198 protein-coding genes, 9 pseudogenes and 1 riboswitch are annotated in these 219,485 nt (G+C 64.5%); of the genes and pseudogenes, 92 read left to right on the top strand and 115 right to left on the bottom strand.

Annotated features, from left to right (window positions below; translation table 11 throughout):
* From glyA to WS45_RS06405, 3 genes and pseudogenes are all read right to left on the bottom strand, one after another.
* Nucleotides 1–218, bottom strand: a pseudogene (glyA, locus tag WS45_RS06415) (serine hydroxymethyltransferase); the annotation flags it as partial.
* A gap of 320 nt (nt 219–538) precedes the next feature.
* Nucleotides 539–1,318 carry an SDR family NAD(P)-dependent oxidoreductase gene (locus tag WS45_RS06410; protein ID WP_059698865.1) on the bottom strand — a complete coding sequence of 260 codons (780 nt, stop codon included), beginning with the start codon at nt 1,316–1,318 and terminating at the stop codon, nt 539–541.
* 33 nt (nt 1,319–1,351) lie between these two features.
* Nucleotides 1,352–2,599 carry a D-arabinono-1,4-lactone oxidase gene (locus WS45_RS06405; RefSeq protein WP_059698863.1) on the bottom strand — a complete coding sequence of 416 codons (1,248 nt, stop codon included), beginning with the start codon at nt 2,597–2,599 and terminating at the stop codon, nt 1,352–1,354.
* Between the two features lie 261 nt (nt 2,600–2,860).
* On the opposite strand from WS45_RS06405, the gene WS45_RS06400 reads away from it, so the two are divergent.
* Nucleotides 2,861–3,886 carry a helix-turn-helix domain-containing protein gene (locus WS45_RS06400; protein WP_059698860.1) on the top strand — a complete coding sequence of 342 codons (1,026 nt, stop codon included), beginning with the start codon at nt 2,861–2,863 and terminating at the stop codon, nt 3,884–3,886.
* A 146-nt stretch (nt 3,887–4,032) separates the two neighbouring features.
* On the opposite strand, the gene WS45_RS06395 is transcribed toward WS45_RS06400, so the two are convergent.
* The 10 genes from WS45_RS06395 to WS45_RS06350 form a co-directional block, all read right to left on the bottom strand.
* Nucleotides 4,033–4,461 carry a hypothetical protein gene (locus WS45_RS06395; protein WP_059533782.1) on the bottom strand — a complete coding sequence of 143 codons (429 nt, stop codon included), beginning with the start codon at nt 4,459–4,461 and terminating at the stop codon, nt 4,033–4,035.
* A gap of 44 nt (nt 4,462–4,505) precedes the next feature.
* On the bottom strand, nt 4,506–6,356 hold the full coding sequence (locus tag WS45_RS06390; protein WP_059698858.1) for a S10 family serine carboxypeptidase-like protein: 1,851 nt from the start codon (nt 6,354–6,356) through the stop codon (nt 4,506–4,508).
* Between the two features lie 747 nt (nt 6,357–7,103).
* Entirely contained in the window at nt 7,104–8,915 is a 1,812-nt protein-coding gene (locus tag WS45_RS06385; RefSeq protein ID WP_059698857.1) for an ExeM/NucH family extracellular endonuclease, read from the bottom strand.
* Nucleotides 8,916–9,104: 189 nt separating this feature from the next.
* Nucleotides 9,105–10,046, bottom strand: coding sequence for a copper resistance D family protein (locus tag WS45_RS06380; protein ID WP_059698854.1), 942 nt, complete (start codon nt 10,044–10,046; stop codon nt 9,105–9,107).
* The gene (copC, locus tag WS45_RS06375; protein WP_059533811.1) at nt 10,043–10,423 is read right to left on the bottom strand and encodes a copper homeostasis periplasmic binding protein CopC; all 381 of its coding nucleotides are present in this window, start codon (nt 10,421–10,423) and stop codon (nt 10,043–10,045) included. The genes WS45_RS06380 and copC overlap by 4 nt, the downstream gene beginning before the upstream one ends.
* A gap of 14 nt (nt 10,424–10,437) precedes the next feature.
* Nucleotides 10,438–10,785, bottom strand: a complete 348-nt coding sequence (locus WS45_RS06370) for a copper-binding protein (RefSeq protein WP_059698852.1) — start codon at nt 10,783–10,785, stop codon at nt 10,438–10,440.
* A gap of 73 nt (nt 10,786–10,858) precedes the next feature.
* The gene (locus WS45_RS06365; RefSeq protein ID WP_059698850.1) at nt 10,859–12,154 is read right to left on the bottom strand and encodes a multicopper oxidase family protein; all 1,296 of its coding nucleotides are present in this window, start codon (nt 12,152–12,154) and stop codon (nt 10,859–10,861) included.
* 1 nt (nt 12,155) lies between these two features.
* Nucleotides 12,156–13,643 (bottom strand): TolC family protein, encoded by a 1,488-nt coding sequence (locus tag WS45_RS06360; protein ID WP_059698848.1) that lies wholly within the window; start codon nt 13,641–13,643, stop codon nt 12,156–12,158.
* Entirely contained in the window at nt 13,640–13,933 is a 294-nt protein-coding gene (locus WS45_RS06355; RefSeq protein ID WP_059698846.1) for a hypothetical protein, read from the bottom strand. Before WS45_RS06355 ends, WS45_RS06360 begins: the two co-directional genes overlap by 4 nt.
* 88 nt (nt 13,934–14,021) lie before the next feature.
* Nucleotides 14,022–14,396, bottom strand: coding sequence for a hypothetical protein (locus WS45_RS06350; protein WP_059698844.1), 375 nt, complete (start codon nt 14,394–14,396; stop codon nt 14,022–14,024).
* A 266-nt stretch (nt 14,397–14,662) separates the two neighbouring features.
* Between WS45_RS06350 and WS45_RS06345 the strand changes: the two genes are divergently transcribed.
* The 3 genes from WS45_RS06345 (at nt 14,663) to WS45_RS06335 (ending at nt 18,138) form a co-directional block, all read left to right on the top strand.
* The gene (locus WS45_RS06345; RefSeq protein ID WP_059533764.1) at nt 14,663–15,334 is read left to right on the top strand and encodes a heavy metal response regulator transcription factor; all 672 of its coding nucleotides are present in this window, start codon (nt 14,663–14,665) and stop codon (nt 15,332–15,334) included.
* Nucleotides 15,331–16,746: a heavy metal sensor histidine kinase gene (locus WS45_RS06340; protein ID WP_059692494.1), complete on the top strand. Its 1,416-nt coding sequence runs from the start codon at nt 15,331–15,333 to the stop codon at nt 16,744–16,746. The genes WS45_RS06345 and WS45_RS06340 overlap by 4 nt, the downstream gene beginning before the upstream one ends.
* Before the next feature lie 114 nt (nt 16,747–16,860).
* A riboswitch (yybP-ykoY riboswitch) is annotated at nt 16,861–17,036 on the top strand.
* Between the two features lie 91 nt (nt 17,037–17,127).
* Nucleotides 17,128–18,138 carry a sodium:calcium antiporter gene (locus tag WS45_RS06335; RefSeq protein WP_059698842.1) on the top strand — a complete coding sequence of 337 codons (1,011 nt, stop codon included), beginning with the start codon at nt 17,128–17,130 and terminating at the stop codon, nt 18,136–18,138.
* Between the two features lie 67 nt (nt 18,139–18,205).
* On the opposite strand, the gene WS45_RS06330 is transcribed toward WS45_RS06335, so the two are convergent.
* From WS45_RS06330 to WS45_RS06310, 5 genes are all read right to left on the bottom strand, one after another.
* Nucleotides 18,206–18,574, bottom strand: coding sequence for a copper-binding protein (locus tag WS45_RS06330; RefSeq protein ID WP_059698840.1), 369 nt, complete (start codon nt 18,572–18,574; stop codon nt 18,206–18,208).
* Nucleotides 18,571–21,777: an efflux RND transporter permease subunit gene (locus tag WS45_RS06325; protein ID WP_059698838.1), complete on the bottom strand. Its 3,207-nt coding sequence runs from the start codon at nt 21,775–21,777 to the stop codon at nt 18,571–18,573. Before WS45_RS06325 ends, WS45_RS06330 begins: the two co-directional genes overlap by 4 nt.
* Nucleotides 21,774–23,282 (bottom strand): efflux RND transporter periplasmic adaptor subunit, encoded by a 1,509-nt coding sequence (locus WS45_RS06320; RefSeq protein ID WP_059698886.1) that lies wholly within the window; start codon nt 23,280–23,282, stop codon nt 21,774–21,776. Before WS45_RS06320 ends, WS45_RS06325 begins: the two co-directional genes overlap by 4 nt.
* An 11-nt stretch (nt 23,283–23,293) precedes the next feature.
* Nucleotides 23,294–24,586 (bottom strand): TolC family protein, encoded by a 1,293-nt coding sequence (locus WS45_RS06315; protein ID WP_059698836.1) that lies wholly within the window; start codon nt 24,584–24,586, stop codon nt 23,294–23,296.
* 91 nt (nt 24,587–24,677) lie between these two features.
* Entirely contained in the window at nt 24,678–25,058 is a 381-nt protein-coding gene (locus WS45_RS06310) for a hypothetical protein (RefSeq protein ID WP_059698834.1), read from the bottom strand.
* 259 nt (nt 25,059–25,317) lie between these two features.
* On the opposite strand from WS45_RS06310, the gene WS45_RS36520 reads away from it, so the two are divergent.
* Nucleotides 25,318–25,500 carry a winged helix-turn-helix transcriptional regulator gene (locus WS45_RS36520; protein ID WP_223960204.1) on the top strand — a complete coding sequence of 61 codons (183 nt, stop codon included), beginning with the start codon at nt 25,318–25,320 and terminating at the stop codon, nt 25,498–25,500.
* A 21-nt stretch (nt 25,501–25,521) separates the two neighbouring features.
* Nucleotides 25,522–25,890, top strand: coding sequence for a hypothetical protein (locus WS45_RS06300; protein ID WP_059692500.1), 369 nt, complete (start codon nt 25,522–25,524; stop codon nt 25,888–25,890).
* Nucleotides 25,891–26,569: 679 nt separating this feature from the next.
* Here WS45_RS06300 and WS45_RS06295 read toward each other — a convergent pair.
* The 5 genes and pseudogenes from WS45_RS06295 to WS45_RS06285 form a co-directional block, all read right to left on the bottom strand.
* Nucleotides 26,570–28,309 carry a ShlB/FhaC/HecB family hemolysin secretion/activation protein gene (locus WS45_RS06295; protein WP_059698832.1) on the bottom strand — a complete coding sequence of 580 codons (1,740 nt, stop codon included), beginning with the start codon at nt 28,307–28,309 and terminating at the stop codon, nt 26,570–26,572.
* An 841-nt stretch (nt 28,310–29,150) separates the two neighbouring features.
* The gene (locus WS45_RS34775; RefSeq protein ID WP_156437052.1) at nt 29,151–29,429 is read right to left on the bottom strand and encodes a hypothetical protein; all 279 of its coding nucleotides are present in this window, start codon (nt 29,427–29,429) and stop codon (nt 29,151–29,153) included.
* 526 nt (nt 29,430–29,955) lie between these two features.
* A complete protein-coding gene (locus WS45_RS34770; protein ID WP_156437051.1) occupies nt 29,956–30,390 on the bottom strand; it encodes a hypothetical protein in 435 nt (144 codons plus the stop codon).
* Nucleotides 30,387–30,656 (bottom strand): hypothetical protein, encoded by a 270-nt coding sequence (locus tag WS45_RS06290; RefSeq protein ID WP_059698830.1) that lies wholly within the window; start codon nt 30,654–30,656, stop codon nt 30,387–30,389. Before WS45_RS06290 ends, WS45_RS34770 begins: the two co-directional genes overlap by 4 nt.
* Nucleotides 30,657–31,387: 731 nt before the next feature.
* Nucleotides 31,388–39,781, bottom strand: a pseudogene (locus WS45_RS06285) (hemagglutinin repeat-containing protein); the annotation flags it as partial.
* A 393-nt stretch (nt 39,782–40,174) separates the two neighbouring features.
* Between WS45_RS06285 and WS45_RS06280 the strand changes: the two are divergent.
* The gene (locus WS45_RS06280; RefSeq protein WP_059698829.1) at nt 40,175–41,554 is read left to right on the top strand and encodes an MFS transporter; all 1,380 of its coding nucleotides are present in this window, start codon (nt 40,175–40,177) and stop codon (nt 41,552–41,554) included.
* Between the two features lie 12 nt (nt 41,555–41,566).
* Here the strand turns inward: WS45_RS06280 and WS45_RS06275 are convergent, their stop codons facing one another.
* The 3 genes from WS45_RS06275 to WS45_RS06265 all read right to left on the bottom strand — a co-directional run bounded on the left by WS45_RS06275 (nt 41,567) and on the right by WS45_RS06265 (nt 44,664).
* Nucleotides 41,567–42,487, bottom strand: coding sequence for a LysR family transcriptional regulator (locus WS45_RS06275; protein WP_059692501.1), 921 nt, complete (start codon nt 42,485–42,487; stop codon nt 41,567–41,569).
* 137 nt (nt 42,488–42,624) lie between these two features.
* A complete protein-coding gene (locus WS45_RS06270; RefSeq protein WP_059698884.1) occupies nt 42,625–44,085 on the bottom strand; it encodes an NAD(P)/FAD-dependent oxidoreductase in 1,461 nt (486 codons plus the stop codon).
* A 234-nt stretch (nt 44,086–44,319) separates the two neighbouring features.
* Nucleotides 44,320–44,664 (bottom strand): cupin domain-containing protein, encoded by a 345-nt coding sequence (locus tag WS45_RS06265; RefSeq protein WP_059692502.1) that lies wholly within the window; start codon nt 44,662–44,664, stop codon nt 44,320–44,322.
* A 197-nt stretch (nt 44,665–44,861) separates the two neighbouring features.
* Between WS45_RS06265 and WS45_RS06260 the strand changes: the two genes are divergently transcribed.
* From WS45_RS06260 to WS45_RS06250, 3 genes are all read left to right on the top strand, one after another.
* Complete coding sequence (locus WS45_RS06260; RefSeq protein WP_059698827.1) at nt 44,862–45,731, top strand: helix-turn-helix transcriptional regulator; 870 nt, start codon at nt 44,862–44,864, stop codon at nt 45,729–45,731.
* A gap of 165 nt (nt 45,732–45,896) precedes the next feature.
* Nucleotides 45,897–46,847: an agmatinase gene (speB, locus tag WS45_RS06255; protein WP_059698825.1), complete on the top strand. Its 951-nt coding sequence runs from the start codon at nt 45,897–45,899 to the stop codon at nt 46,845–46,847.
* Nucleotides 46,848–46,869: 22 nt separating this feature from the next.
* The gene (locus WS45_RS06250) at nt 46,870–48,351 is read left to right on the top strand and encodes an aldehyde dehydrogenase family protein (RefSeq protein ID WP_059698822.1); all 1,482 of its coding nucleotides are present in this window, start codon (nt 46,870–46,872) and stop codon (nt 48,349–48,351) included.
* Nucleotides 48,352–48,423: 72 nt separating this feature from the next.
* Here the strand turns inward: WS45_RS06250 and WS45_RS06245 are convergent, their stop codons facing one another.
* A complete protein-coding gene (locus WS45_RS06245; protein ID WP_059698882.1) occupies nt 48,424–48,828 on the bottom strand; it encodes a nuclear transport factor 2 family protein in 405 nt (134 codons plus the stop codon).
* 240 nt (nt 48,829–49,068) lie between these two features.
* Here WS45_RS06245 and WS45_RS06240 point away from each other — a divergent pair.
* The 4 genes and pseudogenes from WS45_RS06240 to WS45_RS06220 all read left to right on the top strand — a co-directional run.
* A pseudogene (locus tag WS45_RS06240) lies at nt 49,069–49,248 on the top strand (hypothetical protein); the annotation flags it as partial.
* A gap of 167 nt (nt 49,249–49,415) precedes the next feature.
* Complete coding sequence (locus tag WS45_RS36045; protein WP_223960215.1) at nt 49,416–49,553, top strand: hypothetical protein; 138 nt, start codon at nt 49,416–49,418, stop codon at nt 49,551–49,553.
* Between the two features lie 104 nt (nt 49,554–49,657).
* Nucleotides 49,658–52,108 carry a phosphocholine-specific phospholipase C gene (locus tag WS45_RS06230; RefSeq protein WP_059698818.1) on the top strand — a complete coding sequence of 817 codons (2,451 nt, stop codon included), beginning with the start codon at nt 49,658–49,660 and terminating at the stop codon, nt 52,106–52,108.
* Nucleotides 52,109–52,598: 490 nt separating this feature from the next.
* The gene (locus WS45_RS06220; protein WP_059533729.1) at nt 52,599–53,189 is read left to right on the top strand and encodes a GNAT family N-acetyltransferase; all 591 of its coding nucleotides are present in this window, start codon (nt 52,599–52,601) and stop codon (nt 53,187–53,189) included.
* A 36-nt stretch (nt 53,190–53,225) separates the two neighbouring features.
* On the opposite strand, the gene tam is transcribed toward WS45_RS06220, so the two are convergent.
* On the bottom strand, nt 53,226–54,011 hold the full coding sequence (gene tam / locus WS45_RS06215; RefSeq protein ID WP_059698813.1) for a trans-aconitate 2-methyltransferase: 786 nt from the start codon (nt 54,009–54,011) through the stop codon (nt 53,226–53,228).
* 122 nt (nt 54,012–54,133) lie between these two features.
* On the opposite strand from tam, the gene WS45_RS06210 reads away from it, so the two are divergent.
* A complete protein-coding gene (locus tag WS45_RS06210; RefSeq protein WP_059698880.1) occupies nt 54,134–55,030 on the top strand; it encodes a LysR family transcriptional regulator in 897 nt (298 codons plus the stop codon).
* A gap of 16 nt (nt 55,031–55,046) precedes the next feature.
* Here the strand turns inward: WS45_RS06210 and WS45_RS06205 are convergent, their stop codons facing one another.
* The gene (locus WS45_RS06205; RefSeq protein WP_059692511.1) at nt 55,047–55,481 is read right to left on the bottom strand and encodes a GNAT family N-acetyltransferase; all 435 of its coding nucleotides are present in this window, start codon (nt 55,479–55,481) and stop codon (nt 55,047–55,049) included.
* 216 nt (nt 55,482–55,697) lie between these two features.
* On the opposite strand from WS45_RS06205, the gene WS45_RS06200 reads away from it, so the two are divergent.
* The 4 genes from WS45_RS06200 to WS45_RS06185 are packed head-to-tail and all read left to right on the top strand — an operon-like array spanning nt 55,698 to nt 58,329.
* A complete protein-coding gene (locus tag WS45_RS06200; protein WP_082721857.1) occupies nt 55,698–56,747 on the top strand; it encodes a DUF4123 domain-containing protein in 1,050 nt (349 codons plus the stop codon).
* Nucleotides 56,725–57,228 (top strand): DUF3304 domain-containing protein, encoded by a 504-nt coding sequence (locus WS45_RS06195; protein ID WP_257140304.1) that lies wholly within the window; start codon nt 56,725–56,727, stop codon nt 57,226–57,228. Before WS45_RS06200 ends, WS45_RS06195 begins: the two co-directional genes overlap by 23 nt.
* Nucleotides 57,229–57,245: 17 nt before the next feature.
* Nucleotides 57,246–57,701: a DUF3304 domain-containing protein gene (locus WS45_RS06190; RefSeq protein ID WP_059698806.1), complete on the top strand. Its 456-nt coding sequence runs from the start codon at nt 57,246–57,248 to the stop codon at nt 57,699–57,701.
* 19 nt (nt 57,702–57,720) lie between these two features.
* On the top strand, nt 57,721–58,329 hold the full coding sequence (locus WS45_RS06185) for a hypothetical protein (protein ID WP_059698804.1): 609 nt from the start codon (nt 57,721–57,723) through the stop codon (nt 58,327–58,329).
* A gap of 49 nt (nt 58,330–58,378) precedes the next feature.
* Here WS45_RS06185 and WS45_RS06180 read toward each other — a convergent pair whose 3' ends face one another.
* Together WS45_RS06180 and WS45_RS06175 are read right to left on the bottom strand one after the other, a co-directional pair.
* Nucleotides 58,379–58,579 (bottom strand): hypothetical protein, encoded by a 201-nt coding sequence (locus WS45_RS06180; RefSeq protein ID WP_059692512.1) that lies wholly within the window; start codon nt 58,577–58,579, stop codon nt 58,379–58,381.
* 30 nt (nt 58,580–58,609) lie between these two features.
* Nucleotides 58,610–59,929: a DUF3422 family protein gene (locus WS45_RS06175; RefSeq protein ID WP_059533714.1), complete on the bottom strand. Its 1,320-nt coding sequence runs from the start codon at nt 59,927–59,929 to the stop codon at nt 58,610–58,612.
* A 161-nt stretch (nt 59,930–60,090) separates the two neighbouring features.
* Here WS45_RS06175 and WS45_RS06170 point away from each other — a divergent pair, with 161 nt between their 5' ends.
* Nucleotides 60,091–60,966, top strand: a complete 876-nt coding sequence (locus tag WS45_RS06170; protein WP_044848057.1) for a LysR family transcriptional regulator — start codon at nt 60,091–60,093, stop codon at nt 60,964–60,966.
* A gap of 30 nt (nt 60,967–60,996) precedes the next feature.
* On the opposite strand, the gene WS45_RS06165 is transcribed toward WS45_RS06170, so the two are convergent.
* The 3 genes from WS45_RS06165 to WS45_RS06155 form a co-directional block, all read right to left on the bottom strand.
* Nucleotides 60,997–61,563, bottom strand: coding sequence for a hypothetical protein (locus WS45_RS06165; protein WP_059698801.1), 567 nt, complete (start codon nt 61,561–61,563; stop codon nt 60,997–60,999).
* A gap of 105 nt (nt 61,564–61,668) precedes the next feature.
* Nucleotides 61,669–62,049, bottom strand: coding sequence for a hypothetical protein (locus WS45_RS06160; protein ID WP_059698800.1), 381 nt, complete (start codon nt 62,047–62,049; stop codon nt 61,669–61,671).
* 120 nt (nt 62,050–62,169) lie between these two features.
* On the bottom strand, nt 62,170–63,087 hold the full coding sequence (locus WS45_RS06155; RefSeq protein ID WP_059698798.1) for a LysR family transcriptional regulator: 918 nt from the start codon (nt 63,085–63,087) through the stop codon (nt 62,170–62,172).
* 325 nt (nt 63,088–63,412) lie between these two features.
* On the opposite strand from WS45_RS06155, the gene fae reads away from it, so the two are divergent.
* Genes fae through WS45_RS06135 form a run of 3 tightly spaced genes read left to right on the top strand, consistent with a single transcriptional unit; the run spans nt 63,413 to nt 66,466 of the window.
* Entirely contained in the window at nt 63,413–63,937 is a 525-nt protein-coding gene (fae, locus tag WS45_RS06145; protein WP_059692518.1) for a formaldehyde-activating enzyme, read from the top strand.
* Between the two features lie 40 nt (nt 63,938–63,977).
* The gene (locus WS45_RS06140) at nt 63,978–65,000 is read left to right on the top strand and encodes an aldo/keto reductase (RefSeq protein WP_059692519.1); all 1,023 of its coding nucleotides are present in this window, start codon (nt 63,978–63,980) and stop codon (nt 64,998–65,000) included.
* 14 nt (nt 65,001–65,014) lie between these two features.
* Nucleotides 65,015–66,466: an NAD-dependent succinate-semialdehyde dehydrogenase gene (locus tag WS45_RS06135; RefSeq protein ID WP_059692520.1), complete on the top strand. Its 1,452-nt coding sequence runs from the start codon at nt 65,015–65,017 to the stop codon at nt 66,464–66,466.
* 205 nt (nt 66,467–66,671) lie between these two features.
* Here the strand turns inward: WS45_RS06135 and WS45_RS06130 are convergent, their stop codons facing one another.
* Entirely contained in the window at nt 66,672–67,547 is an 876-nt protein-coding gene (locus tag WS45_RS06130) for a LysR substrate-binding domain-containing protein (RefSeq protein WP_059692521.1), read from the bottom strand.
* 218 nt (nt 67,548–67,765) lie between these two features.
* On the opposite strand from WS45_RS06130, the gene WS45_RS06125 reads away from it, so the two are divergent.
* The 7 genes and pseudogenes from WS45_RS06125 to WS45_RS36040 form a co-directional block, all read left to right on the top strand.
* A complete protein-coding gene (locus WS45_RS06125; RefSeq protein WP_059692522.1) occupies nt 67,766–68,704 on the top strand; it encodes a LysR substrate-binding domain-containing protein in 939 nt (312 codons plus the stop codon).
* Nucleotides 68,705–69,026: 322 nt separating this feature from the next.
* Nucleotides 69,027–70,451 carry an aldehyde dehydrogenase gene (aldA, locus tag WS45_RS06120; protein WP_059698794.1) on the top strand — a complete coding sequence of 475 codons (1,425 nt, stop codon included), beginning with the start codon at nt 69,027–69,029 and terminating at the stop codon, nt 70,449–70,451.
* 129 nt (nt 70,452–70,580) lie between these two features.
* Nucleotides 70,581–71,909, top strand: coding sequence for an MFS transporter (locus tag WS45_RS06115; RefSeq protein ID WP_059698878.1), 1,329 nt, complete (start codon nt 70,581–70,583; stop codon nt 71,907–71,909).
* Nucleotides 71,906–73,123: a mandelate racemase/muconate lactonizing enzyme family protein gene (locus WS45_RS06110; RefSeq protein ID WP_059698790.1), complete on the top strand. Its 1,218-nt coding sequence runs from the start codon at nt 71,906–71,908 to the stop codon at nt 73,121–73,123. Before WS45_RS06115 ends, WS45_RS06110 begins: the two co-directional genes overlap by 4 nt.
* 16 nt (nt 73,124–73,139) lie before the next feature.
* A complete protein-coding gene (locus tag WS45_RS06105) occupies nt 73,140–74,807 on the top strand; it encodes a GMC family oxidoreductase (protein ID WP_059692525.1) in 1,668 nt (555 codons plus the stop codon).
* A gap of 110 nt (nt 74,808–74,917) precedes the next feature.
* Nucleotides 74,918–75,505, top strand: coding sequence for a class I SAM-dependent methyltransferase (locus tag WS45_RS06100; protein ID WP_059698788.1), 588 nt, complete (start codon nt 74,918–74,920; stop codon nt 75,503–75,505).
* Nucleotides 75,506–75,512: 7 nt separating this feature from the next.
* Nucleotides 75,513–75,636, top strand: a pseudogene (locus WS45_RS36040) (alcohol dehydrogenase catalytic domain-containing protein); the annotation flags it as partial.
* A gap of 44 nt (nt 75,637–75,680) precedes the next feature.
* On the opposite strand, the gene WS45_RS06095 reads toward WS45_RS36040, so the two are convergent.
* The 3 genes from WS45_RS06095 to WS45_RS06085 all read right to left on the bottom strand — a co-directional run bounded on the left by WS45_RS06095 (nt 75,681) and on the right by WS45_RS06085 (nt 78,590).
* Nucleotides 75,681–76,502, bottom strand: a complete 822-nt coding sequence (locus WS45_RS06095) for a quaternary amine ABC transporter ATP-binding protein (protein ID WP_059692527.1) — start codon at nt 76,500–76,502, stop codon at nt 75,681–75,683.
* Nucleotides 76,503–76,516: 14 nt separating this feature from the next.
* Nucleotides 76,517–77,482, bottom strand: coding sequence for an ABC transporter permease (locus WS45_RS06090; RefSeq protein WP_059698786.1), 966 nt, complete (start codon nt 77,480–77,482; stop codon nt 76,517–76,519).
* A gap of 70 nt (nt 77,483–77,552) precedes the next feature.
* A complete protein-coding gene (locus WS45_RS06085; protein WP_059692529.1) occupies nt 77,553–78,590 on the bottom strand; it encodes an ABC transporter substrate-binding protein in 1,038 nt (345 codons plus the stop codon).
* Nucleotides 78,591–79,155: 565 nt separating this feature from the next.
* Between WS45_RS06085 and WS45_RS06075 the strand changes: the two genes are divergently transcribed.
* Entirely contained in the window at nt 79,156–80,307 is a 1,152-nt protein-coding gene (locus tag WS45_RS06075; RefSeq protein ID WP_059692531.1) for a porin, read from the top strand.
* A 297-nt stretch (nt 80,308–80,604) separates the two neighbouring features.
* Here the strand turns inward: WS45_RS06075 and WS45_RS06070 are convergent, their stop codons facing one another.
* The 3 genes from WS45_RS06070 to WS45_RS06065 all read right to left on the bottom strand — a co-directional run bounded on the left by WS45_RS06070 (nt 80,605) and on the right by WS45_RS06065 (nt 82,165).
* Complete coding sequence (locus tag WS45_RS06070) at nt 80,605–81,195, bottom strand: class I SAM-dependent methyltransferase (RefSeq protein WP_059692532.1); 591 nt, start codon at nt 81,193–81,195, stop codon at nt 80,605–80,607.
* A complete protein-coding gene (locus WS45_RS34765; RefSeq protein ID WP_156437049.1) occupies nt 81,192–81,479 on the bottom strand; it encodes a hypothetical protein in 288 nt (95 codons plus the stop codon). The genes WS45_RS06070 and WS45_RS34765 overlap by 4 nt, the downstream gene beginning before the upstream one ends.
* Before the next feature lie 185 nt (nt 81,480–81,664).
* Nucleotides 81,665–82,165, bottom strand: a complete 501-nt coding sequence (locus WS45_RS06065; protein ID WP_059698782.1) for an Lrp/AsnC family transcriptional regulator — start codon at nt 82,163–82,165, stop codon at nt 81,665–81,667.
* Nucleotides 82,166–82,356: 191 nt separating this feature from the next.
* Between WS45_RS06065 and WS45_RS06060 the strand changes: the two genes are divergently transcribed.
* A complete protein-coding gene (locus tag WS45_RS06060) occupies nt 82,357–83,373 on the top strand; it encodes a 1-aminocyclopropane-1-carboxylate deaminase (protein ID WP_059692533.1) in 1,017 nt (338 codons plus the stop codon).
* A 79-nt stretch (nt 83,374–83,452) separates the two neighbouring features.
* On the opposite strand, the pseudogene WS45_RS36375 reads toward WS45_RS06060, so the two are convergent.
* Nucleotides 83,453–83,666 (bottom strand): annotated as a pseudogene (locus WS45_RS36375) (sel1 repeat family protein); the annotation flags it as partial.
* Between the two features lie 336 nt (nt 83,667–84,002).
* Between WS45_RS36375 and WS45_RS06055 the strand changes: the two are divergent.
* The 3 genes from WS45_RS06055 to atsR are packed head-to-tail and all read left to right on the top strand — an operon-like array spanning nt 84,003 to nt 87,250.
* Nucleotides 84,003–84,881, top strand: coding sequence for a response regulator (locus WS45_RS06055; RefSeq protein WP_059698780.1), 879 nt, complete (start codon nt 84,003–84,005; stop codon nt 84,879–84,881).
* Between the two features lie 47 nt (nt 84,882–84,928).
* On the top strand, nt 84,929–85,429 hold the full coding sequence (locus WS45_RS06050; RefSeq protein WP_059533695.1) for a molybdopterin-dependent oxidoreductase: 501 nt from the start codon (nt 84,929–84,931) through the stop codon (nt 85,427–85,429).
* Nucleotides 85,430–85,438: 9 nt separating this feature from the next.
* The gene (gene atsR / locus WS45_RS06045) at nt 85,439–87,250 is read left to right on the top strand and encodes a hybrid sensor histidine kinase/response regulator AtsR (protein WP_059698778.1); all 1,812 of its coding nucleotides are present in this window, start codon (nt 85,439–85,441) and stop codon (nt 87,248–87,250) included.
* A gap of 57 nt (nt 87,251–87,307) precedes the next feature.
* Here atsR and WS45_RS06040 read toward each other — a convergent pair whose 3' ends face one another.
* Entirely contained in the window at nt 87,308–87,727 is a 420-nt protein-coding gene (locus WS45_RS06040) for a secondary thiamine-phosphate synthase enzyme YjbQ (RefSeq protein WP_059698776.1), read from the bottom strand.
* A 10-nt stretch (nt 87,728–87,737) separates the two neighbouring features.
* A complete protein-coding gene (locus WS45_RS06035; protein ID WP_059533691.1) occupies nt 87,738–88,064 on the bottom strand; it encodes a thioredoxin family protein in 327 nt (108 codons plus the stop codon).
* A 209-nt stretch (nt 88,065–88,273) separates the two neighbouring features.
* On the opposite strand from WS45_RS06035, the gene WS45_RS06030 reads away from it, so the two are divergent.
* The 3 genes from WS45_RS06030 to WS45_RS06020 all read left to right on the top strand — a co-directional run bounded on the left by WS45_RS06030 (nt 88,274) and on the right by WS45_RS06020 (nt 90,266).
* Entirely contained in the window at nt 88,274–88,966 is a 693-nt protein-coding gene (locus WS45_RS06030) for a flavin reductase family protein (RefSeq protein WP_059698876.1), read from the top strand.
* A 44-nt stretch (nt 88,967–89,010) separates the two neighbouring features.
* Nucleotides 89,011–89,343 carry a DUF2322 family protein gene (locus WS45_RS06025; protein WP_059698774.1) on the top strand — a complete coding sequence of 111 codons (333 nt, stop codon included), beginning with the start codon at nt 89,011–89,013 and terminating at the stop codon, nt 89,341–89,343.
* Between the two features lie 62 nt (nt 89,344–89,405).
* Nucleotides 89,406–90,266: a hypothetical protein gene (locus tag WS45_RS06020; RefSeq protein ID WP_059698772.1), complete on the top strand. Its 861-nt coding sequence runs from the start codon at nt 89,406–89,408 to the stop codon at nt 90,264–90,266.
* A 243-nt stretch (nt 90,267–90,509) separates the two neighbouring features.
* Here WS45_RS06020 and WS45_RS06015 read toward each other — a convergent pair whose 3' ends face one another.
* Entirely contained in the window at nt 90,510–91,079 is a 570-nt protein-coding gene (locus tag WS45_RS06015) for a hypothetical protein (protein ID WP_059685249.1), read from the bottom strand.
* Between the two features lie 219 nt (nt 91,080–91,298).
* Nucleotides 91,299–91,757 (bottom strand): Lrp/AsnC family transcriptional regulator, encoded by a 459-nt coding sequence (locus tag WS45_RS06010; protein ID WP_006486309.1) that lies wholly within the window; start codon nt 91,755–91,757, stop codon nt 91,299–91,301.
* Nucleotides 91,758–91,882: 125 nt separating this feature from the next.
* On the opposite strand from WS45_RS06010, the gene WS45_RS06005 reads away from it, so the two are divergent.
* From WS45_RS06005 to surE, 3 genes are all read left to right on the top strand, one after another.
* Nucleotides 91,883–92,620: an AzlC family ABC transporter permease gene (locus tag WS45_RS06005; protein ID WP_059698770.1), complete on the top strand. Its 738-nt coding sequence runs from the start codon at nt 91,883–91,885 to the stop codon at nt 92,618–92,620.
* Nucleotides 92,610–92,912, top strand: coding sequence for an AzlD family protein (locus WS45_RS06000; protein WP_082721853.1), 303 nt, complete (start codon nt 92,610–92,612; stop codon nt 92,910–92,912). The genes WS45_RS06005 and WS45_RS06000 overlap by 11 nt, the downstream gene beginning before the upstream one ends.
* Before the next feature lie 206 nt (nt 92,913–93,118).
* The gene (surE, locus tag WS45_RS05995; protein ID WP_059533679.1) at nt 93,119–93,898 is read left to right on the top strand and encodes a 5'/3'-nucleotidase SurE; all 780 of its coding nucleotides are present in this window, start codon (nt 93,119–93,121) and stop codon (nt 93,896–93,898) included.
* Nucleotides 93,899–93,988: 90 nt separating this feature from the next.
* Here the strand turns inward: surE and WS45_RS05990 are convergent, their stop codons facing one another.
* From WS45_RS05990 to WS45_RS05970, 5 genes are all read right to left on the bottom strand, one after another.
* The gene (locus tag WS45_RS05990; RefSeq protein WP_059698768.1) at nt 93,989–94,810 is read right to left on the bottom strand and encodes an SDR family NAD(P)-dependent oxidoreductase; all 822 of its coding nucleotides are present in this window, start codon (nt 94,808–94,810) and stop codon (nt 93,989–93,991) included.
* Nucleotides 94,811–94,879: 69 nt separating this feature from the next.
* Nucleotides 94,880–95,347 (bottom strand): cupin domain-containing protein, encoded by a 468-nt coding sequence (locus WS45_RS05985; RefSeq protein ID WP_059692539.1) that lies wholly within the window; start codon nt 95,345–95,347, stop codon nt 94,880–94,882.
* Between the two features lie 140 nt (nt 95,348–95,487).
* Nucleotides 95,488–96,840: a pyridoxal phosphate-dependent decarboxylase family protein gene (locus WS45_RS05980; protein ID WP_059698766.1), complete on the bottom strand. Its 1,353-nt coding sequence runs from the start codon at nt 96,838–96,840 to the stop codon at nt 95,488–95,490.
* Nucleotides 96,841–96,860: 20 nt separating this feature from the next.
* Complete coding sequence (locus tag WS45_RS05975; RefSeq protein WP_059533672.1) at nt 96,861–97,160, bottom strand: ArsR/SmtB family transcription factor; 300 nt, start codon at nt 97,158–97,160, stop codon at nt 96,861–96,863.
* Between the two features lie 196 nt (nt 97,161–97,356).
* Complete coding sequence (locus tag WS45_RS05970; protein WP_059692541.1) at nt 97,357–98,244, bottom strand: LysR family transcriptional regulator; 888 nt, start codon at nt 98,242–98,244, stop codon at nt 97,357–97,359.
* 127 nt (nt 98,245–98,371) lie between these two features.
* On the opposite strand from WS45_RS05970, the gene WS45_RS05965 reads away from it, so the two are divergent.
* Nucleotides 98,372–99,409 carry an aldo/keto reductase gene (locus tag WS45_RS05965; RefSeq protein WP_059698764.1) on the top strand — a complete coding sequence of 346 codons (1,038 nt, stop codon included), beginning with the start codon at nt 98,372–98,374 and terminating at the stop codon, nt 99,407–99,409.
* 60 nt (nt 99,410–99,469) lie between these two features.
* On the opposite strand, the gene pdxR is transcribed toward WS45_RS05965, so the two are convergent.
* Nucleotides 99,470–100,948, bottom strand: coding sequence for a MocR-like pyridoxine biosynthesis transcription factor PdxR (gene pdxR / locus WS45_RS05960; protein ID WP_059698762.1), 1,479 nt, complete (start codon nt 100,946–100,948; stop codon nt 99,470–99,472).
* Nucleotides 100,949–101,079: 131 nt separating this feature from the next.
* On the opposite strand from pdxR, the gene WS45_RS05955 reads away from it, so the two are divergent.
* Nucleotides 101,080–101,556 (top strand): GNAT family N-acetyltransferase, encoded by a 477-nt coding sequence (locus WS45_RS05955; protein ID WP_059698760.1) that lies wholly within the window; start codon nt 101,080–101,082, stop codon nt 101,554–101,556.
* A 31-nt stretch (nt 101,557–101,587) separates the two neighbouring features.
* Here WS45_RS05955 and WS45_RS05950 read toward each other — a convergent pair whose 3' ends face one another.
* Nucleotides 101,588–102,313 carry a class I SAM-dependent methyltransferase gene (locus tag WS45_RS05950; RefSeq protein WP_059533662.1) on the bottom strand — a complete coding sequence of 242 codons (726 nt, stop codon included), beginning with the start codon at nt 102,311–102,313 and terminating at the stop codon, nt 101,588–101,590.
* Nucleotides 102,314–102,529: 216 nt separating this feature from the next.
* Between WS45_RS05950 and WS45_RS05945 the strand changes: the two genes are divergently transcribed.
* Nucleotides 102,530–103,543: a hypothetical protein gene (locus WS45_RS05945; protein WP_059698758.1), complete on the top strand. Its 1,014-nt coding sequence runs from the start codon at nt 102,530–102,532 to the stop codon at nt 103,541–103,543.
* A 229-nt stretch (nt 103,544–103,772) separates the two neighbouring features.
* On the top strand, nt 103,773–104,582 hold the full coding sequence (locus WS45_RS05940; RefSeq protein ID WP_059698756.1) for a TlpA family protein disulfide reductase: 810 nt from the start codon (nt 103,773–103,775) through the stop codon (nt 104,580–104,582).
* A 115-nt stretch (nt 104,583–104,697) separates the two neighbouring features.
* On the opposite strand, the gene WS45_RS05935 is transcribed toward WS45_RS05940, so the two are convergent.
* On the bottom strand, nt 104,698–105,102 hold the full coding sequence (locus WS45_RS05935) for a hypothetical protein (protein WP_059533657.1): 405 nt from the start codon (nt 105,100–105,102) through the stop codon (nt 104,698–104,700).
* A gap of 448 nt (nt 105,103–105,550) precedes the next feature.
* On the opposite strand from WS45_RS05935, the gene WS45_RS05930 reads away from it, so the two are divergent.
* The 7 genes from WS45_RS05930 to dbpA all read left to right on the top strand — a co-directional run bounded on the left by WS45_RS05930 (nt 105,551) and on the right by dbpA (nt 112,610).
* Nucleotides 105,551–105,940, top strand: coding sequence for a fucose-binding lectin II (locus WS45_RS05930; protein WP_059533655.1), 390 nt, complete (start codon nt 105,551–105,553; stop codon nt 105,938–105,940).
* A 121-nt stretch (nt 105,941–106,061) separates the two neighbouring features.
* Nucleotides 106,062–106,796 (top strand): fucose-binding lectin II, encoded by a 735-nt coding sequence (locus WS45_RS05925; protein WP_059698754.1) that lies wholly within the window; start codon nt 106,062–106,064, stop codon nt 106,794–106,796.
* 380 nt (nt 106,797–107,176) lie between these two features.
* Nucleotides 107,177–108,052, top strand: a complete 876-nt coding sequence (locus WS45_RS05920; RefSeq protein WP_059698749.1) for a mechanosensitive ion channel family protein — start codon at nt 107,177–107,179, stop codon at nt 108,050–108,052.
* A gap of 125 nt (nt 108,053–108,177) precedes the next feature.
* Nucleotides 108,178–108,507 carry a hypothetical protein gene (locus WS45_RS05915; RefSeq protein ID WP_059698874.1) on the top strand — a complete coding sequence of 110 codons (330 nt, stop codon included), beginning with the start codon at nt 108,178–108,180 and terminating at the stop codon, nt 108,505–108,507.
* 503 nt (nt 108,508–109,010) lie between these two features.
* Nucleotides 109,011–110,672 (top strand): malate dehydrogenase (quinone), encoded by a 1,662-nt coding sequence (mqo, locus tag WS45_RS05910; protein ID WP_179950357.1) that lies wholly within the window; start codon nt 109,011–109,013, stop codon nt 110,670–110,672.
* A 341-nt stretch (nt 110,673–111,013) separates the two neighbouring features.
* Nucleotides 111,014–111,211, top strand: coding sequence for a hypothetical protein (locus WS45_RS05905; RefSeq protein ID WP_059447636.1), 198 nt, complete (start codon nt 111,014–111,016; stop codon nt 111,209–111,211).
* 1 nt (nt 111,212) lies between these two features.
* Nucleotides 111,213–112,610 carry an ATP-dependent RNA helicase DbpA gene (gene dbpA, locus WS45_RS05900; protein WP_059533646.1) on the top strand — a complete coding sequence of 466 codons (1,398 nt, stop codon included), beginning with the start codon at nt 111,213–111,215 and terminating at the stop codon, nt 112,608–112,610.
* A gap of 40 nt (nt 112,611–112,650) precedes the next feature.
* Here the strand turns inward: dbpA and WS45_RS05895 are convergent, their stop codons facing one another.
* Nucleotides 112,651–113,475, bottom strand: a complete 825-nt coding sequence (locus tag WS45_RS05895) for a phosphate/phosphite/phosphonate ABC transporter substrate-binding protein (RefSeq protein WP_059698745.1) — start codon at nt 113,473–113,475, stop codon at nt 112,651–112,653.
* 319 nt (nt 113,476–113,794) lie between these two features.
* On the opposite strand from WS45_RS05895, the gene WS45_RS05890 reads away from it, so the two are divergent.
* The gene (locus tag WS45_RS05890) at nt 113,795–114,820 is read left to right on the top strand and encodes a fatty acid desaturase (RefSeq protein ID WP_059533643.1); all 1,026 of its coding nucleotides are present in this window, start codon (nt 113,795–113,797) and stop codon (nt 114,818–114,820) included.
* 229 nt (nt 114,821–115,049) lie between these two features.
* The gene (locus tag WS45_RS05885) at nt 115,050–116,252 is read left to right on the top strand and encodes a benzoate/H(+) symporter BenE family transporter (protein ID WP_059698743.1); all 1,203 of its coding nucleotides are present in this window, start codon (nt 115,050–115,052) and stop codon (nt 116,250–116,252) included.
* A gap of 25 nt (nt 116,253–116,277) precedes the next feature.
* On the opposite strand, the gene WS45_RS05880 is transcribed toward WS45_RS05885, so the two are convergent.
* Together WS45_RS05880 and WS45_RS05875 are read right to left on the bottom strand one after the other, a co-directional pair.
* A complete protein-coding gene (locus WS45_RS05880; protein WP_059698741.1) occupies nt 116,278–117,165 on the bottom strand; it encodes an NmrA family NAD(P)-binding protein in 888 nt (295 codons plus the stop codon).
* A gap of 142 nt (nt 117,166–117,307) precedes the next feature.
* On the bottom strand, nt 117,308–118,231 hold the full coding sequence (locus WS45_RS05875; protein WP_059698739.1) for an AraC family transcriptional regulator: 924 nt from the start codon (nt 118,229–118,231) through the stop codon (nt 117,308–117,310).
* A 193-nt stretch (nt 118,232–118,424) separates the two neighbouring features.
* On the opposite strand from WS45_RS05875, the gene WS45_RS05870 reads away from it, so the two are divergent.
* Nucleotides 118,425–118,622, top strand: coding sequence for a hypothetical protein (locus WS45_RS05870; RefSeq protein WP_059698737.1), 198 nt, complete (start codon nt 118,425–118,427; stop codon nt 118,620–118,622).
* Between the two features lie 48 nt (nt 118,623–118,670).
* Here WS45_RS05870 and WS45_RS05865 read toward each other — a convergent pair whose 3' ends face one another.
* On the bottom strand, nt 118,671–119,624 hold the full coding sequence (locus WS45_RS05865; protein WP_059698735.1) for a LysR family transcriptional regulator: 954 nt from the start codon (nt 119,622–119,624) through the stop codon (nt 118,671–118,673).
* A 100-nt stretch (nt 119,625–119,724) separates the two neighbouring features.
* Here WS45_RS05865 and WS45_RS05860 point away from each other — a divergent pair, with 100 nt between their 5' ends.
* Both WS45_RS05860 and WS45_RS05855 read left to right on the top strand, forming a co-directional pair.
* The gene (locus WS45_RS05860; protein ID WP_059692603.1) at nt 119,725–121,083 is read left to right on the top strand and encodes an NAD(P)/FAD-dependent oxidoreductase; all 1,359 of its coding nucleotides are present in this window, start codon (nt 119,725–119,727) and stop codon (nt 121,081–121,083) included.
* 324 nt (nt 121,084–121,407) lie between these two features.
* Nucleotides 121,408–121,842, top strand: a complete 435-nt coding sequence (locus WS45_RS05855) for a phosphatase (protein WP_059698733.1) — start codon at nt 121,408–121,410, stop codon at nt 121,840–121,842.
* A gap of 174 nt (nt 121,843–122,016) precedes the next feature.
* Here the strand turns inward: WS45_RS05855 and WS45_RS05850 are convergent, their stop codons facing one another.
* Nucleotides 122,017–122,268, bottom strand: a complete 252-nt coding sequence (locus tag WS45_RS05850; RefSeq protein ID WP_059447486.1) for an energy transducer TonB family protein — start codon at nt 122,266–122,268, stop codon at nt 122,017–122,019.
* A gap of 41 nt (nt 122,269–122,309) precedes the next feature.
* Entirely contained in the window at nt 122,310–122,591 is a 282-nt protein-coding gene (locus WS45_RS05845; RefSeq protein ID WP_059533626.1) for a hypothetical protein, read from the bottom strand.
* A 371-nt stretch (nt 122,592–122,962) separates the two neighbouring features.
* Between WS45_RS05845 and WS45_RS05840 the strand changes: the two genes are divergently transcribed.
* The 4 genes from WS45_RS05840 (at nt 122,963) to WS45_RS05825 (ending at nt 129,088) form a co-directional block, all read left to right on the top strand.
* The gene (locus WS45_RS05840) at nt 122,963–123,274 is read left to right on the top strand and encodes a hypothetical protein (RefSeq protein WP_059698731.1); all 312 of its coding nucleotides are present in this window, start codon (nt 122,963–122,965) and stop codon (nt 123,272–123,274) included.
* 353 nt (nt 123,275–123,627) lie between these two features.
* Nucleotides 123,628–125,274 carry an EAL domain-containing protein gene (locus tag WS45_RS05835; RefSeq protein ID WP_059698729.1) on the top strand — a complete coding sequence of 549 codons (1,647 nt, stop codon included), beginning with the start codon at nt 123,628–123,630 and terminating at the stop codon, nt 125,272–125,274.
* A gap of 197 nt (nt 125,275–125,471) precedes the next feature.
* On the top strand, nt 125,472–127,838 hold the full coding sequence (locus WS45_RS05830; protein ID WP_059698727.1) for a DNA polymerase II: 2,367 nt from the start codon (nt 125,472–125,474) through the stop codon (nt 127,836–127,838).
* A gap of 116 nt (nt 127,839–127,954) precedes the next feature.
* Nucleotides 127,955–129,088: a J domain-containing protein gene (locus tag WS45_RS05825; RefSeq protein ID WP_059698725.1), complete on the top strand. Its 1,134-nt coding sequence runs from the start codon at nt 127,955–127,957 to the stop codon at nt 129,086–129,088.
* Between the two features lie 30 nt (nt 129,089–129,118).
* Here WS45_RS05825 and WS45_RS05820 read toward each other — a convergent pair whose 3' ends face one another.
* The 6 genes from WS45_RS05820 to WS45_RS05795 all read right to left on the bottom strand — a co-directional run bounded on the left by WS45_RS05820 (nt 129,119) and on the right by WS45_RS05795 (nt 134,711).
* Complete coding sequence (locus WS45_RS05820; RefSeq protein ID WP_059698723.1) at nt 129,119–130,024, bottom strand: LysR family transcriptional regulator; 906 nt, start codon at nt 130,022–130,024, stop codon at nt 129,119–129,121.
* Between the two features lie 79 nt (nt 130,025–130,103).
* On the bottom strand, nt 130,104–131,348 hold the full coding sequence (locus tag WS45_RS05815; RefSeq protein ID WP_059698721.1) for an acyl-CoA dehydrogenase family protein: 1,245 nt from the start codon (nt 131,346–131,348) through the stop codon (nt 130,104–130,106).
* A 39-nt stretch (nt 131,349–131,387) separates the two neighbouring features.
* Nucleotides 131,388–132,146 carry an SDR family NAD(P)-dependent oxidoreductase gene (locus WS45_RS05810; protein WP_059698719.1) on the bottom strand — a complete coding sequence of 253 codons (759 nt, stop codon included), beginning with the start codon at nt 132,144–132,146 and terminating at the stop codon, nt 131,388–131,390.
* A gap of 7 nt (nt 132,147–132,153) precedes the next feature.
* A complete protein-coding gene (locus WS45_RS05805) occupies nt 132,154–132,918 on the bottom strand; it encodes an SDR family oxidoreductase (protein WP_059692730.1) in 765 nt (254 codons plus the stop codon).
* A 66-nt stretch (nt 132,919–132,984) separates the two neighbouring features.
* Entirely contained in the window at nt 132,985–134,016 is a 1,032-nt protein-coding gene (locus WS45_RS05800) for a phosphotransferase (protein WP_059698718.1), read from the bottom strand.
* Nucleotides 134,017–134,036: 20 nt separating this feature from the next.
* A complete protein-coding gene (locus WS45_RS05795) occupies nt 134,037–134,711 on the bottom strand; it encodes a histidine phosphatase family protein (protein WP_059698716.1) in 675 nt (224 codons plus the stop codon).
* A gap of 212 nt (nt 134,712–134,923) precedes the next feature.
* Here WS45_RS05795 and WS45_RS05790 point away from each other — a divergent pair, with 212 nt between their 5' ends.
* Nucleotides 134,924–135,079, top strand: coding sequence for a DUF3309 family protein (locus WS45_RS05790; protein WP_082721856.1), 156 nt, complete (start codon nt 134,924–134,926; stop codon nt 135,077–135,079).
* 349 nt (nt 135,080–135,428) lie between these two features.
* Here WS45_RS05790 and WS45_RS05785 read toward each other — a convergent pair whose 3' ends face one another.
* The 8 genes from WS45_RS05785 to WS45_RS05755 all read right to left on the bottom strand — a co-directional run bounded on the left by WS45_RS05785 (nt 135,429) and on the right by WS45_RS05755 (nt 145,604).
* Nucleotides 135,429–138,314 carry a bifunctional YncE family protein/alkaline phosphatase family protein gene (locus WS45_RS05785; RefSeq protein ID WP_059698714.1) on the bottom strand — a complete coding sequence of 962 codons (2,886 nt, stop codon included), beginning with the start codon at nt 138,312–138,314 and terminating at the stop codon, nt 135,429–135,431.
* A gap of 269 nt (nt 138,315–138,583) precedes the next feature.
* The gene (locus WS45_RS05780; protein ID WP_059698712.1) at nt 138,584–140,518 is read right to left on the bottom strand and encodes a hypothetical protein; all 1,935 of its coding nucleotides are present in this window, start codon (nt 140,516–140,518) and stop codon (nt 138,584–138,586) included.
* A 55-nt stretch (nt 140,519–140,573) separates the two neighbouring features.
* Nucleotides 140,574–140,927 (bottom strand): hypothetical protein, encoded by a 354-nt coding sequence (locus tag WS45_RS34760; protein WP_156437047.1) that lies wholly within the window; start codon nt 140,925–140,927, stop codon nt 140,574–140,576.
* Nucleotides 140,928–140,976: 49 nt separating this feature from the next.
* Entirely contained in the window at nt 140,977–142,275 is a 1,299-nt protein-coding gene (locus WS45_RS05775; RefSeq protein ID WP_059698710.1) for a dicarboxylate/amino acid:cation symporter, read from the bottom strand.
* Nucleotides 142,276–142,620: 345 nt separating this feature from the next.
* Nucleotides 142,621–143,826 carry an MFS transporter gene (locus WS45_RS05770; RefSeq protein ID WP_059698708.1) on the bottom strand — a complete coding sequence of 402 codons (1,206 nt, stop codon included), beginning with the start codon at nt 143,824–143,826 and terminating at the stop codon, nt 142,621–142,623.
* Nucleotides 143,827–143,836: 10 nt separating this feature from the next.
* A complete protein-coding gene (locus WS45_RS05765; protein WP_059508013.1) occupies nt 143,837–144,022 on the bottom strand; it encodes a DUF1289 domain-containing protein in 186 nt (61 codons plus the stop codon).
* 2 nt (nt 144,023–144,024) lie between these two features.
* Nucleotides 144,025–145,320, bottom strand: a complete 1,296-nt coding sequence (gene dmeF, locus WS45_RS05760) for a CDF family Co(II)/Ni(II) efflux transporter DmeF (protein WP_059698707.1) — start codon at nt 145,318–145,320, stop codon at nt 144,025–144,027.
* Nucleotides 145,321–145,331: 11 nt separating this feature from the next.
* Nucleotides 145,332–145,604: a metal/formaldehyde-sensitive transcriptional repressor gene (locus WS45_RS05755; protein ID WP_059692646.1), complete on the bottom strand. Its 273-nt coding sequence runs from the start codon at nt 145,602–145,604 to the stop codon at nt 145,332–145,334.
* Between the two features lie 162 nt (nt 145,605–145,766).
* Between WS45_RS05755 and WS45_RS05750 the strand changes: the two genes are divergently transcribed.
* From WS45_RS05750 to WS45_RS05730, 5 genes are all read left to right on the top strand, one after another.
* Nucleotides 145,767–146,744: a chromate resistance protein ChrB domain-containing protein gene (locus WS45_RS05750; protein WP_059698705.1), complete on the top strand. Its 978-nt coding sequence runs from the start codon at nt 145,767–145,769 to the stop codon at nt 146,742–146,744.
* Nucleotides 146,741–147,919 (top strand): chromate transporter, encoded by a 1,179-nt coding sequence (locus WS45_RS05745; protein WP_059533591.1) that lies wholly within the window; start codon nt 146,741–146,743, stop codon nt 147,917–147,919. The genes WS45_RS05750 and WS45_RS05745 overlap by 4 nt, the downstream gene beginning before the upstream one ends.
* A gap of 174 nt (nt 147,920–148,093) precedes the next feature.
* A complete protein-coding gene (locus WS45_RS05740; protein ID WP_257140306.1) occupies nt 148,094–149,254 on the top strand; it encodes an MFS transporter in 1,161 nt (386 codons plus the stop codon).
* Nucleotides 149,255–149,360: 106 nt separating this feature from the next.
* A complete protein-coding gene (locus WS45_RS05735) occupies nt 149,361–150,284 on the top strand; it encodes a DUF1259 domain-containing protein (RefSeq protein WP_059698702.1) in 924 nt (307 codons plus the stop codon).
* Between the two features lie 67 nt (nt 150,285–150,351).
* Nucleotides 150,352–151,407: a YncE family protein gene (locus WS45_RS05730; RefSeq protein WP_059698700.1), complete on the top strand. Its 1,056-nt coding sequence runs from the start codon at nt 150,352–150,354 to the stop codon at nt 151,405–151,407.
* Between the two features lie 496 nt (nt 151,408–151,903).
* On the opposite strand, the gene qatD is transcribed toward WS45_RS05730, so the two are convergent.
* The 5 genes and pseudogenes from qatD to WS45_RS36035 all read right to left on the bottom strand — a co-directional run.
* The gene (qatD, locus tag WS45_RS05725) at nt 151,904–152,650 is read right to left on the bottom strand and encodes a Qat anti-phage system TatD family nuclease QatD (protein WP_059698698.1); all 747 of its coding nucleotides are present in this window, start codon (nt 152,648–152,650) and stop codon (nt 151,904–151,906) included.
* The gene (qatC, locus tag WS45_RS05720) at nt 152,650–153,912 is read right to left on the bottom strand and encodes a Qat anti-phage system QueC-like protein QatC (protein ID WP_059698696.1); all 1,263 of its coding nucleotides are present in this window, start codon (nt 153,910–153,912) and stop codon (nt 152,650–152,652) included. The genes qatD and qatC overlap by 1 nt, the downstream gene beginning before the upstream one ends.
* Entirely contained in the window at nt 153,909–154,709 is an 801-nt protein-coding gene (gene qatB, locus WS45_RS05715; protein ID WP_218921627.1) for a Qat anti-phage system associated protein QatB, read from the bottom strand. Before qatB ends, qatC begins: the two co-directional genes overlap by 4 nt.
* Nucleotides 154,710–154,783: 74 nt before the next feature.
* A complete protein-coding gene (locus WS45_RS05710; protein ID WP_059698692.1) occupies nt 154,784–156,625 on the bottom strand; it encodes a KAP family P-loop NTPase fold protein in 1,842 nt (613 codons plus the stop codon).
* A gap of 189 nt (nt 156,626–156,814) precedes the next feature.
* Nucleotides 156,815–157,081: pseudogene (locus WS45_RS36035) on the bottom strand (hypothetical protein); the annotation flags it as partial.
* A 528-nt stretch (nt 157,082–157,609) separates the two neighbouring features.
* Between WS45_RS36035 and WS45_RS05705 the strand changes: the two are divergent.
* Together WS45_RS05705 and WS45_RS05700 are read left to right on the top strand one after the other, a co-directional pair.
* The gene (locus tag WS45_RS05705; RefSeq protein WP_059698690.1) at nt 157,610–158,227 is read left to right on the top strand and encodes a LysE family translocator; all 618 of its coding nucleotides are present in this window, start codon (nt 157,610–157,612) and stop codon (nt 158,225–158,227) included.
* A gap of 110 nt (nt 158,228–158,337) precedes the next feature.
* Entirely contained in the window at nt 158,338–158,586 is a 249-nt protein-coding gene (locus tag WS45_RS05700) for a hypothetical protein (protein ID WP_059698687.1), read from the top strand.
* Between the two features lie 123 nt (nt 158,587–158,709).
* Here the strand turns inward: WS45_RS05700 and WS45_RS05695 are convergent, their stop codons facing one another.
* From WS45_RS05695 to pobA, 7 genes are all read right to left on the bottom strand, one after another.
* A complete protein-coding gene (locus WS45_RS05695; protein ID WP_059698685.1) occupies nt 158,710–160,068 on the bottom strand; it encodes an MFS transporter in 1,359 nt (452 codons plus the stop codon).
* A 149-nt stretch (nt 160,069–160,217) separates the two neighbouring features.
* Nucleotides 160,218–160,604, bottom strand: a complete 387-nt coding sequence (gene pcaC / locus WS45_RS05690) for a 4-carboxymuconolactone decarboxylase (protein WP_059692656.1) — start codon at nt 160,602–160,604, stop codon at nt 160,218–160,220.
* A 10-nt stretch (nt 160,605–160,614) separates the two neighbouring features.
* Entirely contained in the window at nt 160,615–161,400 is a 786-nt protein-coding gene (gene pcaD, locus WS45_RS05685; RefSeq protein WP_059698683.1) for a 3-oxoadipate enol-lactonase, read from the bottom strand.
* Nucleotides 161,400–162,773, bottom strand: coding sequence for a 3-carboxy-cis,cis-muconate cycloisomerase (locus WS45_RS05680; RefSeq protein WP_059698681.1), 1,374 nt, complete (start codon nt 162,771–162,773; stop codon nt 161,400–161,402). The genes pcaD and WS45_RS05680 overlap by 1 nt, the downstream gene beginning before the upstream one ends.
* Nucleotides 162,774–162,861: 88 nt before the next feature.
* A complete protein-coding gene (locus WS45_RS05675) occupies nt 162,862–163,518 on the bottom strand; it encodes a CoA transferase subunit B (RefSeq protein WP_012365076.1) in 657 nt (218 codons plus the stop codon).
* An 18-nt stretch (nt 163,519–163,536) separates the two neighbouring features.
* The gene (locus tag WS45_RS05670) at nt 163,537–164,250 is read right to left on the bottom strand and encodes a 3-oxoacid CoA-transferase subunit A (protein ID WP_014900666.1); all 714 of its coding nucleotides are present in this window, start codon (nt 164,248–164,250) and stop codon (nt 163,537–163,539) included.
* A 145-nt stretch (nt 164,251–164,395) separates the two neighbouring features.
* Nucleotides 164,396–165,628: a 4-hydroxybenzoate 3-monooxygenase gene (gene pobA / locus WS45_RS05665; protein WP_059698679.1), complete on the bottom strand. Its 1,233-nt coding sequence runs from the start codon at nt 165,626–165,628 to the stop codon at nt 164,396–164,398.
* 116 nt (nt 165,629–165,744) lie between these two features.
* Here pobA and WS45_RS05660 point away from each other — a divergent pair, with 116 nt between their 5' ends.
* From WS45_RS05660 to WS45_RS05650, 3 genes are all read left to right on the top strand, one after another.
* Nucleotides 165,745–166,671 carry a LysR family transcriptional regulator gene (locus WS45_RS05660; RefSeq protein ID WP_059692669.1) on the top strand — a complete coding sequence of 309 codons (927 nt, stop codon included), beginning with the start codon at nt 165,745–165,747 and terminating at the stop codon, nt 166,669–166,671.
* A gap of 101 nt (nt 166,672–166,772) precedes the next feature.
* Complete coding sequence (gene folE / locus WS45_RS05655; RefSeq protein WP_059698678.1) at nt 166,773–167,402, top strand: GTP cyclohydrolase I FolE; 630 nt, start codon at nt 166,773–166,775, stop codon at nt 167,400–167,402.
* A complete protein-coding gene (locus tag WS45_RS05650) occupies nt 167,402–168,205 on the top strand; it encodes an SDR family oxidoreductase (protein WP_059692675.1) in 804 nt (267 codons plus the stop codon). Before folE ends, WS45_RS05650 begins: the two co-directional genes overlap by 1 nt.
* A gap of 114 nt (nt 168,206–168,319) precedes the next feature.
* Here WS45_RS05650 and epsC read toward each other — a convergent pair whose 3' ends face one another.
* Both epsC and WS45_RS05640 read right to left on the bottom strand, forming a co-directional pair.
* Nucleotides 168,320–169,240: a serine O-acetyltransferase EpsC gene (gene epsC / locus WS45_RS05645; protein ID WP_059533573.1), complete on the bottom strand. Its 921-nt coding sequence runs from the start codon at nt 169,238–169,240 to the stop codon at nt 168,320–168,322.
* 137 nt (nt 169,241–169,377) lie between these two features.
* Entirely contained in the window at nt 169,378–169,611 is a 234-nt protein-coding gene (locus tag WS45_RS05640) for a hypothetical protein (RefSeq protein ID WP_011659947.1), read from the bottom strand.
* Nucleotides 169,612–169,889: 278 nt separating this feature from the next.
* Here WS45_RS05640 and WS45_RS05635 point away from each other — a divergent pair, with 278 nt between their 5' ends.
* The 3 genes from WS45_RS05635 (at nt 169,890) to fnr (ending at nt 171,992) form a co-directional block, all read left to right on the top strand.
* Nucleotides 169,890–170,300 carry a DUF3005 domain-containing protein gene (locus tag WS45_RS05635; protein WP_059698676.1) on the top strand — a complete coding sequence of 137 codons (411 nt, stop codon included), beginning with the start codon at nt 169,890–169,892 and terminating at the stop codon, nt 170,298–170,300.
* Between the two features lie 340 nt (nt 170,301–170,640).
* Complete coding sequence (locus WS45_RS05630; RefSeq protein WP_059533566.1) at nt 170,641–171,108, top strand: universal stress protein; 468 nt, start codon at nt 170,641–170,643, stop codon at nt 171,106–171,108.
* Between the two features lie 137 nt (nt 171,109–171,245).
* Nucleotides 171,246–171,992 (top strand): fumarate/nitrate reduction transcriptional regulator Fnr, encoded by a 747-nt coding sequence (gene fnr / locus WS45_RS05625; RefSeq protein WP_059447453.1) that lies wholly within the window; start codon nt 171,246–171,248, stop codon nt 171,990–171,992.
* Between the two features lie 60 nt (nt 171,993–172,052).
* Here the strand turns inward: fnr and WS45_RS05620 are convergent, their stop codons facing one another.
* On the bottom strand, nt 172,053–172,946 hold the full coding sequence (locus tag WS45_RS05620) for a LysR family transcriptional regulator ArgP (protein WP_059533564.1): 894 nt from the start codon (nt 172,944–172,946) through the stop codon (nt 172,053–172,055).
* Between the two features lie 106 nt (nt 172,947–173,052).
* Here WS45_RS05620 and WS45_RS05615 point away from each other — a divergent pair, with 106 nt between their 5' ends.
* The 3 genes and pseudogenes from WS45_RS05615 to WS45_RS05605 form a co-directional block, all read left to right on the top strand.
* Entirely contained in the window at nt 173,053–173,673 is a 621-nt protein-coding gene (locus tag WS45_RS05615) for a LysE/ArgO family amino acid transporter (protein WP_059533562.1), read from the top strand.
* Nucleotides 173,674–173,986: 313 nt separating this feature from the next.
* Nucleotides 173,987–174,934: an aldo/keto reductase gene (locus WS45_RS05610; protein WP_059698674.1), complete on the top strand. Its 948-nt coding sequence runs from the start codon at nt 173,987–173,989 to the stop codon at nt 174,932–174,934.
* Nucleotides 174,935–174,961: 27 nt separating this feature from the next.
* Nucleotides 174,962–175,297, top strand: a pseudogene (locus WS45_RS05605) (GH3 family domain-containing protein); the annotation flags it as partial.
* Between the two features lie 976 nt (nt 175,298–176,273).
* Here the strand turns inward: WS45_RS05605 and WS45_RS05600 are convergent.
* The 3 genes from WS45_RS05600 to WS45_RS05595 form a co-directional block, all read right to left on the bottom strand.
* Nucleotides 176,274–176,969 carry a hypothetical protein gene (locus WS45_RS05600; protein ID WP_059698669.1) on the bottom strand — a complete coding sequence of 232 codons (696 nt, stop codon included), beginning with the start codon at nt 176,967–176,969 and terminating at the stop codon, nt 176,274–176,276.
* A 2-nt stretch (nt 176,970–176,971) separates the two neighbouring features.
* Entirely contained in the window at nt 176,972–177,400 is a 429-nt protein-coding gene (locus WS45_RS34755) for a hypothetical protein (protein WP_156437045.1), read from the bottom strand.
* Nucleotides 177,401–177,726: 326 nt separating this feature from the next.
* Complete coding sequence (locus WS45_RS05595; protein ID WP_059698667.1) at nt 177,727–180,411, bottom strand: TrlF family AAA-like ATPase; 2,685 nt, start codon at nt 180,409–180,411, stop codon at nt 177,727–177,729.
* A gap of 208 nt (nt 180,412–180,619) precedes the next feature.
* Here WS45_RS05595 and WS45_RS34750 point away from each other — a divergent pair, with 208 nt between their 5' ends.
* Complete coding sequence (locus WS45_RS34750) at nt 180,620–181,099, top strand: hypothetical protein (RefSeq protein WP_156437043.1); 480 nt, start codon at nt 180,620–180,622, stop codon at nt 181,097–181,099.
* On the opposite strand, the gene WS45_RS34745 is transcribed toward WS45_RS34750, so the two are convergent.
* From WS45_RS34745 to WS45_RS05585, 3 genes are all read right to left on the bottom strand, one after another.
* On the bottom strand, nt 181,092–181,391 hold the full coding sequence (locus WS45_RS34745) for a hypothetical protein (RefSeq protein ID WP_156437041.1): 300 nt from the start codon (nt 181,389–181,391) through the stop codon (nt 181,092–181,094). The two genes, WS45_RS34750 and WS45_RS34745, sit on opposite strands and share 8 nt — an antisense overlap.
* A 306-nt stretch (nt 181,392–181,697) precedes the next feature.
* On the bottom strand, nt 181,698–182,201 hold the full coding sequence (locus WS45_RS05590) for a DUF1993 domain-containing protein (RefSeq protein WP_059698664.1): 504 nt from the start codon (nt 182,199–182,201) through the stop codon (nt 181,698–181,700).
* A gap of 169 nt (nt 182,202–182,370) precedes the next feature.
* Nucleotides 182,371–183,324, bottom strand: coding sequence for a LysR family transcriptional regulator (locus WS45_RS05585; RefSeq protein ID WP_059698662.1), 954 nt, complete (start codon nt 183,322–183,324; stop codon nt 182,371–182,373).
* 117 nt (nt 183,325–183,441) lie between these two features.
* Here WS45_RS05585 and WS45_RS05580 point away from each other — a divergent pair, with 117 nt between their 5' ends.
* A complete protein-coding gene (locus tag WS45_RS05580; protein ID WP_059698660.1) occupies nt 183,442–184,299 on the top strand; it encodes an oxidoreductase in 858 nt (285 codons plus the stop codon).
* A gap of 385 nt (nt 184,300–184,684) precedes the next feature.
* Here WS45_RS05580 and WS45_RS34740 read toward each other — a convergent pair whose 3' ends face one another.
* Entirely contained in the window at nt 184,685–184,900 is a 216-nt protein-coding gene (locus WS45_RS34740; protein WP_156437039.1) for a hypothetical protein, read from the bottom strand.
* Here WS45_RS34740 and WS45_RS35580 point away from each other — a divergent pair.
* Nucleotides 184,899–185,339, top strand: coding sequence for a hypothetical protein (locus WS45_RS35580; RefSeq protein ID WP_059698658.1), 441 nt, complete (start codon nt 184,899–184,901; stop codon nt 185,337–185,339). The two genes, WS45_RS34740 and WS45_RS35580, sit on opposite strands and share 2 nt — an antisense overlap.
* A 499-nt stretch (nt 185,340–185,838) precedes the next feature.
* Nucleotides 185,839–186,663, top strand: coding sequence for a hypothetical protein (locus tag WS45_RS05570; protein WP_156437037.1), 825 nt, complete (start codon nt 185,839–185,841; stop codon nt 186,661–186,663).
* A 468-nt stretch (nt 186,664–187,131) separates the two neighbouring features.
* On the opposite strand, the gene WS45_RS05565 is transcribed toward WS45_RS05570, so the two are convergent.
* Nucleotides 187,132–188,307 (bottom strand): thiolase family protein, encoded by a 1,176-nt coding sequence (locus WS45_RS05565; RefSeq protein WP_179950356.1) that lies wholly within the window; start codon nt 188,305–188,307, stop codon nt 187,132–187,134.
* Between the two features lie 57 nt (nt 188,308–188,364).
* Complete coding sequence (locus WS45_RS05560) at nt 188,365–189,669, bottom strand: MFS transporter (protein ID WP_035488449.1); 1,305 nt, start codon at nt 189,667–189,669, stop codon at nt 188,365–188,367.
* A 319-nt stretch (nt 189,670–189,988) separates the two neighbouring features.
* Between WS45_RS05560 and WS45_RS05555 the strand changes: the two genes are divergently transcribed.
* Nucleotides 189,989–190,756 (top strand): SDR family oxidoreductase, encoded by a 768-nt coding sequence (locus WS45_RS05555; protein ID WP_006405183.1) that lies wholly within the window; start codon nt 189,989–189,991, stop codon nt 190,754–190,756.
* Between the two features lie 11 nt (nt 190,757–190,767).
* Nucleotides 190,768–191,571 (top strand): enoyl-CoA hydratase/isomerase family protein, encoded by an 804-nt coding sequence (locus WS45_RS05550; RefSeq protein ID WP_006405184.1) that lies wholly within the window; start codon nt 190,768–190,770, stop codon nt 191,569–191,571.
* Between the two features lie 19 nt (nt 191,572–191,590).
* Here the strand turns inward: WS45_RS05550 and WS45_RS05545 are convergent, their stop codons facing one another.
* Nucleotides 191,591–192,490, bottom strand: coding sequence for a LysR substrate-binding domain-containing protein (locus WS45_RS05545; protein ID WP_006405185.1), 900 nt, complete (start codon nt 192,488–192,490; stop codon nt 191,591–191,593).
* A 174-nt stretch (nt 192,491–192,664) separates the two neighbouring features.
* On the opposite strand from WS45_RS05545, the gene WS45_RS05540 reads away from it, so the two are divergent.
* A complete protein-coding gene (locus WS45_RS05540) occupies nt 192,665–194,650 on the top strand; it encodes a CaiB/BaiF CoA-transferase family protein (protein ID WP_059698654.1) in 1,986 nt (661 codons plus the stop codon).
* 108 nt (nt 194,651–194,758) lie between these two features.
* Here WS45_RS05540 and WS45_RS05535 read toward each other — a convergent pair whose 3' ends face one another.
* From WS45_RS05535 to WS45_RS05520, 4 genes are read right to left on the bottom strand one after another with little or no spacing between them, the layout of a single operon-like run.
* A complete protein-coding gene (locus WS45_RS05535) occupies nt 194,759–196,066 on the bottom strand; it encodes a cytochrome c (RefSeq protein ID WP_006405187.1) in 1,308 nt (435 codons plus the stop codon).
* Entirely contained in the window at nt 196,063–198,288 is a 2,226-nt protein-coding gene (locus WS45_RS05530) for a xanthine dehydrogenase family protein molybdopterin-binding subunit (RefSeq protein ID WP_059698652.1), read from the bottom strand. The genes WS45_RS05535 and WS45_RS05530 overlap by 4 nt, the downstream gene beginning before the upstream one ends.
* 1 nt (nt 198,289) lies before the next feature.
* Nucleotides 198,290–198,745 carry a (2Fe-2S)-binding protein gene (locus tag WS45_RS05525; protein ID WP_006405190.1) on the bottom strand — a complete coding sequence of 152 codons (456 nt, stop codon included), beginning with the start codon at nt 198,743–198,745 and terminating at the stop codon, nt 198,290–198,292.
* 56 nt (nt 198,746–198,801) lie between these two features.
* Entirely contained in the window at nt 198,802–199,638 is an 837-nt protein-coding gene (locus tag WS45_RS05520; RefSeq protein WP_059698650.1) for an SDR family NAD(P)-dependent oxidoreductase, read from the bottom strand.
* Nucleotides 199,639–199,881: 243 nt separating this feature from the next.
* Here WS45_RS05520 and WS45_RS05515 point away from each other — a divergent pair, with 243 nt between their 5' ends.
* The gene (locus WS45_RS05515; RefSeq protein WP_059698648.1) at nt 199,882–202,773 is read left to right on the top strand and encodes an ATP-binding protein; all 2,892 of its coding nucleotides are present in this window, start codon (nt 199,882–199,884) and stop codon (nt 202,771–202,773) included.
* A 136-nt stretch (nt 202,774–202,909) separates the two neighbouring features.
* Here WS45_RS05515 and WS45_RS34735 read toward each other — a convergent pair whose 3' ends face one another.
* Nucleotides 202,910–203,266: a DUF3331 domain-containing protein gene (locus WS45_RS34735; RefSeq protein ID WP_156437054.1), complete on the bottom strand. Its 357-nt coding sequence runs from the start codon at nt 203,264–203,266 to the stop codon at nt 202,910–202,912.
* A 385-nt stretch (nt 203,267–203,651) separates the two neighbouring features.
* Here WS45_RS34735 and WS45_RS05510 point away from each other — a divergent pair, with 385 nt between their 5' ends.
* Both WS45_RS05510 and WS45_RS33140 read left to right on the top strand, forming a co-directional pair.
* Entirely contained in the window at nt 203,652–204,725 is a 1,074-nt protein-coding gene (locus tag WS45_RS05510; protein ID WP_059698870.1) for an alpha/beta hydrolase, read from the top strand.
* A gap of 127 nt (nt 204,726–204,852) precedes the next feature.
* Nucleotides 204,853–205,752, top strand: a complete 900-nt coding sequence (locus WS45_RS33140; RefSeq protein WP_082721851.1) for a LysR family transcriptional regulator — start codon at nt 204,853–204,855, stop codon at nt 205,750–205,752.
* A 279-nt stretch (nt 205,753–206,031) separates the two neighbouring features.
* On the opposite strand, the gene WS45_RS05500 is transcribed toward WS45_RS33140, so the two are convergent.
* From WS45_RS05500 to WS45_RS05460, 11 genes and pseudogenes are all read right to left on the bottom strand, one after another.
* A complete protein-coding gene (locus WS45_RS05500; RefSeq protein ID WP_059698869.1) occupies nt 206,032–207,486 on the bottom strand; it encodes an aldehyde dehydrogenase family protein in 1,455 nt (484 codons plus the stop codon).
* Nucleotides 207,487–207,576: 90 nt separating this feature from the next.
* Complete coding sequence (locus WS45_RS05495; protein WP_006405199.1) at nt 207,577–208,410, bottom strand: oxidoreductase; 834 nt, start codon at nt 208,408–208,410, stop codon at nt 207,577–207,579.
* Nucleotides 208,411–208,576: 166 nt separating this feature from the next.
* Nucleotides 208,577–208,879, bottom strand: a pseudogene (locus WS45_RS36025) (catalase-related domain-containing protein); the annotation flags it as partial.
* A gap of 174 nt (nt 208,880–209,053) precedes the next feature.
* Nucleotides 209,054–209,155: pseudogene (locus WS45_RS36515) on the bottom strand (hypothetical protein); the annotation flags it as partial.
* 202 nt (nt 209,156–209,357) lie between these two features.
* Entirely contained in the window at nt 209,358–209,648 is a 291-nt protein-coding gene (locus tag WS45_RS05485; protein ID WP_006405203.1) for a CopG family ribbon-helix-helix protein, read from the bottom strand.
* A 58-nt stretch (nt 209,649–209,706) separates the two neighbouring features.
* On the bottom strand, nt 209,707–210,069 hold the full coding sequence (locus tag WS45_RS05480; RefSeq protein WP_257140303.1) for a cyclic-phosphate processing receiver domain-containing protein: 363 nt from the start codon (nt 210,067–210,069) through the stop codon (nt 209,707–209,709).
* A 346-nt stretch (nt 210,070–210,415) separates the two neighbouring features.
* Nucleotides 210,416–211,933 carry a TniQ family protein gene (locus WS45_RS33125; protein ID WP_082721850.1) on the bottom strand — a complete coding sequence of 506 codons (1,518 nt, stop codon included), beginning with the start codon at nt 211,931–211,933 and terminating at the stop codon, nt 210,416–210,418.
* Nucleotides 211,934–211,937: 4 nt separating this feature from the next.
* Nucleotides 211,938–212,966, bottom strand: coding sequence for a TniB family NTP-binding protein (locus WS45_RS33120; RefSeq protein WP_179950355.1), 1,029 nt, complete (start codon nt 212,964–212,966; stop codon nt 211,938–211,940).
* Entirely contained in the window at nt 212,956–214,947 is a 1,992-nt protein-coding gene (locus tag WS45_RS05470) for a Mu transposase C-terminal domain-containing protein (RefSeq protein ID WP_059698643.1), read from the bottom strand. The genes WS45_RS33120 and WS45_RS05470 overlap by 11 nt, the downstream gene beginning before the upstream one ends.
* Nucleotides 214,944–215,456 (bottom strand): TnsA endonuclease N-terminal domain-containing protein, encoded by a 513-nt coding sequence (locus tag WS45_RS05465; RefSeq protein WP_059698641.1) that lies wholly within the window; start codon nt 215,454–215,456, stop codon nt 214,944–214,946. The genes WS45_RS05470 and WS45_RS05465 overlap by 4 nt, the downstream gene beginning before the upstream one ends.
* Before the next feature lie 351 nt (nt 215,457–215,807).
* Nucleotides 215,808–216,212, bottom strand: a complete 405-nt coding sequence (locus tag WS45_RS05460) for a helix-turn-helix domain-containing protein (protein WP_257140305.1) — start codon at nt 216,210–216,212, stop codon at nt 215,808–215,810.
* A 553-nt stretch (nt 216,213–216,765) separates the two neighbouring features.
* Here WS45_RS05460 and WS45_RS05455 point away from each other — a divergent pair.
* From WS45_RS05455 to WS45_RS05445, 4 genes are all read left to right on the top strand, one after another.
* On the top strand, nt 216,766–217,050 hold the full coding sequence (locus WS45_RS05455) for an MbcA/ParS/Xre antitoxin family protein (RefSeq protein ID WP_059698636.1): 285 nt from the start codon (nt 216,766–216,768) through the stop codon (nt 217,048–217,050).
* Between the two features lie 219 nt (nt 217,051–217,269).
* Complete coding sequence (locus tag WS45_RS33115; protein WP_082721847.1) at nt 217,270–217,572, top strand: DUF4031 domain-containing protein; 303 nt, start codon at nt 217,270–217,272, stop codon at nt 217,570–217,572.
* A 72-nt stretch (nt 217,573–217,644) separates the two neighbouring features.
* On the top strand, nt 217,645–218,691 hold the full coding sequence (locus WS45_RS05450) for a thymidylate synthase (protein WP_059698634.1): 1,047 nt from the start codon (nt 217,645–217,647) through the stop codon (nt 218,689–218,691).
* Nucleotides 218,692–218,745: 54 nt separating this feature from the next.
* Nucleotides 218,746–219,459: a hypothetical protein gene (locus WS45_RS05445; RefSeq protein ID WP_059698632.1), complete on the top strand. Its 714-nt coding sequence runs from the start codon at nt 218,746–218,748 to the stop codon at nt 219,457–219,459.
* Nucleotides 219,460–219,485 lie beyond the last annotated feature (26 nt).

The following is a 219,485-nucleotide window of genomic DNA, read 5'->3' as shown; positions in this document are numbered from 1 at the left end:
TCGACGTATTCACAGCCGCCGTAGTAACGCTTGCCCGGATACCCTTCCGCGTACTTGTTCGTGAGCTGCGAGCCCTGTGCGGCCATCACGGCCGGGCTCGTGTAGTTTTCCGACGCGATCAGCTCGATGTGCTCTTCCTGGCGGCGGTTCTCGTCCTGAATGGCAGTCCAGAGTTCCGGATCGACGTTGGCGACGGTGCTGGTGGTGCGATTGAACATGATGATTGATCAAAAGAAAGTGATGGATTGACCCTGGTATGCCGGACTTGCCCGGACCCGCGAAGCCGGGCGCCTGACCGGCGCCCGATGACGTCATCGCCCATGCCGCCCCGCGATGCCGGCTGAACGGTGATTCGGCATTGCCATTCCAGCAGACGCAAATCGGTTCAGATAGAAGGATTACGACAATCCGCTAGGACGCATCGCGCGACGACCCGCCAAAAAAAATCGAAGGCCCGCATCGCTGCGGAACCTTCGACGGAACCTGCCGCTCCTGGAGAACGCGTGCCTGCCCTTCGGCCTCCTGCGAATATCGGGGCCTAAACGGCGGAAAAACAGTTGTCGACGAACAGGTGCGTGCCGTTGACGAAGCTCGATTCGTCCGACGCCAGGAACAGCGCGGCCGCGGCCACTTCCGACGGCTCGCACAGCCGGCCTTGCTGCACCGCGATGGCCGCTTCGGTCGCGTCCACGCCCATCGCCTGCAGATCCTTCAACTCGCGCATCCCGTGCGGCGTGCGGATGAACCCGGGCGCCAGCGCGTTGCAGCGGATGCCGCGGTCGCGGTACTCGACGGCGATCGCCCGCGCGAACATGTGGCACGCGCCCTTGGTCGCGTCATACAGCACCTCGCCGGGCGTCGCGCACACGGCCGAGATCGACGACGTGCAGACGATGCTGCCGCGCCCCTTGTCCAGCATCTGCGGGAGGACCGCCTTCGTCATCAGGAACATGCTCTTCACGTTCACGCCCATCAGCCAGTCCCATTCCGACTCCTCGATGTCGAGGAACGGTTTGACGATCAACGTGCCCGCGTGATTGAACAGGATGTCCGCATTGCCATACTGCCGGCGCGCCGCGTCGACGGCCGCCTGCACGTCCGCCTGCCTCGACACGTCGGCGCCGAGGCCGATTGCCTGCAAGCCGGCATCGCGCAGCCGCGACGCAAGCGTTTCGGCCGCGTCGCCGTCGCGGTCGACGATCGCCACCTTCGCGCCCTGCGCGGCGAACAGTTCGGACGCGGCGGCGCCGCATCCGCCCGCGCCGCCGCTCACGATGGCGACCTTGCCGGCCAGGCGCCCGTCAATCTTGGCATTCATTCGTCGTTCTCCAGTCTGGTTCGTTCGGATTGCTCAGCTGAACAGCGTCCGAAGATGATCGTTGAGGAAACGGCCTTCCGGGTCCACGCTGCGGCGCAGTTCGCGGAACGCTTCGGCTTTCGGGAACCAGCGATCCACGTCGTCGCGGTTCGTGAAGTGCAGCTTGCCCCAGTGCGGACGCGACCCGTAATCGCGCAGGATGTCGTCGACGTCCTTCAGGAACGGCCAATAGTCGACGCCGTTCGGCCCGCCCGAGCACGAGATGGTTACGCTGTCCTGATTGTTGAACGGGCTGATCCACGCCGGATCGCCCTTCGTGAAGCGATACTCGACCGGGAAGATGCAGTCGCGATGCTTCGTGAGGATCAGGTCGCGCACGCGGCGCAGCGCTTCCTTGCCGTGTTCGGCAGGCACTGCGTATTCGAGTTCGTGGAAGTTCGCGACGTAGTGAATCGCATAGACCTCGGCGCTGTACGCGATCTTCTCGTGCTCGCCTTCGAAGAACGTGCGTTCGTCGGTGAGGTCCATCACCTTGATTTCGCACACGTCGTAGTCCTTCTTCGAGTTCGACACCTTCGCGGTATCGGGCAGGCAGTACAGGTGGCGGCTTTCGGACGTCGGGCACCAGAAGAAACCGAAATGCCGGTGCGTGGCCGCGAGCTCGTCGTACTTTTCCATCAGCGCCTCGAAGTCCTCGCGCCACACGCGGTCGTGCAGCCAGAACGCGTCGGTCACCTGCAGCGTCAGCTCCGACACCACGCCGAACAGGCCGATGTTCACCTGCGTCGCATGCAGCAGGTCGAGGTCCTGCCCGTCGCTCACTTCCATGATCGAGCCGTCGGGGCGAACGATCCGCATCCCGACGACCTGCGACGACAGGTTGCTCAGCGTCGTCCCCGTGCCGTGCGTGCCGGTTGCGAGCGCACCGGCAATGGCCTGCGAATCGATGTCGCCCTGGTTGACGAGCGAGAAGCCGATGGCCTTCAGATGACGCGTCACCGCGTTGATCCGCGTGCCGGCCTTCACCGTGACGCGCTTTCGTTGCGCGTCGACCGCGACGACGCCCTGGTAATCCTTCAGCGACAGCAGCAGGCCGCTCGTCGCGACGACCGGCGTGAACGAATGCCCCGATCCCGAGCATCGGACGTTCTTGCCCTGGCTCGTCGCGGCATGCACCAGCTCGGCGATCTCCGCCTCGCTGGTCGGCGACGCCATATGCGCGGCAACGCACGACTGATTGCCCACCCAGTTGCGCCAGAATCCGCCACGTGGAAGCTCCATCGACGTCTCTCCAGAAGTGTGCTGCCGGGACCACGCCGGCAGCCGTGTTCGGTTCGTCCGGCAACGAAGCGGGAGGCTCCCGGCGCCGGCGCGATGCGATACGTTGTGTTCCGTCCGTGCCAAAGGTATTGCGGCGGCCGGCTTTTCACTATCGGATTTCGGCAAGCGAGGGTTTCTTCGGGGAATCGGGCCATCGGGTTTTTTGACCGGCTCGGGCAGCGGCTACAATGCATCGATCCGGCCCGCCCCTTCCCGACTCCGATGACGCCGTCCGCCGATCCGAGCGATTTTTCTGGCGCCCCGCCGCTCGCACGAACGGTGGCGTTCTGCGCGTTCACCGACGTGGAGGAGCAGGCGCGAATCTTCGACGGCTGGGATCTCAACTACACGCAAATCTCGGGCGGCCGGTTTCATGGCTCGTCGTCCATCGTGTCGCTCGGCGGCATCCGGCTTCTGGTCGAGGATCTCGACAAGGTGATCCTGCAGCAGGGCGCGGTGCCGTCCGACCGCATCGCGGTGGCCGTGCCGCTGGAGCTCGAAGGCCATGCGCGCATGTGCGGCGAGAAGAGCGGGCGCGACAGCCTGCACGTGTTCTCGAGCCAGCCCGTGTTCGAGTTCTATTCGCCCGACCGGCACGTGCTCGTGAACGTCGAGATCGAGCCCGACAAGCTGTCGACGGAGGCGATGCGCACGCTCGCCGCGTCGCTGCGCGCGCGCACCTTCGCGCCGCTGATCCCGATGACGCCCCAGGTCGCGGACCGCTTGCGCGACCTGCTGCGCCACACGATGGCCGCGGCCGCGAAAAGCACGCCGATCGACGACGTGACGACGCAGGAGCGGATCGAGCTGCTCGAGCGGACGGTGCTGTATGCGATTTCCGAAGCGATGACGACGCCCGCGCCGGACGCGGACACCCTCGCGACACGGCCGACGAAGTACTGGTCGCTCGTGAACGCGGTGCAGGAGCGGCTGCAGGACGCGTCGACGTGTCCGCTGTCGATCGCCGAACTGTGCGTGCAGCTCGGCATCAGCCGGCGTACCGCGCAATACGCGTTCAACGACACGCTCAACCTGAATCCGATCGCGTATCTGCGCGCCGTCCGGCTGAATCACGTTCGTCGCGAACTGCGGCTCGGCGGGTCCGTGACGTCGGCCGCGACGAAGTGGGGCTTCTGGCACCTGAGCAGCTTTGCTCAGGACTACCGCGCGATGTTCGGCGAGTTGCCGTCGGCGACGGCGCGGCGTTACGCGCATCGGGAAGCCGAACATCGATCACGCGATGCGTGACGCGGCTTCGCGCTGCCCGCGCATGAACTGAACCTCCATGTAGAAAGCCGCGGCCGAACGTGCGCCGCGGCGGGTTCAAAACAGACCGTCGGTGCAGGGAGACGGCCCGCATCGGCCATCACCCCGCGCACGACCTCGCTACATCGTCACTCCTGCTGCTCCTGCTCCGCCTGCACCTGCCGCTGCTGGATGAACTGCCGCACATCGCTCATCGTCACGCGACCGGTGTGTTTCGCATCGATCTCGTCGAAGTGCTTCGCGACGAAGCCCAGCCCGCTGCTTTGCGCCTGCGCTTTCGTCACCGCCGCGCCGTTGCTCAGCACCGTATTGCCGCCGAGCCGGGCGTCGACGCGCTTCTGCGCCTGCTGTTGCAGCGTCGCGCCGGTCGACGGCAATACCGGCGCCACGCGGGTCGCAGGAAAGAACGGACCGTCGACACCGTGCCCGCCGCGCGGCAGCTTCACCGGCGCCACCGCCTGCGGCGGCAGTGCGTGGGCGCTGCTCATCACGGCACCGAGGACGATCAACGGAGACATACGCCGCATCAAGTTGATTAGGGACATGATCACTCGCATTCAATGGATGAATTGAGGGTTCCTTTTCGCAAGGAGTCCGTCGTTTACGGTGCGGCCGCCAGCGTCGTCGCGGCCGTCGCGCCCGGCACGCTGCCGGTCGGCGTGCCGGCCGGGTTCTCGTCCGGCCACGGCGGCGGCAGTGTGCGCAGCGTCAGCGCGGTCGGAATCCGCCTGCCCTGATAGAAGATCGTCAGGTCGCGCTTCATCTGCGGACGGGCCACGTCATCCAGATACGTCATGTGCCCGCCCTGGAAGAAATTCACCTGCAGCTTCGGGTTCAGGCCCTTCACCGTCTGCAGCCGCGCGAGTTGCTTCTCGGTGTTGAAGAACGGCGTCGCCAGGTCGTGGAGGCCGTTCTCCGCGAGCACCCGGAGCTTCGGATTGAGCTGAAGCGCGCCGAGCAGATCGGGGATCGAGTCGGGCATTGGCTGGCCGTCATGCGAGAAGTCCCACACCTGGATGATGTTGTCGTTCAGCGGCAGGTAGGTCGCGTTCGGCGCGGTGTAGCCGAGGTAGTCGGGCATCTGCGTCGCGAGCGCGTTCGTGAACGGCTGCGAGATCAGGATGTCCGACGGATCGCCGTCCGTTTGCAGCCGCGGATCCGAGTTCGGCAACGACACGCGTCCGTCGTAGCGTCCGATCGTCGTGCCGGGCAGCAGGCTCGTGCCGAACGGATTCGCGTTGAAGTAGCCGCGCAGCGCCTGCTGCGTGAGGCTCGACGGCAGCGACCACAGCTTCAGCGTCGCATCGCTCGGGAACACCGGCGTGCCGAGCGCATCCGGAATGCCGAGCTGGCTCAGCACCCACGACTGCGAGTACTGCTGCAACTGGTTGTAGATCAGCGTCGTGAACAACTCGGTCTGCAGTGCATACAGATACGGGTTGACCGGCGCCGGCGACACCTGGTTGAAGTACGCGGCGACCGCCGCATAGCCGGGCAGGTAGCCGGCCACGGTATCGGTCTCGAGCAGCAGCCCTTCGGTCGACTGCGTGATCGCCACCGCTTCCACCGCATCGGCGAAGTAGTTCAGGATCGACGATTGCAGCACGATCCCCGTCAGGTGCACACCGGCGGACTCGAGCGCCAGCGCGAGCATGTCGGTACGCGGCGTGCCGTACGATTCGCCGTACAGGTAGATCGGCGACGTGCCGCGGCTGTTGACGTTCAGGTAGCGCTGGATGAAGTCGCGCATGATGTTGACGTCCGCGTCCGAACCCCAGTACTTCTGATTGGTGTTCGGCAGCACGGCTTCCGACAGCCCGGTTCCCGGCGGGTCGATGAACACGAGGTCGGTCGTGTCGATCAGGCTGTCCGCGTTGTCGACGAGCGGATAGTTCGGCCAGTTGTTGCCGAACAACGGATCGGGCGTGGCGACGCGCGTCGGCGCGAAGGAGCCGAGGCGCAGCCAGATCGACGACGAGCCGGGGCCGCCGTTATAGACGAACGTGACGGGGCGCGGCTTGCCGTTCGTGCTCGGCGCGGTGTACGCGACGTACGACATCGACGCTTCGGCGTTGCCGTTCGCGTCCTGCGCGGTCAGGTGGCCCGTGGTCGTCGTGTAGCTGACCGTCGTGCCGCCGGATTTCCACTGGTAATGCATCACCGCCGCCTTCTCCGAGACCTGCGCGGCCGCGAGGCCGTCGGTCGCGTTCATCGAATACGCGACGGGGTCGACGTAAGGCTGGTTCGCCGCCGGCGACTGGCTGCCGGCCGCCGCTTGCGCGCCGGCCTGCTGGCTGGCGGTGGCCTGCGCGAGGCTCGACGCGCCGACCGACGACGAATCGTCGCCGCCGCAGCCCGCGAGCACGAGCGTCACGATGGTCAATGCGCCTAGCCCGGCCAGCCTGCCGCGACGCTCGCGGCGGCTGCCGGTACTGCTCCTGTCTGGTTTCATGCCTCGATCCTTGTGTTGAGTCGGATACCGCTTCACACAGGCCGCCATCGCCGGCGAAAAACGCGCAGGCATACCCGCCACTCGCGTTGCACGGTTGGCAGACGGCGGTTGGGGATTGGACTTCTTCGAGAGACTGAACTTGATACAGACACAGCAAACTGCTGGCGGAGAATGATGCGGAAACGCCGCCCCCTGGCAGTTTCGACGACTTATCGTATTACCTGAATTTACGACACCACAAAAATAGGCGGTGCTGCGCCGCGTTGTCAAAGATCATTCCGATATTAAAAAATCTCTTATGATGCGAACGGCGATCAGTGTCTGGCATTTGAAAGAAAACACGATTGTTCGCGTTCAGGTCGTTATGCGAGGCGTTTTTATTGGAATGCGACGGCGTTTTCGCATGCCGCACCGCCCTTGCCGGGATTCGAAAGTGCGCGTGATCCCCTTCAAATCGACAGGATTTTTCTTTCATTTTAATTATCCCGGATCAATTAGTGAGATTCATTGAATAAAAACCGGCATCGTCCATAAAATACCGATGCCGATTATTTCTCGGAAACACAACGGAATTATTTACCCGATACCGGAATTAAACTGTGGAGTGCGCCAAACGGCATTGATGCGTCATGCGCAGGCATTCGCGATGAAGAAGCCGTCATTCGCGCCGCTCATTCCGGATCGCATGACAGCGCGAGCGGCGCAACCGCCGCCCGCGCGCCGTACTTCAGATACTCGATTCAGCGATCAGCGCCCGCCGCCCGGCAACGCGATATCGATCAGCACCGGATCGTGGTCCGACGAACGATACGCATCCGGCGCGTAGAACGTTTTCTGCTGCTCGGCCGACTTGTACGCGAGCGTGTACTGCAGCGCGAGCGGCTCGTCCGCGTTGATGTGCCATTCGTGCACGGCCTTCACGTGCGACGCGAGCGGCAGCGATGCAAGCGCGTGATCGAGGTAGCCGGCTTCGCCGTTGTACACGTAGCTGTACGCATTGGCGCCGATCCAGCGCGACACCAGGTTGCGGTAGCCGCGCGATTCGAGCAGGCGGATCGGGTCTTCATACGTGTAGCTGTTGAAGTCGCCGATCAGCAGCGTGCCCTGCCCCGCGATGCCCGTCGGCGTGCCGGCGAGCCAGTCGGCCAGCTTCGCGGCCGCGCGCGTGCGCGTCGGATTCCAGCAGCCCTGGCCGTCCCCCTGGTCGCGGTCGTCGTTCGCCGCGTCCGGGCAGTTCTTCGACTTCAGGTGGTTGACCGCGATCGTCAGCGCCTGCTTGCCGCCGATCCGGCGGAACGACTGCGCGAGCGGCTGGCGGTTCTTGTCGTCGATCGCGAGCGTCGACGCGCGGCCGACGGGTTCGACCGCGCGGCTGTCGTAGATCATCGCGACCGCGATCGCGTCGCCGCCGAGGCGCGACGTGCCCGGATCGACGACGCGCCAGTGGCTGCCGAGCTTCGCGGCAAGCTGGCGCACCGCGCTCAGTTCGCCGTAGCCGTTGTTCTGGATTTCCATCAGGCCGATCACGTCGGCGTCGAGCGCCTTCAGCGCGCTGACGATCTTCGCTTCCTGGCGCTGGAATTCCTGATAGGTCTTCGCGCCGCGGTTGTTCGGATCGTCGAAGCCGCCGCCGAGACCGTTGCCGTTGAAATAGTTGAGGACGTTGAACGACGCGACGCGCAGGTTCGATTTCGGATCGCGCGCCGGGGCGTTGGTGCGCGGGTTCGAACGCGTGTCGAACGTCGGCGCGGCCGCGCCGGGCAGCGGCTGCACGCGCCATGCGCCGTAGCGCACCTCGAGCACGCCTTCGACGTCGCGCACGGTGTAGCCCGAGCGCAGCGGGTTCGCGGCCGACAGCTCCGGCGCCGGATACGGCACGGTCGCCGGGTTCTGCTTGTTCGAGCCGTCGTCGAGGATCAGCCGGTTGCGTGCGTTCGCATCGATCTGCGTCTGCGCCTGCGACGGCGGCACCACGCTCGTCGGCGTGCGCAGGCGGCCGTTGCTCAGCATCACGCTGCCGTAGCGGCCGAGTTCGTAGTTGTCGGTGACGGTGAGCGTCTGCGGCAGGCGCACGCGCATCCCTTCATATGCGGCGAACGCGTTCGGGTTGTCGACCGGCAGCGTGAGCGTGGCCGGCGTGACCGTCTGGCCGTTCGCGCACACGGCGATCGCGCCCGACAGCGTGAGCTGCGTCTGCCCGTATTTTTCCTCGACCTTGCCGGTCACGTGCACGAGATCGCCGGCCTTCGCGCGCACTTTCGGCGCATAGACGAACAGGCCTTCGGACACGCCCGGCTGGTTGCGGCGCTGCGCATCGGCCTGCTGGACGAAGAAGCCGCCGAAGCCGTCCGTGCCGCCGAAATCGGCGGTGACGACCGCTTCGATCGACACGTTCTGGCCGGCGAGCGGCGACGGCGCGCCCGGTCCCTGGATGTCGGCGATCGGCGTCGTGCTGCCGCCGCAGTTCGGACTGACGGGCGCGGCGGTGGCGGCGAAGACCGGCGCGGCAAGCGTGGGCAGCAGCAATAGCGGGGCAAACAGGCGGATTGTCGAGCGCATGACGGGGAATCCCGGTTGTGAGGGTGGCGAAAGCTTAGCGGCGCTCGGTGACAGTTTTTAGTAACCAAACGACAGATGGATGTAATCATCCGGCTGCGCTACCCCGGTCGGAAAGCGGGAAATCGTCTGATCGAAACCGCCGCTGTTCCGACGATTTCCCGTTACCGGCCTCGCCTGCCGACCCTGGCGCTAAACCGTCCCCGGCAACGCGCTCGACACGAGCACGGCGGCCACCATCAGCACGCCGGCCAGCACGACCGCCTCGATCCGCAACACCGCGCCGAACCGTCGCAACAGGCCGGCCGGCGTCGCGGCCGCCGGATCCTTCAGCGCGGCCAGCAGCTTCGGCATCTCGAAGAAGCGGTTGTGTCCGCCGAGCGCCGCCGCGATCAGCACGAGCGCGAGCTTGAACAGCAGGATCTGTCCGTACGTCGACCCGAGCAGGTTCGCGGGCGTATCGACACCGCGCCAGCCGTTGTAAGCGCCGGTCGCGAACAGCACGATCAACGCATACGTCGACGCATCGGACAGCGACTGCACGAACGATGCGCCGGTCGCGCGTTCGCTCGCGGGCATGCCGTCAAGACGCGGCATCACGCCGAACGCCGTCACGAACACGAGCCCGACCCACGCGCTGATCGCCAGCAGATGCAGCCAGTCGACCCATACCGGCACGCTGAACAGGCCCGCGTCGACCGGATGCCCGCCGTTGCTGCGCGCGAGTGCGACGCCCGCGAGCGCGGCCCAGATCGCGAACGGAAAGCGCGTATCGTTCGCACGCCGGAACAACGACAGCAGCACGACGACCGCCGCGAACACCGCGCCGGCCAGCCACGCGTGACCGAAGCCGGTGCCGGCGAGCATCGCGCGGACGGACGGCCACGCGTCCAGCATCGACACGTCGCTCATCAGCGCGCAATGCGCCCAGAACGCGGTGACGCTCGCGAGCAGCGACACGCTGGACGCGATGCGCAGCGTCGCGACGAGACGCCGCGCGATGCCGCGCTGCCACGCCGACTCGCCGCGCGCGAGCCAGTGGCTGCCGAGCAGCGCGCCGACGACGACGGCGAACCCGGTGTTCTGGATCGCCACCGACACGAGCCTCAAAAGGCCGACGAAGCCCTCGTTCACCCCTTCACCCTGAACGAATAGGCGCCCTTGGTGCGATGCGCGTCGGCCGTCATCGCCACCCACTGCACCGTGTACGCGCCGGGCGCGAGCTTCGGTATCGCGACGGTCATCACGCGCGGGTTCGACGCATCGACTTTCGCCTTTTCGTGCGCGACGGCATTGCCGTTCGCGTCCGACACCTTCACCGAGCTGAACGCCGGTTCGAGGTCTTCGTTGAACGTCAGCCGCAACGTGTCGGGCGCGGTGTCGACCGCGCTGCCCGTCGCCGGTGCGGCGCTTTCCAGCTTGCCGTGCGCGAATGCCGCGGCCGGCACGGCGGCGGCGATCGCGCCGGCCGCGGCGAGGGCGGCCAGCCGCCCGAGGGGGGTGATCTTCATGGTCATGCCCGGCGTCACGGCTTCTTCAGCTCGACGACGGTCAACGCGCCGCCCACGTCCTCGGCGACGAAGTCGACCTTGTCGCCCACCTTCACCTGCGACAGCATCGCCGGGTCCTTCACCTTGAACGCCATCGTCATCGCGTCCATCCCGAGGTTGTCCAGCGGGCCATGCTTGATCGTCAGCTTGCCGGTGCCCGTGTCGATCTTGCGGATCTCGCCGTGCGACATCTCGTGCTTCGCGGCGGCGCCCTGCATCGCGCCGCCGCTCATATCCATGCCGGCCATGTCGCCGGCCGCGTACGACGCGGCGGAAAACGCCAGCATGCAACCCGTTGCAACCGAAACCAGTTCCTTCTTCATCGTGCGTGCTCCTGAGTGAATGAAACGAAAACCGGCGGCCGCGTCATCACGGCCGCCGCATGCTGCCCGCGGCTCAACCGTCCGGCAATTCGCCGGTGTATTCGTACGCGACGGTGCCCTTCGGATGCCGGAACCAGCCCGGATCGCGATAATCGTTGCGGCCGAGGCCCTGCCGGACCTTCAGCACCGTGAACATGCCGCCCATCTCCAGCGGCCCGAACGGGCCGGTGCCCGTCATCATCGGCAGCGTGTTGTCGGGCAGCGGCATTTCCATGCCGCCCATCGCGCCGCCCGTGCTGCCCATCGCCATGTAGTCGGGTACGAGCTTGCCGATCTTCTTCGCGAGATCCTTCTGCGGCACGCCGATCAGGTTCGGCACCTGATGACCCATCGCATTCATCGTGTGATGCGACTTGTGGCAATGGAACGCCCAGTCGCCCGGACGATCGGCGGTGAACTCGATCGCGCGCATCTGGCCGACCGCGACATCGGCCGTCACCTCCGGCCAGCGCGCCGCCGGCGGAATCCAGCCGCCGTCGGTGCCGGCCACCTCGAAGCTGTAGCCGTGCAGGTGGATCGGATGATTCGTCATCGTCAGGTTGCCGAAACGAATCCGCACGCGGTCGCCCGCCCGCACCGGCAGCGGGTCGATGCCCGGGAACACGCGCGAGTTGAACGTCCACATGTTGAAGTCGGTCATCTCGTTCACGCGCGGCGTGTAGCTGCCCGGATCGATGTCGTACGCGGCGAGCAGAAAGACGAAGTCGCGATCGACCGGCATCGTCGCGCGATCCTTCGGATGCACGATGAACATGCCCATCATCCCCATCGCCATCTGCACCATCTCGTCGGCGTGCGGGTGATACATGAACGTGCCGTGCGCCTCCAGCTGGAACTCGTAGACGAAGGTCTTGCCGGGCGGAATATGCGGCTGCGTGAGGCCGCCGACGCCGTCCATCCCGTTGGGCAGCCGCAGCCCGTGCCAATGGATCGTGGTGTGCTCGGGCAGCCGGTTCGTCACGAAGATCCGGACCTTGTCGCCTTCGACGGCCTCGATCGTCGGGCCCGGCGACTGGCCGTTGTAGCCCCACAGGTTCGCGTTCATCCCGGGCGCCATCTCGCGCACGACCGGCTCGGCCGTCAGGTGGAATTCCTTCCAGCCGTTCTTCATTCGCCACGGCAGCGTCCAGCCGTTCAGCGTCGCGACGGGCGTGTACGGGCGGCCGTTGGGCGGCACGAGCGGCGGCTGCGTGCCGGCCTTCGCCATCGTGGGCGCGTCGGGCAGCGACGCCGCGCCGGCCTTGCTGACCATCGCCGCACCGAGCAGCGCGGCGCCCGAGCCGCTGAGAAATTGTCGACGGGACACCATGTCAATGACCTTCCGGATGCGTTGCGGGCGCCGGTTGCGCCACGGGTGAAGAAGCCGGCTGCGGCGCAGCGTCGGTCGTGGGTGCGGCGGACGTGTCCGCGCGCTGCGTCGGCTGAGTCGGCTGCGCGGTCGGCAGACGGCCGCCGACGGCCGCCTGCAGATCGGTTTCGGCGAGCCAGTAATCCTTCAGCGCGTCGATGTAGCCGTTGACCGCGCCGACCTGTTCGCGCGCATCGCTCAGCAGCTCGAACACGCTCGCGAGCATCCCGTTGTAGCGCAGCAGCAGTTCGTCCGAGATCGTCTTGCGCAGCGGCACGACTTCGTCGCGATAGTGCTTCGCGACGTCGTAGCTCGTCGTGTACGCCGCGTACGATTCGCGCACGTCCGAGCGCGCGTCGATCGCCGTCTGCGCGAGCCGGTTCGCCGACTGCATGTAGACGGCCTCGGCCCGCGCGACCTTCGCGCCGCCCCAGTCGAACAGCGGAATCTCGACGCTGATCTCGTAGCCGTGCTCGTGCCCCTTGCCGGTCTCGTAGTTGTTCACGTAGCCGAGATCGACCGCGTTGACGAAGCGCGTCGCCTTGCTGAGCCCGAGCGACGACGCGACGCCCTGCGTCTGCAGCTTCGCGGCCTGGATGTCGAGGCGGTTGTTCATCGCATAGCGTTCGAGATCGGGCAGATCGGGGCGTGCCTTCGGCAGCTCGGGCAAGCGCTCGGGCAGCGCGTACCGCGTGCGCTCGCCCCACAGCCCCATCGCGCGCGTGAGCTTCTCGCGCGCGGCCACGGCCTGCTGCTGCGCCTTCGCCTGCTGCGCGACGGCATCCGCATGGAATGCCTGCTCGCGCGCATAGTCGAGCCGGCTGAAGTTGCCGGCCTGGCGCATGCGCAGCGCGAGCTCGGCGCCGGCGCTCGCGGCGTCGCGGACCTGTCGAGCATAATTCGCGGCCTGTTCGGCGGCGACGGCTTCGACATACGCGCGGCGCGCGTCGGCCGCGACCTTCAGCATCGCGTCGGCGGTTTCGAGCCGGGTCTGCTCGAAGCGGCGGCGTTCGATGTTCGTCACGAGCGGCAGCGTCAGCAGCGCGAACACGTTGGCCGAGAACGTGCGGCCGAGGCTCAGCTCGCCGTCGCCGGCCCGCGTGCGGCTGAACGAGAAGCGCGGGTTCGGCAGCCGGCCGGCCTGCACGAGATCGGCCTCCGACAGTCCGAGTTCCGCGTACGACGCCTGCAGCCCACGGTTGTTCAGCAGCGCGAGCTGCACCGCGTCGTCCATCGACAGCGGTTTCTCGAGCAGTTCCTTCGTCCGCTTGTCGACGGCTGCGCGGTCGGCATCGGTCCTGACGATGACGGCGTCCTTCCCGATGCGCTCCGATGCGACGGACGACACGGCGTCGAAGCCGCCGTCCTTCGAGAACGTGGTGCAGCCGGCGAGGAATGCCAGCGCGAGCACGGTCGCGCCGATTCGCGGTGAAATCGCAAGTCTCGTCATTGCGCGGCCCCTCCGTGCATCGAATGGGCCGAGCCGCCCGCCGCATTTTCGGGTTTCGCGTGTCCAGTGGTGTTTCCCTTCGCCGGCCGCGCCGTCACGTCCCGGTTCAGTTGCTTCCAGCCCGGGCCTGCGTCGTCCCGATACGGCATGTAGCCGTCGAACGCGGACGTCACCGTGACGTCCGGCACCGACGCGGCCGCGTCGGCCGGATCGGGAAAGGCGGTTTGCGCGGGCGCGAGCGACGGCACGAGCGCCGCCGCGCCAAGCAGCGCCGCAGTAATCAATCGCATGGATGTTTCTCGTCGTGAGTCGTGCGGCGGACGTCGCGCGTTCGCCGGCACGGTTTGCGGATCGCGGCCGTTTGGCCGCGGGCACGGACTAGATTGAAATCCGGCGTGGCGGCCGGTCGATGCCGCCGGTCAAAAACGACACGACGACCGTCGACGGTGCGGACGAGACGATCGCGAGGCCGACGTCCGACGTAACGGACACGGCAGGCGCCTCCGCCATGCCCGAGCCGAAACAGCAGGACCCGCAGGCGGGACAAGGCGTCGCATGGCGTGCGTGGTCGTCGTCCTCATGCCGCTCGCCGTGCGCGCCCGGCATCGCATGCGACGCGGCCTGGGCATCGACGCCGCCCCCCGCGTGCGGCACGGCAGCGCCCGCGCATGGCGTCGACACGGTCGCGAACGACTGGATCGGCACACACAGCGCCAGCAGCACGACGAGGATGAATTTGCGCCAGTACGACATGGATGCGGAATCACGCAGACAATGACCGGATGAACGGGAGCAGCGCCGCGACGACGCGCTCCGGATACAAGACGGCCGCAGCTTATCGCCGCCGGCGTGACGACGACATGGCCGAAACATGACCGAATTTTCATGAAGCGCGGCGACGCATCGCACGCATGCTTCATGAAAATTCCGTCATCCGGCGGTCATCTTTCGCGCACGCGCTGCGCCGTAAGCTCACGCGTTACACTGACCGGCTGGAATCACGAACGGCCTGCTCCACCATGCGGATACTGATAGTCGAAGACGAACCCAAGATGGCGTCGTACCTCCGCAAGGGGCTGACGGAGGCGAGCTACACGGTCGACGTGGCCGAAAACGGCCAGGACGGGCTGTTCCTCGCGCTGCACGAGGATTTCGATCTCGTCGTGCTCGACGTGATGCTGCCGGAACTGGACGGCTTCGAGGTGCTCCGCCGGCTGCGCGCGCAGAAGCAGACGCCGGTGCTGTTGCTGACGGCCCGGGAGGCGGTCGAGGACAAGGTCACGGGGCTCGAACTGGGCGCCGACGACTACCTGCTGAAACCGTTCGCGTACGCGGAGTTCCTCGCCCGCATCCGTTCGCTGCTGCGGCGCGTGCCGCGCAATTCCCGCGAAATCCTGCAAATCGCCGATCTCGAAGTCGACCTGATCAAGCGCCGCGTGCGGCGCGCCGACGCCCGCATCGACCTGACCGCGCAGGAGTTCGCGCTGCTGCAGCTGCTCGCGGAACGCGAGGGCGAGGTGCTGACGCGCACCTTCATCACGTCGCAGATCTGGGACATGAATTTCGACAGCGACACGAACGTCGTCGATGCGGCGATCAAGCGCCTGCGCGCGAAGATCGACAACGCATACGAGAAAAAGCTGATCCACACGATCCGCGGGATGGGCTACGTGCTCGAGGATCGCGCGTGACAAGCGGCCCCGCACCCTATTCGCTGCTCCGGCGCCTGACGCTCGCGTTCGCGGTCGTGGCCGCGCTCGTGTTCGCGCTGACCGGCGCGTATCTGTATCGATCGCTGTCCGCCGAGTTGACCCGGCGCGACGACATCGAGATCGCCGGCAAGCTCAACCAGTTCCTGCAGCTCGCGCGGGCGAGCGGCTCGACCGCCGCGTTGCGCGCCGATCCGGCCGTCTTCCATGAAGTGCTGCTGTCGCATCCGGGCGTCTATCTCGGCATCTACGACGGCGCGAACCATCCGCTCGTCGAACACACCGACGAAGCCGGCCACTCGCTCGCGTCGGTGATCGCGCGGCCGCAGCCGGCCGGTGCAGCGGGCGCGGCGGCCAGCCCGTTCACGTGCTCGCCGCCCGGCATCGGCACGTCGCGCTGCGTCCGTGCGCGCGCCACGCTGCCGTCGGGCGAAACCGTTCAGGTCGCGCTGGCGCGCACGGCGGCGGATCGCCAGTCGCTGCTGGAAAGCTATCGCGTCGACATCTGGCTCGCGGCCGCGCTCGGCGCGCTGCTGGTCGGCGCGCTCGGCTACGCGGTCGCGTCGCGCGGCCTGCGTCCGGTCGAGAGCCTCGGCCGGCAGACGTCGCGCATCGAGGCGCACAACCTGACTGCGCGCCTCGATGCGCGCGGCGGTCCGATCGAGCTGCGCGAGCTCGCCACGTCGGTCAACCGGATGCTCGACCGGCTCGAGCGCGCGTTCGTGCGGCTGTCGCAGTTTTCGTCCGATCTCGCGCACGACATGCGCACGCCGCTCGCGAACGTGATCAGCTCGTCGCAGGTCACGCTGTCGCGTGCCCGCACCACCGAGGAATACGAAGCGCTGATCGATTCGAATATCGAGGAATGCGAACGACTTCAGCGGATGATCGAGAACATGCTGTTTCTCGCGCGCACGGACAATGCGCAACAGCACCTGAAGACGGTCGAACTCGACGCGGGCAACGAATTGCGCCGGCTCGCGTCGTATTTCCAGGCGCTGGCCGACGAGACCGGCGTGCGCCTCGACGTGCACGGCGCAGCGCCGGTCGTCGCGGACGCGACGCTGTTCCGGCGCGCCGTCAGCAACCTCGTCTCGAACGCGCTCGAACACGCGGAAGCCGGATCGACGATCGAGCTGGCCGTATCGACCCGGCCCGGCTACGCGGTCGTCGAAGTCACGAACCGCGGCGTCGCGATTCCGCCCGAACAGATCGAGCGGATCTTCGAGCGCTTCTACCGGATCGATTCGTCGCGGCACGGCGCGGCGCGCAACACCGGGCTCGGGCTCGCGATCGTCAAGTCGATCGTCGAGCTGCATCGCGGCAAGGTCGAGGTCGCGAGCCGCGACGGACGGACGACCTTCGCGCTGCACTTCCCCGCCCGCGTTTCATGACATGCGGACGATGCCGCCGCGCGCGCATGCCGATTGCTTCCCGACACGCCATGGCATCCGTCACGACGCGGCTTGACCGCGCGCTTGCCGAAAGCGGCCGGCTCGGCTAGACTGGCCCTCGTCTTTGGGGAGTAGCCTGCTTTCCATCCCCGGAAAGCGAACGCGTCAACACACTCGGCCTGCGGCCGTGGCGCATTCGGCCGAATCGGTCTGGCGAGACCATCGACGCATCGCGTCGTTCCTGGTCGGACGTCGGCAGATGCGTCATGGTTCGTCCACGTCCGACCACGGAGTCCCCATGTTCCTTCCAGCCTTCCCCCTGCGTTTCGTTCGCTGCGTCCGTTCCGCCCCTGCCCGCGTGCCTGCCTGCGGAGGTGCCGCATGACGTTGATGCTCGTCGAACTGGCGTTCATGCTGATCGTCATCCTGGTCGCCGCCGAACTCTTCACGAATGCGCTCGAACATCTCGGCGAGCGGCTGAAGATTTCAGAAGGCGTGACCGGTTCGCTGTTCGCCGCCGTCGGCACCGCGCTGCCCGAAACGATGGTGCCGTTGCTCGCGCTCGCGGGCGGCACGTCGAACGCGGCCGTGAACGAGGAAATCGGCGTCGGCGCGATTCTCGGCGCGCCGCTGATGCTCGCGACGCTGACGACCTTCCTCATGACGCTCGCCGTGATCCGCTCACGCGGACTGACCGGCACGATCGCGCCCGAGCGCACCGGCTTCGTGCGCGACCTGAACTACTTCATCGCCGCCTTCACGCTCGCCACCATCGCGATGTTCGTCCCGCATCACGTGTGGGCGGTCCGCGCGCTGCTCGCCGCGATGCTGGTCGGCATCTACGTGATGTACGTCTTGATGACGTTCCGCGCGTCGACGCAACTCGTCGACGCCGGGCACGGCACCGAGGCGCCGCATGCGATGTTCCTGTCGCGCGTCGGGCTGCCGACCAACCTGGCGACCATCGCGCTGCAACTCGCGCTCGGCGTCGCGTTGCTGGTCGGCGGCGCGAAGGGCTTCATTCACGGCGTCGAGGGCGTGTCGCACCTGCTCGGAATTTCCGCGCTGCTGCTGTCGCTGATCATCGTGCCGATCGCGACGGAATTGCCGGAAAAGGTCAACAGCGTGCTGTGGATCCGCCGCAAGAAGGACACGCTCGCGTTCGGCAACATCACCGGCGCGATGGTGTTCCAGGGCACGCTGCTGCCGGCGATCGGCATCATGCTGACGCCGTGGGAACCGCGCCCCGAAGTGCTGACCGGCGTGGTCATCACGCTCGCGGCGGCGGTGTGGCTGCGCGTGAATGCGCGTGCGCGCGGGCTCGCGATCTGGGCGTTGCTGGCGAACGGCGCCGGGTACGTCGGCTATCTGTTCGTGACGCTGACGCGCTGAAGGCGCGGATCGGGCGGTCGCCCGACGACGCTCGACGCGGGCGGCCGTGCCGCCCGCCTTCCCGCGCTTACGACACCTTCACGAGCTTGACGATCGTCAGCGTGCCGTTGACGTTCTCGACGCGGACCTTCACCTTGTCGCCCGCGTGAACCTCGGCGAGCATGGCCGCGTCCTTCGCCTTGAACGCCATCGTCATCGCCGGCATCCCGACGTTCTCGAGCGCGCCGTGCTTCAGCGTGATCTTGCCGCTCGCGAGGTCGATCTTCTTCACCTCGGCATCGGTCAGCACGGCATTCGATTCCGCTGCGGCACCCGACGACATCTTCATGCCGGACATGTCCATGCCCGACATGTCGCCCGCAGCCAATGCGGGTACGGCGAACGCGCCGGCGGCGAAAACGGCGGCGGCGGTGGCGATCAATTGATTCATCTTCATCGAGATTCTCCGGTTGGGGTGGATGGCACGTTCATGCCGTGAGGAACTGCATCGGACTGCCGCTGACGGCTCGCGCCTCGCGCGCGACGGCGCTGAAGCAGAAGCCATGCGGCGGGAATGACGAACATCGACAGCAAAGGCGCGGTGACCATGCCGCCGACCATCGGCGCAGCGATACGCTGCATCACTTCGGAGCCGGCGCCGTGTCCGACCATGATCGGCACGAGGCCGGCCAGCACGACGGCGACCGTCATCGCTTTCGGCCGCACGCGCAGCACCGCGCCTTCGCGAATCGCGTCGAGCAGCACCGCATCGGTCAGCGGCGCGCCGGCATCCAGGCGGCGCCGCAGCGCGCCCTTCAGGTACAGCAGCATCACGACGCCGAACTCGGCGGCCACGCCCGCCAGCGCGATGAAGCCCACCGATGTCGCGACCGACACCGCATGGCCCAACGCCCAGACGAGCCAGAAGCCGCCGACCAGCGCGAACGGCACCGTCGACATCAGCAGCAGCGCATCGGCCGCCGAGCGGAACGTGACGAACAGCAGCACGAAGATCACGACGAGCGTCAGCGGCACCACGGTGCGCAGCGTCGCCGCCGCGCGTTCGAGATACTCGAACTGCCCCGACCACGCGATCGAATAGCCGGGTGGCAACGCGACCCGTTGCGCGACCGCCTGCTGCATCGCGCGAACCGCCGTGCGCAGGTCGGTGCCGCGCAGGTCGACGTACACGTAGCCGGACAGCCGCGCGTTCTCGCTGCGGATCATCGGCGGCCCGTCGGCGATCGCGATGCGCGCGACGTCGCCGAGGCGGATCTGCGCGCCGCGCGCGGTGACGACCGGCAGTTGCCGCAGGTTCTCGAGCGAATCGCGGATTTCGCGCGGATAGCGGATGTTGATCGGGAAGCGCTCGCGCCCCGCGATCACTTCGCCGACATCCTCGCCGCCCACCGCCGACGACACGACCGCCTGGACGTCGGCCACCGACAGCCCGTAGCGCGCGGCCGCGAGCCGGTTGACGTCGACGTCGATGTAGCGGCCGCCGTTCAGCCGTTCCGCGAGCGCGGACGTGACGCCCGGCACGCGTTTCACCGCCGCCTCGACCTGCGTCGCGATCGCGTCGATTCCCGTCAGGTCCGGCCCGGAAATCTTCACGCCGACCGGCGTCTTGATGCCGGTGGACAACATGTCGAGCCGGTTGCGGATCGGCGGCACCCACACGTTCGACAGGCCCGGCACCTTCACCGTCCGGTCGAGTTCGTCGACGAGTTTCTCCGGCGTCATCCCCGGCCGCCATGCGCTGCGCGGCTTGAAGCGGATCGTGGTTTCGAACATCTCGAGCGGCGCGGGATCCGTCGCCGTATCCGCGCGCCCCGACTTGCCGAACACCGTGTCGACCTCGGGCACGGTCTTGATCAACCGGTCGGTCTGCTGCAGCAGTTCACCCGCCTTGTCGGCCGAGATGCCCGGCAGCGCGGTCGGCATGTACAGCAGGTCGCCCTCGTCGAGCGGCGGCATGAACTCGCCGCCGAGCCGCGACAACGGCACGACGGTCAGCAACAGCGCGACGATCGCGACGCCGATCGCGAACCACGGGCGCCGCAGCGTCGCTTCGAGCAGCGGCCGGTACACGCGGACGAGCACGCGGTTGATCGGATTCGCGTGCTCGGGCGGAATGCGGCCGCGCACGAGATACCCCATCAGCACCGGCACCAGCGTCACCGACAACCCGGCCGCGGCGGCGATCGTGTAGGTCTTCGTGAACGCGAGCGGCGCGAACAGCTTGCCTTCCTGCCCTTCGAGCGAAAACACCGGAATGAACGACAGCGTGATGATCAGCAGCGAGAAGAACAGTGCCGGCCCGACCTCCGCGGCCGATGTCGCGACCAGCTCCCAGCGGCGCGCGGCCGTGATCGGCTCGCCGGGATGCGCATGGTCGTACGCCTCGAGATGCTTGTGTGCGTTCTCGATCATCACGATCGCCGCATCGATCATCGCGCCGATCGCGATCGCGATGCCGCCCAGCGACATCAGGTTCGCGTTCACGCCCTGATGACGCATCACGATGAACGCGGCGAGCACGCCGAGCGGCAGCGACAGGATCGCGACGAACGCGCTGCGCAGGTGGAACAGGAACACCGCGCAGACGATCCCGACGATCACGAACTCCTCGATCAGCTTGTCCCTGAGGTTGTCCACCGCGCGCTCGATCAGTTGCGAGCGGTCGTAGGTCGTGACGACGTCGACGCCGGGCGGCAGCGAACGCTTCAGATCGGCAAGCTTCGCCTTCACCGCATCGATCGTCGTCAGCGCGTTCTTGCCCGACCGCATCACGACGACGCCGCCCGTCACCTCGCCCTGCCCGTTCAGCTCCGCGATCCCGCGCCGCATCGCCGGGCCGACCTGGATGCGCGCGACGTCGCCGAGCAGCACCGGCGTGCCGGCGTCGTCGGTGCGCAGCACCACGTGCCGGAAGTCGTCGAGCGTGCGCAGGTAGCCGGACGAACGCACCATGTACTCCGACTCGGCCAGCTCGACGACCGATCCGCCCGATGCCTGGTTCGCCTTGCCGAGCGCGTCCGCGACCGCCGCCTGCGTGATCCCGTACGCGCGCAGCCTGTCCGGGTCGAGCACGACCTGGTACTGGCGCACCATGCCGCCGATGCTCGCCACTTCCGATACGTCCGGCACGGCTTTCAGCTCGAACTTCAGGAACCAGTCGTTGAGCGCACGCAGTTGCCCGAGGTCGTGACGGCCGGTGCGGTCGACCAGCGCGTACTCGTACACCCAGCCGACACCGGTCGCATCCGGCCCGAGCGACACGGTCGCGCCGGCGGGCAGGCGGCTCTGCACCTGGCTCAGGTATTCGAGCACGCGCGAACGCGCCCAGTACGGGTCGGTATGGTCGTCGAACAGCACATAGACGAACGCGTCGCCGAACGACGAGTACGCGCGAACGGTTTTCGCGCCCGGCACGCCGAGCAGCGTCGTCGTCAGCGGATAGGTGACCTGATCCTCGACGACCTGCGGCGCCTTGCCCGGATACGACGCCTTCACGATCACCTGCGTGTCCGACAGGTCGGGCAGCGCGTCGAGCGGCGTCTGCCGCAGCGAATGAACGCCCCATGCCGCGATCAGCACGGTGGCGAGCAGCACCAGGAAGCGGTTGCGGACGGACCAGCGAATCACGTGCGCGATCATCGTGCGCCTCCCTGCGGCTCGACCTTCGTCAGTCGATAACCGTCATCGGTCTGCTCGAACGCGAAACGCACGGTCTGGCCGGCCTTCACGTCCGCGAACGCGTGCGCCGATGGCTTGCCGAACGCCATCGTCATCGCGCCCCAGCCGAGCGCCGGCACCGGCTGATGCGAGAACGTGATGTCGTCGTCGGTCACCTTCTCGACCTTGCCGATCGTTTCGTACACCGGAGGGGTTGCGACGGCGGACGCGGCCGTCGCGCTGGCGCCGGCCGCGCGCGCCAGCCGCGGCAACACGCTTTTCAGGCTCGCTTCCGAATCGATCAGGAACTGCCCTGATGCCACCACCGTATCGCCTTCGTGCAATCCGTCGAGCACTTCCGTGTCGCCGCCGATGTCGTTGCCCACCGTCACCGACACCGGCTGCAGACGGCCGTCGCCGTTCTTCACGATGACGATCGAGCGCGTGCCGGTCGCGATCACCGATTCGGACGGCACCAGCAGGCGCGACACCGACTTGCGCGCCGCGACGCGCACGCGCACGCGCATCAGCATGCCGGGCGTCAGCTCGAGCGCCGCGTTGTCGATCGCCACGCGTGCCTGCAGCGTGCGGCTGCCCGTGCTGATACCAGGCAGCACTTCGCGGATGCGGCCGGTGAAGTGCCGTGCCGGGTCGCCCGCGAAGGTTGCGTCGACCGACATTCCCGGCTGCACGTTCAGCGCGAGCGCTTCCGGCACCTCGACGACGAGCCAGAGCGTCGCCAGCCCGGCGATCTTCGCGAGCGTCTGCCCCGGCGCGACCATCGCGCCGTCCCGCACGTTCAGCTCGCTGACGATGCCGGTTTCCGGCGCGCTCAGCACGACGTGCGTCTGCGCGCGGCCGGTGCGATCGAGCGCGGCGATCATCGCGTCGGGTATCGACAGCGCACGCATCCGTGCGCGGGACGCGTCGAGCAGCGTGCCGTCCATCCCGCCCCGCTTGAGCGCGAGATATTCCTCCTGCGGCGCAAGCCATTCCGGCACGAACAGCGATGCGATCGGCGCGCCCTTCTCGATGCGCTGCATCGGCGTCCGCGCGTAAAGCCGGTCGATGTAGCCGGTGACGCGCGACTGCACGACGTCCGCGCGCGATTCGTCGAATTGCGTCGTGCCCACCGCATCGAAACCGTCCGCCGTCTGCTGGCGGCGCACGACTGCATAGCGGATGCCGAGGTTCTGCTGCAGGCCCGGATCGATCCGGATGCCCGGTGCGCCACCGGCTTCATCCGCATAGACGGGCTGCAGCTGCATGTCCATGAACGGCGATTTCCCCGGCTTGTCGAAATGCTGGTTCGGCACCATCGGGTCGTGCCAGTACAGCACCTTGCGTCCCGCCTGCGGATCGGGCATGGCCGCCGTCGTTCCCGCGCCGCCCGCTGCATGGCGCATGCCCGCGACATACCCCGCGCCGAGCAGCGCCGCGCCGGCAACGGCCAGCGTCACCGCGCGCGCCAGTGATTGCTTCGTCATGAGGTTCTCCTTCACTGCGCGGCGACCATCGCCGACGGCACGACCTGATATTCGAGCTGCGCCCAGATTCGCGACACGTCGCGATCGAGATCGAGCACCTGCAACCGCGCGTCCAGTTGCGCGCGCCGGGCAGCGAACGTATCGGCGAGCGAACCGGTGCCGGCACGGTAGGCGGCCGTGGCGAGCTGCACGCGCTGCTCGGCGGCGGGCAACAACGCTTCGCGCAAATTCGCGATGCGTTCGCGGCCGCTGGCCAGCGTCTCGGATTGCGTGCGGATATCGGCCTGCACCTGGCGTAGCGTGTCCTCGTACATCAGGCGTGCCTTCGTCGCGAGCGCGGCCTTTTCGGCGACGTCGCGGTTCTGCCGGTTCTTGCGGTTGAGCGGCAACGGGATCGTGACGCCGACGGACACCATGTTCGAATACGCGCCGCCGCGCTGCTGGTACGCGATCTCCCACGTCCAGTTCGGGCTGCGCTCGCTGTTCGCCACCGCGGTTTCGGCCTCGGCGACCGCGATGTCGTCCGCCGCGGCGACGAGCGCCGGTTGCGACACGCGCAGTTCGTCCGGCGGCAGCGACGACACGAAGGATTCGGGCGCGGGTGGCGTGCCCGTCACGTCCGCGACGGGCACGGCCGTCCAGCGGCCGAGCGCGATGAGCGCGGTGCGATACGCCTGCCGCGCGTCGAGCACCTGATCCTGCGTCTGCGCCAGCATCGCGCGTGCCTGGACGACCTCGCCCGCGCTCGCCTTCGCGCCGCGATACGACGCCTGCGTCGCATCGAGTTCATGCCGCATGTCATCGAGCAGCGCCTGTCGAAGCGCGAGCGCCTGCTTCGCGTAGACGGCATCGAGCCAGGCCGCCGCGGTCCGCTGGCGCACCGTCGCGAGCTGCACGAGATAGTCCGCGCGTTCGCGGCCGACCTGCTCGTCAGCCAGCGCCGAGCGCAGTCGCCGCTTGTCGGCGGACACCCATTCCTGCTCGATGCCGATGCGGCGCATCGTCATGAAGTCCTGGCCGATGGTGAAGCGCTGCCCGCCGTTGACCGGCAGGTTGTCGATGCCGGCCTTGAGCATCGGGTCCGGCAACTGGCCGGCCCGGGCGGCCGCTTCGAGCCGCGCGTGTACCGACGCCTGCGCGGCCTGCATCGACGCGGAATGATCGGTGGCGGACTGCAGCGCGGCGTCCAGCGTGACGGGCGACTGCTGCGCCTGGACGGCACCCGCCGCCAGCAGCGCGGCCCACAATACGGGCGCGCGCCGATACGCACGCCGCATGCGCGGCGTGCAGAAATCGAATGACATGGTGTAACCCCAGATCGGAATCCGAATGGATTCCACGTACTGAGCACAGGACGAACCTCACCGCCTCGGCGGTGAACCGGTCAAATCGGGATCAGCTGATGCGGGGTGGACGCCACAACCCGTTCGGGTCGCGGATCGGGACGGACCGCGTGTAGTGGAAGACGATCGTGCTGGCGAGTGCAGCGGGACGGCTGACGTCGGCGCGGGCGGCCGGGTGATAGAGACTGCCGAACTGGCACTGGGCGGTCACCTTGCAGGCCATGCCTTTCGCTTTGGCCTTCGTGGTGTCGGTGGGCGACGCCTTCATCGAATCGCAGTCGCTCATGTCGGCGGGCATGGTCATGGCCGCGTTCGCGTCCATCGACATCGTGTACTGCATCGGACATTCACCGGTCAGGCCGCTCGCTGCCAGCCCGCTGATGGGCAGCACCGCGCAGAGCAGGAGCAGGATGAAGGTTCGAAGCAGTTTCATGCCCGCGATTATAGCGCCGCGATCCGCGGTGTGGCGCGACGACGTATGCGGCGTCGCTTCCTCCGCGCGGTTGCCGGCGACGCACTAGCGTGCCGGGCCGTCCGCGGCCAGAGCACCTGCCTATCGATTCGCCGCGACGCGGGCGCTAATATCTCGCATCGGCGCGGCGCCGAGAAGAAGGCAGTCGTTTGTGCCGTAGTCACAAAAAAGTTACCGACCAGGGTTCAGCACGATGAAAACGAGCGCGACGGGATGTTCCGTGGAAGCGGCGATGCGCCTGCTCGGCGGCCGCTGGCGGCGGCTGCTCGTGTCGTACTTGCTCGACGGGCCGAAGCGCTTCAGCGACCTGCGCCGCGACATGGTCATGCGCGAATTCGTGCTGTGGCTGAAGGCGCGCGATGCGCATTGCGAGGTCGAAGCGGAAACGGCGCTGCCCCAATAACCCCACATCGAGAGAAACATCATGGAACTCCATGCCACCGTCGGCGCGGCGACGTCCGACATCGACGACGACGAAAGCTGCGCGAACATCTATTGCCACGACGCGGCGCAGAACTATTGCTTCTCGCTGCTGCGCTTTCCGGAGGAAACGTCGATCGAGGTGATGGTGCTCGACCAGCTCACCGCGCACGTGAAAGATCTGACGGTGCGCCTCACGGGCGACACGATCGAAGTCGAACTCGACGAGCGCACCGCCGCGCGGCTCGACGGCAACACCCATTACGTGATTCATCTCGCACCCGGCGAGCACGATCCGGTCGTGCTGCGTGCCGCGCTCAAGGAAATCTTCGACGGCAAGAGCGGGTATCGCGACGACAGCGCAAGCACGTGACCCGGCCCGCCCGGCACTCGTCCGCATCTCACGCGTTCGCGCTTCGCTCATGACACGCGCTTCACGATTCCAGATGCTTCGCCGCCGCTGCGCACGTTCAACGTCGACGACACCGTCACGGCGCGCGTCGAACAGGCCGAAGGCTCGCGCGTCACGATCCGCTTCCTGCCGAGCGGAAAGACGCGGACGCTCGACGTCGACGTATACGACGAGGAAGGCCACTACCGGCTCGCATTGGACGACTACAACGTCGACGGCCATCGTGATCACGCCGCGCACGCACTGCTCGGCATGGTCAACTAGCGCTACGGCATCTTCATCTACGACGCCGTGCAGATTTGTCGCACCCAGCGGGGACCCTCTCCTTGCTCTTCAGTTGCGGCAACTAGAGGACTCCGATAGATCGGTCGCGACAGCAGGGACACGAACGGGTCGATCTGTTGAGGTGTTTTTCGCCCAACGGTGTGTCGACGGTGCGGCCGAAATAGCGCCGGCACGACTGGAATTCGAACAGCGGCAACCGGCTGATCGGGCGCGCTCTGATTCCCGCGTCGTGATATGGATGCCGCCGCAGCTTGGACAACGGGACCGCGGCACGTGGCTCCCGGACAACAAAGCGACGAACTGCGCGGTCCGAAAGGTCGTCAGTTCTCGTGCCTCTCGGGTGTCGTCTCCGACATCAGAACTGTGCCGTGGCCTGAAATCCGATCGTTACTCGCGCAGTAGGAAACCCGGACGGTTTGTAGATCGGTGTGCCGGCAAACAGATCGTAACCAAAGGCTCCCATTCGAGTCGCGACGCTGCCCTTCACGCCGATCACCGCGCCCGCCAGCTGCGTGCCGACGAGAGCAACCGGCTGCGGACCCCACACGCGGCCGTAGTCGACGCCCGCATAGACCGCCTGGCCGGTCTGGCCGATCGGCGCCTGCAGTTCATTGCGCCAGTAGAAGCCGCGCGACGCCGCGAGCATCGTCTCGCCGTCGAATCCGCGCACCGTATAGCGGCTGCCGATCGTCAGGTCATCGATGTAGTACAGCGTATTGCCTGTGTACTGACCGTGGAACGTCGTCACGTAGCGGAACGGCTGCTGTGCGATTGCGAACGGGACTGACAGATTCGCGTCGAGCACGGCCATCTTGTAGCGGTAGGTCGGGCCTCCGTCGGCCGACAGGGTGTCGTCCTGCGCGCCGAACGCGCCTATGCCCTGCCGGTACGCGAACGTGCCGTCGAACTGCGCGTTGCCGAAGTAATGGCGATCGGTCAGGCCAAACTCGACGAACGTGTTGTTGCGGCGCTGCTGCGGGATCTCGGTGTCCTCGATGAAGCTTTGCCCGAAGCGGCGCGACAGTCGGAACTGCGCACCGAACACGTCGTTCTGGCTGCGCGACAGCACGCGGTTCAGCTTGAAGTCGACCGTCTTCGAATTGCCGCTCGCAACGAAGGTCTGGTTTACGCCGGCGATCTGCTGGTAGTAAGTGTTCGTGTAGGCCGACAGCGTCGCCGTCCAGTAGCCCCACGGGATCGAATAGAAGCCGTTCCAGCCGTGCGAGCCGAGCCTCTTGTCGCCGAACTCAAGATCCTGGCTCACGCCGATGTTGAAGATGTCGTTCAGGCCAAGGGGATTGTCGATGCCGAGCGACAGGTTGCCCTGCAGGCGGCCGGTCGCGCGCGTACCCGAGTTGTCGATCGACGCGACGACCGTCCACGGCTTTCCACGCTTCACGTCGAGCACGACGTCGCTTTCACCCGGCACATCGGCCGGCACGATCTGCATCGACACGTCCTGGCTCGACACGCGTTTCATCTGCTCGAGGCCCTGTTCGAGGTCGCGCAGGTTCAGCAGCTCGCCGTCGCCGGTTGGAAAGGCAGTTTTCCAGGTGCCGCGGAGCTTTTCGTCGGCGAAGCGCACGTGGCGGATTACCCCGGGGATCAACGAGAGCTTCAGCGTGCCGCTCGACAGATCCTGCTCGGGCACAAGGACGCGCGTGGTGACATACCCGCGCGCCAGGATCGCTTGCGACAAGCCCTTGACCAGCACGTCGATACCTTGCTTACCGACACACGCGCCTGCGTAATGCGCGAGCCATTCGCGTGCGAAAGCGAAGCGATCAAGCGGCAATGCCGACGCGCCTTGCGATCTCAGAGAAGCAGGCAGCGTATCGGGTACGTCGAGCGCAAAACGATCGATGCGAAAGCACGGCGTTTCCGATGGCAGCGTGGGATACCCAGCGCTTGCAGCCACGTTCGAACGCACCCCGGGCGCGGTGACGATCCGCTCGCGTTCACGTGCCTCTTCTTGCTGTCGGGATTGCTGGTCGTTACCCGGAACGATCAGGCGCGGAGTTTCCTGCGCCGACACGCTCGTCACGATAAACAGCAATGCTGCGGCAGCCGAATTCCCTCGGCGAATAATTTTCATGTGTTTTTCGAATGTTTTATCGTGGATCACACAGTGTCACTCGCGCTATCGTTGCATCACTTCGAAACGATCAGATCGATTTGCGTTCGCAGCTCGCGGCGCCACCATCGCAGCACTTTCTCGCCCCGTGTGGATATCCTTCTTTTCGTTCGACTGCAAATTCTGCTCGAAGTGAGAATGTGGAGGCGAAAAATTACATTATCCAATTAAGCTGTCGATTGTAGGCGGATCGCATAGGTAGCGCCGATCAAGATTGCGATAACGACGACCAGAAGCAGGAATACTCTAAATCGTGCTCGTCTTGTGGTTGGCCAAGCACCGCTACAGTCCGCGCCACCAGAGAGAACGGCCAGCACAAGCGCAATAAGTATCGCAACCGCCAGCGTTGCCTTTGCGATTCCCGTGAATAAAATTTCTACAGATCTGCGCAACCAAGTCTGACGGAACGGACTTTTTATCGGATCTCGTAGATTGGGCCCACCATCAAACAAACCTCCACCTCTCTTTCATGAATTTTTAGAATCAAATCAGCAGCCCTGAAAGCAAGTCAGCCCTCTCTATTTCTGTGTGCAGAGCGCCCTAAAAACGCAACGAGAGTGATGGCAGCAGACAAGCCAACAAATACAAGCAGCGCAAAAGGGGTGAGGAATTCACCAAACCTAGATGCTGTAGCCTTAAAGCCAACGACCACAAGACCCGCCACAAACAACCCTAGATAGATAATTACTATCTATGCAATGAAAACCTTCCAAAGGCGAAATTTTCCGAGAATCTTTCCGAAAACTGGCCCAAAGAATCCGCCTATAAGGCCGCTTATGGATTCAATTGACATGTCTGCTCCTTACTGCTTATGAGGTTCACCTGACTTCACAATTGCCTGCGCTGCTTTGCCTGCCGCTTGGCTTAGCGCAAGCCCGATTCCACGGATTACGCCCCCCGGAATAGTCGCGATATTCATGATCGAATTCTGAATCCCCGCCCAGCCCAACATCGATGTAGTAAACATAGAGTTATAAGCTCCAAATGTCGTCGCGGTCGCCAGCCCGGCTAGTGAAAAATTCTGATTAAAACTATCGTAGAAGTTGTTCCCTTTCAGGGTTGCTACGCCAGCACCGGCCACTGCCCCCGCCCGTATACGTCGCACCGGAGACCGCTGCTCCAGCTGCTGCCGCTGTCGTCAGCGAGTACCCGGCCTGTGCGGCCTTATAGGCAGCAAACAGGTCTTGCGCATACGATACGCCTGCCGACCCGCCGGCAATAAGTTCTGGTGCAAGACCTGCAGTAGCAAGGCCACCAACGATTACCAGGCCCGCTGCCGGGTTCGCTACTGATCCCGGTAAAGCACGCTGCTCCGGCGTCAACGTGCCGTCCTTGTTCCCAGACAAGAACGGGCTGTTGTACTCCGACGCCGTCGCCTGGAACAACCCGCCACCATTCTGACTGATATAGGCCACCGCGATTGCGTCTCCTCCCGGCCCCTTGCTTGCCGCCGCATCCACCAAACGATAGCCGTTTGCCAGCAACATATTCTGCGCCTGATCCGCGGTGAGTGATTTACCGTTTTTTCTTCGTAGAACTTCGCGAAGTCCTTCGCCTTATCCTTCGCCCACTGCCGCTCATCCGGATGCAGTTGCCGATTGAACCGATCAGCCGGCCGAATCTGAACTTGCATTTCTTCTGATCACTCCACGCCCGTTCCACACTGAGATCGCCCCAGCAACAGAAAGGCCACACGTCAGAACCGGAAAGGGGTTGGGCTGTGCCGCTATCGCTAGCGCAGCGACGCCGCTGTTGATCAGGAAAACGCTGAATGCGACACGCCACACCAGTGTTGTACAGCGATTCAGGCACCGTGCCAGCAGTGCGTAGCCCACCGCGAAGCAAAGGAGATTGACGACCGTGTTTGTGATCGCCGACACGCGCTGTATTGTCGAGGCCTGCGGACCAATGCCAAGCGACACCCCACCCGTCGCCGTCATCAACAAAATCACCACTTGCAAAATCGCGAAAAGATATAGCGCTACCTGGGCGACGGCAAATTTATCCTCGATCACAGCACCGTCAAATTCTGTTTTATTCATTCTTTCTGGTCCTGCTTTCCGTCCTTCACCTTGTAGCTGTCACGTGCTTTCTTGTAGCTGTTGTCGAAGGGCTTGATCTTCAGCATATGTGCTCGACTGGAAATTCCGCCAAGGGCCATCACCGCAAAACCAAAGAGGAACGCCCCAGCTCTGATCCATCGGGGCATTTGATCAAGTCCAAGCCCGCCCGCAACCAGGCCCAAGCCAACTAAAAAAAGGACAACTCTAAGCCACCCTGAGAAATTACCGTCTTCGATGAGTCTCATTTCTTTCCCTTGTCCGCACTCGGACCGAAAATCGAATTCAACTGTTGGCCTACCCAGTTGCCGATCGTTGTTGAGAATGGCTGCTTTTTTATGAATTCGGATGCGCCATTGATTACCAGCGACGCGATAGGAATCTTATCTCCAACCACTTGACCACCCAGTGCCAAAGCACCTTCGTAAGTGTATTGACCTGCATTGGGACTTACCAGTTGAGACACGGCGTCAGCTCCGATACCTACGACCGTCGCTCCGTAGGCAATTGTTCCAAACGCTGGAGCAAAGGGTGATGGCACGGCGGCCCCAGTTGCCGCAGTCGACGAAATCCACCCTGCAGTATTCGACACCATCGAGGCCGTATCCGCAGTCGCGCCCTTCACATAGTTCGTATCCGACTGGTCGAACTTCGTAAACGGTCCCGTCAGATTGAATCCCGGCCCGCCGCCTGTAGAACGATCATAGTTAAATTGGCTCGGCACCTGACCAGGCGCAGCCGAGTTCGCGTTTGCCACGATGTATGCCTGCAGATCCGAATTCACCTGTGCCGTTGCCTGGGTCAGAATTGGTTTCCCGTCGGCCGTCGAACCCGCATAAATCCATTTAGCCTCAGAGTCCGTCGGCGCTTGCCCCACCAGCGTCTCCGGCGCACCTGATTGATGCTGGCCATCAACCGACACACCCATGATTCGCATTTGATCCTCGATCTGCGCTTGGGTATATTTACCTTTGCTCTTCTCTGCCAGCTGCTTCGCGAGCGTCTTTTCTTCCGGATGCAGTTGCCGATTGAATCGGTCAACGTTGTATCCCGAGAACGCTCCCGATTCTCCGCCGACAGCCGCACCAGCCCCTGTCGCAAGCGCGTTCGCCACGATGTTGCCCAGCGCCTGATTCATATTGGCGTTGCCTGTCGGATCGCTGCCTGCGATCGCACTACTCAGTTCGTTCAGCTTGCCAGACGCGATCGATGCAATCGCCGCGCCGGCTGCTCCACCGACCGCGTTGCCACCCGCCAACCCCGTTACCAATGCCGCGCCGGCACCTTGCATCAGTGCGCGATTCGCTCCGCCTTCCTTCCACGCGTCGACACCTGCCTGGTCACCATTCTTCTCGGCCTGCCGTTTCATCTCGTCGGCATAGTCACCGATCCGGCGCGACACCGCTTCGCCAGCTGCGCTGGCCGCAGCCATCATGTCCGACTGGTTGGCCAGCAGGTTCTGCATGTCCGGAAGTTTGGCGACCGTACCGTTCGTGTCCGTCGTATCGCGGTTCAGGCTCGCCACATCCTGCTTCTGGTTTGCCGAATCCGTAATCGTGACGGTCCCCGCGCTTACGCCGCTCTTCGTCGTTGCACTATCACTGCCGCTGTCGCTCTGTCCGAGCATGGGCGCGGCGCCACCGGCATTCTTCCCCGACGCACTGCCGTGCGTGCTGTAGTTCATCCCGCCGTCGCCGGTCGTCGCGCCTGCGCTGAAACCGCTCGAATTCGCATCGTAGTGCGACTGGTTCTGGATGTCCGAGAAGGACAGCGAACCCGTCGTCAGCGAATTCTTCGACGCATCCGCTTCACTCGCGATGAGCCCACCCTTCAGGTCGGTATTGCCGGTGACGTTGATATTGAAGCCGCCGTCGCCCGCGTGAATTCCGGCTTGCTCGTTGACACCCGCATAACTGCCTGTGGCATTGCCCTTGCTCTGGCTGAAGCTCGCGCTGGCGCCACCCTGGCTAATGCTGAAGCCGCCGCCCGAACTCGACTGATGCGCTGCACTCGTCAGCGTATCCTGCACGCTCTCGATGTTCAGGTTCCCGCCCACATCGGCATTCACCTGATTGCCCTTCACGTTCGAGCCGATGATGTTCGTATCACCGCCCGAGATGATCGTCACATTGTTTGCTGCGTTTACATGGCTATTGTTCTGCGTGGCCAGATCGCTGTTGCCGTCGCCGTTGGCCTTCGACATCGCCGCGGAAACACCGAACCCGCCCGTGCCGACCGACACACCCACGCTCGCGCTCTTCGATTCATTCGTGCTGCGCGTCGAGTCGGTGTCCGTCGTATTGACGATATTGACCTGATTTTTCGCCGCCAGGATCACATCGTTCGCGTTCACGTTCGAGCCGGCGATCGTCACATTGCCGCTGCCAGCCTGACCGTTGCCGGTCGCCGCAAACGCCACCGTCCCGCCTGCATTCACATTCGAGCCGCGATTCGTCACGCTGTCTTCGGAGAATGCGCTCTTGCTGTGACTGCTGCCGACGCTGACTTCGACCTTGAACTGAGGCGTTTCTCCTGCCCCCAGCGCCCGAACCACATCGCCCGCGGCCATGTTCGCATCCCACGCCGCGCTCGCTGCGGCCATTCCGTGCAACGCTGCCGCGCGACCATCCTGGCTATTGCCAGCCGCACGCGATTGTCCTACGGCATTCGACACCGCGTCGATCACCGGTGCCTTCAATGCCAGCGTCACGCCACTCTTCGAGACTTCCTGCGTTTCGCCGCGGTGATGTGTGTCCTGCGCCGAGTCGATCGTCACGTTCGCACCAGTGCCGCTGAGGTTTTGCGCGGCAAGCAGATCGCTTCCCGTTACGTGCAGGTCGTTCCCGGCAGTGATGCTGACGTTACCCTTCAGCGAACCGATCGTACTGCCGTTGTTCGATACCTCGTTCGTCTGACTGGTCGTCTTCAGCGAGCTGCTGCCCACCGACACCGACAGACCGCCGCCCGACATCAGCCCGGATTCCTTCTTGTTGTAGTAGCTCGACGACTGCAAGGTATCCTGCGACGTCGTAACCGTCACGTTGCGTGCGGCCGTGAGCGTCACGTCGTTCGTTCCGACGATGGTGCTGCCCTGAACATTGACGTCCTTGCCACTGACAATGTTCACGCTGTCCGCCGATACCAGACTGCCCTGATTCAACGTCATGGTCTGATCGATCCCGCTCGCAATCTTGGTGCCACTCACCACATTGCTATGGCTGTGCGTTTCGTGCGAGTTGAGTTCGTGCGTCTCGGTTGCCGCACCGACATTCACGTCACCGGCCGCCAGCAGGTTCGCATTGCCCTTGTCGAGGCTGATCGCACTGCCGGAGAGCGTAATGTCCTTGCCCGACACGACATTGACCGTGTCGCCGCCCTTGAGCGTCGTCCCGGTCAGCGTCTGATCCGACGTATGCAGCGTTTCCGCATAGCTGCCGTGACTGTCGCTGCCCGAGCTGTTGCTGTTCACGGTCGATGTCGTGCTTGCCGCGCCGAGCGTCACGTTGCCCTTGGCGGCAAGCGTGCCGCCTTGGCCCAAGTCGATCTGTGCGCCCTTGGCCGTCAGATCACCACCCACGACGACATTCGATTGCCCACCTACCGTCACCGAACTACCGGTGACCTTGTTGATGTCAGTATTCGACACGCCGTTCGCTCGCTGCACGATCTTGTGCTCGCCTGTCTGCACCGCACCGAGATCCCAGTTGCCGCCGACGTTCATCCCGAGATTGCCGCCGACCGACAGGTTGCCCGCGTTCTGCTGGAAGTTGCCGCCGGTGACGATCGACGCATCACCCGCGACATTCAGCGTCGCAGTCGGCCCGAGCGTCGTCACCACGCTCGTCGCGCCGTCGCGGCTCACGCGCGTATTCGTCTTCGTCGCCGTATCGAGAATCAGATCCTTGCCGGCGTCGAGCTGCAAACTGCCGGCCTTCACGTTCGCCGAAGTCAGGTCGATGTTGTTCTCGGTCTTCAGCGACATCAGCCCGCCGCTTTGCAGCGCGCCGAACGCGTTGTCGATCTGCTTGCCCTGGATCGCCAGCGTGTTGTCCGCCTTGATCGTTCCGCTGTTCGTGAATGACTGCGCGTTCTGGAAGTCGATGTTCGTCGCGCTGATCAACGGCCCGTCGATATTCTGCTGGCTGGCTTTCGCCAGATATACGACTGGCACGAGCACCGACTGACCGTCGACCACGCGCGTTTCCATCATGATCACGTTGCTGGTCAGCTTCGACACCTGGTCGGCCGACAAACTCACGCCGATCGGCAGATCGAGCGACTTCGACAGATCCGCCCCTGCTGCCATCAGCGATTGATACATCGACTGCAAGTCCGCGTACGGCCCCAGCACAGCCTTGCCGGTCAGCGACGTGATTTCGTTGCGCACGAGCTGCTGTTCGTAGAAGCCGTCGCCGAGCCGCTTGGGGATGTGGGTGAGGTCGACGCCAAGCTGACCGAAGAAGTAATCGCTCGAGATGAAATTCTTCTGGTTCGTGAATGCCGGGTTCGTCTCGATCACATAGCTTGCGTTCGGCGCCGTGGTCGGTTTGAACAGCCCGCCCTGCGGAATCGTGAGGTTGTCGAGCACGTTCAGCGCGGTCGCGCTCGCGATGATCGGGTCGCCCGGCGCGGGCGGCCCTCCGTGCACCGACGACGCCCCGGACTTCACTCCGCTCGCGTTACCGCTCAAGTTGCTCGGTGTGAGACCGGGCACCGACTGCCCCGGCAGCAAGCCGAGCGACGGAATCGACGCATTGCCCGCCGCGTTGTTGACACTGACACCCGTGCCGGAAATCGTGCCGTTCGAACTTATCGTCGAGAAATAGCCCGGCAGCTTGTAGTCCTTGATCGACGCCGGTGCCGCCTGCGTGTACCCGCCCGGGCGACCACCGACGAACGGCGCGTTGCCGAACGGCAATTTCCAGTCGTATTCGCTGTTGTCGTAGTTGTTGTAGTGATATTGCCCGGAGTAGGACACCGACACACCCGGCAGTTTTTGTCCGGAAGCTGCCCAGCCGTCGGCGTCGTACTTGGCCGGAATCTTGATGTCGCCGACCGCCGCGAGGTTGCTCCAGTAATTCTGCAGCGTGCCGACCGACGACGCATCGATCTTGCCGCCGGACACGATTTGCGCGGCCGGGCTGAGGTCCGTCACGGTCGTCGCCGTCGCGCTGTCCGCATAATAGGTCGTGTACTGATACGTGCTGTTCCACTGGCCGCCATGAGGCGGCTCGGTGTAGACGCCGCCGATGCTGTCCGGATCCTTCACGCCAACCTGGCCCGTACGGCCGCTGATCGGGATGCCGAACTGGCCGAGCAGCGACGGATCGATCGAGCCGGTCGAAGTCTTCATCACGCGGCGCGTGCTCGTCACCTTGTCGGCGTGCAGTTCCATGTCGCCGGTGGACTGGATCAGGGCCGACACGTTATTGACCAGCGCCGCATTCGTGTAGTTGCCGCTCGCGTCCTTGCCGCCCGCCAGGACCACCTTGCCCATGCCGAAGATGGCCGTCGTCGCCATCGAGTCGGTCGCGGTCGTGTCGTCGCGGTTCTCGATGTCGTGCGCGAGGATCTCCAGCGTGCCGTTGCTGTCCGATGCACCGATCAACGCGGTCGGTCCAAGGTTCGAGATCGTATTCGTCGCGTTGAGCGAAGCGCTCGCACCCACGAGTGCGCCCGTGTTCGTCAGGTTGGTCGATTGCGTGTGCAGCAGGCCGCCGGCCGTCAAGGCGCCCGCGTTGACGATGTTGCCCGCGTTGACGCTCAGGTTGTTGACCGATTGCAGGTTCGCGTTGTTCGTGAAGGTGCCGGGCAACGTGAAGCCGAGGTCGTGGCCTACATTGAACTGCGTGTCGGCCGTCGCCGTATAGTCGCCTTGAAGGCTCACGTTGGCGTCGTGCGTCGCGCTATAGGTGCCGCCGCCTTGCAGCGTGGCTGCCGCGATCGACAGGTCGTGCGTCGAGCTGATCTGGCCGTTGGTGTTCGTGATCGCGCCGGTCGTCGTGACGTTCACGTCGCCGTTCGAATTCGTGACGTTGCCGATCGTGCCGCCGCTGTTGTCCAAGGTGCCGCCTTGAACATGCAGCGACGCGCCGCTGAGTTGACCGCCCTGCGTATTGATGATCGACGCCGCGCCGACCGTCACGTCGCCGTTGCCGGTGATGGCACCCATGCCCGCGACGCCGCCGGCGTGGCTGTTGGCGATCTGGCTGCCGCCTTGCACCGTCATCTTGCCAGCGCCCAGGTCGACAATGGCGCCGTCCGCGTTGTCGATCGAAGCCGATTGAATGTCGAGCGTGCTGGTGTCGCCCGCTGCCGATTGCCCGGCCTGGATGTGACCGCTTCGGTTTGACAGCGCGCCGCCGTTCTTCAACGACAACGACGCATCTGATCGCAGCAAACCCTGCGCGTTGTTCACGTCGCCGGCGATGGTCGCATTGATGCCGCGCTGCGCGGCGAGGATGCCGCTCGCGTTGTTCCAGGAAGCCGCGTTGACGATGGCTTGTCCCTTCGTCACGATGGTGCCCGACGCGTTGTTCAGCGCGCTGGCGCCGTTGCCCGGTGCGAGCGTCAGCGTGCCCGCGCCGGCATGCGTGATGGTGCCGCCCGCGTTGTTCAACGCGGCCGGCGTGAGCGTCAGGTCCGTACTGTTGGTCTGGATCACGCCGGCGGCCGAGTTATCGAGCATGCCGCTGACGTTGATGCCCATCGCCGACGAGCCGTATTGCGTGATCGTACCGCCATGGTTCACGAGGTTGGCGGCCGTCAGCGCAAGCTGATTGGCTTCGAGCTTGCCGCCGCTGTTGTCGAGCGTCGAATCGGCTGTGACCGACAGGTTCGGTGCAACGATCGAGCCGCCCTGGTTCGTCATCGAGCCGGTGTGGATCGTCGCGTTCGTGCTCGCACCGATCTGGCCGCCGTCGTTCGTCAGCATGCCGCTGGAGACGCTCACGTCCGTGTTCGACAACAGCTTGCCGCTCGTGTTGTTCAGCGTGCCGGCGACGGTTGCCGTCAGTCCGTTCTGCGCGTTGATCGAGCCCGACGTGTTGTCCAGCGCCCCGGTTTGCGCGACGACGCGCCCGTTGCTCGCGATCGAACCGCCTACGTTCGACACTGAACCCGTACCACCGCCAAGCGTCAGCGTGCCGGTGCCGGCATGTGTGATCGTGCCGCCGTCGTTGACGATCGCCGTCGGCGCGAGCGTCAGGTCGGTACTGTTGGTTTGCAGCGTACCGCCATTCGAATTGTCGAGCGTCCGCGACACATTGACGGCCATCGGTCCAGCCCCGGTCTGCGTGATCGTGCCGCCGTGATTCACGAGGTCCGTCGCATTCAGCGACACCCGTTCGGCCTGCACGGTGCCGGCGCTGTTGTCGAGCGTCGTCGCGCTAATCGCGGCCGCATTGCCGACGATGGAGCCGCCGTTGTTCAACAGCTGCGTGCCGGCATCCACCGCCACGTTCTGCGCAGCCTGCAGCGTGCCGCCGCCGTTGTCGACCGACTGTCCTGAAACGTGGAGATTCGTGCTGGATGTGATCGCGCCGCGATTGACAACGTTTACGCCGTGGACCGAAACATCGCCGTTGCCGCCGATGACACCGCCTTGTGCGCCGTTCGCTGTCGTACCCGCGACGTTGGTCAACTGACCACTGGTCGTCACCGACAGGCCGTCGCGATTGAGCGACGTGATCCGGCCCGCAGTGTTGTCCAGCGACGCGCCGGCCACCGTCATGCCGGCCGCGCTTTGAAGAGTGCCCTGGTTGTTCGCGATGGCGCCACCACGCACGTCCGCCGTGCTTTCGGATACCAACTCGCCTGACTGGTTTGCGATCTGGCCGGCCACGTTGACCGACAGCGGGCCCTGCGACGAGACCTTGCCGCCCTGGTTCGACAGGTTGCCGCCGGTCAGTGTCGTTCCGCTGCCGCTCGACAGGCTGCCGTGATCGTTGATCACCGTGCCGGACGCATTCGCCTGAATGGTGCCTTGCGCGCTCGTCGTCGCGTTCGACAGGTTCACGTCGCCGGCCGTCGCGTTCAGCGACAGACTGCCGTTCACCGCCGTCTGGCTGCCTGCGAGATTCACGTTGGCGCCGGTCAGCGACGCATTGCCGCCCGCGACGTTCTGGCCGGTTGCGCTCAATTGGCCCGAGGCCGTCACGTCGAGGGCGCCGCTGTGCGCGACGGAACCGTCGTTGTTCACGCCCGCGCCGAGCGTGCCAGTCGAATTGATGCTGCCGGCATTCACCGTCGTGTTCTGCTGCGCCGCGAGCGTCCCCGTGTTCGTGAGATCGGCATTCGTGCTCGCCGACAGCGATTGCTCCGCGTACGTCGTGCCATTGTTCTGGATGCCGCCTGCCGCCGACAGTGCGAGGTTACCGCTCGCGGTGGTTTTACCCGTGAGCACAAGGCGACCGTTCGACTGCAATGTGAGATCACCCGCCTGCGCCGCGATCGTACCGGCGTTGGCCACCCCCACGCCGTTCTCGTTCGAGGCGAGGAAGATCCGATCGCTATACATGCCGCCCAACTGGCTTACATCGATAGCAACCGACGGAGCAGGACCATCACCGGCGATCGCCGTCGCGGCAAGCGTGTCGTGATTGACTTGGGCCGCGCCAGCGATCACGTTCAGATTCTTCGCATAGACCGCCGCGTTCACCTGCACCGCGCGCGCAATCAGATCGACCTGATCGATATTGGCGGCATTCAAGCCTGCGCCTGCGACGGTCACGAGGCCGCGGTTGACGTTGTAGCCGGCAAGCGACCCGTCGGCACCATAGAACGGGACGCCGGTTGTGAGAGTCGCGCGACTGGTATTGAGAAAGCCGCCGCCATCGACGAAAATCCCGGACGGGTTAGCGATGACAAGTTCGGCTCGTGCGCCCGCGATCTCGACCGTACCGCGGATCTGGGACGGGTTCGGGCTATTGACCTGGTTGACGATGATCCGCGCGGCCTGTCCGGCGCCGTAATTCGGATTGCCGTTGATCCAGCCCGCCTGCTGGGTCTGAACCATCGTGGCCGAGTTGTTCAGGATCGCGCCAGCCTTCTGAACGTCGAACTGGTTGTAGGTATTGACCGATACGCCTGCGCCAGAAGGCTTGGCCACGTTGACCTGAGGCAATCCATTTGGCGTCTGGATGACCTGCGTGCTGGTGCCGGGCATCGGAACAATCTGCGCGCCGGACCCAGCGGGCAGCATGCAGAGCACGGCAACGCTCGCCGCAACCGCGCGCGTGCCGGATGCCGATGCGCGCCGTCGCACCCGCGCCTCGCCCGTCGCCGATTTCCTCTCGGCAGTCGCCGTCTCCGCGACGGCGACCACCATACCCCGACGCCTGGAATACACCAGGCGATGCGCATTCTTGTTCATTCTCGTCGACGCGGCCCGCGTCCGTTCGTTGGCTTATTGGACGCGATCTTACCGAGCCTCCGAAAGGTAACTGTCAACAATTGCCAAGCTGTTGAATGGAAACCACAAAATTCCAAATTTCGGACTCGTCCAATTGACGTGCGCTCGGGCATCTCTGGTCGAGTTCCTGGAGCGTTTGTGCGACAAACATATGCGTTCGGCCTCAGACTGGCGCACGATGCGGCGCTATCGCCACGCCTTGTCACATATTGAGCGCCCAACATCTCATTAATAGGGATGTCTGCTCAAAGGTTGACGCGCTTCACTCCACGACTCTAACGTTCGCCTCAACGCCGTTCGATTCGGCCGCCCCGCTCGCGGGCGCCGGCCGGGCATTGAACACAGGAGACGACCGTGGCCCGATCCGCGTCACGCACCCACGCGAACCTGCCGGAGCGCTCGACCGCGTATGGCGGTACCGCATCCGAATCCACGACTCGCACAACTTCGACCACTCAGCCGAGCCGCAAGCGCCTGATCATCCTCGCACTGCTGTTCGTCACAGTCGTGATCAACTATCTCGACCGCAGCAACCTGTCGATCGCCGCGCCCGCGCTGTTCAAGGAACTGAACATCGACCCGGTCCGCGCGGGCCTCGTATTCTCGGCATTCGGCTGGACCTATGCGCTGATGCAGATCCCCGGCGGCTGGCTCGTCGACAAGGTGTCGCCACGCGTGCTGTATGCGGGCGCGCTCGCGCTGTGGTCGGCTGCGACGGTGCTGCTCGGCTTCGCCGGTTCGTTCGTCGGGCTGATCGTGCTGCGACTCGCGGTGGGCGCGCTCGAAGCGCCGGCCTATCCGATCAACAACCGCGTGGTCACGACGTGGTTCCCGACTCGCGAGCGCGCCAGCGCGATCGGCGGCTACACGTCGGGGCAGTTCGTCGGCCTCGCGTTCCTCACCCCCGTGCTCGCATGGCTGCAGGTGCATCTCGGCTGGCACATGGTGTTCGTCGCGACCGGGCTTGCGGGCATCGCGTGGGCCGCGGTCTGGTACGCGGTATATCGCGAACCGCGCGCGTTTCGCGGCGTCAACGCGGCCGAAATCGCGTCGATCCGCGACGGTGGCGGCCTCGTCGATCTCGAGGACCGCATCTCCGCGCGCACGGAACGCACGCCGTCGACGTGGCGTGACCTCGGCGTCGTGCTCGGCCGGCGCAAGCTATGGGGTATCTATCTCGGTCAGTTCGCGCTGAACTCGACGCTGTGGTTCTTCCTCACATGGTTCCCGACCTACCTCATCAAGTATCGCGGGATGGACTTCATCAAGTCGGGCTTTCTCGCGTCGCTGCCGTTTCTCGCCGCGTTCGTCGGCGTGCTGTGCTCGGGCGTGCTGTCGGACTGGCTGATGCGGCGCGGCGCGGCGCAGGGCTTCGCGCGCAAGCTGCCGATCATCTCGGGGCTGCTGATCTCGACCTGCATCATCGGCGCGAACTACGTCACGTCGACGGGCTGGGTGATCGCGTTCATGACGATCGCGTTCTTCGGCAACGGCTTCGCATCGATCACGTGGTCGCTTGTGTCGGGCCTCGCGCCCGCGCGGCTGCTCGGCCTCACGGGCGGCGTGTTCAACCTCATCGGCAATCTGGCCGCGATCGCGACGCCGATCGCGATCGGGCTGCTCGTCGACGGCGCGGACTTCTCCCGCGCGATCACCTACATCGCCGCGATGGCGCTCGCTGGCAGCCTGTCGTACGGGCTGCTGGTCGGCAAGGTCGAACGCATCGACGCCTGAGCAGGCCCCGCGCTACGCGGCCAGCGCGATCGACTTGATGTTGAACGCGCGCAGCAAATCCTCGCAGAACGCGTCGACGATCGGCTTGTCGCTCGCGCTGCGCTTCATCGCGAGATGCAGCGGCACGTCGAAGCTGAAGGTCGTGCGGCCGATGGCCTTCACGAGCCCGCGCTGCTCGAACGGCTCCGCATAATGCGCGGGCAGATAGCCGAGATGGCCGCCCGACAGGATCAGGATCGTCGCGGCCTCGATGCTGTCCGCGCTCGCGGTCACGCGCCGCTCCGGCAACGGATACTGCTCCTCCGGCACCGGATAGGTGCGCCATACCCAGTCGTGCGCCTGCAGATCGTCGGCCGACACCGGCCGTGACGCATGAAACAGCGGATGGCCGCGCCCGCAGTAGATCACCTGCTCCTCGGTAAACAACGGCGTGTAGTCGAGCCCCGGCACGCGATGCCAGAAATACCCGATCGCGAGATCGAGCTGGTTGTTGACGAGGCTTTCCTCGAGTTCCTGCGGCGACGCCACCTTCATCGAGAACGTGACGGCCTGGTCGCGCTTGCGGAACGCGCCGATGGCATCGGCCAGGCGCGCGTTCTCGACGAGCGGCGCCTGCCCGATCAGGCCGATCGACAGCGTGCCGACCAGCTTGCGGTCGATGTCGCGCACGCGTGCGACGAACTCGGACGTCGCCGCGACGAGCGTGCGTGCCGTGGCCGCGAAGCGTTCGCCCTTCGACGTCAGCCGAAACCCGCCACGGCCGCGATCGCACAGCTTGAAACCGACGCGCGCCTCCAGCGCGGACAGCTGCGTGCTGATCGTCGACTGCCGCACGCCGAGCGAGGCCTCTGCGGCCGTGATGCCGCGTGCGTCGACGACGGCGAGAAAGACCCGGATGAGCCGGAGATCGAGATCGGTGGTATTCGAAAACATGCTTCGAGCCGCTGCGCCTGAGCGCGTTGTCGGGCCGGCGCGACACCGGCCGTCTTCGCCGATGAACCTTGCCGGACGCGCGCCGCCATCGGCAACGGCACGCGCCATACGCGTCGCTCGCGGACACCGCGCGCCGCTTACATCGGAAAGCCCATCGCCTTGATCCCGTTGATCCACGCGCGCTTCCAGCCGCCTTCGGCATCCGCGCCGTCGAACGCATGGAACGTGATCTTCGCGGCGACCCAGCGCATCGGCTCGGGCGGGATGTAGCTCGGGCTCTGGTTCGCGATGTCGAGCTTGCGTTCCGGGCTGTCTCGATCGAACAGGATGTTCAGCCCCATGAATGCGCCGAACCGGCTCGCCGCGACGCCGAAACCCGTGTAGCCGGCGACGAACACCGCCTTGTCGCCGAGATAGCGCTTCGCGAACACCGAGCCGCGCGAGCAGTAGTCGATCGGGCCGCCCCATGCGTGCGAGAAGCGCACGTCGGCGAGTTGCGGGAACGTGCGATGGAACGCCTCCGCGAGCCGATAGTAAGTTTGCCGCTCGCCGTCCTGGTGCGGCTCGGGATCGCCGTCGAAGTGATAGCTGACCAGCCCGCCGAAGATGATGTTGTTGTCCTTCGTCAGCCGGAAATAGTTCAGCTGCGTGCGCGTGTCGTACACGCCCTGGCGATTCTTCCAGCCGATCCGCGCGAGCTGTTCGTCGGTGAGCGGCTCGGTCGCGAGCACGTGATCGCGCACCTGCATCACGCGGCGGTTGATGTCGGGAATGCCGACCTTCGCCGTGCCGCTGCCGAACACGACGCGCGGCGCGCGCACGCTGCCCCTCGGCGTCTTCACGTAGACCGTGTCGCCTTCGTCGGTGACCGTCGTGAGCGGCGTGTGTTCGTACAGCTTCACGCCGAGCGACAGCGCCGCGCGCTTGAGCCCCCACGCGAGCTTCGCCGGATGCACGATGCCGCTGCGATTGCGCGACCACAACGCGCCGGCGAACAACGGCGAATTCAGTTGCCCGAGCGTTTCGTCGCGATCGAGCAGCACGACGTCGTGGCCGTATTCGCGATGCAGGTCGTAGTCGCCTTTCAGGTGCGCGATGTGCTCGGGGTCGACCGCCACCGTCATCTCGCCGTTCCACTCGATGTCGGCGTCGATGTCGTAGCGCTTCAGCGTTTCCTCGAAGCCGTCGAGGTTGTGATGGCCGAATGCCTCGAGTTGCGCGATGTCGTTCGGGAACACGCGCACCGCGTTCGGCAACCCGTGCATCACCGATGTCGAGATGATCCCGCCCGCGCGGCCCGATGCGCCGTGCGCGACCTTGCCGGCCTCGATCAGCACCACGTTCAGGTGCGGCATCTGCTCCTTCGCCTGCACGGCCGCCCACAGCCCCGTGAAGCCGCCGCCGACGATCAGCAGATCGGCCGTCGCGTCGCCGACGAGTTCCGGCTCGGCGGCCGGTGCGGCCGGGTTGTCGAGCCAGTACGGGAACAGCTTCGTATTCGCGAGCGCCTCGGCGGCGCTCAGTGCAACCGGCGCGCGACGCGCGTCGTGCGCGTGCGCCGGTGCGGCTTGCGTTGCTTCGTTGACTTCCATTTCCATGATTCCAGCCATCCCACGTGATCGCGGCCCGCGCGTGCCGAGCGTGCGCGGCGTGCCGAATTCGCCGATGTCATCGGTTGTTCCGTCGATGGCGATTCGCGGCGCATGCACCGCAAGTCGCGATGCGTGCCGTCGGCAAGCGCGCGACGGGTTTCGCTTGCGGTCGATCGAAAACGCAACCGCCGCCAGGCGCGCGTCGATCCGACGACGACGCCTCGTCGGCGGTCGCTCGCATCACGACTTCTCGAGCAGCACGTAGAACTTCTTCGCGTCCTCGATCGTCTCCCAGCGGCCCGCGAAACCGGCCGGCAGCAGGTAACCCTGGCCCGGCGTGAATTCCTTGCGGTTGCCTTCCACGTCGGTCAGCGCGATGCGGCCCTCGACGAGCCACACCGCCTCGTCCGCCGCCGTTTCCGGGAACGCCACCGAGCCGACCTTGCCTTCCCACCAGCCGATGAGGTAGCCGCCGCTCTTGCCTTCGGCCGCGCGCCAGTCGCTTTCGTCCATCCCGAAGTCGAGCTTCGTGAATTCGCCAATGCCTGCGCCGAGCGGCAGGATGTCCTTGATCAGTTTGGTCATCTGAATCTTTCGTCTCGTGATTGAAAAAGCAGAGACGAAGTTACTCATTTACACTGCCCCGGTATGCCCCCCTTCGGGGGGGACAAGCCGCGTTTTCCGCGGCGCACGGGGCCGCAGGACTCCGTACCGTATTTCCCCCTAATGACGTTTTCGGCTTCCAACGCTAAAATCGCCGCCGCTTTTCACCGGGGAACCGCATGCTGCTCAACGTGAACCCCTTCCACCGCGACACCGACCGCTTCAACGTGTCGTTCAAGGCGCTGGGCGAGCTGATCGAGACGGTCGGCACGCCGCACTTCGTGCCGCGTCTCACGCAATTGCTGAACGACGTGGTGCCGCTCGACGTCGCGCACGTCGAACGCTCGCGCGTCGACGGCACGATGCCCACCGGCTACCGCTGCGAATGGATCGGCAGCAGCGGCATCGGCACCGCGACCGCCGAAATCTCCGACGTGATGACGCTCTACTACGAGCGCTTTCTCGACAGCGACCCGTTGTTCGCGGGGCTGCGCGGCAAGACGGGCACGATGCTGGTCGTGCGCGATATCGCGGCGATTCCGCCCGGCGAATTCCGCCAGCGGCTGTTCGACGACGTGCATATCGGCCACGAATGCGTGCTCGCGCGCGGCACCCGCTACGCGCAGCATTCGATCGCGCTGGAACGCGGCCGCGATCGCCCGCCGTTCACGCTCGCCGAGATGAACCGCTTTCGCAGCATCAGCGACATGCTGTTCCCGCTGCTCGAGCTGCACGCGTCGACCACCGCCGCGCGACGCGTCGCGCATCCGATGCCCGAAGTGCATCCGCTCGCGCAGTTCGATGCGCGGATCGCGGCCGACGGCGTGAAGCTGTCGAAGCGCGAATACGAAACCTGCAAGCATCTGATCTCCGGCAAGACCGTGCCGGAAACCGCCGACATCCTCGGCGTGCGGGTCGCGTCGGCCGAGTCGTACGTGAAGCGTGCGTTCGCGAAGCTCGGTGTGCGCACGAAGCGCGAGCTTGCAGCATGGGGGTCGGCCGCGCCGCACCACGGCGACGACGCGCTGCCGTCCGCGATCGCGCGCTGATCCGGTCCGACGCCGACCGCCCGCCGACGGTCACGCCGCGTCGATGCGGCCATGCCACTCGCATCGAGCCGCATCGATGTAAACGTTGCGACTTCAAAATCTTCGCGTGTGCGTTCTCCTCTACCATCGGCCGATCGTTTTTCATCAGAAAGAGGAGACGGCCCCATGCACCGCGAACTGAATCAACCGATGGGCGGCAACGAGATGCCGCGCTTTGGCGGCATCGCCACGATGATGCGCCTGCCGCAGGCCGACACGACCGACGGCCTCGACGTGTGCTTCGTCGGCGTGCCGCTCGATCTCGGCACGTCGAACCGCTCGGGTTCGCGCTTCGGCCCGCGCCAGATCCGCACCGAATCCGTGCTGCTGCGCCCGTACAACATGGCCACGCGCGCGGCCCCGTTCGATTCGCTGCAGGTCGCCGACATCGGCGACGTCGCGACCAACCCGTACGACCTGAAGGATTCGGTGCGCCGCATCGAGCAAGCGTATGACGAGATCGTCGCGAACGGCTGCCGGCCGATCACGCTCGGCGGCGATCACACGATCGCATGGCCGATCTTGCGCGCGCTGCACAGGAAGTACGGCAAGGTCGCCGTGGTGCACGTCGACGCGCACGCGGACGTGAACGACACGATGTTCGGCGAGAAGATCGCGCACGGCACGCCGTTCCGTCGCGCGGTGGAGGACGGCCTGCTGCAATGCGACAAGGTCACGCAGATCGGCCTGCGCGGCACCGGCTACCACGCGGACGATTTCGACTGGTGCCGCCAGCAGGGCTTCACGGTCGTGCAGGCGGAGGAATGCTGGAACAAGTCGCTCGCGCCGCTGATGGCGCAGGTGCGCGAACGCATCGGCGACACGCCGGTCTATCTGAGCTTCGACATCGACGGTCTCGATCCGTCGTTCGCACCCGGCACCGGCACGCCGGAAATCGGCGGGCTGACGGTGCAGCAGGGTCTCGAGATCATTCGCGGGATGAAGGGGCTAAACATCGTCGGCGCGGATCTCGTCGAAGTGTCGCCGCCGTACGATCCGACCGGCACCACCGCGCTCGTCGGCGCGAACCTCGCGTACGAGATGCTCTGCGTGATGCCGGGCGTCGCCTACCGCTAACCCGATCGACAGGAAAACGTTGATGTCCACCGCTCAGCTTTCCCCTTCCGCCACGGCCATCGTGCTGCCCGCCGCGCGCATCGCCGGCCAGCCCGTGCGCACGCATTCCGATGAAGCCGGCGCGCCGATCTTCAATGCGTCGACCGGCGAGACGATCGGCTGGCAGGAATTCGCGACGGCCGCGCACGTCGACGCCGCGGTCCGCGCCGCGCGCGACGCGTTCGCCGGCTGGCGCGAGACGCCGCCCGCCGAGCGCGGCCGCCTGCTCGCGACGATCGCCGCGCGCGTCGAAGCCGAGCGCGAACGCCTTGCGGCGCTGCAGATGCAGGTGAGTGGCAAGCCGCCGTTCGAGGCAGACGCCGACGTCGGCGACGTCGCCGCGACGTTCGCGTACTACGCGCAGCTGTGCGAGAACCCGGCGCTGTTCGCGGCCGAGCCGGTCGCGCTGCCGAGCGACACCGTCGCCGCCGAGCGCTTTCACGATGCGGTCGGCGTGGCCGCGCTGATCGTGCCGTGGAATTTCCCGATGGTCACGACCGCGTGGAAGCTCGCGCCCGCGCTGGCGGCCGGCTGCACGGTCGTGATGAAGCCGTCCGAACTGACGTCGCCGACCGAGCACGCGCTGCTCGACCTGATCGCCGAAGCCGGCGTGCCGGACGGCGTCGTCAACGTCGTGAACGGCGGTGCGGAAGTCGGCGCGGCGCTGACCGCGCATCCGCTGGTCGACAAGATCTCGTTTACCGGCAGCACGGCCGCCGGCCGCAAGGTCATGCAGGCCGCGGCCGAGGACATGAAGCGCGTGACGCTCGAACTCGGCGGCAAGTCGTCGCTGATCGTGCGCGACGACGCCGATCTCGACGTCGCGGTGTCGCTGGCGGTGGCCGGCGCGTTCACGAACGCGGGCCAGATGTGCTCGGCCACCGCGCGCATCCTCGTGCACGACAGCGTGTACCGCAGCTTCATGGCCGCGTTCGAGACGGCCGTGCGCGCGCTCGTCGTCGCGCCGCCTTCCGCCGGACACGTCGCGATGGGGCCGCTGGTCTCGGCCGCGCAGCGCACGCGCGTCGAGGCGATGCTCGAGCAAGGCATCGCGGCCGGCGCGCGCGTCGCGTTCAGCGGGCGCGTCGCCGAGGGGGGCGGCAACGGCTTCTTCATGGCGCCGGTCGTGGTCGCCGAACCGGCCGTCGACAACCTGCTGTGGACCGACGAAGTGTTCGGCCCGGTCGCGTGCGTCAAGTCGTTCCGCACCGACGACGAAGCGATCGCGCTCGCGAACGACACGCGCTACGGGCTCGTCGCGACCGTCGCGACGCGCGACGCGGAAATCGCGAAGCAGTTCCAGGCGCGCGTGCGCGCCGGGCTCGTGTGGATCAACGCGCCGCAACTCATCTACCCGCACGTGTGCTGGGGCGGCTTCGGGCTCAGCGGGATCGGCCGCGAACTCGGCGTGACGGGCCTGCGCAGCTACCAGGAACTGCGCCACGCGATGCGCGCGATCGATTGACCAAGGCGGCCGGCCGAAGCATGCGATGCACGCTTCCGAAGGTGACGATGTCCGCGCACGATCGCGGCGTCGTCACGGTCGATGTGCCGCCGCTTCGGCCTCGGTGTCGTGATACTCGACGAACGTCGCGATCTTCCCGTTTTCGATCGTGAGCAGATGCACCCAGTCGTCTTCGTACGTGCGGCCCGTGGCATGAACATGCCAGCGTTGCGTGCCGAGCACGACGACCCGGTTGCCGCTGGCGATGAACTCGAGCGGCTCGAACCGTTCCGCGGTCTGCGTCGACGCAAGCGCCGCGAAGAACGCCGCGACCGCCTGCGGCCCATGTCTTCTGCCGACGAACGGAACGACGTCGGTCGGCCCCGGGATGAACCAGTCGATACTGTCGGAAAGCGTCTGCAGAATGCCGTCGATATCGGCCCTGCCGAACGCCGCGTATGCCTGCTGCACGAGTTGCACGTTGTCTTGTTCGCTCATCGCACCCTCCCGCCGTCGCCGGTTCGCCGTGTCGCGGCGCGGAATTCGGGCCGCGGACAATTCAGCATAGTCGAACCGCGAGGCGGCACTTATGCGTATTCTCCAGCAGTCGCGCGGCGTGAATTCCGTATGAGCAATCGGCGGCGGCGCTGACCCGACGCCACGATGACGTGCGCCTGAATCCTGCCGACCACCGGCCCGTCGCCATGACGGCCGGCAATGGCCGCGGTGGCTCGATATCTCTGCTGCATCGTCACCGCGACCAACGTGGTCGTGACGCGGCCGATCGCCGCCGAGTTTGGAATCGAGCATCTACTCGGCATCGAGCGCGATACCGACGACGGCACGCCAGGCGGAAGATTCACCGGGCTGTCGCAGGTCGCCGGCACGCGCGGATGGCCTGTCATGAAGTTGTTCTGATTCGAACGATATTCTCCGCTGTTCATTTCTTTTCTGGAGGGGCAATGAAAGCAGGAACAGGAACGACGCACGTCAATCACTCAGGAATCCGACTCGAATCGAGTCGCGACCACTCCGCTCCGCCCGCCGGTAAGGAAAGTCATTTTCCGCACTGGCGCGGCGCTTTCATGATCGCGCTCCTTTGCACGCTGGCCGGTTGCGGCGATGGCGATTCCGGCGCGGCCGGCAACCTCGCCGCGAACCGCGCATCGGCATCGGGCCCGGCCGCCGCGCCGGTCCTGCATTGCGCCACGGCTTGCCACTGACGGGCACCAGCCCTTGTCCGGCGTGACTGCGATCGCAACGCGCGGCGTTTGAAGCGCGGGGGCGTCCGGCCAGTCCGTCCGGCCATTCATGACAGAGAGCGAACATGCAAAACAAATCCACGACACGACGTCAGTTCCTGGCCGATGCGCTGAAGCTCGCGGGCGCCACGGCAGTCACCGGCATGCTGCCCGAAAGCATCCTGCGCGCGCAGTCGATTCCGGCGGCGACCGTCACCGGCACGATCCAGGACGTGAAGCACGTCGTGATCCTGATGCAGGAAAACCGGTCGTTCGACCACTACCTCGGCACGCTGCGCAGCGCGCGCGGCTTCGGCGATCCGCGCCCGGTCGTGATCTCGAGCGGGTATCCGGTCTGGCGCCAGCCGTGGCTGCTGTCGTACGTGTTCCCGTTCAACCCGTCGCCGCCGGCCGGCAGCGCGAACGGCGACACCTATTACGGCGACCTCGACCACAGCTGGAACGGCACGCACAGCGCATGGAACAACGGCCGTTACGACAACTGGGCCGGCGCGAAGACCAGCGGCACGATGTACTACTTCACGCAGAACGACATCCCGTTCTATTACGCGCTGGCGAGCGCCTTCACCGTGTGCGACGGCTACCACTGCTCGATGCTCGGGCCGACCGACCCGAACCGCCTGTATCTGTGGACCGGCTGCTGCGGCAACGTGCCCGGCTACACGCCGTACACGACCAACACGATGACCGGCACCGGCTGGACCACGATGCCGGAACGGCTGAATGCGGCCGGCGTTACGTGGAAGTTCTACCAGGACAAGGGCAACGGGCTCGATGCCGCGCACGGTTACGGCGAGTACAACGGCTCCAGCAAGGATCTCTGGTGGAACGGCAACTACGGCGACAACGTCATCCTCAACTTCAGGCAGTACCAGAACCTCGGCGCGACCGATCCGCTCGCGCCGGCGCTCAACGGCACGCAAATCGACCCGACGGGTGGCGGCACCGAATACGACACGCGCCTGTTCAGCCAGTTGCAGGCCGACGTCGCGAACGACACGCTGCCGCAGGTATCGTGGATCGCCGCGCCCTACGCGTACTGCGAACATCCGTCGTGGGCCGCGAGCGGCGGCGAATGGTATGTGAGCAACGTCCTCAACGTGCTGACGTCGAATCCGAAAGTCTGGGCCAGCACGGTGCTGCTCGTGATGTACGACGAGAACGACGGCCTGTTCGACCACGTGCCGCCCGCCGTGCCATCCAGCGCATCCGCGGGCACCGGCCGTTCGACGGTCTCGACCGCGGCCGAATTCGTCGGCAGTAGCGGCGCGGCGTCCGACGGATCGGCCAGCGGCGACGTGCCGATCGGCCTCGGCCCGCGTGTGCCGATGTTCGTGATCTCGCCGTGGTCGAAAGGCGGCAAGGTCAACTCGCAGGTGTTCGATCACACGTCGGTGATCCGCTTTCTGGAAACGCGCTTCGGGCTGCAGGAAACCAACATCACGCCGTGGCGGCGCACCGTGTGCGGCGATCTCACGTCGGCATTCGACTTCACGAATCCCGACCAGACGGTGCCCGCGATCCCGAGCCCGGCCAGCAACATGGACCCGAACGGCTGGACGGTCATCATCCCGCCGGCGACCACCACCGCGGTGCCGGCACAAACGACCGGCCGCAATGCGGCATGCCGGCTGCCGTACGAGTTTTTCGTGCAGGGCAAGGTCAACCGCTCCGGCAGGACGCTCGCGCTGACGATGACCAATACCGGCACGGCGGGCGTGCATCTGCAGGCGTGGGTCGACGGCACCAGCACGATCCCGCGGCAATACACGATCGGCGCCGGCGCGAACGCGTGCACGACCCTGTCCGATTCGCTCGCGCTGAACTCGGCCGGCGGCTACGACTATTCGGTCTACGGGCCGAACGGATTCCTGCAGACGTTCCGCGGCAACGTCGGCGCGTCGGGCAATACCGGTTCGTCGGCCGAAGTCAGCCTCTGTTACGACGTGCAGAACGGCAACGTGCAGATCACGCTCGACAACACCGCCGGCGCGAGCGCGACGACGTTCCAGCTCGTCGACAACGCGTACGGAATGAACACGCCGCAGTCGGTCAGCGTGCCGGCCGGCGCGACGCAGGCCGTGACGTGGTACGGCGACGCAGGCTGGTACGACGCGAGCATCCGCGACGCGAACGACCCGAACTTCCTACGCCGCGTGGCCGGCTGCGTGCAGGCGCAAGCGGGCGCGCTGCTGACCGATTCGGCGATCGGTAATACGAGCGGGAAGTTCGTGCCCGCGCTGTCGTCGCAGGGCTCGTCGTACGGCACGCTGCGGTTCGACTACGTCGTGCCGCCGTGGCGTCACAGCCCGAAGAACTGGGTCGGCATCTACCCGCGCGGCGCGCAACCGACCAAGGGCGGCTACAAGTCGTGGGCGTATCTGCCGAAGAGCACGGGCTCGCTGCTGTTCTCGACGACGGCGAACAGCGCGCTGGCGTCGGGCCAGTACGATGCGTGGTTCCTCTTCGACGACGGCTACACGCCGCTGGCAGGCCCGGTCGCGATCAGCATCTGACGAGCGGCGGGCGACGCGCGTTCACGGCGCGCGTCGCCCGGCTCGGCTCTCATCAGCAAGTCTTCGTGGAACGCGCCGAACGGCCGCGTCGGATGCGCGCTCCGGGTTTCGATTGATCGCGTGCATTCTTGCGCGCCGCATCGCGTCGAGCGAAAACGCTTCACCGACGGCTTCCCGCTGCGTCGAATTCAACATGGTGCTCCCGTTCCGGCGAATATGGGTCGGTTAGGTCGATCGCCATTTCGATATGCACCGCTGAACATATCGCGTTCCGCGCCGATGCGTGGCGTGATTGCATTCCCGTTCCAGGTCGATGCAGCGTCGCTGCCGATATCCCGCATAATCGGGCGTTGAATCGCGCCGCGGGGAGAAGCATTGTGCGAGCGCAGCAATTCGAAACAGGAACGGGCGCGATCCGGCTCGCCGCAAGGCGGCGCTCGCCCCGGGGGAAATACTTGGCAATCCCGCTGAAGACAGGACACCGACACACATGGACCGAGCCGAGCACATCAGCATCGAACAGGCGGTCGATCTGCCCGCCGACGAACTGAACGGATGCGACTTTTCGTTCGAGATCGCGTGGGAGCTGAATGCGCCGTACCAGGATCTGCTCGATTTGCGCGCGCTGCCCGTGCGGCGCAAGGACTACGGCTTCGACCCGGCCGGCTGGGCGCGCGAGGCGTCCAACGGCACCGCGCTGTTTCGCGCAAGCGCGGGCGGGCGCCTCGCGGGATTCGTCGCGATCACCGAAAGCTGGAACGGGATGGCCGAGATCGCGGAACTCGCGGTCGACCGCGGTTGCCGGCGCCAAGGGATCGGCCAGTTCCTGCTGGCGGCCGCGGAAGCGTGGGCGCGCAACCGCGGGTTCGGCTTCATGCGGCTGGAAACGCAGGCGAACAACGTCGCGGCCTGCTGCACGTACGCGCGTGCGGGCTTCGTCATCGGCGGCCACGACCGCTTCCTTTATGCCGACGGCGCGAACGACGGCGAAGTCGCCCTCTTCTGGTACAAGGACCTGCGCGACGGGCAGTCCGCGAAGAGCCGGACGGTCGATCCGGAATCGATGCGGCCGGCGTCCTGACCGACGACCAGCCGCCGCCCCGGTCCTGCTTTCGCGTTACTTCCGCGTCGCGACGATGAACAGGCGCGGAAACGGCAGCAGCACGGTGCCGTCGTCGAGCAGCGGATAGCCGTCCGGACCGGCGAGCGCGTCGCGATAGCGCGCGACGAATGCGTCGCGTTCGCTTTCGTCCAGCGCCGCGAGGAACGGCCGCAGCGCGCTGCCCTTGAACCATTCGACGACCGCGTCGACGCCGCCGCGCAACGGATGGTAGTAAGTCGTGCGCCAGACATCCACCCGCGAACACGACGGCGACAGCAACGCGTAGTAATACCGCGCGTCGAACCGCTCGGTGCGCGCCGCGTCCTTCAGCTTGTGCGCCCACGGTCCGGCCGCGGCGACCTCGCGCATCAGCCGGTGCGCGGGTTCGTCGAGGTTGTCCGGCATCTGCACGGCGAGATGGCCGCCCGGCGCGAGCCGGCCGACGAGCGACGGCAACAGCGTGTCGTGCGCGGGCACCCATTGCAGCACCGCATTCGACAGAATCAGATCGTAGCCGCCCGGATCGTCCCAGGTGGAGACATCCGCGAGATCGAAACGCAGCGCGGGCAGGCGCTTGCGCGCGGCCGCGATCATGTCCGGCGACGCATCGATCCCGCGAACCGTCGCGTCGGGGGCGCGCGCGATCAGCGCTTCGGTCGAATTGCCGGGCCCGCAGCCGATGTCGATCGCGGTACGGATCGGCGTATCCGGCACGGCGGCCAGCAGATCGCGCACGGGCCGCGTGCGTTCGTCTTCGAATCGCACGTACTGGTTGGCGTATTGATCGAGTGATGTCGTCACGGCATGCCTCCTGGTCGGCGTGGACGGCGTCGGGATATCGACAGCCGTCGATGCAGCGCATTCTGCGATCTCGCCGTTCTTCAGTAAAATGAATTTAATATCGTCATTGATTCATGTTTCTGATGAAAATCGATACGCTCGGTGTCCAGGCTTTCGTCGCGATCGCCGACGGCGGCAGCTTCAGGCAGGCGGCCGACACGCTGCACGTCACGCAAACGGCGATCACGCAGCGGCTGCGCAAGCTCGAATCATTTCTCGGCGTCGCGCTGATCGAGCGCACGACACGCCGCACCACCCTCACCGAAATCGGCCGGCGTTTCCTGCCGCAGGCGCGCCGGCTGCTGAACGAGCTGTCGGATGCGCTGACCGAAATCCGCGAAACGGGCCTGAGCCAGCGCGGCGACGTGACGATCGCGTGCGTGCCGACGGTCGGCGTTCAGTATCTCCCCCGTATTCTGCGGGCGTTTTCCGGGCACCGGCCGCACGATCGCGTGAAGATCCTCGATCACGCGTCGGCGTCGGTATTGCAGGCCGTGCTGCGCCGCGAAGCGGAATTCGGGATCAGCATCGCGGGCGACCAGCACCCCGAACTCGTCAGCGTGCCGCTCATGCATGATCCGTACGTGCTCGTCTGCCGCGACGATCACCCGCTCGCGAAGCGTCGGCGGATCCGTTGGGCCGCGCTGCAGCCGCATCCGCTGATCTTCGCGGGCGAAGTGAGCGGCAATCGCGGGCTGCTCGAAGGTGCGCTGAAGACGAGCGGCGTGTCGCTGCATTCGTTCTACGAAGTGCAGCGCAGTTCGACCGCGCTCGGCCTCGTCGCCGAAGGCCTCGGCGCGGCCGTGGTGCCGAAGCTCGCGATCCAGAAGAACGCGTATCCGATGATCCGAACGATCGAGCTCGTCGAGCCGTCGGTGTCGCGCACGCTCGTGCTGGTCAAGCGCCGGGCCGCGCAGTTGTCGCCCGCGGCGCAGGCGCTGTACGACATGATCGTCGAGCGCGCGACGCCGGGGCGGTGACGTCAGGCAACGTCGTTCAAAGCGCCTTGACCATGAACACGCGCGCCGTCCCTTCCGGCTCGCACGGCACTTCGCCGAATGCCTCGTACCCGTGCTTCCGGTAGAAATCCGGCGCCTGGAACGTAATCGTGTACAGCACCGCGCGGGCGCATCCGCGCCGCTTCGCTTCCGCTTCGGCCTCGCGCAGCAGTCTGCTGCCGAAGCCGCCGCCGCGCAGCGATTCCGGCAGGTAAAAGAGGTCGATGAAGAAGAGACCGAGCGACGTTCGGCCGGTGAGCCCGCCCAGGACCTCGCCGGTCGCGGGATCGGTCACGTAGACGTCGAGCGCCGCCGTGTCGCTGCGGCCCGTCATCGCGTGATTGAATTCGCCGAGCTTGCGGCTGATGAATTCGCGGGCAGCCGGTTGTTCGGTGTCGGTGAGCTGAAGGGAAACGGCGGGATGCGCGGTCATGGAATGGAGACGTGCGTGAATGAGCCGCCGAACGTGCAGTGTTCGTGACGGGCGTCGGGCGACTATAGCGCGTTCGGCGGCAGCGTCTTCACGAAGAACGCCTTCAGTCGACTATGGCCCCATATACAAGCCGTCATCTGGATGCCTGCCCGAAGGCGTATGTTCGGAATGCCGCCGCAGCGCCGCGAAAATGAAGTCCGCACTGACACCCCGGACATGAACGACGCTGCCTCCATGAAGCTGTTTCGCGATCTGGCGCGCGCGTTGCCGCTGCCGACGCAATGGCCACGCACGACCGCAGCGCAGCGGCACGACGATCTGCGCGACTGGCATCGCACGCGGCAAGTCGAACACACGCGCCCGTTGCGCCTGATCGCGCTCGTCGACGGCGCGCTGGACGATACGATGCTCGACGCGGCCCGTGCGCGAAGCATCGCGTGGCAATCGCTGTATCCGGACACGATGCTCGAAGCATCACGTCCCGAAATGGGACCGCTCCTGCTCGATCTGACGGAAGACGACGATGCATCGCGCGGGATGATGCTCGACCTGCTGAATGCAGGCGGCGAATCGGATCTCGTCGTGTGGCTCAAGACGAGTCACTCGGTGTCCGAACTCGCGGCTTATCTGCATCCGCTTGCCGAAGCCACGTTGCCCGATACGCGTCAGGCGTTGCTGCGCTATTACGATCCGTCGGTTCTTCAGAATCTCTTGCCGGTCCTTACGCCCGCGCAACGCGGCGAATTACTGGCGGCGTTCGTCGAGTTGCGTTTTCGGTTCGATCCGTGGGAGGCCGTGGCGGGCGAGGAAAAAGGACCGCTACCCATGCCCGCCGCGACGCCGATCGTGTTCACGGACGCGCAATACGACGCGCTCGCACGCGAAGGCTTCGCGGAGACGCTCTATTTCCAGTTGCGCGACGAGTTCCTGCCGCCAGTGTCTGCAGTACCGGACCGCTGGGGCATTCGCTATGTGAAGGACCTGGTTGCACGGGCGCGGGAGCAGCATGGGCTCGCGAACGAGAACGATCTCGCGTATTTCGTGCTGGTCGGGATGAACGTGCATCCGGCGTTCGATGCGTATCCGGCGATCGCCGGGAAGATCGCGGCGCGCGGAGACGATCCACCGCCGTTGTCGTCCACGCTCGACGATGTCGACACTCAAGTGTGGGCGGAACTGCTGGATGGGCATCCGCTGGCGGGTTACGCGGCGGAACGGCAACCGGCGACGATGGCGGCGGAAGATGCGCGGCCAGATGCGGGTTGAACGGCGGGAGGCGGGGATGTTGAGTGGAATGCGTCGTGCAATTGCCGCAGGGATTACGATCGCAGGCAGCTTATGCTACGCACCGGCACACGCGGAGAGTGGCGGGCCCTATCGCGTCGTGGGCTTCAACTACACCGATCGCGGCGTCTACAATTTCGTCGTCGACGGATTCGATGCAGGCAGCGTGCACGCCCGCCAGTTCGGCGGCGGCGGGACGGTCTGTTGCATGCAGGTGCCGCGCAACAAGCAGACCTGGCACCTCAAGGTCACGTACGACCTGACTCCCGAAGAGAATGCGAAGAACCTGTCGCCGGAAATCTACGAGACGAACGTCACCGTCCCGAAGTTGCCGAACGAGCGCGGCGGTTATATCGAGTTTCGTTTCCTGCCTGACCGCAAGATCGAAGCCCAATGGGTCGAGTACCCGACCGGTCTGCGCAACTTGAACACAACGAGCAACGCGTCGTCTGCGACGAACTGAATGACAGGACCATCGACATGCTGAATTTTCTTCGCCGCCTCGTTCGTAATCCGATCGCGATTGCCGTGCTGCTGCTCGGTGGTGCGTGGTGGGTACATGCGCAGACCGCGAGCTACGGCCCCTATCGCGTCGTGGGCTTCAACTACACCGATCGCGGCGTCTATAACTTCGTCGTCGACGGATTCGGTGCTGGCAGCGTGCACGCCCGCCAGTTCGGCGGCGGCGGCGGGACGGTCTGTTGCATGGAGGTGCCGCGCAACAAGAAGACCTGGCACCTCAAGGTCACGTACGACCTGACTCCTGAAGAGGATGCGAAGAACCTGTCGCCGGAAATCTACGAGACGGACATCGCCATCCCGAAGTTGCCGAACAAGCGCGACGGCTATATCGAGTTCCATTTCCTGCCTGACCGCAAGATCAAGGCCCAATGGGTCGAGTACCCGACGATGCCGCGCATGGGCGCCACCAACTAGCCGAGCGAGGAAAGCAGCCATGCTGCCGAAATCGACCGGCACGCTCGAGGCCAATTTCCTCGAACATCAAAAACTGTTCGTGTCCTGGGCACGTCACGTCCATGATCGTACGGCGCACGAAAGCGCCGGCAACAACCTGTTCATCAACACCGTCGACGCCGATGTCTACAACGCGATCTTCCCCAATGGCGGCGGTCTGCCAAATTACGAAGGCCGCGACTGGTACTACAAGAGCCAGGACCCGAACTCCAAGGTTCCGCAGTTCACGTTCGGCGAGCGCCGCACGGTCGACAACATCTCCGACAAGACGGTGCGCGCCCTGGCCACAGCCTGGGTGCATCCGCCGAAACTGTCACCGGAAGTCATCGCGTTCTTCGACAACTTCGTTCACAACACGATCACGCGACTCAACAACGTGTCGCTTGGCGACGGCGTATTCATGCAGCTTCGCGAAATCGAGGAGAAAGGCTGGATGGCGCGCAAGACCGACACAGCAAAGGACTACGTGAAGAAGGTCATGGGCAACCTATCGAAGGACATCAAGGACGCGCAGGACGAGTACATCCGGCAAGTCACGTCGGGCCAGATCCCGCACGGTGCGGCGATCGGCGATCTCTCCGGCGACTGAACGGCACCCGGCGCACACGCGACCGGGTGCCGATCTCATTCAACCCGCGTCAGTTGTACCCAAGAATCGCCACCGCCGCGACATCCGGCCGATCGATCGTATTCCCGACGAGCGACGTCATCGGCTCCTGCAGCACGGCCTGATACGACGTCACATGCGCCTCCTCCGGCGCGCCGGCTTCGTCCCATACCGGCTCGTCGAATGCGTCGAGGCCACTAAAGAACCCGGGTTGCGTTTGCGTAAAAGTCATCTCCACTCCTTTTGATATGTCGTCGATGTTCTAATTTGCCTGTTTCAACGCCGCTGCCTGCACGGGTGCGCCGTCATGCGCGCCTTCCGACCGTGCAAGTTGCGCGCGTGTGCGCCGCGTGATGTGAATCACCGCGAACACGACCGGCGCGATCAGCAGGCCTTCCGCCAGTTCGGGATCGACCGGCAGGTTCATCACGTGCAGCGCCTTGAACGCCGCTGTCGCGAGCGACAGCACGTAGTACGAAATGGCCGCCACCGACAATCCTTCGACCGCGTGCTGCAGATGAAGCTGATTGCGCGCGGTGCGCTCCATGCCGGCCAGCAAGCGCGTCACGTCCTTTTCCTGCGCGAGATTCACGCGCGTGCGCAACAGGTCGACCGCGCGCGCGATCCGCGCGGCGATCTGCTCGTGACGCGCCCACACGCTGCGGCAGGTTTCCATTGCCGGCGCGAAGCGCCGCTCCATGAACTCGGCGATGGTCGGCATCCCTTCGATGCGCTCCTCGCGCAATTCGTGGATGCGCGCCAGCACGAGCTTTTCGTAGGCACGCGACGCGCTGAAGCGGCCGCCGGACCCCGACAGCGCCTCGACCCGCACCGCGAGATGCGTGAGCTTCACGAGCAAGGCCGCGTCGTCGCCGTCGGCGCCGCTCGCGTCCATCCGCTGCATCAGCGCATGCAGCGCCGCATGGATCTCGTCCAGCTCGCGGCTCATCCGCCGCGCGACCGGCAGCGCGAGCAGCGCCATCATCCGGTACGTCTCGATTTCATACAGGCGCTGCAGCAGTCGGCCGCCCTGCTCCTCGCGAAAATCCTCGTCGACGACGAGAAAGCGCATGAAGCCGTCGTCACGCACGTGCCAGTCGCAAAACACCTTGCCGCCGCCCAGCACGTTGCTGCCGACGAGCGCGGGCCCGTCGATCCAGCGGCGCATGTCACCGCACACGAGCCGCGCGGCATCGCCCGACAGCAACTCCATGCGCACCGCGACGAAGCGGATGCCCGCGAGCCGCGCGAACCACGCGGCAGGAATCCCTTCGATCGCGAGATCGTCGAAATAGCCGGTGTCGCGACGCGGCGCGACGAACGTGAACGTCGAGAATTCGGTGTGTCGCTCCCACTTCAGATGCCAGCCGCACGGCGACTGCACCGCATGGTGGGTCGCGCCGTCCTGCGGCACGGCAATGCCGGTGTCGCGACACAGCGCGTGCAGCAGCGTTTCGTGGATGTCGGGCTGGCCGTCCGCGTAGATCGCGTAGTGCGTGAGCGACACGGCCTCGGCGAGCCGCAGGAACGGCCGGGCATGCAATTCCGCGGCCAGTGCGGCGCGCAACGGATGATCCATCATCGGTACACCACTCTTCCCTGTTCAACGCTGCGTGCCGGGCACGCCGGCGTGACGGCCGCACCGCATCGAACGACACGGCAGGCTCGATGCCACTATGGCAGACACACAGCGACAATAAAAACGCATAATGTTGATCGTTACATTCAGTTTTCCTGATACCGATGAAGATGCTCGATCACGACGTGCTGGCCACCGTCGTCGCCGTCGCGGAAACCGGCAACATGACCCGCGCCGCCGAAGCGGTGAACCGCTCGCAATCGGCCGTGAGCATGCAGATCAAGAGCCTCGAGGACGCGATCGGCCGGCCGCTGTTCGTGCGCAAGCCGCGCAGCATCGTGCTGACGCGCGAAGGCGAGGTGCTGCTGGGATTCGCCAGACGAATGCTGGCGCTGCGCGACGAGGCGTGGGCGGCCGTGGTGCGGCCGGAAGTGACCGGCAAGGTCGTGATCGGCGTGCCGGACGACTATGCGTCGTCGCTGCTGCCGTCGGTGCTGAAGAAGTTCTCCGCGACCTATCCGAAGGTCGAGATCCAGGTGATCGGGCTGCCGAGCAGCGCGCTCGCGCCGCTCCTGAAGGACGGCACCGTCGATCTCGTGTGCGGCACGCGCATCAAGGGGCTGTCCGGCGACTTCATCCGCCACGAGCCGATGGCGTGGGCCGCGATGACGAACGGGCCGCGCGTGTGGGAAGAACGGCCGCTGCCGATCGCGGTGTTCATGCCGGGCAGCGTCGCGCGCGAGAACGCGATCCGCAGTCTCGAACGCGCGAAGCTGCCGTTTCGCACGTCCTATGAAAGCCCGAGCCTGCTCGGGCTGCTCAGCATGGTCGAGGCCGGGCTCGCGGTCGCGCCGCTCGCGCGCTGCGCGATTCCCGCGCAATTGTCGATGCTCGGCCGCTCGCACGGGCTGCCCGATCTGCCGCCGCTCGAGCTGATCCTCGCGCGCAGCACGAAATCGAAGCGCCCGCCGTGCGACTTTCTCGCGGAACAACTGATGGAAGACCTGCAGCGGCAAACCGGCCAGACCGGCGACGCCTGAACCGCGGCCGGGCGCGCGCCGCCTGCGCCGTCACGAACTGCCGGGCCGTGGATGGCCGGCCGCGAGCAGCGCCGCGTTGACGATGCCCGCTACCGTGTCGACGAGCGCTTCCAGCGTGTCGCCATGCACATGCCGGCCGGCCGGCGGAATGCATTCGGTACGCCTGCCGCCCCACTGCGACCCGGCCGTCACCGACAGCGTCGCGCCGAACCGGTTGCCGTGCCGTCGGCCGAAGATGCCGACGCGCTGCTCGCCCAGATACGCCTGCTCCGGAAGAAACAGCCGAATGTCGACCGCGACCTGGTCGGGATCGCCGGCGCGCGCGTTCGCATCGGCCGACGGCGCGAACGTCTTCGCGATGCGCAGCGTCACGTGCGAATCCCAGGCGGCCAGCGGCCCGCCGGCCGCGTCGACACGTTCGAGGTCGACCGACCACTGATGGCGGTCCGGCAGCCGGATCGCCTGACGCAGCAGCACGTCCGCCGCGCGCACGGTCACCCGCAACTGCAAGGCCAGCTGCGTGCCCGACGGCAACGTCGCCACGCGCACGCGGCCGCTTGCCGGACGCGTGGTCTGCACTTCTTCCATGAGGTGCATGGATTCCTCCCTGTCAAGGGCCGGCGCCGCGTGCGACGCGGCGCACAAACGCTCGCCGCGACCGGCCCGCCCACGGCACGATGGCCGGCGAATCGGCGGCGAACCCTACGGTACGAGCAATTGGCGTTCCCCGGCCGGACGATCCTGCGTCGCCACGCGCAGACGGCGGGCAACGGGACCGATCACGGCATCGACCTGCTGCGCGATCAGCATATGCAGCGTGAAGTCGAGATCCTCCGACGCGATGTCGAATTCCACATGGATCACGTCGCGCACGGTACGCGCGCTGACCACATACACGCCGAGCGGGGAATGCAGCAACGCCGCGAGCCGGGCGTGCGCGAGCGCGCCGGTGTCGGCCGTCAGCGTGACGGGCAACCGCAGGCGCGGGCGCGGCGGCGGAAACGGGATGACGGGCGTGCGCGCGCCGGCGCGCAGTTGAAGGCCGGCGATGTCGTATTCGGGTACGGGATGAATGAAGGTCATGGCGCGGACGGAGGACGTCCTGGCTGTTGGACACATCCCGAGCTTAGAAGGCGCGGCATAAATACCGTGCAAAAAAACGGCTTTGCAGTGAAAAAAACGGCATGCGTGCCGGCCGTACCGCTATGCGAACGCCTCGAGCGACGCCCGCCGCCGCTCGTCGACCATGGCTTCAATCAGCGAGACCAGATCGTCGGTCAGCGGATCGCAGATTCCCGGCGAGCGATGCAGTTCGAGGTCGGCGGGCGGTAGCGGCGGCAAGCCGTCCGCTTGGTCGAGCACGCGCCAGTTCGCGGGCAGCGTGCAGCGGTCGATCATCGTCACGGCCGCGCCGTGGTTCACCGCGATCTTGATGCCGGTCGGGCTCTGGCTCGTATAGACGACGTGGTGCGGCCGCTCGGCGGTCGCGAGCGCCTGCAGGCCGCGCTGCCGATAGCAGCACGTTTCCGGAAACAGCGCGAGCGGCACCGATGCGTGCCGGTCGAGCGCGAAGTCGCGATGCGCGGCCCACACGACGTCGTGACGGCCAAGCAGCCGCCCGGCCGCATTCGGCCCGTGCCGCACCACGAGCGCGACGTCCAGCTCGCCGGCCTGCAGCCGCTCGACCAGCTCCAGCGACATCCGGCAATGCACGTGCAAGCGCGCGCCCGGCCGCAGCGCGTAGAACGACTTCAGCAAGTCGGGCAGCCACAGCTCCGCGTAATCCTCGGGCAGCCCGAAACGCACGATACCGCGGTCGCTGCTCGTCTGCTTCAACGCGATGATTGCGTCGTTCTGCACCTGGATGATCCGGCGCGCGTGGATCAGGAAATTCTCGCCATCGCGAGACAGCTCGAGCCGCCGGCTGTTGCGCATGAACAGGTGCGTGTCGAGCCGCTCCTCGAGCGTGCGGATCCGCAGGCTGATGGTCGACTGCGTGCGATGCAGCTGCCGGGCCGCCGCGGTGAAGCCGCCGCTCTCGACGACGGCGACGAATGCGCGGATCAGCTCCGGGTCGAGAGAGCTGAGCTTCGACCAATCGGGTCTCTGAATGGCTGCCATCGGAATTACTCGCTTTCGAAAAAGGACGGGGCGTCGAAAGATAAGGCCCGGGGTACGCCGATTGTTGTCCAGACGCGCGCGGCGCTCCAACCCCTGCCCGGGTATGACAAACCCGGAGCCAGCACGCCGGCGCCCACCCGCTCCGCCCGTTCCGCGACATCGTCCGGCAGCGCCGGCGGCCCGACCGGCGGGCGTTCGCGCGTGGCGGCCAGGGTTTTCACGGAGACGACGAAAACGCATACCTCGATCAGAAAACATCGATTCACCGGCCGCATCGCGGCCCCGGACAATCGCCTCACACCAACCTCATCGACGAGACACCGCAATGACCGCACCGCATCCCAGACAGCTTTTCATCGGCGAAGGCTTCGAAGGCCCCGGAGTCAACCTTGCGCACATCAACGTGCTGATCGGCCCCCGCGACGGCCCCGCCGGGCAGGCGTTCGCGACCGCGCTTGCGACGCCGTCGGCCGGCCATGCGCCGTTCGTCGTGATCGCGCAGCCCGGCATTCCGACCAAGCCGCTCACGCTGTACGTGAACAAGGCTCAGATCGACGGCGACTTCCACGGCAATGCGACATGGGGCGCCTCGCAGGCCGGCATCGCGAAAGCCGTGGCCGAAGCGCTCGAAAACGGCACGCTGCCGCCCGAAGCCGAAAACGACTGGGTCGTCGTGTCGGCGAACTGGGTCAATCCGCGGACCGACGATCTCGACGCCGTCTTCGAGAACAACTACCGCGCGTGCCGCAACGCGATCGTCGCCGCGATGGAAGGGCTGCCGCATCGCGACGCCGCGTTCGCCGCCGCGCGCGACGTATCGAATCCGTTCTACACGCCCAAAAAGAACTGACCGACAACGAGCGGCCGGCAAGGCCGTGACAGGAGGAAGCATGGAATACGTCCGCCTCGGCCAGTCCGGCCTGAAGGTGTCCCGCCTGTGTCTCGGCACGATGAACATGGGCACGCCCGAATGGAAGCCGTGGATCTTCGACGAAGCGCAGAGCGAGCCGATCGTGCGCCGCGCGCTCGATGCCGGCGTCAACTTCATCGATCTCGCGGATTTCTATTCGACGGGTGTCGGCGAGGAAGTGGTCGGCCGCATCCTGAAGCGCAACGCGCGCCGCGAGGAGCTGGTCGTCACGACCAAGGTCGGCTACGACATGGGCAGCTATCCGAACGCGGGCGGCCATTCGCGCAAGCACGTGCTGGACGGCATCGACGGGTCGCTGAAGCGTCTCGGAATGGATTACGTCGACATCTTCATGCTGCACTTCTTCGACGTGAACACGCCCGTCGAGGAAACGATGAGCGCGATGCACGACATCGTGCGGGCGGGCAAGGCGCGCTATATCGGCGTGTCGACGATGTACACGTGGCAATTCGCGAAAATCATGCAGGCGTGCGAGCGCAACGGCTGGGACAAGCCGATCAACATGCAGTTGCAGCTGAACCTCGCGTATCGCGAGGAAGAGCGCGAGATGGTGCCGTACTGCATCGACCAGGGCGTCGGCGTGTCCGTGTTCAGTCCGCTCGCGCGCGGCCTGCTGACATGCGAGCCGCAATCGACGCGCAACCAGACCGACTTCTTCACCGCGCAGATGTACGGCGACGCGTCGTCGCTCGCGATAGCCGAATCGGTCGCGAAGGTCGCGAAGCGGCGCGGCGTGCCGCCCGCGCAGATCGCCCAGGCCTGGGTGCTGAGCCGCCCCGGCATTGCCAGCATGCTGGTCGGCGCCGATTCCGTCGCGCAGTTCGACAGCGCGCTCGGCGCGCTCGAGACGCAACTCGGCGAAGACGAACTGCACGAGCTCGAGCGCAACTACACGCCGTGCGACCTGATCAACGACTACACCGCCGGCAAGCGCATCGCGCGCGAGTCGCGCCCGGCGCAGGGCAGTTTTGCGGCAGACTGAAGGAACGAAACGCAATGAGCGAATTTCTGAGAACGGGCCACTACATCGGCGGTGAATGGCACGAGCCGCATCGCGCGAGCGATGCAACCTATCCGGTGCTGAATCCCGCCACGGGCGAGACGATCGCGAAAGTCGCGAAAGGCGATGCCGAAGACGCCCAGCGCGCGATCGACGCCGCCGCGCACGCGTTGCCCGCATGGCGCGCGCTGACCGCGAAGGAGCGCGGCACCCGCGTCAAGCGCTGGGGCGAACTGATGCTCGAACATCGCGACGCACTCGCCGAGCTGCTGACGCGCGAACAGGGCAAGCCGCTCGCGGAGGCGCGTGGAGAAGTCGCCTACGCCGCGAGCTTTCTCGAATGGTTCGCGGAAGAAGCGAAACGCATGTACGGCGACGTGATCCCGAGCCCGAAGCCCGACACGCAGATCGTCGTCACGCGCGAACCGGTCGGTGTCGTCGCGGCGATCACGCCGTGGAACTTCCCGCTCGCGATGATCACGCGCAAGGCCGGCCCCGCGCTCGCGGCCGGCTGCACGATGGTGCTGAAGCCGTCCGAGGAAACGCCGCTGTCGGCATTCGCGCTGGCGGTGCTCGCCGAACGGGCGGGCGTGCCGGCCGGCGTGTTCAACGTCGTGTCGGGTGACGCGGTCGCGATCGGCGAGGCGCTCACGCATTCGCCGGTCGTGCGCAAGCTGTCGTTCACGGGCTCGACACGCGTCGGCAAACTGCTCGCCAGGCAATCGGCCGACACGCTGAAGAAGCTGTCGCTCGAACTCGGCGGCAATGCACCGTTCATCGTGTTCGACGACGCCGATCTCGACGCGGCCGTGCAGGGCGCTATCGCATCGAAGTTCCGCAACACCGGCCAGACCTGCGTGTGCGTGAATCGCTTTCTCGTGCAGGACGGCGTATACGAAGCCTTCACGCGCAAGCTCGCCGACTCGGTACGCGCGCTGCGCGTCGGCAACGCGCTCGCGGGCGACGTCGACCAGGGGCCGCTCATCAACGAAGCGGCACTCGACAAGGTCGAGCGGCACGTGGCCGATGCGACCGCGAAAGGGGCACGCGTGGTCGTCGGCGGCAAGCGCCACGCGCTCGGCGGCACGTTCTACGAACCGACGGTGCTGACCGGTATGACGCCCGACATGCTGATCGCCGAAGAAGAAACCTTCGGCCCCGTCGCCGGCTGCTTCCGCTTCACGACCGAAGACGAAGCGGTCGCCGCGGCGAACGACACGCCGTTCGGTTTGTCCGCCTACTTCTACACGCGCGACCTCGGCCGCGCATGGCGCGTGTCCGGCGCGCTGGAAAGCGGGATGGTCGGCATCAACGACGGGATCATCTCGACCGAGGTCGCGCCGTTCGGCGGCGTCAAACAGTCGGGGCTCGGCCGCGAAGGCTCGAAGTACGGCCTCGACGAGTACGTGGAGCTCAAGTACACGCTGATGGCCGGACTCGGCCGCTGACCACGACCGACGGTCGATGCGCGCCGCGCGACGAGGTTCGTGCTGGCCGGCGTGCTGCCGGCCGGGAAGATCGTGCCGATCGCGTGGGCGCCCCGGACGAAGCATTCGGCGCTGGAGGAGGCGGCCGGGCGTCGAGGCGCGCGCTCGCCCGGTTACGCCGGGCGGTCGCCCTATTCGACACGTCTCACGCTCGGCGTCCACATGCCTACCCCTTCCTCGCCGCTTGCGCCCGCAGCCACGCCGCGAATGCGCCCACATGCTCGACCACCGCGTTTTCCGGCGCGATGTCGAGCCAATAGCCGAACGGACCGATCGGCTGTACCGGCGACAACCGCACGAGGCTACCCTCGCCGATCTCCTCCTCGATCATGGTGAGGTCGACCACGGCAAGCCCCGCGCCCTTGCGGGCCGCGCGAATCGCCTGTTCGAGCGTCGAGAATTCGATGCCGTCGCCAATCCGCTCGACTGCGACGCCAGCCTGCTCGCACCAGTCGGCCCACAGCGTCAAACGCTTGCCCTCGTGCAGCACATGCAGTGACGGCAACCTGCGGAACAGCGCCTCGAGCGTATCGCCGCGATAACGCGGCGCACCGACCAGCGCGTGCCGCTCCATCATCAGCAGTTCGGATTGCATACCCGGCCGCGCCGCGCGCCCGAAACGGATATGGCAATGACAATCGTCGGCCGGCTCGGTGCGGATCGACAGCTCGACGTCCGGGAGTGCCTCCGCGAGCGTGCCAAGTCGTGGCGAAAACCACTGCGTGGCAAACGTCGGCGGCAGCGATACCGTGAGACGTCGTTTCGCGTCCGGCCGCGCGACGGCGATCCCGCCGATGCCGCGCTCGATCGTATCGAACGCCTTCCCGACGAACGGCAGCAGCCGCTCGCCGGCCTCCGTCAGGCGCACGCCCTTGTGATCCCGCTCGAACAGCCGCACGCCGAGCGCGTCCTCGAGCAACCGGATCTGACGGCTCACCGCGCCTTGTGTCACGCATAGCGAAACCGCCGCGCGATTGAAGCTCAGATGACGCGCGGTCTCCTCGAAAAACCGCAACGCGATCAACGATGGCAGGCGTCGCATGATATGTGTGTCCCTCTCCGTCTTTCGTCCGGCTGCCAGTCGGCCTGCCAGCAATCTCGAGCGCAGCTTTATCGCAGAAAAGCGCGCGCCCCGGCAGGCCGTGAAAACCCCGATATCCGTTGCGCGCGCGGCCGCCGCATTCGGCGTTCCCGTCTCGTCGTCTCCCCGCCTACAATGAGCATCCCGCACCAAAACGACACCGCCCCGTGAGACGCAAGATGCCGGCGCTGAATGCGCTGAAAGCCTTCGAGATGGCCGGCCGCACCGGCAGCTTCACGCGCGCCGCCGAACTGCTCAACGTGACGCAGAGCGCGGTGAGCCGCCAGGTGCGTCAGCTCGAAAGCCAGCTCGGCGAAACGCTGCTCGAGCGCCGCCATCACCAGCTCGAACTGACGGCGGCCGGGCGTGTGCTGCTGCGCGCGCTGCAGCAATCGTTCGACAAGATCGAGCTGACCGTGCGCGGCCTGCAGGAGAAAACCCACCTGAACCGCCTGCGCGCGAACGTCCCGCCGACCTTCGCCGCGCGCTGGCTGGTGCCGCGTCTCGGCCGGCTGCGCGACGCGCATCCGGAATTCGAGCTCAGCCTCACGACGCGCATCCACGACAGCCTCGGCGAATCGCGCGTGCTCGACTGCGCGATCCGCTTCGGCGACGGCGAATGGGACGGCTTCGACAACGCACTGCTGATGCAGGAGCAGCATATCGCCGTCTGCGCCCCCGCGCTCTACGCGCGGCTGAGGCAGGACGGCGCGCCGATCGGCCTGAATCGCTTCACGCTGCTGCACGTGCTCGCCACCGACGACCAGCGCTACCTGACCTGGCAGCACTGGCTGAAGGCCGCCGGCATCGCCGACGTCGACACGCGCGGCGGCTACGAGTTCGACCTGCTCGACCACGCGATCCGCGCGGCGATCGACGGCCTCGGCATCACGATCGCCGACCGCCACATGGTCGCGCGCGAACTTGCGACCGGGCAATTGATGCAGGTGCTCAACGTGCACGTCGACGGTCACCAGTCGTACTGGTTCGTCACGCGGCCCGAACAGACGAACCTGCCGCACATCGTGCAGTTCCGCGACTGGCTCCAGCAGGAAGTATGGCTCGCGAAGCGCCATCTCGAGCCGTCGTCGCCGCTGCCGCAAGTGCCGCTGGCCTGACGGGCGATCCGTCCCCGCCTGGCCCTCCATCGAGCCTCGGCCCCGGTCGCGGGCGAGACCTGGGCGGCTTCCGCGCCCGTGCGCACCTGGCCCCGCGTGAACCGGGGTCCGGTCACCGTCCGGCGCCCCGGCGCGCGCCACGACAGTCTTGCCGGACGGACGATTCCGGCTGATCGGTGGAGTAACGTGCATTTTTCTCATGCACGGCGCGAAAATAAGTCGTTTGTCGTGCGATAAACGCATGAGCAGAATGGCTTCCGTCCTGTGCCGCGCGTTTCGCCGCTAGAAGCGATCCGCCCGCACCCATCGGAGGAGCCACTTCATGCGTACCGAATGCAACTACGTGAACGGCCGTTTCGTCGCCCCGGAAAACGACGCGACCATCGCCGTCCACAATCCCGCCACCGAAGCACCGTTCGCGCGCGTGCCGGCCGCGACGCCGGCCGACGCGCTCGCGGCCGTCGCCGCCGCGGCCGTCGCGCAGAAAACGTGGCGCAAGCTGCCGAGCGCCGAACGCGCGACCTGTCTGCACAGGCTTGCCGACGCGCTGATCGCACGCGCGCCCGCCATCGGCGCGACGCTCGCGCAGGAATCCGGCAAGAGCGTCGAGGACGCAGCGAACGAAGCGGTCTACGCGGGCCAGATCACGCGCTATCACGCCGAGTGGGCGCGCCGGATCGAGGGCGAGATCATCCCGAGCGATACGCCCGACGAGAACCTCTTCCTGCAGCGCGAGCCGATCGGCGTCGTCGCGTGCCTGATCCCGTTCAACTTCCCCGTCTACACGCTGCTGCGCAAGATCGCGCCCGCGCTGATCGCCGGCAACACCGTGGTCGTGCGGCCGAGCAACCATACGCCGGTGTCGGCGTTCGAGATTGCGAAGGCCGTCGACGAAGCCGGCTTCCCGCCGGGCGTCGTCAACATCCTGACGATGGACCACGCGACGGCCGAAGCGCTGTGCACGCATCCGGCAGTCGGGATGATCACGCTGACGGGCAGCGTGAACGCGGGTCGCAAGGTGCTCGACTACTGCAAGGCGAACATCGCGAAGCCGTCGCTCGAACTCGGCGGAAAGACGCCCGCGATCATCGAGCCGGACGCCGACCTCGAGCGCGCGGCCGCCGCGCTCGTCGCATCGAAAACCACGCACTGCGGCCAGCTCTGCACGGCGATCGAGCGCGTGTACGTGCACGACAGCGTGCACGACCGTTTCGTCGCGCTGCTGAAGGAGAAGATGGCGGCCGTGCGAATCGGCGACCGTGCGGAAGACGCAACGCGGATGGGGCCGCTCGTGAGCGCATCGGCGCGCGCGCACATTCACGGAATGCTCGAACGCGCGATCGCGGCCGGCGCAACGCTCGAAACGGGCGGCGCGATCCCCGACGGTCCCGGCTTCTTCTACCCGGCCACGCTGCTCACCGGCGTACGGCAGGACATGGAAATCGTGCAGGAGGAAACTTTCGGCCCGATCATGCCCGTGCTGCGCTACGCGACGATCGACGAGGCCATCGCGTTCGCGAACGACCACCAGTTCGGCCTGTCGTCGGTGCTCTACACCGAGAACTACCGCACCGCGATGAAGGTGGCGAACGCGATCGAAGCCGGCGAGCTGTACGTGAACCGAACGCCGGCAGATCCGTACCAGGGCTTCCACGCCGGCTGGAAACGTTCGGGTCTCGGCGGCGACGACGGCAAGCACGGCATGCTCGAATTCACGCAGACGCGCCTCGTCGTCATGAAGTACTGACGCTCGCCCCCGGGTCCATTTCCGGCACGCGCGGCCACGACACCACGCCGCGCGCCGCCCCCACGATCGAACGACACATAACGAATCTGCAGGCGTCCGCATCCGGAACGCCTGATGGAGGAAGACACCATGACGATCCAACCGTCGACGCCCGTCGCGTCGCTCGCGTCGCCCGGCGCCGCGCACGAGTCGCGCGCGCAACGCTATCTGCAACTGCTGCTGCTCGTGATTGCCGCGGGCGCGATCTATCCAATGCTGTACCTGCGGCAGGTATACCAGCCGACGATGCTGCAGTTCTTCCGTATCGACGACGTGCAGCTCGGCTATCTGTACTCGTCGCTCGGCACGATCTTCCTCGTCAGCTATCTGCCGAGCGGCTGGCTCGCGGACCGCCTGTCGCCGCGCTGGCTGATCTGCTTCTCGTTGCTTGCGACCGGCGCGCTCGGTCTCGTCTATGCGACCGGGCCGTCGTTCAACGCGCTCGTGCTGATCTTCGGCGGCTGGGGGCTGACGACCGGCCTCACGTTCTGGGCGGCCGTGATCAAGCGCGTGAACATGATCGCCGGTCCCGACGAACAGGGCCGCTTCTTCGGGCTGCTGGACGGCGGACGCGGGCTCGTCGAGGCGCTGCTCGCGACCATCGCGATCACGCTCTTCGCATACGTGACGCAGGCACGCGGCGGCACCGACGCGGCCGGCTTCACGCTCGTCGTGCATCTGTACGCGTTCTTCTGCATCGCGCTGGGCGTGCTGCTCGCGCTGGTGAAGGATCCGGCACACGCGGACGATCGCGGGGCGGCAGCGCAACGCCGTCGCGACAGCGGCCGCCGGGGCAACGTGCTGACGGACCTGAAAACACTCGCGGCGATCCCCGAGCTGTGGCTCGTCGCCGCCATCGTGTTCTGCGGCTACCAGGTGTTCTGGGCGACCTACAGCTTCTCGGCCTATCTGCACGAAGGCAATTTCGGGCTTACCGCGACGGCGGCCGGCTTCATCACCACGCTCAAGCTGTGGATGCGACCCGTCGGCGGCATCGGCGGCGGTTTCCTCGGCGATCGCGTATCGAAGGTGTCCGTGCTGTTCTGGGCACTCGTGCTCGCGGCGCTGTCGCTCGTCGGGCTGATCGCCGCGCCGCCGCACAGCCCGCAAGCGATGCTCGTCGTGCTCGTGCTGTTCATCGGCATCCTCACCTACGCGATCCGCGGCCTCTACTGGTCGCTGCTCGACGAGTGCCGCGTCCCCGCGCACTGCGCGGGTCTTGCGATCGGCCTGATCTCGGTGCTCGGCTATTCGCCTGACGTGTTCGTGCCGCTGATCAACGGCTATGTCACGCAGACCTGGCCCGGCGCGCACGGCTACCAGCTCTATTTCGGCTATATCGCGGCCATCGCGCTGTGCGGCGCGGGCGCCGCCGCGTTCCTCAAACATCGCCTCGACCGCATCAAGGAGTCCGTATGAAGATCGTCTCACTCGACACCCATATCGTCGCCGTACCACCACCGCACATTGGCGGGATGTACTGGATCTTCGTCACGCTGAAGACCGATTGCGGTATCGAAGGCGTCGGCGAAATCTATTCGGCGACGTTCCATCCGAAGGCGATGGGCCCGATCATCGACGACGTGTTCGAGCGCTACCTGCTGAACCACGATCCGCACCACGTCGAACGGCTGTTCCGCCAGGCCTATTCGAGCGGCTTCACGCAGCGACCGGATCTCACGATGATGGGCGTCGTCAGCGGGCTCGAGATGGCGTGCTGGGACATCATCGGCAAGGCCGCCGGCAAGCCCGTGCACGAGCTGCTCGGCGGCAGGATCCACGAACGACTGCGCTCGTACACGTACCTGTATCCGAAAAACGCGAACGGTGAATACGACTACGACGATCCCGATCTCGCCGCCGAGTGCGCGGCCGAAAACGTGAAGCTCGGCTTCACGGCGGTCAAGTTCGACCCGGCTGGTCCGTACACGGCTTATTCGGGCCATCAACTGTCGCTGGAAGTGCTCGACCGCTGCGAGCTGTTCTGCCGCCGCGTGCGCGACGCAGTCGGCAGCAAGGCCGATCTGCTATTCGGCACGCACGGGCAGATGGTGCCTTCGTCGGCGATCCGGCTCGCGAAGCGGCTCGAGAAGTACGACCCGCTGTGGTTCGAAGAGCCCGTGCCGCCGGGGCAGGAAGAAGCGATCGCGGAAGTTGCGAAGCACACGTCGATTCCGATCGCGACCGGCGAGCGCCTGACGACCAAGTACGAATTCCACAAGCTGCTGCAGGCGGGCGGCGCATCGATCCTGCAGCTGAACGTGGCACGCGTGGGCGGCCTGCTCGAAGCGAAGAAGATCGCGACGCTCGCCGAAGTGCATTACGCGCAGGTCGCGCCGCACCTCTACAACGGGCCGGTGGGCGCGGCCGCGAGCATCCAGCTCGCGACCTGCACGCCGAACTTCCTGATCCAGGAAAGCATCATGACCTGGGGCGGTTTCCATGCGCAGGTCGTGAAAACGCCGATCCGCTGGGAAGACGGCTACATCATCCCGTCGAACGAGCCGGGCCTCGGCATCGAGCTCGACATGGACGTCGTGCGCCGTCACGCACCGTACACCGGCGAACGGCTTCACCTGCAGATGGGCGACCACCCCGTCGACGTGAAGGATCTCGCGCCCGCGAAGGGCTGACCGCGAAGGACGAAACATGACCTACGACTACATCATCGTCGGCGCGGGTTCGGCCGGCTGCATTCTCGCGAACCGAATGAGCGAATCGGGCCGCTATTCGGTGCTGCTGCTCGAAGCGGGCGAACACGACGCGTCGTTCTGGTTCAAGGTGCCGATCGGCTTCACGAAGACCTACTACAGCCGCCGCTACAACTGGATGTACTACAGCGAGCCGGAGGCACAGCTCGCCAATCGCAAGCTGTACTGCCCGCGCGGCAAGGTGGTCGGCGGGTCGGGCTCGATCAACGCGATGGTCTACGTGCGCGGCCAGCGCAGCGACTACGACGACTGGGCGAAGGCCGGCAATCCGGGCTGGGCGTACGACGACGTGCTGCCGTATTTCCGCAAGCTCGAGACACACGCGGCCGGTGCGACCGATCCGCAGCATCATGGCTCGACCGGGCCGATCCATATCACGTCGATGAAGGCCGACGTGCATCCGATCATCCATGAGTTCCTGAAGGGCTGCGCGCAGCTGAACCTGCCACACACCGACGACTTCAACGGCGCGCAGTTCGAGGGTGCGGGCATCTACGACCTGAACACCAGGAACGGCGAACGCTGCTCCAGCAGCTTCGCGTACCTGCGTCCCGCGCTGCGCCGTTCGAACCTCACACTGCGCTCAGGTGTGCTCGTGCGGCGCGTGACGTTCGACGGCACGCGTGCGACCGGCGTGATCGTCGCGGGCGAACACGGCGACGAAACGCTCGCCGCCGCGCGCGAGGTGATCCTCGCAGCTGGCGCGGTCGATACGCCGAAGCTGCTGCAACTGTCGGGGGTGGGCGATCCGGCGCTGCTCGCGCGCCAGCGCGTGCCGCTCGTGCATGCGCTGCCGGCCGTCGGCCGCAACCTGCAGGATCACCTGTGCGTGAGCTTCTACTTCAAGGCGAACCGGCCGACGCTGAACGACGAGATGGGTACGCTCCTCGGCAAGCTCAAGATCGGCTTGCGCTACCTGCTGACCCGGCGCGGCCCACTCGCGATGAGCGTGAACCAGGCGGGGGGCTTCTTCCGCGGGACGGCCGATGCGCAGGAGCCGAATATCCAGCTCTACTTCAACCCGCTGTCGTACCGGATCCCGAAGAACGATCGCGCGAGCATCAAGCCCGAACCCTATTCCGGATTCCTGATCGCGTTCAACCCGTGCCGGCCGACGAGCCGCGGCACGATCGAGATCGCGTCGAACCGCGCGGAAGATGCCGCGAAGATCCGCATCAACGCGCTCACCACTCAAAAGGATCTCGACGAAGCCGTTCAGGGCAGCAAGGTGATTCGCGCGCTGATGCGCGCACCGGCGCTGACGTCGATGACCGTCGAGGAAATCTCGCCGGGGCCGCAGGTCGATTCCGACGAAGCGATGCTCCAGTATTTCCGCGAGCAGTCGGGCTCGATCTATCACCTCTGCGGCTCGTGCGCGATGGGGCCGGACGCGACGACGTCGGTGGTCGATGCGGCGCTGCGCGTGCACGGACTGCAGGCGCTGCGGATCGTCGATGCCTCGGTGTTCCCGAACATCACGTCGGGCAACATCAACGCGCCGACGATGATGGTCGCGGAAAAAGGCGCGGATCTGATTCTGGCGGATGCGTTGCGAGGCGAAGCGGCCGGCGCGCGGATGCACGAAAGGGAAGCGATCACACCCTGACGCCACGGTCGCGCCGCCACGCCGCCGCGGCAAACGGCCTTGCGCGTGCTCCCCGAACGTCGCGGCGGCGGCACGCTGCTTGCTCGCCGTCGAACCGGAGGGCAAACACCATGAAGACTCATCTCGGGCAAGCCGGCTTGCCGCGTGGCGTGATCGGCCGGATCGTCGGCCGCATCATGCGTCGGCACAACCGGCCGGACAACGCATGGACGCTGTCGCTGCTGGCGATCGCGGACGACGAGCATGCACTCGAAGTCGGGTTCGGCCCCGGCGATGCGATCCGGCTCGCCACCGAAGCGGCGCCGTCCTGCCGCATCGCCGGCGTCGATCATTCGCCGACCATGCTGACCGCCGCACGGCGCCTGAACCGCATCGCGATTGACCAGGGTCGCGTGCGGCTTGCGCTCGGTTCCGTCGATGCGCTCCCGTTCGCCGACGAGGTGTTCGACAAGGCATTCTCGATCAATTGCATCTATTTCTGGCCGGCGCCAACACGCGGCCTGCGCGAATTGCACCGCGTCGTCAGGCGCGGCGGGATCGTCGCGATCACCGTCCGCGACCTCGGGCGGGCACCCTACGACGCATACCGGCCCGAGAAGCTGGCGCGGCTGATGACCGAAGCCGGTTTCGCCTCGGTTGCCGTGCATCGCAACGGCGTGCCGTCGCATCCGCTCGCTTGCGTGCTCGGCACGAAGTAACCCGCTCGCTGCCGGCGTCAACGGCCCGGACGTGCTGCAACGCAAGGGGTCGTACGACCAGGCCGCCCGGCGCATCCGACGTCCCGGGCCTGGAAATCGAAGGCGAAGTCGTCGCGGCCGGCGAGGGCGTGCCGACGAAGGCCGCGCACCGGGCGGCGTGACCGGATACCGCGCGTCAGCTCACACTCGTGCGCTTCTCGACGAACCGCCGCACATAATCGTCCGCCGGCCGCGACAGGATTTCGTCCGGTGTCCCGACCTGCACGAGCGTGCCGTCGCGCAGGATCGCGATCCGGTCGCCGATGCGCAATGCCTCGTCGAGATCGTGCGTGATGAAGACGATCGTCTTCGACAGCGTCGCCTGCAGTTCGAGCAACTGATCCTGCATCTCGGTGCGGATCAGCGGATCGAGCGCGGAAAATGCCTCGTCCATCAACAGCACGTCGGTATCGGCCGCCAGCGCACGCGCGAGGCCGACCCGCTGCCGCATCCCGCCCGACAGCTCGTCCGGATAATGCTCGCCGTAGCCGTCGAGCCCGACCTTCGTCAGCCAGTTGCGCGCGGCTTGCGTCGCGTCGTGGCGGTTTTCACCGCGCGTGCGCAGCGCATACGCGGCATTGTCGAGCACGGTCTGGTGCGGCAGCAGTCCGAAGTTCTGGAACACCATGCTGACCTTGTAGCGACGCAGCTCACGCAGCCCGTGCGGATCGAGCTTGATCACATCGTTGCCGTCGATCACGATCTCGCCGGCCGTCGGCTCGATCAGCCGGTTGAAGTGCCGCACGAGCGTCGATTTCCCCGAGCCCGACAGCCCCATGATCACGAAGATCTCGCCCGACGCGATGCCGAGGCTCACGTCGTTGAGTCCGACGTTGCAGCCCGTTTCCGACAGCACGTCGGCCTTGCACCTGCCCGCGCGCAACAGATCGAGCACGCGCGGATGCGCTGCCTCCGGCCCGAACAGCTTGTACACGTGTTTGACTTCGATGGTCGCCATGTGTGCCTCCCTGGCTATGCGCGCGACGATTGCGCCGGCTGGTTCGAATCGGTGCCCGCCGGCGCCGCCTTGCGCGGCAGCCGGTACGGCACGCGCGACGCGCCCTTCTCGCGGCGCTGCCGCGCAAGCCGCCGCCGCGCACGGCGTTCCTGGCCGAAGCCCTGGCTGATTCGATCGATCACGATCGCGAGGATCACGATCGCGATGCCCGCCTGCGTGCCCTTGCCGACGTCAAGCGTCTGGATGCCCGCGAGCACGTCCTCGCCAAGGCCGCGCGAGCCGATCATCGACGCGATCACGACCATCGACAACGCCATCATCGTCGTCTGGTTGATGCCCGCCATGATGCTCGGCCGCGCGAGCGGCAACTGCACGTTCACGAGCAGTTGCCAGCGTGTCGTGCCGAACGCGCGCGCGGCCTCGGTCACGTCCGGATCGACGTGGCGGATGCCGAGATCGGTGAGCCGGATCAGCGGCGGCAATGCGTAGATGATCGTCGCGAGGATGGCCGGCACCTTGCCGAGCCCGAACAGCATCAGCACCGGAATCAGGTAGACGAAGCTCGGCAGCGTCTGCATCACGTCGAGCACGGGCAGCAGCAGCCGGCGCAGCCACGGGCTGCGCGACGCGAGAATGCCGAGCGGCACGCCGATCGCGACCGACAGCACCGTCGCGACGAGCATCAGCGCGAGCGTCTGCATCAGCTTGTCCCACAGGCCGAAGCAGCCGATCGCGTAGAGCAGCAGCATGAAGAGCACGCCGAGGCCGATGCGGCGCGTCGCGTTCCACGCGATCGCGCCGACCACGAGCAGCACGAGCCACGGCGGCGCAACGCGCAGCGCGCCTTCGAGCGGCACGAGCAGGTAGCGCAACAGCAGCGCGCTGAAGTGATGAAAGCTGTCGCCGTATTGCGCGACGAACGTCTCGAGCGCGCCGTTGACCCAGTCGGCGATCGACAGGTGCAGGAAGAAGCCGTTCATGATGATTCTCCGTCGCGCCGCAAAGGCGCGTCACGGCGGCGGCGGGTGCAGGCCCGCCGCCGCGCGCAGGTTACGCGCCCTTCAGGCTGCCGGCGATCTTCTGCGCGACGTCGGCCGGCACCCACTGCTTCCACATGTCCGGGCGCGTCTTCAGGAACTGCGTGGCCATCGCCGCGCCGTCGACCTTCTTCGTGGTCATCTCGAGGATCGTCTGATTCAGGAAATCCATCGGAAAGCGCACCTTGCCGAACACGCCGACGAGATCGGGGTTCGCGTCGGCGAACGGCTTCGACACGCCGACAGTCAGCCGCGACACCATGTACGACGACGCGCACTGATGCGTGCTGCTCTCGTCGCGCAGCGTCTTCCAGCAAGCTTCGTTATAGGCCGGCATCTTCAGCGCCGCGAACTTGTATTTCGCCATCAGCGCGGCCGGGCCCCAGTAATAGAACACGATCGGCGCACCGCGCTGGTATGCCGATGCGATCGCCGCGTCGAGCGCCGCGCCCGTGCCCGGATGGAAGTTCGTGTACGACTGGTCGAGCTTCAGTACCTTCAGGAGGCGCGTGTTCACGCGCTCGCAGTCCCAACCCGTCGGGCAGTTCAGGAAGCGGCCCTTGTCCGGCTCCTCCTCGTCGGCGAACACCTGCTTGAACTTCGGCAGATCGTCGACCGACGCGAGCCCCGGAGCGATCGGCTTGATGTTGCGCGCCGGGTCGCCCTTCACCACGTACTCGGGCACGAACCAGCCTTCCGTCGTGCCGCCCGGCAGCGTGTCGCCGATCAGCTTCACGGCGCCCGACGCGACGGCCTTTGCGGTGATCTCGCTGCGGCCCGTCCACTGCTCGGCCCAGATCTGCAGATCGTTGCGCGCGAGCGCCGTTTCCGTCGCCGCCGTGCTGCCGGGCACGACGTCGGTCTTGCAGCCGTAACCCTTCTCCATGATCTGCCGCAGCACCTCGGTCGCGAACGATCCGCTTTCCCACGTGATGCCCGCGAAATGGACCGTCTTGCCGTCGGCGCACGCGCCGCCGGCCGCATGGGCCGCGGGCGCGGACAGGATCGTCGCGGCGGCAAGAAGGACCGTTCTCAGTCGTCGAATCTGCATGGTGGGTTGTCTCCAAATCGAATCTGTTGTTTATGCGTCGCGGCATGCGCGGCGACCGGCGAATCGCGTATCCATCCACGTCCGGTCAGCCTGCATGGTCGAGCCGCCGATATGTTTAGGGAAACGAGTAATTCCGATCATTGCAATCGGCCGCGCCAATCGATCTCCGGCTGCCGCGTCAGGCCCGCCGAACGGGCCTCGCGGCCGATTCTCCGGGGCCGCTGCCGGCCCCGGCGCAGGCGCGTCGCGCCTGCGTTCGGCAACTGTTCGGCCGGCGCCGGCGCGCAGCCGCGGCACGCCGTACCGGCGGTCGAATGCGGTCGGCGCACCCATCGACGAACCCGATTCCATCCATCGAAATTACTCGCTTTCGGTTCCGTTTCGGCTTCGGAACAATGCGCGGTGTCATCGGAGGAGACAGGATCGGACGCCGCCCGTCGGCACGCCGCCGCGCTCGCGCGGACCGGTGCCGCGCGCGCCGCGCCGCTTCGCCCAGGATGACGGGACGCGCCTCACCAGACGCGCTCACGACAACCGATACAAGCTGGATACCCCGGAGATCTCAATGAACAGGAAACTGACCGCGCTCGCCGTCACCGCAGCCTTCGCGTCACCCGCATTCGCGCAAAGCAGCGTCACGCTGTACGGCGTGATCGATGAAGGCCTCAACTACACGAACAACGTCGGCACCGGCCACGTCTACGAAATGGCAAGCGGCTATGCGCAGGGCAGCCGCTGGGGCCTGAAGGGGAACGAGGATCTCGGCGGCGGCCTGAAGGCGATCTTCCAGCTCGAGAACGGCTTCGACGTCAACAGCGGCCGGCTCAACCAGGGCGGCCGCATGTTCGGCCGCCAGGCCTATGTCGGCCTGAGCCAGGCGCAGTACGGCACGCTGACCTTCGGTCGCCAGTACGATTCCGTCGTCGACTATCTCGCGCCGACCACCGCCAATGGCAACTGGGGCGGCTACCTGCTCGCGCACCCGTTCGACAATGACAACACCGACAACTCGTTCCGCCTCGACAACACGGTGAAATACGCGAGTCCGAACTTCGGCGGCTTCCAGTTCGGTGGCGCATACAGCTTCAGCAACAGCACGAACTTTTCGGACAATCGCGCATACAGCTTCGGCGCGCAATATCAGAACAACGGGCTGCTGATCGGCGCCGCGTACCTGCAGGCGAACCACCCCGGCGACGGTTCGGCCGGCGCGATCACCGCGAACGACGCCAGCTACATCGCCGAGCGCATGCGCGTGTTCGGCGCGGGCATCAACTACACGTTCGGTCCAGCGACGGTCGGCTTCGCGTACACGAACTCGAACTACAAGAACCCGACCGGCAACGGCTATCTCGGCACGCCGGGGGCGATCATCGCGCCGGGAGCGACGGTCAGCGCGATCAAGTACCAGAATTTCGAAGTGAACGGCGCCTACCAGATCACGCCGGCGTTCATGGTCGGCGCGCAGTACGTGCTGTCGCTCGAGAAATACGACGCGTCGACCGGCGACGCGAAGCCGAAGATTCACTCGGTCGGGCTGATGGCCGACTACAACCTGTCGAAGCGGACCGACGTGTACGTGCAAGCCGCATACCAGCACATCGCCGGCGACAAGACCGGATCGATTCTCGACCAGGCTTTCATCCCGGGCACCGACGCGCCGTCGTCGACGTCGAATCAGGTGGCCGTGCGACTCGCGCTGCGCCACAAGTTCTGACCCGTTTCGCCGTCTTCACGCGACACCCGCGCGGATCTGCCGTGGTGTCTTTGCCCGCCCGCAGGCGCAAGCCTGCCGGCGGGCTTTTTGCTTCGTGCCGGCGACGTGGCGGCGCAACGTGATTCATCGCAGGTCGTGCGTGCGGCCCGCCAACGCTGACAGGACAACCGCCGACTATCCACCGATACACGTGTACCGCCTCGACGTCCGGTGTCCTTCATGCCGGACGCCGCGACTTGAACCGCGACCGACGGCATCCGCAGGGTCGATGAAAGGAAGCGCGCCGCGATGCGGGCATCACGCCACCTGTCCGATGGCGGCCCGGCGCATCGTGACGATGCGCGCAGGCGGAATATTTGCCCACACGATCCGGCTGGCGTCGGCAACAAATGCCGGATCGCGCAGCGGGTGACGCTCGGGCACGCGCAAATCGTAGGTGAACTGGATCATCACGCCGTCGACCGACAGCACGCGCTCGCACTGCCCGACGATCGCCGTCACGTCCTCGCGCGGCAGCGTGCGCAGCGGCAGGCAGGACACGATCGCATCGACCGCCGCGTCGGGCGGCAGCAGCCGCTCGAGCTGCCGCGCGTCGCCCGACACGATGGAGATGCCGGGAAAGCGGCGTCGCAGGTGCTGCACGAACGCCGGCGACCGCTCGACCACGACGAGACGCCGTGGCGCGACGCCGCGTTCGAGCAACGCGGCGGTGATTGCGCCGGTGCCGCCGCCAAGCTCGACGACGAGTCCGTCGCCGTCCGGCACCGCATCGGCCATCTCGCGCGCCAGATGCCGCGAACTCGGGCACAACGCGCCCACCGCGGCCGGGCGGCCGACCCACTCGCGCACGAACAGTGCCGAGACACGCAACGCGTTCGGCCAGGTCATCGGCCGACCTTGCGCGATTGCGCGTTCGGCTTCGACGTGCCAATGACTGCCTGCAACAGGGCTACGACGACACGGGGTTCTTTCACGTGCATCCTCCTGAAGAATCGGTTCGCCGCGCTCGCGCGGCGATCAATCGATTCTAGGAAATGCAAACTTAAGGCGACGTGAAGATTGTCCCTGATTGCGTCGCCGATGCGGGCCGTGCAACCGATGGCGGCCCGATCAGCGGTCGACGCGCTGCTGAAACTGCGCGGGATACCGCTCGCCGACAATTCGTCGGTCAACGGTTCGCGCCGCCCCGCTGCCTCATCGCAGGTTGGTCCGCGCGTGCTCGACGCGCACGCTGAAGATCCCCGCACACCAGTCGTTTTCTCCGCGAAGCGCTGCCCTGCGGAGTGGCGCTGGCCCCTTCCGCTGGCCCCCGCATGCCGTTCAACGCAGCGTGCGCCGCCGACCACATCGCGATGCGCTACACCGGCAGCGCATGCGTCGACAGAATTTCCTTGAGCACCATGAACGAGCGCACCTGCCGCACACCGGGCAGGTACAGCAGCTGTTCCGCGTGCAAGCGGTTGAAGCTCTCGTTGTCGCGCGTGCGCACCAGCATGAAGTAGTCGAATTCGCCGGTCACCACGTGACATTCGACACACCCCGACACCTTCTGCGCGGCCTTCTCGAACTCGGCGAACGCCTCCGGCGTCGAACGATCGAGCACGAAGCCGATCACCACCAGCATCCCGGCACCCAGCGGCTTCGGGTCGAGCAGCGCCACGATGCCGCGAATCAACCCCATCTCCTTCAACCGCTCGACGCGCCGCAGGCACGCCGGCGCGCTCAGCTTCACCTTCGCGGAGAGGCTCACGTTCGAGATCGACGCGTCCTGCTGCAACTGCCGCAGGATCGCGCGGTCGATGCGGTCGAGCACCGGCGCCGTTTCGGCCGGCACTGCGCTTTCACGATCTAATTTCATTGCGTCTCCCGTACATTTTACGAATCGAAATTAAATATCTGATCGTCATTTCATCGATAACGTAGGTCGCCAGTACTTATTTCGCAAGCTCATTTCGCAGGGTCCTGCCTATCATTTTTCCATCGGGACACGGCGTGCCGGCCGCACCCGACCGACTCGAATTCCCGCCCACCGCCTTTCGGAGCTTGCCGATGAACCTGCAACGTTTCCCCCGTTATCCGCTCACGTTCGGCCCGACACCGATCCAGCCGCTCAAGCGCCTGAGCGCGCACCTCGGCGGCAAGGTCGAGCTATATGCGAAGCGCGAGGACTGCAACAGCGGCCTCGCTTTCGGCGGCAACAAGACGCGCAAGCTCGAATACCTCGTCCCCGACGCGCTCGCGCAAGGCGCCGACACGCTCGTGTCGATCGGCGGCGTGCAGTCGAACCAGACCCGCCAGGTCGCGGCCGTCGCCGCGCATCTCGGGATGAAGTGCGTGCTCGTGCAGGAGCACTGGGTCAACTACGAAGATCCGGTGTACGACCGCGTCGGGAACATCCAGCTGTCGCGGATGATGGGCGCCGACGTGCGGCTCGTCGCCGACGGCTTCGACATCGGCATTCGCCGCAGTTGGGAAGAAGCGATGGAAAGCGTGCGGCAGGCGGGCGGCAAGCCGTATCCGATTCCTGCCGGGTGTTCCGAGCATCCGCTCGGCGGGCTCGGGTTCGTCGGCTTCGCGGAAGAAGTACGCGAGCAGGAAGCGCAACTCGGCTTCAAGTTCGATTACGTCGTGGTCTGCTCGGTCACGGGCAGCACGCAGGCGGGGATGGTGGTCGGCTTCGCGGCCGACGGGCGCGCGGACCGCGTGATCGGCATCGACGCGTCGGCAACGCCCGAGCGCACGCACGAACAGATCACGCGCATCGCCCGGCACACGGCCGAGCTGGTCGGGCTGGGGCGCGATATCGACGAGCAGGACGTGGTGCTCGATACGCGCTATGCCGGGCCCGAATACGGACTGCCGAACGACGGCACGCTGGAGGCGATTCGTCTGTGTGCGCGGCTGGAAGGCATGCTGACCGATCCCGTCTATGAAGGCAAATCGATGCACGGGATGATCGACAAGGTGCGGCGCGGGGAATTCGAGCCGGGATCGAAGGTGCTGTACGCGCACCTTGGCGGAGTGCCGGCGTTGAGCGCGTATAGCGGGATTTTTCGGGAAGGTTGATCTCGCGTTGCGGCAGACCGGCGACGCATGCGCGACATCGGCGCCGCGGAAATAACTCGAGGCGGAAGTCGCAGGCGACCTTCGACGGCTGCTTCAACGAAACGATGCGCGGATCCGTCGCGGTCGTCAGAATCGCCCTTTTTTGATAGGAAACCTGATCTTTAGGGCGATCGGAACACCCGGTGTCATTGCAGATCCGCACCATGTTGCCGGTGACGGACGCCTCACGCGCATGCGGCCAACAGCAACAGCCCCGGCGCCAGCAAACGACGAACCCTCGTTTCTTCTCCCACGATCCATTTGCGCCGCACTGCTTCGCGCCATCTTGCCGCGAGCGCGTACCCGGCTTGCGCGCGGCGGGGCGAATACAATTCACCCACGCCGACACGCAGTCCAAGGCTCTCTCAGGCTCTCTTCGAATCGTTCAGTCACGCGCTGATTGCCGCTTTTCGCTGGGCCGACCGTCGTCGACACCGGCTTCCAAACATGACGCAACAAACAATAGTGACGTGGTGAGCAATAATAATGGAGAAAAACGGCATGTCAAGGTGATTCGCGATTTCAAAGTTTGCGCATCGCGTCACTTTTGAATATGCTCTTCGTCGCTCAAACCAGGAGACCCCTTCGAGATGCCCAATAGCGAGCAGGCCAACGCCGACCTCATCACCGCCACCAAGGTGCGCGATCTGCTGACGCGCAACGGCATCCCGCCGCGCAGTCACAACACGACGATCGCGAACGTGCTGGGCCTCAGTTTCTCGGTCGTCACGCGCAAGATGAAAGGGCTGATCCCGTGGAACCTGTCGCAGTTGCAGGACATCGCGACGCACTTCGGCGTGCCGCCCGCGATCCTGCTCGACGACAAGGGCACGCAGCCGGCCGCCGCGGAGATGATCGACGCGACGCTCGTGATCGAGTCGCGTCGTTTCCGCTGCCGCGCGGCGATCTCGGCGAAGGCCAGCAGCCAGACCGAAACGGATTTCGTCGCGTTGCAGTGGCAGGGCGAATGGATCGTCACCGAACGCCAGCACGCGCGCGAAGGCCGCCTCTATCCGGTCGACGTCATCGAACTGCGCTCGAGCCAGCCGACCGTGTACGCGGCGCGGATCGCGGTCGTCGACGACTCGCGGGACGTCGCCGAAACCGTCTGCGAATACTTCATCGAAAAAGGCGTGAACGCGATTCCGTACCATGACGGCGCGTCGTTCCGCAAGGCGCTGGAAGTCGAGGATTTCGACGGCTACATCCTCGACTGGATGCTCGGCGACCAGACCGCCGCCGAGCTCGTGCGCGGCATCCGTTCGAGCGAGAACGGCGGCGCGCCGATCTTCCTGCTGACCGGCAAGATCTCCACCGGCGAAGCGAGCGAGGACGAAATCGCGCACATCGTGTCGCACTACAACGCGCGCTGCGAGGAAAAGCCGGTGCGCCTGCCGATCCTGTTCGCCGAAGTCGCGCGCGAACTGAAGATCGCGCTGCCGGCCGTCACGGCCGCCGCCGCGAGCTGAGACCACGACAAGAACTCCACCACACGAACACGATCAAGGGGAAACACATGCGAATTTCGACCATCTGGGTCAAGAGCCTGGTCACGGCCTGCCTGCTCGGCATGGCCGCCGCGAGCTGGGCCGCGTCGTTCACGTTCACCGTCGACGGCAAGATCGGCCGCAGCAACCAGCCCGGCAAGACGACGTTCGTCTTCACCGAGCAGGCGCTGATGGCGCTGCCGCAGCACACGATCGTCACGTCGACGAGCTGGACGCCGAAGGCCACCTTCACCGGCCCGCGCCTGTCCGACGTGCTGAAGACCGTCGACGCGCACGGCACGCAGATCGAGTTCCGCTGCATCGACGAATACACGTTCACGATCCCCGTGTCGGATGCCGACAAGTACGGCGTGATCCTCGCGCGCACGATGAACGGCAAGGTGCTCGGCAACGACAACTACGGCCCGCTGTGGATCATGTATCCGCGCGACCAGTATCCCGACGAGCTGAAGACGCCGCTCGGCGAAGCCAAGTTCGCATGGCAGATCATCGGCCTGACCGTGAAGTAAGCGCGTGACATGATGCGCGGGCGGTGGAAGAACAGAAAGATCATCCTCATCCTGGGATCGTTGTGGATCCTGGGATTCGCCGCGTGGGCATTCCTGCTGTGGGACCTGCTCGCGACCTCGGTCAACGAGGGCGTGCTCGAAGGGCCGCGCGAAGGCGTGTTCTGGACGGCCGCGCAATACCGGAACGCCTACACGCGCTTCGACCGCCAGCTGATCCTCTACTCGACGCACGTGGACGACGACTTCGACCACGTGCAGATGCAGCTCGACAGCCTGTCGGTGTCGTTCGGATTCCTGCAGCGGCCGTCCGAAGTGTCCGAATACTGGCTGCGCATCCCGCGTGCGCGCGCCGAAATCGCGGTGCTCGGCGCATTCATGGCGCGCCTGAAGCACGACGTGCCGCTGCTGCGCAACGCGCCACAGGATGCGCCGCACGTGATCGACGACGTCAACGCATACTGGCCGAAGGTCAACGGCCTCGCGAACTACTTCCGCGCGATCGAGATGGCGCAGCGCGACTTCACGTTCCATCAGCTGAAGGAAAAGCAGCGGGCGATCCTGTCGCTCGGCATCATCCTCGGCGTGATCCTGTGCGCGCTGTTCCTGCTGCTGTTCTACACGATGCGCACGCGCGACGACCTGCTCGAACGACAGGACGCGGCGCTCGATGCGGAGCGCAAGGCATCCGATCGCGCGTTCGAGATGATCGAGGCGAAGAACGCGTTCCTCGGGATGGTCAGCCATGAACTGCGCACGCCGCTGCAGGCGATCTGCGGTTCGATCGAGATCCTGCTCGCGCGGCCGCAGTCCGACGCCAACCTGAAGACGATCCGGCGGCTGCAGAATTCCGCGTCGTCGCTCGAAGCGCTGGTCAAGGACCTGACCGATTACATCAAGCTGCGCTCGACCAAGCGCCTCGCCGAAACCGAAACGGTCGGCATGGCGTCGCTGCTCGCCGAGGTGCTCGATCCGCTGCGCGAGAAGATCGCGGCCAAGCGGATCGCCGTCGCGCAGCGCGTCGAGCCTCACGACCTCGCGATCCGCTCCGATCGCAAGCTGTTGCGTCAGGTGCTGTCGAACCTGATCGAGAATTCGGTGAAATACACCGCCGACGGATCGATCGACGTATCGATCATGCTCGTCGACGCGCCGGCCGGCCGCCAACTGAAACTCGCGGTGCGGGACACGGGCGCCGGTATCGCGAAGCAGCATCTGCCGAAGATCTTCGAGCCGTTCTACCGCGCGAACGACGCGGTCGGCCTGCATGTGGACGGAATCGGCATGGGGCTCGCGGTCGTGCGCGAGATCGTGACGACGCTGCGCGGCCACGTCGACGTGCGCAGCGTCGTCGGCGAAGGCAGCGAGTTCGTCGTGACGCTGCCGGCCGAGGTGCCGGATGCCGGAGAAACGGCCGGCGACGCGCCCGCGTGGCCGGCCGTCGCCGTGCATCGGAACCGCCGCGCGCTCGTGGTCGACGACAACGACAACGCGCGCGAAACGCTCGGTGCGATGCTGTCGGCGCTCGGCCTCGACGCCGATCTGTGCGGCACCGGGCAGGAAGGCATCGCCCGTTTCGGCGACACGCATTACGACCTCGTCGTGCTCGATCTCGAACTGCCGGACCTGAGTGGCTTCGAAGTCGCGCACCGCATCCGGATGGTCGCGCAACCGGACGACGACGGAAAGTTTCCGTCGATCCTCGGTGTCAGCGCGTACGAATCGGCCGCGCTGCGCGAGAACCAGCGGGTGTTCGACGAATTCCTGCCGAAACCCGTTCACCTGCGCGAACTCGGCGCGCTCGTCGAGAAGCTGCTCGGCTGAGCACGGCCGCGATGCGTGACGGGCAGGCGTTCCGGCCGCCCGCTGCGCGTTTCCCGCTTACTCGCCGATCAAATGCAGCACGATGTCGCGCCGATGCGCGGCGCGACGATGCTCGAACAGATAGATGCCCTGCCACGTGCCGAGCACCATGCGTCCGTGCTCGATCGGGATCGACAGCTGCACTTGCGTGAGCGCCGTGCGCAGATGCGCGGGCATGTCGTCGGGGCCTTCGGTGTCGTGCTCGTAGCGCGTGTCGTCCTCGGGCGCGAGCGTCGCGAAGTAGCGTTCGAGGTCGCGCTGCACGGACGGATCCGCGTTCTCCTGGATCAGCAGCGACGCGGACGTATGGCGGCAAAACACGGTCAGCAGCCCGGTGCGGATCGCCTGCTGGTCGACGAATGCGCGCACTTGCGGCGTGAACTCGACGAGGCCGCTGCCGCTCGCGTCGACGCCGATATGCGTGATGGCCTGTTGCATGACGACGGCCTCAGGCGAGCGCGGCGAAGCCGTCGGCCTCGATCTGCCCGGCGTCGGCGGGGCGCACGACGCGCGCGACTTCGACCCCGTCGCGCAGGAATACCAGCGTCGGCCACAGCTTCACGCCGAACGAACGGCCGAGCGGCCGACCCGGGCCATCCTCGATCTTCAGGTGCCGCACGGCCGGATGCGCGGAAAACGACGCGACGATCGCGGGCTGCGCGCCCGCGCAGATTCCGCACCAGTTCGTGCCGAATTCGATGACGGTCGCACCGGCCAGTGCGTCGACTTCCGCGCGCGTCGGCGCGTTGGCGGTGTAGCGTTGCTCGATGTCCATCGGTCCCTCGTGTGCAATTGCGGAACGTGGCCGCCGCGCGCCGGCATGGGTGGCACATGCGACCTTCGATTTCCCACTGTAGCGGAAAAGCACGCGCGATGCCGACGGCGGCCGCGCCGCGCCGCGCGAATGACACGACAAGAATCGGAGCGCCGCGCGGCGGCGACGCGATCAGCATGCGAACTGATCCCGTCAACGAAGGAAAGGCCATGAACGCCCCGCATCGCGTCACCGAACCCAACATCCTCTATTTCGGCACGCCCGTCGTGCTGATCAGCACGCTGAATCCGGACGGCACGGCCAATCTTGCGCCGATGTCGTCCGCGTTCTGGCTCGGCTGGCGCGGCATGCTCGGGCTCGCCGCCAGCTCGCAGACCACGCACAACCTGATGCGCACCGGCGAATGCGTGCTGAACCTGCCGTCGGCGACGCAGGCGCAGGCGGTCGACCGCATCGCGCGCACGACGGGCATGCATCCGGTGCCCGAGTCGAAGCAGGCACGGGGCTACGTGTACGAACCGGACAAGTTCGGCACCGCCGGGCTCACCGAGACGCCCTCGCAGACCATCGCCCCGCCGCGCGCGCTCGAATGCCCGGTGCATCTGGAAGCGGTGGTCGCCGCCACGCACGGCATCGGCGACGAAGCGCCCGACCTGCGCGGCCGCATCCGCGTGTTCGAGGTGCGCATCCAGCGCGTTCACGTACATCCCGACCTGCTGATGGACGGTCATCCCGACCGCATCGATCCGGACAAATGGTCGCCGCTGATCATGAGTTTTCAGAAGTTCTATGGCCTCGCGCCGCATCAGGTGCATGCGTCACGGCTCGCCGAGATTCCGGAGCGCGCGTATCGCAGCCCCGACATCGACCGCGCGCGCGAAGCGGGCATGTCGATCGGATAAGATACGGGCCGATCGACCCATGACCGAACCGACGGAGTGTTTCAGTGATTCAACCGACCCAAGTATTCAAGGACAACCTCGCGCAACTGCCGGCCATCGACGGTGTCGCGCGCATCGATCTCGTCGGCGCGAACGGCGACGTGATCGCCAGCATCGAGAACCAGCCGGGCAAGCAAGGTTCGCTCGCGGTGTACAACTACCTGAAGCAGGCATTCGGCACGCTCGACGCGAAGGCCGCCGAGCACGGCCTCGCCGTGTTCGCGGAGCACACCGCCGACGCGCGTAACCGCCCGGGCGCACACCCGAACGTCGATCGTCTGCTGGCGATCGTCGACGGCGGCGACGCGCTGCGGATCGACGTGGTCGCGAAGGCCTGAATGCCCGGCGACGGGCACGCACGCAAACGGTCGATGCCCGTCCTTTCCCGGAGACCCTCCACATGCGTCGCATGACTGTCCGGCCGTTCACCCGCCGCGTCGCATCGTTCGTCGCCCTCGCGTGCGTCGCGCTCGGCGGCGCGGCGTCCGCCGAGACGCTGCACACGGCTTCCGATATCGCCGGCGCGTCCCTGATTCCGCTCGGCGCGCTGCCGCGCTCGCCGGAGAACGGCACGCTCGACCCATTCTGTGCGCGATATCGCGCGAAGACCGCAACCGCGGCCGGCCGCGACGTCGCGAAGCTCGGCTGGATCGTGACGTCGGAAGCGCCGCTCGGCCGCTATACGGTCGTCACGTTCGCGAGCGGTTTCAAGCCGGGGACGAGCGCGATCTGTTACGCGCGCAACGCAAACATCGGCGTCTTCGACGGCACGACGCTCGTCGCGCTCGGCTATACGGCACGCTCGGCCGGCTGGCAGCTCGGCTCGGTCGAGTCGCTGGAAAGCGGCGCGCTGCTGGTCTGGGGCGGCGACGGCCCGTCGGCGCCCGTCGGCGAGCTGCGCGAAGAGCATGGCGGCTTGCGGCTGACGGCGGTCGCCGCCGAACGCACGTACTGCCACGGCCGTGCAGTCGTGCCCAACGTATACGGCAAGCCGCTCGATACGGCGCGCAAGATCCTGATCTCGCGTGGCTGGCAGCCGCTGCGTCCGCGCGAGAAGCCGGACTCGGCGGACGGCGCGGCCACGCTGGCGAAGCACGGGATCATCGAAGCCGAAGCGTGCTCCGGCACCGGCATGGGGTATTGCGCGCTGCGGTATCGGAGCGCGGCCGGCGTGCTAGGTGTGACGACGGCCGGCGGCGAGCCGGACACGCCGTCGGCGAATACCGTGATCGATTATCAGGTGGCTTGCAGGAAAGAGTGATCGGCGCGGTGGCGTTCGCTTGACTCATCGCTCCCGGCCACCCGTCGCTCGAGCGGCACGCGCGTCACCACGGTCGTTCAAAACGCGAACGATGCCGCGTCAGCAATCACATGCGCCGCCGGTTTCCCCATCCTCCGAGTCACGCAAGTCCGGCGCCCCGGCATGGCGTTCACGCGTATCCACCACCACGCGCAACTCACCGGTAGCAAATTCCTGTACCGGCGCGCGACGCGCGCGCAATCGTCAGCGATTCGCGCCGAGCGCCACGCGCAGCCGCTCCATCAGCCGCGTGTAGTGCCGCACCACATCGGCCTTGTCCGTCACGTTCGCGGTCGAGAACCGCTCGGACCACGCGGCCTTCCACTCATACGTGCCGTGCACGCTGCGGTCGCCGTCCGGCGACTGGATCAGCGAACGGATCCGCGCGTCGCGCCCCGGCCCCGTGTGCATCTCGAACAACGCGTGGATGAACGTGTGATACGCGTCGTACACGTCGTCGTCGAACAGGTAGCGGTAGATGTGAAACGTGCGGTCGAGTTCGCGCTTCGCGCGGATCACGTCGTCCGGCGAGATGTCCTTCCAGTAGCCGATCCACGTGTAGAAGCACAGCAGCGCGTTGAGCTGCGGCGCGACCGTGTCGTACAGCGTGAGCCGCTTCTCGATCAGCCGCTGGTTGGTCCACTGCACGAGCTCGAGCCGCTTCAGCCGGCGCGCGACGAGCCAGCCGAGACACGCAACCGACAACGGCGTCAGCACGCCGAGCACGAGCTTGACGATTTCCAGCGAATTCCACGGATTGTTGAATGGCTGCATGAATGGCTCGACAAGAAGGACGCACCGCCCGGCGGATCGCATCGCGCGCAGCGCGCGCGTTCGTCGATCCCTTCGCGGTCGACCGTTAGTTGCTTGCGCATCGAAGTCGCACCGTGATGCGCCCGGTGCGTGGCGAAGCGGCTCGTCCCCCCAGTGTATCGGCCAAATGTCACTGGCCGGTGACGATTCGCCGAATCGTCGTCACGCGCCCGTGCCGCGTTACGTCGGCAGCGCCGACGTGAGCTTGACCTTCTGCATCGGAATGTCGGTCTTCACGCTCAGCACGCCCGGGATGCGCGTCAGGTATTCCATCTGGAAGCGCCGGTAGTCGTCGATGTCGGCGGCCACCACGCGCAGCAGGAAATCGCAGTCGCCGGCCATCAGGTGGCATTCGACCACTTCCGGCATCTGCTGGACGGCCTCGGCAAAGCGGTTCACGGATTCGGCGTCCTGCCCCTTCAGCCACACGCGCGTGAAAATCGTCAGCCCCTTGCCGACCTTCGCCGGGTTCAGCACGGCCACGTATTTCTCGATCACGCCCGCTTCCTCGAGCAGCCGCACGCGCCGCAGGCACGGCGACGGCGACAGCCCGACCTCGTGCGCGAGTTCCACGTTCTGCATGCGGCCGTCGCGTTGCAGCGCGCTCAGGATCCGCCGGTCGATAGCGTCAAGCTTCATTGGCATCAAATTCCAAAAAATTCGCAAATCGCTCACTCAATGCCAAATTCTCGTGAATATCGATCCGCAACGCAACCCGATTCGAGTCAAAAAAGCAGACAATCCTCCTCCCCGAAGGAGGAGTAATGAGCAGTAGCGTTTCAACGTCGTCCGGGCTTCGCGACAGGCCCGCCTATGTCGCCGAGATGGGCCGCGGATTGCGCGCGGCGCTGCCCGTCATGCTGGGTTTCGTGCCGTTCGCGCTGGTGCTCGGCGCGCAGGCCGCGCAAAAAGGGCTGAGCCTGTTCGAGGTCCCGATGATGACGGGCCTGAATTTCGGCGGCGGCTCGGAATTCGCGGCCATCCATCTGTGGACCTCGCCGCCGCACATCGCGCTGATCGTCGCGATGTCGTTCCTCGTGAATTCGCGTCACATCCTGATGGGCGCGGCGTTCGCGCCGTACATCCGGCGCCTGCCGCGCCGCCGCGCGTTCGCCGCGCTGTTCTTCATGTGCGACGAAAGCTGGGCGATGTCGCTTGCCGACGCACGCTCGCGCTCGGCCACGCACATCAGCGTCCCGTATTACGCGGGCGTGTGCGCCGGGCTGTACCTGACGTGGATCTCGATGACGACGCTCGGCGCGGCGGTCGGCCCGACGATCGGCAACGTCGAGCAGTACGGCTTCGACATGGCGTTCACGGCCGTGTTTCTGGTGCTGCTGCGCGGGATGTGGAAGGGCATGCGCGCGAGCCGTCCGTGGTTCGTGAGCCTCGTCGTCGCGGCCGGCACGCATCTGGCCGTGCCCGGCGCGTGGTACGTCCCGGCCGGCGCGTGCGCGGGGCTGATCGCCGCGCTGCTGTGGGAGCCGCGCGATGCTGCCTGATTTCGCGACGGTCGCGACCATCGTGCTGATGGCGTCGACGACCTACCTGTCGCGCGTGCTCGGCTACGTGCTGCTGCGCAACCGCACGCTGAGCCCGCGGATGGCGTCGGTGATGGAGAACGTGCCCGGTTGCGTGCTGATCTCGGTGATCGCGCCGGCCTTCGTGTCGACGCGCCCGGCCGATCTGCTCGCGCTCGCCGTCACGCTGATCGCGGCGACCCGCCTGTCGATCCTGCCGACCGTCATCGTCGGCGTCGTGTCGGCCGGCCTGCTGCGGTATTTGCTCGGGTAATCGGGTAACGCGGGTCCGAGCGCCGCGCGGGCGACACATCGAAGCGGAAGACGGGCGCGCCATGCGCCCGTTTTCGCATCCGCGCGCCGGCCGAGGCTCCGGCTCTGCGTGACGCGGCAAGCGGCACGCGTCGCGACGGGGTGTTAGCCTTGCGGCTATACCCGCGATGCCTTCCCCCTCATTGCCTGCCTGCGAGGATCGTCCCGATGCAAGAAACCCGCCCGCTGTTCGACCGCGTCCTGCTCACCAACGACGACGGATTCGACGCCCCCGGCCTTGAAGTGCTCGAACAGGTCGCCACGCAACTGGCGCGCGAAGTCTGGATCGTCGCCCCGGCCGAAGACCAGAGCGGCACGTCGCATTCGCTGAGCCTGCACGAACCGCTGCGCGTGCATCGCAAGGGCGAGCGCCGCTTCGCCGTGCGCGGCACGCCGGGCGATTGCGTCGCGATCGCGGTCAGCCACCTGATGAAGGACGCACGACCCGACGTCGTGCTGTCCGGCGTGAATCGCGGCGCGAACCTCGGCACCGAAACGGTGTTCTCGGGCACCGTCGGCGCCGCGATGACGAGCATGCTGGTCGGCGTGCCGGCGATCGCGCTGAGCCAGGCGTTCAGCGACCGCAACGCGGTGCCGTGGACCACGGCGCTCACGCATGCGCCGGACGTGATTCGCCGGCTGGTCGCGGCCGGCTGGGACAGCGACGCGTGCCTCAACGTGAATTTCCCGGCGCGGCCGGCCGACGACGTGCGCGGCCTGAAGGTGACGAACCAGGGCGCCGGCACGCTGCAGGGCGTCGAAATCGTGTCGGGGCGCGATCCGCGCGACATCGAATACCACTGGCTGAAACTGGCGCGCGCACCGCGCGACGACGATGCGGATTCGGAAACGGTCGCGCTCGGCGAAGGCTACATCGCGGTCACGCCGCTGAAGTTCGAACGCACGCACGACCACGCGCTCGCGCGGCTGCGGTCGAACCTCGGCTGACCTCGGGGGTGATACCGGCCGGCGGCTTCGCCGTCGGCGCGCATCGCCCCGGCACAACGCCGTCGCGCCGCCCGCATCGCCCGTCCGCGGTCACGTCAGGTTCAATCCCCCGTCGAGCATCACGATCTCGCCCGTCACGTAATCGGACGCGACGAGCATCGCGACCGTCTGCGCGACGTCGTCCGGCGTCGCTGCGCGGCGCATCGGCGCGCGCTCGCGCCAGAGCTGCTGCGCGTCGGTCCAGTCGGCGGTCAGCGGCGTATCGACGAGCCCCGGCGCCACCGCATTGACGCGAATCGCCGGCGCGAGCGTGCGCGCCAGCAAGCGCGTCGTGTGATTGAGCGCGGCCTTCGCGGCCGCATACGGAATCGACGCGCCCTTCGGCCGCACGCCCGCATGCGAGCTGACGTTGATCACGCAACCGGCGCGCCCGCTCGACGCCGCTTCGAGCAGCGCCGGCTGCGCTTCGGCGACGAGCCGGAACGGCGCGATCACGTTGATCTCGTGCATCTCGCGCCACACGTCGGGCGTCGCGGCGGCGAGATCGTCGTGCGGAATCACACGGCTCGCGCCCGCGTTGTTGACCAGCACGTCGAGGCGGCCGTGCACCGCCACCGCGTCGCGGATCAGCCGCACGCGCTGCGCATCGTCGGCGAGATCGGCCTGCACGTAGGCCGCGCCAAGTTCGCGCGCCATCGCGCGACCGGTTTCGGCGGAACTGCGCGAATGCAGGATCACCGCGTAACCGTCCGCCGCCAGCCGTCGCGCGATGGCCGCGCCGATTCCCGACGTCGATCCGGTTACGAGCGCGACGGGCCGCTGCACGCGCGACGCGCGCGGCTCGGTGACGGTTTCGGTTTCAGGTTCCGTTTCGGAGACCGGGGCATTCATCGGCGGATGCGGCGCGTCCATGGCGTGGAATCCTGTCAGTGGCGTTCCCGCATCATAAGCATGACGGCGGCCGATGCGGATGCGTGCCGTCTACGGCCGTTTCGGCAGATCGACGAAATCCTCGAGCTCGCCGGCGATGTGAAGCCGCTTGCCGATTCTCGGGTATTCGCAGACGTCGTGTTCGAGGCGCTGGCCGAGGACGAACAGTTCCAGCGGCACGTCGCCGGTGTTCTGCAACGTGTGTGCATCGCCGCCGCGCGGGAAGCCGAGAAAGTCACCCGGCCCGATTTCGCACGTGCGTTCGCCGATCGTGACCGTGCCGGTGCCGGACAGCACGTACACGCATTCTTCCTCGTACAGGTGGCGGTGATACTCGGCCGATTCGTGGCCGGGCATCAGCGTCAGCAGATGCGCGCCGATCTGCGTGAGGCCGGTCAGGTCGCCGAGCTGTCGTTTGAGGCGAACGGCGTTGGGATTGAGCGAATGCACCGCGCGGGTCGGTTCCATTTTCGCGATGTCGGCGGCTTTCAGCAGTTCCCTGGGAGGTGTCGTGGACATGGGGATCTCGTCGGCGTCAATGCAGCGGTTGAACGCGCCGCCCGGGCGGGCGCGGCGTGCATGCCGCGCTATTGTCCGACATTTTCACGCGGACGAGATCGCCGGCACGATCCTCGTCCACCGCGCCCTGGAGACGTCGCTCAGCCCACGTGCACGCCGCGCAGCTTCGTCAGCAAGGCGACGAGGCGATCGATGTGTTCGTCCTCCGTGCGCCACGACGACACGCTGATCCGGAACGCCGGCCGCCCCTGCCACACGGTTTGCCCGAACCAGACGTCGCCCGAATCCTGCGCGGCCTGAAGGATCGCGATCGTCTCGTCGTCGGTGCCGGCGCGCACGAGCACCTGGTTCAGCACGACACGGTTCAGCACGTCGTAGCCGGCCGCGCGCAGGCCGTCGGCGACGCGCTGGGCCTGCGCGCAATGCCGCTCGACCAGCGTCGCCACGCCGGCGCGGCCGAGCGCGCGCAGCGCGGCCCACACCGGAATGCCGCGCGCCCGCCGCGAGAATTCGAGGTTGAGGTTCTTCTGCGCGTCCTGCGCGCCGCTCAGGTAGACGGCATCGCTGTTCATCGCGGTTGCGAGCGCGGCCGCGTCGCGGCAGATCACCATCGCGCCGTCGTACGGCGTGTTGAGCCACTTGTGGCCATCGGTGGTCCAGCTGTCCGCGCCGTCGACACCGTCGGTCAGCGCGCGCTTCGACGACGCGCGCGCCCACAGCCCGAACGCGCCATCCACGTGCACCCACGCGCCGGCGGCCTTCGCGCGCGGAACCAGCGCCGCGAACGGATCGAATTCGCCGGTGTTCACTTCGCCGGCCTGCACGCAGAGGATCGTCATGTCGTCGAGCGGCGGCAATTGCGCGGGATCGATGCGGCCGTGCGGGTCGACCGGCGCGACGATCAGGCGCTTCATCCCGAAGCCGAGCACCCGCAGCGCCTTCTTCACCGTGACGTGCGCGAGTTCGGAGAGCACGACCTTCACCTCGGGTGCGCCGATCAGGCCCGCTTCGTCGACGTCCCAGCCCTTGCGCGCGAGCAGCGCACGCCGCGCGGCGACCAGCGCGACCAGCGTGCAGGCCGTCGCGCTCGTGCCGAAGCCGACCGCGCTGCCCTCCGGCAGCCCGAGCACGTCGATGACCCAGCGCGCGGCCTGCCGCTCGATCGTCGCGGCCACCGGCGAATTCGCGAACGACGACGCGCACTGGTCCCACGCAAGCATCAGCCGCTCGGCCGCCGCCGCGGCCGGCAGCGTCGCGCCGATCACGAAGCCGAAGTAGTTCGGGCCGTTCGATGCGACGGTCGCGGGCGTGCCGCGCTCGTCGAGCAGGCGCAGCACGTCGTCGGCCGGGCGGCCCGTATCGGGCAGCGGTTCGTCGAAGGCCGCAAGACCGGCGAGCGCGGCCGCATCGGGATACGCGCGCCGTTCGCCGGCTGCTGCGAGATACGCGCGCGCGCGCCGGTCGGCGTCGGCCAGCAGGGCGAGTTCATCCATGTCGTTTGCCTCTGTGAAGATCAGAGTTGCAGGAGATCGCGGCCCAACCGATGCAGCGCATCGTCGATCCGCTTGTAGTACGTGAACTTGCCGACGCGCGTCGCCTGCACGAGCCCCGCATCCGCGAGGATGCGCATGTGGCGCGTGGTCGTCGCCGGCGCGATGCCGAGCTTCTCGGTGATGTACGTGCAGCACACGCCGAGTTCGTCGAAGTCGCCATGCGGCTGCGGCGGGAAATGCTTGCGCGGCTGCTTGAGCCAGCGCATCACGGCCAGACGGCTTTCGTTGGCCAGTGCGCTGATGCGGGTGACGTCGTCCATGGTTCGGCCTCGTTTGACGTTTCGAATATTAGCTAAATGACGAAACGTGGGCAACCGGGTTGCGCGGAGGATCGTTGCGTTTGCCGGCGTGCGGGAAGGTGCCGGAAGCGGCCTCTGCGCTGCTGCGCCGCATTCGACGTCATCGCGTCGGAGGCCGACCCGGGAGCGCCAGCCGATGTGATCCGGTTGGTTGCGATCACTCGGCGGTCAGCGCCTGCGCCAACCTTTCGATCAGCGCCCGCACGCGCCGCGGCTGCACCGCACCGCCCGGATAGACGATCTGCAGGTCGACTTCGCCCGGCGAGAAGTCGCGGAGGATTTCGACGAGCGCGCCGGACGCCAGATCCTGCTCGACGTCGAGTCGCGATTTCAGCGCGATACCGCGCCCCGCGACACACCACGCACGCACAAGGGCGCCGTCGTTGGCCACGCGCCGGCCGCGCACCATCACGCGTTTCAGTTCGTCGTCGATGCGGAACGGCCACTCGGCATACAGCTCCTGGCCGAAGCGCATCACGATGCAGTCGTGCGCGGCGAGTTCGTCCGGATGCCGCGGCGTGCCGTGCGCGGCGAGATACGCGGGCGCGGCGCACACCACGCGGCGCGAACGGCCGAGCGAACGGCTGCGCAACGCGCTGTCCGCAAGCGTGCCGCGCCGGATCGCGAAATCGAGCCCCTGCCCGACGAGATCGACGTAGCCGTCGCCGAGATGCAGGTCGACCGTGACGCCGGGATGCTCGGTCAGGAACGCGTCGACCACCGGCACGACGCGCGCCTGCCCGAGATCGGCCGGCGCGCTCAGCCGCACGGGCCCCGACAGCGTCTGCGCGCCCAGCCTCACGCGGCTTTCGAGTTCGTCGGCCTCGGCGAGCAGGCGCCGCGCGCCCGCGACCAGCGTGCGTCCTTCGTCGGTCAGGCTGATCGCGCGGGTCGTGCGCGTGAGCAGCGCCGCGCCGTAGTAACTCTCGAGCGCCGCCAGCCGTTCGGAAACCGTGGCCGGCGACAGCCCGACCTCGCGGCCGGCCGCGGCCAGCCCGCCCTTCTCCACGATGCGCAGGAACAGCGCAAGATTGTCGAGCAGCATTCTTCGCTTCCTCCGAAGGATATTTTCGAAGTCTGCCCAATTATCCGGATCAACCGCAAGCGCTAGAGTGAGCGCTACCTTTCCGGCGCATTCACGCGCCGGCCTCGACGACGAGAGGGCACACGACATGGAATACCGCACGCTCGGCCGCTCCGGCCTCAAGATTCCCGTGCTGAGCTTCGGCGCAGGCACGTTCGGCGGCACCGGCCCGTTGTTCGGCGCATGGGGCAACACCGGCGTCGACGAAGCGCGCCGCCTGGTCGATATCTGCCTCGACGCCGGCGTCAACCTGTTCGACACCGCCGACGTGTATTCGGACGGCGCATCCGAGCAGGTGCTCGGCGCCGCGATCCACGGACGGCGCGATCAGGTGCTCATCTCGACCAAGACGGGCCTGCCGACCGGTGACGGCCCGAACGACGCAGGCACGTCGCGCCCGCGGCTGATCCGCGCGGTCGACGACGCGCTGCGCCGCCTCGACACCGACTACATCGACCTGCTGCAGCTTCACGCGTTCGACGCGGCCACGCCGGTCGAGGAAGTGTTGTCGACGCTGGACGACCTGGTGCGCGCGGGCAAGCTGCGCTATATCGGCGTGTCGAATTTCGCGGGCTGGCAGATCATGAAGTCGCTCGCTGCGGCCGACCGGCACGGCTGGTCGCGCTACGTCGCGAACCAGGTCTACTACTCGCTCGTCGGCCGCGACTACGAGTGGGACCTGATGCCGCTGGGCGCCGACCAGGGCCTCGGCGCACTGGTGTGGAGCCCGCTCGGCTGGGGCCGGCTCACGGGCAAGATCCGCCGCGATGCGCCGATGCCCGAACGCAGCCGCCTGCACGACACGGCCGGCTTCGGCCCGCCGGTCGACGACGAACGGCTGTACGACGTGGTCGATGCGCTCGACGCGATCGCCGAGGAAACCGGCAAGACCGTGCCGCAGATCGCGCTGAACTGGCTGCTGCAGCGCCCGACCGTGTCGTCGGTGATCGTCGGCGCGCGCAACGAGGAGCAGTTGCGCCAGAACCTCGGCGCGGTCGGCTGGTCGCTGACCGACGCGCAGATCGCGAAGCTCGATGCGGCGAGTGCGGTCGAAGCGCCGTATCCGTACTTCCCGTATCGCCGCCAGGACGCGTTCGCGCAACTCAACCCGCCGATGCGCGGCTGAGCGGACCAACGGGCAGGGACGCGCCGACGCAACGGCGGACCGGCGCGACGGACGTAAGTCTCACCGCCCGGCCAGCGCGCGGTCGATCATCTCGCCGATCCGCCGCGCGAGCGCGTCCATCCGCTCGGCCGGCACGCCGCCGTAGCCGAGCACGAGCCCGTTGTAGCCGTGCGCCGTGCCCGGCACGCAGAACGACGACAGCGGCCGCAGGATCAGCCCGCGCGCCTGCGCGACGCGGCTCAGCTCCGTGTCCGCCACCGGCACGTCGAGCCGCGCGGACAGATGCATGCCGCCCGCGCCGCCCGACACCGTCAGCCGCGTGCTCAATCGCCGCACCAGCGCGTCGTGCAGCGCATCGCGCCGCTCGGCATACACGCGGCGCATGCGCCGCAGATGCCGCGTGAAATGCCCGGCCTCGATGAAGTCCGCGAGTGCACGCTGCTCGACCGCGCGGCCCTGCAACATCAGCGCGCCCGCCGCGTCGCGCAGCGGCTGCGCGAGCGCGGGCGGCACCACCATGAAGCCGAGCCGCAACGCCGGAAACATCACCTTGCTGAACGTGCCGAGGTAGATCACCGGCGCGTCGTCCGCGAGCCCCTGCACGGCCGCGTGCGGCGTGCCGTGGTGGCGAAACTCGCTGTCGTAGTCGTCCTCGACGATCCATGCGCCGGCCGCGCGCGCCTGCGCGACGAGCGCGAGCCGCCGTTCGAGGCTCATCACCGCGCCGAGCGGGTACTGGTGCGACGGCGTGATGTAGACGAGCTTCGGCGGACGATCGCGCCAGTCGTCCGGATGCGGCGCCAGCCCCTGCGCATCGACGCCGATCGGCTCGACGTGCAGGTCGGCCGCGAGAAACGCGTTGCGCGCGCCGTGATAGCCCGGGTTCTCGATCCAGGCGACGTCGCCCGCGTCCGCCAGCGCGCGGGCGCACAGGTCGAGCGCGCCCTGCGTGCCGTCGGTGACGATCACCTGCGCGGCGTCGCAACGCACGCCGCGCGATGCACGCAGATAACCGGCGATCGCGTCGCGCAGCACCGCGTCGCCTTCCGCCGATTGATAACCGAGCTGCGCCGACCCCGCCGCGCGCCATGCACGTTCGATGCAGCGCCGCCACTGCGCGAGCGGGAATTCGTCGACGGCCGGCACGCCCGGCATGAACGGCAGCGATTCGTCGAGGCCGCTCGTCGCGCGCTCCGCCTGCGCGACGCGCCGCGACAACATCGCCGCATCGCCGGCGGGCGCCGCGGCGACGATCCGCGACCCGCACAAACCCATCCGGGCGACCACCGTGCCCTGCCGCGTGCCGGTCACGAACCCTTCCGACGCGAGCCGCTCGTACGCGTACAGCACCGAGTTGCGCGCGATGCCGAGTTCGTCGGCCAGCGTGCGCGAGGCGGCAAGCCGCGCGCCTTCGGCGATGCGGCCGCTCAGGATCGCGTCGCGCAGACACGCGTACAGCCGCTGCTGCTGCGACATCCGCGTGACCGCGTGCGGCCCCACCTCGCGCTCGAAGGTCGACAGCAGCACCGCGTAATCCATCGTGGCTCCAGAATGTGGGAATGTCATGGGTCTACACATGGTGCCACGAACTTTCTATCGTGGATGTCCGTTCTCGTTTCCGGCCGCGCCGGCAACGCTTCAATTCATCCATCCTCGAAAGGTTCGCGACCATGAACGCTACCGACACCGGCCTGACCATACGCTCCGTGCGGGAAGACGATTTCGACAACTGGCTGCCGCTGTGGGACGGCTACAACCGCTTCTACGGCCGCTTCGGCGACACCGCGCTGCCGCACGAGATCACGCAGCTGACGTGGTCGCGCTTCTTCGACGGTTACGAGCCCGTGCATGCGCGCGTCGCGGAACGCGACGGCCGGCTCGTCGGGCTCGTGCACTTCCTGTATCACCGCAGCACGACGCTGATCGGGCCGACCTGCTATCTGCAGGATCTTTTCACGCTCGAGAGCGAACGCGGCAAGGGCGTGGGCCGCGCGTTGATCGAAGCCGTGTACGACGCCGCGCAGGCGCAACGCGCCGAACGCGTGTACTGGCAGACGCACGAGACGAATCACACGGCGATGCGGCTCTACGACACCGTCGCGGAAAAAACCGGATTCGTGATCTACCGGAAGGTCTTGCCGCGCTGAGGGGGCCGCACGCGGGGGCGCGGCGGCGGGTTCATGCCAGCGGCCGCGCCTTGATCCACAGGAACAGCGGCACGCGCGACCACTGCTTCAGCGTGTCCGTGTCGGCGCGGTCGGGCGGCGGCTCGCGCAGCGACACGATCGCGAAGCCGGCCGCCTCCAGCGCATCCATGTAGGCCTGCAGCGGCAGCGACCAGCCCGCGAAATGCATCGACAACCCGTCGCGCGTTTCCACGCCTTCGAAATGCTCGCTGCCGAAATACGTGCCTTCGAGCACGAACGGCGCGTCGGGCTGCGGCCCCGCGAAACGGCCGCGATCGCGGAACGGATGCACGAGCGACACGAACAGCAGCCCGCCCGGCTTCAGCACGCGGCGCGCCTCGCGCAATGCGGCCGCCATGTCGTCGAGATCCATCAGCACGTTGTACGCCATCACGACATCGAAGCTTGCCGGATCGAATGGCAGCGATGCCGCATCGGCAAGTGCGTAGCGGTGCGCGGAATCCGCGCGACGGGCGGCGTCGAGCATCGCGGGCACCGCGTCGCTCGCGGTCACGTCGTAGCCGAGCGCCTTCAGTTCGCGGCTCACGCGGCCCTCGCCGCAGCCGATTTCCAGTGCGTGACCGCTGCCTCGGCCGAGGTAAGCCGCCAACCCCTCGCGATACTTCCAGAACGCATCGTGGCCCGGTCTGCCGGCCCAGTCGATCCATTGGTCGGCCACGTGCGTCCAGTGTTCGGTAATGGCTTTCGTGTCGGTCATGTGCGCTCCCGATCGGTGTGCGTCGTGCTGGCCCAGGATGCGCATGGTAAGCCGAAGCGTCGGTGCGCGTGAGCGCGTTGCGCGAGTTGGGGCCGCCGCGACCGGTTTCCGTTTCCGGCGGCGGCGTTCTACAGTTACGAGAGACGACATGCGGCGCCAGCCACTTTCACGTTCGGTTCGCGTCCGTCGATACGCACCCGATTCCGAGGAATGTCCATGCCGAGTATCGTCGCCGGTCCCGCCCATCTTCCGCCGAGCCCCGTCGCCGCCGAAACGCGCATGGTGCACGACGTCGCCACGCTGCGGCCGTCGGACTATCGCTCGGCCGACGGCGCAGCGTGGGTCATCGCGACCCTCACGCCGGCCCCGGACAGCGGCGAAAACGTGACCGGCACGACCTACTTCGATACCGCGAAACAGCAAACCGTCGCGGTGCCCGATGCGCGTCGGCGTTATGCGAATCGCGGCACCTGGCAGGTCGTCGCGAGTTCGAGCCCGTCGGTGCCCGCCACCGGCCGCTACGACTGGCTGACGCTCGCGTGGCTGCCGATCAACCAGCGGCCGCTGCCGCAAACGCCCGAGCATCTGTATTCGCCGTTCATTCACGGCGGCACGATCGTTTATCGCTGGAATCCGGCCGCACAAGGCGGCGAGCAGTTCGGCAACGTGCGGATGATCTTTCCGGAGTGGCGGCAGCAGGTGGCGGACGTGCTGCGCGCCGCGTCCGGCGATGACGCGCAAGCGGCGGCCACCGCGTCTGCATCGGCGCTCGATCGCGTGAAGCAGGACGGCAACCCGATGGCCGCCGTGCTCGACTTCGGCGCCGCGCTGCATGAGGAACCGGCCGACCGGATCGCCGCACGCCTGCCGGCATTGCTGCGCGCGAACGACCTGCATGAAGTGTCGGCGATCGTGTTCCAGTGCATCGCCGCGTCGCGCGAAGCGGACCGGCCGCGCTTCGTCGAAGCGATCAGCGCGTCGATCTTCTCGATCGACGACAGCGCGCGCCTGCTCGCGATCGCCTACGGCGCGTTCGCGGCCGGCAGGGCGAAGCCGCGTCCGTTCAGCGATGCCGCGCAGGCCGCGCGTATCGACGACGTGTTCGCGGCATTGAAGCAGCGGACGTCGGCACTCGGCGTGCCGGTCGGTCAGGGTTCGCCGTGGTACGAGTTCTTCACCGCGTACCGGCTCGGCGGCGCGTCGCCCGGCTCCGGTGGAAACAGGCAGTAATTACCGGTGCTGCGCGATCGTCAGCCGACCTGATGCTTCGAGACGCTTCGACGAAAGCAACGTCATCCTGAATGCTCGTACCCGGCATGCAATCCGCGCGCGCAGGGCGACGCATGTCGCGAGCTCGCAACGGGAACCCGCATGCGTCACGCAGGGTCGAAACGCCACATGACCGGCAACGGTGTCGCCTTCACCGGTCGATCCACGATCCCCGCACTTTTTTCTTCCCATGTTGAGCATCGGTCCCTTCTCGATCCGCGTCGTCGCGGTAGCCGCCGCCGCGCTGCTGGCGTGGCTCGTCGCCCGCTTCATCCAGCGCCGCCCGCCCGACGGCCAGCACAAGACCGCGTCGAGCCTGATCCTCGACGTGCTGCTGCTCGGGCTCGTCGCCGCGCGCATCGGCTATGTCGCGCAATGGTGGCGCGAATATGCAGCGGCGCCACGGTCCATCATCGCGCTCGGCGACGGCGGCTTCGACTGGCGCATCGGCATCGCCGTCGCGCTGGTGTTCGCCGTGTGGCGGCTGCGTCGCCTGCCCACGCTGCGCCGCCCGGTGGCAGCCGGCATCGTCGCGGGTCTCGCCGCATGGGGTATCGCGCAAGGCACGCTCGCGACGCTGCAGCGCACCGCGCCGCCGTTCGCCGCGATGCAGCTCGAAGCGCTCGATTCGACGCCCGTGCTGCCGCAACGCTTTGCCGGCAAGCCGGTCGTCGTGAACCTGTGGGCAACGTGGTGCGCGCCTTGCCGGCGCGAAATGCCGATCCTCGAACAGGCGCAGCGGGAGCATCCCGGCATCACGGTGCTGATGCTCAACCAGGGAGAAAACGCGCAGGCGGTGCGCGCGTTCCTCGAACAGCAGGGGCTGCGCTTCGACAACGTGCTGCTCGATCCGCCGTTGCGTGCGATGCATGCATACGGGTCGCGCGGGCTGCCCACGACGCTGTTCTTCGATGCGAAGGGCGAACTCGTCGAATCGCACATGGGCGAAATCACCGCCGCGCGGTTGAAGGACGCCGTCGCGCAGCGCTTCGGTCAGTGATCCCGTCGGCCGCCTGCGCGCGGCCATGCTCGATCGTCGATGGCAGCGCGCGTTCCCGCTGCCGCTGCTGACGCGCCCCACGACATGCCGGCATGTCGACAACCGCCCGCCACGCTTACGGCCTCGACAACACCATCACGCGCCCCGACACGCGCTGAAGCTTCAACCACCCCGTGTCGGCCGTGAACCGAAGCTGCTGCAACGGAAAATCGAACCCCGCCCGCTGCGCGGCGCTGACCACCGCGTCGGCGATCCAGCGGATCAGTTCCTTTCCTTCGTCGGTCGTCTGGTGACCGTTCTGGACGCCGTAGAAATAGCGATTCCCAGCGTTGACTTCGTTTTGCAGCTGCATCCAGTGCCCCGGGAGGCCCGGCAGGGTTCTGAACAGATCGGCCACGCGCTGCGTCGTCAGGCCGCGCGCCCACAACGCGCCATTCACCGCCGGCCGCGCCAGGTTGTGACGGTCTGCCTCCTGAGCCTGCCCCTTTATCTCGCCTTTCAGACTATCGGGTTTCGTCATCGCACTGTCCTCGTGAGGGCCCGGCAAGGGTCGATTGAATAAAAGCCGCCGAATATCAAGCGCGCGCCGTGCACGATAACTCTAATCTCGAAATTAATCGCCTGTCAGGTGTATCAGGCGAGCGCATCGCAACATCGAAGGAATAAATCTGCGCGTTCCGACGGGCGCCGAAGCCAGATCCTCGCGCTGTTCCCGCCAGCGCACCCGTTCATTATTCAAAAAAGCGTGACGCGCAGCGAAATCATTTCGAGGAAACCTATATCCATATTCGATTAAACACTCATCATTAAATCGGACTGTTTCGACCTCCGATTTTCTGGACAACTTCCATTCCCGGTCGAATATTTTTTTATTTATTTTTCGCCATGCTTGGCCGCGTCGCGTTTTAAACGGCAAACGTTTGCGCGACGCACAAAACGCCTTATCCACCGACCTTCAGGAGGCAAGCATGGCCGACTCTCAAACGTCCTCGAATCGCGCCGGCGAGTTTTCGATTCCGCCGAACACCGACTTCCGCGCGATTTTCTTCGCGAATGCCGCCGAGCAGCAGCACATCAAGCTGTTCATCGGCGACAGCAAGGAGCCCGCCGCCTATCACAAGCTGACCACGCGCGACGGCCCGCGCGAAGCCACGCTGAATTCCGGCAACGGCAAACTCCGCTTCGAAGTGACGGTGAACGGCAAGACGTCAGCCACCGATGCCCGCCTCGCGCCGATCACCGGCAAGAAATCGGACGGCTCGCCGTTCACGGTCAACTTCGGAATCGTCGTCTCGGAAGACGGTCACGACAGCGACTACAACGACGGCATCGTCGTGCTGCAATGGCCGATCGGCTGACGGCCGAACGCTGACGAAGATTCGCGGCGCGGCATGTCCGGCGCGCCGCGCCACGCACGACACGGCGACATCCGCTCGCCGGCCGCATCGCGCAAAGACAATCCATCAAGACGAGGACGACATGACACAACCCTTTACCCACGACGACCTGTATGCGCTTCTGCAGCTCGCCGGCAACGACGCAACCGCCGTGCAGGCGAACGGCGACCAGGCGGTGCTCGACCGGATGCGTCAGTTCATGACCGCGCAGCTCGTGGAAAAACTGCCGCAATACGACGTGTTCGTCGACATCGCGACCATCCCGTACAGCTTCGACGTCGGCAGCTGGCAGAACAAGGTGAAGGCCGATGCGGCGGGCCAGGTGATCGCGTGCACGGTGACGTGGGCCGGCGCGACCGGTGTCCTGCCCGGCGCGGCGGCGAAGTTCGGTGTCGGCGCGGTGGTCAATTACTTCTCGAAGGCGACGCCGCAACCCGCGCAGCCGGAACCGACGACGGCCGGCGGCGGCGAGCGCGACGGCATCTTCAACCTGCCGCCGAACATCGCGTTCGGCGTGACGGCGCTGGTCAATTCGTCCGCACAGCAGACGATCGAAGTCTATGTCGACGACAACCCGAAACCGGCCGCGACGTTCCAGGGCGCCGGCACGCAGGACGCGAACCTGAACACGCAGATCGTGAACTCGGGCAAGGGGAAGGTGCGCGTGGTCGTGACGGCGAACGGCAAGCCGTCGAAGATCGGCTCGCGCCAGGTCGACATCTTCAAGAAAACCTACTTCGGGCTGGTCGGCTCGGAAGACGGCACGGACGGCGACTACAACGACGGCATCGCGATCCTGAACTGGCCGCTGGGCTAAGCCGCTCGATCCTGTCGATGTTCGCCACGCCGTCCGGCGTGGCGATCCGCATCGACGCCGCCCGCCGGCGCGGGGCGGCACGGCCGCATGCGCCACGTGCGGCCGGCGTCGCGAACCGCGCGTCCGCGCGCGGCGAGCGGTCGAGGTCGAAGTCGAGGTCCCGGCGCGGGCATCCGACGAGCCCGTTTCCGCGGAAAACCACACCGCCGCGACGCGCTGGCCGCGAAACCGAAAATCGCGTGCCGTCACCCATGCGTTCGCGCGAAAACCCGCATGGCGTGTACAGTCGAGGGCTGCCGACGCGCGAGCGCATGCCTGTCCGACATTGACGGTCGCCGGCATTCGTCGCGCGCCTTCCGCCCTCAACCCGGAATCCCGTCATGTTTCTCGATCATCTTCATCCGGAACGCTGGACGTTCCTGTGGAACGCGCTGTCCACGCTCTCGCTCAGGCTCTGCGCCGCCCTCGCGCTGCTCGTCGCGGGCTGGTGGCTGTCGAAACGCATCGGCAACTGGCTGAACCGGCTGCTCGCGAACAAGGAGCGCGTCGACGACACGCTGCGGCCGATCCTCTGCGACGTCGCCGTGTGGGGCATCCGCATCGTCGCGATCGTCGGCGCGCTGTCGCAGCTCGGCATCGAAACCGCGAGCGTCGTCGCGGTGCTCGGCGCGGCCGGCCTCGCGATCGGGCTCGCACTGCAGGGCACGATGCAGAACATCGCGGCCGGCATCATGCTGTTGCTGCTGCGGCCATTCAAGGTGGGCGACTTCATCGATGGCGGCTCGAACGTCGCCGGGACGGTGGAAGAAGTCGGGCTCTTCATGACGCGGCTGACGAAGCCGGACGGCATCTGCGAATACGTGCCGAACAGCGCGCTGTGGGGCAGCGCGATCCGCAACTACACGCGCAATCCGACGCGGCGTCTCGATCTGGAAGTGGAAGTGTCCGTGCACGACGACATCGATCGTGCACTCGACGCACTGCGCGCGCTGGCGGAAGCCGATCCCGACGTCCTCCAGGATCCCGCACCGGACGTGATGGTGATGCGTTTCGACGACAGCACGGTGATCGCGAACGTGCGCGTGTGGACGCACCCCGACACGTTCTGGGCGATGCGCTGGCGCCTCGCGCGCCAGGTGCGCAAGACGCTTGCCGATGCGGACTGCGCACTGCCGATCCGCACACGCGAGCTGCACATCGTGCACGACGCCGAACAGCAGCGCCGGGCCGACACGCGCCGCGTGCAGGCGTCGTGACGCGCAGCGCGCCGCGCGACGTCAAGTTCTCGTCGCGCGTGCCGGTGCCGGATACGTGATCGAATCGTTCAAGCGCCCGTCCGCGGGCATCCACCGTCGAATCTCATCCCATGGAGCGCTACCGTATGAAGCATTGCATTTCTTCCGCGTCGCTTGCCGCCATGATCGCCTGCGCGCTTGCATTGGGCGCGTGCGCGACTCAGCCGGCTTCGCCGCTTCCGCCCGATGTCGCCGGGCAGGACACGCAGGCCTCGCACGCCGCGCAAACCGCCCAAGCCGCGCCGCCGATCGTCGGCGGCGATCGCGATGCGCATGGCTGCATCGGCTCGGCCGGCTACGCATGGTGCGAACGCACGCAGCAATGCGAGCGTCCGTGGGAACTCGCGAAGGCGCAAGGCTTTGCGAATTCGGCGCAGGCGTACGAACACTTTTGCCGGAGCGCTTCGTCGAAGTGATGCCGTGACCGGAACCGGATCGCGGTGCAACGCCGCGGTCCGGATGAAGTATCGATATCGCGCGCGTCGCGACCGTTCCGACCGCGCCGTTCCTCCCGTTCCGCGCACCGTCGTTCCGGAAACCCGGACACGCAAAAAACCCCACGAAAACAAGGATATTCCGCGCGTGCGACACGGCAATCGAGTTCGGTTATATTACGCGCCCCTTGCCATCCCGCCCCCGCGAAACGCTTTGCACGCGGCCTCTTTCGACGCGGCCTGAAGCGCCGTCCGGCGAGGCCTGCGGCACGGGCCCGCGCGCGCCCGGCACGACCGTGAAGCACGCGATTGCTTGACTTCATGAAGTCGATCCGAAGGTGTCCTTCGCAACGGCTTCGCGTGCGCAAATGCAACGGCGAACGCGGCCGTTCCGGAATTCCGGATTCGCGGTCCGGATTTCCGGATGCGCGGGCCGGACGCGAATCCGCATCGGCCGGGCGGCATGGCAAACCGATGCATCCAAGTTGAAAAAGGGATCTGCTGTGATCAAAACGTTACGGGTAATACTGTCGGCGCTCGCGCTGTGCGTCGCGGCGTCGTCCGCGCATGCCGCCGATACGAAGAAGGTCGACGTCCTGCTGGTGGGCGGCGGCATCATGAGCTCGACGCTCGGCGTGTGGCTGCACGAGCTTCAGCCCGACTGGTCGATGACGATGGTCGAACGCCTCGACGGCGTCGCGCTGGAAAGCTCGAACGGCTGGAACAACGCGGGCACCGGCCACTCGGCGCTCGCGGAACTGAACTACACGCCGGAGAAGGCGGACGGCAGGATCGACATCTCGAAGGCGATCGAGATCAACGAGTCGTTCCAGATCTCGCGCCAGTTCTGGGCCTGGCAAGTCAGGCAGGGCGTGCTGAAGAATCCGCACTCGTTCATCAACTCGACGCCGCACATGAGCTTCGTGTGGGGCGACGACAACGTCCGCTTCCTGAAGAAGCGCTACGACGCGCTGCAGGCGAGCCCGCTGTTCCGCGGGATGCAGTATTCGGAAGACCACGACCAGATCAAGCAGTGGGTGCCGCTGATGATGGAAGGCCGCGACCGCAACCAGAAGGTCGCGGCGACGTGGACGCCGATCGGCACCGACGTGAACTTCGGCGAGATCACGCGCCAGTTCGTCGGCTACCTGAAGACGCAGCCGAACTTCACGCTGTCGCTGTCGAGCGAAGTGCGCGAGATCTCGCGCAACGCGGACGGCACGTGGCACGTGTCGTGGGTGAAGCTGCATTCGGATGAACCGCCGCAAGCCGTCGACGCGAAATTCGTGTTCATCGGCGCGGGCGGCGGCGCGCTGCACCTGCTGCAGGCGTCGGGCATCCCCGAGGCGAAGGACTACGGCGCGTTCCCGGTCGGCGGCTCGTTTCTCGTGACCGACAACCCCGAGGTCGTGAAGCGCCACCTCGCGAAGGCGTACGGCAAGGCGTCGGTCGGCTCGCCGCCGATGTCGGTGCCGCACCTCGACACGCGCATCATCGACGGCAAGAAGATCATCCTGTTCGGGCCGTTCGCGACGTTCTCGACCAAGTTCCTGAAGAACGGCTCGTACTTCGACCTCGCGAAGAGCACCAACCTGCACAACGTCGCGCCGATGATGCGCGTGGGCGTCGACGAATTCCCGCTCGTCCAGTACCTCGCCGGCCAGCTGATGCTGTCCGACGACGATCGCTACAACGCGCTGAAGGAATATTTCCCGGACGCGAAGAAGGAAGACTGGCGCCTGTGGCAGGCCGGCCAGCGCGTGCAGATCATCAAGCGCGACCCGAAGAAGGGCGGCGTGCTGAAGCTCGGCACCGAGATCGTCAGCTCGCAGGACGGCAGCATCGCGGGCCTGCTCGGCGCATCGCCGGGCGCGTCGACGGCCGCGCCGATCATGCTGAACCTGATGCAGAAGGTGTTCAAGGACAAGGTCGCGACGCCCGAATGGCAGCAGAAGCTCCGCCAGATCGTGCCGAGCTACGGCACGAAGCTGAACGACAGCCCGGCGAAGGTCGTCGAGGAATGGACCTACACGAGCGACGTGCTGCAGCTCTCTCCGCCGCCGAAGATCGACCTGACGGCGCCGTCGCAGGCGACGGGCACCGCCCCGGCGCGCCCCGCGAAGGCATCGGCCGACATGGCGCTGTAACGCGTCCGGCCCCGTTTCGCCGCATCGCACGGCCGCCCTTCGGGGCGGCCGTTTTTCATGGCGGATGCTGGCGGCGCCGCTCGCACCCGTCGGCGACGCCCTCCCCGGCCGCGCCTCGACGCTCGTCCGCTGCCGGTCCGCGCACCGTGTCGCCCACTGCCGGCCCCCCGCATCCGCTAGAATTGCGGGCACGCGCGACGCCGTCGCCACCCGATCCACCATCCGCATCGACGCGGTCCACGCGACCGCCGGTGCGGCCCGCGCCCGAGCCGCGCGAGCGCCGCACGCCGTTGCCGCGCCCGCCGGGTGCGCCATCAACCGAATTCAGCTGGAGAAAGACCGTGTTTACCTGCCGAAACCAGAGCTGCGGCACGCAGTGGGAGACGTCCGACGTCGTCATCAAGGACGAAGGCCAGGGGCTGCTGTTCCGCTGCCCGCTGTGCGGCGCGCGCAATTATCTCGAACGCTTCGAGGACGATGAAGGTAACGTCCTCTACGAACAGATGGAAGGCCGCCCTTACCTCGGAGACCTCTCCTGACATGACCCAATCGACCGCCACGCCGTTCAGCGCACTGCCGCTGACGCCCGCCACGCTCGCGAACCTCACGCAGCTCGGCTATGTCGACATGACGCCGATCCAGGCCGCGAGCCTGCCGATCGCGCTGGCCGGCCAGGACCTGATCGCGCAGGCGAAGACGGGCAGCGGCAAGACCGCCGCGTTCTCGCTCGCGCTGCTGGCGCGCCTCGACGCGCGCCGCTTCGACGTGCAGGCGATGATCCTGTGCCCGACGCGCGAGCTCGCCGATCAGGTCGCGCAGGAAGTGCGCCGCCTCGCGCGCGCCGAGGAAAACGTGAAGGTGCTGACGCTGTGCGGCGGCACGCCGATGCGGCCGCAGGCGCAGAGCCTCGAGCACGGCGCGCATATCGTCGTGGGCACGCCGGGCCGCATCATGGATCACCTCGACCGCGGCAACCTGAAGCTCGACGCGCTGAACACGCTCGTGCTCGACGAAGCCGACCGGATGCTCGACATGGGCTTCTTCGACGACATCGCGAAGGTCGCGCGGATGTGCCCGACGACGCGCCAGACGCTGCTGTTCTCGGCGACCTATCCGGACGGCATCGCGAAGCTGAGCCAGCAGTTCCTGCGTAATCCGAAGGAAGTGAAGCTCGAAGAGCGCCACGACGACAGCAAGATCCGCCAGCGCTTCTACGAAGTGACGGAAACCGAGCGGCTGCACGCGGTCGGCCAGTTGCTGAACCACTACCGGCCGGTGAGCACGATCGCGTTCTGCAACACCAAGCAGCAATGCCGCGACCTGCTCGACGTGCTGCACGCGCAGGGCTTCCACGCGCTCGCGCTGCACGGCGAGCTCGAACAGCGCGAACGCGACCAGGTGCTGATCCAGTTCGCGAACCGCAGCTGCTCGGTGCTGGTCGCGACCGACGTCGCCGCGCGCGGGCTCGACATCGCGCAGCTGGAGGCGGTGATCAACGTCGACGTGACGCCCGACCCCGAAGTGCACGTCCACCGCATCGGCCGCACCGGCCGCGCGGACCAGGAAGGCTGGGCGCTGAGCCTCGCCAGCATGGACGAGATGGGCCGCGTCGGCGCGATCGAGCAGGCGCAGAAGCGCGACGTCGAATGGCATCCGCTCGCGGAACTGAAGCCGGCCGGCAACGACACGCTGCTGCCGCCGATGGAAACGCTGCAGATTCTCGGCGGCCGCAAGGACAAGATCCGTCCGGGCGACGTGCTCGGCGCGCTGACCGGCGACGCGGGGTTCGACGGCAAGCAGATCGGCAAGATCAACGTGACCGAGTTCTCGACCTACGTCGCGATCGAGCGCGGCGTCGCGCGCGACGCGCTGCGCAAGCTCAATGCGGGGAAGATCAAGGGCAAGCGGGTCAAGGTCCGGTTGATGGACGAGGAATGACCTGAAGTAGCGCGGCTGCCACGGCAGCCGCGCCGCCGCATCACGCCAGCTCGGGATACCCGTGCGCGGCCGCGTCCCGCGCGAGATCGGCAATCGTGTCGTAGGCAGCCGGTGGCAGGCGCTCGAACCCCTTCAGGCGCAGTGCGGTCGCCCGATCCGCATCGACCGCGACCGCGTGATCGAGCGCATCCTGCAATCCCTCCACGAGGCTCCCGTTCAGCGCCTTCGATGCAATCAACGGCAAGCCCGGCGCCGACGCCGTCATGCCGATGATCCGGATGTCGTTCAACAGCTCGGGCAGTGCGTCACGCACATACGCGAACGTCACGCAGTCGATCGCCGCGCAATCGGCAGCGCCTGCCGCCAGCGCGCGCAGCACATTCAGGTGCGAGCCGAACGACACGACCGAACCGAAGAAGCGCCCGTCGTGCGCATGCGGCGCGACCGCGTGCCGGAACGCGTTCATCCCGCTGTGTGAATCCGCGCCGTTGAATGCGGCCCGCAATCCGCGACAGGCAGCCAGCGTCGTCGCCCCGCCCGCATGCACGCGCGCCGACGCCACCAGCACACTGCTGTAACGCGCGCCGTCGCAGCCGGGCACATCGAATGCCGGAGTCGCGATCAGGTGAACGGCATCGCGCAATCCGAGCATCCGGTACGGATAACCGCATGTCTGCGACAACAGCAAGTCGCTGCGGTGCCACAGCGCGTGCAGATCTCCGAACGGTTCGTCGAGCAGCGCGACGCCGGACGGCCCGCCGTGACGCGCGAATGCATCGAGTGCGTCACGCAGCAACGCGTGCCACAGTGCGGCGTGGCGCGGCGTCACGTTATACATCGGCAGTCCGGCGATCCATGGGCTCATGTGCGCATTCTACGCATCGGCGGTGCGTTGGAGAAAGCCCGTTCGCCCGGGTTTCGCACAGGTCCGGCACGCGCCTGGGCGCGGTCAATGCTTATCGGTCGCGCAGCGATAAGCAAATGCAAATTGCTTGGTTGGCCTGACTACGCGAGCCGGTTAGCGTTCCAGTGTCGCGACGCCGTCGCAAGCCGCTCGCCGTAGCGGTCGACTGCGAGTCGCGACGCAAGTCGGCCACCTGCATCGCGGCCCGCAACGGCGCGATCGTCCGCTACCCGTTACCCGTGCAGCACCCGTATCACCCGCTACATCCCGCCCCAGCACCATGGCCGAATACTTCGACGTCGACCACGCGCGCGCGATCGCCGCACTCGACGCCCGCTTCACTGCCCGCACCGAGTGGCCGACGTGGCTGCTGGTCGTCGCGATCTACGGCGGCTGGCTCGCCGTGCTGCTGCTCGTACGTGCCGAGCGCCTGTCGCTCGCGGCCGCGACACCGCCGCTGATCCTGCTCGGCGCGTGGCACATGTCGCTGCAGCATGAGCTGCTGCACGGCCACCCGACGCGCTCTGCGTTCGTGAACCGGCTGCTCGGCTATCCGCCGTTGACGATCTGGTATCCGTACACGCTTTATCGCGACACGCACCTCGACCATCACCGCGACGAGGACTTGACCGTGCCGGGCGTCGACCCGGAAACGAACTACGTATCGCGCGCGCAGTGGGCGCGGTTGCCGCGCTGGCGTCGCGCGCTGACCGTTGCGCGCACCACCTTCGTCGGACGTCTCGTGTTCGGGCCGCCGGCGAGCGTCGCCGCGATGTTCGCCGACGCATTCGCGGCGTTCCGGCGCGGCGACTTCCGCTATCTGCGGATGTGGGTGACGCACGCCGTCTGCGTGGGCGCGCTACTCGCATGGCTGCAGCGGGCGATCGGCGTGCCGTGGTGGTACTACCTGCTGGCCGTCACGTGGCCCGCGCTGTCGCTCGCGATGATCCGTTCGCTGTTCGAGCACCGCGCCGCGCGGCATCCGAAGGCGCGCATCGTCATCAACGAGGCTGGCTTCGCGATGCGGCTGCTGTACCTGAACAACAACTATCACCTCGTGCATCACGACCTGCCGAGGCTGCCGTGGTACGACCTGCCGCGCGCGTACCGGATGCGGCGCGACGCGTATCTGGAGAAATGCGGCGGCTTCGTGATCCGCGGCGGCTATCGCGAACTGCTGGCGCGCCACGCGTGGACGCCGACCGACGGGCCCGTGCATCCGTTCGACCACGGCACGGCGTCGCTGTCGACGGGCAGCGGTGCGAAGGTCGCCGCGGTCGACGGGTATCTTCAGATCAGTACGTAACGCTTGAGCGGGTCGCGCTGCGCCGGGAAGGCGCCCGCTGCGGCGACGCCCGCGCAAGGCCGCGCGGCTGCCGCGACGCGCATTGCTTACGAAAAGCCGACAACACCGATCCTCATCGGCAAATTGCCAATTTCGGCGGCAATGCCCAGAATGACGGATCGTCCGGGGCCTCCAACAATCATTCGCCCCGGCTCAGCCTCCCGGCCGCGCGCCGCACTCCCCTACGACGATGCAACCGAACACCTCGCCCGGCGCGATCCGCTCGATCGGCAACGACTGGTCCGTCTCCGCGGTCACCGCCGGCTTTCTCGCGGTGCTGATTTCCTACGCGGGCCCGCTCGCGATCTTCTTCCAGGCGTCGCAGGCCGCGCATGTATCCAATGAGATGGTGGCATCGTGGGTCTGGGCGATCTCGATCGGCGCGGGCGTGTCGGGCCTCTTCGCGAGCTGGAAACTGAAGGTGCCGATCGTGACCGCATGGTCGGCGCCCGGCACCGCGCTGCTCGTCGGCCTCTTTCCGCAACTGACGCTGAACCAGGCCGTCGGCGCGTACATCACGGCCGCGTTGATCATCCTCGTGATCGGCATCACCGGCTATTTCGACCGGCTCGTGCGCCACATTCCGCGCGGCATCGCGTGCGGGATGATGGCCGGCATCCTGCTGCCGTTCGGCATGCATGCGTTCTCCGCCGCGACTGCGCAGCCGGTGCTCGGGTTCGGGATGATCGCGGCGTACGTGATCTTCAAGCGCCTGCTGCCGCGCTACAGCATCGTGCTCGTGTTGCTGACCGGCGCCGCGCTCGCGACGCTGCTCGGGATGGCGCATCTCGGCAACGTATCGCCGAGCATCGCGCGGCCGATCTTCATCGCGCCCGAATGGACGCTCGGCACCACGCTCAGCCTCGCGCTGCCACTCGTCGTCGTGAGTCTCACCGGCCAGTTCCTGCCCGGCATGACGATCCTGCGCGTCTCGGGCTATCACACGCCGGCGCGGCCGATCATCACCGCAACCAGCGTGATGTCGCTTGTCGTCGCGTGCTTCGGCGGGATCACGATCGTCGTCGCGGCGATCACCGCGGCGCTGTGCACCGGCAAGGATTCGCACGAGGATCCGGACCGGCGTTATATCGCGGGCATCGCGAACGGCGCGATCTACCTGATCGGCGGGCTCTTCGCGGGGACGATCGTCACGCTGTTCTTTGCACTGCCGAAGGCTTTCGTCGCGATTCTCGCCGGGCTCGCGCTGATCGGTGCGATCGGTGCGAACGTACACGGGATCTTCGAGGATGAGGATCATCGCGAAGCGTCGGTGATCACGTTCCTCGCGACTGCGTCGGGGATGACTTGGCTCGGGCTCGGGTCCGCGTTCTGGGGGATCGTGATCGGGTCGCTTTCTTATGCGGTGTTGAGCAGGGTGCGGCGGCAGGCGTGATGCGCGACACGCGTCGCCGCCGCTGTCATCGCACGTGCTGCCGCACCAGTTGCGCGAGCGCATCGGTCAGCGTCGTCTTCCCGTAAAACCGCTCCGACACACCAGCCTCGACGTCGATCTGCCCCGCGTTGTGCACGTCGTACAGATCGACGATCAGCTGCGCATGTCGCTCACTGAGGCCCGCGCGCAGCAGCGTCGCGGTCCATGCGTCGCGCGGCAGTTCGCGCGCGACGATCTCGCGGTCCGCGGCTGCGCCGAGCGTCTCCGCGATGTCCCGCGCGCTCACGCGCCGCGGGCCCTCGATGCTGACGATGCGCGGCCCGTTGCCGGTTTCCGCGGCATCGAGCAGCAGCCGCGCCGCCGCGACGCCCACGTCGGGCGCCCACACCATCGGAAACACCTTGTCGACCGGATGGTGAAAACTCGGCAGCACGCCGGTTGCAAGCGCGGCCGGCAATACGCGAGTCCAGTTCTGCAGATGTTCTGCCGAGCGCAACAGCGTCAGTCGGGTCGTGACCGTCTTCAACTTCTCTTCCAGCAGATGAAACAACCGCGTGATGCCCGTGTTGCCGTCAAGTTCCGCGCCATAGTCCGACAGCGTAAGCAGTGCCGGCGGCGGATTCGCGGCGAGTGCGCCGGTCACGACGTCGAGCGTGCGCGCCATCGTCGCGGCCGGGTCGCCGTCGGCGACAGGCACCGGACACAGCATCTGCACGGCTTGCGCGCCGTCGATCGCCGTGGCGATCGCACCTGCATCCGTCAGGTCGGCGATCGCCACTTCGCAGCCGAGTTGCGCGAAACGTTCGCGATGGCGTGCGTCGCGCAGCACGGCGCGCACGGGATGGCCTGCGTGGCGCAGGGTCGTCACGGTCGACGAGCCGACGTTGCCTGATGCTCCGAAAATCACGAACACGATCCGCTCCTGGAGGATGAAGGTGCAGTGATTGTCGGCGTGCGCGAACGCGAAGGCGCGCAGGTGCGGATGATGCGAACAGGAAAGGATGACGGAATGCCGGGCCGCGCACGGATCGCACGGCCCACCGGTTCGTCAGCGGCTATCGATCCGACGCCGACGCATCGTCCTCCCCGTCATAAGCCAGCCGGAGCCCGCCCCGCGCCCCGGACCGCGCGACCTCCGTCGGCGTCGCGCCCAGCACGCGATTCATCCAGTTCGCCATATGGCTCTGATGTGCGAACCCGGCTTCGAGCGCGATCTGGCTGATGCTGAGCCGGCCTTCGAGCAGCAACGCCTTCGCGCGCTCGACCCGGCGTCGCACCACGTACTGATGCACCGGCATCCCGAGCGTCTCGCGAAACAGCACCTTGAAATGCGGCACGCTGATCGACACCAGCGCCGCAAGCTCGGCAAGCGTCATGCGGCGTTCGAGGTTGGCCTCGACATAGTCGATCACGCGCGCCGCCGCCTTCGGCGCGAGCGTCCGCCGGCGCTCGCGGAACACGGGCTGGCCATCGACCAGTCGCGCGACGAGCGCCGTGCACAGGCTCTCCGCGTAGAGCGGGTCGGACGCGTCTTCCGCCTCGAGTTCGGCGGCCATCGCCCACGCGATGTGTTGCAGGCGCGGATCGCGCACCTGCAGCCGCCGGCGGATCTGCGCCTGCGACGGCTTCAGCTCGAGTTGCTCGAACGTGCGCCGCACGAACGTGTCGCTGAGCATGACGTGCAGGATCCGGCAGTCGGCGCTGTCCGTCCATTGGCCCGGCAGGCCGGCGGGAATCACGTCGATGTCGCCGTGCGCCTGGATGCGCGACACGCGCTGGCCGTCGCACACGCAATCCGCGCGCACGGGCGAGCCGATATGCACGCCGATGCGGTGATGATCGGCCGCCGGAATCCGGTACGTACCCGCGCGAATCTCCAGCAGCGACGCGCCGAAGCCGCGCCAGCCGAGCCCACGGCTGGAGCGCAGGCTGACCGGCACGCCGTTGTCGGTCGGCGCGGCGAGAATCGGATCGCTCATGGTTCTTCTCCACCAGATCGTGGGTCGAACGCGCATTGTGACGCTTTTTCCGGCCGCTTGCCGGGCGCGCGCCGCCATTCCCGCAACGAGCAGAAAAAGATCATCCGTTCCTGCTCCGTCGCATCCTTGCGTGCGCGCCGACGGGCGCCGCGGCGCTTACGATGGGCTTCATCCGACACCTACGGAGACCGTCATGCCCCATTCCTGCCCATTGCGCGCGGCGTTCATTCCCTCTTCGCCGTCCCGGACAGCCCGCCGTCCCGACGGCCCCGCTCCCCGCAACGACCGGATCGCCTTCGCCGCGCGATGCCTGCGCATGCTCGGCTGGTACCGCCTCGAACGGCTGCTCGCGTCGATTCCCGACAGCAACGACGACTTCGGGCTCGTTTGACCGACGGCACGCACGGCTCGCGCACGCCGCCCGCGTCCCGGCGTGCGCCTACTTGCGCCGCCGCTCGTGCGGCGCGACCGTCGCGCCGTCGATCACCGGCGCGCCCTGCTTGATCAGGAAGTCGCGAAACAGCCCCGTCACCTGCGAGATCCGCCGGTCGGCGAGCGTGACCACATACCATTCGCGCTCGATCGGGTTGCCCGGAAACGGCAGTTGCCCGAGCAGCCCCGTGCGCAATTCGAGTGCACACGCGTGCAACGACAGGAACGCGACGCCGAGCCCCGCTTCGGCCATCTGCTTGATCGCCTCGTTGCTCGACAGTTCGGAGCCCACATGGAAGCGGTAGCCGGCCGTCTTGAACAGGCTCTCGACGGTCGAGCGCGTGCCCGCGCCGCGTTCGCGCACGAGCAGATGCGCGGATTCGAGATCCTTCAGCGCGACGCGCTTGCGCCGCATCAGCGGATGGCCCGGCGCCGCGACGAACACCATCGGATGCTTCGCGAACTCGACCGCGTGCGTGCGCAGCTCCTTCGGTGCGCTGCCCATCACCGCGAGATCGATTTCATGCGTCGCGAGCATGCGGATGATGTCGTCGCGATTGCCGACCTTGAAATAGGTCTTCACGTGCGGTCGCGTCGCGGTGAATTTCACCAGCAGCGGCGGAATCAGGTATTCGGCCGTCGTGATCGCGCCGATCCGCAGCGTGCCGCCGAGGTCGCCCGTCAGCGCGGCCACTTCGTCGCCGGCCTCGCTCCATAGATGCAGGATCTCGCGCGCATAGCGCGCCACGATTTCACCGGCGGCAGTCAGCTGCACGCCGCGCCCCACCCGCTGCAGCAACGCGGCGCCCACCGCCTCCTCGAGCAGGCGAACCTGCAGCGACACGGCCGGCTGCGTCAGGTTCAGCTCCTCGGCCGCGCGCGACACGCTGCCGAGCCGCGCGATCATGTCCAGCGCCTTGAGCTGCCGGAACGTCGCGGTCTTTCCTATAAGTGAATACATATGAGTCGCTTATAAACATTAAATTGTTCGCGTAGGTTCAAAACTATATCGTCGGTTCTTGAGCAATGTCATCCGAATCGTCATCAGCGGGAGCCACAACATGGACCACATCACGCCTACCCTTGCAACGGATCGCGCACCGCGCGTGCCGCGCATCGTGATCGTCGGCGGCGGCGCCGGCGGCCTGCAGCTCGCCACGCGTCTCGGCGACACGGTCGGCCGCCGCGGGCAAGCCGACGTCGTGCTCGTCGACCGCTACCCGACGCACTTCTGGAAGCCGCTGCTGCACGAAGCCGCATCCGGCCATCGCGATCCGGCCTCGCACACGATCGAATACGCGGCGCAGGCGAAGCGCCACGGCTTCCGCTTCGTGCAGGGCGCGTTGCAGCAGGTCGACCGCGCGGCACGCACGGCGACGATCGCGCCGGTGCAGGACGCGGACGGCACGGAGATCCTGCCGCAACGCGAGCTCGGCTACGACGATCTGGTGCTGGCCGTCGGCAGCGTGACGAACTTCTTCAACGTGCCGGGCGCCGCGCGGCACGCGCTGCCGCTCGAAAATCTCGACCAGGCCGAGGATTTCCGCCGCAAGTTCCTGGCCGCCTGCACGAAGGCGAACCACCTGGCCGAGCAGCAGCCGGCGCACCGCGCGGCACCGATCTGCATCAACGTGATCGGCGCGGGCGCGACGGGTGTCGAACTGGCCGCGGCGCTGCGCCACGCGATCCAGCAGCTGACGACGTATCGCTTCAAGGCGCTGGTGTCCGCGCGCGACGTGCACATCCGGCTGATCGAAGGCGGCCCGCGCATCCTGCCGGCGCTCGACGCAAGGCTGTCGGCCAGGATGCACGCGCAATTGCGCACGCTGAACGTCGACGTACTGACGGATACACGCGTCGCGGAAGTGGGCGCGGACGCGGTCATGACCGCGACGGGCGAGCGGCTTGCGAGCGACATCACGATCTGGGCGGCCGGCGTCGCGGGCCCCGCGATCCTGCGGGAACTGGGCGACATCGCGCTCAACCGGTCGAACCAGGTGATCGTGACCGACACGCTGCAGACGCCCGACGATCCGCACGTGTATGCGTTCGGCGACTGCGCTGCATGCCCGTCGGCCGATGCGAGCGGTTTCCTGCCGCCGCGCGCGCAGGTCGCGCACCAGCAGGCCGTGTATCTCGGCGATGCGCTCGCGCGGCGCCTCGCCGGCAAGCCGGTGTCGGGCTTCACGTTCCGCGATGCGGGCACCGTCGTGTCGCTCGGCCAAGCGGGCGCCGTGTATCAGGCCGACCTCGGCGTGCGTTCGCGCTCGCTGATCGTCGACGGGCTCGCCGCGATCGGGCTGTACAAGTTCCTGTACCGCAAGCATCTGTTCAGCGTGTACGGACTGAAGCGCGCGCTGTTCCAGTCGCTGAGCCACTGGCTGCAAAGCCGCAACCAGCCGTCGATCAAGCTGCACTGATCGCCGACCGCCACGCGGCATCGCAAGACGGCGTATCGGGCGCATCTCGCCCCATACGCCGTTTTTTCATCTGCACACATCGGGTGCATTCATTTCGTGCGCGCCTTTGGTGCATCACGTCGAAGCGCGTCGATACGATGCAGATCATCCGGAAAACACGCCCTCACATGCATCCCGCGCCAGCGCTGGCTCAGCGCCCCATTCATTAGTCGAATCGTATGAGTCGGATATAAATATTAATTGGTCGCATATTCCGGATCGACGCTAATGTGTGCGGCATTCCCGTCCGCGAACGGATCGTCACGTCTCAGGAGAGGAATCACCGTGGTCATCGAAGCCATCGTCACCCGTCTCGACGCCGCATTCGCTCAGATCGAAGCGACACCGGATTCCCACGAATCGCGCAACCAGCGCGATGCGATCATCCAGTGGCTCGACAGCGCGTCGGAGCAAGGATATCGACTCGGTCTCGTCACGACGCTGCCTGCCGCCCGGCTCAGCGACATGTTCGAAGGCCAGTTCGGCCGCGCGAACCTCGACCGCTTCTCGGTCGTCGTGACCGACGCTCATCAGAAGGACTCCGTAGCAAATCAGCATCCATTCGACGTCGCGCTGCAGGCGCTGGGCGTGCCGCCCGAGCGCGCGGTGGCCGTCGCGAGCAGCGAACCGGAACGCCGCGAAGCCGAGACGTTCGGCCTGTCGCGTTGCGTGCGCATCACCGACACGATGCGCTCGATCGCATCGGCAGACCTGCACTGACCTGAGCACCTGCATACGCGCATCGAAACGGCTCGCGGTTCATCGTGAAGATGCTGCGCATCGCACGCGAGTCGGATTTTCAGGCAGCGTGCGATGGCTCGACGATTGCCGCGCGAAGCCACGTCTACGATTGCAGGAAATTGAAGTGCTGCTACGGCTGTCCGTGACGCGTCGTCAGTCCACCGGGTAGTCGAGATCGTGCCAGCGCTTCGCCGATTTCCCACCCGAGCCGAGGTGACCGCCGGGGAAGCGCATCACGGCAATCGCGTGAAGCGCCTTCTCGTCGAGCGCGGCGTCGCCGCAACTGCGCCTGACCTTGAGATCGCGGACACGCCCGTGCTCGTCGAGCCAGACACGCACGATCACGCGCCTTCTCGACGTGCCGTTCTGCACGCCGCGTGACAGCAGGCGGTCCATCAGCGACATGAGATTCTCCGTGAAGGTCGAATGCGTCGGTTATCGCGGCGTCAATGCTGGACGGCCGCGGTTTTGTGCGCCGTCCGCACGGCCTTCGGCTTCGCGACGACGGGCGCCTTCGGATCGATGCCGACCGCATGCTCGACCTTGCGGGTCTTCGCGGGCGCCGCGTGCGCCTTCGACACGGGTTTCGCGTCGGCGTGCGCCGCGGCCGGCGCATTCGACCGCGAAGAGCCGGTTTGCCGCCCCGGCTTCACGGCCGTCACACCGCTCGCCGCCACGGGCGAATGCTTGATCTGATGTGCGTATTCCTTGACGTCGTGGTCGCTCATCCACGATTCCGTATAGGCCGCCGACGCGGGCTGCGACAGGTTGAGATACGCGACCGATGCGACGAGAAAGGCACGAATTTGCGTGCGACGATTGAATGCGGTAATGACGAATGCTCCTTGCGAACTGGCTCGACGCCCGGTATCGGCGCCGTCGTGGCGGCACGATAAATGAGCGCATTCGGCATCGCAAGCGTCTGACGAGTGATCCAAACGATTCTTGACGTTTGAACGATCGATCCGGTGCGCGAGACCGCTCACGCAGCGCGTTCGAACGCATCGGACATGCCCATGTCGTCGCGCCTGCGGGGCCTCGGCGGCTTGCCGAACTTGGGCCCGCCGGCGGTGTCGAACGTGCATCGCCGGAGAATCACATGAAACGCGCCGCTCCTTTCGCCATCCTGATCCTGCTTGCCGCCGTCGGCTTGCCGGCGGTCGCCGGCACCGCGACGGACAATGCCGCCGCGCCGGTTGCGCAGCAAGCGAGAAACTGCGTGCCGTCCTCGACGTCCGCCGGCACCGCGCCCGGCTCCCGCGCGGCATCGAAGGCGCCGCCGATCCGCATCTGCGTCGGCGATTCCGATACGCAGCTGAACCTGCCGTGGTTCCTGACCGACGTCCTCACCGCCGTGGACACGCATCAATCGCCCCGCGACCTGCTCCACAAGATGCGCAACGACTTCTGAAGCACGGCCGCCGGAAATGACGCGCGGCGCAAATATTTCTCACCAAGCATCAATCTCGATATTTATCTACATTTTGGGTAGCAATATTTCGTAATAAGGTGGGACACGCCTTATACTTGCCGCGCACCATCCTCGTGCCAAGAGACGGTGACTTCTGTCCCGGCTGCATACCGATGCGGCCGGGTTTTTTTTGGGCGTGCGATACCGATATACATGCGTTGTCGATGTATGTTACGAGAAAGCGCCTCGAATCCTGTGCTCGCCGCGCTGTCGCTTCGTGCGTTTCGCGAGCGTAGAATCGATTTGCGTCCCGATATGGGCGCGAGCCGCGGTGCCCCGGCCAGGCACGGCGAATGCCTCGCGCCAAGCCATCGACCGGTTCGACCTGCATTCACATGCGCACAACAACAAGTACGACCCGAGGACCCGCCGCGCTCGCACCGCGCCCGAAGCCCGCGTTCCAGCGCAGCGGCGCGTGGCCGCATGTCGTCTTTCCCGGCGCCCTGATCGTCTGCATTCTCGTGTTCATGCTGGCGCTCGTCGTTGCAGGGCGCCTGGCGCGCGACTCGATTGCACGGCACGAACGCGACGTCGCGAACGACATCGTGATATCGGTCGACCGCATCCTCGACGGGATTCGCTCGCGGCACCCGAATGAGCTGAACGCGCTGGTCGGGCGGCCCTGCACGACGATCTTCAGGACGCTCGCCGAAGTAGGCACTCACCTGCGCTATCTTCGGGCCGTCGGGCTGGCGAACGGCGGTCGCGTCACGTGCTCGTCGGCGCTGGGCGCGATCGACGTCCCGCTCGACGCGTACATTCACGCGCCCGCGCCGGGGATGACGGCCATCACGCTGCTTCGGCAGACGCCGTTTCAGCAGAACGTTCCGGTGCTGGCGGCGTTTCGCGCGACCGCGCCCGACTCCGGCGTCCTTTATGTGGTCGAGGGCGACTATGTGGCGGACATGCTCGCGCACGGGACCCGCTTCGGGGCGGAAACGGCCACGCTGTCGATCGAGGGTGCGGGCAGCATCGATCAGCATGGCGCGTTCGTGCCGTCATTCGGCGCGGCGCCGGCCACCGGCAGCAAGATCGCGTCGAACGCCTGGCCGTTCACGGTCTCCGTCACCTCGGCGGAACCCTACGTTTCGCAGGTGCAGCGGCGCTACCGACTCATCTGCCTGACGATCGCGCTGCTGGTCAACGGCCTCGTCGCGGCCGCATACCTGCTCGCAATAGCGCCGCGCCGGCTGTTGCTGAAGGCCGTTCGCAATGCGCTGAAGCGCAACGAATTTCATGTCGTCTACCAGCCGATCGTCGACGTCGAAACGCGCCGGACCGTCGGCGTCGAGGCGCTGCTGCGCTGGCACCATCCGAAATGGGGAGCCATCAGTCCGGCCGTGTTCGTGCCGCAGGTCGAGTCGAGTGCGGTCCTGCCGAAGGTGACCGAGTTCGTGCTTCGGACGGCCGTGTCGGAGCTGACCGCACTCGCGCCATCGATGCCGCTGCGCATCGCGATCAACGTCGCGCCGAAGGATCTCGAACGCGCCCGCTTCGTGTCCGTCGTCGAAGACACGATCGGCCGGCTTCCACCGGGTTGCACGCTGGTGCTCGAAGTGACCGAGCGCATCCTGCTCGAGAAGAATCCGCGCACCACCGAGATGTTCGCCACGCTGCGCGCGAAAGGCGCGAAGTTCGCGATCGACGACTTCGGCACGCATCACAGCAACCTCGACATGCTGTCGCGCTTTCCGTTCGACTACGTGAAGATCGATCGACAGTTCATCTCGCAGCTCACGACGGGCAACGCGAAACTGATCGAAGGGATCGCGGCGGTCGCGCACCATTACGGCCTGAAGATCATTGCCGAGGGCGTGGAGACGGAAGAGCAGCATCGCGCGCTGCATGCGGTCGGGATTCAGTACGCGCAGGGTTATCTCTATCAGCGGCCACGGCGAGCGGAACACCTGAAGCGGAATTTCGCGCCGATGCCGGCTTGAATGCCGCAGCGGCGCGGAACGCTCGGCAGACGAATACGTGACGCACACGCGTCGTCCGGTCTGCACGCGGTCGATGCGCTGCGTGGCGGATCGCGCGGCGGCTTCCTGCCACCTGATGCCATCGACGCGCCCTTCGGCGGGAACCGCGCGAGAGGCGCTAAAATCCGCCGCCTGGGCATCCACGACGAGCAAGCGTTTTGACGGCGTTCGAGCAGGGTTTCATCCTCACCCGCCACTGGCGGGACACCGCATCCGGCATCGAGATCGAGTTCTGGCTGGCAACCGAACACGGTCCGCGCCGCGTGCGGCTGCGCCCGCAGGAAGCCGTCGCGTTCGTGCCGGCCGAGCAGCAGGCGCTCGCCGAACGCGCGCTCGCCGGCGAACGCGATGCCGAACTGCGCCCGCTCGCGCTGCGCGACTTCCGGCAGCGCGCGGTGGCCGGCCTCTACTGCCGTCGCTACCGCCACCTGTCCGGCCTCCAGAAACGCCTCGCCGCGGCCGGCGTCGACGTCTACGAAGCCGACGTGCAGCCGCCCGATCGCTACGCGATGGAGCGCTTCATTACCGCACCCGTGCTGTTTCGCGGCACGGCCGGCCGCGACGGCACGCTGACCGACGCCGAACTGAAACCCGCGACCGACTATCGGCCGGCACTGCGCTGCGTGTCGCTCGACATCGAGACGAGCGTCCACGGCGAGCTGTATTCGATCGCGCTCGAAGGCTGCGGACAGCGACAGGTCTACATGCTCGGCCCACCGAACGGCGACGCGCCGGCCATCGACTTCCGCCTCGACTACTGCGACAGCCGGGCCGAGATCCTCACACGCCTCAACGACTGGTTCGATGAACACGATCCCGATGCGGTGATCGGCTGGAACCTCGTGCAGTTCGACCTGCGCATCCTCCATGCGCATTCGGAGCAATACGGCGTGCCGCTGAAGCTCGGCCGCGGCGGCAGCGTGCTCGAGTGGCGCGCGCACGGCCAGCAGCCCGACCATTTCTTCGCGGGCGCGGCCGGCCGCCTGATCCTCGACGGCATCGACATGCTGAAATCGGCGACGTGGACGTTCCCGTCGTTCAGCCTCGAATACGTGTCGCAGTCGCTGCTCGGCGAAGGCAAGTCGATCGACAACCCGTATCAGCGAATGGACGAGATCCAGCGCCGCTTCGATCACGACAAACCCGCGCTCGCGCGCTACAACCTGAAGGACTGCGAACTCGTCACGCGCATCTTCGACAAGGCCGACCTGCTGTCCTTCGCGCTCGAACGCGCGACCGTCACGGGCCTCGCGGCCGATCGCACCGGCGGCTCGGTCGCCGCGTTCACGCACCTGTACCTGCCGCGCATGCACCGGCTCGGCTACGTCGCGCCGAACCTCGGCGACGTGACGGGCCAGAACAGCCCCGGCGGCTTCGTGATGGATTCGCGGCCCGGGTTGTACGACTCGGTGCTCGTATTCGATTACAAGAGCCTTTATCCGTCGATCATCCGCACGTTCCTGATCGACCCGGTCGGGTTGATCGAGGGGCTCGCGCATCCGGGCGACGACACGTCGGTGCCGGGCTTTCTCGGCGCGCGCTTCTCGCGCACCGCGCATTGCCTGCCCGACATCGTGCGGCGCGTGTCGGAAGGCCGCGACGAAGCGAAACGCCAGCGCAACGCGCCGCTGTCGCAGGCGCTGAAGATCATCATGAATTCGTTCTACGGCGTGCTCGGTTCGACCGGCTGCCGGTTCTTCGATCCGCGCCTCGCGTCGTCGATCACGATGCGCGGCCACGAGATCATGCATCGCACGCGCGAGCTGATCGAGGCGCAGGGCTACGAAGTCATCTACGGCGATACCGATTCGACCTTCGTCTGGCTCGGGCGCGAGCACGATGACGACGCGGCCGCCGCCAAGGGCCGCGCGCTCGTCGACCACGTGAACCGCTGGTGGCAGGCGCACCTGCGCGATCGCTTCGGGCTGGAAAGCGCGCTCGAACTGCAGTACGAGCGGCATTACCGGCGCTTCCTGATGCCGACCGTGCGCGGCGCGGAGGAAGGCAGCAAGAAGCGCTACGCGGGCCTCGCGCTCGCGGCGAACGGCGGCGAGGACCTCGTGTTCAAAGGGCTCGAAACCGTGCGCACCGACTGGACGCCGCTCGCGCAGGCATTCCAGCGCGAACTGTACCGGCGCGTGTTCAAGCGCGAGCCGTACCAGGATTTCATTCGCGACTACGTGCGCCGCACGCTGGCCGGCGAATACGACGCGCAACTCATCTATCGCAAGCGCGTGCGCCGGCCGTTGAGCGAATATCAGCGCAACGTGCCGCCGCACGTGCGCGCCGCGCGGATCGCCGACGAATTCAACCAGGCGCGCGGCCGGCCCCTGCAATACCAGCGCGGCGGCTGGATCAGCTACGTGATGACGACGGCCGGCCCGGAGCCGCTCGAAACGATGCGTTCGCCGATCGACTACGCGTTCTACGTGAGCCGTCAGTTGCAGCCGGTCGCCGATGCGATCCTGCCGTTCCTGCGCGACGATTTCGAACGCGTGATCTCGGGGCAGGGGCAGTTGTTCTGAGCTTGCCGCGCGGCGTGCACGGCTCCCCGAGCCGTCCGCCCCGCCGCCGGCCACGGAGATGCCGGCTAAAATACCGGCCTGCCGCGCCCCCTTGCCGCGGCCGGAGGAGATTCATCATGACCGCACGTCGCGGTGCCGCGGTCGCCATCGCGCCCGGTCACGAGACAGCCAGCCTGTCGAAAGCCCAGCAAACCTTCAATACGCTCGTCGAGCACATCGAAAAGCGGCGCGAGCGGCTCGGCGCGTGGGAAGCCGTGATGCCGGCGTTCCAGAAGAAGTTCGTCGACGGGCTGTTGCCGCTCGAACAGGAAGCGACGGCGCTGCGGATCCGGCTGATTCATCTGCTCGACGACACGTTCCTGCGAAAAGGCTTGAGCAAGGCCGAGCAGCGCATGCTGTCCGACCTGATCGCCGACATGGCGCGCGACCTGCTGAACGTCAGCGACGACGCGGCGTTGAAGGTCATTTTCAACCGGCACGCGGAATCGGCGCACGTCGGCAACGTCGCGGCCGAGCCCGAGCCGACGGAACCGGAACCGGAACGGGAGCCCCAACCGCAATCGCAACCGGCCGAGGATCTCGACTCACTGTCGCCCGACGAACTCGCCGAACGGATGCAGGCCGAACTCGACGCACAGTTCGAGCGCGACATGGCCGCTCACGCGGCCCGCGAGGCCCAGCGCGCAAAACGCAAGAAATCGCCGAAGCAGTCGGCCGCGCAGGCCAAGATCGAGGCCGAGCAGGCCGAATCGAACAAATCGATCCGCGAGATCTATCGCAAGCTCGCGAGCGCGCTGCACCCCGATCGCGAAACCGATCCGCAGGAACAGCAACGCAAGACCGCGCTGATGCAGCGAGTCAACCGCGCTTACGAGAAGGGCAACCTGCTGCAACTGCTGGAACTGCAGCTGGAGATCGAACAGATCGATCGGCGCGCGATCGACGGCCTCGGCGAAGCGCGGCTCGCGCGCTACAACGGCATCCTCGAGGAACAACTGCGCGAACTCGATCAGGAGATCCGGCACGTCGAGAACGATTTTCGGCGGAGCTACGGCATCGCGTCGTCCACCAAGGTCGCGCCCGATACGGTCCTGCGCATGCTCGCGCGCGACATCGCCGGCATGCAGCGCAGCAACCAGGACCTGACCGTCGCGCTGCGCGAATTCGAGGATCCGGATCAGGTCAGGGCCTGGGTGAAGGACATGAAGCGCCGGTCCGCATCGTCGCGCTTCGACGACGATTCGTATTGAGCCGGCACGCGCGGGCGCACGCCGCGCCCTTCACTGCGGCTCGCCCATCCCGCCCATCAGCATCATCAGTTGCTCACGCAGCCACCGACTGCCCTGATCCTGATCGGCGCTGCGATGCCAGTAGCAAAAGTATTCGAGCCCCGGCATCTCGAACGGCAGTTCGAGAATTCGCGCCGGGTAACGCTGCAGCAGCCTGAGCGGCGCCGTCAGCGCGAGATCGCCGCGCATCGCGATCAGCGGCGCGACCATGTAGTGCTGCACGCGCATCTGGATGTTGCGGCGCAGCCCGAGGCGCGTCAGTTCCGCGTCGACGTGCCCGCTGCCCTTGCGGCGGCTCGACACGTGGATGTGCCCCATCGACAGGTAGTCGTCCATGGTCAGCGTGTCGCCCTTGAACGGATGATCGTCGCGGATCATGCACGCATAGCGGTCGCGCACGAGCAGCGCCTGGTGCAGGTGCGGATCGCCGATCAGCGGCGCGTCGATCGCGATGTCGACGGAGCCGTTCGCGAGCGCGGTCGCCACTTCGCGGCGGTCCATCGTGTAGCTGCGCACGTGCATGCCGGGCGCATGCGTCTGCAGCAGTTCACCGAGCGCGGGCAGCAGCAGCGCCTCGGTCAGGTCGCTCATGCTGAGCCGGAACACGCGCTCCGACGAAGCGGGATCGAACACGTCGCCTTCGTGCGCGCTCGAATCGAGCAGTTGCAGCGCCTCGCGCACGCGACCGACGATGTTTTCGGCCATCGGCGTCGGCATCATCCCGGCCGGCGTGCTGACGAACAGCGGGTCGTTCAGCGTCTTGCGCAGCCGCGCCAGCGCGTTGCTGACGGCCGGCTGCGTGAGGTTCAGCACCTCGGCCGCGCGCGTCAGGTTGCGCTTGTTGTAGATCGCCTCGAATACGACGAACAGGTTCAGATCAATCTTCGAAAGGCGCATCGCCGGATCTCCTTGCCGGCATCTTAATACGGCATGCGTCTCCCGCTCCGCCACGTCGCCTCCCCGCGCGGCGCGCGGCTCAACCGCGCGGCGGCCGCGTCAGGTACGGCTCGGTCGAACCGCGCACGGCGTCCTTGATTTCCATGCGCGCGATCGCCTGCAGATGCACCTCGTCCGGGCCGTCCGCGAAGCGCAGCGCGCGGCCCCAGGTCCACAGGTCGGCGAGCGGCGTATCGGGGCTCAGGCCCATCGCGCCGAACACCTGCATCGCGCGGTCGCACACGTCCGTGTAAACGGTCGGCACGAGCGCCTTGATCATCGAAATTTCCTTGCGCGCCGCCTTCGCGCCGACCTTGTCGATCATCCATGCGGCCTTCAGCACCAGCAGGCGCGCCTGATCGATCTCGATTCGCGAGCGCGCGATCCATTCGCCGATCGTGCCGTGCCGGTTCAGCGGCTTGCCGAACGCCTCGCGCGACTGCGCGCGGTCGATCATCAGTTCCAGCGCGAGTTCGGCCGCGCCGATCGAACGCATGCAGTGGTGAATCCGGCCCGGCCCGAGGCGCGCCTGTGCGAGCGCGAAGCCGCTGCCTTCGTCGCCGAGCAGGTTGCGCGCCGGCACGCGCACGTTGTCGAACGTGATCTCGCAATGCCCTTCGGGCGCGTAATGATTGACCACCGTGATGTTGCGCACGACCGTCACGCCCGGCGTGTCGCGCGGCACGAAGATCATGCTCTGCTGCCGGTGCGACTCCGCGTCGGGATCGGTCTTGCCCATCACGATGAAGATCCTGCAATTCGGATGCGCGGCGTTCGTGATGAACCACTTGCGGCCGTTGATCACGTATTCGTCGCCGACGCGCTCGATGCGCGTCGTGATGTTGGTCGCATCCGACGACGCGACGTCGGGCTCCGTCATCGCGAACGCCGAACGGATCTCGCCGCGCAAGAGCGGCAGCAGCCACTGTTCGCGCTGCTCGGGCGTCGCGAACATGTGCAGCAGCTCCATGTTGCCGGTGTCCGGCGCGTTGCAGTTGAACACCTCCGATGCCCAGCCCACGCGCCCCATGATCTCGGCGAGCGGCGCGTATTCGAGATTCGTCAGCCCGGTGCCCGGCTCGTCGTCCTTCAGGTGCGGCAGGAACAGGTTCCACAGCCCTTCGGCCTTCGCGCGCGCCTTGAGCGTCTCCATGAACGACACGGGATACTGCCCCGCATGCACTTCCTCGTTCCACTGCCGGATGCGCGGCACGATGTGCGCGTCCATGAACGCGCGCACGCGCTCGCGCAGTTCTTCCACTTTCGGGGTGTAGCCAAAGTCCATGATCGACTCCTCGAGATTTTCGTGTTCCGTTCGTTCTGTTCAGAAGGCCGACACACCGCCGTCGACGGCGACGGCCTGCCCGGTCAGATAGGTGTTTTCCTTCGCGCACAGCGTGAGCATCGTCGCGACGATTTCCTCGGGGCGGCCGAGCCGTTTCATCGGCGAGCCCTGTGCGAGAAAATCCTGGCGATCGCCGATGTCGCTGTCGGTGACCATCGGCGTCGTGCTGTAGAACGGGCAGACCGCGTTCACGCGAATGCCGTGCCGCGCGTATTCGAGCGCGGCCGTCTTCGTGAGCCCGACCACGGCGTGTTTCGACGCCGCGTACGCGGCCAGCTTCGGCGCGCCGCCGAGCCCGGCCATCGACGCGACGTTCAGGATCACGCCTTCGCGCTGCGCGAGCATCTGGCGAATCTGGTGCTTCATTCCGAAGAACACGCCCTTCGCGTTCACCGCGAAGCTCAGGTCGAGATCGGCTTCCTCGGTCTCGATCAGCGCCTTCAGCGGCGGGGCGATGCCCGCGTTGTTGATGCCGACGTCGAGCCGCCCGAAGCGCGCGACCGCCGCCTGCACCAGCGCCGCGACCTCCGCTTCGATGCGCACGTCGCAGCGCTGCGCGATCACGTCGGCGCCGGCCGCGCGCAGCGGCGCGGCCACGTGTTCGAGCGCGGCCTCGTTCAGGTCGCCGAGCGCGAGCCGCGCGCCCATCGCGGCCAGCTCGCTCGCGAGCAGCGCGCCGAAGCCGCTCGCGGCGCCAGTGATCATCACGGCCTGCCCGGCGTAGCTGTCGAGTTTCATCGCGCGCTCAGATCGTCAGACCGCCGTCGACGACGATGCACTCGCCGTTCGTGTAGCTCGCCGCGTCCGACACGAGATACAGCACCGTGCCGGCCATCTCGCGCGGCTCCGCGTGACGGCGCAGCGGAATCTTCGCCATCCAGGTTTCGTAGATGTCCTTGTCGGCGAACAGCGCGCCCGCGAACTTCGTCTTCGTGAGGCCCGGCAGCAGCGCGTTCACGCGAATGCCGAACGGGCCGCATTCCTTCGCGAACGCCTTCGTCATGTTGACGACCGCGGCCTTCGTGATCGAGTAGATGCCCTGACGGTCGCCCGGCTGCAGCGCGTTCACCGACGCGGTGTTGACGATCGCGCCGCCGCCTTGCGCCTTCATCATCTTGCCGGCCTCGACCGACATGAAGAAGTAGCCGCGAATGTTCACGTCGACGGTCTTTTCATACGCGGCGAGATCGGTATCGAGGATGTGCCCGAAATACGGATTCGCGGCCGCGTTGTTCACGAGGATGTCGAGCCGGCCGTGCTTGCCGCGGATCGTCTCGAAGGTCGCGGCGATGTCCTCCAGCCGCCCGACGTGGCACGCCAGCGCCTCGGCTCGGCCGCCCGCCGCGACGATCGCGTCCGCGACCGCCTGGCAGTCGTCGAGCTTGCGGCTCGACACGATCACGTGCGCGCCCTGCGCCGCGAGCAGCTTCGCGATTTCCTCGCCGATGCCGCGGCTCGCGCCGGTCACCAGCGCGATCTTGCCCGTCAGGTCGAACAGATTCGTTGCCATGTTGCTGTGCTCCTCCATTGATGTTTTTCGTGCCGCCGCGTGGCGATGCCAACGACGTCCGCGATGTCAGCGATGCGCGCCGATCACGTCGACCGCCATTTCGGCCAGCCGGCCGGCCATCGCGCCCACGCGCAGCGCCTGCTCGCTCGACGCATTGCCCTGCAACGCGCGCGCCTTCACGCCCTGCGCGATCGCCGCGAGCCGGAAGAAACTGAACGCGAGATAGAAATGCCAGTCGCGGATCGGCGCGATCCCGCGCAGTTCGCAGTAGCGCGCGACGATCGCCGCTTCGTCGGGAATGCCGAGTTCGGCACGATCCTGGCCCGCGAGCCCGCGCACCTGACCGCCCGACGGCAGGCGCAGGCACATGCAGAAATACGCGAGATCGGCGAGCGGGTTGCCGAGCGTCGACAGTTCCCAGTCGAGCACGGCCTGCACGCGATAGTCGTCGCGCGCGAACATCAGGTTGTCGATCCGGAAATCGCCGTGCACCAGCGCGGGCCGGCCGGTGTCCTCGGGGCAGGCCTTCGGCAGCCAGTCGATCAGCGTCTCCATCGCGTCGAGGCGCTCCGTTTCCGCCGCGCGATACTGCTTCGTCCACACGCCGATCTGCCGCTCGAAGTAGTTGCCGGGGCGACCGTAGTCGGCGAGGCCCACCGCGTCGACGTCCACGTCGTGCAGCGCGGCCAGCGTACGCAGCAGCGCGTCGTAGCAGATCGCACGATCGGCCTTCGGCAACTCCGGCAGCGCCGGATCCCAGAAGATCCGGCCGTCCTCGAAGCTCATTACGTAGAAGAGGCTGCCGATCACGTCGCGGTCTTCGCAGAGGTGATATGGGTGCGCGACCGGCACCGCGGTCCTCGACAGCGCGCTCAGCACGCGGAATTCGCGATCGACCGCATGCGCGGATTTCAGCAGCTCGCCGGGCGGCTGGCGGCGCAGCACGTAGCGGCCGCTCTTCGCGTGCAGCAGGAAGGTCGGGTTCGACTGGCCGCCGGCAAACTTCTCCATGTCGAGCGGGCCTTCGAAACCCGGCACGTGCGCTTCCAGATAGCGCGTGAGGCGAGCTACGTCGAGGGGCTGGGAAGGGTTCGTCATCGTCGCGATCGTTCGTGGGGTCAGCCGTAGGTTCGCCACGCATGTCGTTCGGAATCCTCTAAATGTGGAATGCCGTTGAACGACGCGAGGTGGAACGCCTCGGCGTTGAAGAAAAACTGCGAAAGACTGCTGTTGCGGATCTGCAGGTTCAGCGCGATCGCGCTCGACGCCGGTGCGGCGAGCACCTGCTGCACGGTCACCGCGATCGGGCCGCCGGAACTCACCGCGAGCACGCGCTGGCTGCCGCCCTGGCGGATCGCGGCGCGGGCGTCGGCGACGCGTTGCTGGAAATGCGCCCAGGTTTCGGGCGCGGTGTCGCCGAGCTTGTCGTCGGCCCACAGGTGCAACACCTGCCGCAGCGCGCGAAAGTATTCCTTCATCGAGCCGGCCGCGAGCCGCGCGATCTCCGGATAGTCGTTCGCCGCCGCCGCGAACAGCCCGTGGAAGTCGTATTCGTTCAGGCCGGGATGGCGGTCGACCGGCGCACCGTCGCGGCCCATCCCGCGCAGGATCGCGGCGACCGTCTGCGCATGCCGGTTCATCGTGCCGCAGATCACGCGGTCGAACGTCAGGCCCTGCCGCGCGAAATACTCGCCAAGCCAGACGCCCTGCTGGTCGCCGGCCGCGGACAGCCGGTCGTAATCGTCCGTGCCGAACGACGCCTGCCCGTGCCGCACCAGAAAAAGTTCAGCCATTGCATGCCCGCCTGAGGGGGAAACCGATGGATCAGCATAGCGACCGGGTTTGCATTTTTGAAATTTATTTTCTGAATCGGACGGTATTCATTGCATGAATTCACGGTATTCAAACAGCGCGCTGTCACCGGCTCGCGCCGACGGCCGTGCCTGGCGGCACGGGAATTGCGCTCGCAGGCACCGTTATGTCGAACAAGTTCAGGAGGGGTGCGATGCTCGGTACAATCCTTATCATCGTTCTGATTCTGCTGTTGATCGGAGCATTTCCTGCATGGCCGCACAGTCGAAGCTGGGGTTACTGGCCATCGAGCTCCCTCGGGCTGATCGTCGTCATCGTCGTGATACTGGTGCTGCTGGGCCACATTTGAGTGTGATGGCGCGTGCCGGTTGAACGGGCACGCGTCGTTCGATCGCGCTGCCGTGGCTTCTTTACAAAAGCCGGCGAGGAATGCCAACCGGGCATCGGCGGCTCCTCAACCGGCCGACATTCGACGGCGAAATCCTTCACCGCATATTGCGCACGCAGCGGCCTGCGCGTTGTGCATGCGGCCGCCTCGCGCCGCGCACCTGCGGCCCGCACCGCCATCGACCGACACATTTTGTGCATCGCACGACGGATCCTGAGCAAAAAGTATCGATCCGGCTTTTCTTTTGATGTGGTAAAAAAACGGGCCCTCCTGACGGGAGAGCCCGCTTCCACACCGGGCAGCAGAACGATCAGTCGTCGTCGCGGCTCGCCACCTTCTGCATCACGCCCCTGAGCTTCGGATACGGCTGCGCGCCCATCATCCCTTTCCACAGCACGCGGTTGAACTGATCCGCCGGCACCTCGTCGGCATCGTCGAAGTCGAACTTCGCCGTGACCTTCGCCCAGTACGCCGCGTCATGCTTCGGCGTGACGTCCGGCCCCGCCGCGTATTGCAGCAAGTTCTCGCCCGCTCCTTCGGCCAGCCGCAACCCGGTGCCCTTCAGCGCCGTCGACGCGACGGCCGTGTAAGTCCACGACGCGGGGCCGTGCACGTCGAACACGTCGGTCATCGGCCGCTGGTAGGCGGTGTTCAGGTTCATGTGCTGCGTGCCGAGCACGTCCTCGATGGTGCGCAGCGCATTGACCTGGCTGTAGCGCGTCCGGATCACCGCACCCTGCTTCACGTACGGCCCGACGATATACGCGGGCCCGCGATGCGAATCCACGTGGTCGGGGCCGTCCTGCACGTCGTCCTCGGTCACGACGATCAGCGTGTCGTTCGCATACGGACTCTTCGCGACGGCCTCGACCAGCCGGCCAACCGCCAGATCGTTGTCCGCCTGCTGCGTCTCCGGCGTGTTCGCGCCGGCGAACGCCGTGCCGAACGCCCCCATGTGATCGTGCGACAGGCGCACCAGCGACAGCGTCGGCAGGTTGCCGCTCGCGACGTACTGGTCGAACTCGCGTTTCCACTCGTTGAGGCGCCATTGGTCCGGATACGTCTGGTCGAAACCGCGGAAATACACGTCGGTCATCGACGCCAGCCGCGGATCGAGCGCGGCGACCTGGACGACGCCGGCCGCGCGCGGATCGACGATCGGGTTCGCCGCCGTGCCGATGCTGCCGATGTTGTTCACGAGGAAGCCGTAGTTGCGGACGGTGCCGCCGCCGGCGAGCACCGCGTCGAAGATGTAGCCGCGCTGGCGGCCGAACGGCGCATCGGACGACGCATGGTTGCCGGTGCCGGGCAACAGGTTCGCCGCGCCGCCCGGCAGGCTGGCGGCCGCGTTGCTGTAGTTCGTGGTGCCGGCCGGCCCGGCCGCCGCATCGCGTTGCTGCACCGACTCCCAATTGACCGGCACGTTGCGGTTCATGCCCTCGCTCTCGTACGACAGGCCGCGATTGACCGCCGCGTAGTTGATCTGCTGAGTGATCGTCTCCGTGTTGGTGACGCGCCCCTGCAGCGCCCACGACCAGCCGTCCATGCTGCCGTCGCCCGGGTTCATGAAGTTGTCGAGCGTCACGAACTGGCTCGCCAGACGATGGAAGTTCGGCGTGATGTTGCGGCCGAACTGGGCCAGCTTCGGATCGCCGTTGGCGCCGTTGCCGATGTCGCCGAGCACCTGGTCGAACGTGCGGTTTTCCTTGACGACGTAGATCACGTGCTTGATGTGACGGCGCAGGAAGCCCATCACTTCGTTGTCCCTGTCGTTGTCGTCCGGGCGATAGAAGTTGTTGCGCGCGGCCTGCTGCGTCAGCGTTGGCAACTCGTTGGCGGCCGGCACCGGCGCGCTCACGAGCGACGCGCGCTCGAGCTGGAACTGGTATTCGTTCGATGCGCGCGACGCGGCGGCCTCCGCGGGGGTCGCGCCGAACAGATGGCCGGGGTTCGGGCCGGTCGTGCTCTTGCCGTTCACCACGTACATCCACGTGCCGTCGGCGCTGAACGTCACGTCGTGCGGCTCGAACGCGGTCGGAATCAGGCCGGTGACGCGATACGCGCGCTCGCCGACGAGCGGGATGACGGCGATTTCGTTCGCGCCGGCGTTGGTCGCATAAAGCGTGCGGCCATCGCGCGACAGCGTGACCGCATACGTCGCCGCGCCCGTATGCGCCTGGCCGTGCGCGAGCACGCCCGCCGGCGCGCGTGCGTCGATCCGGGTCACGATCGCGTTGGCGTTCGTGTCGATCACCGCGACCTGGTCTGCATTGTCCTGCGCGACGAACAGCCGCGATTGCGACGCGTCGAGCGTCATGCCGAGCGCGTTGCCGTCCAGCTTGATGCGCTTGACCAGCCGGCCTCGAGACGGCGACGACACGTCGATCGCGACGATCTCGCGATCGCGATCCGACGACACGTACGCGATGCCGTTGCCCTTCATCACGACCGCGAACGGGAACGTGCCGCCGGCGTCGCCGCTGCGACCTTCGTTGCCGGAGAAGAACGGACGCAGGTCGTGCTCGTAACGCACGTTGTTGGTCGCGGTGTCGATCACGCTGATCGAATCGTTGTAGTTGTTCGCGACGACGAGCGTCTTGCCGTCGGCCGACAACGCGAGCCCGGCCGCGTTCGGCTGCACGCGGATGCCGACGCCCTTGCCCGCATGGCCGAGCGCGATCGTCGTCGACAGCGCCCACGCGCCGCCCTGCTGCGCATAGACGTAGACCGCATCGTCGCTGCCGCCGGTCGCATAGAGCTTGCTGCCGTCATGCGAAAACGCCAGGCCGACGAACGCATTGGTCTGCTGAAGCACCTGCCTGAGCATCGGGCGCGTCTTGTTCGCGCCAGCGACGTCGTACAGGAAGATGAATTGCGTCGAGGCCGCGGTGTCGACCGACCCGTCCGGTTTGTACAGCGAGTTCTGGCCGGCGGTGATGATCGCCAGCGTCTTGCCGTCCGGGCTCAATTGCGAGCGCACCGCTTCCCCCGCGACGAAATGCGGATAGGCCGGCAACCCCGGATTCAGGAATTGCTGGACCGCGCCGCGCACGGCGAGCGGCGTGACGAACTGACCGCTCGGCACGCGGGTGGCGTCGGCGGTGTTGAAACCTTCCGCATGCGCGTGCGACGCAAGCAGCACGGCCGACATGACGGCTCCGAGTCGGAGCGCGCGCTTGACCTGGCTATTTCTCATAGGAATCCTCTATACCTGTGGGGGCGATTACCGTTTGACGTGTTCGGCATGATCCTGGCCTCGTCTGCCCGTGCCGCGCGGTGGCGAGGGCCTGTGCCAATCGATCGAGTGCGTTGCGTCGGCGATCGCCGACGTGCCGGCATTACATCGCCGCCCAATGTCAAGCGGATGACCGGCTCCGTTGCGGGCCGGCTTATTACACATGGTTACAGCGAAGGCGTTTCGATGACAGCCATCGCGGTGTCATCGTCACGTTCGATGCGTCGCCGTCACGGCGTCCACCGATAAACGGTGATGCTGTTTCCCTTCACGTTGTTCTTCGTCACCACGTATTCGCCGTTCGAGCGGCGATACGCGCGCACGCTGTACATCGCGTCGATCGCGCTGCTGGTATCCACGGTCGCGGGGCTCGCGTTGACGAGCGTCGTGTCGAGATTGCCGGTGTCGAGGTTGAACGCGTCGATGTTCGGCCACAGCGGCCCGCTGCTGCTGAACCAGTAGCCGACGAACAGGTGGTTGCCGGCCGCGTCGATCGACTTCGCGCCGCTGTGCGGCAGCGTGATCACCGGATTCGGCTTCGTCGTGTTGCCGGCGCGCCAGCCGTGATACACCTCGATGCGCGTGCCGATCGACGTCCAGTCGGTACTCCCGATCACACCCTGCGCGAGCACCATTGTGTCGCTGTCGGCGAGATAGACGATGCGCGTCAGCGGCTGGATGCTGGCCGGCACCGGCGTCGGCACGCCCGGCCCCCACGAAGGCTTGCCGCTCGCATCGAAACCGGTCAGCGGATAGTGATAAATAGCGCCGGTCTTGTCGAGGCCGGCCCAGACGCCGCCCTTGCCGTCGAGGCTGAAGCCGGCCGACACGCGCCGGGTCGTGTTGAACGCGGGCCCGGGGATCGACCCGTCGGGAATCGCGACGTAGCCATTGGCCGTGTTGAAGTGGAAGAAGTAGTAAACCGGCGGATTCTGCCCTGCCGCGACGAGGATGCGGTTCGCGCCGACCGACGTCAGCAGCCCGAAATGCTCGTCGCGCTGCGTGTCGCTCATGTTGATGCGCGGGTCCGACGGATACGCGAACGGATCGACGGTGTTCGCGACGAAGGTGCCGCCCGCGGTGCCGCCGTAGACGTGGGTGCCGCTGTAGAACAGCGCGCCGTCGGTGACCGGATCCGGTGCGGCGATGCCTTCGAAGTTGAGCGACTGCAGCGTCCACCGCATGCTGCCGGCGCTGCTGTACGCGTGAATGTCGGTCGCGCCGTTGCGGCCGAGGTCCCAGCTGCCGCCCCACGGGTTGTTGAGCACGTACATGTTGCCGGCCGTGTCCTCGCCGATGCCGGCGATGCGGGTGAAGCGCTTCGCGCCGACCTGGCCCTTGATGCCCGTCGTCGTGTCGAGATAGCCGCCGGGCACGCCGAACGTGCCGGCCAGCGCGGGCCGGCCCGAGACGGCATAGCGCTTGATGTTCATGTCGGGCCCTTCGTCGCCGACCATCAGCTGCCCCGCCGCCGCGTCGAAATAAAGCGCCGACGGCTGCGCCCCGGCGGCGAGCCGGATCGTGTTCAGCGGCGCGCCGGTCGGACTGAATTCGACGACCGAACCCGCGCTCTTCTGCGCGACCCAGATGTTCCCCGCACCGTCGACCGCGAGCGCGCCGGGTGCCGACACGCCGATGTCGCGCTGCCACACGCCGTCGGTCGTGAACACGCGCACGCGATTGCCGTAGAAATCGCTCGCATAGAGCAGCGAGCCGGCCGTGGCGAGCCCGGTGACGACGTCGATACGCGGCTGGTTGGTCGCCGCGGTGACCTGAATCAGCTTGTCGCGGAACCGCGTGGCGCGGTTGTAGCGCCCGACCGCGCCGCTGCCGTATCCGTTGCCGGGCTGCAGCGCGACGAACAGCGACGTCGCATTGCCCGTGATCGCGCTGCCCTGGAATTCCGAGTGCGAGCCGATCGAGCCGGCGCTCTTGCCGTTCTGGTAGATCGCGACGCCGCCCTCGTCCTCGTCCCACATCGACGCCGTGTAGATCACGCCTTCGGGCGCGACCCACATCGCGCGCGCGACGTTGCCGACGTGCGCGGCGAGCGTGCCATAGGTATTCGCGATCCAGTCGGTGGTATTCGCCGCGTTTCCGGCCGGCGCGATCGCGGCGATCGCGGCGGCGAGCAGCACGGCCTGAATTGGTTTTCTGGCAACCATGGCTGATGCTCTCCTGAATGGTGGAGTCATTCACATGAGGGGCAGCCGGATGGTTTTAAAATCGGCAATGCGTAAATACTTCCGCTAAATCACCCGGTGCAGTCGGTATTACATCGCGCGCGCATTCGATAATCGGCAACGCCGAGAATATCGTCATATAAATCGAAAAAAATTGCGGGCTGCTCGCGCAGGCGGGGCGCGCGACTGCGCGAGAGTGAACGATCACTTGCGCGTTCGCGCGTGCTATCGGGGCCGTGCAGCTTTCGATGGCGGGAATATCGCCGCGATGTCGAATGCGGCGTATCGGAAATGGCGGAAGGTTTTTCGGCGAATCGGGAAAATCGCCGGATGCGGGTAAAGACGGGTAAAGGAATGACTGCTGGCGGTTATCGCGCCGGCCCGAATCCATGTGGAATCCGGGCCGGCGCATATCATTTACAGCAGGAAAAGCACGCGGACTACGCCGTCTCCCGTACCTGCACCTGCTTGATCTCGCCGCCGCCGTCCGAATCCGCGTCGTCGCGCGATTCGCCGAGCTGGCCTTCCCACTTCGCGACCACCGCCGCCGCGATCGAATTGCCGACGGCGTTGGTGGCCGAGCGGCCCATGTCCAGGAACATGTCGACGCCCATGATCAACAGCAGCCCGGCTTCCGGCAGATGGAACTGGTTGAGCGTCGCCGCGATCACGACGAGCGACGCGCGCGGCACGCCCGCCATCCCCTTCGACGTCACCATCAGCATCAACAGCATCGTGATCTGCGTGGCGAGCGGCAGGTCGATCCCGTACACCTGCGAGATGAACAGCACCGCGAACGTGCAGTACATCATCGAGCCGTCGAGGTTGAACGAGTAACCGATCGGCAGCACGAAGCTCGAAATCTTGCGATTCACGCCGAACCGGTCGAGCGCGTCGAGCAGCTTCGGATACGCGGCTTCGGAACTCGCCGTCGCGAACGACAGCAGGAACGGCTCGCGAATCAGGCGGATCAGCGTGAACGCGCGCTTGCCGAGGAACGCCACGCCGGCGAGCGTCAGCACGCCCCACAGCAGCGCGAGCGCCAGGTAGAAGCTCGCCATGAACTTCGCGAACGTGAGCAGGATGCCGAGCCCTTCCGTCGTGATCGTCGACGCCAGCGCGGCAAACACGGCGACCGGCGCGAACCACATCACCGCGCCCGTCACCTTCAGCATGACCTGCGCGAGATCGTCGATCACGCCGGTCAGGCGCTTGCCGGCGTCGCCGAGCGCGGACAGCGCGGTGCCGAAGAAAATCGAGAACACGACGATCTGCAGGATCTCGTTGTTCGCCATCGCCTCGGCGATCGATTTCGGCACCAGGTGGACGATGAAGTCCTTCAGCGTGAATGCGCCCGTCTTCAGGTTCAGCGCCGCGTCGGCGGCAGGCAACGGCAGGCTCAGGTGGCTGCCCGGCTTCAGGATCGTCGCGGTCACGAGGCCGAGCAGCAGCGACGTGAACGACGCGATGATGAACCAGCCGAACGCCTTCACGCCCACGCGGCCGACCGAGCCGCTGTCGCCCATCTGCGCGATGCCGACCGTCAGCGTCGCGAACACCAGCGGCGCGATGATCATCTTGATCAGCCGCAGGAACACGTCGGACAGCAGCGACACGTAGCCGGCGACTTCCTTGGCCATTTTCGGGTCGGGAAACGCGCTATGACAGGCGTAGCCCACGGCAATGCCAAGCACCATCGCGATGACGATGTACTTGGTGATGTTGTGCTTCTTCTTCATTAGCAATCCAAATTACAGAACTTGTGTTTCCAACGGCAGGGAGATCGCCGGCATCGAAATGAGAGCGGTGGTTCGCGCGCACGGCGCGCCGCTTCGGGTGCCGGTGCCCGTCCGTGGACATGGCCACGGCGAACAGGGGGGGCATTCTATCGCAAACGCCGGACAATCTTTCAAATCTGAAAGCAGCAGGCGGTGCGCGGCGTGGGAAAGGCGGTGAGGCGGGCCCTCGCCGGTCGGCGCCAGAGACGGGCGGACCGCGACGGCGGGTGCGTTCTTCGGGCACCGTCGTGCCCGGCCGTCAGCCCGGCCTTGCGCCGAACGTCGGCAGACCCGGCCGGCGCCGCGTCACGCGCGCGAGGCGCCGGGTCGCGGCATGAACCGGCACAGACATAGCGGCACGACGACCAGCGCCGCGCCCGCGAGAAACGTGGTCGACGCGCCGAAATGCGTCCACAGCGCGCCGGCGATGGTGCTCGCGAGCAGCATGCAGATGCCGCTCACCAGGTTGAATACGCCGAACGCGGTGCCGCGCAGCGTGGCCGGCGAGGTTTCCGACACCATCGCGGCGAGGATGCCCTGCGTGAAGCCCATGTGCAGCCCCCACACGGCCACGCCGGCGAACATCGAGAGCGTCGACGTGCCGATGCCGAGCAGCAGGTCGGCCGCGATCAGCAACACCATGCCGGCCGCGAGCAGCACGCGGCGATCGAGCCGGTCCGACACGATGCCGGCCGGCCAGGCCGACAGCGAATAGGTCACGCTCATCGCGACCATCACGGCCGGAATCCACGCCGCGTCGAGCCCCGTCTGCTGCGCACGCAGCACCAGGAACGCCTCGCTGAAGCGCGCGAGCGTAAACGTCGCGCCGGCAGCGACGACGAACCAGTAGCTGCGTGGAAACTCGCGCAGGGCATTCCAGCGCAGCGGCGAGCGAAAGCGCCGGTCCGGTTTCGACTGCTCGGGCTCCCGCACGCCGAAGACGATCAATGCGATCGCGACGAAAGCCGGCACCACGGCAAACCACAGCACGGTCCGGATGCGGTCGCCGAACCACAGCATCAGCACGATCGCGAGCATCGGCCCGAAAATCGCGCCCACGGTATCCATCGACTGACGCAGGCCGAAGCACGCGCCGCGGATTTCGGGCGGCGCGATGTCGGCCACCAGCGCGTCGCGCGGCGCGCCGCGAATCCCCTTGCCGACGCGGTCGAGCAGACGGGCCGCCACGACGACGGCCGGCGTGGACGCCAGCGGAAACAACGGCTTGGTCAGCGCCGCGAGCCCGTAGCCGACCAGCAGCAGCCCCTTGCGGCGCCCGAGCCAGTCGCTGATCGCACCGGAGAACACCTTGACGATCATCGCCGTCGCTTCGGCCGCCCCTTCGAGGACACCGAGCGCGGCGACGCTCATGCCCATCGTCGACACCAGGTAGATCGGCAACAACGCATGGATCAGCTCGGACGACAGGTCCATGAAGAGACTCACGAGGCCCAGGGCCCACACGGTCCGTGGAATCGCAGGTCTGCGGGCAGTCGGTGACGGAGCGCTCATGGTGTCGTGATCAGTCGGTCGTTTCCCGCGTCAGTTTCGCATGCCGCCGCGCGCGGTCGTTCACGATTTGATGACGCCGGTGATCCGTCATCTTCTTCCAGCCGCGCGCTTCATCGCGCGTTCGCAGGCATGCCACGCAGTAGCCGGTGCGGCCGTCGAACGAACACACGTCCACACAGGGGGACTTGACCGCCATGCTTATCGTCCTCGCGTCGCGGGCACGACTTCGACGGTGACGTGCGACAGGTCCTTGAATCGCTGCAGCACGCCGTGATAGAAGCGCGCATCCCGCTCCGGATCGGTCGTCGTCACCGACACCACCGCGCTCATGTGCCCCGGCCCGAGCCGCCACACATGCAGGTCGCCGACGCGGTCGCCGGTGCCTTCGATCGCGCCGCGCACCTTGTCCGCCAGACGGCGATCCGAACTCATGTCGAGCAGGATGCCGCCCGTGTCGCGCATCAGGCCATACGACCAGTTCGCGATCACCAGCGCGCCGATGATGCCGGCCAGCGAATCCATCCACACCCAGCCGAACGCACGCGCGAGCAGCAGCCCGACGATCGTCAGCACGGAAACCGCGGCATCGGCGATCACGTGGATGTAGGCGGAGCGGATGTTGTGATCGCGCGCCGCCGCCGCAGACGCGCCATGATCGTGCTCCTCGAACGCCAGTTCGTGTTCGCGGCCGTTCAAGCGCACGATCGCCTTGAATTCATGCGGTTCGGGAATGGCTTCGGTCGACTCCAGATACCCATCGCGGCTTTGCATCGCGAACACCTGACGTGTGCCGTCCGGGCGGATCGTCGTCACCGACACGGCGCCCGCATCGACGAGCGTCGTCTCGTGCGTCGCAGGCGCGACGCGGAAAACCGGCGGGACGCCCGCCTCGAACACCGACACGACGAATGCGCCCTGCTGGTCGAAGATCCGGTGCGCTTCCTCTTTGTGACCGTGGTCGTGATCGTCGTGATCGCCATGGTCGTGCCCGTGGTGATGACCATGGCCATGACCGTGGCTATGGCCATGATGATCGCCGCTCAACAGCCAGACGCTCGCGATGTTGACGAGCAAGCCGGCCACCGCGATCGGAATCGCCTCGCCGAAATGGATCGGGACCGGGGCGAGCAGACGCGCGACCGCTTCGTACCCGATCAGCAGCGCGATCATCGCGAGCACGATCGCGCTCGTGAAACCGGCGAGGTCGCCGAGCTTGCCCGTGCCGAACACGAAGCGCGGATCGTTCGCGTGCTTGCGCGCATAGGTATAGGCGAACGCGGCGATCAGCATCGCGCCCGCGTGCGTCGACATGTGCAGGCCGTCCGCGATCAGCGCCAGCGAGCCGAACAGCGACCCGCCGACGATCTCGGCCACCATCATCGCCGCGCACAGCGCGATGACCGTCCAGGTCCTGCGTTCGTTCTGCTCGTGCGCCGCGCCGAGAAAAATGTGGTCGTGCCCTGCGCCGAAGGCGTCATCGCTGAAATTGCTCATTGCGCCTCCGTTTATTTGAAGTAGCTGTGTACGACTTCGATCAGCTGCTCGGTCGCGCTGCCTTCTTCGTCGTGCCCTTCGGCGTCGACCAGATGGCTGCGGATGTGATCCTCGAGCACGACCGCGAGCAGGCCGTTCATCGCGCCGCGGCCGCTCGTGATGAGGCGGAGGATTTCGTTGCAACCGCGCTCGTCCTCCAGCGCGCGTTCGATCGCTTCGACCTGTCCCTTGATGCGGCGGACACGGTTCAGCAGCTTCTGCTTGTCCTTGATGGTGTGGCTCATGGTAGTCCCTTCATATAGCGGGGGGGACTATACCTCAAATCGCCTTTCCATATAGGGGGGAGGGGTATAGATCCGGCTAACGCAAGACGGGGGGGCGACATCACATGACGATCGCGCGAAGTATTTTTGTAGTAATCGCAACTTTCATGTAGATTTATCTACATGAACACAATCACTACCTGGTCGCTCCTCGTTCTGACCCTTCCGACTGAAAACGCGACGGCCCGCATGCGGTTCTGGCGCGCGTTGAAGGCAAAGGGCTGTGCGGTATTGCGCGACGGCATCTACCTGCTGCCGTACACCGAAGAACATGAGGGGACGCTGCGCGACCTCGCGGGGTCGATCGCCGAAAGCGGCGGCACGGCTCACCTGTTACGCGCGCCGAGCCTGGATGCGCAGCAGGAACTGGAATTCCGCGCGCTCTTCGATCGCGGAGAGGATGACGCCGCCTTTATCCAGGCCCTTGCGGACGCCCGCAAGACCCTCGCCGGCCAGTCGGCCACGGAATTGACACGTTTGCTGCGGCGCATGCGCAAGGATTTCGACGCCATCCGCGCGATCGACTATTTCCCGGGCGATTCGGCCACCCGCGCCGAAGTCGCGCTGCAGGATTTCGCCGCGCTGGTCGACACCGTGCTGTCGCCAGGTGAGCCGCACGCCGCGGACCGCGCGATCCGCCCGCTGGTGGTCGACGAGTATCAGGGCCGCACCTGGGCGACGCGGCAGCGGATGTGGGTCGATCGCGTCGCCAGCGCGTGGCTGATCCGCCGCTTCATCGACGCACGCGCCCGCTTCATCTGGCTCGCATCGCCGGCGGATTGTCCCGCTGACGCGCTGGGCTTCGATTTCGACGGGGCGACGTTCACGCATGTCGGCGAGCGCGTGACGTTCGAGGTGCTGCTGGCCAGTTTCGGCCTCGACAAAAGCCCTGCGCTCGCGCGGCTCGCCGAGATCGTGCACGCACTCGACGTGGGTGGCCCCGCGGCGCCCGAGGCGATCGGCTTCGAAGCCGTGATGGCCGGCACGCGCCAGCGCACGGAGAACGACGATCAATTGCTCGAGCAGATGAGCGCCGTGCTAGACGCCCTGCACGCGCACTTCTCGTCGAGCGGAAAGAACGAAACCGGAGCCAGGTCATGACCACTGCCATCGCCACGACCGAACCGACCTACTCTCTCGGCGAACTGGTCGCCTACATGTTGCGTCTCGGCACGTTCGGCTTCGGCGGGCCGGTTGCGCTTGCGGGCTACATGCGTCGCGACCTGGTCGAGCGCCGCGGCTGGATCACGGAGGCCGACTACAAGGAAGGGCTCACGCTGGCCCAGCTCGCACCGGGGCCGATGGCGGCCCAGCTCGCGATTTATCTCGGCTTCGTTCACTACCGCATTCTCGGTGCGACACTCGTCGGCTTCGCGTTCGTGCTGCCGTCGTTTCTGATGGTGCTCGCGCTCGGGTTCGCGTACGCGCATTTCGGCGGGCTGTCCTGGATGCAGGCCGTCTTCTATGGCGTCGGCGCCGCGGTGGTCGGCATCATCGCGATGAGCGCCTACAAGCTCACGACGAAAACCGTCGGCCACGACAAGCTGCTCTGGGCAATCTTCGTGACGCTCGCCGCCGTGACCTTCATCACCGAATCGGAAATCGCGTGGCTGTTCCTCGTCGCGGGCCTGGTCGGCTGGCTGTGGCGCGCTCCGCCCAAGTGGCTGCACCGGGGCGGACTGAATGCGGTTGCCGCGGCCAACCTGCCGGCCGCCAGCGGAATACTGAGCGGCATCGATCTGCCGCAGCTCGTTCAGATCGGCGCGTTCTTCACGAAGGCAGGCGCGTTCGTGTTCGGCTCCGGGCTTGCGATCGTGCCGTTCCTCTACGGCGGCGTCGTCACCGAACATCACTGGCTCAACGACAAGCAGTTCGTCGATGCGGTCGCGGTCGCGATGATCACGCCCGGTCCCGTCGTGATCACCGTCGGCTTCATCGGGTATCTCGTGGCGGGCTTGCCCGGCGCATGCGTCGCGGCGCTCGGCACGTTCCTGCCCTGCTATCTGTTCACCGTCATTCCCGCGCCGTACGTGAAGAAGTACGGGCACCGCCCGGACGTCAAGGCGTTCGTGGACGGAATCACCGCCGCGGCCGTCGGGGCGATCACGGGCTCCGTCCTCGTCATCGCGAAACGCTCGATCGTCGACCTGCCGACCGCACTGCTCGCCGTCGGTACCGTGCTGCTGCTGTGGCGTTTCAAGAAGTTGCAGGAGCCGGTCATCGTCACGGCTGCCGCGCTCATCGGGCTGGTGGCCTACCCGCTGCTCCATCATTGAGCCTCGCTGCGGGGAGGTGGCCATGGCTGATTGCGCGATTCATCGACGATGCGCTTTACGCGTGGTGCCGGCGTGATGCCCCTGCCTGACAGCCGACGCGCGTCGACGCTCGCCAGCCGAATACTGCCGGCGGGCGTGGACGAGGCCGCATGGCTCATCCTCGCGAGCCGCGGCCTGCGCGGTTTCTGCGATGGCTTCATTGCCGTGCTGCTGCCCGCGTATCTGCTGTCGCTCGGGCTTTCGCAACTGGATGTCGGCCTGATCGGCACCACGACGTTGGCGGGTTCCGCAATCGCGACGATCGCGGTCGGCATGCTCGCGAGCCGCTTCACGCAGCGCCGCATGCTGACGCTCGCGGCGGTGCTGATGGCAGCGACGGGAATCGGCTTCGCGAGCTTCTCCGCATTGTGGCCGCTGTTCGTCGTCGCCTTCGCCGGCACGCTCAATCCGAGCTCCGGCGACGTCAGCCTGTTTCTGCCGCTCGAACAGTCGCGTCTGGCGCAAGCAGCCGACGGCGACGCGCGCACGGCGTTGTTTGCCCGATACAGCCTCGTCGGGGCTGTTTCGGCGGCGGTCGGATCCCTTGCGGCCGGCCTGCCGATCTTCGTTGCATCACATACCGGAATCACCACGCTGAGCGCGATGCGCGGCATGTTTCTGGTCTATGCGGCGACGGGCATCGTCATCTGCATACTGTATCGGCGACTGCCGCGCCCGGAGACGCACGCCGCAACGCAGGCGCCGCCGCCGCTCGGCCCGTCGCGCCCGATCGTCATCCGGCTGGCGATGCTGTTCAGCGTCGACGCGTTCGCGGGCGGTCTCGTCGTCAACTCGCTGTTGTCGCTGTGGCTGATGCAGCGCTTCGGCCTCTCGATCGCCGCCGCCGGCCGGTTCTTCTTCTGGGCGGGCCTGCTTTCGGCCGGCTCGCAGCTCGCGGCCGCGCCGTTGGCGCGCAGGATCGGCCTGCTGAACACGATGGTGTTCACGCATATCCCGTCGAGCGTCTGCCTGATCGGCGCCGCCCTCGCGCCAACGTTGCCGCTGACGTTGACGCTGCTGCTGATGCGCAGCGCGCTTTCGCAAATGGATGTGCCGACACGAACCGCCTACGTGATGGCGGTCGTCACGCCGGCGGAGCGACCGGCAGCGGCCAGTTTTACATCCGTCCCCCGCAGCCTCGCGGCCGCGCTCGCGCCGACATTGGCCGGCGGCCTGTTCGGTCTCGGCTGGCTCGGTGCGCCATTGCTCGCATGCGGTGTGTTGAAGATCGCGTACGACCTTTCCATGTTGCTTGCTTTTCGACGCGTCAGACCGGATGGCGACCGGGCCCGGTAAATGCGGCAGCGGTCGAACAACAAGGAAGCGAGGAGCCACGCAAAGCGACGCATCGACGTGAAACATGCGCGCTTCTTGTCACCCCATGTCAATGGAAGGCCCACCGATGCGAGTTCTCGACAGATTTGTCCCCGCGATCGCTGCCAGCGCGATCCTGTGTGCCGCTGCGAACCCGGCAGCAGCGCAACAGTACCCCGCGATCGATACCGCCGGCATCGAGCAAATCACCGGCCTGAAGGGTTCATATTCGGAAAAGGAGAAAGTCTTCAAGGTTTCGAAACCGCGCAACGACGTGAAGATCCAGATCGACGACCGGGCCATGCCACCGTTCATGGGATTGACGTCATGGGCCGCCTTCATGCCCGGGCATCACGGTCAGTCGATGATGATGGGTGACACCGTGCTGTTCGAGGACGAGGTGAATCCCGCAATGAGCGCCGCCCTCGATGCCGGCCTGCAAGTCACAGCCCTGCACAACCATTTCTTCTTCGATCGACCCAGGGTGTACTTCATGCACATCGCCGGCGACGGCGATACGACCAGACTCGCCGAAGGCGTGAAGAAGGTCTACGACACGGTGACCGAGATCCGCTCCGCTCATCCGGCACCGGAAAGCATGTTCCCCGGACACATCGCCGAACCCAGCACCATTACCGCGGAACCGCTGGACGCGATCCTCGGCAGGAAAGGTCAGACCAGCAACGGCATGTACAAGGTGGTCGTCGGCATGACGACGAGCATGCACGGCATCAAGGTCGGCAACGAGATGGGCGTCAACACGTGGGCAGCCTTTGCCGGCTCGGACGACGACGCCATGGTCGACGGCGACTTCGCGATGCACGAAAACGAGCTGCAGACCGTGCTCAAACGCATGCGCGCCGCCGGCATCAATATCGTCGCCATCCACCAGCACATGAGCGGAGAAACGCCGCGCATCCTGTTCCTGCATTACTGGGGAAAGGGCAAGGCGACTGATCTGGCGAAGGGCGTCAAGGCGGCGCTCGACGCCCAGGCGGCCGTCCCGCGCTAATGCCGTGCAACGCGTTGCCGCCGCCGTCTCCCGGTAGCGGCGGTGGCCGCCGCCGCGGGAGGAAATCATGAAATACCTGAGACACTGGCGCGATGGCGTTCCTCCGTTCGTCGCACTCTTCGCCCTGTTCGCGACATCGGGCATGCTGGTTCACCGCGTTTGCGCCGCGGGCGACGATACGTCGATCGGCGCCCTGCCGCTGAAGCACGTCGCGGATATTCCGTTGCCGGGCAGACCGACCCGGCTCGACTACGCAAGTCTGGACTCACCCCGCAACCGGCTCATGATCGCCCACCTCGGCGACGACGAAGTGATTGCTTTCGATACGCGTGCATTACGCGTGATCGCACGGATCACGGCGGTATCGTCGGTACATGGCGTGCTTGCCGTGCCGGAGGTGTCGCGCATCTACGCATCCGCGACCGGGTCGGACGAAATCGTCGCGATCGACGCCGCGACGCTGAAAATCGTCGCGCGCGTGCCGGGCGGGCATTATCCCGACGGGATGGCCTATGCCGCCGATGCGCACAAGCTGTACGTATCCGACGAATACGGAAAAACGGAAACGGTCATCGACGTCCGGAGCAACCGGCGCGTCGCGACGATTCCGCTCGACGGCGAGGCCGGCAACACGCAGTACGATCCGGTCTCCCGACACATCTTCGTGAACGTCCAGACGCGTCGTCAGCTCGTCGAAATCGATCCGGCGACGGACCGTATTGTCGACCGTCTCGACTTGCCGGGTGCGAAAGGCAATCACGGCTTGCTGATCGAGCCGCGCAGCCGCCTCGCCTTCATCGCGTGCGAGGACAATGGCACGCTTCTCGTCTTCGATATGCGCGCGCGGCGTGTGGCTCGAGCGTTTCATATCGGTGGCGGGCCGGACGTGCTGGCGTTCGATTCCGCGTCGAACGTGCTCTATGTCGCGGGTGAAGCCGGCGTCGTTTCGATGTTCGGCGTCGGAGGCTCGGATGTCGTCAAACTCGGCGAAGGCCGGCTCGGGCCGAATGCACACGTCGTCGCTGTCGATCCGGCCACGCATCGCTCGTACTTTCCGCTGAAGGACGTCGGCGGCCGGCCGGCGCTGCGTGTGATGGAAGCGGAGCGTGTAGCCAACCCATGATTGACCTGTCGGCTGGTGGCCCGGCCGTCGAGCGTCGACGCCAACCGATTCGCACCACCAGCAACCCGAGCACGATCCGGCTGCGGGCTCCCGGAAAACAATGTCTTGGGCACCATATATAAATCAACGACCTGGACATCTTTTTTGAGGCGAGCGCATGCCACTCGCCTCAGAAAAAGATGTCCTTGTGCACAGAAACTCTCAGAAAAGTTGTCCTTGGAAGCATCGCTTGCCTGCGTTCGCGCACTCCGTTAGAACCAAGCGGAGAATGCCGTCGATCAAGTCTGCACGACATCCCGACCGGAACCTCTTCGCCTCAGTCAGTCACAGCTAGCGGCCGTTGTCCTGCGCGCTGAGGCATCGGCGGGCGTTCACCTGGAATTTTTGGAAATGGCAAACGTCTCCGTATCGGAGACGATTTTGATGCGCCGCTTCCAGATGATGTGCACGCCGTATTTGAAGGTCGTTGGGCCTGCACATCGGCGACGACTGGAATTCACCGATTGTTCGGCCATCCCATTAGCTCAAGCAACTTCCGACTGTTCTCCGTTAGAGTCGCCAGCGTTTCCAATTCTGAGCAGCCCCAACTCGACCCGAGCAATTGCGCAGTTCGCTCCATACTCCATGGCTGAACCGTTGCGCCACCCTCGCTCGCGAATGGACCATCGCTTTCGGGAACGACTCTGTCTCGGGGAAGCCTAGCAGCGAGTGCACGCCCCGCTGCGCTGGCAAACGCAGCAGGGCCCAAGCTGAACCAGCAGCCCATTTTGTGGGCAACTTCCACCTCGACCAAGGTTCCGCTGAACCAATGAAGCACAGCGGTGCCGAACCCGGGATTTTTCAGAAGGATGGGCAATACCTCCTTCACGGCACCTCTGGAGTGAATGCTGAGGGTCTTGCCGCCGAGCTCTCTGCTCCGAGTTACAACGGCTTCGAACACCTTGCGTTGCGCCGGCAAGCTCGATTTGAAGGGATAGGAGCCATCCATTCCCACCTCGCCGATGGCCATCGCTTTCTCCATCTGCTTGAGCAACTGAGGGAGCTCGCCCGCGCGCTGCTCGACCAGTTCAGGATGCAGCCCTGGGGTGATAAGCACGCGCGGAACGTGACCAAGGACCTTTGATGTGGCTGCATAGGCGCGAGGGCTTGTAGTCACGAGCCACGTGAACTCGTTACGACGTGACGCCTCATCGGTGACGGCTCTCGCGCCCGGATAGAGGTCTAGGTGGCAGTGGAAATCCATCACAGAACGCCGTCTCTACGAAGAATTGCTTCGACCTCAGAAAGGCCTCGTCTCATTGTGTCCCGATACGATTCTCGGTCGGTCGTTGGGGCAAATCCGAGAGTTGCGCCGAGGAATCGGTCGAGCCCCTGCTCCTCGACGGTTAGGACCGCAAGCGCTGCCGCCATGGCGTCATCGGGGCCGCTCGATTTGTCTGCAGCAAGAAGTGATTCGTATCTGTAGTCCGTTTTATCTTTCCCAGGCCCCCAAGCATGAAACGCACCTTTTCGAATCATGCACGGGACGCATCGGCCACAGTGCTGTCGATTGTAGGTTCGGAACCGACCGCAACTCGTCGTGCCGCTCGCCAGTTCCTTGAGCAAATCCTGATTGAGGCATTCTTGAAGCATCTGTCCTTTCGTCTTGAATCGATAGGGCAGCTCAAGCGCGATGTCGAGGCCGACTCCATCCAGCAGCTCTTGCATCATCGAGATGAATTGAGGATGCGTCGTCTTCGTGCTCAAGCTCGACACACGGCCCGGCACCAAAGGCGGGTTGATACAGATGAAACCGTTCTCCGGAACGTAGACCTGAACTCGGTTCCCTTGCAATCTTGATGCCGCGAGTACGGCGAACGCATAGAAGGCGAGCGACCGAGCACGCGTCGATGGTTCGCGTTGGCCCGGAAAATTGATGCCATGGCTCCACTGCCAATGTGAGTCGGCCCCGCCCAGCCGGCGAGCGTACAAGATTTGCTGATGGGAATCGTCGTGAGCGCGTTGGGATACGAATACCGGCCGGCGACCTTGCGACACGAGGTTGATACCACCGATCAAGCTGTCTAGGCCTCCCGAGAGAAGGCATACACAATCGTGAGGCACATCTGCGACCTTGCCAGCGGGCGGTGCTTCGCCACCGACGATGAAGTGGAGCTTCCAATAGTCTCCTGTCAGCAGCTTGAGCATCTTTTCCAGGTGCTCTTCGAAGCCGACCCACCGCATCGGCTCGTGCAGGCCGACCGTAAGGTCGATGACTCGAGTCCAGCCATCTGCGCTTGTCTCCCGCAGGCAAGCTAAGTCTGCCGCACAAACAGCGAGGCAAAACTGAACGAAATCCCACGTGGCCGCGTTGGGTGCAAAGCCTCTGCGCTTCAGCAGCCGCTTCCAGTTATTGGCGATGTTTCCGACGCCTGCTCGCCGACTCGAACGAAAGAACGAGAACGCTTGCTCGTCAGGTTCAAGATTTGCCGGGAGGCTATCCGGGCTAGTGCATAAGATTTTCATTCCCCGAATACCTCCAGAGTTTTCGACAGGACATCGCGCGCGAGCCCATGGGGGTCTACCGGTCTCGGTCCCAATTTGTCTAGTTCTACTCGGACGAGTCCGTGGACATATTCACGGACATCGTTCCGGTTCATTTGCACTTGCTGCGGCGTGTACTTCAGCTTTTCGTAGGTTTGGCCGAGCAGCAGGTCCATTCGGTTGCAGATATCGTTGGCGACGGTGAAGCCGATGACATTTGCGATTTGCTGGTCTGTGAGGTCGAAGACATCCACGTCGGGGGACCTCTCGTACAGCATAGAGAGAGTTTCCGTCGCCGCGTTGCGAAGCGACTCTTCATCGATGCTTCCCGAATTGGGTATGACTTCTCGCACCACTTCCAAGATGAGATCGTTGGCCGATAGATTCGCAGCTCGAACGCGCGCGACCCAATCTACGACTCTTGGATTTGTCCCATCACGTGCTTGGGTAAGGAATTGACCCAATGCCCCTGCGCCCTGCGCGGTTGCACGCATGGTTCTTGCCGCCCGGGCTGGGCCCCCCATCCCTCGCGCGACCATGCGCCTAGCAGCCGACTTGATTTGGTCGCGACCACCTCCTCGCAACGCACCCGCTAAGGCTGTGCGAGCTCCTGCGAGGCGTCTCGCAGGGTTCAGGGGAGGAAGCTGCGGGTCTCCCAGCGCGTCAGCACCGTTTTCCACCATCTGACCATCATCGTCTGCAGCGATGTCTCCTTCATCGGCGCCGTCTCCACCGTCACCGTTGTCTCCGCCGTCGATGTCGCCGTCATCGCCGATCACAGCGGGCCCCTCGAGCCATTCTGGGTCAAATGGTGAGCGCGGGCCGCCACCTTTGCTCGAAGTTGAGGTCCCCATTACTTATTCCTTTTGTCCTGTTGGTCGATTGCGCGTTTTACCTTCTGGTCGATATCAGGGTGGGCCGACCATTTATCCAGTACGTCCTTGGCCCATGCCTGTGCTTTGAGTTCGGGAATAATACCGACCCCAATGTCACTAATCGGGGCGGTGAGCAGCATCCGCGTGGCCTGCTCAACATGCTCCGGGAATGCTCTGGCAACTTCGATAAGCATCAGTACGTCCTCAGCCTTCTTCCACCCACGCTTAGGCGACTTAAGCGCCCACGCACGCGACAGTGCCAACCCTGCTTGCACTGACCCAGCGTTGTTGATTGCTGTGGCGAGTGGGTGATTTCGCGTTGTTGCCTCAGCAAGCGCATCGCGTAGTCCGCGTCCGACTGCGGTCAGTTCGTCTGGTCCGAAATCGCGGGTTGCGGTGTCCCGACTGAGGTGAAGAAGAGGGCGGAGATCAACTTCGCCCAGCGGGGGAGCAAGCCCAAGCCATTGGGGTATGAATGGGTCGTCTACACCAAATATTCCTGTTAGCGGCTCTCCGGCTTTACTACGTTCCTCAGCGACTCTCAACGCCTCCACGCGTCCGTCAAACTCTGATGTCACAAGGTTCGCGAGCGCCGTCGCAAGCGTCGGGGCGCAACGTTCGACGAGGTGCCATTTTGCGAGAGCCTGAAGGTCAAGTTTGATGCCTTGCGGCTCAGCCAAGCTTGAGCGAAGGAAGACCGTGTTGAGAAATCGCTTCATCAAGCGAGGGTTCCCATCGACTGCACCGGACCTCGTCAGTAATGGCGCTAGTCCGTCGGCTAGCCGCATCAGTTCGACCATGTCCTGGTTGCCGGCAGCTTGCGCCTCCAAAAAGTCGAGTGTGACGGAATCCCCGCGCCACGCGTCTCTTAGTCTTTTGGACACAGCGTCTTTGGCGGCTGCGAATTTATCCTCTGCAAACTTTTCGTCCTGACACTCCCTCTGCAGCAGCAAGAGTGCCATGTATGCTTTCGCTTCGTTCACGCCGAGCCGTGGCACATGAAGAGGAACCTGAATCAGTTTGTCGAAGTAGTTCGTCGCGACCTCGTCCTTGATTTCCGTTCCGGCAAAATGAATGCGAACTGCGCCCTTGATGAAATCGTTGTCGGCCGCGATAACGAACGCAGTCCGCTTGATAAATAGTAAAAGTCGGATGGATTCGAGCGTGGAAATAGCTGTCTTGGGCAGGCACCGGTCAAGGTCATCCACGAATACCACTAGCGTGATTTTCAGCTCTTCCAACAAGGCTTCGAGCGCCAAACGAAACTCATGTATCTCGTTCGGCAGAGAAAGCGGCTCCGCTTTCTTGAGAAGTCCATCATCCTTCTTGTCTTCCTTTTTATCGCCCTCGTCACTCTTATCACTATCGAGTAAGCCGAATCTTTTCATGGCTCTGCCAATCGTCCCGATAGGAACGCCGGTCAGATAGGTAGCGGCGGCCTCGCCACCAAGTTGTACGACGCGTAGCACGTTTATGCGCTTCAGAAGGCGTACAGCCTTGTCGCGCAGCCCTTCTCGGTCGCTGGCTTCCTCGAGAATTTTGTCACCAACTAACTGCAACAGAGCGCTGCGGGCGCTATCGAAGTCTTGATAAAGCCAAGGGTTAAACGTGACAAAAACGTAGCTGTTATCACCAGGCTTGTTGAGTCCTTCGAGACGTTCTCCCACCATCTTCACCAGCGAGCTCTTGCCGGCGCCCCATCCGCCGGATATCCCGACAGAAATCGGCTCGCCGCTGGTCTGTTGAAGCAACTTCGCGCAAGCATCCGCTACGATGCCGAAGTTCAAATAGTCAACGGTAGTTTCGTTGTCATGCCACACTGGTTTGGCCCTCTCGATGCGGTAGCTCAGCGTTGGGTGAGTTCAAGTAAGCGCTTTTTTTGTGGATCCGATGCTTTGGTATAAATGGTAAATCACATAAGCGATCGCCCATATCAGATTTTTACTTTATAGAGACGGCGAAGGCGCCTTGAGTTTGTATCTATATAAAATAAAGTGATTTACAACGGGTTATTGAAAGTCGTGCGATTCGACGCGCAACCCGCCAAGTAGGTCGCTGCGGTCGGCAAGATGCTTCGCCACGAGGCGCCAGACCTTACCTTCGGCCTGCCAAAGACCTATACGGCCAGCAGCGATGCGCCGAGAGCTTCGCGGCGGTACTTTTCCAGCAGCGCGGGCTAGAGAATGACGTTCGTTCGACCGGATTCGTCCTCAATCGTGATGAATAACACGCCCCTTCGCAATCCGTGGTCGCTGCCTAACTATCACGATGCCGCACGAGATGCTCCTCGAACCGCATTGGCGCGCTAAGCAAGATTTCCAGCTCAGTCGGCGGGATGGCCAATATGTGGCTCATGTTATCGCAGGCATGCCACTTAAGACGAACGCAGTTGGAGGAGGCTTGGCAGAGTTACGTCTTGCGTAGCTTAGCGTTTGCCGTTCGCGCTCCCCCGCTCCTGCCTCTGCCAATAAGCGTTCGAAGTGAAGTGGCAGTTGAGTGCCCTCAGTGCGGCAACAACAACACGATGATGTCGATCTAACATTGCGTCAAAATCCCGCACTGCCAAATATTGATCCGCAGATTCTCGCAGAGCGAGTCAGATCTCGTCCCCAACGCGTGGGACGCCGTCTTTTATTCAAAAATAAATTGAGATTGCGGACATCTTTTCTGAGTGTCAACAACGATTCCGCTCCAGTCGCCCCTCCCCGTACCGGCATCCATCCATCAAACTGTACCGGTACTGTACAGAAAACCGTCGCTACACTGGCTCCATCCCAGTCCCGAACACGAATGGAGAATCCGCGATGGACTTCCTCACCGTCAGCGCATTGCCCGCCGGCATGCTGTTCGCGCTCGTCACGTCGATCACGCCCGGCCCGAACAATACGATGCTGCTCGCCTCCGGCGTCAATTTCGGTTTCCGTCGCACGATGCCGCATCTGTTCGGCATCAGCATCGGCGTCGCGATCCTGATGCTGTGCGTCGGCTTCGGTCTCGGCGAGGCGTTCCGGCGCGTGCCGGTGCTGTATACGGTCCTGGAAATCGCGAGCGTCGCGTACCTGCTGTACCTCGCATGGCGCATCGGCACATCGGGCGAAGTGAAGGCGCAGGGCGCCAAGCCGCGGCCGATGACGTTCCTCGAAGCCGCCGCGTTCCAGTGGGTCAATCCGAAGGCATGGATGATGGTGCTGACCGCCGCGACGACGATCCGCCTGTCCGCCGACTACGGGATGAACGCCGCGTGGATGGCCGTCGTGTTCATCCTGATCGGCTTTCCGTGCATCAGCCTGTGGGCCGCGTTCGGCCAGGGCCTGCGCCGCTTCCTGTCGAACCGCCGCGCGCTGCGCATCTTCAACGTGACGATGGCCGTGTTGCTGATCCTGTCGCTGTATCCTCTCGTCGCGCATCTGCTCCCGCAGTAAGCGCTCACAAGCGCCCCCGTTGAGCTTCACGCCACGCAGGCGTACCCTTTTGGTAAGGGCGCGTGCAGCCGCTTCGCCGGCTGCACCGCTGCTCTGCATGGAGATTGCCGATGAAGCCAATGCTGAAAGCCGGCGAGCACATCGAGGGCATGCACTGGACCGCCGAGTACCACCCGCTCACGCACGAGATCCGGGTGCTGCGCGAAAACATCGAGGTGGGCACGTACTGCGCGCCGCCCACGCTGTTCGGCGAGGAAGAAGAGATGGGCGCCGCGAACCATGCCGATCATCGCAGCCAGGAGGCCGCGCTGCGCGCGTATCTGCGCAACTTCGTCAAGGAACACGACGCGGAAGAGTAGCGGCGCGACGGCCGTAAAGTCGACGGGCCGCCAAAGCGGCCCGGTCCGTCGTTGCGAGTCGGCCGGCTCACGACCTATCGCAACACGCAAAAGGCCGGCGCATCGCCCCGGCCCCGATCACGCTCAATGCCCGAGCGACTCGATCTTGCCGCCCGGTTGCGCGACGCCGTGCGGTCGCGCCATCTGCTTGATCAGCAACGCAAGGCACGCAAGCAAGCCCGCGACCGCGATCGTCGCGAACACGCCCGCGAACGAGAAGTGCCGGCGCGTCAGTTCGGCGACGAGGAACGACCCGGCGATCCCGCCGAAGCGGCCGACACCGAGCATCCACGCCACGCCCGTGCCGCGCCCTTCGGTCGGATAGAACGCGGCGGCAAGCGCCGGCATCGACGATTGCGCGGTGTTCATCAGCACGCCGGCGATGAACACGACCAGCACGAGCAGCCCCACGTTCCCGGCCGCCTGCCCGATCGCATACACGCTGATCGCGGTCAGCGCGTAGCACACTGCGATCACGCGATTCGCATTGAAACGGTCCATCAACACGCCGCACAGCACCGCGCCGACGCCGCCGAGCGGGAACAGCGCGGAAATCAGCGTCGCGCTCTTCGGCGTGAGGCCGGCATCCTTCAGCAGGATCGGCATCCAGTTGATCGACGCGTAGAAGATCACGAGGCCCATGAAGTACGCGAGCCACAGCATCACCGAGCCGACGACGTACGAGCGCGACAGCACGACGCCGATCCCCTTGCTGCCCGTCTGCGGCGCGGATTCGGTCATCGCGAACGAGCCGGCGTTCAGCGCGTCGCGCGAGATCCGCGAAAGCGTCGCGCGGATCCGGTCGATGCTCTGGCCTTGCGCGACCATGAAACGCACCGATTCGGGCATCTTCAGCAGCAACAGCACGCCGAGCAGCAGCGGCGTCACGCCGCCGAGCATCAGCACGCTGCGCCAACCGAAATGCGGGATCATCCACGCGGCGAGAAAGCCGCCGAACGCGGCGCCCAACGGGAAGCCGCAAAACATCAGGTTGATCACGGTCGCGCGGCGTTTGTCCGGGCAGAACTCGCCCATCATCGTGACCGCGTTCGGCATCGCGGCACCGAGGCCGACGCCGGTGACGAAGCGCAGCACCGTCAGGTGCCCGATGGTCGTCGAGAACGCGGACGCGAAACACGCGGCGCCGAACAGGAACACCGAGCCGAGCAGCAGCGAACGGCGCCCGAGGCGATCGGACAGCGGGCCCGACACGAGCGCGCCGCATGCAAGGCCGAACAGCGCGGCGCTCAGCACGGGTGCAAGATCGGGTTTGGTGAGGTTCCATTCGCCGAGCAGCGACGGCGCGATGAAGCCGATCGCGGCCGTATCGAAGCCGTCGAGCAGCACGATCACGAAACACATCAGGAATACGAGCCACTGGAAGCCGCCGAACGGCTGCTCGTTGATGAAGGTCTGGACATCGACCACGGGTGCGCGATTCATCGCGAGTCTCCTATGTAAACAACGCGACCTGATGGCCGCGTCTTTCCTTGTTTGCGCGCCGATTCGCCGCCGGCGCGTCATGCGTCGTCGACACCTGCCGGCAGCGGCAGGCATCGCGATCGGGTCACGTCCGGCGCGAGCCGGCCGTGTTATTCAGCCGCATCCTGTTCCTTGAAGATCTTGTCCGCGAGATGGAACGCGGAGTTCGCGGCCGGCACGCCGCAGTAGATCGCGGTCTGCAGCAGCACTTCCTTGATCTCGTCGCGCGTCACGCCGTTGTTGCGCGCGGCGCGCAGGTGCAGCGCGAGCTCCTCGCCGCGGTTCAGCGCGACCATCATCGCGATGGTCAGCAGGCTGCGCGTATGGCGCGGCAGGCCGTCGCGCGTCCAGATCTCGCCCCACGCATAGCGTGTGATCAGGTTCTGGAATTCGTCGGTCACTTCGGTGCGGTTCTGGATCGAGCGGTCGACGTGCGCGTCGCCGAGCACCGCGCGCCGCACCTTCATCCCCGCTTCGTAACGTTGCTGGTCGTCCATCGTCGGTGCCTCACGCGGTCAGGAAGTCGAGCAGCGCGCGGTTGAAACCGTCGGTGCACTCGATGTTCGAAATATGCGCGGCGTCGAATTCGACGTGACGCGCGCCGGGAATCGCGGCGGCCAGCGCACGACCCTGGTCGGGCGGCGTCGACATGTCCTTCGCGCCGGTCACGACGAGCACCGGCAGCGCGATGCCCTTCACTTCCTCGCGCAGGTCGGCCGCGTTCAGCGCGTCGCAGTTCGCCGCGTAACCGTCCTTGTCGGTATGCACGAACGTGTCGCGGATCGCGTCGAACAGGCGCGGCTCGCGATCGACGAACGCGTCGGTGAACCAGCGCGGCAGCACGGCGTCGGCCAGTGCGGCCATCCCTTCCGCACGCGCCTTTTGCGCGCGCGGCGCCCACACTTCGGGCGAGCCGATCTTCGCGGCGGTGTTCGACAGCACGGCGCGCACGATGCGCGACGGGAAGCGCGCGGCGAGCGCGGCGCCGGTCAGGCCGCCCATCGAAATCCCGCAGAAGCACGCGCGATCGATGCCGACGTGGTCGAGCAGGCCGATCACGTCGCCCGCGAGCTGGTCGATCGTGTACGAGCCGGCCGGTGCTTCGGAATGGCCATGGCCGCGCGTGTCGTAGCGCAGGATGTTGAAGTGCTGCGTGAGCGGGCGAATCTGCGGTGCCCACATCTGCAGGTCGGCGCCGAGCGAGTTCGAGAAGACGAGCCACGGCGCGTCGTCGCGCGCGGCACGGTCGATCCGGTAATGCAGTTTCACGCCGTTGACAGTGGCGAAAGGCATCAGTGTTCTCCTGGTTGTGTCGTGCCCGCGTGCAGCGCGAGCACGGCGTCGACGTAGGCCTGCGCCTCGCCGACATAATGTGCGGGATCGAGCAGCCGCGCGAGCGCGTCGCGCGACAGATGGGCGGATACGGTCGGATCGGCGGCGAGCACGTCGAACAGCGTCGCGCCGGTGCGCACGGCTTCCTTCGACGCATGCTCGACGACATGATGCGCATCGAGCCGGCCGATCCGGTCGCCAAGCGCGAGCATCACGGCTTCGCCGAGAATCAGCCCGTGCGTCAGGTCGAGGTTCGCGGCGAGGCGTTCGGTGTTCACGTCGAGGCCCGCGACGATCTGCGCGATCTGCGCGAGCGCGCCGCCGGTCAGACGCGCGAGATCGGGCAGCGCATCCCATTCGGCCTGCCAGCCGCCGAGCGCGCGCTCGTGCTCCTGGACCATCCCGGCAAACACGGTCGCGACGAGGTTCGGCGCGCGCACCGCGGCGGTCAGCACGGCCGCGCAGCCGACGGGGTTGCGCTTGTGCGGCATCGTCGACGAGCCGCCCTTGCCGGCAGCCGCCGGTTCGCCAAGCTCGCCCACTTCGGTCTGCATCTGCAGCGACACGTCGCGCGCGATCTTGCCGAGGGTGCCGGTCAGCATCCCGAAGCACGACGCGGCTTCCGCGATGCGGTCGCGCTGCGTATGCCACGGCACGGCCGGCAGCGCAAGCTTCAGGTCGGCCGCGAGCGCGGCGCTCACGCCGGCCGCCTGCTCGCGCAGGCTCGCCAGCGTGCCGGCGGCGCCGCCGAACTGCAGCACCAGCGCGCGCTCGCGCAATTCGGCGAGGCGCGCGCGATGGCGCAGCAGCGCGTCGAGCCATTGCGCGAATTTCAGGCCGAGCGTGATCGGCAGCGCCTGCTGCAGCCACGTGCGGCCGATCATCGGCGTCGCGCGATGCGTGCGCGCGAGCGTCGCGAGCGACGCGCACGCTTCGTCGAGCAGCGGCTCGAGCACGTCGAGCGTGTCGCGCAGTTGCAGCACGGTCGCGGTATCGATGATGTCCTGGCTCGTCGCGCCCCAGTGCACGAACTTCGCGGCCTCGGGGTCGTCGGCTTTTACCTGGGCGGTGAGCTGCTTGACGAGCGGAATCGCGAGATTGCCGCCGAGCGCCGCGCCGTGCGCGAGCGCGTCGGCGTCGAGCCGGCCGGCGTCGCACGCGCGTTCGATCGGCGCGACCGCGGCGGCGGGAATCACTTGCCGCGCGGCGAGCGCACGCGCGAGCGCGGCCTCGACGTCGAGCATCCGCTGGATCGTCGCGCGCGGCGACCAGATCCGGTTGAGCGGCTCGGTGCCGCAAATGAGGGAGGTCAGGCGGGCGCTGTCTTCGAGCATGGCATCAGATTGGGGAAACGGCGTGCGCCTATTGTCTACCCAAGCGTGCCGGCGTGCGCGCGATCGCGCGCGCCGGCACGCTTGCCGTTCAGGCCGCGGCCTTGCGCGTCGCGTCGATCAGCGGCACGCCGGTCAGCTTCTGCAGTTCGTCGAACGACAGGTCGGTGAAGATCTCGCTCACCGCGAGGCCGTCCGCCGTCACGTCGAGCACGGCGAGATCGGTATAGATACGGCTCACGCACTGCACGCCGGTGACCGGATACGAGCACTGCGCGACGATTTTGCTTTCGCCCTGCTTCGTCAGATGTTCCATCATCACGAATACCTGCTTCGCGCCGATCGCGAGGTCCATCGCGCCGCCGACGGCCGGAATCGCGTCGGGCGCGCCCGTATGCCAGTTCGCGAGGTCGCCGTTCGCCGACACCTGGAACGCGCCGAGCACGCAGTAGTCGAGGTGGCCGCCGCGCATCATCGCGAACGAATCCGAGTGGTGGAAATACGCGCCGCCGGTGAGCAGCGTCACGTGCTGCTTGCCGGCGTTGATCAGCTCGTCGTCTTCCTCGCCGGGCGCCGGCGCCGGGCCCATGCCGAGCAGGCCGTTCTCGCTGTGCAGGAAGATTTCCTTGCTCGGGTCGAGATGGTTCGCCACCAGCGTCGGCACGCCGATGCCGAGGTTCACGTACGCGCCTTCGGGGATGTCCTGGGCGACGCGCTTGGCCATTTCGTCGCGGGTCAGTCGTTTCATGTCGGGTCTCCTCTGCTGTCAGGCGGCTTGCGATGCACGTTCGGCGGCCAGCTCGGCCGCATGCGCGGCCTGCGGCACTTCGACGACACGCTGCACGAAAATGCCCGGCGTCACGATGTGTTCCGGATTCAACCCGCCGAGCGGCACGACTTCCGACACCTGCACGATCGCGACCTTCGCGGCGCTGGCCATGATCGGCCCGAAGTTGCGCGCGGTCTTGCGGTACACGAGGTTGCCCCAGCGATCGCCCTTGTATGCCTTCACCAGCGCGAAATCGGCGTGGATCGGCGTCTCGAACACATACGACTTGCCGTCGATCACGCGCGTTTCCTTACCTTCGGCCAGCTTCGTGCCGAAGCCCGTCGGCGTGAAGAAGCCGCCGATGCCGGCGCCCGCCGCGCGGATCCGCTCCGCCAGGTTGCCCTGCGGCACGAGCTCCAGCTCGATCTCGCCCGCGCGGTACAGCGCGTCGAACACCTGCGAGTCGCTCTGGCGCGGGAACGAGCAGATGATCTTGCGCACCCGCTTCGCCTTGAGCAACGCCGCGAGGCCCGTCTCGCCGTTGCCCGCGTTGTTGTTGACGATCGTCAGGCCGCGCGCGCCCTGCTCGATCAGCGCGTCGATCAGCTCGGACGGCATGCCTGCCGTGCCGAAACCGCCGATCATGATGGTCGCGCCGTCGTGAACGTCCGCGACCGCCGATTGAAGCGATTCGAAAATCTTGTTGACCATGTCTCTTCCTGATACGAACCCGCGGCACGATGCGCGGCCTGTCGAGGGGGCACGCGCGTGTCGCGTGCCGCGTCGAAGGCCGTCGTCGACCTTCGGCATTTGTTCGTCATTCGAACCTAGATTCGATTAGCGAACGATGCGCCGATCATAGAGTCGTGCACAGCGCGTTGTCAAGGCGGGATCCCTCGGGGGGTGTCTGGTCGTCGAACGGCAGGCCGACGTAGTTTTCGGCGAGCGACTGCGCGGCGGCCCGCGAGCGCGTCACGTACTTCAGCTCGGCAAACTTCAGGCGATTGACGAACGGCGAGTCCTCCGGCGACGAGTGCAACATGTTCGTCATGAAGTACGAGAAATGCTCGGCGCGCCACACGCGTTCGAGACAGGTCGCCGAATAGCGCTCGAGCGGCGTCGCGTCGCCGTTGCGGTAGCGCGCTCCGAGCGCGCGGGACAGCGCGCGGACGTCGGCCACCGCGAGGTTCATCCCCTTCGCGCCGGTCGGCGGCACGATGTGCGCGGCGTCGCCCGCGAGGAACAGGCGGCCGTGCTGCATCGTCTCCGACACGAAGCTGCGCATCGGCGTCACGCTCTTCTGCGTGATCCGGCCCTCGGTCGGCGTCCAGCCGGTGTCGTTCGAGAAGCGCGTGTGCAGTTCGTCCCAGATCCGCGCGTCGGACCATTCGGCGAGGTCTTCGTCGGGCTTGCATTGCAGGTAGAGGCGCGTGACCGTCGGCGAGCGCATCGAGAACAGTGCGAAGCCGTTGTCGTGATGCGCGTAGACGAGCTCGTCGAGCGACGGCGCCGCGTCGGCGAGGATGCCGAGCCATGCGAACGGGTAGACGCGCTCGAACGTGTTCAGCCGCTCGGCGGGAATGGTCTGCCGCGCGATGCCGTGGAAGCCGTCGCAGCCGGCGATGTAGTCGCAGTCGATGCGATCCGCGCGGCCGTCCGCGTGCTTGAACGTGACGAACGGGTGCTCGCTTTCGATATCGTGCAGCGCGACATCGCTGACTTCGAAGTGCATCTGGTGCCCATGCGCGTCGCCGGCCGCGATCAGGTCGCGCACGACTTCGTGCTGGCTATAGACGGTGATCGCACGCCCGCCGGTGAGCGCGCTCAGGTCGATGCGATGGCGCTGGCCGGAGAACAGCAGCTCGATGCCGTGATGTTCGAGCCCTTCGCGGCGCATCCGCTCGCCGAGGCCGGCTTCGTTCAGCGTGTCGACGGTGCCCTGCTCCAGCACGCCGGCGCGGATGCGGTTCTCGCAGTATTCGCGCGAGCGCGCTTCGACGAGGATGGAATCGACGCCTTGCAGGCGCAGCAGATGGGAAAGCAAAAGGCCGGACGGACCGGCGCCGATGATGGCGACCTGGGTGCGCATTGTTCGTCTCCTGAACATTGGTTCGAATAATGGAACCCATTTGAGCGCTTTCCCGACTATGCGGCAACGCGATTTTGGAGATAAGTTGTATACGCTTCCCGGATACCGGCCTCACGATGGATACGCTCGATCTGAACCTGATTCCCTACCTCGTCGCGCTCGACGACACGCGCAACGTCAGCCGCGCCGGCGACCTGCTCGGCGTGAGCCAGCCGCGCGTGAGCACCGCGCTCGGCCGCCTGCGCGAGTATTTCGGCGATCCGTTGTTCGTGCGCACGTCGCGCGGAATGGAGCCGACGCCGCGCGCGCTCGCGCTGCTGCCGGCCGCACGCGATGCGCTCGCGCAGATCGAGCGCGGCCTCGTCGCACCGCACGACTTCGATCCGGCGGCGAGCACGCATACGTTCTCGATCGCGCTGTCGGACGTCGGCGAGATCGTGTTCCTGCCGAAGCTGCTGCAGGCGTTCGCGACGCGCGCGCCGCACGCGAACCTGCGCTCGGTCTCGCTCGGGCACGACGAAGTCGGCCGCGGCCTCGAAGCCGGCTCGATCGATCTCGCGGTCGGCTACTTCCCCGATCTCGACGGCAACAACTTCTTCCAGCAGCGTCTGTTCACGCACCGGTTCGTCTGCCTGATGCGGCGCGGCCATCCGCTCGAACAGGCGCGCCCGTTCACGGCCGAGCAATTTCTCGCGTGCGGGCATGCGGTGGTGCGCGCCGAGGGGCGCAGCCAGGAGGTGCTCGAGAAATACCTCGCGAAGCAGCGCATGCACCGCCGTGCGGTGCTCGAGACGCCGCACTTCATGAGCCTGCCGTTCATCCTGAGTCGCACCGATCTGATCGCGACGGTGCCGCATGCGATCGGCTATGCGTATGCGGCCGAGCATGCGTTCATCGTGCCGGTCGAGCCGCCGTTGCCGCTGCCGCGCTTCGACCTGAAGCAGCACTGGCATCGCAAGTTCCACAACGATCCGCGCACCGCGTGGCTGCGCGGCGTCGTCGCGTCGCTGTTCAACGACGAGCAGGACGAATGGCCGAAGTGACGCGGGGTGTGCGGCAGGCCGCACGCACGACCCGCGAAAGCATGAAACAATGTCCGGATATCCGCGCCGCCGCAGGCGGCCGCATTCGATGGAGCGACTAGATGGGTAAAAAATCCGCGCGGCCCGAGCCGGCCGCATCCCGGCCGAGCCGGGAAGAAGCCGAGGATGCCGTTCGCGTGCTGCTGCGCTGGGCCGGCGACGATCCCGCCCGCGAAGGCCTGCTCGACACGCCGGCGCGCGTCGTGCGCGCCTATGAAGAGTTCTTCGCCGGCTACGCGCTGGAGCCGCGCGACATCCTCGCGCGCACGTTCAGCGAAGTCGACGGCTACGACGAAATGATCGTGCTGAAGGACATCCGCTTCGAGAGCTATTGCGAGCACCACATGGTGCCGATCATCGGCCGCGCGCACGTCGCGTATCTGCCGAACCATCGCGTCGTCGGCATCTCGAAGCTCGCGCGCCTCGTCGACGCGTTCGCGAAGCGCCTGCAGATCCAGGAAAAGATGACCGTGCAGATCGCCGACACGCTGTTCGACGTGCTGCAGCCGAAGGGCGTCGGCGTGATCCTCGAAGCCGCGCATCAGTGCATCTCGACGCGCGGCGTGCACAAGCCGGGCGTCGAGATGGTCACGTCGCGCATGCTCGGCACGTTCCGCACCGATCCGTCGACGCGGCGCGAATTCCTGTCGATCGTCGCGAATCCTTCTTCAGTCAACCTGACGAATACGTAATGCAGTCCACGAAGCAAGCGGCAAACGCGCCGGTCGTGCTCGTGACCGGCGCCGCGCGCCGGGCCGGGCGCGCGTTCGCCGAGTATTTCGCCGCGCACGGTTATCGCACCGCGGTCCATTACGACCGCTCCGCCGATGCCGCTCAGGCGGCGGCCCGCGCGATCGCCGAACGCGGGCACGATTCGGTCGCGCTGCAGGCCGACCTGTCGGATGCCGCGCAGATCACCACGCTGATCGACCAGGTATATGCGCGCTTCGGCCGCCTCGACGTGCTGGTCAACAACGCGTCGGTGTTCTGGCAGGACCATTTCCCGAGCTTCGACCTCGCGGCGTTCGACCAGGCATGGGCCGTCAACTGCCGCGCGCCGATCCTGCTCACGCGCGCATTCTACGAACGGGCCCGCGCGGCCGGCACGCAGGGCGTCGTCGTCAACGTGGTCGACCAGAAGATCAAGGAAAACTTCCACCGCGACCATTTCAGCTACACGGTCGCGAAGGCCGCGCTCGGCAACCTCACGCAGATGCTCGCGCTGTCGTCGTCGCCGGTGCTGCGCGTGAACGCGGTGTTCCCCGGGCTGATGCTGCCGAGCGACGACCAGACGCAGGCCGACTTCGAACACGCGAGCCGCGCATCGACGCCGCTCGCGCGCATCGCCGGCCCCGACGACGTCGCGGGCGCGATCCTGCTGCTGACGGGCAGTGCGTACAACGGCGTGGATTTCGTCGTCGATGCGGGGCAGAACCTGATCCGCGTCGACCAGGACGTGCTGTACAAGCATCGCTCGCCGGCCGGCAAGCACTGACGAAGGGCTTGGTCGACGGCAGCCGTGTGCGCCGTTCGCACGCCGGCGTGCATGCATCGGCACACGCCTTCATCTACGCTGCGCGAACGACCGTTCCGCCGTTCGCGCGCCGCGTTACGGCTTCTCGGCGCTGCCGCCTTCGCGGACCTTGCCCTGCGCGACGCTCGTGCCGGGCGGCACGCTGTGCGTGAGCCACACGTTGCCGCCGATCACCGAACCGCGCCCGATCGTCACGCGGCCCAGAATCGTCGCGCCCGCGTAGATCACCACGTCGTCCTCGACGATCGGATGCCGCGCATTGCCCTTCACCAGCGCGCCGTCGCCATCGGCCGGGAAGCTCTTCGCGCCGAGCGTGACGGCCTGGTACACGCGCACGCGCTCACCGATGATCGCGGTTTCGCCGATCACGACGCCGGTGCCGTGATCGATGAAGAAGCTCGGGCCGATCTGCGCGCCCGGGTGAATGTCGATGCCGGTGGCCGAGTGCGCGATTTCATTGATGAAACGCGCGAGCAGCGGCACACCGAGTTGGTGCAGCGCATGCGCGAGCCGGTGGTGCATCATCGCGAGCACGCCGGGGTAGCACAGCAGGATCTCGGTGATGTGCTGCGCGGCCGGATCGCCCGCGTAGGCAGCCTGGATGTCGCTGACCAGCAGCGCGCGAACCGCCGGCAACTGCCGGCCGAACTCGCGCGCGATCTCGAACGCGCGTTCGTCGAGTTCGGCGAACGGCGTGTCCGCATGCTCGGGCAGGAACGGCAGCGCGCGGCGGATCTGTTCGGACAGGATCCGCAGCGTGCTTTCGAGCGTGTGGCCGACGTAGTAGTCGACGCTTTCGTCGGTCAGATCCGGCGCGCCGTAGTGCGTCGGAAACATCGACGCGCGCAGGCCGGTGACGATCTTGCAGATCGCGTCGCGCGACGGCAGCTCGCGGATGCCGCGCGGATGTCGCGTGCGATGAAGTTCCTCGCGCGATTCGCGCAAGCCGGCAACGATTTCTTCGAGGCCCCACTGACGGGCGGGTGATGTCGACATATGCCAATGCAGGCGGCCGCGCTCGATCGCACGGCCACTAATAAAGTGACGGGTTCCAGAAGATTACCGCGTTTTCGTCCGGCAGCGGCGCGCCGGGGGATCGGCCGGACGGCCGATGCCGCCGTCGCGCGACGGCGTCAGATCGTAATACTGCTCGCATCGATCCAGCGCACGGCCCAGTCGCGCGCGTGCGCGATCGCGTCGCCTTCGTCGTTGAACTGGAGCTCGGTCGGAAAAAAACGGTTCGCGACGAGTTCCCCGTCGCTCGATCGGGAGATCACGACGTAGGGTTTGAACGAGCCGTCGCTGGCGCGCGCGGGCGCGCAATTCAACAGATAACCGCGGTGCGTGAAGGCAGTAGTCGCTTGCATGAATCCGCCACCTCTAGTCCCTTGATTTGTTGTTCACTACCCGTCTTAAGGGTGCTGCGGCGCCCCGGTGCGGGCAGAGGCGGCGAGACCGCTTCCCCTGTCGCCGCTTCGCAGGAAATGAATCATACTCTGTAGAAAACGGGTCTTCTAGCTGAAATAAATCATGACAAATCAGCGCGCGCGGCACGACGGCGGCGACCGTCCGCGCGCCGTTTTCCCGTCTTGCCCGGAACGGGATTTGCTTCGATCCGGAGCGCTTCGCCGCCAGGAGAGCCGTGATGGAAACGACAGCTCCAGCCCGCGCCGCGCGTCCGCGCAGCATCGAACTCGACAACGACGACACGCACGACAGCACCGTCGACACCGATGGCAAGAATCGCGAGGCCGCGCGTCTCGCGAGCGGCCGCGCCTTCTCGCCCGACCAGATCACGCACAGCAACGCGTCGCTCGTCAACGCGATGCCCGAAGCCGGCGACGGCTTCGCCGGCTTCGACAGCCGGCCGGGCGGCAATCATCCGGCGTTCGCGCTGCGTGCCGGCTACATGGTGATCGAGAAGGGGTTCGACGCGCCGTCGCACGCGGGCGACGCGCTGTACGGCCCGGTTCACCGGATGTACGGCAGCGCTTACTGGCCCGGCCATGGACGCCGGCCGGAACGGGTGATCGAAATCACGCCGGTGCCGCGGTGACGCGCGCGGCGTTTGAATCGACCGTTCGTTTGGCGGGTCGGTGCGCGGCCGATGACCGATGGCGGCGGAGCGACGCGCGCGTTCGCGCGCCGGTCCTCCGAATCGGCGCTGGAATCGATATCGGCGCCGGGTTCGCGTTCGACACTCGGGTTTCGCGACGTCGATGCATCGGCGTTGATCGAAGTCACGTGATCGCGGTCCGGATGATATTCAATGCACACTCGCGACGACCGGCACGTCGCTGCAAAGTCCCCGCCGTTGGTTTACCCTGCCTCGCAGCGACGCACGGCCTGCTCGGCCGTTCCGCCGACTTCCGTTCAACCCGCCACCTGGAGACACCATGTACAAGCGCATTCTGGTTGCCATCGACGGCAGCGACACGGCCCGCCACGCGTTCGATGCCGCCCTCGCGCTCGCGAAGGAGCACGGCGCCGAACTGCAACCGTTCTACGTCGTCGAAAACGCCGCGATCTACTACAACGTGCCGGGCTACGATCCGTCCGTCCTGCGCGACCAGCTCATCGCGCAAGGCAATGCGCTCGCGGCGGAATTCAAGAAGCTGATGCAGGCGGCCGGCGTGAAGGGCGAGACGGTGACGAGCGAGGCGTCGTCGCTCAACGACGTGTCGACGCTGATCCTCGACGGTGCGAAAGCGTTCGGCGCCGATCTCCTCGTGCTCGGCACGCACGGCCGCCGCGGGTTCCGTCGCCTCGTGCTCGGCAGCATCGCCGAACAGTGCGTGCGGCATGCGACGCTGCCCGTGCTGCTGATCCCGGCCGCCGCGCATACGGACGATCAGGAAGGCTGAGCGGCGTCGGCGTCGGCATGCGTGCAGCCGATGCGATGCCCGCGACATGTGCGCGCGGTCGCGACGTTTTGTCACCCGACAGCGGCAACTTGCGGTGGGACAATGATTCGGTCGATTCAATGCCGGAGTAAACGATCATGTTGACGCCCGTCGCCACACGTCCCGCCGCCTCGTCCCATGCAGGCAACTGGGCTCCCCGCCAGGCACCGCACTGCTCGTCGTGCGCAATGCGGCACCTGTGCATGCCGCAGGGCCTCGCACCCGAAGCGCTCAGCCGCCTCGAATCAGTCATCTGCGCGGCGCGCCCGGTCAAGCGCGGCGAAGCGCTGTTCCGCGAAGGCGACACCTTCGACAACCTGTACGCCGTGCGCTCGGGTTCGCTGAAAACCGTCGCCACGCGCCACGACGGACGCGAGCAGGTCACGGGCCTGCACCTCGCCGGCGAAGCGCTCGGCCTCGACGGCATCTGCGACGACACGCACCCGCGCACCGCGGTTGCGCTGGAAGACAGCTCGGTCTGCGTGATTCCGTACAGCGCGCTCAAGTCGCTGTGCTCGGAAGCCGGCACGATGCAGCTGCGCATGCACAAGCTGATGAGCGAGCAGATCGTGCGCGAAACGTCGCAAACCATGCTGCTCGGCTCGTTGAACGCCGAAGAGCGCGTCGCCGCGTTCCTGCTCGACGTGTCGTCGCGTTACCTGAAGCGCGGCTACTCGCCGTCGGAATTCAACCTGCGGATGACGCGCGAAGACATCGGCAGCTACCTCGGCATGACGCTCGAAACGGTCAGCCGCACGCTGTCGAAGTTCCAGAAGCGCGGCCTGATCGAAATGCACGGCCGCCTCGTACAGATCGTCGACTTCGACGGCCTGCACCACGTCTGACCCCGCGCGGCGCGTATCCTGCGCGCCGCCGCTCGCCACCGTCCGCCGCGCCCGCTTCGATCAGTCGAGAAACAGCGCGGCGCGCGCCTTCAGCGCCGCGCTGAAATCGTCGAGCCAGCCGATCGACAAACGCCAGCTCTGCCAGTACAGGTCGATATCGACGGTCCGCCCGCGCGACATGTCGACCAGTTCGCCCGCCGCCAGTTGGCGATCGACCATCCGGTCCGGGCACATTCCCCATCCCAGCCCCGTTTCGCATGCACGCAGGTAGCCCGCGACGTGCGGGATCCAGTGTTGCGGCGGATCGAGATCCGCGCGCGTCACGCGCCGGATGAAGCGCGCCTGCAAACCGTCCTTCGGATTGAACATCACGCACGGCGCACGACGTAGCGCATCGCGCGTGATGCCCGCGCCGAAATAGCGGTCGTAAAACGCCGGCGAACACACCGCGCGATAGCGGATGCGCCCCAGCCGCGTCGACCGGCATCCCTGGATCGGCTCGGCTTGCGCGGTCACCGCGCCCTGCACGCTGCCGTCGCGAATGCGCGCGGCCGTGTAGTCCTGGTCGTCGATCACGAGGTCGAGCAAGGTCTCGCGCTCGGTGCAGAACGGCCCGACCGCATCGATGAACCAGGTCGCGACGCTGTCGTCGTTGACGGCCACGCGCAACATCGGCCATGCGCTTGCGATCTGGCCAGGCAATGCCGGCATCCGGCCACCCAGTTCGGCCTCGAGCAACTGCACGCGCTCCGTATGCCGGCAGAGCAACGCGCCCGACGTCGTCGCGACGCACGGCTGCCCGCGCTTGACGAGCACGCTGCCGACGCGCTCCTCCAACAGTTTCACGCGCTGCGATACCGCCGATGGCGTGACGTTCAGCTCCCTCGCCGCCCGTTCGAACGAGCCGTACCGGATCACCGCCGCGAGAGCGTCGAGCAATGCGTAGTCGAGCATTAGATTTCCTTAATCGGCATTAGATGAATTAGCTTCTCTTATGATCCGGCTGACCGCAGACTAGCGCCAACCGATTCACCCGTCTACTGCTCCATCACTTCCCATCATGAACTGGATCGCTTTTTCCCACGGCGCCGCCCTGTGCGGGTCGCTCATCGTGACCATCGGTGCGCAGAACGCGTTCGTGCTCCGGCAAGGCATCATGCGCTCGCATGTCGGCAAGATCGTGCTGCTGTGCGCGCTGTCCGACATGATCCTGATCGGCGCGGGCGTCGGCGGCGCATCGGTTCTCGTCGAGCGCTATCCGACCTTCGTCCACGTCGTGCTGTACGTCGGCCTCGCATATCTCGCGTGGTTCGGCATCAACGCGCTGCGTCGCGCGTTCAAGCCGGGACACGAAACGCTCGACGTGCGCGGCGATGCCGTCGCGCCGCCGCCGCAGAGCGCGGTCGCGATCGTGCTGATGACGCTCGCGTTCACGTGGCTCAACCCGCACGTGTATCTCGATACGTTCCTGCTGATCGGCACGGCCGGCGCGCGCGAGCCGGAAGGCTCGCGGCTTGCGTTCGCGATCGGCGCGATGGCGGTCAGCGTCGTGTGGTTCCTCGGGCTCGGATACGGCGCGCGGCTGCTTGCGCCGTGGTTCCGCAAGGCCGTCGCGTGGCGCGTGCTGGATGGCGCGATCGGCAGCATGGTGCTGTTTCTGGCGGCCGTGCAGTTGCGGTAACGGATTGGGGCGCCGATCGATCGCGGGCGGCAACTTTGCCGCCCGTTTTTCGTTCCGCTCCGTCGAAGTGGTGCGATACGCCTGCCTCCCTCCGGACGCCTCAAGATTCAGTTCCGGATCGAACGCCGCCGCACGGATCATCCATCTGCCGGACGGACAATCCGCCGTCCGCTGCACGATTCCGCTCGATCAGCGAGAATGTTCCGGTGTCCGCGACAACGGCGAAAGCGCTCCGCCCGTTCGCCTTCCCGTCGCATTCATCCCGGCCAATCCTGTCGTTCATCCCGTCACCCCTCAGATTCCGGAGAGCAACATGGCACTACGCACCCTCGGCACGTCGGACATCCAGGTTTCCCCGCTCGCCTTCGGCGGCAACGTCTTCGGCTGGACCGTCGACGAGAACGCATCGTTCGAACTGCTCGACGCGCTCGCCGACACCGGCATCAACTTCATCGACACGGCCGACGTCTATTCGGCCTGGGCGCCCGGCAACAGCGGCGGCGAATCGGAAACGATCATCGGCAAGTGGCTCAAGCGTTCCGGCAAGCGCGATCAGGTCGTGATCGCGACCAAGGTCGGCCTGCTCGCGACGCGCGCCGGCCTGACGAAGGACAACGTCCTGAAGGCCGCCGACGATTCGCTGCGCCGCCTGCAGACCGACTACATCGACCTGTATTTCTCGCACCGCGATCTCGCCGACACGGCACCGCTCGACGAAACGCTCTCCGCTTACCAGACGCTGATCGACGCGGGCAAGGTGCGCATCATCGGCGCGTCGAACTACAGCGGCGCACGCCTGCGCGAAGCCGCCGACGTCAGCAAGCGCAACGGCCTGCCCGCGTATCAGGTGATCCAGCCGGAATACAACCTGATCGACCGCGCCGAGTACGAGCGCGATCTCGAACCGGTCGTGCGCGACCTGAAACTGGGCGTCGTCAACTACTACGCGCTCGCGAGCGGCTTCCTGTCGGGCAAGTACCGCAGCGAAGCCGACCTGAAGAAAAGCGTGCGCGGCGATCGCGTCGCCCGTTATCTCGATGCGCGCGGCCTGCGCATTCTCGCGGCGCTCGACGACGTATCGGCGAAGCACGGCACGCAACCGGCCGCGATCGCGCTCGCATGGCAGATCGCGCGGCCGACGATCACCGCACCGATCGCGAGTGCGACGTCGCTCGGGCAGCTCGCATTGCTCGGAGAGGCGATCCGCGTGCGGCTCGACGAGGAAGACATTCGCAAGATCGACGCAGCGACCGCGGTCTGAAGACCCCTTGATGCGCCGGGCGATGCGCAGGCAGCCTGTCTATCTCGCTTGCTCGACGCAAATCGGAACATAGCGTTCTGCACTGCCAACTGTTTTGCCGAAATCGTAGATCCGGCACAATTTCGCGAGGGCGTGCCGGCGGCCCCCTACGCCGACACGTCCCGATGGATCGATCGTGCACTCCAGGATTCCGCTCCGGTCCTGACCGCGCAAGCGCCGCGTTTCTTCGAGCGCACGAGTGGCAGCAGCGAGCAGCAGAAGCTCATTCCCTACACGCGGGCTTTTCTCGAAGAATTGCAGTTCGTGCTGATCGTCTGGCTCTCCGATCTGCATCGCGCCGTGCCCGGCGTCGCGGCATGTTGATCACTGCGCTCGCCTTCCCGTCGCCATAACCCATCATCAGCGCCAGCGCGGTCTGGACCCAGATCGAGCTTGAGGCTGGCCCGTGGCGGCGTCCACGGTCACCGCAAAGTCACGATGGAGTCGCGATATCGCGGTGGTCCGCTCGGGGTGGTCGGCAACGCATTGAACTTCCGTCGCTGCGAAAGGCAGATTGCCGTGTATCCGGTCGCGGCTGGTGGAAGGACTGAATACCGCAAAAAAACCCACCTTCCCTGTGTAGGTTCGCAGAAAAGGTGGCCTCTGCTGTCCAGATGAATCAATGGCTTGGGCACCTTTTCTGAGAATTTCCCCCTGAAGAAGTGGCAGAAAAGGTGACCTTTTCCTATAAAATTCGCAGAAAAGTTGACCCCCGAAGGAAGAACACCCTAATACCGCTTAAAAATCAAAGGCTTGCTTCTAGGTTGAATCTCGCAAATGCTATGCCGTCTACCAAGGGGCGAGAATAACGAGCATACGCACACTGCAAGGTTTCCTCAGCCATCGTTAGGCACGTCCTGACAAGCTTCCCGCGACGAAGTTGTTGCGCTCTTGCCCCTCGTGCTCGCCCGCCGATCTCGATCGATGCATCTGAATATTGTTAACTGTTAGGCCATCGTAAGTCGTTGTTCTGGTGCGTGCTTCCGCGACGAACAGTTTGTGGCTCCCCGCGTTAGACGTCCCTCTGCGGGGCAAGAAGACAATCTTTCCCGAGACTGCGGCCTGCAGTGTTGCGCCCCCTGACGCAATGCTTCATTGATAGAGGCCAGCCTCGTGATGTCGGCATCAATCGAGCATTTGCGTAAGTCAAGACCTGATCTCTCAGTCAGCGTCAGATCAGGTGTGAGATTGCTTCGCCGTCACTTCATCAAGGGCCGTGATCGACCCGTTTGAGCCACCCGGCCCCACACGAAGGCAACGGCCGTTTCTGGAAGGCTAACGGCCATTCGGCTGCTTCGGTTTAGTTGAAGCACACGTAGTCAACGTATGCGCCCAGTTCGTCAATTGGGCGGGCGTACTCGAGCACCCCAGCATCCGAAGAGATCAAGATCAGCGGCGATGCTGGATTCGCCGGCAGGCCGCCCGCCACCAGCCATGGAGCGCGGCTCGGAATAGGACCACCTAGGACCGCAGTCTCGCGGCGCAGGCCAAGTAGCTCGCGGATATGAGCTTTGCTGGCATTCATATGCTTACAGCTGAAGCCTGCTACCAGTTCCTCAAACGACGGATACGAGTCCATTGGTAGTGGAACGAAGACACCGACATCAATCTCGTGTCGACTTGAGAGAGCGTCGTCCGGACCTCCGGCTCTGTAGCAACTCAGTGTCGAAACTTCAACCGAAAGCCAAACTTCGCCCTCCGGTGCATTCCCACGACTAAGCTCAAAAAATGTGAATTTTCCCTTGTTCGCTTTCGCGGGAGCTCCAGCGAGCTTGAACTTCTCCACCATTCCGGGGCTGACGGTGCTGACTGAACCTGGATAGGCGTCCAGTACCTCAGCAAGAACGACTATTTCATACAGCTTGGCCTCAGAGGCCTGGTCTTCAAAGGTATAGCTAGGGGCATTGCTTGCCATGCTCAGCAGCGCCTCAACCATCTCATTCATTTCGGGCGGTGCTTTTTGGGTTTTACTCGCGCCCTTTCTGGGTTTCGCCATCTCTATCCCCTTTCCCGACGGCTGAATATTTTATGATCAGGCATCAAACTGCCGCGCAGCTTCTCAATGATTTCTTTCTGCCGCTTGTTGCGTCTGGCTGGTTTTCGTAGCAATGTGGACAACTCTTGCCCATCTCGCGCTCCACCAACGAGAACAACGTCTTTGAACTCAGAGCCCGCCCGTTGATTAATACGCGCAAGGGCGCGATTCAGAGTGACAGCGCTGGGCCGATCTGCCAATTCGATAAGCATTGAAATCGCCGTGCGATACTGTGCGTTCAGGCGACTCTCAGGTCCTTCTCCCGTGACTCTTTCGATGTCATCGAGCGAATCGAGCAATCGATCAAAAAATGCTCGATGTTTTCCCGAATATTCCCGACAATATGCTTGAATTTTGGCAACTGCGGCCTGCATTTCCTCACGTGTTGGCATACGCCTTCCCCGCATAGCATCATATTCACAACGCTGGATCGCCTAACGTCGTCCGACGGCTATGGCGCCATCATACTTCGACCTGTTCCAGCATCTCAAGGACGTCTACGCTAACGCAGACGTGGCGACCCATGCGTTCCAGCGCTGTACTCCGGGTGGTAGAAGTACCGTTCCAAAGTTGCTGACCGCACCCGGCAGTTCGTTGCTCGCCGACGTTCAACCCGCGCTGCATGTGTAACGTATTCTCATCACCGGACCCAGTCCCCGGTTCACCCTGTTGCAACTCGCTCAGGCGTGACATAACACATCGACGCCCCTAAAAGCTATCACTTGATCCCATAGATCCTGGCACGCCGGGTAAAGGCCTCCCGTGCCCCCTCCAGGATCTTGCATGCGGCATCCCGCGCATCGGTATCGTCGATCGAACCACGAGCCACAATCTTGCTGTGATCACTGTTGCTCTTAAAGACAATCAATTGTTCGGCATCGCCGAGGACAGCAATATTCGCGTTGTGCGTGACGATGATGACCTGCCTTCGTTCTTTCGCGCGACGAAGGACTGGCACAAAAGTGTGGAAGATGAATTCACTGTCCAGGTTATCCTCCGGCTGATCGATGATCAGCGGGCGCTTGCTATCCGACGACAGGATCAGTGCGAGCAAAACCGATTGCTGCTGACCAAGCGAGAGCTGGGAAAAATCGCGCTGCGCATATCGGACGTTCGCCCCCTCCCCGACGCGTCGTGTCACGGTCAACCTCGGCAGATCGTCGACATGGCATTGTTCAAGCGCCGCACGAATAGACGGTTCGCTGAGCTTCTCCAGAATTTCTCTGGCATCAGCATTCGAAAACGGCTGAACACCGTCTTCGATTCTGATTGACGTCAGTGGCGCAGTTTGGGATTTCGCAATCGCGCCGAGCAGTCCTGGCACCGTCAGCTTTTCGACAATGACACGCGCCTTGTAGTGATTCACCGTTCGCCAGCTCAACGCAGATGCGATGATGCCCACCGCCTCTTCGGAAAATCCGCTTTCCACGTATTGCAATTTCACCTGCAAGTCCGAGAGCACCTCCGCGAGCGCGCGCGACGCCTTGATTGCATAGGCCTGTCGCAGTGCTGCAACCGTCTTGCGCGCCTGCCACCGCTTCTCAAGAATAGTCGCATGCTCGCTACGCAGAGCCTTCAAGTGCGGCTCCCACGTCTTGAGGTTTGTCAGCAGTTTCTGCTGCTTCGTTTCTTCTGCCGTCAGCTTCGTGACATGCGACATATCTAGCTTGACGCCTTGCGCCTCCAGCGCGACCCGCTTTGCCTCAATATCTTCGCGAATCGGACGTTCGTTGGTCATCCATCTGGTAATCGATGACGTCGTCGTGGCGTTGAGTTTCGTATACGCTGCTGCGATAGTGGCCTGCGCCTGCTTTACCGCTGCAGCGAATTCGTCCAGCGCTGAGACGATCTCCGCCGCCTCGTTACGTCCTGTGACGACGTCACCGGCATCGACAATCGACCGAAGGGCTGCTCCTGTCTCGGTGAGCGACGCATCCTCGACCAATTCCTTCAGATCTCCCAGTTTCTCCTTCAGTTGTTCCCGCTTTGCCTTTTCGATTGCCAGGCTGCGCTGCAGCTTGATCACTTCAGCGCCCTTTGCGGCCTCGAACAATTTCAACTGCTGCTGCACCACGGTCAATGAACGCTGCGTCTGCGGGATGGCTGCGACGTTCTTCTCTGCCTCGACAATCTTGTTACGCTGCGCCTCTAGGTCGTCCCGGATCAGATGCTCCTCCCCGATCGCGTCGTGAACTCCTGTAAAGGTATCAAGGTACTTCATAAGCGCGAGCGGATCACCCTTCGCCTGCTCGCGAACGCGGGCCGCTTCGCCCTGTCCAAAACAGTCGAGTCCGAATTCGATCGGCCCATCTAGTGGATCATCGAGGTTTGTCAAACTTCCGCCAATTGCTCTCGACAACGAGTGCTGCTGGCCGGCCTCGTCCTGCCAGAACAGGTGCAACTGATGTGGCCATACCTCTGAATCGACGACCTCTGCACCGGATTCGGTGCCCGTCAGGCAGCGCACGGCCTCAAACGTCGTGGATTTCCCGGTTCCACGACCGCCAATAATGCAGTTCAGGTTACGGCTGAAATGAATGGTCTGCCCTGTCAGAAAGCCGCCACCGATCTTCATCCCCAGAATGAACGGCGTCGCGGCAGGTACCTCATCTTCCAGGCGAATACGGGAGTCCCCCTCTTCCAGCGCATGGCGCAAACCATCAAACGAAGGGGTCGCCATCTTGTAGCGGGTGAGCTTGCGATCCTGACTGGCGTTGCGGCCAAGGGCGTTCACCGTGTGAGAGTCGGAACTAAGGATGCGCGCCAGATACTGGCGCTCGCCCAGACCCAGCCGTTCGATTCGCTGCCGGCCAATATTCGCACGCACCTGATCAGGGTCATCCGGCGCATATCGCACCGGTGACGCCGCGCTGCTGAGTTCGATCCCGAGCAAGGCGTCGTGACAGATGATGTCCGTCTTGTGGGGTGAGCCACCAGGATAGTTAGTTTCCAACCCGTTACCGCCGTCAACGTGAGCGAGAACACAAAAACCGCCCAAGCCCCGCGCTATATCAAGACATGCGTGCATCGAATTACGGCAGCGACTGTTGGGAAGACCGCGATCGGCGAGGTCAAGGCGGCCGTGAAACTGGGTTAGCGCTGCCACTGAAGGGAAATAACAGAGCAAATGTCCTTCGGGTGTGGATAGCTCGACGGCAGGAATAACGAGAACGCCAACGGCGTTCCCTGCCGTCACCGCTGCCTGGACATTCCCGATCTCGTTGTGGTCGGCAATCGCGATGATCCGCAGGTTCTCCTGCACCGCCGTATCAACGATGGCCTGAGGCGTCATGGCCTTGTCAGTGACATCGTGGGACGCGGGATAGGAGTGGATATGGAGGTCGCCCCGGTAAAAATGCGCGCCGTCAGACTCCACCAGACATTCTTGCAATTTCTCTGCCATGTTGATTTTCCTTATATGCGGCATCGACAGCCCCGTTATGCGCCGATCGCCTGCATAGTATCGCGCCTAGGCGCGATACTTGCGAACCGTCCATATCCTTGCAGGGCAACCGGCGCGCTAATTCAGCAGGCTGACGCGTGCGGCGATGTCCGCTTTCCGATTGCTTTAGCCGTTCGAATGTCCGGCCGGCGCTTCCGGCGGATGGCTCATGATGGCCGAACGCGGCCGGCCGCCGCTCTGTGACGCGCGACCGACGCAGATCGACCCGTTTCCGTCATCCGGCACAAGCGCCTGTATTGGCTGTTCTCAGATGTCCACCGGTCAATTGGCTATGGATATTTGCGTGCCAAGGCAGCGTGTGTGGCGCAATAAAAACCTCCCTTTTTCTCGACAGCGCCTGCTGTCATCCAACGTTGCGCAGAGCACCGTGCCGCGAGTGGCCTTGCAAGGACAGGCGTCGACGGTCGATGGCCGTTTTGAGATGAAGGGCGCCCAGATGCCGGCGTCTTGCCTTCCCACGCATCGAAGGGGACGTGTTGATCTGATTACCGCCGATGGCTTTGTCAAATATGGCATAGCGAAGATTGCGACGCAGGATGGGGCGCGACAAAGTACGCGATTCCTGCGGCACCAGGCCACGTGGCCGAGTAGGTCGAGCCGACAGCAGATGCAACCGTTCATCAAATGACGCTAAAAACGGTCCAGGTACCGCCTCCCCCGTCAATCTCCCACAGAAGCCGTCCGTGTTGATGCTCAGCCGCGGTGGAAAAAATGAAACCAACGAGAAAGAGAACGTTCGTGTTGTCATCACCGCGAACCATGACCCCCTTGTTGAAGTCCTGTGTCCATTTACCCTTCGGGTAGGGCAACCATTTGTTGGGCGATGCCTCGTGCCAAGTCCCATCGCCATTGAGCTTAATGCCTTCTGACGACTCATGCCACGAGAGCGTGCACTTCAGTGCAATAAACCGATTGGACACGTCTTTTCTCCATAAAGGCCGATGCAAAGTGGCTTCAGTATTGGTTATAGGTCTTTTTCATCGAAATGGAATGAACCACTGGGCAACGTGCTCGTGGCAGGGAGCGCAACTATTGCGGGCCCTTAACCAACATCAAATAGCTTCGAATGACCGAAATGCATCGAGCTTCTGCCATATGTCACTAGCCAGCGAGCGTCGCTTCTGGCCGGCTACCGCCCAACACGGTCGGCAGAACTCGACCCCGAACGGCCGTTTGACCCATGTTAAGCAACGTCCGCTTCTGTTCCACACGCGGTCGCCCAGCCATCAAGCGTCGAACGAATCGACGGGCCCAATGAAGTCCTTCTTTACGAGGTCGACGCCATTCGCTCGCAGGATGGCGTAAGCCATCGAAACATGAAAGTAAATGTTCGGAATCACGATCTGTAGCAAGTAGTTTTCTCCGGTCAGCTTGCCGGGCACCCACGATACTTTCACGATCCGACTGGCCGCATCGGCGTATTGCGCGGCCGTCACGCTTACGGCAAAGTCGATCGTATTGCGCAGGCGCGCACGCGCTTCATCCAGCGTTTGCTCGTTGTCTTCGTGTTGCGGAGGCTCCTGCCCCGACAGCCACGCGGCGCCGCCCTTCAGATAGTCGCAGGCGCTTTGTATCTGATAGAGCAATCCGCCCATGTCGGGCGCGAGTCGCGTCGACAGCAGGACGGCGACATCGAACTTCTTCGCGTTCGCAAAGCGTTCGGCCTTGTTCAGATATGTCTCCATCGACCGGACTGCCTCGATGCATTGCGCGATAGCCTGTGCATACATGGTGAATCTCCAGAATCCGATGCGGATGGATCCGAGCCTCTGCCGGCCACTTCCTCTACAATACCGCGACGAAATTCTCGTTGAGTGAGCGCAGTGGACCGACTGGAAGCCATGGAAATGCTAGTGAGCGCGGTGGACGGCGGAAGCCTGTGCCGCATTCTGCCGGCTTTCAGCGCGATCGCTTCGCGCCCGGTGCAGCGCGCAGTTCAGACGCCGTGAGGCAGAATTCACTGTTGTCTGCGAGGCGCGCGATCATGAAGTCGATAAACGTTCTCACACGCACCGGTTGCTCGGCTCGATGACGGTAGTAGATGTAAATTGACTCGCGCTCGGTCATATATTGTGTGAGCAGCGGTACGAGCCGCCCAGCGCGAATGTGGGAAACCGCCGAAAAGCTGCCGAGCTGACCGATCGCGAGACCGGCCACGACGGCTTCCGTTTCCGCGTCGATATCGTTCGCGCACAGCGACGCTGCGATCTCCCGATACACGATCTCGCTGCCGATCTGAAACTCCCACGGCGCCTGCTTACCGGTGTTCGCGCGCCGGTACCCCGAGCAACGATGAGCACCGAGGTCGTCGATGGTTTTCGGCTTGCCATGCTGCTCGATGTACGCTGGTGATGCGCATACGATCAGTTGAATCGGCAGCAGACGCCGTGCAATCGCGCCTTCGGAAGGGGGCGATCCACCACGAAACCCCACATCCGCGCGATCGGTGACGAGGTCGGTGAAGTGATCGTCGAAACGGACATCCAGTTGAACGTCGGGATAGAGCGCCGCGAATTCGAGGATGGACGGCCAAAGCACCGCTCGCGCGAGCGCCGCCGGCGCGCTAACCCGCAGCGGGCCCGCGACTTCCTCCTTCGAGCGGCGAGCGTCGTCGATCGCCGCCGACAGCATGGTCAGCGCCGGTTCTACGCCTTGCAGCAGTCGTTGTCCTTCTTCCGTCAGGCTCAGCTTGCGCGTGGTCCGGTGAAACAGCCGCACGCCCAGTGACTTTTCCAACTGCATGACTGCGTGACTGGCCGCTTGCGGCGAGATGCCCAGGTCGACGGCCGCCCTGCGAAGATTGCCGAGCGCCGCGGCGCGGGCAAAGATCGAAATCGCTCGGACCTCGTTCATCGGCGGCTCCTGATTCGCAAATAAAAGTTGATTATCAGTCTAGCAAACGACGGCTAGTGTGTGTCAATCGCTCGTCCTATGCTTCGTTCACCTTCACCGCGAACATAGGAGCACATCATGAGCAACGTTACGAAACAGCAGTTCAAGCGCGTCTGGTTCATTACGGGCGCATCGCGCGGTCTCGGCGCGCTGATTGCGCAAGCGGCGCTGGCAGACGGCAATGCTGTCGTGGCCGCAGGACGCAACGTCGCCGCGATCAGCGAGCGTTTTGGCGAATCGCCTGCGCTGTTGCCGGTCGCGCTTGACGTTACCGACGAGGCGCAGGCCAAGGCTGCCGTCGCCGCGGCCATCGGGAAGTTCGGCCGCATCGACGTGCTGGTCAACAACGCGGGGTTCGGCCTGCTCGCGGCCGTCGAGGAATCGGCCGACGCAGAGGTGCGCCGCATGTATGACACGAATGTCTTTGGCCTTCTGAATGTAACGCGCGCGGTGCTGCCGGTTATGCGCAAGCAGCGCTCGGGGCACGTAATCAACATGTCATCGATTGGCGGTTATCGCGCGGCCGCCGGGTTCGGCGTGTATAGCTCGACGAAGTTCGCTGTCGAAGGCATTACGGAAGCCCTTCACGCCGAGCTCAAGCCGCTTGGCATTCATGCGACCGTCGTCGAACCGGGCTACTTTCGCACCGATTTTCTCGATGCGTCTTCGCTCGTCGTCGGCAAGGAAATCATCGACGACTATGACGAGACGTCCGGCAAGGTACGCCGCCTGGCAGTCGAACTGAATCACAATCAGCCCGGGGACCCGGAGAAACTCGCGACGGCGCTCGTCACCCTGGCCGATGCGCAAACGCCACCGCTGCGTCTGCCGCTCGGAAGCGACACGCTGAAGGCGATCGCGGACAAGAACGCTTACGTGACAACGGAAACGGAAACGTGGAAAGCGTTGTCAGCATCAACGGACTTTGCTGTCTGAGTCACGCTTGATTCGACGAAAGCGGATCACGGCGGCACCGCTGCGACGGCAGCGGTGCCGTGGTCGCAACGCGTTTCAGAACATCATGCAGGGCATCGACGACTTGCTGATTCTTTGAGCGCAGCGCCCGCTTGAATGTCCGTCTGAGAGTAGCCGCAAGCGGCCGAAGCTGGCCGAACGACGCCCGATGCGGTCGGCAGAAGCCGACCCGAAACGGACTGACGCCGATTCCGGAAGCGGCCATTCAAAAGTGCCTAGTCGAGCCGCCGTTGGGCGCATTGACTTTGACGCAGGTTGCCGCAAGCAGAGAGAGTCAACGTTCCCGTTAGTTTGGTCAGCTCTTCCGTCGCGTCGCCCAGCGACGCGCATGTTTTTTTCATGTGGCTCAACGGGAGCGCTTCGCGGCACGCGCCGGCGCCGCGGCACGAGCAGTCAACTGGGGATTAAGCAGTATCACCGGCACGGGAGCGACGTGAAGAAATTGGCGTTTTTGCAAGAGCGCGCAACGCTCGATTTTTTGTCGGTGCGACGCGTGCCGCTGGCCCGGCCAATGCCCCGCGAGCAGTACCATGTGATGGAACGCCTCGGCGAAACGTTGCATGTTCGAGCCGTTGTTCGCGGAGGTCGGTACAGGCGTCGCCCCGCTGTTTTGCGTCACGCCGATCGTTGACGGCATGCCCACCATCGACGTGAGCGTGCGGCTGGGGGCGCTCAATGTGTCAAAACTGCCTGTTGGCGTTGCGGGGCCGGGGAAGATGGACGACTACTTGTTCAAGTACATTGACGAGGAAGCCGGCACCTTCAACATGCCCGCCCTAATCCACGACGACTATTTCAAAGCCATACGACTGATGTTTAACAACCGGCACTTCGTCTCCTGCCTCAAACTGCCGATGTCGATACGTCAAAGCGGTTCGGGCGGCCGGACTGCTCGAGTCGGAGATGACCGACCGCATCTTGCGGATGCAGTATCAGCGTCCTGGACGCGTTCAACGATGTGCGCAACAACAAGAGCTTGGCGCACGATAACGCGATCCTGAACCACAGCGAGGCTCTGCCATGTCGGTGCGTCGATCCGGTTCATTCGAACGCTGGAAGGGCGCGCGGTGGCCCGATTGCGTTGAACGCTGCGTCCGGGCCCGGACTGTGTAAGGCCGCTACAATGAGGAAAAATCTAAGCCGACGCGGCCGTGCTCGGGTGAACAGCCAGTTGCGGGGATCGGGGGCGTATGACGTACCGCTGAACCAGCGGCTCACGACCGGCAGACTGACGCACCGCATGACGCTTGCCAACAATCGGGAGATCGCATGATGGACCGCAACGATTTGCTCGAACGCCTGACTGACGAAAAGATGCCCCAACGCAAGGCGGGACGTTAGAGAAAACAAGTTATGCGCCGAAAAATTCGACTTAAAAGACGCGCCGGAGGTTTTCGAACCGATGTGCCCCGATACCGAGTCCAACTGTTCAGCCCGAACGGAATGTATCTGCGGGGCACTTGCTGCAATTCGTGCGGTCTCTTCCACGCCGACGAGGACATGGCTTTTGCCGTGACCCACGGCAGTGGATGGCCCGACTTCGAGCATCTCCCTTACAGTGAGGTCGACTGGCTAGAGCCCGAGGTCGTGCGGCTTTTGGGATCGATAATGCTCGCGGAAGACGAAGATGGCTCCATTCTTCGCCGCTTCTATCCGGTGCCGCATGCGGGGTTCGAAATCGACGAAGAGAGGCTGGACCTGACTAACTCCACGACGGCCAAGCTCGTGAAGGCCGCGCTTGTCGACACAATCGACAGAGTCGAATGGCCGCCGTACATACGTGCAAACTGGGAGGCATGCCTCGGCCGAAGCTTCGACCTGATCGATCCGTCGGCTTCGAGTAAAAGGCTACAGCGCCGTTACTATGCGGCCTTTTCGCACGAAAACCATATCCTCATGCGAGGCATCCAAGCCTTAATTAAATCGGACATGCTCGCGCGCCATCTCGAGTTCCAAGAGGAAGCAACGATCGCGGCTTTCATCGCCCTCGATGCGTCGTTCGAGATGGTCATCCGTCACTTGCGACAGACTGGCTTAAAGAATCCGGGTTCCCGCGAAGCCGGTGACTGGTTATACAAGACCTTCGATGAACCCCTTGGCCTCTCCGCGGCACAAGGCCTCAAATATTTCGAGGAATTCTACGAACAGAGAATTCAGACTATCCATCCGGGGAGCCGCTTCGGGGACGCTCCCTTCGCACCGGTGATGACCGATGACTGGGTTCACTTGCGCATAATGCTTCCGCAAGTTTTCGGATATCTGTTGCTTCAGGAGCACGCGCCGCACTTCATGCGACGGGTTGAAGAAGCAAAGCGTCTAGGATGATCACCGGATCGTCCTTCGGGTGTCTAGCCTCCCCGCCCTCGCTGCTCTGGCCTTGAGATCGACGCTCGACCACGCGTTCGTCTAGCCAGAATACGGACTCAGCGCGGGCACCAACTCTTAATTCTGGCGAAAATTTCACGAATCCCAGCCACCCCTCCAGCCGGCGCCAGGCACTCGGCATCCGGTCAGGGCTATTCAATTACCTCTTGGCGGCGGGCTACCTTGCTGGCAACCCGCTCACGCTTTCGGCGACGGCGCGCAGCGATTACCTCGCCTATCCGGCGCGTCGAGCGCTATCTCGACACACCGCTCTGGCAGATCATCGAGTAGCCTGACGCTCGGCCTAACAGGCGTTTTCAAATGTAGCACCGCATCGCAGTAAACGAACGATCGGTTTCCGTTTCAATAATACGTACGCGCGCCAGAGTGGACTATCGACCGGCGCGCTTGCAAGTGCCGCTTCCTCGTTCACGTGGTCAGTATGGTGACAAGAGCAACGGCGGAATCACCAGCAAGTTGGCCACCGTTGTTTTCTGCAAGAGCCACCTTCGCTCCTGGGCGTTGCCGCGCACCCGCCGTGCCGCGCAATTGCTGCGTGAGTTCGACGATCTGCGCAACCCCAGTCGCCCCAACTGGGTGACCTCTTGACAGTAAGCCTCCGCTTGGATTGACCGACACACGGCCTCCAATATCGGTGTCACCCGAGCGGATCAGCTTCGGCGCGTCGCCAGTCGCGCACAGACCAAGGTTTTCATAGTGGATGAGTTCAGCCGGCGCGGACGCATCGTGCAGTTCGACGACGTGCACGTCCGACGGACCAATGCCCGCCTGTTCATACGCTGCATTTGCCGCACGCACTGCAACCAGTTCGCCGGATCCATCCCCCTTAGCCGACACGATCGAACTCGCGCGAATGAACACCGGACGAATGTCTCGGGTTGCCGCGTAGTCCTCGGAGCAGATAAACACGGCTGCACCGCCGTCACCAATCGACGAGCACATGAATAGCGTCAGCGGATCGCTGACCATCCGGCTCGCTAGTACTTCTTCGATACTCGTTTCATTGCGGAACTGTGCATACGGGTTCAGCGAACCCGCGCGGCGGCTCTTAACGACCACGCGTGCGAAATCGCTCGCATCGGCGCCGGTCTTTTCCATCCATTTGCGCGCCTTTGCTGCGTACAGGTCCATGAACAGCGAACCCGTGCCGGTCGTCATGCCTTCGGGCAACGGTTCTTCGAGGTCAACCGCCTTCGCGAACGCGCCGAAAGAAACCGACTTGTCGTGGTGTGTGAGCTTTTCCACACCGACGACGAGTGCCGTTTCACACTGTCCGGACGCCACCGACAGCCACGCGAGGTTCAGTGCCGAACTGCCCGACGCGCACGCGTTCTCAATGTTGTACATAGGCTTGCCGTCGAGACCAGTATTGCGCAGCGACGATTGCGCGCGAATCATCTCCTGCCCCGTCACGACTCCGGCTGCCGCGTTGCCGAAAAACACGCGCTCGACATCGTTTGCCGTCACGCACGCGTCCTTCAATGCGAGCGATACCGCCTCTTCAGCGAGCGACTTGAGATTGCGATCGAGAAATTTTCCAAAGGGCGTCATACCGACGCCGCCGATTACGACCTTCCGCATCATTTCCTCCAAACGATTAACATCCGACGATCCTTCGATGACTTCACCTGCGCATCGCACTCAATCGAGTACCTTTCCGCGAGTCTCCGGCATCCGTGCGTAGACGACGAAACCTGTTGCGCAAACGACCGCCACATAGATCCACAGGTACTCCGACAATCCTGAATTCGACATCGCAGTCACGATGTAGGGAAGCGTTCCGCCGAAGAGGGCCGCCGAGACCGCATATGGCAGCGCGACGCCGGTGGCGCGCACCTGTACCGGAAACTGCTCTGCCATCACCGATGCACACGTCGCAGCGAAGCCGGTTGACAGCAGCATGCCGATCGTCGCGATGGTCGCCGCGTTCCAGAAGTTATGCGACAGAAAATGCAGCGCCGGCCACGCGAACAGCGCGGAGCCGCCCGCAAACGCGAGCAGTACCGGTTTGCGACCGATCCGATCCGATAACATGCCGACGAACGGGATCGCGATCAGCGACACGACGATCGAGATCACGCTTGCATTGAACGCGTCGTGCAGCGGCAATCCGGTGCGCAGATGAACGAGCGTCGGAAACATAACGAGCCACAGATAGTTGCAAAGATTGCCCGCCATCGCGATGCCGATCACGCGCAGTGCCGCTCGCCGGTGCTCGCGGACGACCGCGACAAACGGATGCCGCACACGGCGATGACCCGCGCTGGCATTCGTGAACGCATCGGTTTCGGCGACGGTGAGACGAACCCATAGCGCGACGAATCCCATCAACCCGGCAATCCCGAATGCGACACGCCAACCCCATTCGGCCATCGCGGCGGTATCGATCATTGACATCAGCGCAGTGCCGATTGACGCGGCGACGAGTACGCCAGCATTCACCGCAAAGTGCTGCCATGAGCCTGCAAAGCCGCGCCGCGATGGCACCGACGATTCGATCAGGAACGTCGACGCCGAGCCGAATTCGCCTCCTGCCGCGAACCCTTGCGTGAGCCGCGCGAGCACGAGAATGACCGGTGCCGCCATTCCGATCGAGCCATAGCCGGGGCAGATTGCGATCACAAGGGAGCTTCCCGCCATCAGGGCAACCGACAACGCGAGTCCGTCCTTGCGGCCGTGCCGGTCCGCGAACGCGCCGAGCACCGCACCGCCGATCGGCCGCATCACGAAACCGACCGCAAACACGGCGAACGCGGACAGAAGAGAAACGCGGTTGTCGTGCGCAGGAAAGAAGTGCCGCGAGAACAGCGCGGCGAACGTCGCGTAGATGAGCCAGTCGGTGAACTCGACTATCGTGCCGAGCGTCGCTGCGGCGATCGCCTTTTTCTGCGCGCGCGTGAGCGGTGCCGCTGATGTGCCGGCAATGCTCGGAAGAGTGGTGTCCATGTTGTCTCCGAATTTTTTGGTGACGAATGCGCCGACAACGCGGCACATGCTGAAAGTGCCCGACCGGTTACTTTCTGGATGCAGATTAGGCCGGCACATGCACGCATCGTAGGTTTCGCATCCCATCGCACGCAAACGACTTTTACTTCGCTTTCGATTGAGATTATTTGAAGCGAAGCAGGGATACGCGCGCTGCAGCGCAGCGCGATCTCGATTAATCGGAAGTCAATCGAAGCCGCGAAAAATGTCGTTTGATTGTGAGTCGCGGCGGGCCATAGCATCGGTCGTACAGGCTTCCCCTTTCACGGAGACAAAAGACATGACTACTTCACTCCCCGACCCGTCAACCGAGGTCGCAATCGTTACCGGCGGTGCAAAAGGCATCGGTTTCGGCATCGCTGCCGCGCTCGCCCGCCAAGGGCGCCGTGTCGCGCTTTTCGATCTCGACCGCACCGCGCTCGATCAGGCGACTAGCGCGCTCACCGCAGCTGGCTCGGATGTAATAGGGTTGCCCGTCGACGTCACAAGCGGAAGCTCCGTCAACACCGCCATAGAGACAGTGCTCGAGCGTTTCGGCCGCATCGACGTTCTGGTGAACAACGCAGGCGTCGTGCGCGATAAACGAATCACGAAGATGACCGAGGAAGACTGGGACACGGTCATCGACGTGAATCTGAAATCGCAATTTCTGTGCTGCCGCGCGGTGCTGGCGCCGATGAGCGCACAACGCTACGGGCGCATCGTGAACATCTCGTCGCGTGCATGGCTCGGAGGTATCGGGCAGTCGAATTATTCCGCCGCGAAGGGCGGCGTGATTAGTCTCACGCGCAGTCTCGCGCTCGAGTGGGCGGGTTCGGGCATTACTGTCAATGCTGTCGCGCCGGGTATCGTCGATACGCCGCTGTTCCGTACATTCGATGTCGAGCTTCAGCAGCGGTTGCAGAAGTCAGTGCCAGTGCAGCGCATCGGCACGCCCGATGACATCGCGCACGCCGTGCTGTTCTTCGCGCAGCGTGACGCGTCGTATATCACCGGACAGACACTTTATGTCTGTGGCGGGCGTTCGTTGTCGTCACCGAGCGTTTGAAGGAGCGAGCCATGGCGATTCACTATAATGTGTCGGACCACGTGGCCATTGTTCGACTGGACCGACCGGACGTCATGAATGCACTCGACCTCGACAGCCTGAGTGCACTACGCGACACGCTCGCCGCCGCGCGCGACGACGACGATGTGCGTGTGATCGTGCTCACCGGCTCCGGAGATCGGTCGTTTTGCGTCGGCGCCGACCTGAAGAACACGTTGCCACCTTCGACGAACTTTGGTTCATCATTCGTCAAATCGATCGATCGTGCCGCCGCCGAGGGCATCTACGTGCGGCTACTTGATCTCAGTTCGCTGCGCCTTTTCAAGCCGATCGTCGCTGCGGTCAACGGCTATTGCCTGGGGGGCGGGCTGGAACTTGCATTGCAGTGCGATTTGCGGATCGCGTCGACAAACGCGGTGTTCGGTCTGCCCGAAGCCGTCGTCGGCAGCATCCCCGCCGTATGCGGCATTCAGGCGCTTCAAAAGGCCGTACCGTCGGCAATCGCGATGAAGATGCTGTTGACTGGCTGCAAGATCGACGCTGCGTATGCCGAGCGCGTGGGATTGGTATCGGACATCGTCGAGCCGGAGATACTCCTCGACGAGGCGCTCAAGCTCGCGCACGCCATCGCGGCGAACGGGCCGCTCGCGGTGCAGATGATTAAGAAAGTCGCGGAGACGAGCAGCAACGTACCGCTCGCGCAAGCGCTCGAATTCACCGAGCTCGCGTGGGGTGCAATGCGCGATTCAGAAGATCGGGTCGAAGGTCGCAAGGCCTTTGCAGAGAAGCGCAAGCCCCGCTTCACCGGACGCTAGATGTTCGGTGCCGGACGAGTCAGCGTTGGGCGTCGGTGACCGACAGCAGCCAATCGCGGAACGCGGCGAACTCCGGTTTCGACAGATGCTCGTGGGGGTACACGAGGTAGTACGTGAACGCGCCGAGATCGAGCGCGAACGAAAACGGCATTACGAGCGCGCCCTCGCGCAGCTGGTCGGCGACGAGCGCGCGTTGCGCGATCGCGATGCCATGCCCTTGCGCCGCAGCGAAGTACGCGAGGATCGAACTTTCGTAGCTGAGTCCGCCCAGCGGATTGACGCCGCGCACGCCGGCCGCGTCGAGCCATTTGGACCAATCCTCGCGTCGCGCGAGCGAGTGCAGCAGTGGCACGTCGCGCAGGCGCTCGGGCGTGCCGTCGGTCAGGTCCGGATGCGCGCGCAGAAACTCCGGACTACACACGGGAACGAGTTCGTTCGCGATGAGGCGATCGTAACCGACGTCGGACGACGGCGTATGCGAAAGGCGAATCGCAGCGTCGACGTCTTCGACGTGGAAGTCGACCGGCTGCAGCGACGTCGTCAGGCTGACCTCGATGTCCGGATGTTCACTATGAAAAGTCGACAGCCGCGGCAAAAGCCAGTTCATCGAGAACGTCGTATAGCCACGGATCTTGAGCGTGCGTCGGCGACGCGCTTCGGTGAGGTTGATCGTCGCGGTTCGCATCGTTTCGAAGCCGCGCACGATATCAGCAAGGTACCGCTCCCCGACCGGCGTCAGCGCAATCGATCGATGACCGCGTTCGAACAGCTGTACGCCGAGCTGCTCTTCCAGGAGCTTGATCTGCCGGCTCACGGCGGCCGGCGTGACGTTTAGCTCGTTCGCCGCGAGTTGCACGCTGAGCAGGCGCCCGCATACCTCGAAGGCTCGCAGTGCATTAAGTGACGGAAGGGTTCGCATCGGAAAATGTTAGCACGCGCGTCACATTGCGCGTGTCGGGGAAGCCCCTAGAACGGCGGGCCTCGCTCGATTCAGTAAATGTCAATCCTATGCGCAAGAAATGTCGTTTGTCCGCCGCTTCCGCGAACCGTATCGTTGATTCAACGACAACCCGTAAGATTCAAGGAGACAGCGATGCTCGATGGTATGCGAGTACTGGTCTGCGGTACGCGCAACGCAGTGACACTCTGCGCGACGTTGCTCGAGCGCGCCGGCGCACGGATCACCCTAGCTGACACGCTAGGACCCGACGAGTCCGCGCATGACGTAATCGTCGTTTCGTCCGACGGATGGACTGCCGACCGGAAAGCCGCGATTATCGCCCTGAAGGCTGCCGGCACCCATATCGTGTGCGACATCACGGCGACGGGGCCGCACGGGCCGTACGCGAATGCTGCGCGGTCGGACGCGCAGATCCAAGCGATCGGCGGGCTTATGGACACGACTGGCTTCTCGGAGCGTGAGCCGGTCAGGGTCGGTGTCCCGTTCACCGAAATCTCGGCGTCACTGTATGCCGCCGCGGCGATCGCTGCCGCCTGGCGCGTCAAACGCTTGCGCTGCATCGTACAGAACATCGACGTCACACTCCTCGGCTGCGCGGCAAGCGCGCTCACGACATTTCTGCCGGCCGCGTTTGCTCGCGATACCGTTACTCGCGTCGGCAACCGCCATCCCGCGTGTGCGCCGTGGAACGCGTATCGAACGCGCGACGGCTGGATACTCATCTGCACCAGTACCGAGGAGCAATGGCGAAAGATCGCATGCGTGGCCGGCGTGCCGCAGCTCGACTCCCGTCGCTTCGCAACTTTGGCCGATCGGGTGCGCAACGTCGATGAACTAGACGTATTAATCGAAACTTGGACGTCGACGCTATCCACCGACGAGTGCGCGGCTGTCTGCGAGCGCATCGGCGTTGCGGCCGGGCCCATTGCGACAGTGACCGGCTTGTGCTCTGAGCCGAACTTCCGGGTTCGACACGGGGAGGCGGCAGCTCGGATTGAAACGAACGGCATCGACGGTGACACATATCGTCACGTGTCGATCTTCGGTGTGTCTTCTCTCACTGCCGACGAAGATGTCACAGCGGGAACTTTTGCGGGCAATGTTGCGTGCGCGGCCGATGCGGGCCCGCTAGCCGGCGTGAACGTCGTCGAGATCGGTCAGTACACGACCGCGCCGCTCGTCGGCAAGCACTTGGCGGCGCTGGGCGCGACGGTCGTGAAAATTGAACCTCCCGAAGGGGAAGTCGCGAGAACGTGGCGACCTGGGCAGACCGGCACGAGCTATTTTTTTGCACTGAACAATACCGACAAGGACACCATCTCGCTCGACCTGAAGCAGGAAGCCGGACGCGCGCATCTCCGTGCGCTTCTTGCTGACGCCGACGTGCTCATCGAGAACCTGCGGCCCGGCGCGCTCGCGAAACTCGGCTTCGGACGGGACACGCTCGGCGAGATTAATCCGAGCCTGATCTACTGTTCGATCTCGGGTTTCGGAGTCGAGTCGGCATATCCCGAGCGACCCGCGTTCGACACCGTGATTCAAGCAATGAGCGGCCTGATGGACCTGACGCGCAGCAACGGCGAGCCGGTCAAGCTAGGCGCTTCTGGTGCGGATATTCTGGGGGGACAAGCCGCACTGCTCGCGATCGTCGCGAATCTGGCCGGGCGCTCGTCGCGGCGCGGCACGTTCGTCGAGATCGCAATGCAGGACGTTGCCGCGTGGTCCGCACTATTCGCGGCGGGCAATCCCGGGCCGTGTGGCGTGGCCGTCCGATGTGCCGATGGTTACGTATGGCTCGAAGGCGACGACTGTCGTGATACGTCGGAGCTTGCTGCTTACACAGATGAGATCGGATGCGGCACGCAGACGCGGACGTCAGCCGTCGTCGCGCTCGCGAACGTCGGCCTGCATGCCGTGCCGATCGTTCCTGTGCACGAGCTGATGGAGAACGGCGACTTTCTTGCGGACGCACTGTGTGTCGCACGGGACGCGAACGGCACTTTCTGGCCGGTCGTGAAGCTGCCGTACAGGCTGTCGCGCACACCGGCCCGCATTCGGGCCGTGCCGGTCGCACCGAGGTCGGAGGCGACGCACGACACATGCGGGCGCGCGGCGTGAATTGCCCGGCGCGGAACCGCATGTAATACACGCATGTGGATGCGACGCACCGCTAGCGTCCCAAGCCGTCGGCCGCAACCGCATCGGTCGCGGTGCGCGACCGTGAAATCACCGCGTCGGTGCTGTCGCGCGACGTACCTTCGCGACCGCGTCGACACTGACGGCCGGTGCATCGTTGCCCCATGCGCCGCGCACGTACGTCAGCACGTCGGCGATCTGCCGATCTTCCAGGACCGCATGGTATCGCGGCATCGGATATGCGGCTGGAATTCCCGCAATGACGAGCGTTTCACTTCCATTGAGCGTGACGTTGATCAGCCCGACCGGGTTCGCCTCCAGCACGTTCGGATTGCCGGCGAGCGGCGCGAGCCATGGCGCGCTCCCTTTCCCGTCCGCTCGATGGCAATGCAGACAATATGTTCCGTATGTCTTTTCACCAGGCGATACAGGTCCGGTTCGCAGCGCAATCTTCGTCGTCGGGTCGAGCGCGGCAACGGCAGCGCCGGCATCACCACCGATAGGTGGATACGACTTGAGATAGGCCGCGATTGCGCGCGCATCGTCGTCGACAAGATGCTGCGTACTGTGATTAACGACATCGACCATCGACCCGAACGCGGTTGCATGCCGGTTTGCACCGGTCCGAAGGAACTCGACGATGTCCGCTTCGGACCACCTGCCGATTCCCCGTTTGCTGTCGGCAGTCAGACTCGACGCATACCAGTTTTCGACCACGGCGCCGCTCAGGAAAGTGGGACCGCTTTCGTCCATCGCCTTCTCCTGGAACGCAATCCCGCGCGGCGTATGACATGCGCCGCAATGACCGAGCCCCTGAATCAAATATGCACCCCGATTCCATTGGGCAGTCTTCTGTGGATTCGACCGGTACGGCGATGAATCGAGAAATAGCACGTTCCAGATTTTCAGTGGCCATCGCATGCTGAGCGGCCATGGAATGTCGCTGTTTCGATTCACTTGAGTCACCGCGGGAACGCCGTTCATGAAGTATGCGTACATCGCCTTCATGTCATCGTCGCTAATCTTAGCGTACGACGGGTACGGCATTGCCGGATAGAGATTCCGGCCGTCCTTCGCGACGCCTTCGCGCACCGCACGGGAGAAGTCCTGTTCCGAATACGTGCCGATGCCGGTCCGGCGGTCCGGCGTGATGTTGGTCGTGAAGATTCGCCCCATCGGGGTTACCATCGGCATGCCGCCGGCGAACGGCTTACCATTCGGCGTCGAATGACATGCAATGCAGTCACCGACCTTCGCCAGATACTCTCCGCGCGCAACCAACCCTGGGTCAGCTGCCGATGACGGAGAAGACGATACCGCTAGCAATAGAGATATCGCGCCCCCTGCGATGCGCCGCAATACTGCGGGAAGAATCGTATTCAATTCGGCTCTCCTCACGCGGATTCGGCGGCTTTCAGTTGCCGGCCGATGGGCAGCCGTCGCACGCGTTGTCCGGTTGCTGCAAAGACGGCATTGGTGACGGCTGATACGATATTCGCCGTTCCAGGCTCACCGATTCCACCCGGTGCCTCGCCGCTAGGTACGATAATTGTCTCGATACGGGGAGCCTCATTGATTCGCATGACCCGATAATCATTGAAGTTTCCCTGCTGGACGCGCCCATCCTTCAACGTAACCTCTCCCCACAATGCCGCAGTGATGCCGAAAATGATTCCGCCTTCCATCTGCGCTTCCACCGTGTTCGGGTTAATGACGTGGCCGCAGTCCACCGCGCATACCACCCGCTCGACACGCACATCGCCATCCTGAACGTCGACTTCCGCGACCATGCAAAAATAGCTCCCAAACGCGTTCATCAGCGAAACGCCACGTCCTTTCCCCTTCGGCATCGGCGTGCCCCAGCCGCTCGTACGTGCTGCGATATCGAGCACGTGTAGCGCACGCGGCGACTTGTCCAGAAGGTTGCGCCGGTACGCAACAGGGTCCGCGCCAGCGAGGTTCGCCAGTTCGTCGATAAAACTTTCCACGACGAAAGTGCCGCGCAGCGCACCCACGCCACGCCAAAACGCAGTCGGCACGCCTCGCGGCTCTTGGCGGACGTAGTCGACGAGTTGCGCCGGGATGTCGTAAGGCAGCGACGCGGCCACATCGACCGCATCCAGATCGACGCCGTCCTTTACCCATTGAGGCGCCCAGCGCGCTGCGATCGACGAGCCCGTGATCCGATGCGTCCATGCGACCGGTTTGCCGTCCGCGCCGAGCGCGGCCGACATGCGGTCCAGGTAATACGGACGGAACATATCGTGCTGGATGTCTTCTTCCCGTGTCCAGATCACCTTGACAGGCGCATCGACCTGACGGCCGATCCGCACAGCCTCGCCAATGAAGTCCACTTCGAGACGGCGGCCGAACCCGCCCCCGAGCAGGAAGTTGTGAAGCAGGACGCGATCGGGCGGCAACCCGGTCGCCTGCGCCGCTATATCCGTCGCGCGTGTGGGAACTTGAGTCCCGGCCCAAATCTCGCAGATGCCGTCATGCACATGCACCGTGCAGTTCATCGGCTCCATCGTTGCATGCGCGAGAAAGGGCTGCTCGTAGACGGCATCCAGCCTTTTTTTGCCACGCTCGAGACCCGTCACTACATCGCCGGCCTTCTTTGCGACAGCGCCCTGTTTTGTCGATGCCCGACGCAAGTCGTCGACCAGCATCTCGGTGGTCAGACCTGCATTCGTTCCGGCATTCCAGTGAATCACCAGTGCATTTGCGCCACGTTTGGCTGCCCAGGTATGCGTACCGATCACTGCCACGGCATTGTCCAATTTGACAACCTGTCGAACGCCCGGCACGGTTCGAGCCGCCCGGTCGTCCACGCTGACGACCGAGCCCCCAAACACCGGGCTATGAACCACCACCGCGTACACCATTCCGGGCAGGCGTGTGTCGATGCCGTAACGAGCGGTCCCATCCACCTTGTCCGGCGAATCCAGACGTTTCACCGGCCTTCCGATCAACTTGAAGCTGGCCGGATTCTTCAAGGTGACGGACTTGACGAAGCTGTCGCTCACCGGCAGCAATGCTGCCTTCTCGACCAAAGCACTGTAAGCAAGCTTCCGGCCGGAGGCGGAGTGGTTCACAACCCCTTCAGTAGCGCTACAGGACGAAGGTTCCACGCTCCAGGTTTTCGCGGCGGCACGAATAAGAAGCTGCCGTGCGACAGCACCAGCTCGCCGCAACGGCTCCCAGAATGCGCGAACGGACATCGATCCACCAGTCGCTTGGATTTGCAGGATCGGATCAGCGTACAGCGCGGCGTTCGGAGGAGCATGTTGAAGCTTCACGGCATTCAACGAGACCTCAAGCTCCTCCGCAAGCAACATCGAGAGTGACGTGTATACCCCTTGGCCCATCTCGACCTTGGGAATGATGAGTGTCACTTCACCTGACTTGTCGATTCGAATGAACGCATTCGGCGCAAACTGTCCACGGTTGATGGTGTCCGTATCGCGCTCCCCGGCGAGCGATGGCCGTTGCCCGGTCGGCGCGCCAAAGCTTACACTCAGCAGCAATCCACCGCCCGCGCATACGCCGACACTGATTCCGAGACGCAAGAAATCTCGACGCGAGAAGCCCCGTTCCATAAAATCGTCCGGCACTCGCATGTTAATTCTCCCGCACGGCAAGCTTGATGGCCGCGCGAATGCGGGCATATGTGCCACAACGGCAGATGTTTCCGGCCATCGCAGTATCGATGTCGTCGTCCGTCGGTGCATGCTGACCGTTCACGAGCGCAGCAGCCGACATAATCTGTCCGGACTGGCAATAGCCGCATTGCACAACGTCCAGTGCAAGCCACGCCTGCTGAATTTTTCGCCCGGCCGCAGTCGCGGCAACACCCTCGATAGTGGTGATATCGCGTCCCGCAATTGCTGCGGCTGGCGTAACGCAAGAACGCATTGGCTGACCATCGACGTGAACGGTACATGCGCCGCATTGTGCGATGCCGCAGCCAAACTTCGTGCCGGTCAATCCGACGACATCACGCAATACCCAGAGCAACGGCATGTCCGGAGGAATGTCGACCTCATGGATCGTTCCATTGATTTTGAGCGTTACCATTTTTTGGATCCCCGCTTTGCAGCATCAGAATGGCGAGATGCTCGCCCGGCTTTGAATCAATGCGCGCGCACCGACAACGACACGGATTCCCAGGCCGTGATTTCTGCAGTTAGCGCACCGATCTTTTCACGCAACCATTGCACGGCGTCAGCACCCAACAGCAGATGGGCGGGGGCTGCGCCGCTCATTAGCACATCGATGGCTGCTTGCGCGGCCATCGTCGCGTCAGCCGCGCGCTGCCCTGCAGGAATGAACGTTCGTGCTTCTTGCGCGGCTCGCAGCGCTACCGCGTAATCTTCGATGTGACTGCGTCCCGATTCGATCGGCTCTGTCCAGGCCGGCTCTCCGCAATGCCCGAGTCCGATAGCGGTAACGGTAATCCCCAGATTTTTCACTTCCTTGCGCAACGCTTCACTCAACCCTTCGAGCGCAAACTTGCTGGCGCTATAGAAGCCGTATCCCGGGAATGCGACAAGGCCGCCGAGCGTTGTGACATTGGCGATCTGGCCGCTTCGCCTGTGCCTCATATACGGCAGCACGGCCTTTGTCATCGCGACTGGGGCAATCAAATTTCCCCGCAACTGATCTTCGAGCGCTTCCAGTGGAGACTCCTCAATCATCCCTCGGTACGTGACACTGGGGTTGTTGATGAGCACGTCCACGGCACCGACACCAGATTCAACCGCCGCGACGAGAGACTCAGCGGAATTCGTGGCCCGAAGGTCGAGCAAGCGACCTGAGACGGGCTCCGGACTTAATGCCTCACACGTCAAGCCGCCATCCTCCGTGCAAGTTACGCCAACAACGTTGCATCCAAACGACAGCGCAGCACCTATCAGTGCTCGGCCGAATGAAGAATCGGCACCCGAGAGAAGAATCGTTTTCCGTCGCATCTTCCGAGTGTCCAGAGGTTATCCATGACAAAGACATGGAAGCAGGAATTACTGTACCGCGGAGAATAGTCAGACTAGAGTATCGGATACCAGTTTGTAGTCGGCCAGTGAATTGGCGTGAAATTTTGCGAATGGCTTTTTCTTTCTTCCGTAACGGCCGTGCTATAAATTTGTCAGTGCCAAGATGGTCGTCAATCTAGGCAACACCCGTCGTGTTGAACTGATAACCTGGCCAGAACCCCGATGTACTCCTACGACCACTGCTTCACTTTCGGAGATTTTCACCTTTTCCCGACGCAGCAACGACTGCTACGCGGTGAGATACCGATCGCCCTGGGCAGCCGCGCGATGGAAATCCTGGTCGTATTGATCGAGCAAGCAGGTCAGATCGTCGATAAGGAAACGTTGACACGTCGAGCGTGGCCAACCACGTTCGTTGAGGAAAGTAACCTGCGTGCGCAAATCGCCGCGCTCCGTCGCGCTCTGGGTGACGGCAAGTCACCGCTGCTGATCGCGAATGTACCTGGCCGCGGCTACAGGTTTACGGGTCCGGTAGTACAAAACCCTGCTGGGGCTTCCGCCACGGTCTCCCGTGGTCGCCAGCAGTTGCCGTCGGCGGATCGCCGTCACAACTTGCCTTCCCCGCTAGCGCGGATGATCGGTCGGCGACGGGAACTCGCCACTATCTCGGGAATGCTGAAGGAGCACCGGTTCGTCACTATTGCGGGACCAGGAGGCATCGGCAAAACGACCATCGCAATCGCAGCGGCATATGAAATGCTGTCGGATTATCGCGATGGTATCTTCTTCGTTGAAATCGACTCGCTTCTCGATGCGCGACTGCTCCCCGGCGCCATCGCCTCCGTCGTGGGTCTTACTCAGCACTCGGAGGCGTCAGAATCTCTACTGGTCGAGCACCTATGTTCCAAGCATGCGCTGATCGTGCTCGACAATTGTGAGCGAGTGATCGAGGCGACCGCTATGCTAGCCGAGCGTCTGCTCAAGCATGCACCGTCAATTCATCTGCTGACGACCAGTCGCGAAGCGCTTCGAGCCAGCGGCGAGCAGGTTTTCCGGCTTGAACCTCTGCAAGTGCCCCCGATCTCCTCTGCGCTGACCGGAGCGGAGGCAATGTCCTACTCTGCGGTGCAGTTGTTCGTGGAACGCGTAGCCTCGGTACATCGCGATTTCGTCTTGTGTGATGAAGATGCGCCGCTAGTAGCGGAAATCTGCCGCAGATTGGACGGCATAGCGCTGGCAATCGAACTCGGCGCGGGACGGGTCGACGCATTCGGGATTCATGGTCTCGCAACGTTGCTCGATGATCGATTCCGCCTCTTGACTTTGGATCGACGTACTGCGCTGCCCCGACATCAGACCTTATCCGCAACGCTCGATTGGAGCTATTCGTCTCTCCCTCACGCTCACCAAGTAATGCTTCGGCGTCTCGGCGTCTTCGCGCGCACTTTTACCGCAGAAGCGGCTTGCGTTGTTGCCGGTGACATTGCGACTACCGAAGGTCAATTACTGAACCTCCTCGCTGACCTGGTTGCCAAGTCCCTCGTCGTAGCAGACGTCAACGGCTCGATTGCTTACTATCGTTTGCTCCATACTACGCGCGCGTTTGCGCTGAGTCGCCTCCACGAAAGCGGAGATGCAGAATCCTGCGCGTTGCGGCACGCGAGACTCTATCTGGACCGGCTAAGGGACCATGCCACGGAATCACCGCAGTGCTTTCCGCCAGGCTCGCATGCGGCGCGCAACCCTTGCGAACATGAGATCGATAACGTCCGAGCCGCGCTTGAATGGGCGTGGGCGACAGACGGCCAGTTGGAGCTCGCGCTCGAGTTGACCGCTGCATCGATTCCGCTCTGGCTTAGTCTGTCCTTATTTGACGAATATGCGTTTCGGGTGAAGCAGGCGCTTGATGCATTGTCCGCGCAACAGCAGTCCGATACGGCAATCTCGCCGCGCACTGCTTTACGTTTGTGGTCTGCGCATGCCACCTCGCTTACGCATCGCGTAGGTGGCGGTGACGACATGACGGAGGCATGGCGAAATGTGCTTTTGTTATCAGAAGCGCTCGACGAGAAGGAACAGCGATTCACTGCGCTGTGGGGCATCTGGGCATCCCAGAGGAATACAAGCCAGTACGCAAGCGCTCTTACCGTGGCTCAACAACTGCTAGAGACTGCTGAGTCGATCAACGATCCATTTCATGTCGCAGTCGGCGAGCGCGTAGTTGGCACTTCGTTGTTTTATCTCGGACAACTCGACAGAGCCCATCGACATATCGAGAAAGCGATTTCCCGCTTCATGTTCTGCGAATCGCAGCCTCTCCCCGGGCCACTGCAGTTCGACCAACTCATTGCCTCACGGTCATTCCAGGCTCAGATTCTTCTCCTGCGAGGATTGCCAGATCATGCGCTTGCTGTAGCCACACATAATGTTGAGCAGGCACTGGATAGTCGAAATATTACCTCGATTGCCTACGCGCTCTGTCAAGGTGCATGTCCAGTTTCACTATATGCCGGAGATGTCTCAACCGCGAAGTATTTCGTCGATATGTTCCTTTCTCGATCCGCGACGAGTGAATTGCAAGCCTGGCATGAGCTGGCACGTTGCTTCGAAGGAATCCTTAGTATTCGGACAAGTGGGTCGTGCTTAGGTTTGCCGATCCTGCATCGTGCAATCTCGGCCATCCTTCCTGGCGGACGTGGTCCACTGTACACGATGGCGAGAATTGCATTCTGTGATGCACTTCTGGATAGCGATGACACACATCGGCTCAGCATCGAGATCGACGACATGCTCGAACGCGCTCAACAATGCAACGAGATTTGGTGCATGCCAGAACTGCTTCGCATTAAGGGCGCGACCTATTTTGGCGATAGCCAAGACAAGGACGTCTCGGCAGGAGAGGAGTACTTGGTTCGTAGTCACCAGTTCGCGAAAGACTGCGGCGCACGCCTATGGGAAATCCGCTCTGCGACCGTGCTGGCAAAGCACTGGAGCACATGCGGTCGAGGGGCAGATGCTCGCTCACTCCTAGTGGACGCTCTCGGCTCAATCCCAACGACTACGGATGCACCAGACCTTGTTGCCGCGAGAATAGCCTTGGATGGACTCGAATGATCGCCGGACAGTCGATCTCGACCACCCAGCGTGGATACGACTAACTGCTTGCGTCTATCAAGACGACACAACAGACCATCTGTCGATATTCACCCGCACGAAATCGGCTGCGAGCGCCCGGTGTGGTCGGAATTGCTCACGCACCGTCAATAGCCAATGCAAAGATCATGGCCTCTGCATTTGCCGGCAACCGTCCGCGTTTTCTCGGCCGATAAACGACGTCCCCTTCGCGAATAGGTGCTCGTGTTAGCGCACAGAGGCCATCGCGCCACGCAAGCCCTCTCGTCCAAATCTGGCTTCCATAGTGGCACCGAGTTGAACTCCAATGCAAAATGATTGACGTGTCAGAAAGTTTTTCCAGTGCACTTATCGTCGCGTCCAATGCATGATCGCATTCGAGCGCGGCAATTCGACTACTTTTCTTCCGACATCGACTACCGATTCTTTTCTCAGTAGATGAGATGTCAAAAAAATGATACGCCGGTAGCTCCATAGTTTGCTCACGCGACGGCCCGAGTAGCGAATATACGATCTGTGACCAAGCGTCACGCACCTCGAATTCGTGCACCTGATCGCGATCCAGTTTCTGTACGTCGTCTGACGCTCGATTAACGTTGCTCATCGGCCAACTCGATAAAACCGGCGAAATACTGGCTCGACTGCCGGCAGTGCACTGCCACCTGCAATGGCGAAACCAGCTCCAGCGGACTTGCCGCGCAACACCCGCGACGGACATCTAGTTCTGTAACGGTAGCGTAGCCCGCACATTAATGCACTAGACGTGAATCGTCGTGAATTCGTGCGAAACGTAGAAGAAATTCACCGTGAAATCGCTCACTATTACGTGACACCGCACTTTGGCCAACCGAGAGGAGCATATGACTTCGCGCTACCGCCCCGCCATCCGCAACTTGATGCGATCCGTGGCGAATCGCACACTCGGCGCGTTGTTACTGCCATCGATATGTGCGACTGCTATGACTGCGGTGGCGGCCGAACCGAGCTCAAAGCTGGCGCAATATGACGTTGCCGGGATTGTCGCTTTTCGCACCAAGTACTTTGCCGGCACCAGTGGTTTCGAGCAGCGGCGTGAAGCCTTCGCACGAATGATGGACGACGTTCCGGCGCCGGCTGGTGTTAGTCATTTTGATGTCGACAGTGATGGCGTGCGGGGAAGGTGGTTTACGCCAATTCAGGACGGCAATACGTGCGCAAAGCGCATTGTTCTCTACATCCACGGGGGCGGGTTCTACAGTGGGTCGTCAAGCACGCATCGCGCACTAGTAGCACAGCTCGCCAAAACTGCTGATGCAAATGTGTTTGCCGTTGACTATCGATTATTGCCGGAGTCCACTTATCCGTCCCAGATTGACGACGTATTGCGCGCGTGGGACTGGATGATCGAACAGGGATACACTGCCGACCGGGTCGTCGTAGCTGGTGAATCCGTCGGAGGAAATCTGGCGATAGAGTTGTCCCTTCGGTTGCGGGAACAACACCGCTCCTTACCAGCAGCGCTTCTTCTGATGAGCCCCGTTACAGATCTTGCAGTAACGGGAGAATCTATGATGGAAAACGGGAGCCGGGACCCGATTATCCAGCGCACGAGCATGATCACGGTGAGTCGGGCTTACCTTGGCGACGTTCCACCGAACAATCCCGACGTTTCGCCACTCTATGCGAATCTCCGCGGGCTCCCACCGATGTTGATCCAGGTCGGCTCGACAGAGACGCTTATGGACGACGCGGTGCGATTCGCTCGTCGCGCTGGCACTATGGATGTTCCGGTTTCGCTGGAGATTTGGCCGAACATGATCCATCAATGGCAGCTTTTCCCGTTTATGATTCGCGACGCTGGAAACGCAATACAAGACGGTGCATCATTTATCCGCGCGCGTACTTTGACGGACAATCGGACCCGTACCGAATGCATTTCCATGAAAGCGAAGTAGCACCGGCATAGGTCTTCGGTTTGCGTCTGCTTATGACGCTCCGTTCGACCTACATTGGTGTCACGGTGTCCGGGCGATGAGAATGCCGTCGAGATCAGTGCCACATATCAGATTTCGAGAATTTCATATGGACACAAGCCGAGTTCTGAGTATCTTTCTGGCCGTTGCGAAGGCAAAGAGCTTCACACAAGCAGCGCAGGAAACCGGTGTCGTAACAGGGGTGGTAAGCCGCTCGATCGCGCAGCTCGAAGCGCATCTTGGGGTAAGGTTGCTGAACCGCACGACTCGCCGTGTGAGCCTAACGGACGAAGGCCAGCAGCTCTTCGATCTAGCCGACGCCGGCCTGTCGCTACTCGAAGAAGCAATGGACAAAACGCGGTACGCGAGCAAGGAGGTCAAGGGAAACATCCGTATTTCTGCTCCGCGTTCGCTAGCAGGCCCTTTCGTCTTACCGTGTGTCGCAGGGTTTCAACGTCTCCATCCCGACGTCCACTTCGAGTTCATACTGGACGATCATTTCACCGACCTCGTCGAGGCAAGAATCGATGTTGGCTTTCGTGTCGGCACCGAACCTACTCAGAATGTCGTCGTCCGTCCTTTGGGGCGCTTCCCGCTCATCATATGCGCGTCGCCTGAGTATGTCGCCCGCAACGGTCAGCCGAAGAATCTTGAAGAACTCGTTACCTATCGCTGTACTGGTTTCAGGCATCCCAACTCGGGGCGAGCGGTACCCTGGGAAGTTCAGGTCAACGACGAACTCGTCTACCATGACGTGCCAGCGTCGATGATCTTTAACGACATCGAATCTGAAGCCAACGCTGTACGATTGGGTATGGGGATTGGTCAACTTCCGGCGTACACAGTCGAAGCAGACATCCGAGCAGGCACACTGGTTCAGCTACTACCCGAGCATGTGAGCAGTCGACTTGGTGTCTTCATGTACTACCCGCAGCGCCAACGAATTCCGTCACGCGTACGCGAGTTCATCGACTATGCCGTAGATAATCTTCAACTGCCGGAGCAATGACGGATCGTGAATTGCATATCACGCGACTCTCTCGCAGCGCACCTGTAGCCAGAGTATCGAGGGATACGTTCAGTAGTTCCGGCGCTCATATAATCAGGAATACCGGTGCAGCTGTAATCTCCCAATTGACGGTAGCAGATCGGCACTCATCGAGCCGCTGACTGAGCGAGGGGCGTCTCCACCGAACGATAACTTCCCATATCAATAGTCCGAAATCCCATGGCAAACGCGACACTCACTGCACTGCCATGTGAGCGACCATCGTATTTCGGCGTGTCGTCAGAGCTTGACGATGACGGACTTTAGCTGTGTGTAATGACCGAGTGCCTCGATACCCTGCTCGCGACCATAGCCACTCTGCTTGAAGCCCCCGCATGGAGTTTGCACGAATCCGCCACCATATTCGTTGACCACGATACGGCCGGCATCCAGACGCGCCGCAACGCGATGAACTCGGCCTATATCGCGACTCCAGATGCCTGCCGATAAGCCAAAATCGCTATCGTTCGCAATACGAATCGCATCAGCTTCGTCTTTGAACGGGATAACGACCACGACGGGACCGAATATCTCCTCGCGAGCGAGCACGTGCTGATTGTCGGCGCCCGTGTAGACCGTCGGTTCCACATACCAGCCATCGGCAAATTTTCCGCCTCGCATCGCTCTGCCACCAATCGCGCAGGTTAGCCCCTCCCTTTCCGCGATCTCGAAGTAGCTCAGGATCTTCTCGTATTGCGCTTGTGTCGTTATGGGTCCGGACGTTGCATCGGCCTCCGGACCGACACGCAGCGCGGCGACCTCGGCAACAAGTTTGTCGACGAATGCGTCGTGAATATTTTCCTGCACGAGCAGACGCGTTCCGGCAGCACACCATTGACCACTGTTCCATGTAAAAGCGCGAACCGATCCCCTAGCGGCAGCGTCGATTTCACAGTCGTCGAATACGATGTTCGCCGACTTTCCGCCCAGTTCGAGCGTGAGCGGCAGAATCCGGTCCGCAGCGAGGGCACCGAGTTCCTGTCCGGCCCGCACGCTGCCGGTCAGCGAAATCTTCTGAATGGCGGGATGTTGAACCATTGCCGGACCGATCACGCTGCCTCTTCCGACGACAACATTAAATACGCCCGCGGGTAAGCCAGCCTCCTCGACTGCCAGTCTCGCAAGTTCGACGAGCGAGCCAGGAGTATGGTCGGAAGGCTTTGCGACCACACTATTGCCGGCCGCCAAGGCAGGGGCGACGGCACGCGCAGCCTGATGTAGGGGAGCATTCCACGGCAAGATGACGCCGACGACCCCAAACGGATCACGCCGGGTATAGACGTGATAATCGGGGCCGTGATTGATCACATCGCCGTCCATCACATTGACGATTCCGCCGTAAAACTCGAAGAACTGTGCAGTCAGATCGATGAGTTCCGGCATCTCACGTGCTGGCTTTCCAGTCTCCTGGCTTTCGATCGCACCAAGACAATCTCCATGCTGCCGTATGACTTGACCGAAGTTCACCAGCAGGCGACCACGTTCGGATGGACGCAATTCGCGCCAACCATCAAAGGCAGCTTGAGCACCATCTACCGCCCGAATTACCTCGGCGCGACCGCCCCTCGCGGTTTCCTTAATCTTGGCGCCGGTTCGTGGGTCAATTTTGTCGGCGTAGTTGCTATCGGCGAGTGGTAACGATGCGCCGTCGACATAGCTGTCAACTCGCGAAAATTGTATACCTGTACTCGGCATGTCGATCTCCTGACGCAAACTGCGTCGAACACAACTGCGTCATACCGGACAGATTTCGGCCGGTACGACCGATGCAAAAACGCCCGCTGTCTAGCGGGTCACGAAATCTGTCGAAACCGAGACGTTTCGCCATTCAGCGATAATGGCGGCGTCCGCAGCATGCTTGGCTTCGATTGCCGCCACCGTGTCGCTACCGAGCGGCAAACGAACAGGGGGATTCGCCGCATCGGCGAACGCCACCAAGACCTCCGCGAGTTTGTCCGGATCACCCGGCTGGCCGTGGTTGAGATCGGCCGCACGCTCGCGCGTGACGCCCGCCGACTGCAGATAGTCGTCGATCCGCGTCGAGCTGACCGAGAGTGAAGACGCGTCGAGAAAGTCCGTCCGAAAATAGCCCGGCTCGACAACGGTGACATGAACACCGAGCGGTGCCAGTTCTTGATATAGAGCCTCGGACAGCCCTTCCACTGCGAACTTCGTCGACGAGTAGACGCCAAAACCAGCCGCACCACGATAGCCACCGATCGACGAAATGTTCAGGATTCGCCCAGCTCGCTGTGCCCGCATGTACGGCAGGACTGCCCGCGTCACGCTGAGCAGGCCAAAGACATTGGTGCGGTAGAGCCGTTCGATTTCGTCCGCAGTCGCTTCCTCGACGGCGCCCAGCAGGCCGAAACCGGCATTGTTCAGCAGCACGTCGATCCGTCCGAAACGCTTGACGGCCTGTGCCGCTGCTTCGGTAGCTTGGTTCTCGTCAGTGACGTCAAGCGGTAAGGCGAGCAGATTCGGAGGTGCCCCGAGCTTTTCCGTAACCGCTTTTGCGTTTCGTGCGGTCGCGACAACATTGTCGCCTCTCTCGAGTGCCAATTGCGCGATCCGCGCACCAAAACCACGGGAAGATCCCGTGATGAACCAGGTTTTCATGCTTATGCTCCTTGGGCCGTCATATTCGACCGGAAGTAAATCGATATTTGCCGCCCGCGCGCTTCGAGGATCGATGGTTGGCTACAGTATCGCGCACCACACTTCGCACTGCTATCAATACGATGTCACGCGCGATTCTTGGCGAACTGCAAGCTGCTGGCGACCTCGCGCGTTTGGCGACTGCCGCTCTCACGCCGGCCCCATACGCCAGATCGATCTTCACAAAGTGTTCCAGCGCGCGTTCGACGATGTCCTTCGGCACGCCATCGATATGCCGGGCGATATTGCTGAACAACCGCTCTTTCTGCTCAGGGTCGAACAGTCGAAATAGCGCAGCCGACTGGCTGTAGTAGTCGTCATCCTCGCGGTGGTTGTAATGATCCAGCACGCCCGCCTGCAATGCCGGCTCCAACGCGTTGCTATCCTGCATGAAGTCGCCGAAGCGATTTGGTTGATAGTTGACGTTACCTGCGAATCGCTACACGACGTGACATACATGTCGATCCGGTTGTAGGACAGCGCGTGAATTGCTCCTCACACCAATGGTAGGTTGCTTACGCGGAGCATCGAAGTGAAAAGATGTGAAAACTCATGCAGCAAGCGCCCGATCACCGAGCCCCCCTGCAGACAACGCTATATTGGTCTAGTGCCCCGGCGAGCTCACGGTAAGGCGGTTAGCGACGTTCATCACGCCGCTGACCTGACTCGCGTGTTTCTCGGCCAACTGAATTTGGCTGTAGTCCGGAACAGAACCGCTCCCTGTGACTTATGGCGATAGCCGTAGCGGCGCTTCTGCGCGGCGATGGCCATCATCCGGCCAGTCAGCGCCTCATCGTCAATTCGGCGGCGTGATTCATAGTGGAACAGCGAGCGCGAAATCCCTACCAGCCCGCAGGCTCGGGGCAGGTCAAAGCTTCCAAAGACCCAGCAGGCGGTCCAGAACAGATCTAGTTCTTCGCCGCGTCTAGCCGGCGACGTGTTGCAGCCCGACGCACTGCGAACTCGGTGTCGACTTCGGCAGCCGGCACCAAATTGCCAATGTCGGCCGAGACTCGCGAACGCTCGACCTTGGCGCGCAGCCATGCGTCGTATTCCGCCGCTTCGTGTTGCTGCTTTACGTAGTCCCGCATGAAGTCCCGCAAGAGCTGCGCACCTGTTTGGTCATGAGCCTTGGCCGCAGTCGAAAACGCAGTTTTCAGGGCATCATCGACCCGAAACGTAAACGTGGTTTCGCTCATAGCGATATCCCTTTTTACTATGTCGCGCCCACAAAATGGCGGACAGGTCCTTATCCAGTTACCTCTCCGACCGCTGCCGGAGATAGCCGCCCAGCAGGCCGGCGATGTTTTCCCGGCCTACCGGGTTGGCGCTGTGCACCTGGAATCGGAATTCCGGTGGAATGAACTGACCGCCTTGGTCAAGATCCCGCTCGATCAGCCACCTCACCACGACCATCGCGGTGTCATCGCCACCCAGGTCGTGATCAATGGCTTCGGCCGAACTTCGCACGACCGTCCACCCGGGGCCCGGCGCGGCCCGCAGATCGTCCAGGAATAGCTTCAATTCGCCCCCGTCGATTCGTTTCTTGGTATCGGACACGTTTGCCGCTGCTTCGCCCCTTGGCAGCAGGAGCCGCGCCGGAAGCCTGCGCTGCAGCATTCGTCTCTTCCGCCAACGTACCCTCCTATGTGGAGCGCGTGCAAGGGTGACGTCCACCCGCCAACTGCGTGCAATCGAAGCTCGACGTGAGAACGATGCACGGCGCGCAGTGCGCGCCTATGCTCGCGAAGTGTTCGGTAGCGCGGCTAAAGCCGACCGCTAGCTGGGCGGGTCGTCGTTCCGCCTCGACGGCGAAAGTCCGGTTACCTGGCTAAAAAAAACCACAACGATCCTGCCGATGTCTATGGCGCGTTGGACGCGATTGCTCACGGCACCCCGGTGTAAGTGACGGTCGTATCCTGCGCATCGCTGGCGGCCTGTCGCGACCGTCGCATACGTTTGCTCATCAGGACACGTTGGCTATCGGCTCACCGTTCTTTATTCGATCAAGCGAATGTCTATCGAACAGCCAGCCGGTAAATCCTGGTTTTCCACTCAACACCGCTTCTGGCTTGACTGCTCCATCGAAGATCAATCGGAACAGGCGTTCGACCAACACGTTACGCCAAGCGCACGATCGCAGTACTCGTCCTAACACCACTTGCGAATCGCCTACGCTATCTACCACGGGAAGACCATCCGCAATTCTTAGCACATTCCGTACCTCCGATTGATCTAAGACCCATCCGCTTGCCGGATATCCGGCGGCCGGAAATAAGAGCGGCACCAACACCGGCCGTCGACGCCACGATATACCCAGGGAATTTAGCGAATGGGTGGTTGCCCGATCCTGCAACATTCGTCGCATCTTGGGCAGTTCGTCACGCCTTACCGCCATAAGCATTCGCCCCTTTGTGATGGGTCGAACCTTGGACTCGACGACCCCATCTCGGGCAAATTTCCTTACCCGAACCTCTTTGACACCGAGATGCCTCGCGGCTGTTGACGCCCACATCCACGGAAGTCGGGAAACAATCGCGTTTGTTATCTCGTTTCCCCGCTCCAACACTGGCCACGGCCAGTTATCAATCAGATATTGTTGAAACCATGGGATAAGTACTTCGGCGCATTTAGCATTTCGACATAACGCGACGCGCCGATATATTTCCGCGAATGTGGTGTTGATCGATCCAGTCTCATCCCCGTTTTCGAGATGCATTGCCCGCAATCTCGCTAGATAGCCGGAGGGCCACGAAGAAAATAAATCGGCGCACGGCTCGATAATCGGAATCGCTGTTTCCAAGTCCTCCAAAAAAATATAACGCCTCTGTGCGCCAGCAACCAAGTCCGTAGGCCAGGTCACGAACCAGAACAACATTTCGACCAAATCTGCAAACGAAAGCGCGTCAAACGACGTAGGTCGAATGCGCTTGCCGGGCAACTTGCTGGCAATCAATTCCGAGATTTCAACAAACTTGGACGGTGACGGTCTTATCTGTCCGTCGGCGAAAGCTGTCCCACAATCGCACCGCAGAAGCGCTTTCCTGCTCCGCAAAATCTTCTTCTCGCACACACCGCACCGATCGATCAACCAGCATTTGTGGATGGAGCAAGCGACGTACTGGCGAAGTTCCCATTCGGAAGACCAATACGACTGTTCCCGCAAACACGCCGGACAGCATCTAGCACTGCTGGAAAGCCATGCTGAAGGGACTGCTTGGCGCAACGCGGCCAACTCAGCAACGTATCGCATCGAGCCTTCCGGTGGTGCGACACGATCCCAAGACAATGCCTTCGCGAGGATCGCTGGGTCAAATGCGATTCCAAGTCGCTTCAAGCCAGACAGTTTGATCCCGTTCGCATTAGCGGCACGCATTAGGAATCCGACGCTCGCTTCTCCGACATGGATGACGGGATGCATAAATAGCCGCTGGGGCTCGCTACGCGCACTTGTCGCTTGCGCCCGATCTACCTTGTTCGTCATGCTTTCACCCTTCCAACGCGATATTTTTTAAGTCTTGTCTGAGGTACCAAAACGGTTCGCCCGCTCCGACGAGATAACGTGGTTCCGTGCTAGGGTTAAACGGGTTCAGCTTGGGCGGCACGGTCGACCACACCTCCTCTGCAAATGCCTGCTCGAACAACGCCAGACCGAGTTGCCGCTTGTTATGCTCAAACGCAAGCGACACTGCACCGTCGATGATTTTGGCCACGTAGTCGATCACGCCAGCCGAAGCCGCATACATGCGAGTGATGATCTCGGATGAATGAAGAGAAGGGCACGGAAGAGGAAGTTGGCCCTGCATATGCTTCAGGACGCCAGCAAACTCCCTTCTGTCCTCGGCGACTTTCCAGTCGAACCGACGAAGCTCGTGGTGCGCTGAGAACCGCCTCGTCAATTGAGGATTGCTCTGCAGGATTCCAATGCTCGGCGGCAAGCCCGAGACAACCACGGCGACGTTGGTCTCTTCCATGAGATTCTTCAGCCAGTCAGCGGCCAACTTCGCCTCCGCCAGATGCCCAGAATCCACAAAGTGCTGAAATTCGTCAATGATCAGTAGTTCAACACGACACGTTAGAAGCAACTCTGCGACATGATCGGTTTTCTCCTGAGCGGTGCGCTTAGGGATCTTGTCTCCCAACGCAGCCAGAATCGCTTGCGCGAGATTCCTGATCGTCGGTCGAGAAGGAGTGACTATATAGAGGACCGGGATGACCGGCCCCTCAACGGTTTCAAATCTTTCAAACTTGCTGGCATAGAACTTCAGAATGCTCGACTTTCCAGTCCCTGTATGTCCACATAGAAATAGGCCGCGTGGCCCATGTATGGCCCGCCAGCGACGGTGTGTCGTTGCAATCTTTCGAACAGCGACGCAAAAACGGTCATAGTGAATCAAGCTCGCTCGCACCGAAAATTCCGAGTCAGGTAAGCGAGTCACTTCGGTCCCTGAGGTGCGTCCGATGGTCGAAAGGTAGGTCAGTGGATCCTTGCCGGCCGCGCGGATGTTAGTGTTCATGAGCCACTCCTTGATATTTAGGATTAGGTGTGCTTTCGAGCTCCGGCAGCTCGTCAATGTCGGAGCATTCAAATTCATGCCGCCCCGCTGCCGTTGCGCTTTTTCCACCTGATTCGCGAACGGGCAAATTCCTTGCAGGATTAGCAGCGAACACCATCTCACTGTCGATGATGCTGACTGTCGCCGCGCGCTTGCGATCTCGGATCTTCTTCGCCGTCAACGCTTCACGAATCAAGGACTGGATCTCGGCTTTGACGCGCAGCAGATGCTCACTGCTCCACTTATCTCCATGCGCCTGTCTTACCCGCTGACGCATCAGGAGGTGCTGATGAAGGTTTAACCCATCGGCATAGTTAGCAAGTCGATCAATGACCGGCACCTTGAAATAGCACTCGTCCTGGTCGTCCCATACGTGGATATAACTTACATCGTCTTCATAGCGCTTGAGTTGTACATGCTTCCGATAATTTCTTGCTCGACTGAAAAGCGTTCTGAGCCTCTCGTTGCTGTAAAGCAGCCCGTCGACCTCGATACCATATCGCCAGACTCTTCTGCTCTCGGGAATTCCTGTCAGAATGTCGAGTTGCTGTGGGTATGCCGGCAGCTCAATCTTTACGTTCGGAAGTCCTTGTTGCCACTTTTGCACCGGGGTCATCCCCAGTGCGGTATGTGGCGTTTGATGATATTCGTCCACAATCCATTTCACGAGGAGCCGGGTGAGCGTCTCTATATCTATTGCTGCCTTCTTCGCAGACTCGTAGTCACCGCGCTCCTCGACACTGGCAAAAACCGTCCCGGGCAGCTTATGCATCAGGGAGCGCTGGATCGTCCCAATGACGCGCTCCACGCCCCCTTTGAACTCCGGATGACCTGCCGGGCAATACAGCATCGAGATCCCCATTTCGCTGCAAATCATTTGTACTGCGTCTGCATGCAGGTCCATGCCGTTGTCGACCGCGATCAAATACGGGATCCCATAACCAGGATGCTCACAGTGCAACCCGACGGTCTTGTCCCAGCTCGTCTTTGGCAAGATTGCGCGCTTGATACATTGGAGAACTGAATGTGCGGATGGAGCTCGAAAGCTCAAGTAGAAGCCGAGTATTACGCGACTGAATCTGTCGATGGCTACAGTAAGCCAAGGACGGCCAAGAGGGAGGTTCGTTAGCGCGTCGATGACCATCACATCCAGTGGCGTATGGTCTATCTCAACTCGATGAAGCGGAAAATCGGCTTTCGCAGTCCCTTGCACCCACAGCGCTTTCCTGCGCGCGGCGTTCTTGCCCAAACGCGCTTCGTCGACGACATCCTGCTCCAAGCCGCGGAGCCAGCGATATATGGTCGACGGAACTGGACATACGAGAGGTTTTTTGTCGGGTCGGTTTTCGTTATAGCGCTTGATCTTTTCCCAGAGACCAAAATAGACGTCCTGCCCGGTGAGCTTCAGAGGATCGAGGTAGATTTCGTTTACTACTTCTTCAAAGAGCGCCTGTATGACGCTACCGGGACGCCGGCCGCTCCTCGTTCGCCTGTCCACCAGCGTTGTGACGCATTTCGTATGCCTGTATCGCCCCCACCACCGTTTGGTCGTTGTAACGGACGGTGGATTCGGATCACCGATCTCCTCGGCAATCTTTGCTACCTGCTCTTGTATCCACGCATTCGTATTCGTGAAATCGCGAACAAGCCGCATCATGTATTCGTGACGATAACGCGCGGTATCTTGATGGTGCTTCGGGAATGTAGAGAGGTCCCGCGGAACGACCGTGGAGAGAATGCTCGAATCGATATTCAGGCATCTCTCGTCAATGGACATCGTATTGAGCAAGACGGCACGATAGAGTTCGTCGTCGCTCAGTGTACGGGGCTCGCCTTCGTCTGACTCGAGCTTCAGTTTTCCGAAAGCTGTTCGACCGATGAGTGTCCATCGACGCAACCCTTCGCGGAATACCAGTCCCTTCTTGAATGTAAATCGAATCATGCTTGCCCCTCAACTCTCACCTCAAGGGGCGACGAATCGACTAATCGTTGGCTCTCGTCGAATCCAAGATAGCCTGCCGCAAGCAATCGCATCACCGTCTGTGGGCCTCCAGCGATTGCACAGGCAGCCGCAAAATCGAGTGATCTACAGGCCGCGAGGCGCCCCATCAGATCCGAAAGCTGGAACCCAGATGGCGTCTGCCGATTGTGATAGCTCAGATGTTCAAGGGCCGATACTCTCGTCTCGGTCCGGAAATCTTGTTCGGTCATGATCCGGAACGCCAGGTCGAGACGAGCGTAATGCTCCGCGATGTCCTCCATCCGCGCGCGCAGCACCGGGTTACTAAGCTTCGCTGATGGCTTGATCTCAACGTGAACGATCGTGCCATCTGTCATCGTCAGTTCGAAGTCAGGGAAGTAGATGCGAACTTTCCCGTCGCGATCACGATAAGTCACACGCATCGGCTGCTCGCGGTACCGCTTGATGTTCTTCGAGAATTCGAAGTGCATAGCTGCATCAAACTCGAGGCGCGATTCACATTGCACACGCGCTCGGTTCTTTCGGGACGGGTACAGGTATCGAACTCGCCGTCCAGAGCGGGTTAACACCTTTCGTGCAGTTTTCGTCTTTTCCATTTCACAGGCAATAGGAGGCCAACCTGCTCAGAGAGCAGGTAGAAATAGCACCGTTTACGGGCGTACGAACGCCCAGCCGCATGAATATCGTGCGGCAATCTAGTGCAACCGGAAGGGCGGAAGGCTTGACGGGACGCGAGGACTGGACAACACTGCGAGTGTCACCACGGAGGTCGTTCAGTCCTCCTCACAAAAGCGAGCAAGCCTTCTGGTTTGTCTCGCTTTTTACATTTTCGCGCTCTCCTTGTCTCTTCTGACTACGCGACCGACGACCTGCCGGTCCGCACCTGGTTCAATTTCCCGCCGCATCGCAATCACGTCTCGAATCACCCGTATCTGAGTGTCCGTCAGCCTGTCCAGCTCGCGCCACAGCTCGCTACACAGGCAAAAGACGTCTGCCGACGCGGTTTGAGGAATAGAGAAGTGTCGCGTGGAGAGCTGCAGTGCCTCGCGCAGGCTGGAGTCTTCGTCGACCGACAGCCGCAGATATGCGGACACTCGCTCGACAAATTCGATGGAGGGAGGTCCTTTGATTCCGAGCTCGATCGCCGAGATATAGCTTTGCTCAAAGCCTATCGCTGCCGCGAGATCCATCTGACGGACACCGTAGCGGAGCCGGAGTGCGCGCAATCGTTCGGAAATTGGACTCAACGGGTTAACTCGAGGAAGACGTTCATAGCACCGGCAGATGTTATGGCGACCCTGCTCGCAAAGTCAAACCCACACCATTGATTTGAAAGCTCTTTTTTGTACGATACGCGCTAGGCAATAGGATAATTTCGACAACGTTAATCGTTGCTGAACAGGCCACCCATAAAGGGATCCGGTATTTCCCTGCACTAGTTAGAGTTATTCCTCTAGCACGCACCGAAGATAGGCTCAACACTGAGCTCCGCAGCATCGCCTTTTGCGGTGATTCGAGATCGTTTCGATCCAAGCCTGGCAGCTAGCCATGGTCCGACGCCCCGCGGGGAACAACGCGCAAACCCAATCATTCAGAAGGATGGGCTTCTCGCCGCTTGCAAACGATTCCGACCAAGCGGTCTCACTTCTTGGCTCCCCAAAGCCTAGGATTCCGGCCAATTTAGCAACATAATTCCTAGCGTGATGATGAAGCTACAAGCGGTGGACTTCGACCGTTGCTATCTTCGTCGACCCGCAGAAACTCAAGCGCGAGGCACACATGTCCAGCATCAATGAAACCGCCGATGGTGAATCACCGGCAGCGAGTCCGAATTCCAACATCCCATTCGCCGTGATCGACATGCTCACTGCACAGGTTCAGAAGATCGTTGACGAATCTGGGAATCCTAAGGACTTTGACTCGCGCGCGTGGGTGGTTGACTGGCTGCACTCATCGATTCCGGCTCTTGGTGGGAGACGGCCCGCAGATTACCTTCATACATCCGATGGCATTGATCTAATTTCGAGGATGCTCGCGAGCTTGCAAATGAGTACCTACTGGTAGATCTATTTGGCATACGGCGGTGCATGGCCGTCCGAGCCGGCGTCTGACGGCGCCCAGCGATGCCGGAACTGAGATAGAGCGCCGATGTAGTACGTGAAACTCAACGAGCCCACCTGACGCGATCATAGGCCACGGGTACCAATTTTCGCTACCATTCAGCGACTTATGAAGTATCATCGCGATGACTGAACAAAAGTAATAACTTCTCTAGGGGCGACGTTGGCAGTCTACGTAGACAATGCTCGCATTGCATGGCGAGGTCGCCAGTGGTGCCATCTGGTAGCTGATTCGCTGGATGAGCTTCACAGGTTTGCGACATTGCTCGGGCTGAGACGCGGTTGGTTTCAGGCCCAGGCGTCGTTGCCACACTACGATGTCACCGTCGAAGTTCGAGACATAGCGCTAAGTCGCGGTGCCCAAGCTGCTGACAGGCGGACTTTGGTAATTCGGGGACGCCAGTTGAAACGCGAGCTTCAGGCACAAATTGCATTCCACGATAGCCAGCTCAAATTATTTGACTGACTTCGCGACAGCTATAAACGGGCATGACGCTATTGCTGGCCGCATCAGAGTGCGACCCATAAGAATCTGATCATGTATCTGAGCGCCGAAACTCTGGATGACCTACTAATCAAGGTCTACAAACGTCTCCTGAGACGGAGAGGAGCGAATGAAATTAGCCCTCGCAAAGGCGCGGCGACAGAGATATTCGGCGTCCTACTTCAAATTACCAACCCCCGAGCTAGACTCAGCCGCACTGAGCTAAAAAGTACGTTCTACAGTTGTGTCGGTGAATTTCTTTGGTATTTGTCTGGTACCAACAAACTAGACTTCATCGAGTATTACATCCGAGATTATGTGAAATCCTCGGACGATAAAAAAACAATCTACGGGGCGTACGGACCGCGACTTTTCAGCCTGAACGGCATCGATCAAGTCGACAACGTCATTAAGTTGCTTCAAGCATGGCCCAATTCGAGGCGAGCTGTCATCCAGCTCTTTCGGGCCGAGGACCTCGCAACGGATCTTGAGACGTCGCTCAAGGACATTCCTTGTACCTGCACGTTGCAGTTCAGTGTCCGCAGGGGGCAGCTGCAAATGCTCACCATGATGCGGTCCAACGACGCGTACAAAGGCCTTCCCCACGATGTCTTCGCTTTCACCATGCTGCAAGAAATCATGGCGCGCAAGCTGGGTGTAGAGGTTGGAACGTATCGGCATACCGTCGGCAGTTTTCACTTGTATGCGGAAGACGCGGAGAAGGCTGCTGAGTACCTCGAGGAAGGCGTACAAGCACGTGTCCCAATGCCTGCGATGCCACACGGCGATCAGCAGACGTCCATCGAGATGTTGTTGAAGGCCGAGGAAAACATTCGGCAGGGCAGACGCCCACGAATTGCACAAATGCACCCGTACTGGGCCGACCTCGCACGACTGCTCCAAGTCTACCGATATTCGATTAAGCCAACTAAGGCTCATCGCGAGCGCATCGAACGAGTAAAGAGTCAAATGCATTCTGACGTGTACGACATGTATATCGAGAAACGGGAACGCCGAAAGGCAGCCCCGTTACCAGTGGAACAGCCTCTCTTTCCGCTTAGTGAATTCGATTCGCCGACGCCCGACGCATGTTCCGAATAGTGAAGCTGGACAGCGCCAGATACACCGAACACCTTCCGCATCTGTCAAACGACAATGGCAAAATACGACCGAGAACTTGCAGCGCGCCTTGAAAAACAGCTACGTGACTACCGGGTGGACGGACAACCGTTGCCCGGCGTCGCAAGTCCGGCGGCGTTAACCACGCTTGTTGAGCAAATGGTGGAAAGCGTCCATCGAGTGGACTTCGTGAAACGGATTCGCGACAAGAAGGACAAAATTTCTGAGCGCAGAACCGACCCGAAGGACGATATGTTCGAGCCTATCCGGGCCGCCGTATGGCATATGGAACACGGAAATATCGACGAGGCATTCTGGATAGTCTTCCTATTCGTCACCTGCGGCCGCAATCTGAAGACAGGGTACGGTCTACTGCGAATGGTGTACGGGGCATTCAAAGATCAGTTCGTCTGGACGTGGGAACATTACAATAGCGAAAAAGACGGCTTCACTCTATGGTTACATGATCGCCTGCCAGCAATAGAGAAAGAGAAGGCTCGCTTCAAATTCGGGAACCACCGCCAGTATGAAAGCATCAGTCAGCTTGACAACGTCCTGCGAAGCTATGCCGGCTGGGTTGGTCCCGAGCGGTCCCACGTCACCATGATTGAATCGATGAAGGCGGTGGTTGGCAACGATCCCAGGATGCTTTTCGCCCACCTCTACAAAACCATGAACGCAGTCGAGCGGTTTGGACGACTAGGGCGTGTTCACACTAACGAAGGGCTTCGACGATCAGGGCAAAGTTGATAAAGGCGATGAACATCAGATCGAGT

Source organism: Burkholderia sp. RF2-non_BP3 (assembly GCF_001522185.1).
GTDB classification, from domain to species: Bacteria; Pseudomonadota; Gammaproteobacteria; order Burkholderiales; family Burkholderiaceae; genus Burkholderia; species Burkholderia diffusa.
Note: the sequence above shows the minus strand (reverse complement) of the source record. Positions and strands in the feature narration are given on the sequence as shown.

What these genes read in the sequence shown, in the direction of transcription:
- WS45_RS05640 (WP_011659947.1), bottom strand. Translation starts at nt 169,611, where the DNA reads ATGCAAGCGACTACTGCCTTCACGCACCGCGGTTATCTGTTGAATTGC.
- dmeF (WP_059698707.1), bottom strand. Translation starts at nt 145,320, where the DNA reads ATGAGCAATTTCAGCGATGACGCCTTCGGCGCAGGGCACGACCACATT.
- WS45_RS06395 (WP_059533782.1), bottom strand. Translation starts at nt 4,461, where the DNA reads ATGCGAGTGATCATGTCCCTAATCAACTTGATGCGGCGTATGTCTCCG.
- WS45_RS36045 (WP_223960215.1), top strand. Translation starts at nt 49,416, where the DNA reads ATGATCGCGCTCCTTTGCACGCTGGCCGGTTGCGGCGATGGCGATTCC.
- WS45_RS05890 (WP_059533643.1), top strand. Translation starts at nt 113,795, where the DNA reads ATGGCCGAATACTTCGACGTCGACCACGCGCGCGCGATCGCCGCACTC.
- atsR (WP_059698778.1), top strand. Translation starts at nt 85,439, where the DNA reads ATGATGCGCGGGCGGTGGAAGAACAGAAAGATCATCCTCATCCTGGGA.
- WS45_RS05985 (WP_059692539.1), bottom strand. Translation starts at nt 95,347, where the DNA reads ATGTCCACGACACCTCCCAGGGAACTGCTGAAAGCCGCCGACATCGCG.
- WS45_RS06230 (WP_059698818.1), top strand. Translation starts at nt 49,658, where the DNA reads ATGCAAAACAAATCCACGACACGACGTCAGTTCCTGGCCGATGCGCTG.
- WS45_RS05520 (WP_059698650.1), bottom strand. Translation starts at nt 199,638, where the DNA reads ATGCGACGGAAAACGATTCTTCTCTCGGGTGCCGATTCTTCATTCGGC.
- WS45_RS05480 (WP_257140303.1), bottom strand. Translation starts at nt 210,069, where the DNA reads ATGCTGCAGCGCAGGCTTCCGGCGCGGCTCCTGCTGCCAAGGGGCGAA.
- WS45_RS06210 (WP_059698880.1), top strand. Translation starts at nt 54,134, where the DNA reads ATGAAAATCGATACGCTCGGTGTCCAGGCTTTCGTCGCGATCGCCGAC.
- WS45_RS06020 (WP_059698772.1), top strand. Translation starts at nt 89,406, where the DNA reads ATGCGTCGCATGACTGTCCGGCCGTTCACCCGCCGCGTCGCATCGTTC.
- WS45_RS33120 (WP_179950355.1), bottom strand. Translation starts at nt 212,966, where the DNA reads ATGAACACTAACATCCGCGCGGCCGGCAAGGATCCACTGACCTACCTT.
- WS45_RS06195 (WP_257140304.1), top strand. Translation starts at nt 56,725, where the DNA reads ATGCGCGGCCAGATGCGGGTTGAACGGCGGGAGGCGGGGATGTTGAGT.
- WS45_RS06095 (WP_059692527.1), bottom strand. Translation starts at nt 76,502, where the DNA reads ATGGCGACCATCGAAGTCAAACACGTGTACAAGCTGTTCGGGCCGGAG.
- WS45_RS33125 (WP_082721850.1), bottom strand. Translation starts at nt 211,933, where the DNA reads ATGACGAACAAGGTAGATCGGGCGCAAGCGACAAGTGCGCGTAGCGAG.
- WS45_RS34755 (WP_156437045.1), bottom strand. Translation starts at nt 177,400, where the DNA reads ATGCCAACACGTGAGGAAATGCAGGCCGCAGTTGCCAAAATTCAAGCA.
- WS45_RS05600 (WP_059698669.1), bottom strand. Translation starts at nt 176,969, where the DNA reads ATGGCGAAACCCAGAAAGGGCGCGAGTAAAACCCAAAAAGCACCGCCC.
- WS45_RS06155 (WP_059698798.1), bottom strand. Translation starts at nt 63,087, where the DNA reads ATGGCAGCCATTCAGAGACCCGATTGGTCGAAGCTCAGCTCTCTCGAC.
- WS45_RS05785 (WP_059698714.1), bottom strand. Translation starts at nt 138,314, where the DNA reads ATGAGAAATAGCCAGGTCAAGCGCGCGCTCCGACTCGGAGCCGTCATG.
- WS45_RS05595 (WP_059698667.1), bottom strand. Translation starts at nt 180,411, where the DNA reads ATGGCAGAGAAATTGCAAGAATGTCTGGTGGAGTCTGACGGCGCGCAT.
- WS45_RS05765 (WP_059508013.1), bottom strand. Translation starts at nt 144,022, where the DNA reads ATGGCGGTCAAGTCCCCCTGTGTGGACGTGTGTTCGTTCGACGGCCGC.
- WS45_RS06000 (WP_082721853.1), top strand. Translation starts at nt 92,610, where the DNA reads ATGCTGCCTGATTTCGCGACGGTCGCGACCATCGTGCTGATGGCGTCG.
- WS45_RS05515 (WP_059698648.1), top strand. Translation starts at nt 199,882, where the DNA reads ATGTACTCCTACGACCACTGCTTCACTTTCGGAGATTTTCACCTTTTC.
- WS45_RS05670 (WP_014900666.1), bottom strand. Translation starts at nt 164,250, where the DNA reads ATGGTCAACAAGATTTTCGAATCGCTTCAATCGGCGGTCGCGGACGTT.
- WS45_RS05925 (WP_059698754.1), top strand. Translation starts at nt 106,062, where the DNA reads ATGACACAACCCTTTACCCACGACGACCTGTATGCGCTTCTGCAGCTC.
- WS45_RS34740 (WP_156437039.1), bottom strand. Translation starts at nt 184,900, where the DNA reads ATGCAACGTTTCGCCGAGGCGTTCCATCACATGGTACTGCTCGCGGGG.
- fae (WP_059692518.1), top strand. Translation starts at nt 63,413, where the DNA reads ATGACCGCACCGCATCCCAGACAGCTTTTCATCGGCGAAGGCTTCGAA.
- WS45_RS06160 (WP_059698800.1), bottom strand. Translation starts at nt 62,049, where the DNA reads ATGACCTTCATTCATCCCGTACCCGAATACGACATCGCCGGCCTTCAA.
- WS45_RS05870 (WP_059698737.1), top strand. Translation starts at nt 118,425, where the DNA reads ATGCCCCATTCCTGCCCATTGCGCGCGGCGTTCATTCCCTCTTCGCCG.
- WS45_RS05570 (WP_156437037.1), top strand. Translation starts at nt 185,839, where the DNA reads ATGGCTTTTGCCGTGACCCACGGCAGTGGATGGCCCGACTTCGAGCAT.
- WS45_RS05465 (WP_059698641.1), bottom strand. Translation starts at nt 215,456, where the DNA reads ATGCACTTCGAATTCTCGAAGAACATCAAGCGGTACCGCGAGCAGCCG.
- WS45_RS06390 (WP_059698858.1), bottom strand. Translation starts at nt 6,356, where the DNA reads ATGAAACCAGACAGGAGCAGTACCGGCAGCCGCCGCGAGCGTCGCGGC.
- WS45_RS33140 (WP_082721851.1), top strand. Translation starts at nt 204,853, where the DNA reads ATGGACACAAGCCGAGTTCTGAGTATCTTTCTGGCCGTTGCGAAGGCA.
- WS45_RS05790 (WP_082721856.1), top strand. Translation starts at nt 134,924, where the DNA reads ATGCTCGGTACAATCCTTATCATCGTTCTGATTCTGCTGTTGATCGGA.
- WS45_RS05990 (WP_059698768.1), bottom strand. Translation starts at nt 94,810, where the DNA reads ATGGACGCGCCGCATCCGCCGATGAATGCCCCGGTCTCCGAAACGGAA.
- WS45_RS06205 (WP_059692511.1), bottom strand. Translation starts at nt 55,481, where the DNA reads ATGACCGCGCATCCCGCCGTTTCCCTTCAGCTCACCGACACCGAACAA.
- WS45_RS06010 (WP_006486309.1), bottom strand. Translation starts at nt 91,757, where the DNA reads ATGAAGCTTGACGCTATCGACCGGCGGATCCTGAGCGCGCTGCAACGC.
- pdxR (WP_059698762.1), bottom strand. Translation starts at nt 100,948, where the DNA reads ATGGATTACGCGGTGCTGCTGTCGACCTTCGAGCGCGAGGTGGGGCCG.
- WS45_RS06110 (WP_059698790.1), top strand. Translation starts at nt 71,906, where the DNA reads ATGAAGATCGTCTCACTCGACACCCATATCGTCGCCGTACCACCACCG.
- WS45_RS06190 (WP_059698806.1), top strand. Translation starts at nt 57,246, where the DNA reads ATGCTGAATTTTCTTCGCCGCCTCGTTCGTAATCCGATCGCGATTGCC.
- dbpA (WP_059533646.1), top strand. Translation starts at nt 111,213, where the DNA reads ATGACCCAATCGACCGCCACGCCGTTCAGCGCACTGCCGCTGACGCCC.
- surE (WP_059533679.1), top strand. Translation starts at nt 93,119, where the DNA reads ATGCAAGAAACCCGCCCGCTGTTCGACCGCGTCCTGCTCACCAACGAC.
- WS45_RS05795 (WP_059698716.1), bottom strand. Translation starts at nt 134,711, where the DNA reads ATGGCTGAACTTTTTCTGGTGCGGCACGGGCAGGCGTCGTTCGGCACG.
- WS45_RS05580 (WP_059698660.1), top strand. Translation starts at nt 183,442, where the DNA reads ATGAGCAACGTTACGAAACAGCAGTTCAAGCGCGTCTGGTTCATTACG.
- WS45_RS06130 (WP_059692521.1), bottom strand. Translation starts at nt 67,547, where the DNA reads ATGCGACGCCTGCCATCGTTGATCGCGTTGCGGTTTTTCGAGGAGACC.
- WS45_RS05775 (WP_059698710.1), bottom strand. Translation starts at nt 142,275, where the DNA reads ATGAAGAAGAAGCACAACATCACCAAGTACATCGTCATCGCGATGGTG.
- WS45_RS05935 (WP_059533657.1), bottom strand. Translation starts at nt 105,102, where the DNA reads ATGACGAAACCCGATAGTCTGAAAGGCGAGATAAAGGGGCAGGCTCAG.
- WS45_RS06360 (WP_059698848.1), bottom strand. Translation starts at nt 13,643, where the DNA reads ATGACGAGACTTGCGATTTCACCGCGAATCGGCGCGACCGTGCTCGCG.
- WS45_RS05895 (WP_059698745.1), bottom strand. Translation starts at nt 113,475, where the DNA reads ATGAGCCCATGGATCGCCGGACTGCCGATGTATAACGTGACGCCGCGC.
- WS45_RS05825 (WP_059698725.1), top strand. Translation starts at nt 127,955, where the DNA reads ATGACCGCACGTCGCGGTGCCGCGGTCGCCATCGCGCCCGGTCACGAG.
- WS45_RS06070 (WP_059692532.1), bottom strand. Translation starts at nt 81,195, where the DNA reads ATGACCTGGCCGAACGCGTTGCGTGTCTCGGCACTGTTCGTGCGCGAG.
- speB (WP_059698825.1), top strand. Translation starts at nt 45,897, where the DNA reads ATGCACCGCGAACTGAATCAACCGATGGGCGGCAACGAGATGCCGCGC.
- WS45_RS05835 (WP_059698729.1), top strand. Translation starts at nt 123,628, where the DNA reads ATGCCTCGCGCCAAGCCATCGACCGGTTCGACCTGCATTCACATGCGC.
- WS45_RS05530 (WP_059698652.1), bottom strand. Translation starts at nt 198,288, where the DNA reads ATGCGAGTGCCGGACGATTTTATGGAACGGGGCTTCTCGCGTCGAGAT.
- WS45_RS05955 (WP_059698760.1), top strand. Translation starts at nt 101,080, where the DNA reads ATGAACGCTACCGACACCGGCCTGACCATACGCTCCGTGCGGGAAGAC.
- WS45_RS06355 (WP_059698846.1), bottom strand. Translation starts at nt 13,933, where the DNA reads ATGCGATTGATTACTGCGGCGCTGCTTGGCGCGGCGGCGCTCGTGCCG.
- WS45_RS05865 (WP_059698735.1), bottom strand. Translation starts at nt 119,624, where the DNA reads ATGTATTCACTTATAGGAAAGACCGCGACGTTCCGGCAGCTCAAGGCG.
- qatD (WP_059698698.1), bottom strand. Translation starts at nt 152,650, where the DNA reads ATGGATTTCCACTGCCACCTAGACCTCTATCCGGGCGCGAGAGCCGTC.
- WS45_RS06330 (WP_059698840.1), bottom strand. Translation starts at nt 18,574, where the DNA reads ATGAAGATGAATCAATTGATCGCCACCGCCGCCGCCGTTTTCGCCGCC.
- WS45_RS05470 (WP_059698643.1), bottom strand. Translation starts at nt 214,947, where the DNA reads ATGATTCGATTTACATTCAAGAAGGGACTGGTATTCCGCGAAGGGTTG.
- WS45_RS06295 (WP_059698832.1), bottom strand. Translation starts at nt 28,309, where the DNA reads ATGAAAATTATTCGCCGAGGGAATTCGGCTGCCGCAGCATTGCTGTTT.
- WS45_RS05615 (WP_059533562.1), top strand. Translation starts at nt 173,053, where the DNA reads ATGAACTGGATCGCTTTTTCCCACGGCGCCGCCCTGTGCGGGTCGCTC.
- WS45_RS05755 (WP_059692646.1), bottom strand. Translation starts at nt 145,604, where the DNA reads ATGAGCCACACCATCAAGGACAAGCAGAAGCTGCTGAACCGTGTCCGC.
- WS45_RS05545 (WP_006405185.1), bottom strand. Translation starts at nt 192,490, where the DNA reads ATGCGAACCCTTCCGTCACTTAATGCACTGCGAGCCTTCGAGGTATGC.
- WS45_RS06325 (WP_059698838.1), bottom strand. Translation starts at nt 21,777, where the DNA reads ATGATCGCGCACGTGATTCGCTGGTCCGTCCGCAACCGCTTCCTGGTG.
- WS45_RS34750 (WP_156437043.1), top strand. Translation starts at nt 180,620, where the DNA reads ATGATGGCCGAACGCGGCCGGCCGCCGCTCTGTGACGCGCGACCGACG.
- WS45_RS06105 (WP_059692525.1), top strand. Translation starts at nt 73,140, where the DNA reads ATGACCTACGACTACATCATCGTCGGCGCGGGTTCGGCCGGCTGCATT.
- WS45_RS06405 (WP_059698863.1), bottom strand. Translation starts at nt 2,599, where the DNA reads ATGGAGCTTCCACGTGGCGGATTCTGGCGCAACTGGGTGGGCAATCAG.
- WS45_RS05845 (WP_059533626.1), bottom strand. Translation starts at nt 122,591, where the DNA reads ATGAGCGACCACGACGTCAAGGAATACGCACATCAGATCAAGCATTCG.
- WS45_RS06140 (WP_059692519.1), top strand. Translation starts at nt 63,978, where the DNA reads ATGGAATACGTCCGCCTCGGCCAGTCCGGCCTGAAGGTGTCCCGCCTG.
- WS45_RS06310 (WP_059698834.1), bottom strand. Translation starts at nt 25,058, where the DNA reads ATGAAACTGCTTCGAACCTTCATCCTGCTCCTGCTCTGCGCGGTGCTG.
- WS45_RS05635 (WP_059698676.1), top strand. Translation starts at nt 169,890, where the DNA reads ATGGAAACGACAGCTCCAGCCCGCGCCGCGCGTCCGCGCAGCATCGAA.
- WS45_RS05510 (WP_059698870.1), top strand. Translation starts at nt 203,652, where the DNA reads ATGACTTCGCGCTACCGCCCCGCCATCCGCAACTTGATGCGATCCGTG.
- pobA (WP_059698679.1), bottom strand. Translation starts at nt 165,628, where the DNA reads ATGCGCACCCAGGTCGCCATCATCGGCGCCGGTCCGTCCGGCCTTTTG.
- WS45_RS05940 (WP_059698756.1), top strand. Translation starts at nt 103,773, where the DNA reads ATGTTGAGCATCGGTCCCTTCTCGATCCGCGTCGTCGCGGTAGCCGCC.
- WS45_RS06315 (WP_059698836.1), bottom strand. Translation starts at nt 24,586, where the DNA reads ATGTCATTCGATTTCTGCACGCCGCGCATGCGGCGTGCGTATCGGCGC.
- WS45_RS34770 (WP_156437051.1), bottom strand. Translation starts at nt 30,390, where the DNA reads ATGAATAAAACAGAATTTGACGGTGCTGTGATCGAGGATAAATTTGCC.
- epsC (WP_059533573.1), bottom strand. Translation starts at nt 169,240, where the DNA reads ATGTCGACATCACCCGCCCGTCAGTGGGGCCTCGAAGAAATCGTTGCC.
- WS45_RS05695 (WP_059698685.1), bottom strand. Translation starts at nt 160,068, where the DNA reads ATGAATCGCGCACCCGTGGTCGATGTCCAGACCTTCATCAACGAGCAG.
- WS45_RS06200 (WP_082721857.1), top strand. Translation starts at nt 55,698, where the DNA reads ATGAACGACGCTGCCTCCATGAAGCTGTTTCGCGATCTGGCGCGCGCG.
- WS45_RS34760 (WP_156437047.1), bottom strand. Translation starts at nt 140,927, where the DNA reads ATGGATTCGGGCCGGCGCGATAACCGCCAGCAGTCATTCCTTTACCCG.
- WS45_RS05675 (WP_012365076.1), bottom strand. Translation starts at nt 163,518, where the DNA reads ATGAAACGACTGACCCGCGACGAAATGGCCAAGCGCGTCGCCCAGGAC.
- WS45_RS05950 (WP_059533662.1), bottom strand. Translation starts at nt 102,313, where the DNA reads ATGACCGACACGAAAGCCATTACCGAACACTGGACGCACGTGGCCGAC.
- WS45_RS05700 (WP_059698687.1), top strand. Translation starts at nt 158,338, where the DNA reads ATGAAGCCAATGCTGAAAGCCGGCGAGCACATCGAGGGCATGCACTGG.
- WS45_RS05820 (WP_059698723.1), bottom strand. Translation starts at nt 130,024, where the DNA reads ATGCGCCTTTCGAAGATTGATCTGAACCTGTTCGTCGTATTCGAGGCG.
- WS45_RS06300 (WP_059692500.1), top strand. Translation starts at nt 25,522, where the DNA reads ATGGAACTCCATGCCACCGTCGGCGCGGCGACGTCCGACATCGACGAC.
- WS45_RS05980 (WP_059698766.1), bottom strand. Translation starts at nt 96,840, where the DNA reads ATGGATGAACTCGCCCTGCTGGCCGACGCCGACCGGCGCGCGCGCGCG.
- WS45_RS06060 (WP_059692533.1), top strand. Translation starts at nt 82,357, where the DNA reads ATGAACCTGCAACGTTTCCCCCGTTATCCGCTCACGTTCGGCCCGACA.
- WS45_RS06170 (WP_044848057.1), top strand. Translation starts at nt 60,091, where the DNA reads ATGAAGATGCTCGATCACGACGTGCTGGCCACCGTCGTCGCCGTCGCG.
- WS45_RS06065 (WP_059698782.1), bottom strand. Translation starts at nt 82,165, where the DNA reads ATGAAATTAGATCGTGAAAGCGCAGTGCCGGCCGAAACGGCGCCGGTG.
- WS45_RS05585 (WP_059698662.1), bottom strand. Translation starts at nt 183,324, where the DNA reads ATGAACGAGGTCCGAGCGATTTCGATCTTTGCCCGCGCCGCGGCGCTC.
- WS45_RS05840 (WP_059698731.1), top strand. Translation starts at nt 122,963, where the DNA reads ATGAAACGCGCCGCTCCTTTCGCCATCCTGATCCTGCTTGCCGCCGTC.
- WS45_RS06165 (WP_059698801.1), bottom strand. Translation starts at nt 61,563, where the DNA reads ATGCACCTCATGGAAGAAGTGCAGACCACGCGTCCGGCAAGCGGCCGC.
- WS45_RS06260 (WP_059698827.1), top strand. Translation starts at nt 44,862, where the DNA reads ATGCTGCTCAACGTGAACCCCTTCCACCGCGACACCGACCGCTTCAAC.
- WS45_RS05850 (WP_059447486.1), bottom strand. Translation starts at nt 122,268, where the DNA reads ATGTCGCTGATGGACCGCCTGCTGTCACGCGGCGTGCAGAACGGCACG.
- WS45_RS05965 (WP_059698764.1), top strand. Translation starts at nt 98,372, where the DNA reads ATGGAATACCGCACGCTCGGCCGCTCCGGCCTCAAGATTCCCGTGCTG.
- WS45_RS05705 (WP_059698690.1), top strand. Translation starts at nt 157,610, where the DNA reads ATGGACTTCCTCACCGTCAGCGCATTGCCCGCCGGCATGCTGTTCGCG.
- WS45_RS34735 (WP_156437054.1), bottom strand. Translation starts at nt 203,266, where the DNA reads ATGGAGCTACCGGCGTATCATTTTTTTGACATCTCATCTACTGAGAAA.
- WS45_RS05805 (WP_059692730.1), bottom strand. Translation starts at nt 132,918, where the DNA reads ATGGCAACGAATCTGTTCGACCTGACGGGCAAGATCGCGCTGGTGACC.
- WS45_RS06100 (WP_059698788.1), top strand. Translation starts at nt 74,918, where the DNA reads ATGAAGACTCATCTCGGGCAAGCCGGCTTGCCGCGTGGCGTGATCGGC.
- WS45_RS05750 (WP_059698705.1), top strand. Translation starts at nt 145,767, where the DNA reads ATGAACACAATCACTACCTGGTCGCTCCTCGTTCTGACCCTTCCGACT.
- pcaC (WP_059692656.1), bottom strand. Translation starts at nt 160,604, where the DNA reads ATGGACGACCAGCAACGTTACGAAGCGGGGATGAAGGTGCGGCGCGCG.
- WS45_RS05450 (WP_059698634.1), top strand. Translation starts at nt 217,645, where the DNA reads ATGTATCTGAGCGCCGAAACTCTGGATGACCTACTAATCAAGGTCTAC.
- WS45_RS06035 (WP_059533691.1), bottom strand. Translation starts at nt 88,064, where the DNA reads ATGGACATCGAGCAACGCTACACCGCCAACGCGCCGACGCGCGCGGAA.
- WS45_RS05660 (WP_059692669.1), top strand. Translation starts at nt 165,745, where the DNA reads ATGGATACGCTCGATCTGAACCTGATTCCCTACCTCGTCGCGCTCGAC.
- WS45_RS05525 (WP_006405190.1), bottom strand. Translation starts at nt 198,745, where the DNA reads ATGGTAACGCTCAAAATCAATGGAACGATCCATGAGGTCGACATTCCT.
- WS45_RS06050 (WP_059533695.1), top strand. Translation starts at nt 84,929, where the DNA reads ATGCGAATTTCGACCATCTGGGTCAAGAGCCTGGTCACGGCCTGCCTG.
- WS45_RS05735 (WP_059698702.1), top strand. Translation starts at nt 149,361, where the DNA reads ATGCGAGTTCTCGACAGATTTGTCCCCGCGATCGCTGCCAGCGCGATC.
- WS45_RS05885 (WP_059698743.1), top strand. Translation starts at nt 115,050, where the DNA reads ATGCAACCGAACACCTCGCCCGGCGCGATCCGCTCGATCGGCAACGAC.
- WS45_RS06175 (WP_059533714.1), bottom strand. Translation starts at nt 59,929, where the DNA reads ATGATGGATCATCCGTTGCGCGCCGCACTGGCCGCGGAATTGCATGCC.
- copC (WP_059533811.1), bottom strand. Translation starts at nt 10,423, where the DNA reads ATGAAGATCACCCCCCTCGGGCGGCTGGCCGCCCTCGCCGCGGCCGGC.
- WS45_RS06075 (WP_059692531.1), top strand. Translation starts at nt 79,156, where the DNA reads ATGAACAGGAAACTGACCGCGCTCGCCGTCACCGCAGCCTTCGCGTCA.
- WS45_RS06410 (WP_059698865.1), bottom strand. Translation starts at nt 1,318, where the DNA reads ATGAATGCCAAGATTGACGGGCGCCTGGCCGGCAAGGTCGCCATCGTG.
- WS45_RS05810 (WP_059698719.1), bottom strand. Translation starts at nt 132,146, where the DNA reads ATGAAACTCGACAGCTACGCCGGGCAGGCCGTGATGATCACTGGCGCC.
- WS45_RS05485 (WP_006405203.1), bottom strand. Translation starts at nt 209,648, where the DNA reads ATGAGCGAAACCACGTTTACGTTTCGGGTCGATGATGCCCTGAAAACT.
- WS45_RS05930 (WP_059533655.1), top strand. Translation starts at nt 105,551, where the DNA reads ATGGCCGACTCTCAAACGTCCTCGAATCGCGCCGGCGAGTTTTCGATT.
- fnr (WP_059447453.1), top strand. Translation starts at nt 171,246, where the DNA reads ATGTTGACGCCCGTCGCCACACGTCCCGCCGCCTCGTCCCATGCAGGC.
- aldA (WP_059698794.1), top strand. Translation starts at nt 69,027, where the DNA reads ATGCGTACCGAATGCAACTACGTGAACGGCCGTTTCGTCGCCCCGGAA.
- WS45_RS06275 (WP_059692501.1), bottom strand. Translation starts at nt 42,487, where the DNA reads ATGTTTTCGAATACCACCGATCTCGATCTCCGGCTCATCCGGGTCTTT.
- WS45_RS06040 (WP_059698776.1), bottom strand. Translation starts at nt 87,727, where the DNA reads ATGCAACAGGCCATCACGCATATCGGCGTCGACGCGAGCGGCAGCGGC.
- WS45_RS05875 (WP_059698739.1), bottom strand. Translation starts at nt 118,231, where the DNA reads ATGAGCGATCCGATTCTCGCCGCGCCGACCGACAACGGCGTGCCGGTC.
- WS45_RS06245 (WP_059698882.1), bottom strand. Translation starts at nt 48,828, where the DNA reads ATGAGCGAACAAGACAACGTGCAACTCGTGCAGCAGGCATACGCGGCG.
- folE (WP_059698678.1), top strand. Translation starts at nt 166,773, where the DNA reads ATGGGTAAAAAATCCGCGCGGCCCGAGCCGGCCGCATCCCGGCCGAGC.
- qatC (WP_059698696.1), bottom strand. Translation starts at nt 153,912, where the DNA reads ATGAAAATCTTATGCACTAGCCCGGATAGCCTCCCGGCAAATCTTGAA.
- WS45_RS06135 (WP_059692520.1), top strand. Translation starts at nt 65,015, where the DNA reads ATGAGCGAATTTCTGAGAACGGGCCACTACATCGGCGGTGAATGGCAC.
- WS45_RS06320 (WP_059698886.1), bottom strand. Translation starts at nt 23,282, where the DNA reads ATGACGAAGCAATCACTGGCGCGCGCGGTGACGCTGGCCGTTGCCGGC.
- WS45_RS06115 (WP_059698878.1), top strand. Translation starts at nt 70,581, where the DNA reads ATGACGATCCAACCGTCGACGCCCGTCGCGTCGCTCGCGTCGCCCGGC.
- WS45_RS06250 (WP_059698822.1), top strand. Translation starts at nt 46,870, where the DNA reads ATGTCCACCGCTCAGCTTTCCCCTTCCGCCACGGCCATCGTGCTGCCC.
- WS45_RS06400 (WP_059698860.1), top strand. Translation starts at nt 2,861, where the DNA reads ATGACGCCGTCCGCCGATCCGAGCGATTTTTCTGGCGCCCCGCCGCTC.
- WS45_RS05780 (WP_059698712.1), bottom strand. Translation starts at nt 140,518, where the DNA reads ATGGTTGCCAGAAAACCAATTCAGGCCGTGCTGCTCGCCGCCGCGATC.
- WS45_RS06350 (WP_059698844.1), bottom strand. Translation starts at nt 14,396, where the DNA reads ATGTCGTACTGGCGCAAATTCATCCTCGTCGTGCTGCTGGCGCTGTGT.
- WS45_RS05860 (WP_059692603.1), top strand. Translation starts at nt 119,725, where the DNA reads ATGGACCACATCACGCCTACCCTTGCAACGGATCGCGCACCGCGCGTG.
- WS45_RS05500 (WP_059698869.1), bottom strand. Translation starts at nt 207,486, where the DNA reads ATGCCGAGTACAGGTATACAATTTTCGCGAGTTGACAGCTATGTCGAC.
- WS45_RS06030 (WP_059698876.1), top strand. Translation starts at nt 88,274, where the DNA reads ATGAACGCCCCGCATCGCGTCACCGAACCCAACATCCTCTATTTCGGC.
- WS45_RS05920 (WP_059698749.1), top strand. Translation starts at nt 107,177, where the DNA reads ATGTTTCTCGATCATCTTCATCCGGAACGCTGGACGTTCCTGTGGAAC.
- WS45_RS06220 (WP_059533729.1), top strand. Translation starts at nt 52,599, where the DNA reads ATGGACCGAGCCGAGCACATCAGCATCGAACAGGCGGTCGATCTGCCC.
- WS45_RS06090 (WP_059698786.1), bottom strand. Translation starts at nt 77,482, where the DNA reads ATGAACGGCTTCTTCCTGCACCTGTCGATCGCCGACTGGGTCAACGGC.
- WS45_RS06335 (WP_059698842.1), top strand. Translation starts at nt 17,128, where the DNA reads ATGACGTTGATGCTCGTCGAACTGGCGTTCATGCTGATCGTCATCCTG.
- WS45_RS06290 (WP_059698830.1), bottom strand. Translation starts at nt 30,656, where the DNA reads ATGAGACTCATCGAAGACGGTAATTTCTCAGGGTGGCTTAGAGTTGTC.
- WS45_RS05445 (WP_059698632.1), top strand. Translation starts at nt 218,746, where the DNA reads ATGGCAAAATACGACCGAGAACTTGCAGCGCGCCTTGAAAAACAGCTA.
- WS45_RS05610 (WP_059698674.1), top strand. Translation starts at nt 173,987, where the DNA reads ATGGCACTACGCACCCTCGGCACGTCGGACATCCAGGTTTCCCCGCTC.
- WS45_RS05730 (WP_059698700.1), top strand. Translation starts at nt 150,352, where the DNA reads ATGAAATACCTGAGACACTGGCGCGATGGCGTTCCTCCGTTCGTCGCA.
- WS45_RS06055 (WP_059698780.1), top strand. Translation starts at nt 84,003, where the DNA reads ATGCCCAATAGCGAGCAGGCCAACGCCGACCTCATCACCGCCACCAAG.
- WS45_RS06085 (WP_059692529.1), bottom strand. Translation starts at nt 78,590, where the DNA reads ATGCAGATTCGACGACTGAGAACGGTCCTTCTTGCCGCCGCGACGATC.
- WS45_RS05945 (WP_059698758.1), top strand. Translation starts at nt 102,530, where the DNA reads ATGCCGAGTATCGTCGCCGGTCCCGCCCATCTTCCGCCGAGCCCCGTC.
- WS45_RS06270 (WP_059698884.1), bottom strand. Translation starts at nt 44,085, where the DNA reads ATGGAAATGGAAGTCAACGAAGCAACGCAAGCCGCACCGGCGCACGCG.
- WS45_RS05495 (WP_006405199.1), bottom strand. Translation starts at nt 208,410, where the DNA reads ATGAAAACCTGGTTCATCACGGGATCTTCCCGTGGTTTTGGTGCGCGG.
- pcaD (WP_059698683.1), bottom strand. Translation starts at nt 161,400, where the DNA reads ATGCCTTTCGCCACTGTCAACGGCGTGAAACTGCATTACCGGATCGAC.
- WS45_RS05650 (WP_059692675.1), top strand. Translation starts at nt 167,402, where the DNA reads ATGCAGTCCACGAAGCAAGCGGCAAACGCGCCGGTCGTGCTCGTGACC.
- WS45_RS05565 (WP_179950356.1), bottom strand. Translation starts at nt 188,307, where the DNA reads ATGATGCGGAAGGTCGTAATCGGCGGCGTCGGTATGACGCCCTTTGGA.
- WS45_RS05590 (WP_059698664.1), bottom strand. Translation starts at nt 182,201, where the DNA reads ATGTATGCACAGGCTATCGCGCAATGCATCGAGGCAGTCCGGTCGATG.
- WS45_RS05915 (WP_059698874.1), top strand. Translation starts at nt 108,178, where the DNA reads ATGAAGCATTGCATTTCTTCCGCGTCGCTTGCCGCCATGATCGCCTGC.
- WS45_RS35580 (WP_059698658.1), top strand. Translation starts at nt 184,899, where the DNA reads ATGTTCGAGCCGTTGTTCGCGGAGGTCGGTACAGGCGTCGCCCCGCTG.
- WS45_RS05745 (WP_059533591.1), top strand. Translation starts at nt 146,741, where the DNA reads ATGACCACTGCCATCGCCACGACCGAACCGACCTACTCTCTCGGCGAA.
- WS45_RS05455 (WP_059698636.1), top strand. Translation starts at nt 216,766, where the DNA reads ATGTCCAGCATCAATGAAACCGCCGATGGTGAATCACCGGCAGCGAGT.
- WS45_RS06385 (WP_059698857.1), bottom strand. Translation starts at nt 8,915, where the DNA reads ATGCGCTCGACAATCCGCCTGTTTGCCCCGCTATTGCTGCTGCCCACG.
- WS45_RS05800 (WP_059698718.1), bottom strand. Translation starts at nt 134,016, where the DNA reads ATGACGAACCCTTCCCAGCCCCTCGACGTAGCTCGCCTCACGCGCTAT.
- WS45_RS06005 (WP_059698770.1), top strand. Translation starts at nt 91,883, where the DNA reads ATGAGCAGTAGCGTTTCAACGTCGTCCGGGCTTCGCGACAGGCCCGCC.
- WS45_RS06365 (WP_059698850.1), bottom strand. Translation starts at nt 12,154, where the DNA reads ATGGTGTCCCGTCGACAATTTCTCAGCGGCTCGGGCGCCGCGCTGCTC.
- WS45_RS05555 (WP_006405183.1), top strand. Translation starts at nt 189,989, where the DNA reads ATGACTACTTCACTCCCCGACCCGTCAACCGAGGTCGCAATCGTTACC.
- WS45_RS06370 (WP_059698852.1), bottom strand. Translation starts at nt 10,785, where the DNA reads ATGAAGAAGGAACTGGTTTCGGTTGCAACGGGTTGCATGCTGGCGTTT.
- WS45_RS05680 (WP_059698681.1), bottom strand. Translation starts at nt 162,773, where the DNA reads ATGCTCGAAGACAGCGCCCGCCTGACCTCCCTCATTTGCGGCACCGAG.
- WS45_RS06015 (WP_059685249.1), bottom strand. Translation starts at nt 91,079, where the DNA reads ATGCAGCCATTCAACAATCCGTGGAATTCGCTGGAAATCGTCAAGCTC.
- WS45_RS05550 (WP_006405184.1), top strand. Translation starts at nt 190,768, where the DNA reads ATGGCGATTCACTATAATGTGTCGGACCACGTGGCCATTGTTCGACTG.
- WS45_RS05540 (WP_059698654.1), top strand. Translation starts at nt 192,665, where the DNA reads ATGCTCGATGGTATGCGAGTACTGGTCTGCGGTACGCGCAACGCAGTG.
- WS45_RS06265 (WP_059692502.1), bottom strand. Translation starts at nt 44,664, where the DNA reads ATGACCAAACTGATCAAGGACATCCTGCCGCTCGGCGCAGGCATTGGC.
- WS45_RS06345 (WP_059533764.1), top strand. Translation starts at nt 14,663, where the DNA reads ATGCGGATACTGATAGTCGAAGACGAACCCAAGATGGCGTCGTACCTC.
- WS45_RS06125 (WP_059692522.1), top strand. Translation starts at nt 67,766, where the DNA reads ATGCCGGCGCTGAATGCGCTGAAAGCCTTCGAGATGGCCGGCCGCACC.
- WS45_RS05620 (WP_059533564.1), bottom strand. Translation starts at nt 172,946, where the DNA reads ATGCTCGACTACGCATTGCTCGACGCTCTCGCGGCGGTGATCCGGTAC.
- WS45_RS05770 (WP_059698708.1), bottom strand. Translation starts at nt 143,826, where the DNA reads ATGAGCGCTCCGTCACCGACTGCCCGCAGACCTGCGATTCCACGGACC.
- WS45_RS05970 (WP_059692541.1), bottom strand. Translation starts at nt 98,244, where the DNA reads ATGCTGCTCGACAATCTTGCGCTGTTCCTGCGCATCGTGGAGAAGGGC.
- WS45_RS05815 (WP_059698721.1), bottom strand. Translation starts at nt 131,348, where the DNA reads ATGGACTTTGGCTACACCCCGAAAGTGGAAGAACTGCGCGAGCGCGTG.
- WS45_RS05975 (WP_059533672.1), bottom strand. Translation starts at nt 97,160, where the DNA reads ATGGACGACGTCACCCGCATCAGCGCACTGGCCAACGAAAGCCGTCTG.
- WS45_RS05630 (WP_059533566.1), top strand. Translation starts at nt 170,641, where the DNA reads ATGTACAAGCGCATTCTGGTTGCCATCGACGGCAGCGACACGGCCCGC.
- WS45_RS06180 (WP_059692512.1), bottom strand. Translation starts at nt 58,579, where the DNA reads ATGACTTTTACGCAAACGCAACCCGGGTTCTTTAGTGGCCTCGACGCA.
- WS45_RS06185 (WP_059698804.1), top strand. Translation starts at nt 57,721, where the DNA reads ATGCTGCCGAAATCGACCGGCACGCTCGAGGCCAATTTCCTCGAACAT.
- WS45_RS05560 (WP_035488449.1), bottom strand. Translation starts at nt 189,669, where the DNA reads ATGGACACCACTCTTCCGAGCATTGCCGGCACATCAGCGGCACCGCTC.